General features: G+C 41.2%; 209 protein-coding genes, 4 tRNA genes, 3 rRNA genes, 9 pseudogenes and 1 riboswitch (2 of these 226 cut by a window edge). Of the genes and pseudogenes, 75 read left to right on the plus strand and 150 right to left on the minus strand.

All coding sequences use genetic code 11. The features are described from left to right. Positions 1–1079, minus strand: partial view of a fatty acid cis/trans isomerase gene (locus ACT3S9_RS14195; protein ID WP_441993155.1) — the beginning only. 1255 nt of this gene lie to the left of the window's left edge; the window shows 1079 of its 2334 coding nt (coding positions 1–1079); the start codon lies at positions 1077–1079; its stop codon lies beyond the left edge, outside the window. Positions 1080–1083: 4 nt separating this feature from the next. Continuing rightward, positions 1084–1446, minus strand: a complete 363-nt coding sequence (locus ACT3S9_RS14200) for a hypothetical protein (RefSeq protein WP_441834549.1) — start codon at positions 1444–1446, stop codon at positions 1084–1086. 515 nt (positions 1447–1961) lie between these two features. Here ACT3S9_RS14200 and ACT3S9_RS14205 point away from each other — a divergent pair. Further along, on the plus strand, positions 1962–3065 hold the full coding sequence (locus ACT3S9_RS14205) for an ISAs1 family transposase (protein ID WP_096793603.1): 1104 nt from the start codon (positions 1962–1964) through the stop codon (positions 3063–3065). Between the two features lie 173 nt (positions 3066–3238). After that, a complete protein-coding gene (locus ACT3S9_RS14210) occupies positions 3239–5308 on the plus strand; it encodes a TonB-dependent receptor (RefSeq protein WP_441994657.1) in 2070 nt (689 codons plus the stop codon). A 172-nt stretch (positions 5309–5480) separates the two neighbouring features. Here the strand turns inward: ACT3S9_RS14210 and tuf are convergent, their stop codons facing one another. The 14 genes from tuf to deoC all read right to left on the minus strand — a co-directional run bounded on the left by tuf (position 5481) and on the right by deoC (position 23231). Next, positions 5481–6665 carry an elongation factor Tu gene (gene tuf / locus ACT3S9_RS14215; RefSeq protein ID WP_444751003.1) on the minus strand — a complete coding sequence of 395 codons (1185 nt, stop codon included), beginning with the start codon at positions 6663–6665 and terminating at the stop codon, positions 5481–5483. A 68-nt stretch (positions 6666–6733) separates the two neighbouring features. Further along, positions 6734–8842, minus strand: a complete 2109-nt coding sequence (fusA, locus tag ACT3S9_RS14220) for an elongation factor G (RefSeq protein WP_444511372.1) — start codon at positions 8840–8842, stop codon at positions 6734–6736. A gap of 27 nt (positions 8843–8869) precedes the next feature. Further along, the gene (rpsG, locus tag ACT3S9_RS14225) at positions 8870–9340 is read right to left on the minus strand and encodes a 30S ribosomal protein S7 (RefSeq protein ID WP_444511371.1); all 471 of its coding nucleotides are present in this window, start codon (positions 9338–9340) and stop codon (positions 8870–8872) included. Positions 9341–9437: 97 nt separating this feature from the next. After that, complete coding sequence (gene rpsL / locus ACT3S9_RS14230; protein ID WP_010367657.1) at positions 9438–9812, minus strand: 30S ribosomal protein S12; 375 nt, start codon at positions 9810–9812, stop codon at positions 9438–9440. A 195-nt stretch (positions 9813–10007) separates the two neighbouring features. Continuing rightward, positions 10008–14180: a DNA-directed RNA polymerase subunit beta' gene (gene rpoC, locus ACT3S9_RS14235; RefSeq protein WP_444511370.1), complete on the minus strand. Its 4173-nt coding sequence runs from the start codon at positions 14178–14180 to the stop codon at positions 10008–10010. Between the two features lie 102 nt (positions 14181–14282). Continuing rightward, positions 14283–18308: a DNA-directed RNA polymerase subunit beta gene (gene rpoB, locus ACT3S9_RS14240; RefSeq protein WP_441992915.1), complete on the minus strand. Its 4026-nt coding sequence runs from the start codon at positions 18306–18308 to the stop codon at positions 14283–14285. Positions 18309–18578: 270 nt separating this feature from the next. Next, entirely contained in the window at positions 18579–18941 is a 363-nt protein-coding gene (gene rplL / locus ACT3S9_RS14245; RefSeq protein WP_441833690.1) for a 50S ribosomal protein L7/L12, read from the minus strand. A 76-nt stretch (positions 18942–19017) separates the two neighbouring features. Next, positions 19018–19512, minus strand: coding sequence for a 50S ribosomal protein L10 (gene rplJ / locus ACT3S9_RS14250; protein WP_444751004.1), 495 nt, complete (start codon positions 19510–19512; stop codon positions 19018–19020). A 317-nt stretch (positions 19513–19829) separates the two neighbouring features. After that, a complete protein-coding gene (rplA, locus tag ACT3S9_RS14255) occupies positions 19830–20534 on the minus strand; it encodes a 50S ribosomal protein L1 (RefSeq protein WP_444751005.1) in 705 nt (234 codons plus the stop codon). Positions 20535–20538: 4 nt separating this feature from the next. After that, a complete protein-coding gene (rplK, locus tag ACT3S9_RS14260) occupies positions 20539–20967 on the minus strand; it encodes a 50S ribosomal protein L11 (protein WP_441833687.1) in 429 nt (142 codons plus the stop codon). Between the two features lie 213 nt (positions 20968–21180). Next, positions 21181–21738 carry a transcription termination/antitermination protein NusG gene (gene nusG / locus ACT3S9_RS14265; RefSeq protein WP_444751006.1) on the minus strand — a complete coding sequence of 186 codons (558 nt, stop codon included), beginning with the start codon at positions 21736–21738 and terminating at the stop codon, positions 21181–21183. A 4-nt stretch (positions 21739–21742) separates the two neighbouring features. Further along, on the minus strand, positions 21743–22123 hold the full coding sequence (secE, locus tag ACT3S9_RS14270) for a preprotein translocase subunit SecE (RefSeq protein ID WP_441833685.1): 381 nt from the start codon (positions 22121–22123) through the stop codon (positions 21743–21745). A gap of 131 nt (positions 22124–22254) precedes the next feature. Next, a tRNA-Trp gene (locus tag ACT3S9_RS14275) sits at positions 22255–22331 on the minus strand. Between the two features lie 141 nt (positions 22332–22472). Continuing rightward, positions 22473–23231, minus strand: coding sequence for a deoxyribose-phosphate aldolase (deoC, locus tag ACT3S9_RS14280; RefSeq protein WP_441834505.1), 759 nt, complete (start codon positions 23229–23231; stop codon positions 22473–22475). Positions 23232–23627: 396 nt separating this feature from the next. Here deoC and cysG point away from each other — a divergent pair, with 396 nt between their 5' ends. From cysG to cysQ (ACT3S9_RS14310), 6 genes are read left to right on the plus strand one after another with little or no spacing between them, the layout of a single operon-like run. Next, positions 23628–25049: a siroheme synthase CysG gene (gene cysG, locus ACT3S9_RS14285; protein ID WP_441834506.1), complete on the plus strand. Its 1422-nt coding sequence runs from the start codon at positions 23628–23630 to the stop codon at positions 25047–25049. A 53-nt stretch (positions 25050–25102) separates the two neighbouring features. Beyond that, a complete protein-coding gene (cysD, locus tag ACT3S9_RS14290; RefSeq protein WP_441834507.1) occupies positions 25103–26002 on the plus strand; it encodes a sulfate adenylyltransferase subunit CysD in 900 nt (299 codons plus the stop codon). Further along, positions 26002–27429 (plus strand): sulfate adenylyltransferase subunit CysN, encoded by a 1428-nt coding sequence (cysN, locus tag ACT3S9_RS14295; protein ID WP_441834508.1) that lies wholly within the window; start codon positions 26002–26004, stop codon positions 27427–27429. The genes cysD and cysN overlap by 1 nt, the downstream gene beginning before the upstream one ends. 44 nt (positions 27430–27473) lie before the next feature. Continuing rightward, positions 27474–29198, plus strand: coding sequence for an SLC13 family permease (locus tag ACT3S9_RS14300; RefSeq protein WP_441834509.1), 1725 nt, complete (start codon positions 27474–27476; stop codon positions 29196–29198). Positions 29199–29239: 41 nt separating this feature from the next. Further along, complete coding sequence (gene cysC / locus ACT3S9_RS14305) at positions 29240–29839, plus strand: adenylyl-sulfate kinase (RefSeq protein ID WP_441834510.1); 600 nt, start codon at positions 29240–29242, stop codon at positions 29837–29839. A gap of 3 nt (positions 29840–29842) precedes the next feature. After that, positions 29843–30613: a 3'(2'),5'-bisphosphate nucleotidase CysQ gene (cysQ, locus tag ACT3S9_RS14310; RefSeq protein ID WP_441834511.1), complete on the plus strand. Its 771-nt coding sequence runs from the start codon at positions 29843–29845 to the stop codon at positions 30611–30613. 66 nt (positions 30614–30679) lie between these two features. On the opposite strand, the gene ACT3S9_RS14315 is transcribed toward cysQ (ACT3S9_RS14310), so the two are convergent. After that, positions 30680–31387, minus strand: coding sequence for a hypothetical protein (locus ACT3S9_RS14315; protein WP_441834512.1), 708 nt, complete (start codon positions 31385–31387; stop codon positions 30680–30682). Positions 31388–31555: 168 nt separating this feature from the next. Next, positions 31556–32353, minus strand: coding sequence for an alpha/beta fold hydrolase (locus ACT3S9_RS14320; RefSeq protein ID WP_441834513.1), 798 nt, complete (start codon positions 32351–32353; stop codon positions 31556–31558). Positions 32354–32776: 423 nt separating this feature from the next. Between ACT3S9_RS14320 and ACT3S9_RS14325 the strand changes: the two are divergent. Beyond that, a pseudogene (locus ACT3S9_RS14325) lies at positions 32777–34042 on the plus strand (amino acid permease). Between the two features lie 95 nt (positions 34043–34137). On the opposite strand, the gene speD reads toward ACT3S9_RS14325, so the two are convergent. The 10 genes and pseudogenes from speD to ACT3S9_RS14375 all read right to left on the minus strand — a co-directional run bounded on the left by speD (position 34138) and on the right by ACT3S9_RS14375 (position 41943). Next, positions 34138–34950 (minus strand): adenosylmethionine decarboxylase, encoded by an 813-nt coding sequence (gene speD, locus ACT3S9_RS14330; RefSeq protein WP_441834514.1) that lies wholly within the window; start codon positions 34948–34950, stop codon positions 34138–34140. Positions 34951–35044: 94 nt separating this feature from the next. Then, positions 35045–35452 carry an OsmC family protein gene (locus ACT3S9_RS14335; RefSeq protein WP_441834515.1) on the minus strand — a complete coding sequence of 136 codons (408 nt, stop codon included), beginning with the start codon at positions 35450–35452 and terminating at the stop codon, positions 35045–35047. A gap of 41 nt (positions 35453–35493) precedes the next feature. Beyond that, entirely contained in the window at positions 35494–35643 is a 150-nt protein-coding gene (locus ACT3S9_RS14340; protein ID WP_441834516.1) for a hypothetical protein, read from the minus strand. Between the two features lie 20 nt (positions 35644–35663). Continuing rightward, positions 35664–35861: pseudogene (locus ACT3S9_RS14345) on the minus strand (DUF3802 family protein). Positions 35862–36000: 139 nt separating this feature from the next. Further along, positions 36001–37470 carry a succinylglutamate-semialdehyde dehydrogenase gene (gene astD / locus ACT3S9_RS14350; RefSeq protein ID WP_441834517.1) on the minus strand — a complete coding sequence of 490 codons (1470 nt, stop codon included), beginning with the start codon at positions 37468–37470 and terminating at the stop codon, positions 36001–36003. 28 nt (positions 37471–37498) lie between these two features. Further along, positions 37499–38515, minus strand: a complete 1017-nt coding sequence (astA, locus tag ACT3S9_RS14355; protein WP_441834518.1) for an arginine N-succinyltransferase — start codon at positions 38513–38515, stop codon at positions 37499–37501. A gap of 89 nt (positions 38516–38604) precedes the next feature. Then, the gene (locus ACT3S9_RS14360) at positions 38605–39810 is read right to left on the minus strand and encodes an aspartate aminotransferase family protein (protein ID WP_441834519.1); all 1206 of its coding nucleotides are present in this window, start codon (positions 39808–39810) and stop codon (positions 38605–38607) included. 553 nt (positions 39811–40363) lie between these two features. Further along, positions 40364–40787 (minus strand): annotated as a pseudogene (locus ACT3S9_RS14365) (HDOD domain-containing protein); the annotation flags it as partial. Beyond that, positions 40787–41368 carry an anthranilate synthase component II gene (locus tag ACT3S9_RS14370; RefSeq protein WP_441834520.1) on the minus strand — a complete coding sequence of 194 codons (582 nt, stop codon included), beginning with the start codon at positions 41366–41368 and terminating at the stop codon, positions 40787–40789. The gene ACT3S9_RS14370 and the pseudogene ACT3S9_RS14365, both read right to left, overlap by 1 nt. Positions 41369–41553: 185 nt before the next feature. Next, the gene (locus tag ACT3S9_RS14375) at positions 41554–41943 is read right to left on the minus strand and encodes an acyl-CoA thioesterase (RefSeq protein WP_441834521.1); all 390 of its coding nucleotides are present in this window, start codon (positions 41941–41943) and stop codon (positions 41554–41556) included. A gap of 32 nt (positions 41944–41975) precedes the next feature. Here ACT3S9_RS14375 and ACT3S9_RS14380 point away from each other — a divergent pair, with 32 nt between their 5' ends. Beyond that, on the plus strand, positions 41976–42680 hold the full coding sequence (locus tag ACT3S9_RS14380) for a 2OG-Fe(II) oxygenase (RefSeq protein ID WP_441834522.1): 705 nt from the start codon (positions 41976–41978) through the stop codon (positions 42678–42680). Positions 42681–42736: 56 nt separating this feature from the next. On the opposite strand, the gene ACT3S9_RS14385 is transcribed toward ACT3S9_RS14380, so the two are convergent. The 3 genes from ACT3S9_RS14385 to ACT3S9_RS14395 all read right to left on the minus strand — a co-directional run bounded on the left by ACT3S9_RS14385 (position 42737) and on the right by ACT3S9_RS14395 (position 45178). After that, a complete protein-coding gene (locus ACT3S9_RS14385) occupies positions 42737–43972 on the minus strand; it encodes a cysteine desulfurase-like protein (RefSeq protein WP_441834523.1) in 1236 nt (411 codons plus the stop codon). A 9-nt stretch (positions 43973–43981) separates the two neighbouring features. Continuing rightward, positions 43982–44614, minus strand: a complete 633-nt coding sequence (locus ACT3S9_RS14390) for a 2OG-Fe dioxygenase family protein (protein ID WP_441834524.1) — start codon at positions 44612–44614, stop codon at positions 43982–43984. A gap of 279 nt (positions 44615–44893) precedes the next feature. Beyond that, complete coding sequence (locus ACT3S9_RS14395; RefSeq protein ID WP_444751110.1) at positions 44894–45178, minus strand: hypothetical protein; 285 nt, start codon at positions 45176–45178, stop codon at positions 44894–44896. 99 nt (positions 45179–45277) lie between these two features. Between ACT3S9_RS14395 and ACT3S9_RS14400 the strand changes: the two genes are divergently transcribed. Continuing rightward, positions 45278–46246, plus strand: coding sequence for an IS30 family transposase (locus ACT3S9_RS14400; protein WP_086959932.1), 969 nt, complete (start codon positions 45278–45280; stop codon positions 46244–46246). Positions 46247–46268: 22 nt separating this feature from the next. Here the strand turns inward: ACT3S9_RS14400 and ltrA (ACT3S9_RS14405) are convergent, their stop codons facing one another. From ltrA (ACT3S9_RS14405) to ACT3S9_RS14430, 6 genes are all read right to left on the minus strand, one after another. Beyond that, positions 46269–47255, minus strand: coding sequence for a group II intron reverse transcriptase/maturase (gene ltrA / locus ACT3S9_RS14405; protein WP_444751007.1), 987 nt, complete (start codon positions 47253–47255; stop codon positions 46269–46271). A gap of 829 nt (positions 47256–48084) precedes the next feature. Beyond that, entirely contained in the window at positions 48085–49359 is a 1275-nt protein-coding gene (gene ltrA, locus ACT3S9_RS14410; RefSeq protein WP_086960535.1) for a group II intron reverse transcriptase/maturase, read from the minus strand. Between the two features lie 788 nt (positions 49360–50147). Next, positions 50148–52745: a bifunctional aconitate hydratase 2/2-methylisocitrate dehydratase gene (gene acnB, locus ACT3S9_RS14415; protein ID WP_441835636.1), complete on the minus strand. Its 2598-nt coding sequence runs from the start codon at positions 52743–52745 to the stop codon at positions 50148–50150. A 277-nt stretch (positions 52746–53022) separates the two neighbouring features. After that, entirely contained in the window at positions 53023–54078 is a 1056-nt protein-coding gene (locus ACT3S9_RS14420; protein ID WP_444751008.1) for an OmpA family protein, read from the minus strand. Between the two features lie 413 nt (positions 54079–54491). After that, complete coding sequence (locus ACT3S9_RS14425) at positions 54492–55907, minus strand: protein adenylyltransferase SelO (protein WP_441835634.1); 1416 nt, start codon at positions 55905–55907, stop codon at positions 54492–54494. A 10-nt stretch (positions 55908–55917) separates the two neighbouring features. After that, the gene (locus ACT3S9_RS14430; protein ID WP_441835633.1) at positions 55918–56613 is read right to left on the minus strand and encodes a DNA-3-methyladenine glycosylase I; all 696 of its coding nucleotides are present in this window, start codon (positions 56611–56613) and stop codon (positions 55918–55920) included. Between the two features lie 167 nt (positions 56614–56780). Then, positions 56781–56970: riboswitch (Lysine riboswitch) on the plus strand. Positions 56971–57110: 140 nt separating this feature from the next. On the opposite strand from ACT3S9_RS14430, the gene dapA reads away from it, so the two are divergent. From dapA to ACT3S9_RS14455, 5 genes are all read left to right on the plus strand, one after another. Next, positions 57111–57995, plus strand: a complete 885-nt coding sequence (dapA, locus tag ACT3S9_RS14435) for a 4-hydroxy-tetrahydrodipicolinate synthase (RefSeq protein ID WP_441835632.1) — start codon at positions 57111–57113, stop codon at positions 57993–57995. A gap of 15 nt (positions 57996–58010) precedes the next feature. After that, on the plus strand, positions 58011–58751 hold the full coding sequence (locus ACT3S9_RS14440) for a 2,3,4,5-tetrahydropyridine-2,6-dicarboxylate N-succinyltransferase (RefSeq protein WP_441835631.1): 741 nt from the start codon (positions 58011–58013) through the stop codon (positions 58749–58751). Then, on the plus strand, positions 58751–59956 hold the full coding sequence (locus tag ACT3S9_RS14445; protein ID WP_441835630.1) for a PLP-dependent decarboxylase: 1206 nt from the start codon (positions 58751–58753) through the stop codon (positions 59954–59956). Before ACT3S9_RS14440 ends, ACT3S9_RS14445 begins: the two co-directional genes overlap by 1 nt. Positions 59957–59971: 15 nt before the next feature. After that, positions 59972–61087 carry a succinylglutamate desuccinylase/aspartoacylase family protein gene (locus tag ACT3S9_RS14450; RefSeq protein WP_441835629.1) on the plus strand — a complete coding sequence of 372 codons (1116 nt, stop codon included), beginning with the start codon at positions 59972–59974 and terminating at the stop codon, positions 61085–61087. A gap of 249 nt (positions 61088–61336) precedes the next feature. Continuing rightward, complete coding sequence (locus ACT3S9_RS14455) at positions 61337–62365, plus strand: phospholipase A (RefSeq protein ID WP_441835628.1); 1029 nt, start codon at positions 61337–61339, stop codon at positions 62363–62365. Between the two features lie 76 nt (positions 62366–62441). On the opposite strand, the gene ACT3S9_RS14460 is transcribed toward ACT3S9_RS14455, so the two are convergent. After that, positions 62442–63335 (minus strand): bifunctional GNAT family N-acetyltransferase/hotdog fold thioesterase, encoded by an 894-nt coding sequence (locus ACT3S9_RS14460; RefSeq protein ID WP_441835627.1) that lies wholly within the window; start codon positions 63333–63335, stop codon positions 62442–62444. A 384-nt stretch (positions 63336–63719) separates the two neighbouring features. On the opposite strand from ACT3S9_RS14460, the gene ACT3S9_RS14465 reads away from it, so the two are divergent. After that, complete coding sequence (locus ACT3S9_RS14465; RefSeq protein ID WP_441835626.1) at positions 63720–64409, plus strand: SAM-dependent methyltransferase; 690 nt, start codon at positions 63720–63722, stop codon at positions 64407–64409. 14 nt (positions 64410–64423) lie between these two features. Here the strand turns inward: ACT3S9_RS14465 and dtd are convergent, their stop codons facing one another. Both dtd and ACT3S9_RS14475 read right to left on the minus strand, forming a co-directional pair. After that, positions 64424–64861, minus strand: coding sequence for a D-aminoacyl-tRNA deacylase (gene dtd / locus ACT3S9_RS14470; RefSeq protein ID WP_441835625.1), 438 nt, complete (start codon positions 64859–64861; stop codon positions 64424–64426). A 136-nt stretch (positions 64862–64997) separates the two neighbouring features. After that, on the minus strand, positions 64998–65891 hold the full coding sequence (locus ACT3S9_RS14475) for a virulence factor BrkB family protein (protein ID WP_441835637.1): 894 nt from the start codon (positions 65889–65891) through the stop codon (positions 64998–65000). Positions 65892–65978: 87 nt separating this feature from the next. On the opposite strand from ACT3S9_RS14475, the gene ACT3S9_RS14480 reads away from it, so the two are divergent. Then, positions 65979–66635: a DUF2959 domain-containing protein gene (locus ACT3S9_RS14480; protein WP_441835624.1), complete on the plus strand. Its 657-nt coding sequence runs from the start codon at positions 65979–65981 to the stop codon at positions 66633–66635. Between the two features lie 144 nt (positions 66636–66779). Here ACT3S9_RS14480 and ACT3S9_RS14485 read toward each other — a convergent pair. The 5 genes from ACT3S9_RS14485 to nudE form a co-directional block, all read right to left on the minus strand. Continuing rightward, positions 66780–66856 (minus strand) — tRNA-Met (locus ACT3S9_RS14485). 45 nt (positions 66857–66901) lie between these two features. Then, a tRNA-Met gene (locus ACT3S9_RS14490) sits at positions 66902–66978 on the minus strand. A gap of 79 nt (positions 66979–67057) precedes the next feature. Next, positions 67058–67134 (minus strand) — tRNA-Met (locus ACT3S9_RS14495). Positions 67135–67267: 133 nt separating this feature from the next. Further along, on the minus strand, positions 67268–68065 hold the full coding sequence (gene cysQ, locus ACT3S9_RS14500) for a 3'(2'),5'-bisphosphate nucleotidase CysQ (RefSeq protein WP_441836205.1): 798 nt from the start codon (positions 68063–68065) through the stop codon (positions 67268–67270). Then, positions 68065–68631: an ADP compounds hydrolase NudE gene (gene nudE / locus ACT3S9_RS14505; protein WP_441836204.1), complete on the minus strand. Its 567-nt coding sequence runs from the start codon at positions 68629–68631 to the stop codon at positions 68065–68067. Before nudE ends, cysQ (ACT3S9_RS14500) begins: the two co-directional genes overlap by 1 nt. Positions 68632–68692: 61 nt before the next feature. On the opposite strand from nudE, the gene yrfG reads away from it, so the two are divergent. Further along, positions 68693–69340, plus strand: coding sequence for a GMP/IMP nucleotidase (gene yrfG, locus ACT3S9_RS14510; protein ID WP_441836203.1), 648 nt, complete (start codon positions 68693–68695; stop codon positions 69338–69340). Here yrfG and ACT3S9_RS14515 read toward each other — a convergent pair. From ACT3S9_RS14515 to ACT3S9_RS14530, 4 genes are all read right to left on the minus strand, one after another. Beyond that, positions 69333–69953, minus strand: coding sequence for a dUTP diphosphatase (locus ACT3S9_RS14515; protein ID WP_441836202.1), 621 nt, complete (start codon positions 69951–69953; stop codon positions 69333–69335). The genes yrfG and ACT3S9_RS14515 overlap by 8 nt on opposite strands. Positions 69954–70058: 105 nt before the next feature. Next, positions 70059–70427, minus strand: coding sequence for a YacL family protein (locus tag ACT3S9_RS14520; RefSeq protein ID WP_441836201.1), 369 nt, complete (start codon positions 70425–70427; stop codon positions 70059–70061). A gap of 120 nt (positions 70428–70547) precedes the next feature. After that, a complete protein-coding gene (locus ACT3S9_RS14525; protein WP_441836206.1) occupies positions 70548–70766 on the minus strand; it encodes a hypothetical protein in 219 nt (72 codons plus the stop codon). 205 nt (positions 70767–70971) lie between these two features. Next, a complete protein-coding gene (locus ACT3S9_RS14530; protein WP_086959932.1) occupies positions 70972–71940 on the minus strand; it encodes an IS30 family transposase in 969 nt (322 codons plus the stop codon). 191 nt (positions 71941–72131) lie between these two features. On the opposite strand from ACT3S9_RS14530, the gene uvrD reads away from it, so the two are divergent. After that, positions 72132–74297 (plus strand): DNA helicase II, encoded by a 2166-nt coding sequence (gene uvrD / locus ACT3S9_RS14535; RefSeq protein ID WP_441836200.1) that lies wholly within the window; start codon positions 72132–72134, stop codon positions 74295–74297. Continuing rightward, a complete protein-coding gene (locus ACT3S9_RS14540; protein ID WP_441836199.1) occupies positions 74275–76380 on the plus strand; it encodes a GNAT family N-acetyltransferase in 2106 nt (701 codons plus the stop codon). Before uvrD ends, ACT3S9_RS14540 begins: the two co-directional genes overlap by 23 nt. Before the next feature lie 658 nt (positions 76381–77038). On the opposite strand, the gene rrf is transcribed toward ACT3S9_RS14540, so the two are convergent. The 21 genes from rrf to ACT3S9_RS14645 all read right to left on the minus strand — a co-directional run bounded on the left by rrf (position 77039) and on the right by ACT3S9_RS14645 (position 93650). After that, positions 77039–77153: ribosomal RNA gene (rrf, locus tag ACT3S9_RS14545) — 5S ribosomal RNA — on the minus strand. A 142-nt stretch (positions 77154–77295) separates the two neighbouring features. Beyond that, positions 77296–80182: ribosomal RNA gene (locus tag ACT3S9_RS14550) — 23S ribosomal RNA — on the minus strand. Positions 80183–80474: 292 nt separating this feature from the next. Then, positions 80475–82010 (minus strand): 16S ribosomal RNA (locus ACT3S9_RS14555). Together the 16S, 23S and 5S rRNA genes form the textbook arrangement of a ribosomal RNA operon. Before the next feature lie 952 nt (positions 82011–82962). Then, a complete protein-coding gene (gene rplQ / locus ACT3S9_RS14560) occupies positions 82963–83364 on the minus strand; it encodes a 50S ribosomal protein L17 (RefSeq protein WP_441834332.1) in 402 nt (133 codons plus the stop codon). Between the two features lie 39 nt (positions 83365–83403). Next, complete coding sequence (locus ACT3S9_RS14565; protein ID WP_404342176.1) at positions 83404–84390, minus strand: DNA-directed RNA polymerase subunit alpha; 987 nt, start codon at positions 84388–84390, stop codon at positions 83404–83406. 24 nt (positions 84391–84414) lie between these two features. Beyond that, entirely contained in the window at positions 84415–85035 is a 621-nt protein-coding gene (gene rpsD / locus ACT3S9_RS14570; RefSeq protein ID WP_441834333.1) for a 30S ribosomal protein S4, read from the minus strand. A gap of 21 nt (positions 85036–85056) precedes the next feature. Continuing rightward, positions 85057–85443, minus strand: a complete 387-nt coding sequence (gene rpsK / locus ACT3S9_RS14575; protein WP_002959471.1) for a 30S ribosomal protein S11 — start codon at positions 85441–85443, stop codon at positions 85057–85059. Between the two features lie 12 nt (positions 85444–85455). Next, the gene (rpsM, locus tag ACT3S9_RS14580; protein ID WP_441834334.1) at positions 85456–85812 is read right to left on the minus strand and encodes a 30S ribosomal protein S13; all 357 of its coding nucleotides are present in this window, start codon (positions 85810–85812) and stop codon (positions 85456–85458) included. Positions 85813–85937: 125 nt separating this feature from the next. Beyond that, positions 85938–86051, minus strand: a complete 114-nt coding sequence (rpmJ, locus tag ACT3S9_RS14585) for a 50S ribosomal protein L36 (protein ID WP_002959476.1) — start codon at positions 86049–86051, stop codon at positions 85938–85940. 22 nt (positions 86052–86073) lie between these two features. Then, a complete protein-coding gene (secY, locus tag ACT3S9_RS14590) occupies positions 86074–87402 on the minus strand; it encodes a preprotein translocase subunit SecY (protein ID WP_441834335.1) in 1329 nt (442 codons plus the stop codon). A 10-nt stretch (positions 87403–87412) separates the two neighbouring features. Next, positions 87413–87847, minus strand: a complete 435-nt coding sequence (gene rplO, locus ACT3S9_RS14595) for a 50S ribosomal protein L15 (protein WP_441833678.1) — start codon at positions 87845–87847, stop codon at positions 87413–87415. Between the two features lie 5 nt (positions 87848–87852). Further along, the gene (rpmD, locus tag ACT3S9_RS14600) at positions 87853–88035 is read right to left on the minus strand and encodes a 50S ribosomal protein L30 (protein WP_441833677.1); all 183 of its coding nucleotides are present in this window, start codon (positions 88033–88035) and stop codon (positions 87853–87855) included. A 3-nt stretch (positions 88036–88038) separates the two neighbouring features. Continuing rightward, positions 88039–88545: a 30S ribosomal protein S5 gene (gene rpsE, locus ACT3S9_RS14605; RefSeq protein WP_016710200.1), complete on the minus strand. Its 507-nt coding sequence runs from the start codon at positions 88543–88545 to the stop codon at positions 88039–88041. A gap of 9 nt (positions 88546–88554) precedes the next feature. Next, the gene (rplR, locus tag ACT3S9_RS14610; protein WP_441834336.1) at positions 88555–88905 is read right to left on the minus strand and encodes a 50S ribosomal protein L18; all 351 of its coding nucleotides are present in this window, start codon (positions 88903–88905) and stop codon (positions 88555–88557) included. A gap of 9 nt (positions 88906–88914) precedes the next feature. Continuing rightward, positions 88915–89448, minus strand: a complete 534-nt coding sequence (gene rplF, locus ACT3S9_RS14615; RefSeq protein WP_441834337.1) for a 50S ribosomal protein L6 — start codon at positions 89446–89448, stop codon at positions 88915–88917. A gap of 13 nt (positions 89449–89461) precedes the next feature. Beyond that, positions 89462–89854, minus strand: a complete 393-nt coding sequence (gene rpsH, locus ACT3S9_RS14620; RefSeq protein ID WP_441834338.1) for a 30S ribosomal protein S8 — start codon at positions 89852–89854, stop codon at positions 89462–89464. Positions 89855–89875: 21 nt separating this feature from the next. Then, entirely contained in the window at positions 89876–90181 is a 306-nt protein-coding gene (rpsN, locus tag ACT3S9_RS14625; protein WP_130049941.1) for a 30S ribosomal protein S14, read from the minus strand. Positions 90182–90191: 10 nt separating this feature from the next. Next, a complete protein-coding gene (rplE, locus tag ACT3S9_RS14630; protein WP_441834364.1) occupies positions 90192–90731 on the minus strand; it encodes a 50S ribosomal protein L5 in 540 nt (179 codons plus the stop codon). A 16-nt stretch (positions 90732–90747) separates the two neighbouring features. Then, positions 90748–91062 carry a 50S ribosomal protein L24 gene (gene rplX / locus ACT3S9_RS14635; RefSeq protein ID WP_441834339.1) on the minus strand — a complete coding sequence of 105 codons (315 nt, stop codon included), beginning with the start codon at positions 91060–91062 and terminating at the stop codon, positions 90748–90750. A 10-nt stretch (positions 91063–91072) separates the two neighbouring features. Then, the gene (gene rplN / locus ACT3S9_RS14640; RefSeq protein ID WP_441834340.1) at positions 91073–91441 is read right to left on the minus strand and encodes a 50S ribosomal protein L14; all 369 of its coding nucleotides are present in this window, start codon (positions 91439–91441) and stop codon (positions 91073–91075) included. A gap of 265 nt (positions 91442–91706) precedes the next feature. Next, positions 91707–93650 carry an AsmA family protein gene (locus ACT3S9_RS14645; protein WP_441834341.1) on the minus strand — a complete coding sequence of 648 codons (1944 nt, stop codon included), beginning with the start codon at positions 93648–93650 and terminating at the stop codon, positions 91707–91709. Between the two features lie 571 nt (positions 93651–94221). Here ACT3S9_RS14645 and ACT3S9_RS14650 point away from each other — a divergent pair. Together ACT3S9_RS14650 and ACT3S9_RS14655 are read left to right on the plus strand one after the other, a co-directional pair. Further along, positions 94222–95385 (plus strand): hypothetical protein, encoded by a 1164-nt coding sequence (locus ACT3S9_RS14650; protein WP_441834342.1) that lies wholly within the window; start codon positions 94222–94224, stop codon positions 95383–95385. A 287-nt stretch (positions 95386–95672) separates the two neighbouring features. Then, the gene (locus ACT3S9_RS14655) at positions 95673–96350 is read left to right on the plus strand and encodes a TorF family putative porin (protein ID WP_441834343.1); all 678 of its coding nucleotides are present in this window, start codon (positions 95673–95675) and stop codon (positions 96348–96350) included. Between the two features lie 130 nt (positions 96351–96480). Here the strand turns inward: ACT3S9_RS14655 and ACT3S9_RS14660 are convergent, their stop codons facing one another. Then, entirely contained in the window at positions 96481–97377 is an 897-nt protein-coding gene (locus ACT3S9_RS14660) for an aldo/keto reductase (protein ID WP_441834344.1), read from the minus strand. A gap of 347 nt (positions 97378–97724) precedes the next feature. On the opposite strand from ACT3S9_RS14660, the gene ACT3S9_RS14665 reads away from it, so the two are divergent. Then, positions 97725–98543: an endonuclease/exonuclease/phosphatase family protein gene (locus tag ACT3S9_RS14665; RefSeq protein ID WP_441834345.1), complete on the plus strand. Its 819-nt coding sequence runs from the start codon at positions 97725–97727 to the stop codon at positions 98541–98543. A 511-nt stretch (positions 98544–99054) separates the two neighbouring features. On the opposite strand, the gene ACT3S9_RS14670 is transcribed toward ACT3S9_RS14665, so the two are convergent. Next, positions 99055–99366 (minus strand): ArsR/SmtB family transcription factor, encoded by a 312-nt coding sequence (locus tag ACT3S9_RS14670; RefSeq protein WP_441834346.1) that lies wholly within the window; start codon positions 99364–99366, stop codon positions 99055–99057. A gap of 97 nt (positions 99367–99463) precedes the next feature. Here ACT3S9_RS14670 and ACT3S9_RS14675 point away from each other — a divergent pair, with 97 nt between their 5' ends. Together ACT3S9_RS14675 and ACT3S9_RS14680 are read left to right on the plus strand one after the other, a co-directional pair. Further along, positions 99464–99652 (plus strand): YgaP family membrane protein, encoded by a 189-nt coding sequence (locus tag ACT3S9_RS14675; protein ID WP_441834347.1) that lies wholly within the window; start codon positions 99464–99466, stop codon positions 99650–99652. Continuing rightward, positions 99652–99996, plus strand: a complete 345-nt coding sequence (locus ACT3S9_RS14680; protein ID WP_441834348.1) for a rhodanese-like domain-containing protein — start codon at positions 99652–99654, stop codon at positions 99994–99996. The genes ACT3S9_RS14675 and ACT3S9_RS14680 overlap by 1 nt, the downstream gene beginning before the upstream one ends. Here the strand turns inward: ACT3S9_RS14680 and ACT3S9_RS14685 are convergent. The 3 genes and pseudogenes from ACT3S9_RS14685 to ACT3S9_RS14695 form a co-directional block, all read right to left on the minus strand. Then, positions 99993–100455: pseudogene (locus tag ACT3S9_RS14685) on the minus strand (PH domain-containing protein). The gene ACT3S9_RS14680 and the pseudogene ACT3S9_RS14685 sit on opposite strands and share 4 nt — an antisense overlap. 9 nt (positions 100456–100464) lie before the next feature. Further along, positions 100465–101082, minus strand: coding sequence for a LysE family translocator (locus ACT3S9_RS14690; protein WP_441834349.1), 618 nt, complete (start codon positions 101080–101082; stop codon positions 100465–100467). A gap of 193 nt (positions 101083–101275) precedes the next feature. Next, the gene (locus ACT3S9_RS14695) at positions 101276–101680 is read right to left on the minus strand and encodes a DUF3224 domain-containing protein (RefSeq protein WP_441834350.1); all 405 of its coding nucleotides are present in this window, start codon (positions 101678–101680) and stop codon (positions 101276–101278) included. A 94-nt stretch (positions 101681–101774) separates the two neighbouring features. Between ACT3S9_RS14695 and ACT3S9_RS14700 the strand changes: the two genes are divergently transcribed. Next, a complete protein-coding gene (locus tag ACT3S9_RS14700; RefSeq protein ID WP_441834351.1) occupies positions 101775–103556 on the plus strand; it encodes an ABC transporter transmembrane domain-containing protein in 1782 nt (593 codons plus the stop codon). 66 nt (positions 103557–103622) lie between these two features. Here the strand turns inward: ACT3S9_RS14700 and ACT3S9_RS14705 are convergent, their stop codons facing one another. Further along, positions 103623–104255, minus strand: coding sequence for an OmpA family protein (locus ACT3S9_RS14705; protein ID WP_441834352.1), 633 nt, complete (start codon positions 104253–104255; stop codon positions 103623–103625). Positions 104256–104842: 587 nt separating this feature from the next. Here ACT3S9_RS14705 and chrA point away from each other — a divergent pair. Continuing rightward, positions 104843–106006, plus strand: coding sequence for a chromate efflux transporter (gene chrA, locus ACT3S9_RS14710; RefSeq protein ID WP_441834353.1), 1164 nt, complete (start codon positions 104843–104845; stop codon positions 106004–106006). 8 nt (positions 106007–106014) lie between these two features. Here chrA and ACT3S9_RS14715 read toward each other — a convergent pair whose 3' ends face one another. From ACT3S9_RS14715 to speA, 3 genes are all read right to left on the minus strand, one after another. Beyond that, the gene (locus tag ACT3S9_RS14715) at positions 106015–107223 is read right to left on the minus strand and encodes a mechanosensitive ion channel family protein (RefSeq protein WP_441834354.1); all 1209 of its coding nucleotides are present in this window, start codon (positions 107221–107223) and stop codon (positions 106015–106017) included. Positions 107224–107310: 87 nt separating this feature from the next. Then, positions 107311–108186: an acyltransferase gene (locus ACT3S9_RS14720; RefSeq protein ID WP_441834355.1), complete on the minus strand. Its 876-nt coding sequence runs from the start codon at positions 108184–108186 to the stop codon at positions 107311–107313. A gap of 48 nt (positions 108187–108234) precedes the next feature. Next, a complete protein-coding gene (gene speA, locus ACT3S9_RS14725; protein ID WP_441834356.1) occupies positions 108235–110115 on the minus strand; it encodes a biosynthetic arginine decarboxylase in 1881 nt (626 codons plus the stop codon). A 204-nt stretch (positions 110116–110319) separates the two neighbouring features. Between speA and speE the strand changes: the two genes are divergently transcribed. Further along, a complete protein-coding gene (speE, locus tag ACT3S9_RS14730; RefSeq protein WP_441834357.1) occupies positions 110320–111183 on the plus strand; it encodes a polyamine aminopropyltransferase in 864 nt (287 codons plus the stop codon). Positions 111184–111337: 154 nt separating this feature from the next. Continuing rightward, positions 111338–113389 (plus strand): glycoside hydrolase family 97 protein, encoded by a 2052-nt coding sequence (locus tag ACT3S9_RS14735; protein ID WP_441834358.1) that lies wholly within the window; start codon positions 111338–111340, stop codon positions 113387–113389. 146 nt (positions 113390–113535) lie between these two features. On the opposite strand, the gene ACT3S9_RS14740 is transcribed toward ACT3S9_RS14735, so the two are convergent. From ACT3S9_RS14740 to ompR, 3 genes are all read right to left on the minus strand, one after another. Beyond that, complete coding sequence (locus ACT3S9_RS14740) at positions 113536–114420, minus strand: IS982 family transposase (RefSeq protein ID WP_193039152.1); 885 nt, start codon at positions 114418–114420, stop codon at positions 113536–113538. A 194-nt stretch (positions 114421–114614) separates the two neighbouring features. Further along, positions 114615–115913, minus strand: coding sequence for a two-component system sensor histidine kinase EnvZ (gene envZ, locus ACT3S9_RS14745; RefSeq protein WP_444751009.1), 1299 nt, complete (start codon positions 115911–115913; stop codon positions 114615–114617). A 5-nt stretch (positions 115914–115918) separates the two neighbouring features. Next, positions 115919–116638, minus strand: coding sequence for an osmolarity response regulator transcription factor OmpR (gene ompR / locus ACT3S9_RS14750; RefSeq protein WP_444751010.1), 720 nt, complete (start codon positions 116636–116638; stop codon positions 115919–115921). A gap of 170 nt (positions 116639–116808) precedes the next feature. On the opposite strand from ompR, the gene greB reads away from it, so the two are divergent. The 4 genes from greB (at position 116809) to ACT3S9_RS14770 (ending at position 120935) form a co-directional block, all read left to right on the plus strand. Then, positions 116809–117288 (plus strand): transcription elongation factor GreB, encoded by a 480-nt coding sequence (gene greB, locus ACT3S9_RS14755; protein WP_444751011.1) that lies wholly within the window; start codon positions 116809–116811, stop codon positions 117286–117288. Between the two features lie 116 nt (positions 117289–117404). Beyond that, complete coding sequence (locus ACT3S9_RS14760; RefSeq protein WP_441992990.1) at positions 117405–117716, plus strand: hypothetical protein; 312 nt, start codon at positions 117405–117407, stop codon at positions 117714–117716. Positions 117717–117768: 52 nt separating this feature from the next. Next, a complete protein-coding gene (locus ACT3S9_RS14765; RefSeq protein WP_444751012.1) occupies positions 117769–118350 on the plus strand; it encodes a CBS domain-containing protein in 582 nt (193 codons plus the stop codon). 257 nt (positions 118351–118607) lie between these two features. Next, on the plus strand, positions 118608–120935 hold the full coding sequence (locus ACT3S9_RS14770) for a Tex family protein (RefSeq protein WP_444751013.1): 2328 nt from the start codon (positions 118608–118610) through the stop codon (positions 120933–120935). 480 nt (positions 120936–121415) lie between these two features. On the opposite strand, the gene bioH is transcribed toward ACT3S9_RS14770, so the two are convergent. Continuing rightward, positions 121416–122153, minus strand: a complete 738-nt coding sequence (gene bioH, locus ACT3S9_RS14775; RefSeq protein ID WP_444751014.1) for a pimeloyl-ACP methyl ester esterase BioH — start codon at positions 122151–122153, stop codon at positions 121416–121418. 58 nt (positions 122154–122211) lie between these two features. Here bioH and ACT3S9_RS14780 point away from each other — a divergent pair, with 58 nt between their 5' ends. Next, a complete protein-coding gene (locus tag ACT3S9_RS14780) occupies positions 122212–122907 on the plus strand; it encodes a ComF family protein (protein ID WP_441992994.1) in 696 nt (231 codons plus the stop codon). Positions 122908–122945: 38 nt separating this feature from the next. On the opposite strand, the gene ACT3S9_RS14785 is transcribed toward ACT3S9_RS14780, so the two are convergent. From ACT3S9_RS14785 to ACT3S9_RS14795, 3 genes are all read right to left on the minus strand, one after another. After that, a complete protein-coding gene (locus ACT3S9_RS14785) occupies positions 122946–125066 on the minus strand; it encodes a TonB-dependent receptor (protein ID WP_441835891.1) in 2121 nt (706 codons plus the stop codon). 497 nt (positions 125067–125563) lie between these two features. After that, the gene (locus ACT3S9_RS14790; protein ID WP_441835890.1) at positions 125564–126931 is read right to left on the minus strand and encodes an alkaline phosphatase PhoX; all 1368 of its coding nucleotides are present in this window, start codon (positions 126929–126931) and stop codon (positions 125564–125566) included. A gap of 162 nt (positions 126932–127093) precedes the next feature. After that, positions 127094–129646, minus strand: coding sequence for a M14 metallopeptidase family protein (locus tag ACT3S9_RS14795; protein WP_441835889.1), 2553 nt, complete (start codon positions 129644–129646; stop codon positions 127094–127096). 147 nt (positions 129647–129793) lie between these two features. Between ACT3S9_RS14795 and nfuA the strand changes: the two genes are divergently transcribed. Then, positions 129794–130369, plus strand: a complete 576-nt coding sequence (nfuA, locus tag ACT3S9_RS14800; protein ID WP_441835888.1) for a Fe-S biogenesis protein NfuA — start codon at positions 129794–129796, stop codon at positions 130367–130369. A 251-nt stretch (positions 130370–130620) separates the two neighbouring features. On the opposite strand, the gene ACT3S9_RS14805 is transcribed toward nfuA, so the two are convergent. From ACT3S9_RS14805 to typA, 3 genes are all read right to left on the minus strand, one after another. Continuing rightward, entirely contained in the window at positions 130621–130878 is a 258-nt protein-coding gene (locus ACT3S9_RS14805; protein ID WP_441835887.1) for a hypothetical protein, read from the minus strand. A gap of 107 nt (positions 130879–130985) precedes the next feature. After that, complete coding sequence (gene ltrA / locus ACT3S9_RS14810) at positions 130986–132260, minus strand: group II intron reverse transcriptase/maturase (RefSeq protein ID WP_086960535.1); 1275 nt, start codon at positions 132258–132260, stop codon at positions 130986–130988. Between the two features lie 795 nt (positions 132261–133055). Next, on the minus strand, positions 133056–134879 hold the full coding sequence (typA, locus tag ACT3S9_RS14815; RefSeq protein WP_441993064.1) for a translational GTPase TypA: 1824 nt from the start codon (positions 134877–134879) through the stop codon (positions 133056–133058). Between the two features lie 505 nt (positions 134880–135384). On the opposite strand from typA, the gene glnA reads away from it, so the two are divergent. The 5 genes and pseudogenes from glnA to ACT3S9_RS14840 all read left to right on the plus strand — a co-directional run bounded on the left by glnA (position 135385) and on the right by ACT3S9_RS14840 (position 140441). After that, positions 135385–136791, plus strand: coding sequence for a glutamate--ammonia ligase (gene glnA / locus ACT3S9_RS14820; RefSeq protein WP_441835811.1), 1407 nt, complete (start codon positions 135385–135387; stop codon positions 136789–136791). Between the two features lie 130 nt (positions 136792–136921). Next, entirely contained in the window at positions 136922–137434 is a 513-nt protein-coding gene (locus ACT3S9_RS14825; protein ID WP_441835812.1) for a DUF4124 domain-containing protein, read from the plus strand. A gap of 62 nt (positions 137435–137496) precedes the next feature. Continuing rightward, on the plus strand, positions 137497–138570 hold the full coding sequence (gene glnL / locus ACT3S9_RS14830; protein ID WP_441835813.1) for a nitrogen regulation protein NR(II): 1074 nt from the start codon (positions 137497–137499) through the stop codon (positions 138568–138570). 16 nt (positions 138571–138586) lie between these two features. Beyond that, on the plus strand, positions 138587–139975 hold the full coding sequence (gene ntrC, locus ACT3S9_RS14835; protein WP_441835814.1) for a nitrogen regulation protein NR(I): 1389 nt from the start codon (positions 138587–138589) through the stop codon (positions 139973–139975). Positions 139976–139995: 20 nt separating this feature from the next. Continuing rightward, a pseudogene (locus ACT3S9_RS14840) lies at positions 139996–140441 on the plus strand (hypothetical protein). Between the two features lie 25 nt (positions 140442–140466). Here the strand turns inward: ACT3S9_RS14840 and ACT3S9_RS14845 are convergent. Further along, the gene (locus ACT3S9_RS14845; protein WP_444751015.1) at positions 140467–140766 is read right to left on the minus strand and encodes a hypothetical protein; all 300 of its coding nucleotides are present in this window, start codon (positions 140764–140766) and stop codon (positions 140467–140469) included. A 230-nt stretch (positions 140767–140996) separates the two neighbouring features. On the opposite strand from ACT3S9_RS14845, the gene ACT3S9_RS14850 reads away from it, so the two are divergent. The 3 genes from ACT3S9_RS14850 to ACT3S9_RS14860 all read left to right on the plus strand — a co-directional run bounded on the left by ACT3S9_RS14850 (position 140997) and on the right by ACT3S9_RS14860 (position 145185). Next, a complete protein-coding gene (locus ACT3S9_RS14850; RefSeq protein ID WP_441835816.1) occupies positions 140997–141380 on the plus strand; it encodes an RNA-binding S4 domain-containing protein in 384 nt (127 codons plus the stop codon). 699 nt (positions 141381–142079) lie between these two features. Beyond that, positions 142080–144830: an aconitate hydratase AcnA gene (gene acnA, locus ACT3S9_RS14855; protein WP_441993061.1), complete on the plus strand. Its 2751-nt coding sequence runs from the start codon at positions 142080–142082 to the stop codon at positions 144828–144830. A 112-nt stretch (positions 144831–144942) separates the two neighbouring features. Beyond that, positions 144943–145185: a hypothetical protein gene (locus ACT3S9_RS14860; RefSeq protein WP_444751016.1), complete on the plus strand. Its 243-nt coding sequence runs from the start codon at positions 144943–144945 to the stop codon at positions 145183–145185. Positions 145186–145191: 6 nt separating this feature from the next. Here ACT3S9_RS14860 and ACT3S9_RS14865 read toward each other — a convergent pair whose 3' ends face one another. The 5 genes from ACT3S9_RS14865 to ACT3S9_RS14885 form a co-directional block, all read right to left on the minus strand. Beyond that, a complete protein-coding gene (locus ACT3S9_RS14865) occupies positions 145192–145809 on the minus strand; it encodes an immunity protein Imm33 domain-containing protein (protein ID WP_441994999.1) in 618 nt (205 codons plus the stop codon). 57 nt (positions 145810–145866) lie between these two features. After that, positions 145867–146688 carry a hypothetical protein gene (locus ACT3S9_RS14870; RefSeq protein WP_441993329.1) on the minus strand — a complete coding sequence of 274 codons (822 nt, stop codon included), beginning with the start codon at positions 146686–146688 and terminating at the stop codon, positions 145867–145869. Positions 146689–146798: 110 nt separating this feature from the next. Beyond that, positions 146799–147539 (minus strand): phosphoadenylyl-sulfate reductase, encoded by a 741-nt coding sequence (locus ACT3S9_RS14875; RefSeq protein WP_441835821.1) that lies wholly within the window; start codon positions 147537–147539, stop codon positions 146799–146801. Positions 147540–147581: 42 nt separating this feature from the next. Next, on the minus strand, positions 147582–149279 hold the full coding sequence (gene cysI, locus ACT3S9_RS14880) for an assimilatory sulfite reductase (NADPH) hemoprotein subunit (protein ID WP_441993327.1): 1698 nt from the start codon (positions 149277–149279) through the stop codon (positions 147582–147584). A 67-nt stretch (positions 149280–149346) separates the two neighbouring features. Beyond that, entirely contained in the window at positions 149347–151161 is a 1815-nt protein-coding gene (locus ACT3S9_RS14885; protein WP_441836052.1) for an assimilatory sulfite reductase (NADPH) flavoprotein subunit, read from the minus strand. A gap of 422 nt (positions 151162–151583) precedes the next feature. Here ACT3S9_RS14885 and ACT3S9_RS14890 point away from each other — a divergent pair, with 422 nt between their 5' ends. Next, on the plus strand, positions 151584–153203 hold the full coding sequence (locus ACT3S9_RS14890; RefSeq protein WP_441836051.1) for an endonuclease: 1620 nt from the start codon (positions 151584–151586) through the stop codon (positions 153201–153203). 721 nt (positions 153204–153924) lie between these two features. Here the strand turns inward: ACT3S9_RS14890 and rpsQ are convergent. Genes rpsQ through rpsJ form a run of 11 tightly spaced genes read right to left on the minus strand, consistent with a single transcriptional unit; the run spans position 153925 to position 158889 of the window. After that, positions 153925–154182, minus strand: coding sequence for a 30S ribosomal protein S17 (rpsQ, locus tag ACT3S9_RS14895; protein ID WP_441836050.1), 258 nt, complete (start codon positions 154180–154182; stop codon positions 153925–153927). Further along, on the minus strand, positions 154182–154373 hold the full coding sequence (gene rpmC / locus ACT3S9_RS14900) for a 50S ribosomal protein L29 (RefSeq protein WP_441836049.1): 192 nt from the start codon (positions 154371–154373) through the stop codon (positions 154182–154184). Before rpmC ends, rpsQ begins: the two co-directional genes overlap by 1 nt. Further along, positions 154373–154786 (minus strand): 50S ribosomal protein L16, encoded by a 414-nt coding sequence (gene rplP, locus ACT3S9_RS14905; protein WP_054206129.1) that lies wholly within the window; start codon positions 154784–154786, stop codon positions 154373–154375. Before rplP ends, rpmC begins: the two co-directional genes overlap by 1 nt. A 12-nt stretch (positions 154787–154798) precedes the next feature. Next, entirely contained in the window at positions 154799–155500 is a 702-nt protein-coding gene (rpsC, locus tag ACT3S9_RS14910; RefSeq protein WP_011326869.1) for a 30S ribosomal protein S3, read from the minus strand. Between the two features lie 11 nt (positions 155501–155511). Next, positions 155512–155844, minus strand: a complete 333-nt coding sequence (rplV, locus tag ACT3S9_RS14915) for a 50S ribosomal protein L22 (protein ID WP_441833757.1) — start codon at positions 155842–155844, stop codon at positions 155512–155514. A gap of 14 nt (positions 155845–155858) precedes the next feature. Further along, on the minus strand, positions 155859–156137 hold the full coding sequence (gene rpsS / locus ACT3S9_RS14920) for a 30S ribosomal protein S19 (protein ID WP_004588689.1): 279 nt from the start codon (positions 156135–156137) through the stop codon (positions 155859–155861). Positions 156138–156152: 15 nt separating this feature from the next. Continuing rightward, on the minus strand, positions 156153–156977 hold the full coding sequence (rplB, locus tag ACT3S9_RS14925) for a 50S ribosomal protein L2 (RefSeq protein WP_441993194.1): 825 nt from the start codon (positions 156975–156977) through the stop codon (positions 156153–156155). A gap of 15 nt (positions 156978–156992) precedes the next feature. Beyond that, the gene (gene rplW / locus ACT3S9_RS14930; RefSeq protein ID WP_441833755.1) at positions 156993–157295 is read right to left on the minus strand and encodes a 50S ribosomal protein L23; all 303 of its coding nucleotides are present in this window, start codon (positions 157293–157295) and stop codon (positions 156993–156995) included. Continuing rightward, on the minus strand, positions 157292–157897 hold the full coding sequence (gene rplD, locus ACT3S9_RS14935; protein WP_441833758.1) for a 50S ribosomal protein L4: 606 nt from the start codon (positions 157895–157897) through the stop codon (positions 157292–157294). The genes rplW and rplD overlap by 4 nt, the downstream gene beginning before the upstream one ends. A gap of 17 nt (positions 157898–157914) precedes the next feature. Continuing rightward, entirely contained in the window at positions 157915–158550 is a 636-nt protein-coding gene (gene rplC / locus ACT3S9_RS14940) for a 50S ribosomal protein L3 (RefSeq protein ID WP_441833754.1), read from the minus strand. Between the two features lie 27 nt (positions 158551–158577). Beyond that, the gene (gene rpsJ / locus ACT3S9_RS14945; protein WP_002957900.1) at positions 158578–158889 is read right to left on the minus strand and encodes a 30S ribosomal protein S10; all 312 of its coding nucleotides are present in this window, start codon (positions 158887–158889) and stop codon (positions 158578–158580) included. A gap of 456 nt (positions 158890–159345) precedes the next feature. Between rpsJ and plsB the strand changes: the two genes are divergently transcribed. Further along, the gene (gene plsB, locus ACT3S9_RS14950) at positions 159346–161799 is read left to right on the plus strand and encodes a glycerol-3-phosphate 1-O-acyltransferase PlsB (RefSeq protein ID WP_441993192.1); all 2454 of its coding nucleotides are present in this window, start codon (positions 159346–159348) and stop codon (positions 161797–161799) included. 4 nt (positions 161800–161803) lie between these two features. On the opposite strand, the gene tesB is transcribed toward plsB, so the two are convergent. After that, on the minus strand, positions 161804–162661 hold the full coding sequence (gene tesB, locus ACT3S9_RS14955) for an acyl-CoA thioesterase II (RefSeq protein WP_441993190.1): 858 nt from the start codon (positions 162659–162661) through the stop codon (positions 161804–161806). A 77-nt stretch (positions 162662–162738) separates the two neighbouring features. On the opposite strand from tesB, the gene ACT3S9_RS14960 reads away from it, so the two are divergent. Then, positions 162739–163200: an EVE domain-containing protein gene (locus ACT3S9_RS14960; protein WP_441993188.1), complete on the plus strand. Its 462-nt coding sequence runs from the start codon at positions 162739–162741 to the stop codon at positions 163198–163200. A gap of 150 nt (positions 163201–163350) precedes the next feature. After that, positions 163351–164382 (plus strand): cytosolic protein, encoded by a 1032-nt coding sequence (locus ACT3S9_RS14965; protein ID WP_441993037.1) that lies wholly within the window; start codon positions 163351–163353, stop codon positions 164380–164382. Between the two features lie 94 nt (positions 164383–164476). On the opposite strand, the pseudogene ACT3S9_RS14970 reads toward ACT3S9_RS14965, so the two are convergent. Continuing rightward, positions 164477–164992: pseudogene (locus tag ACT3S9_RS14970) on the minus strand (two pore domain potassium channel family protein); the annotation flags it as partial. 89 nt (positions 164993–165081) lie between these two features. Here ACT3S9_RS14970 and ACT3S9_RS14975 point away from each other — a divergent pair. Next, entirely contained in the window at positions 165082–165843 is a 762-nt protein-coding gene (locus ACT3S9_RS14975) for an IS5 family transposase (protein ID WP_089367531.1), read from the plus strand. 29 nt (positions 165844–165872) lie between these two features. Here the strand turns inward: ACT3S9_RS14975 and ACT3S9_RS14980 are convergent. Both ACT3S9_RS14980 and ACT3S9_RS14985 read right to left on the minus strand, forming a co-directional pair. Further along, positions 165873–166424, minus strand: a pseudogene (locus ACT3S9_RS14980) (potassium channel family protein); the annotation flags it as partial. Positions 166425–166801: 377 nt separating this feature from the next. Next, complete coding sequence (locus ACT3S9_RS14985; protein ID WP_441993035.1) at positions 166802–167818, minus strand: metalloprotease; 1017 nt, start codon at positions 167816–167818, stop codon at positions 166802–166804. A 137-nt stretch (positions 167819–167955) separates the two neighbouring features. On the opposite strand from ACT3S9_RS14985, the gene ACT3S9_RS14990 reads away from it, so the two are divergent. Next, the gene (locus ACT3S9_RS14990; RefSeq protein WP_444751017.1) at positions 167956–169044 is read left to right on the plus strand and encodes an EAL domain-containing response regulator; all 1089 of its coding nucleotides are present in this window, start codon (positions 167956–167958) and stop codon (positions 169042–169044) included. Here the strand turns inward: ACT3S9_RS14990 and ACT3S9_RS14995 are convergent. Next, on the minus strand, positions 169025–169726 hold the full coding sequence (locus tag ACT3S9_RS14995) for an IS1 family transposase (protein ID WP_443489204.1): 702 nt from the start codon (positions 169724–169726) through the stop codon (positions 169025–169027). The genes ACT3S9_RS14990 and ACT3S9_RS14995 overlap by 20 nt on opposite strands. 23 nt (positions 169727–169749) lie before the next feature. On the opposite strand from ACT3S9_RS14995, the gene ACT3S9_RS15000 reads away from it, so the two are divergent. After that, positions 169750–169986, plus strand: coding sequence for a hypothetical protein (locus tag ACT3S9_RS15000; protein ID WP_444751018.1), 237 nt, complete (start codon positions 169750–169752; stop codon positions 169984–169986). Here the strand turns inward: ACT3S9_RS15000 and ACT3S9_RS15005 are convergent. Both ACT3S9_RS15005 and ACT3S9_RS15010 read right to left on the minus strand, forming a co-directional pair. Further along, on the minus strand, positions 169983–171059 hold the full coding sequence (locus ACT3S9_RS15005; RefSeq protein WP_444751019.1) for a hemolysin family protein: 1077 nt from the start codon (positions 171057–171059) through the stop codon (positions 169983–169985). The two genes, ACT3S9_RS15000 and ACT3S9_RS15005, sit on opposite strands and share 4 nt — an antisense overlap. Positions 171060–171410: 351 nt before the next feature. Beyond that, a complete protein-coding gene (locus tag ACT3S9_RS15010; RefSeq protein WP_444750999.1) occupies positions 171411–172547 on the minus strand; it encodes an ISAs1 family transposase in 1137 nt (378 codons plus the stop codon). Positions 172548–172625: 78 nt separating this feature from the next. Here ACT3S9_RS15010 and ACT3S9_RS15015 point away from each other — a divergent pair, with 78 nt between their 5' ends. Continuing rightward, positions 172626–174917 carry an alpha/beta hydrolase family protein gene (locus tag ACT3S9_RS15015; protein ID WP_444751020.1) on the plus strand — a complete coding sequence of 764 codons (2292 nt, stop codon included), beginning with the start codon at positions 172626–172628 and terminating at the stop codon, positions 174915–174917. Positions 174918–175066: 149 nt separating this feature from the next. After that, positions 175067–175771 (plus strand): response regulator transcription factor, encoded by a 705-nt coding sequence (locus ACT3S9_RS15020; protein ID WP_444751021.1) that lies wholly within the window; start codon positions 175067–175069, stop codon positions 175769–175771. Between the two features lie 2 nt (positions 175772–175773). Here the strand turns inward: ACT3S9_RS15020 and ACT3S9_RS15025 are convergent, their stop codons facing one another. After that, positions 175774–176517 carry an ATP-binding protein gene (locus ACT3S9_RS15025; RefSeq protein ID WP_444751022.1) on the minus strand — a complete coding sequence of 248 codons (744 nt, stop codon included), beginning with the start codon at positions 176515–176517 and terminating at the stop codon, positions 175774–175776. A gap of 55 nt (positions 176518–176572) precedes the next feature. On the opposite strand from ACT3S9_RS15025, the gene ACT3S9_RS15030 reads away from it, so the two are divergent. The 5 genes from ACT3S9_RS15030 to ACT3S9_RS15050 are packed head-to-tail and all read left to right on the plus strand — an operon-like array spanning position 176573 to position 182641. Then, positions 176573–177220 (plus strand): TnsA endonuclease N-terminal domain-containing protein, encoded by a 648-nt coding sequence (locus tag ACT3S9_RS15030; protein WP_192518606.1) that lies wholly within the window; start codon positions 176573–176575, stop codon positions 177218–177220. A 31-nt stretch (positions 177221–177251) separates the two neighbouring features. Continuing rightward, positions 177252–179225 (plus strand): Mu transposase C-terminal domain-containing protein, encoded by a 1974-nt coding sequence (locus ACT3S9_RS15035; RefSeq protein WP_444751023.1) that lies wholly within the window; start codon positions 177252–177254, stop codon positions 179223–179225. Next, a complete protein-coding gene (locus ACT3S9_RS15040) occupies positions 179225–180118 on the plus strand; it encodes a TniB family NTP-binding protein (RefSeq protein WP_192518608.1) in 894 nt (297 codons plus the stop codon). The genes ACT3S9_RS15035 and ACT3S9_RS15040 overlap by 1 nt, the downstream gene beginning before the upstream one ends. Beyond that, entirely contained in the window at positions 180076–181233 is a 1158-nt protein-coding gene (locus ACT3S9_RS15045; RefSeq protein WP_192518609.1) for a TniQ family protein, read from the plus strand. Before ACT3S9_RS15040 ends, ACT3S9_RS15045 begins: the two co-directional genes overlap by 43 nt. Continuing rightward, on the plus strand, positions 181211–182641 hold the full coding sequence (locus tag ACT3S9_RS15050) for a hypothetical protein (protein ID WP_192518610.1): 1431 nt from the start codon (positions 181211–181213) through the stop codon (positions 182639–182641). The genes ACT3S9_RS15045 and ACT3S9_RS15050 overlap by 23 nt, the downstream gene beginning before the upstream one ends. Positions 182642–182702: 61 nt before the next feature. On the opposite strand, the gene ACT3S9_RS15055 is transcribed toward ACT3S9_RS15050, so the two are convergent. Both ACT3S9_RS15055 and ACT3S9_RS15060 read right to left on the minus strand, forming a co-directional pair. Then, on the minus strand, positions 182703–183806 hold the full coding sequence (locus tag ACT3S9_RS15055; RefSeq protein ID WP_096793603.1) for an ISAs1 family transposase: 1104 nt from the start codon (positions 183804–183806) through the stop codon (positions 182703–182705). A gap of 185 nt (positions 183807–183991) precedes the next feature. Next, positions 183992–185142, minus strand: a protein-coding gene (locus tag ACT3S9_RS15060; protein WP_086957897.1) for an IS3 family transposase whose coding sequence is annotated in 2 segments (ribosomal slippage) — positions 183992–184887 and positions 184887–185142 — 1152 coding nt in all. Because the reading frame shifts where the segments join, the coding sequence is not laid out codon by codon here. A gap of 65 nt (positions 185143–185207) precedes the next feature. Here ACT3S9_RS15060 and ACT3S9_RS15065 point away from each other — a divergent pair. From ACT3S9_RS15065 to ACT3S9_RS15075, 3 genes are all read left to right on the plus strand, one after another. After that, entirely contained in the window at positions 185208–185504 is a 297-nt protein-coding gene (locus ACT3S9_RS15065; protein ID WP_320157761.1) for an IS630 transposase-related protein, read from the plus strand. Beyond that, positions 185431–185820 (plus strand): transposase, encoded by a 390-nt coding sequence (locus ACT3S9_RS15070; RefSeq protein WP_444673385.1) that lies wholly within the window; start codon positions 185431–185433, stop codon positions 185818–185820. The genes ACT3S9_RS15065 and ACT3S9_RS15070 overlap by 74 nt, the downstream gene beginning before the upstream one ends. 68 nt (positions 185821–185888) lie before the next feature. Next, positions 185889–186976 (plus strand): IS3 family transposase gene (locus ACT3S9_RS15075; protein WP_192518618.1). Its coding sequence is split into 2 segments (ribosomal slippage): positions 185889–186141 and positions 186141–186976, totalling 1089 coding nucleotides; the frame shifts between segments, so codons are not numbered across the junction. Positions 186977–187065: 89 nt separating this feature from the next. On the opposite strand, the gene ACT3S9_RS15080 is transcribed toward ACT3S9_RS15075, so the two are convergent. The 7 genes and pseudogenes from ACT3S9_RS15080 to dinF form a co-directional block, all read right to left on the minus strand. Beyond that, entirely contained in the window at positions 187066–187188 is a 123-nt protein-coding gene (locus ACT3S9_RS15080; protein WP_227680057.1) for an excalibur calcium-binding domain-containing protein, read from the minus strand. Further along, a complete protein-coding gene (locus ACT3S9_RS15085) occupies positions 187136–187258 on the minus strand; it encodes a hypothetical protein (protein ID WP_263972656.1) in 123 nt (40 codons plus the stop codon). Before ACT3S9_RS15085 ends, ACT3S9_RS15080 begins: the two co-directional genes overlap by 53 nt. A 100-nt stretch (positions 187259–187358) precedes the next feature. After that, positions 187359–187763 carry a hypothetical protein gene (locus ACT3S9_RS15090; RefSeq protein WP_225739089.1) on the minus strand — a complete coding sequence of 135 codons (405 nt, stop codon included), beginning with the start codon at positions 187761–187763 and terminating at the stop codon, positions 187359–187361. Continuing rightward, on the minus strand, positions 187756–189465 hold the full coding sequence (locus tag ACT3S9_RS15095; protein WP_201585319.1) for a hypothetical protein: 1710 nt from the start codon (positions 189463–189465) through the stop codon (positions 187756–187758). The genes ACT3S9_RS15090 and ACT3S9_RS15095 overlap by 8 nt, the downstream gene beginning before the upstream one ends. A 136-nt stretch (positions 189466–189601) precedes the next feature. Next, positions 189602–190453: pseudogene (locus ACT3S9_RS15100) on the minus strand (YifB family Mg chelatase-like AAA ATPase); the annotation flags it as partial. Positions 190454–190487: 34 nt separating this feature from the next. Further along, positions 190488–191102 (minus strand): trimeric intracellular cation channel family protein, encoded by a 615-nt coding sequence (locus tag ACT3S9_RS15105; RefSeq protein ID WP_444751024.1) that lies wholly within the window; start codon positions 191100–191102, stop codon positions 190488–190490. Positions 191103–191191: 89 nt separating this feature from the next. Continuing rightward, positions 191192–192526 carry an MATE family efflux transporter DinF gene (gene dinF / locus ACT3S9_RS15110; RefSeq protein WP_444751025.1) on the minus strand — a complete coding sequence of 445 codons (1335 nt, stop codon included), beginning with the start codon at positions 192524–192526 and terminating at the stop codon, positions 191192–191194. Here dinF and ACT3S9_RS15115 point away from each other — a divergent pair. Continuing rightward, the gene (locus ACT3S9_RS15115; RefSeq protein ID WP_444751026.1) at positions 192503–193534 is read left to right on the plus strand and encodes a polysaccharide deacetylase family protein; all 1032 of its coding nucleotides are present in this window, start codon (positions 192503–192505) and stop codon (positions 193532–193534) included. The two genes, dinF and ACT3S9_RS15115, sit on opposite strands and share 24 nt — an antisense overlap. 314 nt (positions 193535–193848) lie before the next feature. Here ACT3S9_RS15115 and ACT3S9_RS15120 read toward each other — a convergent pair whose 3' ends face one another. The 6 genes from ACT3S9_RS15120 to ACT3S9_RS15145 all read right to left on the minus strand — a co-directional run bounded on the left by ACT3S9_RS15120 (position 193849) and on the right by ACT3S9_RS15145 (position 198730). Then, complete coding sequence (locus ACT3S9_RS15120; protein WP_444751027.1) at positions 193849–194475, minus strand: SCO family protein; 627 nt, start codon at positions 194473–194475, stop codon at positions 193849–193851. Positions 194476–194486: 11 nt separating this feature from the next. Beyond that, positions 194487–195395, minus strand: coding sequence for a heme o synthase (cyoE, locus tag ACT3S9_RS15125; RefSeq protein WP_444751028.1), 909 nt, complete (start codon positions 195393–195395; stop codon positions 194487–194489). 8 nt (positions 195396–195403) lie between these two features. Next, complete coding sequence (locus ACT3S9_RS15130) at positions 195404–196393, minus strand: COX15/CtaA family protein (protein ID WP_444751029.1); 990 nt, start codon at positions 196391–196393, stop codon at positions 195404–195406. A gap of 16 nt (positions 196394–196409) precedes the next feature. Next, on the minus strand, positions 196410–196904 hold the full coding sequence (locus ACT3S9_RS15135; RefSeq protein WP_444751030.1) for a transmembrane cytochrome oxidase associated protein: 495 nt from the start codon (positions 196902–196904) through the stop codon (positions 196410–196412). A gap of 48 nt (positions 196905–196952) precedes the next feature. Beyond that, positions 196953–197921, minus strand: coding sequence for an IS30 family transposase (locus ACT3S9_RS15140; protein ID WP_086959932.1), 969 nt, complete (start codon positions 197919–197921; stop codon positions 196953–196955). A gap of 83 nt (positions 197922–198004) precedes the next feature. Further along, the gene (locus ACT3S9_RS15145; protein ID WP_444751031.1) at positions 198005–198730 is read right to left on the minus strand and encodes an SURF1 family protein; all 726 of its coding nucleotides are present in this window, start codon (positions 198728–198730) and stop codon (positions 198005–198007) included. 12 nt (positions 198731–198742) lie between these two features. Here ACT3S9_RS15145 and ACT3S9_RS15150 point away from each other — a divergent pair, with 12 nt between their 5' ends. Beyond that, positions 198743–199045 carry a DUF2909 family protein gene (locus tag ACT3S9_RS15150; protein WP_441834707.1) on the plus strand — a complete coding sequence of 101 codons (303 nt, stop codon included), beginning with the start codon at positions 198743–198745 and terminating at the stop codon, positions 199043–199045. On the opposite strand, the gene ACT3S9_RS15155 is transcribed toward ACT3S9_RS15150, so the two are convergent. From ACT3S9_RS15155 to lexA, 5 genes are all read right to left on the minus strand, one after another. Continuing rightward, entirely contained in the window at positions 198945–199820 is an 876-nt protein-coding gene (locus ACT3S9_RS15155; protein ID WP_441834708.1) for a cytochrome c oxidase subunit 3, read from the minus strand. The two genes, ACT3S9_RS15150 and ACT3S9_RS15155, sit on opposite strands and share 101 nt — an antisense overlap. A gap of 11 nt (positions 199821–199831) precedes the next feature. Then, the gene (locus tag ACT3S9_RS15160) at positions 199832–200359 is read right to left on the minus strand and encodes a cytochrome c oxidase assembly protein (RefSeq protein ID WP_444751032.1); all 528 of its coding nucleotides are present in this window, start codon (positions 200357–200359) and stop codon (positions 199832–199834) included. Next, positions 200359–201957: a cytochrome c oxidase subunit I gene (gene ctaD / locus ACT3S9_RS15165; RefSeq protein WP_444751033.1), complete on the minus strand. Its 1599-nt coding sequence runs from the start codon at positions 201955–201957 to the stop codon at positions 200359–200361. Before ctaD ends, ACT3S9_RS15160 begins: the two co-directional genes overlap by 1 nt. After that, entirely contained in the window at positions 201957–203099 is a 1143-nt protein-coding gene (coxB, locus tag ACT3S9_RS15170; RefSeq protein WP_441993289.1) for a cytochrome c oxidase subunit II, read from the minus strand. Before coxB ends, ctaD begins: the two co-directional genes overlap by 1 nt. Before the next feature lie 493 nt (positions 203100–203592). After that, positions 203593–204207, minus strand: coding sequence for a transcriptional repressor LexA (gene lexA, locus ACT3S9_RS15175; RefSeq protein WP_444751034.1), 615 nt, complete (start codon positions 204205–204207; stop codon positions 203593–203595). Between the two features lie 160 nt (positions 204208–204367). Between lexA and ACT3S9_RS15180 the strand changes: the two genes are divergently transcribed. Continuing rightward, the gene (locus tag ACT3S9_RS15180; RefSeq protein ID WP_444751035.1) at positions 204368–204805 is read left to right on the plus strand and encodes a PaaI family thioesterase; all 438 of its coding nucleotides are present in this window, start codon (positions 204368–204370) and stop codon (positions 204803–204805) included. A gap of 21 nt (positions 204806–204826) precedes the next feature. Here the strand turns inward: ACT3S9_RS15180 and ACT3S9_RS15185 are convergent, their stop codons facing one another. Then, positions 204827–205207: a hypothetical protein gene (locus ACT3S9_RS15185; protein WP_441993285.1), complete on the minus strand. Its 381-nt coding sequence runs from the start codon at positions 205205–205207 to the stop codon at positions 204827–204829. A gap of 155 nt (positions 205208–205362) precedes the next feature. On the opposite strand from ACT3S9_RS15185, the gene ACT3S9_RS15190 reads away from it, so the two are divergent. From ACT3S9_RS15190 to ACT3S9_RS15200, 3 genes are all read left to right on the plus strand, one after another. Further along, positions 205363–206070, plus strand: a complete 708-nt coding sequence (locus tag ACT3S9_RS15190; RefSeq protein WP_441993283.1) for a hypothetical protein — start codon at positions 205363–205365, stop codon at positions 206068–206070. Positions 206071–206151: 81 nt separating this feature from the next. Then, on the plus strand, positions 206152–206808 hold the full coding sequence (locus ACT3S9_RS15195) for an endonuclease (RefSeq protein WP_444751036.1): 657 nt from the start codon (positions 206152–206154) through the stop codon (positions 206806–206808). A gap of 101 nt (positions 206809–206909) precedes the next feature. Further along, positions 206910–207815, plus strand: coding sequence for a PDZ domain-containing protein (locus tag ACT3S9_RS15200; protein WP_444751037.1), 906 nt, complete (start codon positions 206910–206912; stop codon positions 207813–207815). Here the strand turns inward: ACT3S9_RS15200 and ACT3S9_RS15205 are convergent. Then, positions 207770–208738: an IS30 family transposase gene (locus ACT3S9_RS15205; RefSeq protein WP_086959932.1), complete on the minus strand. Its 969-nt coding sequence runs from the start codon at positions 208736–208738 to the stop codon at positions 207770–207772. The two genes, ACT3S9_RS15200 and ACT3S9_RS15205, sit on opposite strands and share 46 nt — an antisense overlap. Before the next feature lie 89 nt (positions 208739–208827). Here ACT3S9_RS15205 and ACT3S9_RS15210 point away from each other — a divergent pair. Together ACT3S9_RS15210 and ACT3S9_RS15215 are read left to right on the plus strand one after the other, a co-directional pair. Next, positions 208828–209614, plus strand: a pseudogene (locus ACT3S9_RS15210) (S41 family peptidase); the annotation flags it as partial. Next, positions 209607–209978 (plus strand): hypothetical protein, encoded by a 372-nt coding sequence (locus ACT3S9_RS15215; protein WP_444751038.1) that lies wholly within the window; start codon positions 209607–209609, stop codon positions 209976–209978. The pseudogene ACT3S9_RS15210 and the gene ACT3S9_RS15215, both read left to right, overlap by 8 nt. A gap of 78 nt (positions 209979–210056) precedes the next feature. Here the strand turns inward: ACT3S9_RS15215 and hmpA are convergent, their stop codons facing one another. The 3 genes from hmpA to ACT3S9_RS15230 are packed head-to-tail and all read right to left on the minus strand — an operon-like array spanning position 210057 to position 212769. Beyond that, complete coding sequence (hmpA, locus tag ACT3S9_RS15220; protein ID WP_444751039.1) at positions 210057–211238, minus strand: NO-inducible flavohemoprotein; 1182 nt, start codon at positions 211236–211238, stop codon at positions 210057–210059. A 29-nt stretch (positions 211239–211267) separates the two neighbouring features. Further along, positions 211268–212500, minus strand: coding sequence for an NnrS family protein (locus tag ACT3S9_RS15225; RefSeq protein WP_444751040.1), 1233 nt, complete (start codon positions 212498–212500; stop codon positions 211268–211270). Then, positions 212500–212769 (minus strand): hypothetical protein, encoded by a 270-nt coding sequence (locus ACT3S9_RS15230; protein ID WP_444751041.1) that lies wholly within the window; start codon positions 212767–212769, stop codon positions 212500–212502. Before ACT3S9_RS15230 ends, ACT3S9_RS15225 begins: the two co-directional genes overlap by 1 nt. A 162-nt stretch (positions 212770–212931) precedes the next feature. Between ACT3S9_RS15230 and norR the strand changes: the two genes are divergently transcribed. Further along, positions 212932–214518, plus strand: coding sequence for a nitric oxide reductase transcriptional regulator NorR (norR, locus tag ACT3S9_RS15235; protein ID WP_444751042.1), 1587 nt, complete (start codon positions 212932–212934; stop codon positions 214516–214518). Here norR and ACT3S9_RS15240 read toward each other — a convergent pair. Further along, entirely contained in the window at positions 214515–214745 is a 231-nt protein-coding gene (locus ACT3S9_RS15240; RefSeq protein WP_444751043.1) for a hypothetical protein, read from the minus strand. The two genes, norR and ACT3S9_RS15240, sit on opposite strands and share 4 nt — an antisense overlap. A 2-nt stretch (positions 214746–214747) precedes the next feature. Further along, entirely contained in the window at positions 214748–215635 is an 888-nt protein-coding gene (locus tag ACT3S9_RS15245; RefSeq protein ID WP_444751044.1) for a LysR family transcriptional regulator, read from the minus strand. A gap of 125 nt (positions 215636–215760) precedes the next feature. On the opposite strand from ACT3S9_RS15245, the gene ACT3S9_RS15250 reads away from it, so the two are divergent. Next, positions 215761–216330, plus strand: a complete 570-nt coding sequence (locus ACT3S9_RS15250) for an NADPH-dependent FMN reductase (RefSeq protein ID WP_444751045.1) — start codon at positions 215761–215763, stop codon at positions 216328–216330. A 30-nt stretch (positions 216331–216360) separates the two neighbouring features. On the opposite strand, the gene ACT3S9_RS15255 is transcribed toward ACT3S9_RS15250, so the two are convergent. Continuing rightward, positions 216361–216807 (minus strand): TerB family tellurite resistance protein, encoded by a 447-nt coding sequence (locus ACT3S9_RS15255; protein WP_441993678.1) that lies wholly within the window; start codon positions 216805–216807, stop codon positions 216361–216363. A gap of 103 nt (positions 216808–216910) precedes the next feature. Here ACT3S9_RS15255 and ACT3S9_RS15260 point away from each other — a divergent pair, with 103 nt between their 5' ends. Beyond that, a complete protein-coding gene (locus tag ACT3S9_RS15260) occupies positions 216911–217270 on the plus strand; it encodes a hypothetical protein (RefSeq protein ID WP_444751111.1) in 360 nt (119 codons plus the stop codon). Here the strand turns inward: ACT3S9_RS15260 and ACT3S9_RS15265 are convergent. The 7 genes from ACT3S9_RS15265 to fabR all read right to left on the minus strand — a co-directional run bounded on the left by ACT3S9_RS15265 (position 217267) and on the right by fabR (position 226224). Then, entirely contained in the window at positions 217267–217860 is a 594-nt protein-coding gene (locus tag ACT3S9_RS15265) for a hypothetical protein (RefSeq protein ID WP_444751046.1), read from the minus strand. The genes ACT3S9_RS15260 and ACT3S9_RS15265 overlap by 4 nt on opposite strands. Positions 217861–218411: 551 nt before the next feature. Beyond that, positions 218412–219017, minus strand: a complete 606-nt coding sequence (gene leuD / locus ACT3S9_RS15270) for a 3-isopropylmalate dehydratase small subunit (RefSeq protein ID WP_444751047.1) — start codon at positions 219015–219017, stop codon at positions 218412–218414. After that, positions 219017–220417 carry a 3-isopropylmalate dehydratase large subunit gene (gene leuC, locus ACT3S9_RS15275; RefSeq protein WP_444751048.1) on the minus strand — a complete coding sequence of 467 codons (1401 nt, stop codon included), beginning with the start codon at positions 220415–220417 and terminating at the stop codon, positions 219017–219019. The genes leuD and leuC overlap by 1 nt, the downstream gene beginning before the upstream one ends. Positions 220418–220495: 78 nt before the next feature. Further along, positions 220496–221572 carry a 3-isopropylmalate dehydrogenase gene (gene leuB / locus ACT3S9_RS15280; protein ID WP_444751049.1) on the minus strand — a complete coding sequence of 359 codons (1077 nt, stop codon included), beginning with the start codon at positions 221570–221572 and terminating at the stop codon, positions 220496–220498. Further along, positions 221569–223116: a 2-isopropylmalate synthase gene (gene leuA / locus ACT3S9_RS15285; RefSeq protein WP_444751050.1), complete on the minus strand. Its 1548-nt coding sequence runs from the start codon at positions 223114–223116 to the stop codon at positions 221569–221571. The genes leuB and leuA overlap by 4 nt, the downstream gene beginning before the upstream one ends. 139 nt (positions 223117–223255) lie before the next feature. Continuing rightward, positions 223256–224530, minus strand: a complete 1275-nt coding sequence (gene ltrA, locus ACT3S9_RS15290; RefSeq protein ID WP_086960535.1) for a group II intron reverse transcriptase/maturase — start codon at positions 224528–224530, stop codon at positions 223256–223258. A 1070-nt stretch (positions 224531–225600) separates the two neighbouring features. Next, positions 225601–226224 (minus strand): HTH-type transcriptional repressor FabR, encoded by a 624-nt coding sequence (gene fabR / locus ACT3S9_RS15295; RefSeq protein ID WP_441834950.1) that lies wholly within the window; start codon positions 226222–226224, stop codon positions 225601–225603. A 127-nt stretch (positions 226225–226351) separates the two neighbouring features. Here fabR and ACT3S9_RS15300 point away from each other — a divergent pair, with 127 nt between their 5' ends. After that, positions 226352–227485 carry an acyl-CoA desaturase gene (locus tag ACT3S9_RS15300; protein ID WP_444751051.1) on the plus strand — a complete coding sequence of 378 codons (1134 nt, stop codon included), beginning with the start codon at positions 226352–226354 and terminating at the stop codon, positions 227483–227485. Between the two features lie 13 nt (positions 227486–227498). After that, positions 227499–228929 carry a Si-specific NAD(P)(+) transhydrogenase gene (sthA, locus tag ACT3S9_RS15305; protein ID WP_444751052.1) on the plus strand — a complete coding sequence of 477 codons (1431 nt, stop codon included), beginning with the start codon at positions 227499–227501 and terminating at the stop codon, positions 228927–228929. Between the two features lie 106 nt (positions 228930–229035). Here the strand turns inward: sthA and hemE are convergent, their stop codons facing one another. Next, on the minus strand, positions 229036–230100 hold the full coding sequence (gene hemE, locus ACT3S9_RS15310) for a uroporphyrinogen decarboxylase (RefSeq protein WP_444751053.1): 1065 nt from the start codon (positions 230098–230100) through the stop codon (positions 229036–229038). A 498-nt stretch (positions 230101–230598) separates the two neighbouring features. Here hemE and rsd point away from each other — a divergent pair, with 498 nt between their 5' ends. After that, positions 230599–230686: the start of a sigma D regulator gene (rsd, locus tag ACT3S9_RS15315; RefSeq protein ID WP_441834954.1), read on the plus strand. The gene runs 386 nt beyond the window's last position; the window shows 88 of its 474 coding nt (coding positions 1–88); the start codon lies at positions 230599–230601; the stop codon falls past the right edge of the window.

Here is a 230686-nt window from a genome sequence, read left to right on the forward strand (position 1 = left end):
GCAGAAAATGTTTTAAACGGGTTAGAAGCTACATCGACTCGATAGCTAGGTAGCTTTTCAACTTTATAATCTTGTTCTATAAACTGCTGATTTAAACGCGCTAGCTTACTGTCATCTAAAGATAGCGGTAAATGTGTTTTTGCTAAAATAGTTGAGCGTTCTTGCATTAAACGATAATAAACACGCTCTACACCTGGGTCATCGTAAGGTCTTCGCGTATTTACTAAATTAATTTCTTGCCCTGGAGGTGTGGTTGAGCGCACTAATTTAAAAAAGCTTTTAGGACCATCTTCAGGAAAGTAAATATGCGCTAAATACCAGTGTTCAAAAATATAACGTGCGGCAAGTTGATACTTTAAGCCATCTTGATTTAAGAAGCTTTCCCAGCGTTTAACTTGTGATAATACCGCTTTACTTGGTGCTTTTATATGCGCCATCTTGCCGCCGTTCTTAAGCCATTTTTCAAGATGCTGAAATTCGCTTCGAGAAACACCAGGTAAGCCATACGGCATACCTGCATGCGGTTTGTTGCTTGCAAAGTGGTTAAACTCGCCCATAGTTGCACAGGTTTGTTCGCGGTTTAGACTAAAGTCAAATTCATCATCAAGTACATCTTCAGCAGGTAAAGGCGAACTTTGCTTTAACACCAAAGCGTTATATAACACAGAGTCTGCCAAGTTGGCCTGCTCAGTCTGGGTGCGCTCATTGAGAACTGGGCTGAAGTTTTTTTCACGCCACTGAGCAGTATTAGTCGCATCATACAATAATCTGCTTGGCTCAGAGGCAAATAACCGAGTGCCATTATATATGCGCTTTTTACTTAAGCCACGATCAATACCTTCTGGGGATGACAGCTTTAATTGACATGGTGCGTCATAACAGCCATGACAAACCACACAGCGTGTATCAAGCACCGGTTTTACGTATTGTAAATACTCAGCACCAGCGCCCGTATTTTCTTGGACCATACGTTGTCGAGTTTGCTCTGGGCCGAACAACTCATCGTAATGAGCAGCACTTAAGTAAGCACAACCACTTAACACCATCAAGGAAACGATTAAAAATAACTTCTTTCTCATTTGTTTACTCTACCTCATCACCTAAATCAAAAGTGGGCATCATATCCACTTGCGGTGAAACAAAAGAACGCTCATCTTCTGTAGTTAGTAAAGCACTTAGTAAGGGCCCTTGCGTTAAGGTAAGTTGCGCTTGGTGTGGTTGCTCTAAAAGTTCACTAAACTGCTTGTTAAGCATGTCTAACTGATAGTCAGCTAAATTAATTGCGATACTACTATCGGCATTTGGATTTTGGCACAGCTGTGTGAGTAACGTTTCATCAAGAGAAACGTTGATTAATAAATCTGGTTGCTCAATATCTCGGGTGTTTAAGGTGTCATCAAAAAGAAATAAAGGCAGTGTGAGATTGCTGTCTTGCTCATGTTCCATAGGGTACTCATTATAATGCTAATCGCGCGTATGACTAATATTATAACAAATATATAAGTTTAGGTAACTACTGGTATTTTCAAGATAGTTCGTACCTATCTCCCCCGGGAATTTCTGCTTCTTTAGTATCACAGGCTCAAATTAAAGTTAATACAACGATTATCAAAGGTAATGTATTTGATTACACTTACATCACCCATTGATGATTGCTGTATTGAAAATACTACGCTTTAGCAATGGTGTTATTACAACTGTTAACGGTAACCATCCAGTGCGCGAGAAAATCACTTGGCTATTCATCACTCACTTCAAGAATACCGACAATGGGCTTATCAATGGGCTTATCAATGGCTTTAAACAATATAGTCCATTTCGGACATAGTTATTTTACCAATGTAAATTTATATCTAAGCAAGTTACGGCTATTAATACTATTTATCAGGGCAAGATCATACTTAACTTGATTATTACTTCGAATCTGTGATCAAATCGCCTTTTTCTCAAAGGCGATTAACATGTCATTCATCAACCATTTCAACGACATTCAAGATACTCGTTCACACATCAACAAAAAACATGAATTGCTGGATGTTATATTCCTTACAGTCACTGCGATTATTTCAGGTGCTGAAGGGTGGAAGGATATTAAGCAATTCGGTGACAGTAAACTGACTTGGTTACGTAAGTTTCGTTCATTTGAAAATGGTATTCCTGTCGATGATACGATTGCTCGTATCATTAGCTCACTGGCCCCTGAAGCTTTATTAGCTTGTTTTGTTTCTTGGGTTAATGAGCTTAGAGATGCGAATAATCAAAGCGTCATTGCCTTTGACGGTAAAACACTTCGCCATTCTTATGATGGTGATAAAAAAACAGCTATTCACAGTGTTTCAGCTTATGCAGTTGAACAGGGCCTAGTACTAGCACAATGCAAATCCAAAAGTAAGAAGAATGAAGTATCAACAGTGATGGCACTTATTGAATTACTTGAGCTTAAAGGCAATATCATCACAGCAGACGCGATGCATTGTTTAAAGAAAGTGACGAAAGCCGTCAGCAAGAAAGACGGAGACTATTTGCTGCAAGTGAAGAATAACCAAGGAAAATTGAACAAAGAAATTCAAGCCTACTATCACAAAGTCAGACGAGAGCAGCCATCACTCATCCAGCAAAATAGCCATGAAACAGTAAATGATGGGCATGGTCGAATAGAGCAGCGCACGTACACTCAACTGTTGGTGACAGATTGGCTTGAGCAGCGCCACGGTTGGGTCAATTTCAACTCCATAGTCGAGGTAGTACGACAGCGTTATGTTGGCGATAGTCATACAATGGAAACGAGTTATTACATCAGCTCGCTAGGGATAAACCCAGAGCAAGTAGCCAAGTCTATTCGCCAGCATTGGGGAATAGAAAACTCAGCACACTGGGTATTAGATATGACATTTAAAGAAGACGATTCACGTATTCGTCGAGGTGATGCCCCCGAGAATATGGCGACCTTCAGACGATTTGCGATGAACTTAGCGAAATTAAGCGCGATAAAAGACAGTATGAAAGGTAAGTTGAAACAGGCTGCTTGGTCAGATGAGGTAAGAGAGCAGCTTATTTTAGGATAAATAACGCTCAAGTATGATTTTGCCCTGTACTATTTATAACAATGAATTAAATTAATATTATTATCAATCGATGTTTATTTTGAGTAACCTTTAAATGTTTGCTATTGATTATACAAGCAAACAAATGTATAAATACGAATAATTATTACTATCATAACAAGTAACAGTAATTCATGAGCATTAAATATTTACCTTTTCTACTTACTCCATTAGCTGCAGTGGCTAACTCTCAAGCAGATATTGAACGGATCACAGTATCTGCTACTAGAAGTACAGCACCGGTTAGCACCGTACCTGCGACGATTAATGTTATTAGCGCAGAAGACATTGCCAAGCAGCTCGCTCATACACAAGATATTTCACAAATCCTCGGTAACTTATTACCTAGCTTTTCGCCTAGTCGCCAAAAAATGACCGGTTCAGGTGAGACATTACGTGGTCGTGAACCTCTTTATATGATTGATGGTGTCCCGCAGACAAACCCACTACGTAATGGTTCACGTGATGGTAATACTATTGATGCAGCTATGATTGAACGCATTGAGGTAATAAGCGGCGCTAATGCAATTCAAGGTATGGGTGCCAGCGGCGGTATTATAAATATCATCACTAAAACACCAGGCGATGATACTCATCAAGTAAGTGCCGGCTTTAGTACGCCAACCTCGGGTGGCAGTGACAGTCAAAGCTACAAAACCAGCTATTTATTCAGTCAAGAAAAAGATGACTTAAGCTTAGTGGGTGGCGTTTCAGCACGTAGCACCGGGATGTATCGCGATGGTAATGGCGATTTAGTCGGCCTTGATGGTAGCCAAGGCGATACCCAAGACTCTCAAAGTCTCGATTTTTTTTTAAAAGCTAAGTACCAGCTGGACGACAACCAAAGTATAAAAATGATGGTTAACCATTACAATATGGAGGGTAATGGTGATTATGTTGCAGTAAGTGGTGACCCAGAAAACGATCTACCAACGACTGCTGAAAAAAATGATATTGAAGGTGAAGCACCACGAAACCGTGTAACAACACTTACCTTTGACTACAACAATACGAATATTGCTGGCGGCACGCTCTCTTGGCAAGTATTTATGCAAGATTTTGCCGCAATGTATGGCGGTGGTAATTTTGCGACTTTCCAAGATCCGGCTTTCGGTGATGATATTTTTGATCAATCACAAAATAAATCACAAAAGTTTGGTAGCCGCCTAACCTACGCCAAAGATAACTTAGCAGACAGTAATTTTGATTTGGTTACAGGGCTTGATTTGTTAAGTGATGAAACCTATCAAGAGCTTTCGCAGACAGGCCGTAATTGGGTACCCGAAACCAAATTTAATAACGCCGCTCCTTTTGCACAATTACGTTTTGATGGCTTTGAAGATTGGACACTTAATGTCGGTACACGTTATGAGTACGGTAAATTAAAAGTTGCTGACTTTACTACTCTTGCTTCTTACGGTAGCCAATTTGTAGAAGGCGGTGAACCGAGCTTTAACGAATTATTAAGCAATGTGGGGGTTGTGTATCAAGTAACAGATGACTTACGCTTTTATGCAAGCTACAGCGAAGGCTTTAGTATGGCGGATGTAGGCCGAGTTTTACGAGGGATCAATCAACCCAATCTGGCAGTGGATAACTTTTTAAATCTTGAGCCGGTTATTTCGGATAACCGCGAAGTGGGTCTTGAGTACGCTAATAATAGCTTTAATTTTAAAGCCGGTTACTTTGAGTCTGACTCTGATTTAGGCGCTCGCTTAGAGGCTGATAGTGATGGTATTTATAGCGTAGAGCGTGAACGTACTGAAATTGATGGCTTTGAAGCAAGTGCCCAGTATTACTTAAATGACAACACAACTTTTGGTGCTAACTACGCGGACACTAATGGCCAATATGACGGTGATGCAGATGGTATAGTGGAAAGCGATTTAGGTGGCAGCAATATATCGCCAACTCGCTTAAACCTATACTGGCAACAACAGTGGCCCAATAGCATAAATAGCCGCCTACAAGTTAATAAACTATTTGATCGTGACTTTAACACCGGCGGTGAGTTTGATGGCTACATCACAGTTGATTTATCAGTTAATTATCAAACTCAGCAATATGGAGCATTTAGCCTAGGCGTTGATAACTTAACTGATGAGTTTTATATCACCTATTACAGTCAAACTAACCCTTCTGCAGCTAGCTACTTTGCAGGCACTGGCCGTGTAGCAAGCGTTACCTGGGACTTTGCTTTTTAAAAGGTGTTTATTTACAAATAAAAGAGCACTCCGGTGCTCTTTTTTAGTGGCTACGGCCACTGCTCCCTTGCACTAAAACTAAACACAGCACAATACCTTCTAACTTTTCTATAGGCATTAAAAAAGGCCACCTAAGTGACCTTTTTAGTAAGTAAATTAGCTAAGCTAATTATTACTTAACGATAGTTGCTACAACACCAGCACCTACAGTGCGGCCACCTTCACGGATAGCAAAACGAAGACCTTCGTCCATCGCAACTGGCGCGATAAGCTCTACAGTCATCTTGATGTTATCACCAGGCATTACCATTTCTACGCCTTCTGGTAACTGTACGTCACCTGTTACGTCAGTTGTACGGAAGTAGAACTGTGGACGGTAACCTTTGAAGAATGGAGTATGACGGCCACCTTCATCTTTCGAAAGTACGTATACTTCTGAAGTGAAAGTTGTATGTGGGTTGATTGAACCTGGCTTAGCTAGTACTTGACCACGTTCAACGTCTTCACGTTTAGTACCACGTAGAAGTGCACCAATGTTCTCACCAGCACGACCTTCGTCAAGTAGCTTACGGAACATTTCAACACCAGTACAAGTAGTCTTAGTAGTATCTTTGATACCTACGATTTCTACTTCGTCATTCACGTTGATGATACCCGCTTCAACACGACCCGTTACAACAGTACCACGACCTTGGATAGAGAAAACATCTTCGATAGGCATGATGAATGGCTTATCGATGTCACGCTCTGGCTCTGGGATGTAAGAATCTAGTGCTTCTGCAAGCTCAACGATCTTGTCTTCCCATTGCTTTTCGCCTTCAAGTGCTTTAAGTGCAGAACCTTGAATTAGTGGTAAGTCATCACCTGGGAAGTCGTATTCAGAAAGAAGTTCACGAACTTCCATCTCTACTAGCTCAAGTAGCTCTTCGTCATCAACCATGTCACATTTGTTCATGAACACAACGATGTAAGGAACGCCAACTTGGCGAGAAAGTAGGATGTGCTCACGCGTTTGTGGCATTGGGCCATCAGTCGCCGCAACTACTAGAATAGCGCCGTCCATTTGTGCAGCACCCGTGATCATGTTTTTTACATAATCGGCGTGGCCAGGACAATCTACGTGTGCGTAGTGACGAGTTGGCGTATCGTATTCAACATGTGAAGTTGAGATTGTGATACCGCGCTCGCGCTCTTCTGGAGCGTTATCGATTGATGCGAAATCTTTAGCAACACCGCCGTATACTTTTGCAAGTACGTTAGTGATTGCTGCAGTTAGGGTTGTTTTACCGTGGTCAACGTGGCCGATTGTACCTACGTTTACGTGCGGTTTTACGCGTTCAAACTTTTCTTTTGCCATCTTAAAAAATTCCTATAAAGAAATTAAAGGTCCAGCTCATTATTGAGCCAAACCAAGCTAAAAATTACTTAAGTGCGAGCTGCAATTATTTTATCCGCAACATTTTTTGAGGCTTCAGCGTACTTCAAAAACTCCATAGAGTAAGAAGCACGGCCCTGTGTTGCAGAACGCAGATCAGTAGCATAACCAAACATTTCAGAAAGTGGTACTTGAGCGTTAACTTGTTTAAGTCCGCCAAACGCATCTTCCATACCTTCGATTATACCACGGCGACGATTTAAGTCGCCAACTACATCACCCATGTTTGTCTCAGGAGTGAGTACTTCAACCTTCATCATTGGCTCTAAAAGTACTGGATTTGCTTCAAGCGCACCCTGTCTCATTGCCAGTGAACCTGCTATTTTAAATGCCATTTCATTCGAGTCTACATCATGGAACGAACCATCATATAAAGTCGCTTTAACGCCAAGTAACGGGTAGCCTGCCAGCACACCTTGAGCCATTTGCTCTTGGATGCCTTTGTCTACTGCAGGGATGAATTCTTTAGGAATAGAGCCACCTACGGTTTCGTTAACGAACTCGTAAATTGGTGCATCATCATCCGAAACATCCATCGGTTCAAGTTTAACCCAAACATGACCATATTGACCACGCCCACCTGATTGACGTACGAACTTCCCTTCAACTTTTACAGTTTCACGGATAGCTTCGCGGTATGATACCTGCGGCTTACCAACGTTGCATTCAACACTGAATTCACGTTTCATACGGTCGACAATGATATCAAGGTGAAGCTCACCCATACCAGAGATAATTGTCTGGCCTGATTCTTCGTCAGTTTGTACACGAAAAGAAGGGTCTTCTGCCGCTAGTTTACCTAGCGCGATCCCCATCTTGTCTTGGTCAGCGATTGTGCGAGGCTCAACCGCAACAGAGATAACTGGTTCTGGGAATTCCATACGCTCAAGCGTAATAATGGACTTCGGATCACACAGTGTCTCACCTGTTGTTACGTCTTTGAGACCAATAGCTGCCGCAATATCGCCTGCGTAGACTACTTTGATCTCTTCACGTGAGTTTGAATGCATCTGAACGATACGACCAAAACGCTCACGCTTATTTTTTACTGGGTTATATACCGCGTCACCCTGTTTAACAGTACCAGAGTAAACACGGAAAAAGGTTAAAGTACCAACAAACGGGTCTGTTGCAATCTTAAAAGCAAGTGCAGCAAACGGCGCTTTATCATCAGCAGGACGTTCTTCCTCTGTACCATCTTCGAGGATACCTTGGATTTGTTTCACTTGTGTTGGAGAAGGCATAAACTCAACAACGCCATCAAGCACTGCTTGAACGCCTTTGTTTTTAAATGCACTACCACAGGTCACAGGAACAATTTCGTTCGCTAATGTACGTTGACGTAAAGCATTTTTAATTTCTGCTTCACTTAACTCTTCACCTTCTAAATACTTATCCATTAGTTCTTCTGAAGCTTCAGCAGCACTTTCAACTAAATGAGAGTGCCATTCTTCTGCAAGCTCTTGAAGATCTGCCGGTATTGCCTCATAAGTGAAAGTCATTCCCTGGTCTTTATCATTCCAGTTAATAGCTTTCATTTTTATAAGGTCAATAACACCTTTAAAGTCGTCTTCAGCGCCAATTGGCAGCTGAATTGGAACAGGCGTTGCTCCAAGACGAGATTTCACCTGGCTAACAACCGTTAAGAATTCAGCGCCCGTGCGATCCATTTTATTTACGAAGATCATTCTCGGAACTTCGTATTTGTTCGCTTGACGCCAAACAGTCTCAGTTTGCGGCTGTACACCCGATGAAGCACAAAGAACAACTACCGCACCATCTAATACACGTAAAGAACGTTCTACTTCGATAGTGAAATCCACATGTCCTGGAGTATCAATAATATTGATTCGATGGTCGTCAAATTGCGCGTCCATCCCTTTCCAGAAACACGTAGTTGCAGCAGAAGTGATTGTAATACCACGCTCTTGTTCCTGCTCCATCCAATCCATAGTTGCGGCGCCATCATGTACTTCACCAATCTTATGAGAAAGACCGGTGTAGAACAGAACACGTTCTGTTGTGGTGGTTTTGCCTGCATCTACGTGAGCGACAATACCGATATTGCGATAGCGCTCAAGTGGAGTTGTACGTGCCATAAAATCCTCTTAAAGGTTAAGGACAGATTACCAACGGTAATGTGCGAATGCTTTATTCGCTTCAGCCATACGGTGAACGTCTTCACGTTTCTTAACCGCAGTGCCTTTGTTGTCAGAAGCATCAACAAGTTCTTGAGCTAAACGTAAGCCCATAGATTTCTCGCCACGCTTACGTGCAGAGTCTACTAACCAACGCATACCTAATGCGTTGCGACGTACTGGACGTACTTCAACTGGTACTTGATACGTAGAACCACCAACACGGCGAGATTTAACCTCAACCTGTGGGCGGATGTTTTCAAGTGCAGTTTCAAAGATTTCAAGGTGCGGTTTGCCTGATTTCTCAGCAGCCACGTCTAGCGCACCATAAACGATTTTTTCAGCAGTAGATTTCTTGCCGTCTAACATTACGATGTTAACGAACTTAGCAAGAAGTTCCGATCCGAACTTAGGATCTGGAAGAATTTTACGTTGACCTATTACGCGTCTTCTAGGCATTTTGTATCTCCGGTTTATTCAGGTTTGCTCTTTCGAGTCAATCACCCAAAACAATAATTAAAAATATTTAGTGCTTGGCCTTACTAACGGAATACAATTACCCTTTAGGGCGTTTTGCACCGTATTTAGAACGAGCTTGACGACGGTCGTTAACGCCTGCACAGTCAAGTGCACCACGAACAGTGTGAAAACGCACACCTGGTAAATCTTTAACACGACCACCACGGATTAGGATAACACTATGCTCTTGAAGGTTATGACCTTCACCACCAATGTATGATGTTACTTCGAAACCGTTAGTTAAACGTACACGAGCTACTTTACGTAACGCCGAGTTTGGTTTCTTAGGTGTAGTTGTATATACGCGAGTACATACACCGCGCTTTTGCGGACACGCTTTAAGCGCAGCTGAGTTACTTTTCGTAACCTTGCTACGGCGTGGCTTACGCACTAGCTGGTTAATAGTTGCCATTTAAATAGCTCCTGATTGATTAAAATTACTACTGAAAAAAATAAAAAAATCCGCCCTTTTTACAAGCTTGTTACAAACACGCAAGTAAATGGGTGGCGGAATTTTAATGAGCAAAGTTTAACCTGTCAACCTAAACTACGCGTGAGGCAGAAAATATCTGCCTCACTAAAGCCTAATCTATTGATTAAGCTGAGTTTATTGATTTCCTGACAAGTCAGCGTTTAAAGCGTCAGTTAGTGCTTGAGTTGCCTCTTCTGCACTTACTGTTTGCTCTTCAACGATGTCAACTTGCTTACGACGGGCCATACGGTCCTGATGATACGAAAAGCCGGTACCGGCTGGGATCAATCGACCCACAATTACGTTCTCTTTCAGACCACGTAGCTCATCACTCTTACCATTTACAGCGGCATCAGTTAGGACACGAGTTGTCTCCTGGAACGAGGCTGCCGAGATGAAAGATTCGGTCGCTAGTGATGCTTTTGTGATACCCATTAATTGGATTTCAAACTTAGCAGGGATCTTACCTTGTTTTTCAAGGTCGCGGTTTGAGATATTCACTCGTGCCACTTCGATTTGTTCACCGGCTAAGAACTCAGTATCACCACCGTCTAGAATGGTACATTTACGTAGCATTTGACGGATGATTGTTTCAATGTGCTTATCATTGATCTTAACGCCTTGCAAACGGTAAACCTCTTGCACTTCGTTAACGATGTAGTTAGCAACATGAGTCACACCACGTAGGCGTAAGATGTCGTGTGGCGACTCTGGACCATCGGCGATAACTTCACCTTTAGACACTTGCTCACCTTCGAACACGTTAAGTTGACGCCATTTAGGGATCATTTCTTCATAATGATCGCCTTCAGCTGGAGTAATAACTAAACGCTTCTTACCTTTAGTCTCTTTACCGAAGCTAATCGTACCGGTTACTTCAGCTAAGATAGCTGGTTCTTTCGGTTTACGGGCTTCAAATAAGTCGGCTACGCGTGGTAGACCACCCGTGATATCACGAGTTTTCGAGCCTTCTTGCGGAATACGTGCTAGCACGTCACCTGGGTTTGCATTCGCACCATCTGTTACTTCAATCGTAGTGAATGCAGGAAGACGTGTTTCTTGCAGACCGCGCTCTTCATTTTCAATGATAAGCTTTGGTTCTTTCGCATTAATCTTAGCAAGATCTTTAACAACTACACGGGTTAAACCGGTTAGTTCGTCAGTTTGTGCTTCCGTATTTGAGTCATCAACATCGCTAAACGATACTTTAGACTTATGCTCAAGTACGATTGGGTGACTATGCGGGTCCCAAGTAGCAACGATATCGTTACCTTGAACTTCTGCATTGTCTTGCACTGTTAATACCGCGCCATAAGGCACTTTATAACGTTCTTTCTCTCGACCATGGCTATCGATGATAGTGATCTCGGTAGAACGTGAGGTAATAACAATCTTACCGTCTGTATTTAATACATATTTGGCATTGTGAAGTTTCAATGTACCGTTAGTTTTAACTTGTACATTGTTTTCAGCTGACGCTCTTGATGCTGCACCACCGATGTGGAAGGTACGCATCGTAAGCTGTGTACCCGGCTCACCAATTGACTGCGCCGCGATAACACCGACTGATTCACCCGCGTTGATGATATGACCACGTGCTAGGTCACGGCCATAACACTTAGCACAAACACCAAAGTCGTTATCACATGTGATAACTGAACGTACGCGAACTTCATCTACTGAATGCTCTTCTAGAAGGTCACATAGTTTTTCGTCAAGCATGATATTACGCTCAACTAGTACTGTGTTCGTTCCAGGGATCACAACTGGCTCAGCTACAACTCGACCAAGTACACGCTCGCGAAGTGCTTCTACAACATCACCACCTTCAATAAGCGGTTTCATTGTTAAGCCATCTTCAGTGCCACAATCATCTTCGTTAATTACCAAATCTTGTGCAACGTCTACTAGACGACGTGTTAGGTAACCCGAATTCGCTGTTTTCAGTGCTGTATCGGCAAGACCTTTACGCGCACCATGCGTTGAGATGAAGTACTGAAGTACGTTTAGACCTTCACGGAAGTTAGCCGTGATTGGCGTCTCGATGATTGAACCATCTGGACGTGCCATTAGACCACGCATACCAGCTAGCTGACGAATCTGAGCGGCACTACCACGAGCACCTGAGTCGGCCATCATAAACACTGAGTTAAATGAGGCTTGCTCTTCTTTTTCACCTTTAGCATTAATGACGGTGTCTTTAGATAAGTTAGACATCATTTCACGCGATAAGTTTTCATTTACACGTGACCAGATATCGATAACTTTATTGTACTTTTCACCAGCCGTTACAAGACCTGATTGGAATTGTTGGTTTATTTCAGTTACTTCAGCTTCAGCTGCTTCAATGATCTCTGCTTTAACCGGCGGGATAACTAAGTCATCAATACCGATTGAAACACCTGACTTCATTGCATAGTGGAAACCGGTGTACATAACTTGGTCAGCAAAGATAACTGTATCTTTAAGACCTAGACGACGGTAACACTCATTTAATAAGCCAGAAATCTGCTTTTTACCAAGGGCTTGGTTGATTAACGCAAACGGCATGCCTTTTGGTAAAATTAGAGACAAAATAGCACGACCTACTGTGGTATCGATTACAGTAATAGTATCTTCTACTACACCAGCTTCGTTCTTCACTGATTGGCTAATACGTACTTTCACGCGAGCATGAAGGTCTGTATTGCCACTACGATATGCTTTTTCTGCTTCTTTAGGATCTTTAAAGATTGCACCTTCGCCTTTAGCGTTGATGCGTTCACGCGTCATATAATAAAGACCTAATACAACATCCTGTGAAGGAACGATGATTGGCTCACCATTCGCAGGAGAAAGAATGTTGTTAGTCGACATCATAAGCGCACGCGCTTCTAATTGTGCTTCAATCGTTAACGGTACGTGTACCGCCATTTGGTCACCATCGAAGTCGGCGTTATAAGCCGCACATACTAATGGGTGCAAGTGAATTGCTTTACCTTCGATAAGCACAGGTTCGAACGCTTGGATACCCAAACGGTGAAGTGTTGGTGCACGGTTAAGTAATACTGGGTGTTCACGAATGACTTCGTCTAGTACATCCCATACTTCCGCTACTTCACGTTCAACCATCTTCTTCGCGGCTTTGATTGTCGTAGCCATGCCACGACGCTCTAATTTGCCATAGATAAATGGTTTGAATAACTCAAGTGCCATCTTCTTAGGAAGACCACATTGATGAAGCTTAAGTGTAGGACCAACCGTGATTACAGAACGACCTGAATAATCGACACGTTTACCTAGTAAGTTCTGACGAAAACGACCCTGCTTACCCTTGATCATATCAGCAAGAGATTTAAGAGGACGTTTGTTAGAACCTGTTATAGCACGACCACGACGACCGTTATCAAGTAGCGCATCTACCGCTTCTTGTAACATACGTTTTTCGTTGCGTACGATAATATCTGGTGCAGCTAAATCTAGTAGACGCTTAAGACGGTTATTACGGTTAATAACACGACGGTAAAGGTCATTTAGATCAGAAGTCGCAAAACGACCACCGTCTAGTGGTACTAATGGACGTAGATCTGGTGGCAATACTGGAAGTACTGTCATGATCATCCACTCAGGGTTATTACCTGATTGGTGGAACGATTCCATTAATTTAAGACGTTTAGTGATCTTTTTACGCTTAGTTTCAGAGTTAATTGTTGGTAACTCTTCACGCATTTCAGCAATAAGTTGGCCAAGATCAAGTTCACGAAGCAAGTCTAATACTGCTTCAGCACCCATCTTCGCCTCAAACTCATCACCGTGCTCTTCTAATGAATCTAAGTATTCTTCTTCACCAAGTAGCTGGCCACGTTCTAACGTAGTCATACCTGGCTCAGTTACCACGAATGACTCGAAGTAAAGAACACGTTCAATATCACGAAGCGTCATATCAAGCATTAAGCCGATACGTGACGGTAATGATTTTAAAAACCATATGTGTGCAACTGGGCTCGCAAGGTCAATATGACCCATACGATCACGACGCACTTTAGTGAGTGTTACTTCAACGCCACACTTTTCACAGATCACACCACGGTGCTTAAGGCGTTTATATTTACCACATAAACACTCATAATCTTTCACTGGCCCAAAAATACGGGCACAGAATAAGCCATCGCGTTCAGGCTTGAAAGTACGGTAGTTGATTGTCTCAGGTTTCTTTACTTCACCGTATGACCATGAACGAACCATGTCTGGAGAAGCAAGACCAATGCGAATTGCATCGAATTCTTCGGTCTTATTTTGTTGCTTCAGAAACTTAAGTAAGTCTTTCACCTTAGCTCTCCTGTCGGAGGTTAATCTTTAGAGCGGATAGTTTCGCCCCTACATTCTATTCGGCCGTAACAGGCGCTACCTTAACGGTAGCGCCTAATTGGCTTAATTTTCTTCCAACTCGATGTTGATACCCAGTGAGCGGATTTCTTTTAACAATACGTTAAACGATTCTGGCATACCTGGCTCCATCTTATGGTTACCATCAACGATGTTTTTATACATCTTAGTACGACCGTTCACGTCATCCGATTTCACTGTTAACATTTCTTGTAGAGTGTAAGCAGCACCGTAAGCTTCAAGTGCCCATACTTCCATCTCACCGAAACGCTGGCCACCGAACTGTGCTTTACCACCCAGCGGTTGCTGAGTAACAAGGCTATAAGAACCAGTTGAACGTGCATGCATTTTGTCATCAACTAAGTGATTCAGTTTCAGCATGTACATGTAACCTACGGTTACTTGACGTTCAAACTCATCGCCAGTACGGCCATCATAAAGTGTTACTTGACCACTTCGTGGATAACCACCTAACTCAAGCATGTCTTTGATTTCGCCTTCTTTTGCGCCATCAAATGCTGGAGTAGCAATTGGTAAACCACCTTTTAAGTTTTCAGCTAAGCGACGAATTTCGTCATCAGAGAAGCTAGCAATATCTACTTTTTGACGGCAATTACCGATCTCGTAGGCTTGCTTGATGAATTCACGTAGCTCATGAAGCTCACGTTGTTCTTTCATCATTTCTTCTAAACGCTCACCGATACCACGTGCAGCTAGACCCATATGTGTTTCAAGGATCTGACCGATATTCATACGTGATGGTACACCTAGCGGATTCAATACGATGTCTACAGTACGACCTTTTTCATCGTATGGCATATCTTCTACTGGTACGATAGTCGAGATAACACCTTTGTTACCATGACGACCCGCCATTTTATCACCCGGTTGGATACGACGTTTAACAGCTAGGTATACTTTAACAATCTTAAGTACGCCTGGTGCTAAATCATCACCTTGAGTAATTTTACGACGTTTAGTCTCAAACTTTTTATCGTATTCAGCTTTAAGCTCATCGTACTGGGCAGCTAGTTGCTCAAGCTCAGCTTGCTTATCTTCAGCAGCAAGACTTTGCGTAAGTAGTTTTTCTGCATTTAAGGTAGCTAATGTATCTTCAGTTAGACCTGACTCGATAAGTAATTTACGAGCACGGTCTAACACGCCAGCTTCTAAAATACGGAACTCTTCGTTGAAGTCTTTCTTCGCTTCGCGAAGCTGCATGTCTTCAACTTCCAACGCACGCTTGTCTTTTTCAACACCATCACGGGTGAAGACTTGTACGTCGATTACAGTACCAGTTACAGAGTTTGGTACACGTAAAGAGCTGTCTTTAACGTCTGACGCTTTTTCACCAAAGATAGCTCGTAGTAGCTTCTCTTCTGGTGTTAATTGCGTTTCGCCTTTAGGCGTCACTTTACCTACTAGGATATCGCCACTTTTTACTTCAGCACCGATATAAACAACACCTGACTCATCAAGTTTGCCTAGTGCAGACTCACCCACGTTCGGGATATCTGCAGTGATCTCTTCAGGACCTAATTTAGTATCACGGGCGATACACTGTAGCTCTTGAATATGGATAGTCGTTAAACGATCTTCTTCAGCTACGCGCTCTGATAGTAAGATTGAATCCTCGAAGTTATACCCGTTCCATGGCATGAAAGCCACGCGTAGGTTTTGACCAAGGGCTAAGTCACCTAAGTCAGTAGAAGGACCATCTGCTAACACATCACCACGAGTTACCGGTTCACCAACCATACAAGTTGGCTTTTGGTTAATACAAGTGTTTTGGTTAGAGCGAGTGTATTTAGTTAAGTTATAAATGTCGATGCCAGCTTCACCAGCGACACGTTCATCTTCACGTACGTTTACAACGATGCGACTCGCATCAGCGTACATAACTTCACCACCACGTTTTGCAACAATCGTAACACCAGAATCTTTTGCTAGTGTTAACTCAATACCTGTTCCTACTAACGGTTTATCCGCTTTCAATGTTGGTACTGCTTGACGTTGCATGTTTGAACCCATCAATGCACGGTTAGCATCATCGTGTTCTAAGAACGGAATAAGTGCTGCCGCTACAGAGATCACCTGTTGTGGTGATACATCCATATATTGCATATCCATGCGACCCATAAAGGTGGACTCACCTCTATGACGACATGGGATTAGTTCATCAATAAATTCATTGGTTTCGGTTAGGTTTGAGTTCGCCTGTGCGATAACAAACTTACCTTCTTCAATAGCTGATAAGTAATCAACATCATCAGTTACAACACCGTTTACCACTTTGCGATAAGGTGTTTCTAAGAAACCATAGTCATTAGTACGTGCGTACGTTGACAATGAGTTAATTAGACCGATGTTTGGACCCTCAGGTGTTTCGATTGGACATACGCGACCATAGTGAGTTACGTGAACATCACGTACTTCAAAGCCTGCGCGTTCACGAGTTAGACCGCCCGGACCTAATGCAGAAATACGACGCTTATGCGTTACTTCTGATAGCGGATTATTTTGGTCCATAAACTGTGATAACTGAGACGAACCAAAGAACTCTTTAACCGCGGCCGAAATAGGTTTAGCGTTAATAAGATCTTGTGGCATGATCGCATCTAGGTCACCTAAGCTTAAGCGCTCACGTACAGCACGCTCAACACGTACTAAACCTACACGGAATTGGTTCTCAGCCATTTCGCCAACACTACGAATACGACGGTTGCCTAAGTGGTCAATATCATCAACATCGCCAACACCGTTACGAATAGCAATTAATACTTTCATAACCGAGACGATGTCTTCTTTATCTAGTGTGCCTGAGCCTGTATCAGAATCGTAACCAACACGGCTGTTGAACTTCATACGACCTACGGTTGATAAGTCATAACGTTCTTCAGAGAAGAATAAGTTCTGGAATAAGGCTTCAGCCGCGTCTTTTGTCGGTGGCTCGCCTGGGCGCATCATGCGATAAATTTCTACAAGAGCCTCTAAACGGCTGCCGGTTGTGTCGATACGTAAGGTATCTGACATGTACGAGCCGCTGTCCACTTCATTGATATAAAGAGTATCAATTTTAGTATGACCTGCTTTAACTAACTCAGCCATCAACTCAAGTGATAACTCGTCATTGGCATTTGCGATAACTTCGCCAGTTGACTCATCAACATAGCTTTTCGCAATAACACGGCCAATAATGTACTCATGTGGTACTTCTAGGTGGCTAATGCCTTTTTTCTCGATGCTCTTGATGTGGCGCGCGGTAATACGACGACCCGATTCAACAAGCACTTCACCGTCTTCACCTTTTATATCAAAGGCAGCGGTTTCACCACGTAAACGTGCCGGTACCAGTTCCATTAGAACTTTACCGTCAGTTACTTCAAACGTCGTGTTATCGAAGAAAATTTCTAAAATTTCATCGGTAGAATATTCAAGAGCACGTAAAATAATAGACGCCGGTAATTTACGACGGCGGTCAATACGTACATATAAGTTATCTTTTGCATCAAATTCGAAGTCTAACCATGAACCACGGTAAGGGATTACACGTGCGTTATAAAGCACTTTACCTGACGAGTGAGTTTTACCTCGGTCGTTATCAAAGAATACACCAGGGCTACGGTGTAGCTGAGAAACGATAACACGCTCTGTACCATTGATTACAAAGGTACCGGTATCGGTCATGAGCGGAATTTCGCCCATGTAAACTTCTTGCTCTTTAATGTCTTTAACTGTGCCTGGAGCTTCTTTGTCCATTACTATCAGACGCAATTTTACGCGAAGTGGAGCAGAATAAGTCACACCGCGAATTTGACATTCTTTTACATCGAAAACTGGCTCGCCAATACGATAACTTACGTATTGAAGCTCAGAATTTCCCGAGTAGCTTTTAATTGGGAACACTGAACGGAAGGCAGCTTCCAAACCATGTTCGCCATCAGCGTCCGGGACTAAGAATTTTTTAAACGATTCTAACTGTGTAGACAGTAAGAAAGGTATATCCAAAACTTGTGGACGTTTACCAAAATCCTTACGGATACGTTTCTTTTCAGAATAAGAGTAAGCCATGGGGTTCCTCAGCTTGCTGATCTTTGACCCGACCTGTTCTTGTAAGAACAGACTTAACTGGCATCTATGCCAAGATATACAACATTCAATTGTTGTTCTAGCAAACTCTCACTTTCAACACTAGCAAACTATAAAGCCTTGAAAGTAAAGAGAAAACCAGATTTTATTTGCGCTATAAGAAACATCGCTCTATAGCGCAAAAAGGCCGGTGATTAAATAATCACCAGCCCTTGCCTGATTTCTCAGGCAGCGAACCTAGCATAAGCTAGGTTACTTAACCTCAACTTCAGCACCAGCTTCAGTAAGATCTTTTGCAAGTGCTTCAGCTTCTTCTTTAGATACACCTTCTTTAACTGGTGTAGGAGCAGCTTCAACAAGCGCTTTCGCTTCTTTAAGGCCAAGGCCAGTAGCGCTACGAACAGCTTTGATTGCCGAAACCTTGTTAGCGCCAGCGCCAGTAAGGATTACGTCAAACTCTGTTTGCTCTTCAGCAGCTTCAGCAGCAGGGCCAGCTACTACAGCAGCAGCTGCAGTTACGCCGAATTTTTCTTCCATTGCTTCAACAAGAGCAACAACGTCCATTACTGACATTTCAGCAATTGCGTCAAGGATTTGGTCTTTAGTTACAGACATTACAAATTTCCTAATAATTAACGGACTTTACGTCCAAAAAAATTTTACACCGAAAGGGAGGTTAAACAGCTTAAAATTAAGCAGCTTGCTCTTCTTTCTGTACACGTACTGCTTCAATTGTTTTACACAATTTGCCAGCAGACGCTTCTTTCATAGCGCTCATTAAGCGTGCAACAGCTTCGTCGTATGTAGGTAATGTAGCAAGCATTGCTGCATCAACAACATTTCCTTCAAAAGCGGCCGTTTTAACTTCGAATTTCTCATTCTTTTTCGCGAAATCTGCAAAGATACGCGCAGCAGCACCAGGGTGCTCTGATGAGAAAGCGATTAAGCTAGGACCAACTAATGAATCAGAAAGGCATTCAAATTCTGAACCTTCAAAAGCACGTTTTGCTAAAGTGTTACGGACAACTTTCATCCAAACACCGTTCTCACGAGCTTCTTTACGAAGGGCAGTAATTGCGCCAACTGTTACACCACGAGAATCTGCGATTACCGCAGAAAGAGCACCTTTGGCTGCTTCGTTGACTTCAGCAACAATTGCTTTTTTGCCTTGAAGATTTAAAGCCATGGGTGTTACTCCTGGTTTAATGGGGTCACCGACACTCGGCTTCCCTGTTCTACTCTACCCCACCAAAAAGGTGGAGATGCTTTTTACGGCGAGAGCCAGAAGATTAGGAAAAATCTATCTGGGGATTCACACCGTCTACGTAGGAAATTAAGGCCTAAACCACCTACGGTCTTGGACGGAAGCCCAATTTATCGTTTCACCCGAAAGCGCACCGAAATTATGGACTTCAACCCGAATTCTTTATTTTGCTGACTAGTCAAATTAATCAGCAAAATGGCGCGAAATTATAGTATAAATTTCACACCATGTAAACACCTTTAAGCTACAGTTGTACTTAAAGTGCCTTGGTCAACAGCAACGCCTGCGCCCATTGTTGTAGAGATGGTTACTTTCTTAACGTAAACACCTTTGGCTTGAGAAGGTTTAGCCTTCTTAAGCGCAACAATTAGTGACTCAAGGTTTTGTTGAAGTTGCTCAACTGTGAAATCAACCTTACCAATAGTAGTATGGATGATACCATTTTTGTCATTGCGGTAACGCACTTGACCAGCTTTAGCATTTTTAACTGCTTCTGCAACGTTAGGCGTTACAGTACCAGTTTTAGGGTTTGGCATTAGACCACGTGGGCCTAAGATTTGACCTAGTTGACCAACAACACGCATAGCGTCTGGTGATGCAACAACAACGTCAAAATCCATCTCGCCTTTTTTAACTAGTTCAGCAAGATCTTCCATGCCTACTAGTTCAGCACCGGCTTCTTTTGCAGCTTCTGCATTAGCGCCTTGTGTGAATACAGCAACACGAACGTCACGACCTGTGCCGTTAGGTAGTACAGTGGCACCACGAACGTTTTGGTCAGATTTACGAGCATCGATACCAAGGTTAACAGCAACGTCAACACTTTCTACAAACTTAGCAGTCGCTAACTCTTTTAAAAGAGCAACAGCTTCATTGATTTCGTAATCTTTAGTTACTTCCACTTTTTCGCGGATAGTACGCATGCGTTTAGTTAATTTAGCCATTATCTTAGTCCTCTACGTTCAAGCCCATCGCACGCGCAGAACCTGCGATAGTGCGAACCGCACCTTCTAAATTAGAAGCTGTAAGGTCAGGTTGTTTAATCTCAACAATTTCTTCAAGTTGAGCACGAGTTACTGTGCCTACTTTCTCTGTGTTAGGACGGCCTGAACCTGATTTGATACCTGCAGCTTTTCTAAGTAAGTAAGCAGCCGGTGGTGTTTTCATGTCGAACGTAAAAGAACGGTCACCGTAAACAGAGATCACTACAGGAACTGGAGCGCCTTTTTCAACAGACTCTGTACGTGCGTTAAACGCTTTACAGAATTCCATGATGTTTACACCGTGTTGACCTAGTGCTGGACCTACTGGAGGACTAGGGTTAGCCATACCAGCAGCAACTTGTAGCTTGATAATAGCTTCAACTTTTTTAGCCATAATTAATACCTCATTTGGTGGGTCGTAGCCTTGTGCGCGCGAGGACGCGTACTCTAACGGCTTCCCAGTTTAAAAATTGGTTTCGTACTTTTTGTAATCAAATCAAGAAACTCTTTCTCTGAATACAAAAAGGCCGCTGATTATAAGTTAAGCAGCGGCCTTTTTCAAGCGTAACATTAAACAATTAAATATTTAGTCACGCTTTTAAATTATTTACTTATCTTGTTCAACTTGACCAAACTCAAGTTCAACAGGTGTAGAACGACCAAAGATAAGTACTGATACTTTCACGCGGCTTTTTTCGTAGTCAACTTCTTCAACCACACCACTAAAGTCAGCAAATGGACCATCAACAACACGAACCACTTCACCTGGCTCAAACAACGTAGCCGGCTTAGGTGCTTCTGCATTTTCTTGTAGACGATTTAGAATACGGTCAGCTTCTTTTGCGCTAATAGGTGCTGGACGATCTGATGTACCACCAATAAAGCCCATAACACGTGCAGTACTATTCACTAAGTGCCAGCTTGCGTCGTTCATATCCATTTGTACTAATACATAGCCTGGGAAGAATTTACGCTCAGATTTACGCTTTTGACCAGCACGCATCTCAACAACTTCTTCAGTAGGTACTAATATCTCGCCAAAGCTCGCTTCAAGACCTTCGATTTTAATATGTTCAATTAAAGTTTGCGCTACACGCTTCTCGTAACCTGAAAAAGCTTGTACTACATACCAGCGTAATTTAATTTCGTTATTCTCATCCGACATGGGATCAGATCTCCAATCCAGTTAAAAAGCCTACTGCGCGGAATAAAATGCCATCTAATCCCCAAAGGATAAGTGCCATAATCACAGTGGCTACCATTACAATAAATGTCGTATGCGTAGTTTCTCGGCGTGTAGGCCACACTACCTTACGTACTTCGATGCGTGCTTCTTTAGCAAACGTTAAAAAGGTACGTCCTTTTTCAGTTATTGCTGCAATGCCAAGGCCTACTGAAACAGCTACCACAACACCAATTGCACGTAGTAATACAGACTGATCTGCATACATGTGATTACCAACTACTGCACCTGCAAGTAGCGCTATTGCCACTAACCACTTTACTGAATCCATCGCTTTTGATGGTGTTTCTACTACATTCGTGCTCATAATATTATTACCTTAACTACAGACACAACAACCCTGCACATTGGCAGGGTTAATCCATTAAAATCTAAACTTAAAAACAGACTATTTAAACCGATTTTTAACCCTAGACTCTATCCTATACAGGATAAAACTGGCAGGGGCGGAGAGATTCGAACTCCCAACCGTCGGTTTTGGAGACCGCTGTTCTACCAATTGGAACTACGCCCCTGCAAAGTGGATGCCTATTATACTTACGCAAATCATTAACACAAGAGTAAAAGATACCCATCTGATAAAATCTTAACAGTTAATTAGGGGTTTAAAGTTAAAACAGCTTTATAGTCGCTTCTTATTAGCAATTCAAATCAAGTTACTGTTTTTCTAAGCTACTATATATATCCGCTAGTAAACTTGACGCGCCAAACCGAAATGTTCTCGGAGTTAAATACTCCTCACCCATCAAATTGGCAACTAGTTGTAAATAATTACTCGCATCCGCAACTGTTTTTACGCCGCCGGCGACTTTAAAGCCAACCTGTTTTCGTGATGCTTTAATAGTACGTAAAATAACATCGCTTGCTTCAAGCGTAGCATTAATGGCCACTTTACCTGTGCTGGTCTTTACAAAGTCAGCACCACCTGCAATCGCAATTTCTGTCGCTTTTTTTATTAGTGCAGAGGTTTTTAATTCACCTGACTCAATGATTACTTTTAGTTTTACATGTTCAGGGCAAACATCTTTACTCGCGGTTACATATTCAAGCGCGAGCGCTTCATCCCCTGCTATCAATTGCTGATAAGGTAAAACTAAATCAATTTCATCTGCGCCGCGTTCAATAGCAATCAGTGTTTCATTAATAACTTCGTTTAAAGGGGTATCCCCTTTAGGGAAATTTGTAACTGTAGCAACTTTGACTTGTTTAAGCTCTCGCTCAGCAAGTGCAAGCTTAGCGTCAGCAACAAAATTACTATAAACACAAATCGCAGCTGGCAAGCCCCAGTTTGACTTTATGCTCGCAATTAACGCTGTAATAGTTGTTGTGGTGTCGTGCCCATTTAAGCTAGTTAAGTCCATTAATTGTACGGCCAATGCCGCATCACTCGCTGAAGTTGTCGTCGCTGTTGTCATAAATTCACCGTTAGAATTAAATTAACTGAATCTTATATACCGTTACTTCTTAAAAAGAACTGTCACTGTTGCAAAGTAACGCCTTGATATTAATCCTCTGTGCAACGCTGAATCCTGCATCCTGAGGTGGTCTGGGTATAGTAGCAAAAATAACAGTAAGGACAACGAACCTTGCTATAGTTAATAACCAAACACTATAAGCTTACCTCTTTACTTAGCAACACTTACAATTCGTCGCAATCCCATGTTAAATAAGCCTTAAGCCAATTAACCACACCCTATATACCATTTGGTTATATAAGCTGGGTTTTAATTATTTTTTACTTAGCTTGCAGCGCTATACTCTGTATTTCTGAAAAACATCTATGCTGCGATTTTTCTTAAGGGGTTATACACGTGCAATACTTACCAATATTTACCAAACTCGATGACAAACCAGTACTGGTTGTTGGTGGTGGAGATGTTGCGCTTAGAAAGTGCCGTGCATTTTTAAAAGCTCGCGCAGCAGTGACATTAATTGCACCTGAATTCTGCGATGAGCTCATCGCACTTGCAGATAGTAACGAAATTGCACTAATTAAAGCATACTTTAACGAGCAGCACCTCGATGGCATGATGCTGGTGATTGCCGCCACGGATCTTGAAGATGTTAATGCCCAAGTATTTGAGCTTGCCAATGCGCGTAATATCTTTGTAAACGTAGTCGATGATCAACCAAAATGCAGTTTTATTTTTCCATCCATTGTCGACAGAGACCCTATCACAATTGCGATTTCAAGTGCAGGCACAGCGCCTGTATTAGCAAGGCGTTTACGTGAAAAGCTAGAAACATTAATTCCGCAACATATTGGCCCATTAGCAACGTTAGTGGGTAGCTTTCGCGATAAGGTAAAGCAACGCTTTAAACATTTTTCCGATCGTCGCCAATTCTGGGAAAGCGTATTTGATTCATCAGTCGTCAGTAAAGTACAAAGCGGCGATACCATATCAGCTACAGAGCAACTTGAACAACTGTTAGACACTAAACCAGAGCCTGAAGGCGAAGTGTATGTAATTGGCGCAGGTCCAGGTGATCCAGAACTATTAACATTAAAAGCACTGCAACTAATGCAGCAAGCCGATATTGTCGTGTATGACTATTTAGTCTCTGATGAAATTATGGATTTGGTACGCCGCGATGCCGATCTCGTATGCGTAGGCAAGCGATTAGGCGATCACAGTGTAGCCCAAGAAGATACCAACCAAATGCTGGTTGATTTTGCCAAGCAAGGTAAAAAAGTGTGCCGTATTAAAGGGGGTGACCCATTTATTTACGGTCGTGGTGGTGAAGAGGTACAAATACTAGCAGCCAACAAAATAAGCTATCAAATTGTACCGGGAATTACCGCCGCCGCAGGTTGTAGTGCGTATGCGGGTATTCCGCTTACTCACCGTGACCATGCTCAGGCAATACAGTTTATAACAGGACACTGTAAAAAAGAGGGCCAAGAATTAGATTGGCAATCACTGGCTAAGCCAAATCAAACGTTGGCTATTTATATGGGGGTGATCAAATCGCCGCATATTCAAGCTCAATTATTAAAGTATGGTCGCGGTGCAGATACACCCGTTGCCATTATTGAAAACGGCACCCGCAAAGACCAACGCGTGGTTACCGGTAAGTTAGGTGAGCTGGCCGATTTAATTGAGCGCCACAGTGTTATTTCACCAGCATTATTAATTATTGGTGAAGTTGCATCACTGCATGAGCAACTTCACTGGTTTGGCGAAAAAGCACAAACTAGTAGCTTTGCACAGCCCATTACGGGCGTGGCCTAAGCTGTAAACTATTTAGATTTTAACTTTTAATCATTTTAGTAGGACGACTAACAATGGCTTTAACTCACCTTCAGCAATTAGAAGCTGAAAGTATCAAAATCATGCGCGAAGTGGCTGCTGAGTTTGAGAACCCAGTTATGCTTTACTCTATCGGTAAAGACTCATCAGTGCTTTTACATTTAGCGCGAAAAGCATTTTACCCGGGCAAAATTCCATTTCCGCTGCTTCACGTTGACACCAACTGGAAGTTTAAGGAAATGATTGAATTTCGTGACCGTATCTCTAAAGAATACGGCTTTGACTTAATCGTCCACAAAAACCCTGAAGGTCTAGCAATCGATATTAGTCCATTTACTCATGGCTCTGGTAAGCACACCGACATCATGAAAACTCAAGGCTTAAAACAAGCACTTGATAAACACGGGTTTGATGCAGCTTTTGGTGGCGCACGCCGCGACGAAGAAAAATCTCGCGCTAAAGAACGTGTTTATTCGTTCCGTGACAAGCACCACAGATGGGACCCTAAAAACCAACGCCCTGAGCTTTGGAACACCTATAACAGCCAAGTTAACCCAGGTGAAAGCATTCGTGTTTTCCCACTTTCTAACTGGACTGAGCTAGATATCTGGCAATACATTTATCAAGAAAATATTGAAATGGTTCCACTTTATTTAGCTAAACAGCGCCCAGTAGTTGAGCGCGATGGCACATTAATCATGGTGGATGATGAACGTATGCCACTTAAAGAAGGTGAAGTACCTGAAATGAAATCGGTACGTTTTCGCACTTTAGGTTGCTACCCACTGACCGGTGCGGTGGAATCAACCGCCGGGTCATTAACTGAAATTATTGAAGAAATGCTGCTATCGACCTCATCAGAGCGTGAAGGTCGAGTAATTGACCATGATTCAGCAGGTTCAATGGAGAAGAAAAAACGTGAGGGCTATTTTTAATGTCTAATCAAAATAACGATACAATTAACGAAGTAAGAGAGCTGGGCATTGACGCCTACCTTGCTCGCCAACAAGACAAAAGCTTATTACGTATGCTGACCTGTGGTAGCGTGGATGACGGTAAATCAACACTAATTGGTCGGCTATTACACGACAGTCACCAAATTTATGAAGATCAGTTAACGGCCTTACATAAAGATAACGAAAAAGTAGGTAACGCCGGTGAAGAGCTTGATTTAGCGCTTTTAGTTGACGGCCTACAGGCTGAGCGAGAACAAGGTATTACCATTGACGTAGCCTATCGCTATTTCTCTACCGCTAAACGTAAATTCATTATTGCTGACACCCCAGGCCATGAGCAATATACCCGCAACATGGTAACCGGCGCATCAACTAGTGATGTGGCTATTATTTTAGTGGATGCACGTTACGGCGTACAAGTACAAACAAAGCGTCACAGTTTTATTTGTGACTCATTAGGTATTCAGCAGTTTGTAGTTGCAATCAACAAAATGGACATCGTTGATTTTGACGAAACCGTTTATGAGCGCATTAAAGCTGAGTACTTAAAATTTGCAGAGCAGCTTAATGTATCTAACATTAAGTTCGTGCCCATGTCAGCGCTTAAAGGCGACAACGTAGTAACTCGCTCTGAACACACCCCCTACTACACAGATAAGCCATTGCTTGAGTTACTAGAAGACTCGCCAGCGGCTGAAACCGATACCGGTTTTGAAGCACGTTTTCCGGTGCAATATGTAGTACGCCCTAACTTAAACTTCCGTGGTTTCCAAGGTACGTTAGCCTCTGGCAAGTTACATGTGGGCGATGCAGTTAAAGTATTACCGTCGGGTAAATCATCAAGCATCAAAGAGCTTGTCACTTTTAACGGCAACTTAGATACTGCTGAAGCTGGACAAGCTATTACCATTACTCTTAACACTGAGATTGATATTAGTCGTGGCGATGTCATCGTGCCTGCAGATTCAACAGCGGCAGTAACTAACCTAGTACAAGCAAAGTTAGTTTGGATGCATGAAGCACCATTAGTGCTAGGTAAAAGTTATAACTTTAAGTTAGGTAGTAAAAACACCTCTGCTATCGTGAAAAAAATTGATCACACTATTGATGTAAACACTCTTGAACACGGCAATGCAGATAACTTACAACTTAACGAAATCGCGATTGTAACCCTTGAGCTTACCGAAACTATTTTGGCCGATGCTTATCATAACAATCACGAAACAGGCTCGTTTATCTTAATCGACCGCTTGTCTAATCTAACCATTGCAGCAGGTATGATTGAGCAAGTACTCACCAGCCAAGAGCAGCAAAGCAGCTTTAGTGAGTTTGAAGTTGAATTTAACAGCTTAGTTCGCAAGCACTTTCCGCACTGGCAAGCGCTTGATATATCTAAGCTTAAGTAACAGTGTCTCACAAGAGTCACTGGCCTGTTAAGGACGTATAAAGCATGTATGAACAGCTAGTATTAACAGGCATTATGCTAACTTTAGTAGGGTGCCTTTTTGGCACTCGACTAAAGCCTGCATGGCTTTTTTTTGGCGGTATTGGCACCGCCTATTTAGCTGGTCTTATTGGGCTTGAAGATATGCTCATTAACTATGCGAACCCTTCATTAATAACCCTTATTTTATTGGTACTGGTGTCTATAGCAATAGAAAAAACCACGCTAGTACAAAAGTTGGCACAGTCACTTTCAAAAGGTAGCTTAACCAGCTCAGTAACAAAGCTGGGGCTTTCAACCGCCTTTTTATCATCGTTTACTAATAATACGGCGGTGGTTGCTTCTTTAATTACAGCAATTAAAGACAATCCAACCCATTCCCCATCAAAGCTGTTATTACCCTTGTCGTACACTGCAATTTTAGGTGGCACAATAACCTTAATTGGCACCTCAACAAATTTAATCGTCAATGGTTTTGCCGTTGATGCAGGAATGGCCCCACTGGGCTTTTTCGACTTTACTTTAGTCGGATTAGGCGCACTAAGTGTAGGCCTTATCACTATCTTAGTGATGCTAAAGTACTTACCCGATAACGGTAAAAATGATCAAGAAGTGGTACCGTTTTACCTTGAAGGCAAAGTAGAAGCAGGCTCAAAACTCATTGGTAAAAGCGTAGAACAAAACGGCCTGCGCGAACTTAAAGATTTATTCCTCGCTGAAATTCTACGTGGCGATAAACGTATTTGCGCCGTAACACCGCAACAAGTTATCAAAGCAGGTGATGTATTATTATTTGTTGGTGATATTAAGTCAGTGCCTCTACTCACTCGCTTTGACGGCTTAAAAGTAGTGCATGATAAACACCAAAAAGATGTAGAGCACTTAGTTGAAGTGGTGGTAAGCCAATCATCAAAATTTATTGGTAAAACCGTTAAAGAAATTCGTTTTCGTGAGCAGTTTCATGCGGCAGTTATTGCGATTCGCCGTGGTCATGACCGCTTACAAGGCGGCCTTGGTAAAGTACAATTACAAGCGGGTGACTCATTAATACTCGCCCCCGGTAAAGATTTCCATAATGTGCCTAATCTGAAGCGCGAATTTGTCTATATCTCGGGGCTTGATTTACAAACTCATTTGCCCCCAAAACAATCTAACTTCGTACTAGCTAGTTTTGCTGGTGTATTAGGGCTGAGTATTATTGGCGCTGTACCGCTGGTGAAAGGCTTGCTAGTGTTATTAATTGGCTTAATGCTCACTGGTACAATAAAAATTAACGAAGTAAAACGCCGTTTCCCTATTGAGTTACTCGCTGTTGTAGGCAGCGCCATTGGCCTTGCAAAGCTAATGATAGGCACAGGCCTTGCGGGGCAAATATCATCAGCCATGTTTTATGTACTCGGGGATTTTGGCCCATATGGCGCATTTATCGCGATATTCATCATGACCGTATTATTTACCGAGTTAATTACTAATAACGCCGCCGCTGCGTTATCATTCCCGGTAGCATACGCGCTTGCCGTTGGCTTTGATGTTGACCCCCTACCGTTTATTATGGCGGTGGCCTTTGGCGCATCAGCTAGCTTTATATCACCATTTGGTTATCAAACTAACTTAATGGTTTACAGCGCCGGAAACTATCGTTTAAAAGATTATGTATTAATGGGTTTACCACTTTCTATAATTTATTCAATAACGGTACTAACCCTTATTCCGCTGGTATTTCCGTTTTAAGCCAGCGCCTACTTATAAGTATTTAATAAGAGAGTTTTACGATGGATGAGAACATTGTTTGGCATAACTACGCTATAACTAAAGCACAGCGTAGTGAGCACAAAAACCATAAACCCACTATTTTATGGTTCACGGGGTTTTCAGGTTCAGGTAAAAGTACTGTAGCAAACGCGCTTGAAGCCGCACTTAATCAGCAAGGTATTCATACCTACCTTCTTGATGGCGACAACGTACGTCACGGTTTATGTAAAGACCTTGGCTTTAGTGACGAAGACCGTGTTGAGAATATCCGTCGCGTAGGTGAAACAGCCAAGCTAATGGTTGATGCAGGTCTGTTGGTACTCACCGCATTCATTTCACCGTTTCGCGACGAACGCGATATGGTCAGAAACTTAGTTGATGATGGTGAATTTATCGAGGTATTTTTAGATACCCCACTGGATGTATGTGAAAGTCGCGATCCTAAAGGCTTATATAAAAAAGCCCGAGCCGGTGAAATTAAACACTTCACCGGTATTGATTCAGACTACCAAATACCTAATTCACCTGAAATAAGCCTAGATACCAGTAAAAACACGCTAGACCAATCGGTGCAAGAACTGATAGCGTATCTAAAACAACAGCAAATTATTAAAGGTTAAGTTATGAACCAAACGGAACTGCTAGAAGAGGTACTGATCCTTGCTCGCCAAGCCGGTACTGCGATTATAGGAATTTACAAAAAGGACTTTAATATTGAATATAAGGCCGATGAAAGCCCCGTAACCGACGCCGATCTAGCAGCTCATAAAGTCATTACCAATGGTTTAAAACACCTAACCCCAGATATACCCATATTAAGTGAAGAAAGCGCCGATATCAGCTGGGACGTACGTCAAAATTGGACCCGCTACTGGCTAGTTGATCCAATTGACGGCACCAAAGAGTTTATTAAAAAGAACGGCGAATTTACCGTCAATATCGCCCTGATTGAACATGGCAAGCCAACACTTGCAGTAGTAGATGCTCCTGCCCTAGGCGTGTCTTATTTAGCAAGTGAAGCCATCGGCGCATTTAAAGATAAAGGCGATGAGCGAATTGAGCTTAAAGTAACCACCAAACCTAATAAAGGGTTAATTCGTGTTGTAGGCAGTCGCTCGCACCCATCACCCGATTTAGCCGAGTTTGTAAAACGCTTTGACGAGGTTGAAATGGTGTCAAAAGGCAGCTCACTTAAGCTGTGTTTAGTGGCCGAAGGCAGCGCCGATATTTACCCGCGCTTAGGTCCAACTTGTGAATGGGATACGGGGGCCGGCCATGCCATTGCAGAAATCGCCGGTGCTAAAGTCACTAAACTTGATGGCAGCCCGCTTATTTATAACACTAAAGACGAATATTTAAATCCGTACTTTATTGTCAGTGCGATAGAAGAATAAGCGCAGTTTTGAGTGGTTAGCTATCAGTTGTCAGAAAAGTAATCGGACTTTATGACCTAGTTCTTTTTACTCTGAATATTTATGAGAGCGAGCTTCAAATACATCTTTAATATTATTGTATGCATTTTGAATATCACAATTAAAATGCTCAATATCTTCAAGCTGAAGATCGCTGCTTATTAATAAATGCTTGAGTTTATTAATCTGACCAAGGCATCTTCGGCTATACAGATACAAAATTTCCTCATAATCATTGTCAACTTTCTTCATTGCCATTCTTATCATCGGTGCAAACACATAAATTTTACCTACGTAAGTATTGAAAGCTTCCCAATTATCCCTATCGGGATTTACTATTTCATTTATAGCGGCATTTCCAAACATCTCTATCTCATCAAAATCTTTAACTAAAAGAGTCTGTAATTGAATTTGCTTTTCATGCTTAATTTTCCTATCAAAAAGAGTTTTACTTTCTTCTTGTAACTCTTTTTGAAGGCGCACTGACTCAAGCCGATCATTCGCAGCATTGCTATTAGTAATTGTTTGTTCTTTATTACTTTGAGACTGAAGATAAACAGTAAAAATAACACCAACGAATGAGAAAAAAGCAAGAGCTGGCCCTAATACACCACCAAAAAAGCTCCCAAAATGCGACCAAGTTTCAGTAGTACCACCAAATCCGACACCAAGGCTAAACATCCACAAAAATAAAACGCCAATAATAGAAAAGATAGCCAAAATAACGATACTAATAAGTTTACTTTTATCCGACATATTATTCCTAAACTCCCTTAAATAGTTGTACTATCTGGTACAATCAATAATCTTAAAATTTCGTTGTTAACCACCGCGAGTAAAATAAAGGCTAGGCCTTGTTTTTAATTTCTCTATTTTTGGACGAAAGTAAAAAAGAAAGCCCTGACCCTATTCCTTCTACAACCCTTAACGATTTTGCTGGGCGATAAAAGCAAGCGAGTGCTGATTGAATAAGTCGGGGCGTTCTACATTACAGACATGGCCGCAATGGTGAATAGTTTGCAGTACGCTATTTTTATGGCGCTTAACCATTTCTTTAACAGGGCCTAGGAACATATGATCTTCCTTACCCATAATGTAAAGAATGGGTATATCAATGTCTTTTTCTTTGAAATACTGCATTAAAGGGTTTACGTCCATGGCTAATTTAAACCACTTTATAAACTCTTTTTGGCACAAGCGCTTTGCTTCACGAACAAACAAAAGTCGAGATTCTTTATGACGCTTTTTCGGCATCATAATAAAAGCAAATAAACGATACAGCCACATATAAGGCAAGAAGTGTTTAAAAGTATTACCTAAATAAACTAATGTATTACTGCGAGTATTAAAGCGAGTAACCGCTCCACCTAGCACCATGCTAGAAACATAGTGCGGCGCAATTTCAGCAATATTTCGAATGAGTATTGTGCCCAATGAAATGCCAACAAAGTGTGCGCTGGGGATATTGTTATGATCTAACACATCAATAATATCTTTAGAGACATTATTAAACGAATAATTATTATCAACAAAGTTTTGCACTAAGTTATTCGATTTACCGTGACCACGAAGATCAAGCAACAACACATTATATTCTTTTTTATAAGCTTTAAGCTGACGAAACCAAATTGCCGAACTACCACCTGCGCCATGAACAAATACAATCCATGTTTTACTGGTTTCGTGCGCAAAAGTAGTATGGAAAAGAATGTCTTTGCTCATTGCAGTTAGCGGCCTGTTTACTTCGTTTGGCATATTTAATTGCAGGAAGTATAACGGAGTTTAGAATAAATCTCTTATGAAGTTCCGAACAATGGCTTCTACTTAACAGATTTTTATTTTTAGTTGGAACCAATAAAAATGATCCTTCCCTGTTTTCACGCCATGAAAACCGCCTCTATTGGCTTTGCTGCTCGCGTGACGCTATAGCGTGTTGGGTTTTGCTCCAACTAGCCTACAGTAAAGTGTGATGTAGTGTTGCCTTTTAATGATTTTGCTCACTTTTACACCACTGTTTCGTATTGATGACACTTACCCTTCTATTAAGTCTAATTAATTAGTCTACAACCTCCCAAAGCATGAAAGTTGCGGCCAAAAATTATATTCTTCGGCGCAATTATTATCATAAATAATGGACACACACATATGACACCATCACAAGATGCAACGCTTTCAAATGCATCAGGTGCACACCTACCCACACCTCTAAATGGAACCTACACGATACGCGGTGGACGCTAAGTTTATTTGGCACCGCTGTAGGCGCAGGCATTTTATTTTTACCCATAAACATTGGTATTGGCGGTTTTTAGCCTTTAATTATATTGGCGTGTTTAGCGTTCCCAATGACTTTTTGTGCACACCGTGGTTTAGCGCGTTTTGTACTTTCATCTAAAAATAAAGATGCCGATTTTACCGATGTAGTTGAGGAGCACTTTGGTGTGACTGCGTATAGGTTAATCTCTTTATTATGCTTTTTATCTATATTTCCTATTTTGCTTATTTACGGCGTAGGCTTAACCAATACCGTTGATAGCTTTATGGTTAACCAAATGGGGCTTGAGTCGCCATCTCGCGTGCTGCTTTCGGGCGTGTTGGCTGCAGGTATGATAAGCCTTATGATGGGCGGTGAGCGATTAGCTGCGTGCATTTGCAATTTTGGTGTATCCGCTTGTGGGTATATTATTCTTTTTATCGCTTTATTTAATACCTAGCTGGCAAATGCCTGATATGAGCTTACCTGAAGCGGGCAACTTTACTAAAACGCTGTGGCTGTCGGTTCCTATTATTGTATTTTCGTTTAGCCATGCAGCGGCTATTTCAAGCTTTGTTAATGTGCAGCGTGGTCATTATGGCAATCAAGCTACTAACAAAGCAGAGGCTATTTTAAAGCGTACTAGCTTACTGCTTATTACCTTTGTACTGTTATTTGTGTTTTCTTGCGTGCTGTCGCTTACAGGCGAGAAAATGGCTGCTGCTAAAGCCGCTAACGTATCGATTTTATCGTACCTACCTAATATCACGAGTAATTCGTTTATTGCCACCCTTGGGCCGCTTGTTGCGTTTATTGCTATTACCTCGTCATTTTTAGGTCACTTTTTAGATGCACGCGAAAGCTTTACCGGTTTAGTAACTAAGGAAACAAGCTTAAGCGCAAAAGTAGCCGATAAAATTGGCGTGCTAATTATGTTTTTTGTTATTTGGTTTTGCGCGGTTAAAAAACCAAGTATTTTAGACATGATGGATCAGCTATCTGGCCCTATCATCGCGATGATTTTATTTATTATGCCTATGATAGCCGTGTACAAAGTACCTGCGCTGAGCAAGTATCGTAATCGCTTAAGCACATTGTTTATATTAGCGGTTGGGTCGCTTGCTGTATTTGCACTTATTTACAGTATGCTCAAGTAACTTTTTAAACGCCCAGCTAAATTAATTAGCTGGGCTTTTTTAGACATAAAAAAATGGCGCTCACTGAGCGCCATTTTTAATTTAAATCGATGTGCTTATTCTGTGTCTGGTAAGTTGCGACCGTAGAAAATTTCTTGCATCTCGCGGGTTAATTTAGAGCGAATAGCTTCTTCTTCGTCTTCAGATAAATCGTCAGTTGAAACACCAAATAAATAAGCGTTGAGGTCAGTTTCTTTAAGCATCATTTTAGTGTGGAAAAGATTTTCCTGATACACGTTTACATCCATCATGTGGTACGCTTCTTTGGTATCTTCAGTCATGTAATTCTGAATAGAATTAATCGCATGATCAATAAAATGCTTCACACCATCTACGTCACGAGTAAAGCCACGTACGCGATAATCAATAGTAACCACGTCAGACTCTAAGCTATGAATTAAAAAGTTTAACGCTTTTAATGGTGAGATAATACCGCAAGTTGATACTTCGATATCAGCGCGGAATGTACAAATCCCATCATCAGGGTGTGCTTCTGGATAAGTGTGCACACAAATATGGCTTTTATCTAAGTGAGCAACAACCGTTTCAGGCAGTGGTCCTGGCGCTTCGTCAACATCATAAGATTGCTGTTGCTCGATTGGCTCTTCAGCAATTAGAATAGTTACGCTAGCACCTTGCGGATCATAATCTTGACGAGAGATATTCAAAATGTTGGCGCCAATAATATCGACTACGTCGCCTAAAATATCGGTAAGCCGGTTAGCACTGTACTGCTCGTCGATATATTCTAGATATTCTTTACGCTGTTGCTCTGTCTTTGCGTAGCAAATATCATAAATACTAAAGCTTAAGCTTTTGGTTAAATTATTAAAGCCATGAAGCTTAATTTTATCGAAGGGTTTGTTCATGCTAAACCAACCTGTAAACGAGTGAAATCTGCACTTGCAGAATTAAAAGTTCGCGGATTTTATACGAATTTTCCTTCTGGAAAAAGCCTTATTTTTACTGTTCTTGAACAACTTCGTGGCTGTGCGTGATTTTTACTGTTTTATCAAGCATTAAGGCAACCGAGCAATACTTTTCTGCAGACAATTCAACCGCTCTTGCAAGGTGCTTTTCAGCGACATTATCACCAGTCACAACAAAGTGTAAATTAATCGTAGTAAATACCCGTGGCGCTGATTCTGCACGCTCAGCACTTAACTGAACTTGAACATCAGAGAATGATTGCTTGGTTTTTTTCAAGATGCTGACAACATCAACAGATGAGCAGCAGCCTACTGACATCAGCATCATTTCCATTGGACTTGGCGCAGCACTTTCACTACCAGCATCAAAAACTATATTGTGGCCTGAATTAGAAAGACCAAGGAAAGTATCGCCATCAACCCATTTTACATTTGCTTGCATGTGTTCAATCTCTTAAGTAAATTTTCTTGATTGTAAGCAAGTTAAGCGTAGATGCAATGAAAAGCGATAAACTTAGGCGACAGCGTTGTCGAAGAGGTTTTTAACAAGACTTGTAAATTCATTAATAAGTGCGTGCTGACCCATTGTGACTTTCTGGTTACGCTGCTAAGCACTTCTTGCAGGTCATACACAATACCGTCTACTTCACGTACTATATTTGGCTACGTTGTTCGGCACTAAGCTCGGTATGTTGCTGGCAGAGCAACATGGCGCTTTCAGCAATGTCGTCTTCAATAAGCTTCATTATTGAAGGAGCACCTGGCTTTACTTTGCTGGGCTTCTAAAAGAGTGCTAAATTTTGAGTTAGGTACATGATCAAATCATCATACCCTTGCCTATCTAAAACCATTTTTTACATCGATTGAATTTACAACTTCCTTGATTTAAAAAACATTTTTAAATGCTAGCTTTGCCCTAGCGCTAATAAAAAAAGCAGCTTGAGCTGCTTTTTTTATTATTAATGATAACGCGTCTTTTCGTCAATAATATTAATCGATTTTTAAGCCTGGGCTTAAGGTTGCTGGCATTGCCACTTTTTCAAGCTCAACCGAAGCAACAGGGTAAGCACAGTAATCAGCCGCATAGTATGCGCTAGCACGGTGGTTACCTGAAGCGCCAATACCACCAAATGGTGCCGCACTTGAAGCGCCTGTAATTGGACGATTCCAATTAACAATACCAGCGCGAATACGACGTAAGAAATGCTCGTAATCATCAGCGTTGTCGCTTAATAAGCCTGCTGATAAACCAAAGCTGGTGTCGTTAGCTTTATCAATTGCTTGGTCAAAATCACTAAAGCGAAATACTTTTAAAAGTGGGCCAAAGTGCTCTTCATCAGGGAAGTCGGCAACGTCAGTGCAATCTAAAATTCCCGGCGTTACAAATCCTGTATTCTCAGTATGCGTAAGCTCAACGAGTACATTGGCACCTAAATCAACCAGTTCTTGCTGGGCTTTAGCCATACCTGCGGCTGCGGCTGATGAGATCATTGACCCCATAAATGGCTGGTCTGCATCATCAAAGTTACCCACTTTAGTTGCTTTAGTGGCTTTAATTAAGCCCGCTAAAATTGCATCGCCTTGTTCACCTGCTGGTAAAAACAACTTGCGCGCACATGTACAGCGTTGACCACTTGAAATAAACGCAGACTGTACGATGTCATGAATTGCCGCTTTCGTATCTGCAACATCAGTTACGATCAACGGGTTATTCCCCCCCATTTCAAGCGCTAAAATTTTACCTGGTTGGCCAGCAAACTGTTCATGTAAAATATGACCTGTACGTGAAGATCCAGTAAAGAATAAGCCATCAATACCTTTATGAGAGGCAAGTGCTTTACCTGTTTCTACTTCACCTTGTACAAGGTTAATTACGCCCGCCGGTAAACCGGCTTTTTGCCATAACTTTAAGGTTAGTTCAGCCACTTTTGGAGTTAACTCTGATGGTTTAAATATCACGGTATTACCCGCTAAAAGTGCCGGTACAATATGACCATTAGGTAAGTGCCCAGGAAAATTATAAGGGCCAAATACCGCAACGACACCGTGTGGTTTATGGCGGATCATCGCGCGACCTTGCGGCATTGAGTTTTCGACATCACCGGTGCGCTCTAAAAACGCTTTTTCAGAAATAGCGATTTTACCTACCATAGCCCCTGCTTCAGTGCGGGTTTCCCATAATGGCTTACCCGTTTCTTGCGCGATAGTTATAGCCAGTTCTTCGCTATTTTCTTTAAGTTGCTCAGCAAATGCTTTAACAATTTCTAAACGTTCGCTAAAGCTTTTATCAGCCCAGCTGTAAAATGCTTCACGAGCAGAGCTTATCGCATCATCAACTTGGCCTTGAGTTGCCGATTGCGCTTGCCAAATAACCTCGTTATTGGCTGGATTAACTGATTTAAATTCGTGACCTTGGCCTTGTGACCATTGACCATTAATAAATTGAGCAGGATGAGTCATACGATTTCTCCTTTAAACGGGCTTTAAATTATAGGGCGCTTGCGGTAACAGTGTCACCGGCTTGAAGATGTAATGCATCGGCAATTTCTTGCGATAGCAGCAACTCTTTGGCTCTGTCATCAAAATTAAGTTCAGCAACGGTTGCTCTAAAATCACTAAGTTTTTCATTAGCAAGCATTACTGGCGTTGCACCGCTATTTTCGCCTATTACCACTGTAAAGTTATGAGCATTGCGAATAGTCGCTACATTATCTACTTTTGCTTCAACAGTTGGACCTGCGTCAAAAATATCAACATAGCCATTAAAGGTGAAGCCTTCACTTTTTAACAAACCGATTGCTGGGCCTGTGTTGTCGTGCACTTTGCCGATTACGGCTTGAGCATCTTTACTAAGTAAATTGACGTAAATCGGGTATTTAGGCATTAATTCAGCAATAAATACTTTTTGGCCAATGCCACTTAAGTAATCCGCTGTAGGGAAATCCATTGAGAAAAAATGCTCTTCCAGCCATTGCCAAAAAGGGCTGTCGCCATTTTCGTCAGATACACCGCGCATTTCAGCAATTAATGTTTGTGCAAAGCGTTCTTGATGCTGCTTAATAAACATAAAGCGTGATTTAGATAGTAAACGACCATTGTTATCTTTGCGGTAGCCATCTTTTAAAAATAGCGTACATAACTCTGTAGCGCCGGTGTAATCGTTACATAAAGTTAGGATATCGACCGCTTTATAAACATCAAGGGTGCGTGATGAGTGAATAGCTTTACTTAAATGATAATGGTAAAACGCATCATCTAAACCTACTGCGGCTTCAATACCTGAAGTACCTACCACTTCACCTGTTTCGCTATCTTCAAGAACAAACAAGTAACCTTCATCACCAGGATGATCTGTACTTTTTGCGAAAGAGCCTACTGAGCGGTCTATTCTCTTTTGTAATAACTCTTCATTATTAGGTAAAGACGTAAAACCATGCCCTGATTCATGGGCAATATTCAATAATGCTGGGTAATCAGATTGCTGGATTGGGCGAAGGATCATCATGAGTCCGCTTGCTCCCTTATAAAATAACGGTAAATTAGAATATCAGGGCAAGTGAACCTTGCCCTTATTTAATAATGGGTGCCTAGCGATTAACCATTAACAATTTTGGCTACGGCTTTTTCAAAGCGCGCCATACCTTCGCGGATATCGCTATCTGGTATAACTAGTGATGGTGTAAAGCGGATCACATCAGCACCAGCAACCAGTGACATAACCCCCTCACCAGTTGCAGCGACTAAAAACTCTTTGGCACGACCTTTAAATGTTTCATTAACCGCAGCACCAATTAATAAACCTTGTCCGCGAATTTCAGAAAACACCTGGTATTTTTCGTTAATTGCAGTTAAAAGCTCGTGAAAAAGCGCTGACTTTGCTTTTACGCCATCAAGCACTTCAGTAGTGTTAACTGTGTCAAATGCTGCTTCTGAAACCGCACATGCCAGTGGATTACCACCGTACGTTGAACCATGCGTACCTACTTTAAGGTGTTTCGCAATATCAGTAGTCGTTAGCATCGCCCCTATTGGGAAACCACCACCCAACGCTTTTGCACTGGTTAAAATATCTGGCGTTACATTTAGACCTTGATAAGCATAAAGTTCACCAGTGCGGCCTACACCCGTCTGCACTTCATCAAAAATAAGCAGTGCATTATGCTTAGTACATAGCTCGCGCACGCCTTGTACAAACTCGTCAGTAGGCGAAATAATACCGCCTTCACCTTGTAAAGGTTCCATCATTACTGCGCATGTTTTATCAGAGATTAGCGCTTCAAAAGCAGCTAAGTCATTATAATCACAATGTACAATATCACCAGGTTTAGGACCAAAGCCGTCTGAATAAGACGTTTGGCCGCCCACAGTGACTGTAAAAAATGTGCGACCGTGGAAGCCTTTATTAAATGAAATAATTTGTGACTTTTGTTCGCCGTGGTTATCAAGCGCAAAGCGACGAGCTAATTTAAGCGCCGCTTCGTTTGCTTCAGCGCCTGAGTTGGCAAAATAAACTTTATCAGCAAAAGTTGCATCAACTAACTTTTTAGCTAAGCGTAATGCAGGCTCATTAGTCATTACATTTGATAAGTGCCAAATCTTCTCGCCCTGCTCTTTTAGTGCATTCACTAATGCTGGATGACAATGACCTAGACAGTTAACCGCAATACCACCGGCAAAATCGATAAATTCACGACCTTCTTGGTCCCATACGCGAGAGCCTTCGCCTCGAACTGGAATTACACTTGAAGGGGCGTAGTTAGGAACCATTACTTGATCAAATAATTCGCGGTTGACTGTCATTTTATATCCTCTTAATTGTTAGTACGCAGAAAGTAAAAATAGTTATTTCACTACTTTAATAAGGTGCAAATCAGCATAGCGTAAATTGCAGATAAATACTCTCTGGTTCAATTTTCAGTCGTTTATTATTCCAGAATTATTCACTATTGTCTCTTCTAAAACTTTCATGTAGCCCTTTGAAATAAAGGCTTTGAGATATAATTTCAAAGATAGTGAATAACTATTTGAGTAACTGAATACAGCTCGACTTAAGACATAAGGCGGCACTCCATACAGCCAAGCAGCACTTGAGGCATAAAAAGCATGGGTAGTAGTTATGTTTAACAGTGAATGAATAGTCGCAAAAAAATTAGCGATAAATCAAAAAAAGAGCTGAAATAATGGTTAACTATTAAAGTAAAGCGCAATATTTAGGCTATTTTTAATATTAAAATTCTGAAAGTTACCTTTTTGGAGTGCCTTGATCTCAGCTTGGCTAAAGTTAAAATAATCAAACCAGCTGATTTTTTTCATCCTCTTTAATTAACAGGTGCTCAGCTAACCCACATAATACGGGTACATTAACCAAAGCGACAAGCTCTCGACCAAGCCAACTTAAGCCGGCTCTAAACGGCCAACTGATGCTGATTTAACTGCCAGCATGTCTAATATCGCCGGTACGTTATCTTCTATGCCGATGGTGTCATGGATAATGCCGTCTATATTTTAAAGCTGTTTGGCCATTGCATTGCCAATAATTTGGTGCAGCTCTTCACTCGCTTTCGCACGATACTTATGATGAGCAGCACTGGTTTCTACCTCACTTTATGTGCAGCAACTTCCACTTCAAGCAAGGTGCATTGTTTAAGTGGCTCATCATCGTTTAGATCTAATGTTTGGATAAAGCCTATTTGCTGCTGAGCAAAATTATGACCAAGCAATAAATAGTCTGCCCGTTCATTAAGCACACCTGCTGTGTGTTGTTGACGTTTTAAGATTAGAAGCGAGTTAAAAAGTTAGCAAGTAATTCAAGCCCTTCCTCAGTTAAAATAGCTTCCGGGTGAAATTGCACTCCTTCCAACGCTAACTCTTGATGTAACAACCCCATTATTTCATCAACATCACCATTTTTGTGCTGCGTCCACGCTGTTATCGATAATTCATCAGGGAGTGTTTGCTTATCAACTATTAATGAATGATAACGACACACCGTAAGCGGGTTAGCTAAGCCATTAAAGACCCCTTGTTGCTGGTGAAATATAGGCGATGTTTTTCCATGCATAACTTGCTTAGCACGAACAATTTTAGCACCAAGAGCTTGGGCTATGGTTTGATGCCCTAAGCAAATTCCCAGTATGGGGTAAGTACCTTTTAGCTGCTCTACTACGGATAACGAAATACCCGCTTCACTAGGAGAGCACGGCCCGGGCGATAGCACGATATGCTGAGGGTTAAGGGCCTTTATTTGACTAACCGTTATGTCATTGTTGCGTTTTACTAACACTTCTTGACCTAAGCGCTGAAAATATTGCACTAGGTTGTAAGTAAACGAATCGTAGTTATCGATCATTAACAGCATTGGGTAAGTGGCTCGTTATATGTAAAAAAGGGTGGTGTTGCCTGTAGCTGTGCGCATTCTACCCCAATCCATAGTAACTTTCAGTTAATGTTACGCAAAAACGTTAAGCACAAATGTGAATAATAGATAAAGCGAGTACGCTTATACCAACCTCTTCTGCATTCTTTAGCTCACCTAAATTAGTATTAATTTAAGTGCTCAGATAAATCTGCTTTTTCTTGCTCCGATAGTACTTGCTTGGCTTTATTAGCAAAATCATAGCGAACCATAACTGTTTTACCTACCGCACAACATTTGTCATTCTGATAAGCCTCTTGGCGTACTGTAAATGAACTATTGCCAACTTTTTCTATGCTACTTTTAATAGTCACTTCCAAGCCATAAAATAGCTCACCCACAAAGCTCACTTCAATATTGGCAATAATCAACTTCCAATCGTGGGGATTTAAATCAGGGGTGAAAAACCTAAAAATAGGCGCCCGTGCGGCTTCAAACCAAACGGGGAGTACGGTATTGTTGATGTGGCCAAGTACATCAGTTTCGCTAAAGCGTGGCATTAGTTTTTCAATAAACATAACAATCCAATAATAATTTATAAAGGTAATTCATGACGGACTTTATTCGCGTTTACGATAACGCCCTAAGCAAAGAATTTTGCAATAACTTTATCACGATGTTTGAGCAAAGCCCGCATTTAAAACAAGGTATGACGTCAGGCGGAATTGATTTAGCAAAAAAAGACAGTCATGACTTATACCTAAATAACCACAGTGAATACGCTGAACATCTAAAACATATTCAACAAACCACTGCGGGTTATATTTTTAAGTACATTGAAGAACATATTTTTATGATGATTGGGGCATTTGGTTTAAAAGTGCATCACCCAAAGACGGGAGTACCGACAGATTTAACCCAAGCTAACTTTGATGAGATAGGTAAACCGCAATTACCTTTACTCGTACAACAAATTTTTCGTTTAGGTAATATTCAAGCACAAAAATATCAAACAAATAAAGGCGGCTACCCTTATTGGCATAGTGAAGTTTACCCACAAGCAGGCCATAATGACGCGCTGCATCGGGTACTGTTATTTATGTTCTACTTAAATGATGTTGAAGAAGGTGGCGAAACCGAGTTTTATTACCAAGAGCGTAAAATATCACCCAAACAAGGCAGTATGGTTATAGCCCCCGGTTACTTTACCCATACTCACCGTGGAAATAAGCCCATATCAAACGACAAGTATATTTTAACTTCGTGGGTATTATTTAACCACGCCGAACAGATTTACGGGCAACCACGATCTTAATATTCAATTTGCAAGGTCAAAGCTCCACTAAAACTTTGACCTTGCTCCTTCAATATTTACCCTAAAAGTTCATCAAATAAATCAAACAACTTATCAAGCTCTTCGATGGTGTTGTAGTGCATACAACCAATACGGACTACACCGCCTTTATCGAGCACTTTTAGTTGTTTACATAAACCTTGAGCATAAAAGTTCCCATCCCATACGCACACATGATGCTTACCTAAAAACTCAGAGACTTTACGTGGTTCAAGCCCTTCAAATGTAAGCGCAAACGTTGGAGTGCGCTCGCTTAAGCGATCTAGGTCATCAATACCAAACAATTTTATTTTTGGATAATTAACTAACCGTGTTAGAAAGTGCTCACTAAGTGCCATTTCGTGCTGCTTTGTTTTGGTAAAAGCAGCTGTTAGTTTTTCACGGCGTGAATAGCTTTCACTAAGCTCGCTAATATCGGCAATATAATCAACTGCTGCAACTAACCCCGCTAATGCTTCAAAGCTTTGCGTACCAGTTTCCCAACGCCCAGGAATAATATCTTTTGCAGGCTCTACTTTATATGGCGTAAACCCTTCAAGGTGCGCGCGTTTACCATAAACAATACCCACATGCGGGCCAAAAAACTTATAGGCTGAGCATGCTAAAAAATCACAGTTTAAAGCTTGTACATCAATCAACTCGTGGGGCGCATAATGAACCGCGTCGACATACACAAGTGCACCGACTTTATGTGCAAGCTCTACAATACGTTTGATATCGTTAATAGATCCTGTAGTGTTAGATGCATAAGTCACGGCGACTAATTTAGTATTGGTATTAAGTAAGCTCTCAAAATAAGCTAAGTCTAGGCTGCAATCATCTTCATTGATAAGTGCAGTATTTACTTTAGCACCTTTATCTTCTGCAGCTTGTTGCCAAGATGATACGTTTGAGAAATGATCAGCATTAGTCACAATTATTTCATCGCCGACTTGCCAATCACGGGAAATCGCACGGCTCAGGCTAAATGTCAGGCTGGTCATATTCGCACCAAAGACGATTTGCTCCTCCGATGGTGCATTGAGTAAATCGGCCACGGCTTGACGTGCATTTACCATTAACTCAACCGTTTTAGCGCTTGAGAAAAACGCCCCGCCCAAGTTTGAGTTAAAATAGCCTAAATAAGCTGACATGGCGCTAAGCACTTGCTGCGGTACTTGCGAACCACCTGGACCATCTAAAAAAATAGGTGACTTACCAGCTACTTGCTGCATAAGTGCCGGAAATCGACGACGTAGTTGTGTTAAGTTCATCATTAACCCTTAAGCTGTCAGCACGAAGCAATCAAGATAACCTTCTTGGCTGTCATTTATTTTATTCATCGGTGTGGCGTTGTGCCATACTTCGCGGTCGTTGATAAGCGCAAACATACCGTCTTTTATTTCCATTTTAAAACAGGGTTCAGCTTGTTTGTTTTCATATACCAATAGCTCGCCCCCTTCTAAGTTTTCGTGAGACACACCACATATGCATACATGATCAAAACCATCCTGATGAATACCTTCTGGCGCAGGAGGAGTATCACTATCAATAGCTAACATTCTAAATTGATGGATTTCAATGTCACGCTGTTCATCAATTCCGGTAATTGCTCGAAACTCATTTACAATACTTTTCATGCCTTCACTTTCAAGCAAGCTTTGCTCTAAGTTTTCATAAGTGCGTTCAATATTACCTTGGAAGGTATTAATTGAATCGTCTTGTACAAATGCTTTGGTTTTCTGTAATTGTAACTCTTCACCGATTACTTTTATCACCGAGTAACGGCGCTTGCGAAATGCACCATCCGCATATGGGTTAGCTGGAAGGTTTGCAAAAGATGGCTTAACTGCGTCAATATGAGCTTGGTTTACAAAGCGAAGTTGTAGTAAATTCTGGTTGTTTAATGCTGTCATAGAGATCTCGCCTATAGTCTAAAAGTATGACGAGGATCTTAATGCAAATAGCGTGGATAATTGATTTTTTATCTAAGCTGACAAAAAATAGTTAGCAATATATATGCTAAAAATCTTTAACTTTAAGATATAAATTCCAACCTTGAAAATTAATGGTTATTTTATATCTATATTTTTTAATTTAACATCGAGTAGGGTGAGGCTTATGCCTCATCCCTCTCACAGAACCGTACGTACGGACCTCGTATACGGCTCCTGTACCCTTCACATTTTATCAACTTATTTCCTAAACGCCGATAAAGCAAGCCATCCCGTATTCACTTTTTCTATTGGATATAAACCAAGCTCCTCAAACCATTGGTTTGGCATCGATACACAAGATAAAGGGCTTAGTGAGTTACGCCACGAGTTCATCTTAATGAACTTAAACGGTGGCTTTTTTCCTAACTGTTTTAGTCGTCGATGTAGCCTTGATGGCTTCTTCCACAACCTCAGCTGTATTGCCCTTAGTCTTCGTCTGATCCAACCTGCCAAGGCTTTTAGCTCTCGTTTACAATTGGCTATACTAAAATAATCCTAAATTCGGATAATAAGTGCAATTTCTCAGATTAGATGGCCAGCTGTTATAATTCGGCCATTTTCTCGCCAAAGGAAATTGCTTTAATGAAATATAAACAGCTGACACAAGAAGAAAGATACCAGATTTACGCGTTAATAAAAGCAGGAAATAACCAAAAGCAGATAGCTGAAGAACTAACTCGTTCACCGTCATCTATTTCTAGAGAGCTAAAACGCAATAAAGGACTTAAAGGCTATCGGCCTAACCAAGCCAATAACTTTGCTGAACAAAGACGTAAGTCATCTTTCAAAGCAAGTAAGTTAACAGAGGACGTCACTCACTGGATTAATAAATTGTTGCATGACGGACTTTCCCCTGAGCAAGTGGCAGGCCGCTTAGCTTTAGAGAAACAGGTCGTTTTACATCATGAAACAATTTATCAATATATTTACAGAGACAAGGCTCGTGGTGGCAAGCTACATAAGACACTCACTCGTGCATGTAAAAAGTATAAAAAACGCTATGGAAGCTATGATAAACGTGGACAGATAGTTAATCGAGTCAGCATTGATGAACGCCCAAGTATTGTGGATTCAAAGTCTAGGATTGGTGATTGGGAGGGCGATACAGTGATAGGTAAAGGGCGTAAAAATGCGCTTGTCACAATGGTTGAACGTAAAACGTTATATACAGTCGTTCACAGAATTGAAAGCAAGCATGCGAAAATAACAGCCGATGCGCTGATCACGTGTATGACACCATATAAAGGTAAGGTTATTACCGTGACGTTAGATAATGGAAAAGAGTTTGCTCACCATGAGCATGTTGCACAAAAATTAGAAGCTGATGTGTATTTCGCTCATCCCTATTCATCATGGGAGCGGGGCATAAATGAGAATACCAACGGCTTACTTAGACGCTTCTTCCCCAAGGGAACTGACTTTATGGCGCTAAGTGAAGCAGAGATACAGGCGGCAGTTGATAAGCTCAACCATCGGCCAAGAAAAACAAGAGGGTATAAAACCCCTCATGAATTATTTACGGGGCAATCAGAAGTTCTGGTGGCTGCATAATGATTGCACTTAATACTTGAATTCAAGAATTTACAAAACCGCGCACAACTGGATTTAGCCGTTTTATTACTTCTGCTAAATTTATGCCGCCGTTACGTTTTGTTAATTGCTTCACTTTTTGTTTAAACCCGATGAGTTTTGATGCTTGTATCCGTGTCCACTGGCTACCTATCTCTACTCCCAAAAACTTCACTCCTTTGCTGCTATGAGCAATATGGGTTTTATTTTGGTTCACGGTTAATTTCAAGTCTCGCTCTAGTATCTGGGTGGATGCCTTAAGTGCTTCTTGCGCTGCTTTTTCTGTGCTGCACAAAATCAAGATATCATCTGCATACCTCACTATTCGGTGATTACGCTTTTTCATTTCTTGATCGAAAGCATCTAGGTAGATATTGGCCAATAACGGGCTAATTACGCCACCTTGTGGGCTTCCTATCGTACTAGCCTCCCAGTGTTCACCTATCATTACTCCGCTTTTTAAGAACTGATTAATCAGTTTTAAAATACTACCGTCCGTCACTTTGCGTCTAACACTCCTAATTATCAAAGCATGATCAAGCAGGTCAAAACACTTCGACAAATCCATGTCTACGACCCAGTCGCGATGGTATTTACGGATAAATACACTTGCTTTACTGATAGCGTCATGACAGCTTCGTTTCGGCCTATACCCATAACTCGATGGGTGAAAGTCGATGTCGAATATCGGTTGGAGTATGTTCAATAGTGTTTGTTGCACTATTCGGTCTCGAACTGCGGGGATACCTAGCATTCTGACACCGCCATCATCTTTGGGTATTTCCACCCGTTTGACAGGTTGTGCCCTATATTGCTTGGTTTGCAGCTCAAGTTGCAGTTGTTTTAAGTTTGCTTCTAAATTCAGGGCGAATGCGCCTACGGTCTGCCTATCTATTCCGGCCGCTCCTTTAGCTGCTTTCACTTTTTTGAATCCCTTGTACAGGTTATTAATGTCTAATAATTGTCCGTACAAGCTGTAGTAAACTGTCATTTTCTGCCTTTGCTTGCGGTATGTCTGCTCGTGTCACTCTACTTATCGCTGATTCTTCATGATGACATTAGGTGTGCTAGCCTTTTTTGGCAATCTGCCTAAGTGGTCAGTCATTACTCCATTGCTCGCCCTTCAATTCTCAGCGTCTACATTCCTGTTTGGCCGTCATATTTTGGCTATTTCCGTCGAAATACTTGTGAGCCGATAAACAAAAGTTCCCGTCTTTCATACGCTTAAAGAATACTTCCCCCCTTCGCAATCAATTAAAGCTTTTGGCTAAAGTTGACCCCATCAAACATAATGTTGATGGTCGGCTTGGTTTTCCCCTCCACACCATTACTGGCTTTCATCGGCCTAGCCTTACTCACTACTACGGGTTCATCTGCCACCTCACACCGACACTAAATCTTGGCTTTCACCTTGAATTTAGGCCACTTACTCTCATTAAGTTTAGATGCCAGGCTTCCCCAGTTACTGCACTGGCTCCCTGTTAGAAATCCCACCCTCAAGCACAGTATTGGTCTGACTAAGTATAGGGCGTTGCGCTATTTTGCACGCTGACCCACCAATACTGCCGAAACAGGTTACGGTTAGTTGTGTACCTCTAACTTCTTATGGCTTCCTTCAGACCCCACCGTTGGCCAGTGACGCCCTTGCCATTCAGATTATCTTCCCCTTAGTCAGGGTGATAAGGCATCTTTCAGCCTATCGGGTTTGCCAGCTTCGCTGGGCAAACATCGAGTAGGGTGAGGCTTATGCCTCATCCCTCTCACAGAACCGTACGTACGGACCTCGTATACGGCTCCTGTACCCTTCACATTTTATCAACTTATTTCCTAAACGCCGATAAAGCAAGCCATCCCGTATTCACTTTTTCTATTGGATATAAACCAAGCTCCTCAAACCATTGGTTTGGCATCGATACACAAGATAAAGGGCTTAGTGAGTTACGCCACGAGTTCATCTTAATGAACTTAAACGGTGGCTTTTTTCCTAACTGCTTTAGTCGTCGATGTAGCCTTGATGGCTTCTTCCACAACCTCAGCTGTATTGCCCTTAGTCTTCGTCTGATCCAACCTGCCAAGGCTTTTAGCTCTCGTTTACAATTGGCTATACTAAAATAATTTACAAAACCGCGCACAACTGGATTTAGCCGTTTTATTACTTCTGCTAAATTTATGCCGCCGTTACGTTTTGTTAATTGCTTCACTTTTTGTTTAAACCCGATGAGTTTTGATGCTTGTATCCGTGTCCACTGGCTACCTATCTCTACTCCCAAAAACTTCACTCCTTTGCTGCTATGAGCAATATGGGTTTTATTTTGGTTCACGGTTAATTTCAAGTCTCGCTCTAGTATCTGGGTGGATGCCTTAAGTGCTTCTTGCGCTGCTTTTTCTGTGCTGCACAAAATCAAGATATCATCTGCATACCTCACTATTCGGTGATTACGCTTTTTCATTTCTTGATCGAAAGCATCTAGGTAGATATTGGCCAATAACGGGCTAATTACGCCACCTTGTGGGCTTCCTATCGTACTAGCCTCCCAGTGTTCACCTATCATTACTCCGCTTTTTAAGAACTGATTAATCAGTTTTAAAATACTACCGTCCGTCACTTTGCGTCTAACACTCCTAATTATCAAAGCATGATCAAGCAGGTCAAAACACTTCGACAAATCCATGTCTACGACCCAGTCGCGATGGTATTTACGGATAAATACACTTGCTTTACTGATAGCGTCATGACAGCTTCGTTTCGGCCTATACCCATAACTCGATGGGTGAAAGTCGATGTCGAATATCGGTTGGAGTATGTTCAATAGTGTTTGTTGCACTATTCGGTCTCGAACTGCGGGGATACCTAGCATTCTGACACCGCCATCATCTTTGGGTATTTCCACCCGTTTGACAGGTTGTGCCCTATATTGCTTGGTTTGCAGCTCAAGTTGCAGTTGTTTTAAGTTTGCTTCTAAATTCAGGGCGAATGCGCCTACGGTCTGCCTATCTATTCCGGCCGCTCCTTTAGCTGCTTTCACTTTTTTGAATCCCTTGTACAGGTTATTAATGTCTAATAATTGTCCGTACAAGCTGTAGTAAACTGTCATTTTCTGCCTTTGCTTGCGGTATGTCTGCTCGTGTCACTCTACTTATCGCTGATTCTTCATGATGACATTAGGTGTGCTAGCCTTTTTTGGCAATCTGCCTAAGTGGTCAGTCATTACTCCATTGCTCGCCCTTCAATTCTCAGCGTCTACATTCCTGTTTGGCCGTCATATTTTGGCTATTTCCGTCGAAATACTTGTGAGCCGATAAACAAAAGTTCCCGTCTTTCATACGCTTAAAGAATACTTCCCCCCTTCGCAATCAATTAAAGCTTTTGGCTAAAGTTGACCCCATCAAACATAATGTTGATGGTCGGCTTGGTTTTCCCCTCCACACCATTACTGGCTTTCATCGGCCTAGCCTTACTCACTACTACGGGTTCATCTGCCACCTCACACCGACACTAAATCTTGGCTTTCACCTTGAATTTAGGCCACTTACTCTCATTAAGTTTAGATGCCAGGCTTCCCCAGTTACTGCACTGGCTCCCTGTTAGAAATCCCACCCTCAAGCACAGTATTGGTCTGACTAAGTATAGGGCGTTGCGCTATTTTGCACGCTGACCCACCAATACTGCCGAAACAGGTTACGGTTAGTTGTGTACCTCTAACTTCTTATGGCTTCCTTCAGACCCCACCGTTGGCCAGTGACGCCCTTGCCATTCAGATTATCTTCCCCTTAGTCAGGGTGATAAGGCATCTTTCAGCCTATCGGGTTTGCCAGCTTCGCTGGGCAAACAAAATAAAAAAGCCTGCTTAGCAGGCTTTTTTAGATACAAACTTTTTGAAATTTAAACCGCTTGCTGAATAATCACTTCATCAGCCTTTTTGGTGTACTGAGGCATGCGATGGAAGTTCAAATAACGATAAGTATCAGCTGCTGTTGCATTGATCTTAGCTGCATATTCTTGATACTCAGCAGGAGTCGGTAATTTACCTAAAATTGCTGCAATTGCTGCAAGCTCTGCTGATGCTAAGAATACATTTGCGCCGGTACCTAAACGGTTAGGGAAGTTGCGTGTAGAGGTAGAAACCACCGTTGCTTTATCTGCAACGCGTGCTTGGTTACCCATACAAAGTGAACAACCTGGGGTTTCGATACGTGCACCAACACGACCAAAGATACCGTAGTAACCCTCGTCAGTAAGCTGGTCTTTGTCCATTTTAGTCGGCGGAGCTACCCAAAGCTGTGTTGGTATACGGCCAGTGAAACCATCTAGCAGTTTACCTGCGGCGCGAAAATGACCAATGTTAGTCATACAAGAACCGATGAATACTTCATCAATTTTCTCGCCTGTTACCTCTGAAAGTAAACGCGCATCATCGGGGTCGTTTGGAGCACAGAGAATGGGTTCTTTAATATCAGCTAAATCGATTTCAACAATGTGCTTATATTCAGCGTCTTTATCTGCTTCCATCAGTTCAGGGTTAGCTAACCATTCTTTCATTGCATTGATACGACGCTCAATAGTGCGAACATCACCGTAGCCTTCAGAAATCATCCACTTAAGCATTACAATGTTAGATTCAAGGTACTCTGAGATAGACTCTCTAGAAAGCTTAACAGTACAACCGGCCGCTGAACGCTCAGCAGATGCATCAGAAAGCTCAAATGCTTGCTCAACAGTTAAGTGCTCAACACCCTCAATTTCTAGTACGCGACCAGAGAATTCGTTGATTTTTCCTTTTTTCTCAACCGTTAATAAGCCCTCTTTAATACCATAAAGCGGGATAGCATGAACAAGATCTCGTAATGTGATACCTGGCTGCATTTCACCTTTAAACCGCACCAAGACTGACTCTGGCATATCAAGTGGCATCACCCCGGTTGCTGCGGCAAATGCCACTGCACCTGAACCGGCAGGAAATGAAATACCTAGTGGGAAACGAGTATGTGAATCACCACCAGTACCTACTGTATCTGGCAATAACATACGGTTTAACCATGAGTGAATTACGCCATCGCCTGGGCGCAGTGATACACCGCCGCGATTCATGATGAAATCAGGCAATGTATGGTGAGTATTGACATCAATTGGCTTAGGATAAGCAGATGTATGGCAAAAAGACTGCATAGTTAAATCTGCTGAGAAACCTAAGCAAGCTAAATCTTTAAGCTCATCACGGGTCATTGGACCGGTGGTATCTTGTGAGCCCACAGTCGTCATTTTCGGCTCACAGTACTGGCCCGGGCGAACGCCTGGCATATTACATGCCTTACCAACCATCTTCTGTGCAAGGGTGAAACCTTTATCAGAATCAGTAATAATAGCCGGCTTACGGAAAATGTCTTCCGCTTCAAGGCCTAGCGATGTACGCGCTTTATCAGTTAAACCACGACCAATGATCAGTGGTATACGGCCACCAGCACGAACTTCATCAAAAATCACACTCGATTTAATTTTAAATTCTGAGATTACCTCATCAGTACCATGGCGCTTAACAACACCTTCATATGGGTAGATATCAATTTGGTCGCCCATATCGAATTCATCAACATTTAGCTCGATTGGTAATGCACCTGAATCTTCCATTGTATTGAAAAAAATAGGCGCAATTTTATTACCTAAACAAATGCCGCCAACGCGCTTGTTGGGAACGTGGGAGATATCATCACCCATAAACCAAAGTACTGAGTTCGTTGCTGATTTACGCGAAGAACCCGTACCTACAACATCGCCTACATAAGCAAGCGGTAAGCCTTTCGCTTTTAGCTCTGCAAGTTGCGAAATTGGACCTACTTCGCCGTCGTTGTCAGGAACAATCCCCTCGCGCGCATTTTTTAGCATAGCTAAAGCATGTAAAGGAATATCGGGACGTGACCATGCATCAGGTGCAGGAGAAAGATCATCAGTATTCGTTTCGCCAGTTACTTTAAATACCGTTACTGAAATTTTACCCGCTACTGCTGGCTTATTAGTAAACCACTCGGCACTTGCCCACGATTCAATAACTTTTTTAGCATGAGTGTTACCTGCTTGCGCTTTTTCTTCAACATCATAAAACGCGTCAAACATTAACAAAGTGCTTGAAAGGCCTTTTACCACTATTGGCGCTAGTGATTCGTCATCTAAAAGCTCAATCATCGGTGCGATATTATAACCACCTAACATAGTCCCAAGAAGCTCAGCTGCTTTTTCTTTAGAAATTAAAGAAGAAGATACTTCGCCTTTAGCAACAACGGCTAAGAAGCCCGCTTTAACATAAGCAGCATCATCCACACCCGGCGGTACACGATTAACTAATAAATCTAGAATGAATTCTTCTTCACCAGCCGGTGGGTTTTTAATTAATTCGATTAATTCAGCCGTTTGCTGAGCGTCTAATGGCGCTGGTACGATACCTAACGCGGCGCGTTCTTCTACGTGTTTACGATATTCTTGTAGCACAATATTGCCCTCTTGGTGACGTTAAAGCGCTCGGCTATGCGCGTTGGCGCGAAAATCACCAAACACTTGTGGTATTCTTACTGGTTAATTATAAAGCTTTTAAGTATAGATTAAAATCCATCCAGTAACGCAAAACATCATACTCGCTATAAACCCCATGAATAGAACTATAAAAAATCGCTATTTTAATGAATATCAATTAACTACTAATAATAATTATTATTTTTAAGCATAAAAAAACCCAGCCGAAGCTGGGTTTTTAACTATAAATAATCGGTTATTTACGCATTACTTTAACGCGTTCAACAGACTTAAGTTGTGATTCTACACGACGGTTTTCAGCGTGAGCTTCAAGCGTATAATCTTCATTCTTAAGGCGCTCTTCACCATATCCAACTGTAGAAATTCTATCAGCACTGATGCCATCTTTAATTAGCTCTTCGGCAACATCATCCGCACGTTTTTCAGATAATGTTTTATTATAAGCGGCTTCACCAACTGCAGATGAATGACCTTCTAAAACAACAGTTGTTTCAGGGAACTCTTTTAAGAACTTAGCTACTTCTGCAATATCATCAAAGTATTTTTGATCAACCATCGCCAAATCATGAGGGAAAGTAACTAATAAGCTAGTTGTTACTTCTTGCTCTTCGTACACAGTACAACCTGTAGCATCAACTGCATCTGTCATAGGAGTATTTGCACATTGATCGTCTGCATCAATTACACCATCATTATCAGTATCTGTTGCAACAACAGGTTCTGGAGCTGCTTCAACCGGCTCTTCGACTACTGAACTCTGACCAAATAAGTAGTTGATACCTAATTTAGCATTCACATCTGTATAGCCACGGTCAAGACCTTGGTAAACTGATGTTTCAGCATTAAAGAATAGGCCATCAGTAATAAAGTGCTGGTAACCAACACCGGCGTTTAAGAAGGTATTATCAGTCGCGACTGTAATTTCTTTTACACCGAACAAGCCATAGAAAGGGCCGCCGTCAAAGTGATAAAGAGCATCAATACCATAGCGCTCTCCATCTACATCGTCACGATTACCGTTTGGAATTGGATTAGCTAAGAACGCATTAAAGTCCATATCTGCATACTCAAGACGTGCACTCCAGTTATCACTGAAACGGTAACCTGCTTCGGCACCCCAATTTGCAGACTCATTAACTTCTAAGTTTTGGTACATATTAAGATCTTTCCAAGAGGCGTCGTAATAGTCACCGAACACACCAATGTAAAAACCTTCTGTTTTTTCTGCTGCAAATGCTGATGCGCTAGTTGCAGCTAACGCGATTGCGATTGTAAGTGATTTTAATTTCATTGCTTCCTTCCCATTTTAACAATTAAACTTAACGAATAAGATTGTGACTAAATACTTTCAGTCCAATACGATTTCAACTAGAGTACCCAATGCTTCGTTAATGATTACTTAACGAGCATAGAAAGTTTGTAATTTTTATACAAACGTTACTTTAAGTTTAGGTGCTCTTTAATTATAGTTCAGATAGAATATTTTACTAAACTTCTAAAAATTCACATCAAATTTTGTAGTGTAGTTTTCCAATACATCCTTAACACTAAGGTATAAAATGCAATCTACCATTATAGGTACATTATATTGGTTAATTTAATATCAGCAAGCTAAAAGCAATAATATTGATAATATATAATCAATAGGGAATGCCTATGATAACTTACTTAAAGCTTAACGCCCCTAACTACCGAACTTTATACTTAGGTGCCACAAAAAGTTTGATAGCTTTTATCTAGGTCCCCACTAACATCTTGGTATTTTGATATTTCATTGTCAGCCTCATACGGATTTTTCAACACGTTTAAAAATTCGTCTAATTGCGCACTATGCTTATGTTCAATAAAGTCGCTAATGATTGTTTCAATTATATGGTTTCGCGGTATAACCCTAGGGTTTGCTTCACTCATTTTACCGTAGCTGAATTCATCGGTTCTCGCCAGCCACTTTTTCGCCCAACTAGAAAGTACTGCTGGCATCATTTGCGGGTCTTTTAAACTTTGCGTTAGATCGTTAAAAGTATTGGTATAATCTAAGTTATATTGCTTTAGCAAGGTCAATAACTCTGACACCAACTCGTTATCACTTGCTTGTGAGCCATTTAACCCTAGTTTTTGTTCCCACATTTCAGTGAATGCTTGGTTAAACTGATCTGCAAAATGATTTATTATCGAGCTAAGTAATTCAACGGCTTGCTCTTCATCATCACTAATCAGTGGGATTAGGCTCTCTGCCAGTCGTGCGCAGTTCCAATTAGCAATATTGGGCTGATTACCAAATGCATACCGACCTTGGCGATCTATTGAGCTAAACACAGTATCAAAGTCAAAGTCATTCATCATCGCGCATGGGCCGTAATCAATAGTTTCCCCACTTACTAAAGTGTTATCAGTATTCATTACACCATGAATAAAGCCGACTCGCATCCAACTAACAACGAGTTCAATTTGCTTTTGCATAACTGCGTTTAAAAAAGCCAAATAACGTTCAGTGCCCGTTGCTTCTATTTTTGGGTAGTGGCGTGCGATAGCTAAGTCTGCAAGTGCTTTTAATCCAGCTACATCACCTTGAGTTGCTAAATATTGAAATGAGCCTACGCGAATATGACTACTAGCTACTCGCGTAACAATCGCACCGGGTAAAGGGGTTTGACGATATACAGGCTCACCACTTGCAACAACCGCTAGGCAGCGAGTTGTTGGCACACCAAGGGCATGCATGGCTTCGCTCATAATATATTCACGTACCGCAGGGCCTATACTACACCGACCATCCCCCCCGCGTGAAAATGGCGTTGCTCCCGCACCTTTAAGCTGAATATCCCACGCTTGGTTGTTTTTATCGACTATCGCGCCAAGTAAATGCGCACGTCCATCACCAAGACGTGGTGAAAAGTGGCCAAATTGATGGCCTGAATAACCCAGTGCGACTGGCGCCACATCGCTATTTATTTTATTACCACTAAAGTAAAGTGCTTGCTGTGATGAATTAAAGTCAATATTTAGCTCTTCAGCAATATGGTCATTCCAAAGTAAAACTTCGGGTGCACCAACAGGGGTCGGTGTATCTGTAACGGAAAAGGCATCCGCAATATCAGTGTAACGAGAAATAAGTTTCATAAATCACCCTTTAATTAGCCTTAATGCCAACACGGTTATCACCTACACTGTAAGCAACAAGTAAGCTTAATTCTTGCAAACTCAAACCACTTTGTTGTTGCTGCTCATTAAAGAAATTCTGAGTGCTTTGGAGTGATTTTTTAGTTTGCAGACCACCATCAATGATCTTGTGACTACGTAGGTAACTTTCAACATCGCGAGATAACAAAAATGTATCTTTACCTAAAGTCCGTAAAGTATAAGGTCCTGTATTACCGCCTAATCGTGCACCGTGCTTTTTTAAGTATGCCCATAAACCAATAATATCTTCACTTGGCCAATTAGCAATAAATTGGCTAAAGCTACTATGCTCACTAGCTGCTTCATGGATCATATAAGCGTTTTCAGGAATAGTTTGTACTTTTTTAAAGTTACGAACAATACGTTCGTCACTTGCTTTTTGCTCGAGCATGTCCGGAGGCATCATTAGTAATTTCTCGATACTAAAGTCCCAAAAAACCTCTCTAAAGCCGGGCCATTTGCTATTGATCACTGACCAATAAAAGCCACTTTGAAATACTTTGCGTGTAAACTCCTCAAGCCAAATATCATCACTAATGGCCATTAGTTGCTGGGCTGTATTTGGGGCGACTAATAGTTGTTGTAACATGGCTTCGCCGCCTTTACGCTCAAGCGCTCGCTGGTATATATCTTGAAACTTTTCCATTACTCAATTACCCCTGCAAATCTTTGTATTAGTGTACGAAAAAATTACACTATACGTAACCATTTACTAAAAACGATCGCCTAAAACCTGCTTGACACCTAGACGGCTAAAATGCTTTAATCTCTGCTCATTCCCTATTTATGTGTGTTGGCTACAAGCGAGCACTCAGGGCTGGAAGAGGTGCGTTATTCAGGTAGCGTATGGTAGGAGCACACACTCCATCGACCATACGTGAGGGGAATTAACGCCGAGAAGTGTTTATCGTGTGATATAAGCATTTCGGGCGACTAGGTTGAATCCTAGCGACTGTCACCAAGTGCAGACACTGCAACTATTTGGTGGAGAGCTTCTGGTCTTAGTAATAATAAGGCTATTGTGCCCTATTGTTTTAAGCCCATTCGCTCTTCGAATTATAATATGTTCGATGACGCATACATGGCAAAAATTTATTAACGCCTGCCAATTGATTCATCGAACGCTCTATAAGTTCGTGAGAGATGATCAACAACTTTAATTTAGATGACTTCCCATTATGGACAGCATTAGTTACGCCGTTTAACCAACAAGGCGAAGTAGATTATGATGCTTTAACTGGACTTGTTGCTCAGCAACAAGCTGCCAATAACGGTATTTTATTACTTGGTAGCACCGGTGAAGGCTTAGCTTTAACACTCAAAGAACAACAAACGATTGTTGAGCATGTATGTCAATTAAACCCGAGAGTGCCATTAATGGTCGCGGTGGGTGGTATGAACTTAAAGCAGCAAATTGCTTGGGTTGAATATTGTAATCAACTCCCTATTGATGGCTACTTATTGGGTTCACCTCTTTATGCAAAGCCCGGTGAAGTCGGGCAAACACATTGGTTTGAAAGCCTGCTGGATACCAGTCGCTTTCCTTGTATGTTATATAACGTACCGGGGCGCAGTGCCGTTGATATACCCGTTAATGTTGTTCGTAATTTACAGCATCATCCACGGCTTTGGGCACTAAAAGAAGCTAGTGGCGACATCAACAAGTTTGAAGCATTCAGAGAAACCGCTCCCAACCTGGCAATGTTCAGTGGTGACGATGCACTGATGCCTTACTTTGCCCAAGCTGGCGCTAAAGGCTTAGTATCGGTAGCCGCCAATGCGTGGCCTGAGCAAACTCACGAATTTGTTAAGCGCAGCTTAAGCGGTCAACATCCCAATTTATTTGCTGATTGGTCTAAAGCCATTAAGAGCTTATTTTCCGTGGCAAGCCCAATTCCCGTAAAAGTATTAATGCATCAACAAGGTCGCATTAATACTCCCTATTTACGACCCCCGCTAACTCATTGTGAGTTAACGCAAACTGATTGCATTACCAATGCGAACAACACCATTTTATCTTGGCATTAAATACAGGTTTTTATAATGAGCTGGTTAGAACTATTAAACGATTTAGAAGCAGGCGCAGTCCGCGCAGCAACACAAGATGATAACGGCCAATGGCAGGCAAACGTTACCGTTAAGCAAAGTATATTAGAATCTTTTAAAAACGGCACTAATACAGAATTTCCAGGGGGGTTTGTAGACAAGCATAACTTAGCTCCGCAAAGCTTTGCTGCAGAGGCAGGTGTACGTATGGTTCCTGGTGGCACCAGTGTACGCCGTGGTGCGCATGTTGCTAAAGGCACTATTATCATGCCGCCAGCGTATGTAAATATTGGTGCCTTTATTGACGAAGGCACTATGGTTGATAGCCACGCGTTAGTGGGTTCGTGTGCACAAGTAGGTAAAAATGTACATTTAAGTGCTGCTGTGCAACTAGGCGGGGTACTTGAGCCAATTGGTGCAAGTCCTGTTGTAGTAGAAGATGATGCTTTTATCGGTGCAGGTTGTGTCATTGTCGAAGGAGTTGTAATTAAAAAAGGCGCGGTACTTGCCCCTGGGGTACGTTTATCAGCGACGATTCCTGTTTATGACTGTGTTAATGAGCGTCAACTTGATAAAGGTGAACCCATTCCAGAGTACGCTATTGTAATACCGGGCTCTCGCCCTGCTTCAAACACATGGGCCCGCGAGCAAGGCTTGAGCATGTCATGCGCGTTAATTGTGAAATACCGCGATGAGCAAAGTGACGCATCATTATTACTTGAAGAGGTTTTACGATAATGAGCTTTTTGAGCACACCAGTTAAAAATGCCTTAAATGAGTTATCTGCAGAGCTAGACTCCCCTTTTTTTATTTACGATCTTGATGTATTAAATAACCATTTAGCGCATTTAATGACGCAAACAGAAATAAAGCTTTGGTACGCGGTAAAAGCAAACCCCTTATCTAAAATTATTCAAAGTTTAGATAAGGCAGGCTTTAATTTTGATGTTGCTAGTAAAGGGGAGCTTGAGCAAGTACTTAACCAAGGTGTTAGTAGCAACCGAGTGCTCAACACAGGGCCAGCTAAAAGCCCAAAACAAATTAAACACTTCATTAGTCGCGGTGTACGCACTTTTGTAGCTGAAAGTATCAACCAAGTCCACTGGCTTAACAAACAAGCAACACAACAGCAGTGCCAACTACAAGTTTTATTACGCGTGCAATTACGCTGGCCTGAAGGTGAGAAAAACCCCTTAGGTGGTGATAGCCTAACCCCCTTTGGTTTAGGTTGTGATGAATGGCAAGCGCTTAATATAAGCGACTATCCAAACCTTAACTTTGATGGCCTACATATATTTCAGTGGGGCAATATGCTTAGTAGCGAGAAGCTAGCGGATCTTTGGTCACAAATGATTGACCCTCTAGTCAAGCTTGCAAACGACTTATCAATTAATTTAAAAGTCCTTGATTTAGGCGGTGGGCTAGGTATCCCTTATACTTTAGATGCCCCCACACTGAGCTGGGATAAGTTAATTAACTCTCTTACTACAATAAAACAACAAGCGGGCGTTGAGGAATTATGGATGGAGCTTGGTCGCTACGCAGTGGGTGAATGTGGACATTATGCAACACCTATTGTCGAAGCTAAGCAAAACTACGCTCAACAGCAAGTTATTTTAAGTGGAGGCATTAACCACCTACTTCGCCCAGCGGTAACCAATCAAGACTTTCCTGTACAATTATTACGAGAGTCGACTGCAAAAAGCCAAACGATGAGCTTATATGGACCTCTTTGTACCGCACTCGATTGCTTAGGTGAGCATCAACTTCCAGTCGATTTAAACGAACAAGACTGGCTTGTATTTAGTCAAAGTGGTGCTTATGGATTCACTGAAAGTATGCCTTACTTTTTATGCCATGAACTTGCTGGTGAATATACGTTAGAGCAAGGAAATGTCAGCTGCATACGCAGTATTGAAGATGCCAGCTACTATTTACGATAAGGTCTGAGATAAACCATGAGCAATGTGATACAGCAAGAAAATATCATCGTGGGGGAAGTCGCTAATGGCTTACCGTTATCAATACCGGTTTATCGTATTGAAGGGGATGGTTCAGGGCCTAGTGTATATATCCAAGCGAACATGCATGGTGCTGAGGTACAAGGTAATGCCGTTATTTACCAATTACTCGAGCAAATAAAACACCTCAAAATTAGGGGTGATATTACGCTCGTCCCTTATGCTAACCCTATCGGTTGTAACCAAAAATCCGGCGAGTTTACCCTTGGTCGTTTCGATCCTATTACAGGCACAAATTGGAATCGTATGTATCACTGCAATAATCACTTAGCGGCTCAATTTGCAACTGAATATGCGCACAGTGATGACGACACCTTAAAGACAGCCTTTAGGGCAGCGCTTATTAACGATGTAGAGCAACAACTAAGCGGCCCTGCTTATCGTGTTACCACGGGTAAACGTATCGCACTTAACTTACAAAAACTCGCTCATCAATCCGATATTGTATTAGATTTACACACCGGCCCTATTTCAAGCCAACATTTATATTGCCCAGACTATGCAAAGCAAAGTGCGCATTATTTTAATATTCCCCATGTGTTGTTTATACCTAGCGACTTTGATGGTGCAATGGATGAAGCCAGTTTCTGCCCTTGGTGGCAATTAACAGAACAACTAGCCAAGCAAGGCCGCGAGTTTAATGTACAAGTTGAAGCCTTTACCGTTGAGTTGGGCAGCCAAGAAAAAATAGACTTAAGTGTGGCGCTTGATGATGCAAATAGTATTTTAAGTTATCTCAATTATAAGCAAGTTTTTGAAGGGGCACCTCACAAACCAAAAGTAATGAAGCGGTTCGGGTGTAACTTAAATGACTACATTGCATACTATGCTCCAATAGGTGGAATGGTTGAGTATTTAGCTCCTTTAGGCGAGCACATTAAAGCAGGCCAGCCCATCGCTAATATTTTACGTATGGAGCGCTACTTGTCTGAGCAACCACTGCAAACTTTAACTTTTGATTGTGATGCTATTGCTATTTTGCACTTTGCTTCTGCGAGTGTTAATCAAGGAACTGAGCTTTATAAGTTTTTTACTAACGTCTTTGAGCTATAAGCTCTTACTTTCTCATTGCGTGAGAGCAACATTCGTTATAAATAATTAATGTTGCATTGAACAAGCGGCTTAGGCCGCTTTTTCTTTTTTAAAAACTGAACTAAACTCAATTAAGTTCAGTATCAATTCACTCAATATTAGTTAGATTTAAACAGATAATATAAGCCTTTAATGTGAAAATTGTATATTAAATTACAGGGCTTTGCGTATAATTTAGCTAATTGACTACACTCATTTGCAAGGATCATTATGAATTGGCGCTACGGAGTTTTTTTTACCACTATTATTTCAACCTCTGCGTTGGCACAGCAGCAAAATCCGACTGAACAAGACGATGAGTTAGAGCTTGTAAAGCAATGTATTTTAAACGAAGCAATTGGCGGCCAAAATGATATGACCATCGCTCAATTACGTGAAAAGTGCTCATCGGTTGATGAATCAAAACAAACTACAGCACTTGATAAACGTAAAGCCCGAGAAGAAGCCAGCGAGTCAAACCGCAATGTAATTACACCCCATAAGCGCAACTATATATTGCCTGTATCGTATGTTTCACACCCCAATGTTCGTGAAGCAGACGGCCTTTCTGATCTTTCTGAAGGTGACGGTGAGCCTCTTGATCATGTAGAAGCTAAATACCAACTGTCTATTAAAGTGCCGCTTTATGATAACTTCTCAGATGATGATCAAGCTGTTTATTTTGGTTTTACACTACAATCTTACTGGCAAGTATATAATAGTGATATTTCTTCACCGTTTCGTGAAACTAATTATGAGCCTGAAATTTTTTGGGTGAATTACCTTGATGAAGAGCATGTGTTTTGGGGTGATGAAATGGCCGTCGTACTAGGCTTGTCACACCAATCAAACGGCAGAAGCCAGCCAAACTCTCGTTCTTGGAATCGCATTTATGCCAACTTCATTTGGGAGAATGAAGGGTTTGTATTTAGCTTTAAACCTTGGTACCGCATCGCAGAAGATCAAAAAGAAACGCCACTACAAGCTGACGGCGACGATAACCCTAATATTTATCAATATATGGGTTATTTTGAGTTCTCAGGGGCTTATCGTGTTGATGAGCATGAATTCAGTTTTATGACTCGTAACAACCTCAACTCAGATAATCGCGGCGCAATACAGTTAGATTGGTCTTTTCCTCTTTGGGGACGCTTACGTGGCTATGCACAATATTTTAATGGGTATGGTGAGAGCTTAATTGATTACGACGCTGATATTGAGCGTATTGGTGTAGGTATTCTGCTAACTGACCTACTTTAATAAGTTATATAAAATGTATATGTAATTAAGGCCAAGCAATTGCTTGGCCTTAATCTTTTGCAAGACTTGACCCTGATTACTTTATAATCTTATAAGTACCTTCAAACTCTGCTACGAGTGTCTCGCCATCATAAACTTCAACAGGCACTAAATAACTCGCCTTACCCTCGCTTTCAAGCTCATTTAACTTCCCCTTACAACCACTTAAATTAACACTACCACGAGGTTCGTTATTAAGCGGTTTTGCATAATTAATATTGGCACTGGCCAATACAATATTGCCCTCAAGGCCCGCTTCTTTTAATGCTAAGTAAGTCGCACCCCAACCTGTTAAGGTCGCTAAGCTATAAATAGATCCAGCAAACATCGTGTTGTGTAAGTTCAAGTTAGCATCTAAATCAGCGCTAGTCGTAAATTGCCAATCGGTGTAGCTTTCTACTTTAATACCCATCGCATCACTAATCGGGATTGATTCGCGCCAAATATTTTGTAGTACTTCGGTCCAATTAGGATGACGGAACCAGCCAGGTTCGGATGGTCTTTGTTTAATCATTTTCCAGTGCTGAACATCGTTATAGGCTAAATGCGCTTTTTCTTTAAGCTCATAGCCATGGCGTTTATAAAACTCCAGTGCTCGCTCACGAGCAAATAAAACCAATTCGGCTGCATCTTGGGTCCACGCTATTTTTTCAAGTTCATGTAATAAGCGACTACCAATGTGTTGATTGCGTGACAACTCACTTACCGCCATATAGCGAACTTGCGCTTGCTGATGATTATTAAAATGCAGCCTTGCTACACCTAGCACATCACCTTCATTATTCTTTATAAAGCGATGCTCGGCATCTTGTTCCATATCATCTTGTTCAGAGCCACGAGGTTCACCCCAAGGTGCACGTAAAACTTGCCAGCGCAATTGATAGTATGCCTGCCAATCTTCGCTACTTTGTGGTGTAGTCACCTGAAACATAATCACTCCTATTAAAGCATTTAGCCAATTTTATTTGACACTTTATTATGGTTAGTAACCTTACCCTATCTCAATAAAACTTGGAATACGACTTTGGCTTATACCAAGTTACCTCAAAATCCGAAGGTATTGATTGAAAGTGATGACTATTCCTTTGTCAAAGTTAATAACGCAGTACAAATCACATTTAAACAAAAATTAATTTTTAACAATAACTTATGTCACCATTATTGCTTTTTAGAAGGGATTATCATTATTATAAAGTAACGTTTTGGAATTAGCCCCTGTAAAACACTCAATTTTGTATGTTCAGATGGTTTAGATATACAATATAAAATTAAATAGGCTACTGACGCTTTATCTTTATTGGTCTATGGTGGTGTTATGGAAAATTTATTTGAAGATAGTGGCACTGTAAAGCATAGCTTTATTGAAAATTGCCATCAAATAGGACAACTACTTTATTGGCACAAGCAAGGCGCTAATAGCATTCAAGTGCGCCAACATAAACAGTTACGCTGGTTACTTATTAACGAAACCTTACAATCTGTTATCGAAAAAAGTAGCCCTAACCGCCTGCTATTCCCACATTTGCAATATTTAGCTAAACTTTGGCAACCTTTAACTAAGCCACAAACCATACTTGAGCTCGGCCTTGGTGGAGGTGCTATCCGCAATTACTTACAATATAGCTATCCTGACAGCGCATTGATGTCAATCGAGAAAAACCCCAATATAATCCATTGCTACAAACGTTTTTTTGGTGGTAATGACGCCACTAATTTACAGTGCTCTGACGCCCAAGTAATATTTAACAACGGACAGTTATATGACTGGGTTGTGCTTGATTTGTTCAGCCAACTAGATGCACCTTTATTTTTATATAAACATCAATTTTATTTAAAAGTGCACGCAGCATTAACTGATAAAGGTTATCTATTTATCAACTTTTTATCTGAACACAGCTCGCAGCTCAAACAGCTAGAACACCTACTTTTCGCTTCATTTGGAAAACGCCCGATTATTGAAAAAATCCCCGGCTACATTAACCACATTGTGATGATCAGAAAATAGCGTCAGAATTCAAACTAAGTTCTCAAATTAAATGTAACAGGCCCATCGTTACATAAGCTCACTTGCATGTCGGCAGCAAACTGTCCGGTAGCGATGCTTAACCCTTGTGTTTTAGCTTGGCTTACAAAGTATTCGTATAGCTCGTTTGCTTGCGGTGGTGTAGCTGCTGATGAAAAACTGGGTCGCAACCCTTTTTTAGTATCTGCTGCTAACGTAAATTGCGAAACCACTAATAACTCACCTTGAATATCTTTTAGGCTTAAGTTCATTTTATCGTTTTCGTCATTAAAAATACGGTAATTGGCCACTTTGTGTAAAAGTTTATCAGCCGTTTGTTGTTCGTCATGCTTTTCAACACCAAGTAGTAGCAATATGCCTGGTCCTATTTGACCAATTACTTGACCACCAACCTCAACTTTAGCCTCTTTTACTCGTTGTATTAATCCTTGCATTTAATCCTCGATAACCTGACATCTATAAAAGCGGTAACACGCCGTACAACTCCAAATATACATTACAGTCATTGTACATGAACCCGAATCAGCAAAGTGCTGTACGTCACCATACGACAAACCTAGTCATAAGGTGTTAAGTGGAGGAAGTGTCCTCATCAAGCACGCTATCTGATGTCTCTTCTATATCATCAGGACATATGCAAACGGTAAACTCCGCGCCAAGTAACACCACTACCCAAGATAGATAAATCCATACGAATAAAATAGGGATGGTTGCCACGGCACCATAAATTACTTCGTATGAAGGAAAGTGGCTGATATAAAGCGCAAAACCTTTTTTTGTCAGTTCAAACAATAACGCAGCAAAAAAAGCACCGGGTATAGCAGCTTTAAAAGGCACCCGGGTGTTAGGCACTAAAGTATAGAGCATAATAAAGCCTGCCATTGAGATTAAGTACGGCAACAACCCTAGTAAAAAACCACTAAATCCAGGAATGCCCTGATCTGCAAACGACACCAAAGATACAATATAGGAAGTAACACCAATACTTGCTCCCAATAGCACAGGTCCAAGGCTCAATACCATCCAGTACACGGCAAACGAAATTACCATTGGGCGTTTCTTCTTTATTCGCCAAATTCGATTAAGTGTGGCGTCAACATTACGAATAAGTAACAAAGCAATAGCAGCCAAAAAGCCAATACCTACTGCAGTCATTTGATTCGCATTTCCTGCAAATGAGCTAATATGCTCTTTTATTACATCTGAAGAGGTTGGCACAAAGTTAGTAAATAAGAAGCTTTCTATGGCAGCCCGAGTCCCTTCAAAACCCGGAAAAGCAGAGAAAATAGCCACACCAACAGCAATTAAAGGCACTAAGGATAGCAAAGTGACATATGCTAAATATCCTGCATTTATAGTAACTTGATCATCAATACAACGATTAATATATTGCATCCACCAAACGGGCTGTTTGCGAATAAAAATGCGAGCTTGCTGCTTATAATATGTAAGCTTGTCATCCATAAATTTAACTTTTGATAAAATAGTTTTGATTATCATAGCAATCCACCACATAATTTAAAGTAATAATGGATTTATAAGGGTATTTTAATGAAAAAATTAGCTTTACTTAGCACACCTATTTTAGCCGTCACGCTATCACTTTCTGGATGTCAGTCAGCTTATTATTCGGCAATGGAGTCTGTCGGTGTGCACAAACGAGACATTCTTGTTGACCGTGTTGAAGAAACAAAAGACTCCCAAGAAGAATCTCAAGAAGAGTTTCAATCGGCACTTGAACGCCTAACAACCCTGATAGACTTTGAAGGAGGTGAGTTACAAGACGCCTATAACCAGCTAAATGATGACTACGAGTCAAGCTTACAAGCGGCTAATGATGTCACCAACAATATTAATAAAGTTGAAGATGTAGCTGAAGCATTATTTGAAGAGTGGGCAGATGAACTTGAGCAATATAAAAGTGCATCGCTAAAGCGCGAAAGCAGTAAAAAGCTAAGCACCACCCAGCGTCAGTTTGATCAATTGTTACGCTCTATGCGCAGTGCTGAAAGTAAAATGGAACCCGTGCTTTCCTCTCTTCAAGACAATGTTTTATATTTAAAACATAACTTAAATGCACAAGCCGTTAGTGCTATTAAAGGTGAATTCACCAACTTAAAGCGTGATATAAAAGTATTGATGGATGATATGAATAAATCTATCGCGGATTCTAATAAGTTCATTGAGCAAATGAACAAAGCAACCTAACAAGTATCTCACGAATTAGCCTGCCTTTAGCAGGCTTTTTAATATGTTTTGTTACCTTTGCATTTCACTGAGTCTCACTGGATTTCAGGCATAAAAAAACACGCTTTTAGCGTGTCTGTTTAATATTTTATATTGTTATTTCAGTGGTTGCGGGAGCTGGATTTGAACCAACGACCTTCGGGTTATGAGCCCGACGAGCTACCAGACTGCTCCATCCCGCGCCTGAAATATTAAGTTTTGTTTTACTTCTTACTTAATTAAAGAAGTGGTTGCGGGAGCCGGATTTGAACCAACGACCTTCGGGTTATGAGCCCGACGAGCTACCAGACTGCTCCATCCCGCGCCTGTGTATTTTAAGTCTATCGACTACTTTCTTTAATCTCTTCAGTTAGAGTTTACAGCACCAAATTCTATAAAAGAAGTGGTTGCGGGAGCCGGATTTGAACCAACGACCTTCGGGTTATGAGCCCGACGAGCTACCAGACTGCTCCATCCCGCGCCTGTAATTCTTCTTAACAGTATTGTGTTAAACACTAGCCTGTTTCGAAGAGAGCGCTATCATATAGCAATCAAAATAGAATGCAAGTGCTAAACTACTTAAAATAGTCCAACCGAACAAAAAGCATGCAAACCTAGAGTTCTCTTTGATGTGGGCTGATCATTTTTTGAAATTCCCAGTCGGGATGACCCATAACAATGAAGTCTGGATTTTCAGTGGTTTCTCGCAGGTTATAAGTCAAAGGGTTAAATTCTGCGTCAGTTATGCACCCCCCGGCCTCTTCCACAATAATTTGCGATGCGCCTGTGTCCCACTCACCGGTTGGCCCTATTCGTAAAAAGCAATCGGCTTTACCTTCAGCAACAATACATGCCTTTAGTGAGCATGAGCCTAACGCAACTGTAGCAAACTGGGCGTCAATATATTGGCTAACAGCCTCAATTTTTTGCCTGCGACTTACCGCTAAAGTTAGGTTTTCGGGTGTAGCGACATTAATCGGTTTATCTTCACCCGCCACGCGTTTAAACGCACCATTTTGATAATAGGCAAAATAGGTGGTTTTTTTAGCCGGCCAATAAATAACACCGAGTACAGGGCGGTTATTTTCAACAAGCGCAATGTTAACCGCAAAATCACCACTTTCAAGTATAAATTCACCAGTGCCATCCATCGGATCAAGCAACCAATAACGTTGCCAATCTTGGCGTTCTGCAAGTGCGGGGATCGGTGTTTCTTCTGACATAATTGGTATATCAGGAGCAAGGGCTTTTAAACCAGCGACGAGTACATCGTTTGCAGCAAGATCTGCCTTCGTTACTGGTGTGTTATCAGACTTTTCTTGCTTGCCAATATCGTCTTTTTTATAAAGCGACATAATGGCTGCGCCCGCTTGCTCAGCCAAACTGATACATGGCTCTAATAACTCAATCATTATTTATCCCCTGACTCTAAATGCTTATTTAATAATAGCAAAGCCGCAACACTTCGCGCTTCAGTAAAGTCAGCTTGTTCTAATAAAGTGGGCCAATCTACTACTGGCCACTTTACCACAACGAGCTCTTCAGGCTCATCACCCTCTAAATGCTCCGGATAAAGTTGCTCGGCAAATAAAATATGCATCGTGGCGTTAAAGTAGCTAGGTGCCATTGATAATGTTTTCAGCGCTATAAGTTTCTCTGCACCAAAACCCACTTCTTCTTTAAGCTCGCGGTTGGCGGCTTGCTCAGGTGTTTCGCCTGGGTCAATTAAGCCTTTTGGAAAACCAAGTTGATAGTCATTGGTTCCTGCACAGTATTCTCGCACTAGCAGTAATTGGTTATCACTGGTAATTGGCACAATCATTACAGCCCCACGGCCACCACCACGGATGCGCTCATACTGACGCTGCTCATCATTTGAAAATTTAAGTGCTAAAGACTCGACCGTAAATAAACGGCTTTTAGCTACAACATTATTACTGAGAATTTGTGGTGGTACTGGGTGCTTTTTCTGTGTCATCGGCATTAATTTGCTATCATGGCATTTACACTCATCATAAATCTTTTAAAGTGAAATGCCTATGCTAAATTGGTCTAAAATTGACACTGTGCTACTTGATATGGACGGCACATTACTTGATTTGCATTTTGATAATTATTTTTGGCTTAACGTCATACCACAGCAGCACGCCCTTAAACAAGGTATTAGCCTTGAAGCGGCTAAAGCAGATATTATGCATCGCTGCCAAGCTGTGAGCGGCCAAATAAGTTGGTATTGCCTTGATTATTGGCAACAACAGCTAGATCTGCCAATTATGGAATTAAAACGCCAAATTCAGCATAAAATAAAAGTCCGCGAAGATGTACCTGAATTTTTAAGTGCACTTAAGCTGCAGGGTAAAAACCTAATAATGCTAACTAACGCCCACCCCGACAATGTAATGCTCAAGTTTGAGCTTACTGATATTGATAATTATCTTGATGGGGTTATCTCAACGCATCAATATGGGGTAAGTAAAGAGCAGCAAAGTCTATGGCAGCAAGTGCATAACGAGTGGCAGTTTGATAAACAGCGAACGCTGTTTGTTGACGATAGCTTAGCGGTACTTAATGCAGCACGCGAATACGGCATTGGGCATTTATTAGCGGTTGCCAACCCTGATAGCCAACAACCGAATAACGAATTCAGTGATTATTTAAGCACCACTGATTTTCGCACGCTTATTTAGGGTAGCGCGCAACTAAGCCTTGGTAAACTTGTTTAGCAAAATCGGCATGCTCAGTATCAAGGCTTTTAACTACCTCTACTAAATGCTCGTTATCTTCTTTCCCCTGCCATATTTTATGATAACTCCCATCTTTGTAACCATAATCTTGACGGAAAAAGTTAAGCGTATTTTTCCCCACATAACCACGGTATAAATCGTCTATACTCATCCCCATTTGTGCCATACAGCCAGAAAATGCCGCAGCATTAAAGGTCTTATCTGCAACCGCAGAGGCAGCTAATAGCTCTAATGTTTGTTTAAAATCATCACCCTGTTGTGGTGTGCTCAGCTCCGCCTCTAATTGCGTGGCGATTTGCTCATAACTGGTTTCATCATCTATACGTAGCGATAAACCAAAATGAAAAATATCAACAAGCTCCAAAATAACTTGCTCGGTATCTGGAGTTTGTTTTTTCCACCATTTCCAACCGTAATGATCTAGCATTTCAGCACATTCAACCCAAATAGCACGAGACCATTCAAACCCTTGGCTAAACCATTTCTCGTGAACTTTAGTGTTCATGGCGTTTTGCATTTCTAGCATCACTACTAGCTTATTTAAATTGGCAGACATATCAATTCCTGTCGTTTTGGGTGGCGTAATTTTCGTTGGTGTAATAATACAGATAAAATGCTGATTGTGCATTGCTGTATATTTTTATTAGTGTACTAATTATGTTTATCGTGACGTCGTAAACTCATGCCAAGAATCAATTAAATCAACGAAATCGTCAAAACCACAGCCACTAGTTAGACCACTTTCTTCAATCATTAGTTCGTCATCTTGATAAGCTAAAATATCTTCAGAGTCTTGGTGTAATGCATGTGCTTCAAAAATCGCTTCATCTTTATTAAGTATTAAATCAACTTCTTGCCCCTGTAATGTAATAGGTTCAAAGCTAGTTGAAACAGCCTTTATGAGCGCCTGTACCATGGGGATTTTATCTTTGCCGACTTCTTCATTAAGCCAGCGACCAATAACTGCATGCTCGCTACTTATTTTAATGCGAAAGCCACTAATTGGATCGCGAATGAATTGATATTCCATGAATACGCTCTTAAAAAAACAATTGGCCGATTATACTGACAGTAGTGAAAAGTACAAAAAATAGCGCCTTAATTAGCGCTACTTAATATATTAATTTTACGATACTATTTTTCGACCATTCTATAACCTATAACGAGCTGCATCGATAATTGACCACAAATAAATAATAGGCACTAATACAAACCCTACCAATACATAAATAAGTGCATAACTAATGATAATAGCTAATGCAAAAAAGATGGCAGATAAAATGCGCCCTTGCACTAATTGACCTAGGCCTGGGAAAAATATATTACAAATAGCCGCGATAACGTTACCGCCTGAACCTTGTCCTGACATAATAGCCTCAAATGTTTTTATTTCTGACGAGTTTAATACATGCATCATGCCAATAATTTAACTATTTATAATCAACAGGTTAATTAATTCATGGCACAGCATATAATTTAATTTTAGTTTATTTCACTAAGTTTAAGTCAAATTAGCAATTTTTGTAATCTGTTTTGATCTTAGCATTCTTGAATTCAAGTATTAAGTGCAATCATTATGCAGCCACCAGAACTTCTGATTGCCCCGTAAATAATTCATGAGGGGTTTTATACCCTCTTGTTTTTCTTGGCCGATGGTTGAGCTTATCAACTGCCGCCTGTATCTCTGCTTCACTTAGCGCCATAAAGTCAGTTCCCTTGGGGAAGAAGCGTCTAAGTAAGCCGTTGGTATTCTCATTTATGCCCCGCTCCCATGATGAATAGGGATGAGCGAAATACACATCAGCTTCTAATTTTTGTGCAACATGCTCATGGTGAGCAAACTCTTTTCCATTATCTAACGTCACGGTAATAACCTTACCTTTATATGGTGTCATACACGTGATCAGCGCATCGGCTGTTATTTTCGCATGCTTGCTTTCAATTCTGTGAACGACTGTATATAACGTTTTACGTTCAACCATTGTGACAAGCGCATTTTTACGCCCTTTACCTATCACTGTATCGCCCTCCCAATCACCAATCCTAGACTTTGAATCCACAATACTTGGGCGTTCATCAATGCTGACTCGATTAACTATCTGTCCACGTTTATCATAGCTTCCATAGCGTTTTTTATACTTTTTACATGCACGAGTGAGTGTCTTATGTAGCTTGCCACCACGAGCCTTGTCTCTGTAAATATATTGATAAATTGTTTCATGATGTAAAACGACCTGTTTCTCTAAAGCTAAGCGGCCTGCCACTTGCTCAGGGGAAAGTCCGTCATGCAACAATTTATTAATCCAGTGAGTGACGTCCTCTGTTAACTTACTTGCTTTGAAAGATGACTTACGTCTTTGTTCAGCAAAGTTATTGGCTTGGTTAGGCCGATAGCCTTTAAGTCCTTTATTGCGTTTTAGCTCTCTAGAAATAGATGACGGTGAACGAGTTAGTTCTTCAGCTATCTGCTTTTGGTTATTTCCTGCTTTTATTAACGCGTAAATCTGGTATCTTTCTTCTTGTGTCAGCTGTTTATATTTCATTAAAGCAATTTCCTTTGGCGAGAAAATGGCCGAATTATAACAGCTGGCCATCTAATCTGAGAAATTGCACTTATTATCCGAATTTAGGATTTAATTAAATTTAAAGAGCTGGTTATAAAAACAGTATTTTATTTAGCCCAACTAAAACACCTGTTATACTATTTGCCATTAATGATTGAAAAGGCGTGATGATGGACGTTTCAGAATTACTCGATGGCTTAAATGATAAACAACGGGATGCCGTCGCAGCTCCTTTGCAAAACATGCTAGTGCTTGCTGGTGCAGGCTCTGGTAAAACTCGAGTACTGGTTCATCGTATAGCGTGGTTAATGCAGGTAGAGCAAGCATCTGCCTACAGTGTATTTGCCGTGACCTTTACCAATAAAGCCGCTAAAGAGATGCGCTCGCGCGTTGAAGAAACCCTAAAAGCACCGGTTGCCGGTATGTGGATTGGTACTTTCCATGGCTTATCGCACCGTATTTTACGCGCTCATCACCGTGAAGCGAACCTTCCTGAAAGCTTTCAGATTTTAGATTCTGACGATCAACTGCGAATGATCAAACGCTTACTAAAAGCGATGAATATTGATGATAAAAAATGGCCAGCAAAACAGTTTGGCTGGTACATCAGTGCAAAAAAAGATGAAGGCCTACGCCCTAAAGATATTCAAGCGTATGATATCAACGAACAAATGATGTTAAACGTTTATAAAGCTTATCAGGAAGCATGCGACCGAGCAGGCCTTGTTGATTTTGCTGAAATACTGCTGCGAAGCTTTGAGGTCTTAAAAAATAACCCAACCTTACTTCATCATTACCAACAGCGCTTTGCGCACATGTTAGTAGACGAGTTCCAAGATACTAACACTATTCAATATGCGTGGTTAAAACTGTTAGCGGGTAATACTAACAGTATTATGATTGTAGGTGATGATGACCAAAGTATTTATGGTTGGCGCGGTGCTAAAATAGAAAACATTAAGCGCTTTTTAACTGATTTTGAGGCCGAAACTATTCGCCTTGAACAAAACTACCGTTCAACAGCCACTATTTTGAAAGCGTCAAATACGTTGATTCAAAATAACTCAGACCGAATGGGAAAAAGTCTCTGGACTGACGGCAGTGAAGGGGAGCCGATTTCAGTTTATGCGGCATTTAATGAGCTCGATGAAGCACGTTTTGTAAGTAGTAAATTACGTAGCTGGCTCAATGCCGGTAACGCACTGCAAGATGCTGCTATTTTATATCGCAGCAATGCACAGTCGCGGGTACTTGAAGAAGCCATGCTACAAGAAGGTTTAAAGTATCGTATTTATGGCGGTATGAGATTCTTCGAACGCCAAGAGATAAAAGATGCACTGGCGTATTTACGTTTAGTTGGCAATCGCCAAGACGATGCAGCCTTTGAGCGTGTTATAAATACGCCAGCGAGAGGCATTGGTGATAAGACACTCAGCCATGTTCGTGACTGCGCCCGTAATGAATCATTGCCATTATGGTATGCGGCTAAAGCAATTGTTGAGCAACAGCATTTATCTGGGCGCGCTGCTGGTGCGGTTAGTAAATTTGTTGAGTTAGTAGAGCATATCGAAGATAAAATAAGCGACCTCACCCTAGAGGAACAAGCAAAATACGCGATTCAAACATCAGGTTTAATGGCAATGTATCAAGCTGAAAAAGGCGAAAAAGGCCGTGCTCGAGTAGAAAATTTAGAAGAGCTAATCAGCGCTTGTGGTCAATATGAACTACCTGAAGATGAAGAGTATAGTTCGCCATTACAAGGTTTTTTAGCTCACACCTCACTTGAATCCGGTGTTGGCCAAGCAGAGGAACACGAAGATGCCGTACAAATGATGACTCTTCACTCAGCAAAAGGCCTAGAGTTTCCATTAGTATTCATGGTCGGCGTTGAAGAAGGCATGTTCCCCTCTCAGCAAAGCAACGAAGAGTCAGGCCGCTTAGAAGAAGAACGCCGACTTTGTTATGTAGGCATGACCCGCGCAATGGAAAAACTTTATATCAGCCATGCTGAAAGCCGCAGGCTTTATGGCCAAGAAAAATACCATAGCCCGTCACGATTTTTACGCGAAATACCTGAAGACTGCATTGAAGAAATACGTATTAAAACACAAGTATCAAGGCCCCCTGTATCAGGGCGCTTTAGCCCATCTGTAACCCACGCAGCCTTTGAAGACAGTGGATTTAGTTTAGGCCAACGCGTATTGCATGCTAAGTTTGGCGCAGGTACGGTACTAAACTATGAAGGAAGTGGTGCACAATCTCGTATTCAAGTTAACTTTGATGATTTAGGCAGTAAATGGTTAGTGACCGCGTATGCCAGACTCCAAGCTATTTAAGCAACACCTTGCGCCACTTTTAGCGCAGTTACAACTGGCAAAGCATCGCCAGTTGTTACTGATCACTGGTGAAAAAAGCTGGTGCTATAAAGAGTCTCAAACCTTAACAAACCAGCTAACAACTAATATATATATCCTTGCAAATGGCGAGCAACTGAGTAACAGCCAATGGCCTGAACATACGCATCAAATTTTAGGTCAAGAATTTGACCATGTTGTGTATGACGGCTTTAGCGGTATTTACCCAGATAAATTTGCAGCACTGAGTGGCACAGTTCGCGCTGGCGGTTTGATGGTTGTGTTGCTACCAAACCTTTGTGATCTCACTCAATGGCACGACCCTGCCCTAAGTAAATTTCAGTCGCATGGGCACTATCAAACACTAAGTTACTTTAACCAACGCCTTGCAGTACTCATATCACAGCTTGATATAGCACACTTTGATCAACACACAGGCTGGCAATCAGCACCTGTCGCTAAGCACACAGCTATAGATAAACCAGCTATAATTGAGCTTGATTTAACTGAGCAGCAACACTGTATTGAACAAATAATCAAAACAGCCAATGGGCGGGCTAATCGCCCACTATTAATAAGCGCCGATCGTGGCCGTGGTAAGTCAGCCGCTTTGGGCTTTGCAGCAGCAGAGCTCACTGATAAAAATATTATTATTTGTGCAACTCAACCCCGAGCGGTGCAAACAAGCTTTAAACACTTAGCCTCACAGTTAAATTTACCACTAAATAAAGCTCAGAAGAAGTTAGCTAACCTCAGCTATGTCGCACCCGACGTATTACTAGATACTTTGCCTAAATGTGACATCTTATTTGTTGATGAGGCTGCAGCTATTCCGGTGCCCATACTATTAAAAATACTAGCTAGTTATCCACGTATCGTATTTGCTAGCACCATTATAGGTTATGAGGGTAATGGCAGGGGTTATACGCTACGTTTTAAACGTCATCTGCAACAACACTATAAAAACATGCGTAGCGTTACACTTGAGCAACCAATTCGCTTTGCTAAATATGACCCACTTGAGCAACATATTCGTACTTTACTAGCGCTTGATACCAGTTACCAAGCAACTAACTTCGCTATAACAACAGTTACGCACCACAAGATTAGCCAGCAACAATTAATTGATGATGAAGCGCAACTTCGCCAGGTTATCGCACTGCTGGCGTTAGCACACTACCAAACCACAGTGAACGATCTACGCCAAATACTTGATGGTACGAAGCAAAAATTATTTATTAGTAAAGTAAACGAACAAATTATTGGAGTTTGTTTAGTTGCTATAGAAGGTGGTTTTGACGCAGCATTAGCAGAACAAATAGTTGAAAAGGAACGTCGTCCACAAGGGCACTTACTAGCGCAAACACTAGCACAAATTAGTTTTGATAGTTCAGTAATACAACAGTCAACTGCACGAATAGTGCGAATCGCGGTAGCACCTGAATACCACAATCAAGGACTTGGCCAACAATTATTGAGCTTTGTTGAACAACAAGTTAAAGCCACATGCGCTTGGATCGGTGCAAGCTTTGGTGTAAATTCGCCGCTATTGGCTTTTTGGCAAAAAAGCCTCTTCAACTTAGTCAAGATCGGTTATAAAGCAGACAAAACAACCGCAGAACACGCCGCATTGGTAATAAAGCCACTTACTATAAATAGTGAATTAGTAAATCGCCTTGAGTTACAGTTTAGCCAACACTTCTCATTACAATTACTAACCCACTTTAGTCATTTAGAGCCGACCTTGGTAAGCACAGTAATGAGCAAATTACCGCATACTAGTCTATCGCAAAATGACAAAAATCATCTAAAGCAGTTATTGTCATCAAACTATACCCTCTTTGATATTCAACCTCTTTTATGGCGCATTATCTGGTGTTATCCAGACAGCTTAAAAAATTGCTCAGACGATTTCCAATGGTTACTTATTCGGCTGACGCTACAGGGTTGGTCGCTCGAAGAAGCAAAAAACACTCTCAACCTTACAGGCAAAAATAGCATCAATCAATTATTCAAACAGGCTGTTAATGATTGGTATAAAAAAAACTATTTTAGGCTTTGCTAAATATATTAGCAGCCACCTTTAATGCAAGATTCAACCAAACTGGTTACTGCTTTACAACACAGCTGTATTTTCTGTTGCTGAAAGCAAAAGGCCGGACTGTTTTGGATCGAGCTTGTTGCAATTTAAAGTCAGATAGTTTCAGGCGTCACGGCCTACCCACCTAGAGCTACTTTGTTTCTACGCAGTTCAATTAACCTTTTTAACAACCCCCAGACAACAAAAAAACCGTCCAATTGCTGTAACGGGTTTCTTTTATTTAAAGCCTGATAATGGCGCGTAGTGCCCACAGTGGTGGAGAGTCGCATAACAAATACGACACTGTCTTTGTCAGGGCTTGGCCCAGAGGAGCTGCTGTATTTCACTACTGTGTTTCACTACTGAGTTCGGTACGGGGTCTTGGCTTGGTGTTTTTACTTTATTCCAGACGTAAAAAAGCCCGACTCAATGAGTCGGGCTTTCTACAATTTGAAGCCTGATAATGACGTAGTGCCCACAGCGGTAGAGAGCCGCATAACAAATGCTACACTATCTTTGGCCGGGGCTCGCCTTCGAGCTGTTTTGTTTCACTACTGAGTTCGGTATGCGCTCTTGGCTATTTACTAAATCCCAGACAGTAAAAAACCCGTCACATTGCTGTAACGGGTTTCTTTAATTTGAAGCCTGGTAATGTCCTACTTTCGCATAACAAATGCTACACTATCATCGGCGCTGTTTCGTTTCACTACTGAGTTCGGCATGGAGTCAGGTGGGTCCAAAACGCTATTGTCACCAAGCAAATTGGGGCGTTAATTCGTATCGCTACGCACTAACTAAATTTGGAAAATAGCTAATAATATTTTTTAAGTCTTTCAGTAATTATCTACTTTAGTCATTAACTTCTGTATAAACTGTCGCATAAAACGCGTTTGGCGTTGTATGGTTAAGCCTCACGGGTAATTAGTACAAGTTAGCTTAACATGTCACCATGCTTCCACATCTTGCCTATCAACGTTGTAGTCTTCAACGGCCCTTCAGAGACTTTAAAAGTCTAGTGAGAAATCATCTCGAGGCCTGCTTCGCGCTTAGATGCTTTCAGCGCTTATCAGTTCCGAACGTAGCTACCGGGCAATGCCATTGGCATGACAACCCGAACACCAGCGGTTCGTTCACTCCGGTCCTCTCGTACTAGGAGCAACCCCTCTCAATTCTCAAACGCCCACGGCAGATAGGGACCGAACTGTCTCACGACGTTCTAAACCCAGCTCGCGTACCACTTTAAATGGCGAACAGCCATACCCTTGGGACCGACTTCAGCCCCAGGATGTGATGAGCCGACATCGAGGTGCCAAACACCGCCGTCGATATGAACTCTTGGGCGGTATCAGCCTGTTATCCCCGGAGTACCTTTTATCCGTTGAGCGATGGCCCTTCCATTCAGAACCACCGGATCACTATGACCTACTTTCGTACCTGCTCGACGTGTCTGTCTCGCAGTTAAGCTGGCTTCTACCATTACACTAACCGTACGATGTCCGACCGTACTTAGCCAACCTTCGTGCTCCTCCGTTACTCTTTAGGAGGAGACCGCCCCAGTCAAACTACCCACCAGACACTGTCCGTAATCCCGATTCAGGGACCAACGTTAGAACATCAAAACTACAAGGGTGGTATTTCAAGGTTGACTCCAACAAAACTAGCGTCTCATCTTCAAAGTCTCCCACCTATCCTACACATGTAGGTTCAATGTTCAGTGCCAAGCTGTAGTAAAGGTTCACGGGGTCTTTCCGTCTAGCCGCGGGTACACAGCATCTTCACTGCGATTTCAATTTCACTGAGTCTCGGGTGGAGACAGCGTGGCCATGGTTACACCATTCGTGCAGGTCGGAACTTACCCGACAAGGAATTTCGCTACCTTAGGACCGTTATAGTTACGGCCGCCGTTTACCGGGGCTTCGATCAAGAGCTTCTCCCTAAGGATAACCCCATCAATTAACCTTCCGGCACCGGGCAGGTGTCACACCGTATACGTCATCTTGCGATTTTGCACAGTGCTGTGTTTTTAATAAACAGTCCCAGCCACCTGGTCACTGCGGCTCCAATTAGCTCAGGGAGTAAATCCCGTCACCCATCGGAGCGTACCTTCTCCCGAAGTTACGGTACGATTTTGCCTAGTTCCTTCACCCGAGTTCTCTCAAGCGCCTTAGTATTCTCTACCTGACCACCTGTGTCGGTTTGGGGTACGATTCGGTATAATCTGAAGCTTAGAGGCTTTTCCTGGAAGTATGGCATCAACAACTTCACCACCTTAGTGGCTCGTCTCGTGTCTCAGTCTAACAGTAACCCGGATTTACCTAAGTCACTAACCTACTCACTTTCACATGGACAACCATCGCCATGCTTGCTTAGCCTGCTCCGTCCCCCCATCGCAATTATACCAAGTACGGAAATATTAATCCGTTTCCCATCGACTACGCCTTTCGGCCTCGCCTTAGGAGTCGACTTACCCTACCCTGATTAACATGGGATAGGAACCCTTGGTCTTCCGGCGTGCGGGTTTTTCACCCGCATTATCGTTACTCATGTCAGCATTCGCACTTCTGATACGTCCAGCATGCCTCCCGGCACACCTTCAACCGCTTACAGAACGCTCCCCTACCACTCATCCTAAGATGAATCCGCAGCTTCGGTGCATAGTTTAGCCCCGTTACATCTTCCGCGCAGACCGACTCGACCAGTGAGCTATTACGCTTTCTTTAAAGGATGGCTGCTTCTAAGCCAACCTCCTGGCTGTCTGTGCCTTTCCACATCGTTTCCCACTTAACTATGACTTTGGGACCTTAGCTGGCGGTCTGGGTTGTTTCCCTCTTCACGACGGACGTTAGCACCCGCCGTGTGTCTCCCGGATAGTACTTTACGGTATTCGGAGTTTGCAAAGGGTTGGTAAGTCGGGATGACCCCCTAGCCTTAACAGTGCTCTACCCCCGTAAGTATTCGTCCGAGGCTCTACCTAAATAGATTTCGGGGAGAACCAGCTATCTCCCGGTTTGATTAGCCTTTCACTCCTAACCACAGGTCATCCCCTAACTTTTCAACGTTAGTGGGTTCGGTCCTCCAATTGATGTTACTCAATCTTCAACCTGCCCATGGCTAGATCACCGGGTTTCGGGTCTATACCTTGCAACTCATCGCCCAGTTAAGACTCGGTTTCCCTACGGCTACCCTATTCGGTTAACCTCGCTACAAAATATAAGTCGCTGACCCATTATACAAAAGGTACGCAGTCACCTAACAAGTAGGCTCCTACTGCTTGTACGTACACGGTTTCAGGTTCTATTTCACTCCCCTCACAGGGGTTCTTTTCGCCTTTCCCTCACGGTACTGGTTCACTATCGGTCAGTTGGGAGTATTTAGCCTTAGATGATGGTCCACCTATATTCAGTCAAAGTTTCACGTGCTCCGACCTACTCGATTTCACTTAAATTGCATTTTCATGTACGGGACTATCACCCTGTATCGTGGCGCTTTCCAGCGCCTTCCATTAACACAACAAAAGCTTAAGGGCTGTTCCGGTTTCGCTCGCCGCTACTTCCGGAATCTCGGTTGATTTCTTTTCCTACGGGTACTTAGATGTTTCAGTTCTCCGCGTTCGCCTCGTTAACCTATGTATTCAGTTAACGATACCTGCAAGCAGGTGGGTTTCCCCATTCGGAAATCTTAGTCTCAAGTGCTTTTTACTAGCTTGACTAAGCTTATCGCAAGTTAATACGTCCTTCATCGCCTCCAACTGCCAAGGCATCCACCGTGTACGCTTAGTCACTTAACCATACAACCCAAACGGGTCTTTGTTTTGTGACAGTTTAACTTCGCCAGAAGTTAATATTGAATACTAAAGTAGATACCAATCAATCAACTCATAAGAGTTAACTAAATGGCACTGAATGATACTGCTATCATTCTTTTTTACTTTTGAAAACTCTTGATAAATACAACGTATCTATCAGAATTTTATTATCAGCTTTTCCAAATTTTTAAAGAGCATATTAATTAGTAAGCGTTCGCTTTCTAACTAACAATCATCTGTGTGGACACTACGAACAAATAAGTTCTAAATCGTATAAGGAGGTGATCCAGCCCCAGGTTCCCCTAGGGCTACCTTGTTACGACTTCACCCCAGTCATGAATCACTCCGTGGTAAACGTCCTCCCGAGGGTTAGACTATCTACTTCTGGAGCAACCCACTCCCATGGTGTGACGGGCGGTGTGTACAAGGCCCGGGAACGTATTCACCGCGTCATTCTGATACGCGATTACTAGCGATTCCGACTTCATGGAGTCGAGTTGCAGACTCCAATCCGGACTACGACGCACTTTAAGTGATTCGCTTACCTTCGCAGGTTCGCAGCACTCTGTATGCGCCATTGTAGCACGTGTGTAGCCCTACACGTAAGGGCCATGATGACTTGACGTCGTCCCCACCTTCCTCCGGTTTATCACCGGCAGTCTCCTTAGAGTTCTCAGCATTACCTGCTAGCAACTAAGGATAGGGGTTGCGCTCGTTGCGGGACTTAACCCAACATCTCACAACACGAGCTGACGACAGCCATGCAGCACCTGTATCAGAGCTCCCGAAGGCACCAAACTATCTCTAGTAAGTTCTCTGTATGTCAAGTGTAGGTAAGGTTCTTCGCGTTGCATCGAATTAAACCACATGCTCCACCGCTTGTGCGGGCCCCCGTCAATTCATTTGAGTTTTAACCTTGCGGCCGTACTCCCCAGGCGGTCTACTTAATGCGTTAGCTTTGAAAAACAAAACCGAAGTTCCGAGCTTCTAGTAGACATCGTTTACGGCGTGGACTACCAGGGTATCTAATCCTGTTTGCTCCCCACGCTTTCGTACATGAGCGTCAGTGTTGACCCAGGTGGCTGCCTTCGCCATCGGTATTCCTTCAGATATCTACGCATTTCACCGCTACACCTGAAATTCTACCACCCTCTATCACACTCTAGTTTGCCAGTTCGAAATGCAGTTCCCAGGTTGAGCCCGGGGCTTTCACATCTCGCTTAACAAACCGCCTGCGTACGCTTTACGCCCAGTAATTCCGATTAACGCTCGCACCCTCCGTATTACCGCGGCTGCTGGCACGGAGTTAGCCGGTGCTTCTTCTGTCAGTAACGTCACAGATTGCAGGTATTAACTACAACCCTTTCCTCCTGACTGAAAGTGCTTTACAACCCGAAGGCCTTCTTCACACACGCGGCATGGCTGCATCAGGCTTGCGCCCATTGTGCAATATTCCCCACTGCTGCCTCCCGTAGGAGTCTGGGCCGTGTCTCAGTCCCAGTGTGGCTGATCATCCTCTCAAACCAGCTAGGGATCGTTGCCTTGGTGAGCCATTACCCCACCAACTAGCTAATCCCACTTGGGCCAATCTAAAGGCGAGAGCCGAAGCCCTCTTTGGTCCGTAGACGTTATGCGGTATTAGCAGTCGTTTCCAACTGTTGTCCCCCACCTCAAGGCATGTTCCCAAGCATTACTCACCCGTCCGCCGCTCGTCAGCAAAGTAGCAAGCTACTCTCTGTTACCGCTCGACTTGCATGTGTTAGGCCTGCCGCCAGCGTTCAATCTGAGCCATGATCAAACTCTTCAATTAAAAGTTTTTTCTGTCCTTCCCATAAAGGGAGCGGACATGCTCAATGAATTCTGAATTTATTTAATATCTTTCGATATTGAATTGACTGTGCTGAATAAATAAATTTATTCCGTTGGTCACTCAGTTCAATTGAGACTCTAAATTTTTTGCCTCATCTAGCGAACTAGAATCGGCTGTTAGAACTCAATCTGTACGAGTGCCCACACAGATGATTGCTTTATATTGTTAAAGAACGTTGCGATTAAAGCGCTTTGCTTTACCTCGCTAGGGCTGCGCATATTACGCTTTCCTATTTTTTTGTCAATACTTAATTTTAAACTTTCTAAAAAATCTAAACTCAAGTTTTACTCGACTCACTGACTTGCTGCTTGCCTCGCTAAGCGTTGCCTGCTCTGCCGTGTCAGTGGGGTCGCATTATAGGGAGGACAGATTTTTACGCAAGCGTTTTTTAAAGAAAACTTGAAATAAAGTACTGTTCGCTGAATATTTGAGCTAAACGGTCAAAAACACAACTAAAAGACACTCATTAACCGTATCAAAGAGTCCAACCTATCTATTATTTCACTAAACTAAGTACCTAAAGTATACTAATTAAATGCCCGCATTATCGAAAGATCCTTGATTTTTGACAGTTTGATCAAAAGTACCCTTTAGATATTAATATTAATAATTTTTATGTTACTAGCATTGTTCAAGTAGCTCACTTTTGTAACTAGGAGTCCCTGACAGATACTTAGCTCATAATTACTAAGATACGACAACATGGATGTAGAAGGAAAAGCAATATAGGAGCAATAGCCAAGAACAATTATATGACATGATTTTGTTATTCAATTATTGAGTAACAGTTCTAAGTTTATGCAAAAAGGCGTGTGTTAATATAGATTGGTCGGTAAGTTTTAGACATTAAAAAGCCGAGCATAAGCTCGGCTTTTTGGTATCTCTTTAAGACTTACTCTGCAGACTGCGCGTCTTCTTGAACTTCTTCGTTTGTCGCTGGGCGACCTACAAGTTCAATATAAGCCATTGGTGCATTATCACCAGTACGGAAGCCACACTTAATAATACGAGTGTAACCACCTGGGCGATCCGCGTTACGAGGACCGATTTCACTGAATAACTTACCAACTACTTCATTATCACGCGTGCGAGCAAACGCTAAACGGCGATTTGCTACACTGTCAGTCTTAGCCAGTGTGATTAAAGGTTCAATTACACGGCGTAACTCTTTCGCTTTTGGCAAAGTAGTTTTGATGATTTCATGTTTCACCAAAGAACCTGCCATATTGCTGAACATCGCTTTACGATGGCTACTGTTACGGTTTAATTGACGACCACTCTTACGATGGCGCATGACCCTATCCTTCTAACTAAACTAATATAGTGATTTAGATTATTCAGCTAGGCTTGCAGGCGGCCAATTTTCTAGGCGCATACCTAGAGAAAGACCACGTGAAGCTAGCACGTCTTTAATTTCAGTTAGAGACTTCTTACCTAGATTAGGCGTTTTAAGAAGCTCAACTTCAGTGCGTTGAACTAAATCACCGATATATTGAATTTGCTCGGCTTTCAAACAGTTTGCTGAACGTACTGTTAGTTCAAGATCATCAACTGGACGAAGCAGAATAGGATCGAATTCTGGCTTCTCTTCTTTCTCTTCTGGCTCAGTTACATCACGTAAATCTACGAATGCATCTAATTGCTCAGCTAAGATAGTAGACGCACGGCGGATCGCTTCTTCAGGATCTAAGGTGCCGTTTGTTTCCATATCAATGATTAACTTGTCTAAGTCTGTACGTTGCTCAACACGGGCTGATTCAACCGAGTACGCAATACGTTCAACTGGGCTGAATGATGCATCAAGCAACAATCTACCAATTGGACGCTCATCGTCATCAGAGGATAAACGACTAGATGCCGGCACATAACCGCGACCGCGTTCAACACGAATACGCATGCTGATCTCGCTGCTATCTGTCGTTAAATGACAAATAACGTGATCTGGGTTAGCGATTGTTACGTCGCCATCGTGCTGAATATCTGCCGCAGTCACAGGGCCTACACCAGATTTAGCCAGGGTCAGAAAAACCTCATCTTTGCCTTCTAACGTTACTGCTAGACCTTTAAGGTTTAACAGAATTTCAATGATGTCTTCTTGTACACCCTCTTTCGCGCTGTACTCATGCAATACACCGTCGATTTCAACTTCAGTTACTGCACATCCAGGCATAGACGAAAGCAGTATACGGCGTAAGGCATTACCCAGAGTATGACCGAAGCCACGCTCTAGTGGTTCTAAAACTACTTTAGAACGCGTTGGGTTAATAGCGTCGATATCGACTAACCTTGGTTTTAGAAATTCTGTAACAGAACCCTGCATTTTATCCTCTCTTAACTCTTAACTTTACTTAGAGTAAAGTTCGACGATTAGTTGTTCATTAATGTCCGCAGACAGGTCTGAACGCTCTGGTAGGCGTTTGAAATTACCTTCCATTTTCTTACCGTCAACTTCAACCCAAGTCGGCTTTTCACGTTGCTCAGCCAACTCTAGAGCAGCGATGATGCGTGCTTGTGTTTTTGACTTCTCACGAATAACTACTACATCTTCTGCAGAAATTACGAAAGAAGGAATGTTCACAACACGACCATTAACTAAAATCGCTTTGTGGCTTACTAACTGACGTGCTTCTGCGCGTGTGCTAGCAAAACCCATACGATATACAACATTGTCTAAACGTTGCTCTAAAAGCTGTAACAAGTTTTCACCTGTATTACCTTTAAGGCGAGCAGCTTCTTTATAATAGTTACGGAATTGCTTTTCTAATACACCGTAGATACGACGTACTTTTTGCTTTTCACGTAATTGTAAACCGTAATCAGATAAGCGACCTTTACGAGCGCCGTGCTGACCAGGTGCAGTCTCAAGTTTACACTTAGAGTCGATAGCTCTTACGCCGCTCTTAAGGAACAGGTCAGTACCTTCACGACGACTCAGCTTGAGCTTAGGGCCCAAATATCTTGCCATGTTATTTCTCCTAACCTATTGTTAAACGCGACGTTTCTTCGGTGGACGACAACCATTATGTGGTATAGGCGTCACGTCAGTAATGTTGGTAATACGGTAACCAGCAGCATTCAAAGCACGTACAGCAGATTCACGACCTGGACCTGGACCTTTGATGAAAACTTCTAGATTTTTTAAACCGTATTCTTGAGCAGCAGTACCTGCACGCTCTGCAGCAACCTGAGCAGCAAATGGTGTAGATTTACGTGAACCACGGAAACCTGAACCACCGGCAGTAGCCCATGATAGTGCATTACCTTGACGGTCGGTAATCGTTACAATAGTGTTGTTGAAAGACGCATGAACATGAGCCATACCATCAGCAACTTGCTTTTTAACCTTTTTACGACGAATTGGTGTCTTAGCCATAATACTATCCCCTTATCGCTTAATAGGCTTACGAGGACCCTTACGGGTACGCGCATTAGTCTTAGTTCTTTGACCACGTAGTGGTAAAGAGCGACGGTGACGTAGGCCACGGAAACAACCAAGGTCCATAAGGCGCTTGATATTCAAAGTAACTTCACGACGAAGATCACCTTCTACAGTGTACTTGCCAACTGCTTCACGCAGTACATCAAGTAGTTCATCTGAAAGTTCACCGATTTTTTTGGTCTCGGCGATACCAGTCGCTGCTAAGATTTCCTTAGAGCGAGTCTTACCTATGCCATAAATAGCAGTTAAACCAATAACTGCATGTTTATGATCAGGGACGTTAATGCCAGCGATACGGGCCACTAACACATCTCCTATAGTTGAATTTGGTAATCATAAGTTTGAAAAGCCCGTAAGGATACTCAAACGAAGACCAAATCACAATTAAAAACACAGGCCGAGAAATCTCAGCCTGCACGACTGTTTAATTAGCCTTGCCTTTGCTTATGCTTTGGCTCACTGCAAATTACACGTACAACACCGGCACGTTTAATAACTTTACAGTTACGGCATATTTTCTTAACGGAAGCACGTACTTTCATTGCTCAACTCCGTAAACTGACCTTAACGACCATAGCCTTTAAGGTTCGCTTTTTTCAGCACAGAATCATATTGATGAGACATCATATGATTTTGTACTTGTGCCATAAAGTCCATGATCACAACAACGATAATCAAAATTGATGTACCGCCGAAGTAGAATGGCGTTTGCCATGCCATGGTCATGAATTCAGGCACCAGACAGATAAAGGTTATATACAAAGCACCTGCCAATGTCAGGCGTGTCATCACTTTATCAATGTATTTCGATGTCTGCTCACCTGGACGAATACCTGGGATAAATGCGCCAGATTTTTTCAGGTTATCTGCTGTTTCACGCGGGTTAAATACCAACGCTGTATAGAAAAAGCAGAAGAAGATAATAGCCGCTGCTAAAACTAATGCATACAAAGGTTGACCTGGAGTCAACGTTGTAGCAATTGCTTGTAGCACATCAGCGACAGGACCTTCACCCTGGCCGAACCAGCTGGCAATAGTACCAGGGAACAGTATTATACTGCTAGCAAAGATTGGTGGAATAACACCCGCCATGTTTACTTTTAGTGGTAAATGCGTGCTTTGAGCAGCAAATACCTGACGACCTTGTTGGCGCTTTGCGTAGTTAACGACGATACGACGTTGGCCACGTTCAAAGAACACTACAAGATAAGTAACAGCGAATACAATTACAGCAACCATCAACAGTACAAAAACATTCAGATCACCTTGGCGCGCCATCTCAACTGTCGAACCAATAGCAGACGGCAGGTTAGCTACTATACCAACAAATATTAGAACCGAGATACCGTTACCGATACCGCGCTCTGTTATTTGCTCGCCCAACCACATAAGGAACATAGTACCGGTTACTAAACTCACCACTGCGGTGAAATAGAATCCCATACCTGGGTTAACAACTAACCCGTCCATCATACCCGGTAAGCTTGTGGCAATACCGATTGATTGGATAGTAGCAAGCAAAAGCGTGCCATAGCGTGTGTACTGGCTAATTTTCTTACGCCCTTGTTCACCCTCTTTCTTAAGCTCTATAAACGGCGGATACATATGCGTTAATAGTTGCGTAATAATCGATGCTGTGATGTACGGCATAATACCCAGTGCTAACACTGAAGCTCGCTCAAGCGCACCACCACTGAACATGTTGAACATTTCAACAATGGTGCCCTTTTGTTGCTCGAAGAAATCGGCAAGTACAGCGGCGTCAATCCCAGGGATCGGCACAAATGAACCTAGACGGTAAATAATGATAGCGCCTAATACGAACAGTAGTCGACGCTTCAATTCCGAAAGTCCACCTTGTGCACTTTGCATATCTTGACCTGGTTTAGCCATTACTACTTCCTTAGTCTTCTACCTTGCCTCCGGCAGCTTCAATAGCTTCGCGAGCACCTTTTGAGGCTTTAAGGCCTTTAACGGTAACTGCGCGTGAAACTTCGCCAGATTTAACAACTTTTACGAACTGAACGTTCTTTTTAACTAGACCAGCTGCTTGTAACGCACTTAGGTCTACCACATCGCCTTCAACTTTGGCGATTTCGTATAGGTTTATCTCTGCAGATACAAATGATTTGCGAGAAGAGAAACCGAACTTAGGCAGACGACGTTGCATAGGCATTTGACCGCCTTCAAAACCAACGCGTACTTTACCGCCAGAACGTGACTTTTGACCTTTGTGACCACGACCACCAGTCTTACCAAGACCAGAACCGATACCACGACCAACACGTTTACCAGCAGATTTTGATCCTGCAGCAGGAGAAAGTGTATTCAAATGCATTCGAATTACCCCTCAACCTTAACCATGTATGAAATACGGTTAATCATACCACGTACACATGCTGTATCTTCCAATTCAACAGTGTGATTGATACGACGTAAACCAAGACCGCGTAATGTAGCTTTATGTTTCGGTAAACGACCGATAGAGCTCTTTACTTGTGTTACTTTTACAGTTTTATTAGCCATGGTTTACCCCAAAATCTCGTCTACTCGAAGACCACGTTTTGCAGCAATCGACTCAGGAGAGTTCATATTCTCAAGAGCTGAGATCGTTGCACGTACAACGTTGATCGGGTTAGTAGAACCGTAACATTTAGAAAGTACGTTCTGCACACCAGTAACTTCAAGTACTGCACGCATAGCACCACCTGCAATGATACCAGTACCTTCAGAGGCTGGTTTCATAAACACTTGTGAGCCAGCATGACGTCCCTTAACAGGATGCTGTAATGTGTTGCCATTTAGGTCTACATTGATCATGTTACGACGTGCTTTTTCCATTGCTTTTTGAATAGCAGCTGGAACTTCACGTGCTTTACCATAACCGAAACCTACTTTACCTGCGCCGTCACCAACTACTGTTAGTGCAGTGAAGCTAAAGATACGACCACCTTTAACTACTTTAGACACACGGTTCACCGCGATTAGCTTTTCAGCTAAATCAGGCTGTTGTTGCTTTGCTTCTACGTTAGCCATTGTCTACTCCTAGAATTGCAAACCGGCTTCACGCGCTGCATCTGCAAGCGCCTTCACACGGCCGTGATATTTAAAGCCACTGCGATCAAAAGCAAGTTTTTCAATGCCTTTGTCAGCCGCACGTTCAGCAACTGCTTTACCAACTGCTTGCGCAGCTGAAACATTGCCTGTGCCTTTAACTGTTTCGCTAATAGCTTTCTCAACAGTAGAAGCAGCAGCCAGTACATTACCCTCAGTATTAACTACTTGAGCATAAATGTGACGTGGCGTGCGGTGGATAACAAGACGCGTAGTGCCTTGTTCAATATAATTTCTACGAGTGCGTTTAGCACGACGTAGACGAGCTGTTTTTTTATCCATCGTCTTACCTTACTTCTTCTTAGCCTCTTTACGGCGTACATTCTCATCTGAATAACGAACACCTTTACCTTTATAAGGCTCAGGTTGACGGTATGCACGAATGTTAGCAGCTGTTTGACCAACTAACTGCTTATCTACGCCCTTAACTAGAACTTCTGTTTGGCTTGGCGTTTCAATCGTAATTCCTTCAGGAACTTCGAAATTAACTGGGTGTGAGAAACCAAGTGTTAAGTCTAAAACTTTACCCTTAGCTGCTGCACGATAACCAACGCCTACTAACTGAAGCTTCTTCTCGTAACCTTCGTGCGTACCAACAACCATGTTGTTGATTAGAGCGCGAGCAGTACCTGCTTGAGCCCATGCAGTGGCTACGTCTTCACGAGGTAAAGCTGTAATAACGTTGTCATTAAGTTGTACTTCAACAGCAGTGTTGATAGTACGCGTCAATTCACCGTTTTTGCCTTTAACTGTGATTTCCTGGCCTTTCAATGTAACTTCTACACCGGCAGGAACATTAATTGGTGCCTTTGCTATGCGAGACATAGTTCCCCTCCGATTAAGCTACAAAGCCAATGATTTCACCACCAACACCAGCACTACGTGCTGTGCGGTCTGTCATTAGGCCTTTAGAAGTTGATACGATAGCGATACCTAGACCACCCATTACCGTTGGTAATGTGTCACGTTTCTTATAGATACGTAAACCAGGGCGGCTAACACGCTGGATATTTTCAATAACAGCTTTGCCTTCGAAGTATTTCAACTCGATAGAAAGCTCAGGTTTCGCTTCGCTATTTACGGCGAAATCAGCGATATAACCTTCGTCTTTTAGTACTTTAGCTACTGCTACTTTCAGTTTTGAAGTTGGCATCGTTACAGATACTTTCTTCGCTGACTGACCGTTACGGATACGTGTAAACAAATCCGCAATAGGATCTTGCAAGCTCATAGTCTTACTCCCGTGATTCTGTTACCAGCTAGCCTTTTTAAGGCCAGGAATTTCACCGCGCATAGCTGCTTCGCGAACTTTAATACGGCTCATGCCGAATTTGCGAAGGTAACCATGTGGGCGGCCCGTAACGTTACAACGATTACGTTGACGTGAAGAGCTAGAATCACGTGGTAAAGCCTGTAGCTTTAATACCGCGTCCCAACGATCATCGTCAGATGTGTTAACATCGCTGATGATAGCTTTTAGTGCCGCACGCTTTTCAGCGTATTGAGCAACTAATTTAGTGCGCTTTGCTTCGCGCGCTTTCATAGAATTCTTTGCCATAACCCTACCCTTATTTCTTGAATGGGAAGTTAAACGCTTCTAACAACGCACGGCCTTCCTCATCAGATTTCGCAGATGTAGTGATTGTGATATCCATACCGCGTACACGGTCTACTTTATCATAATCTACTTCTGGGAAGATGATTTGTTCACGTACGCCCATGCTGTAGTTACCACGTCCATCAAAAGACTTAGCACTTACACCACGGAAGTCACGGATACGTGGGATAGCGATTGAAACCAAACGCTCAAAAAAGTCCCACATACGCTCGCCGCGTAGGGTTACTTTACAGCCAATCGGGTAGCCTTCACGCACTTTAAAGCCTGCAACAGATTTGCGTGCTTTTGTGATTAAAGCTTTCTGACCAGAGATAGATTCTAGATCCGCAACCGCGTTATCTAAAATTTTCTTGTCAGCTAGGGCTTCGCCCACACCCATATTCAGTGTGATCTTTTCGATCTGAGGGACTTGCATGACAGAGCTGAAACCAAACTTCTCTTGAAGTTCAGAAACTACTTTGTCTTTATATACTTCATGCAGTTTCGCCATCATTCTACTCCAACTATTAAATAGTTTTACCAGTAGATTTAAAGATACGTAATTTCTTACCATCTTCAATCTTGAAACCTACACGATCTGCTTTACTCGTTTCCGAGTTGAAGATCGCAACGTTTGATACGTCGATAGACGCTTCTTTCTCAACAACACCGCCAGGCTGATTCATTTGTGGAACCGGCTTTTGATGCTTCTTGATTAAGTTGATGCCTTCGACGAATACTCGACCAGACTCAGTAGCAACTGAAAGCACTTTACCGCGCTTACCTTTGTCTTTACCTGCTAGTACGATTACTTCGTCATCACGACGGATTTTTGCTGCCATGATAGACTCCTTATAGTACTTCTGGGGCTAGTGAAACGATTTTCATGAACTTTTCATTACGAAGTTCGCGAGTCACAGGACCGAAAATACGAGTACCAATTGGCTGCAAGTTATCATTTAAGATAACAGCCGCATTGCTGTCGAAACGGATCAAAGAACCGTCTGGACGACGAACGCCTTTTTTAGTACGCACAACTACCGCGTTTCTTACATCACCTTTCTTCACTTTGCCGCGAGGAATAGCTTCTTTAACAGAAACTTTAATGATGTCGCCAACAGCCGCATAGCGACGGTGCGAACCGCCTAGGACTTTTATACACTGCACTTTGCGAGCGCCGCTGTTATCAGCAACGTCCAGCTGAGTTTGCATTTGGATCATGCTAATGACCTCCGGTGTAGTTATTACAACTGGCTTTAATTTGTTTAAAATCAAAGCGTTTAGGTTAAATTCCACCCAAAAAACAAGCGAGTTGTCTCTTAAGGGCGGGCAATTGTACCAGCAATGGGAGGCAAGAGATAGGTTATTTTTTAATTAATTAAGATTACTTGTAGAGTAATTAGCGTGTGGTGTTAAGCGGTAATACGCTTGTTGTTGATTATAAAACAAGGCGCAAATGCGCCTTGTTTTATCACAGGTAAGTAAGTTAACCGCCAAATAAGCCTTTTAGTTTATCTTTTGCTTTTTCTTTTACTTCATCTTTTACTTCATCTTTTGCGGCTTCGTTCACATCAAGTTTAATGCCCACATCATGAAATGGCCCTTCAATACGTAGTGGTACTTTAAAGCCAGTACTATCATCGGTGGTTGCTTGCCCTTCAAGTGAATCGACAATACCCGTCACTAAGCGATAGTTTACATTTGCAGCTGGTAAATCTACATCTCCTTCGCCTGAAATACGAATTAATGGGCTTAATAATGATAAATCGGTATTTTTGCCAACACCATCAGTAAAGTTAAAACTACCTGTTAATGCTGAGAAATCTGTTTGTTGTGAATTATCAAAACCAGTATCTAACCCTTCTGACACGGCATTAAAGTTACCTTTGAGCAGCTCTTTGCCCTTACGTACCATTTCAGCTACGTTGGCACCTTTAACAGCTCCATCAGCAAATTCAAAAGCAAGCTTTCCTTGCAGCGCATTAACAAAATCTTTCTGGCTTTCGCCGGTCGTTGTTAAATCCCAATTAAGTGAGCCCTTACCCATAAGCTTATCAAAACCTGTGGCATCTGTTAGTAATGGCTGCGCATCGATTTTATCTAAGCTAAAGTTAGTCGCTATGGCGTAAGGTGCTTTTTTAGCATTAACGGTAATCATACCTTTACCATCACCTTCATAAGCAGCAAATTTATCTAAGCTTATTTTTGCAACTGCATTGTCTAGGTTAACTGTTAATTGATTGGCACCTAGCTTTATATCATTTGCCTGTAAACCGCTTGACTGCACAATAATATTAGCATCTAGCGCATTCAGAGCACTTAAATCCATTTTTGTATCGTCCCACACAATTGGCTGCGCTGGCGCATCGCTGCTCGGTGATGCATCATCTTCATTTTTAGCAACAGCTTCTGGCAAATATGGGTTTAAATCAAGCATACCTAAATCAATATCGGCATTCACAGCTAAACGTTTACCAAGGTTAATATCGCTTTCACCTTTAATTTGTAATGCATCAAGTGTTGCAAGTAATTCGCTTAAGGTAAATTTTTCGCCTTGTAAACGCATTTTGCCTTTAACGTTAAATTCATTAAAGGCATTCTCTTTTGCATTTAGCTCAACGCCTTGCCATTTAGCAATATTTTTAACTGAATCACCACTAAGTGATAATTGCCCTTGAATGTCTTTACCTTGATCTGCAATTGAGCCCTTAAAATCAACATCGACTAACTTCGATGTGATTGCTTGCATTATATTAAAAGTATCGCCTTCAATCGCTTTAACCAGCGTATCGAGTGTTACATCTAGCTCAAAGCGTTCTTGCATATAGGTAATACCGCCTTCAACCTCTAATGTTTCACGCAGTGAAGGAAGTAAAATGGCCAAGTCTAAATCACTTATTTCTTGTTTAGCGCCTGTTGCGCCATCAAGGTAAGTAAATTTTCCTCCGTATATTGCCACTTCACCTAATTGAATATCAAAGTTTTCAGGCAACTTAGTAGGCCCGCCCGCTTGCTCAGTATTAGCCGGCTGCTCTGCTACTGCATCAAAAAGCTGCCAGTTCGCTTTACCGTTTTTATCGGTTTCAAGCAAAATATTTGGCTCGTTAATCACAAATTTTTCGAGCTTAAACTCACCACCAAATAGCGAAAACCACGGAATATGAATTGCCAACTGCTGCATACTCGCCATATCAGCGCGAGAGCCACTAGGCATGTTAGCAAAATGAACATCGTTTAGTTCAAGCTTAAGTGAAGGGAATACCGATAAACTTTTATCGCCATCAATAGTAAGTGTGCGTCCAGTGGTTTTTTCAACCTGCTCAGATACTTTATTAAAAATAGCGTCTGTAGGGATTAAAAATGGCGCTGCAACTATCAAAGCAACAAGCAATAATAAAATTACGCCAATAACTTTAAACAAGGTTTTCATGACTATCCTTTCAAATGTGCGATTAATATTATTATCATAGCGGGAGTTACTCTGGAAATCATTGCCAAGAGTAGAAAAAAGTAATTTATAAAATTTTACCTGTTGATATCTGAATCATTCCTTAAACATATCAATACCTTTAGGTTACAAAAAACATTAACCAATAATACCTAACGTGACAAGTTTTAACAGAGTGTGGCGCGATGAAACAAAAATATATAGAAGTAGGAAGGTTTATCGGTCACAACGCTTGGTTTTCTATGTCGATTTGGAGTCACTATTAGAGCACTGTAGAGTTCTTTCGCCTTACACTATCGGTGATCATCGTTTTAAAACAGTAAAGCAGTTCAACATCTAAATTTAAAGTCTAATTACGCCAAATGAATATATTGTCAGCCAAAAACATACAACTGTTATACTTTTATTCCCGACAATATATTCAAAAAATATGCTTGAGGTACAACCCACTAACCCTTTATTCGCGTCGATATGACGCACAACGCTGTTGCTTTAAGCGGTTTTGCGCTAAAATTAGTGTTCTAAACTGTATCTACTCGGAGTACTGTCAGGCATGAAGAAACTACTAATTTCACCGTCAGAGATGACATTAGGCGAACAAGAAAGTCAAATTTATCAAAATATTTTAAAGCAAGCCTCTGAGCTGAGCTTAAACCTAATGGCGGTAAAAGTAGAAAGCTATCCTGAAGACTTCCTAGCTTGGTGCTATGAATTGCTCAACGCAAGCCGTGATCGCATTAACTACGATCTACTTGAAAAGAGTCAGTTGCCAATATTAAAAAAACTTCATGTTCAGCTCATCTCTGCCATTAGTTTTCTGCAACTAAAAACATTGCGTGTGGCACCTTGGCCAGTTGTAAGTACTTTTGTAGAGCAACACAAAGAAGTACTAGCTCTTGATGAACAATTACGCTTAACAAGCTATATAAATAACCTTCGTGAGCAATCTTTAAAAGAAATGATCCCTGAGGATTTACTCGCATTTACCGGTAAGCACACCAATTCACTTGATCCAAGTAGTTATAATTTTGACGTAGAATGGTTTGCTTCTACCAAAAGCGCTAAAGGTTTTCATCAAATGTTGGCTGATTTACCAGCATTATTTGATGATGCACTTGCCCATATTCCGCTTGAAGGTGAAGTAACTGCTACTGATTACCAACAGTTTGTTGTAAGTTACTTATTAGCATTTAATGATAGTAATGAAAAACCAACACTTGCCCCTGCAACACGCCTTTTAGCCATGCGCCGACCAGATGTATTTACACCGATTAATAACTCTCGATTAGAAGCGCTATGCTCTGCATTAGGTATTACCAAGCTTAACAATCGCGACTTTGAACGCTATTGGAAAGACATTGTGCAAGCTATTCATAGCATGTCCTGGTTTAAAATGGCCAATGGCAGTAGTGAGCTAGAACAGCAACTAGTCGCTATAAAAGCATTATTACCATGCTTTTTTTATTATGCAGATAAAAATACCCCAAATAACTCTAACTATATAAAGTTATTAAGCAAACCTAAACGTAGCACCAGCACTGGCGCTAAAAAAGTGCGTAGAGGTAAAGAATCAGCTGAAATACTTGTCGACCGTGCTTTAGCGGATGATGATATTCCTGAGCATATTCGCGCTAAACGAGGCTCTATAATTAACGAAGTTGAAAAAGGCCGCGGCGTTGCTGAAACGATCAGCCTGATGCGCACCATATTTGGCTAAACTCGTTTAGAAAACATACAGCCCGTTGCAACCGAGTTGTGCATACGGGCTTTTTTACGCACCAACAAAGTGCGTAACTATCATTTGATATTTAAGTTTCCTTTCTAATAAAACACTCATACCTTTGTTTTTTAAGTGATTAAAATATAAATAATTACTTCCATTTAACTTGGCACAAGCAGTGCAAATATCCTAATAGACAACTAAAGATGAGATCCGCAATTAGCTAGACTGCAATCTAATTAATAATTGCGAGAAAAATCAGCATAACAAACAGGATACGAAACATGTTAAAACTAAAAACAGCCATTGCTATGAGCACACTTGTGCTTATGGGTACTACATCAACAGCAGCTTATGCTGAAGTAACAGCTAATGCTGCTGCCACATCTAATTATTTATGGCGTGGTCAAGAGCAAACAGGCGGGGAAGCCGCAGTTTCAGGCGGTATTGATTATGCCAGTGAGTCTGGATTTTATGCTGGTACTTGGGCTTCAAACGCAAGCTGGGCAGATGAAATGACCTACGAGCTTGATCTCTACGCTGGTTTTGGTGGTGATATTAATGAAAACATGAGCTACGACGTTGGTTACATCTATTACGCTTACCCTGACGCAGCTTCTGGCGCAGATGCTGATTTTTCAGAAGTTTACGGCAGCATCAGTATGGGTGGTTTCAGTTTTGGTGCGTCAGTACTTGCAACATCGGCTGCAAGTGGTGATGGTACAGATTTCGGTGACTCTTTATATTTAACTGCCGATTATGGCTTTGCTATAGGCAGTAATGGTACAGAAATGGCATTACATCTAGGTCACTATTCTGGCGACTTTATTGGTGATGAAGATATTATTGACTATGGTGTATCAATCTCTAAAGATGGATTCACTTTCGGTCTATCAGATACTGATATGGACGACTCAGATATCAAAGCTTATGTCGCGTACGCTGTAGACTTTAGCTTATAAAAAATGTGTTACTTGCTGCAACACTAAGGGCCGCAAGGCCCTTTCTCGATCTAAGAACCACCAACTCAAAAATACCAACCATGTTTATTAAGTCAGCGTGTAGCTTTTTAATTTATTATAAACTCGCAGCTTAAGGCACGCTATGCCCTGTTGAACCTTGCCAAATACGATACCACTGCTCGCGATTAAGCTTTAATTGCTTAGCCGCAACCGCTGATTCAACCCGTTTTATATTGCCTGTGCCGAGTACCACTGATGGGCTACTTGGATGCATTAATAACCACGCGTATACAACCTGATCAACCGAGCTTGCACCAATTTCACTGCCTACTTGCGCTAACACATGGCGTAAGCGAATGGCTTTTTCGTCTTTTTCATCAAATAACAAACCGCCCGCTAAAGGTGACCAGCACATTGGTTTAATATCCAGTAACTGGCATTGGTCGAGCGTACCGTCATCTAGTGCTTTCATTTCATAGGGTGAAAACTCAACTTGATTAGTTACCAGCTTAAAATCAAGGCGCGACTGTAATAAGTTTAATTGTGAAGGCGTAAAATTGGATACACCAAACTCAAGCACATCGCCGCTTTGCTTAAGTGTATTAAATGCTTCAGCCACTTCATCTGCATGCATTAGGTAATCTGGGCGATGAATAAGCAGCACATCTAAACGGTCAGTATTAAAATGCTTAAGAGATTGCTGAGTAGAAGCAATTATATGCTGGGCACTTGAGTCGTAATGATTTGCTTGGCCTGCTAAACCCAAACTTGGAAAGGCAGGTTTTATACCGCATTTGGTGATGATTTTTATCTCATCACGAATACTTGGCTTAAGCGCTAATACTTTTCCAAATTCACGTTCACAGCCATATTCACCATAAATGTCGGCATGATCGGTATGAGTAATACCGGCAGCAATAGCCTCTTCTAAAAATTGTAACGATTGCTGCGGCGTGGCTTGCCTATCAAGTAAACGCCAAAACCCCAATACTAGCTCGTCAATCACGGGGGGAGTGATGTTATTCATAATTCAACCTTAACTGTTTGTGATACATATTTAGCATGTTAATTGCCTCATCAATACTTGCAGCACGAGTCAAGCTAACACTCATACGTATTCCCCTACTTTAAAGGCGCTGTGATTGCTATAGCAGAAAAAGGGCATCTATTTGCCCATGCGACTTCCCTTCCACTATTAAAAACATTGACCGTATAAACTACAGCCTACCGGCTTAGCACTTTTTGAACGGAGGCAATTTATTGATTCATTTGAACAGCGAACTAATCCTAGGCTACAATTGTTCACAATTACATAGAAACTAATGACGTGATTTTAGCCTAAGTAGCAGCCGAGTAATATGACAGAGGCCAATAGTGTTGAATATAATTTTTTATTTTTTTATTTTATTTCCAGTGCATACCGCAACACTATCTGATGAACAGCAAGGCATTACTAAAATTGCTAGCTCTCTTGAGCAATGCCAGCAACAGCTAAAAAAAAGCCAAATACAAACTTATGCAAAACACTATGTACTGCCAAAGCAATTACATTTACTAAGTTGGAATATCTACAAAGCCCAAAACCAGGGTTTATATGAAGATTTAAATGAGCTAAACCAACAAGCAGATATTGTATTTTTACAAGAAGCCATTGAGACCGAAAAGTTAAAAAACCTCAAACCTTTTTGGCGATTTTCAAAAGGCTACAAAAGTGGCGACATGCAATCGGGAGTAATGACCTTAAGTCGTTGGCCAGCAACCGTACATTGCACCTTAACCGATATTGAGCCTTGGCTACGCAGCCCTAAAGCGACCAACATTGTGCAATACGCTTTACCAAATCAACAGCAATTGTTAAGCATTAACTTACACGGTATCAATTTTACCTTAGGGACTGACGATTTTAATCATCAATTGCAAAATACAGCAGCTATTATGAAAAATCATACAGGACCAATCATATTTGCAGGCGACCTCAATGCATGGAGCGATGACCGCCAAGCTTTAATAATAAAAACACTATCAAATTTAGGCTTAAGTGAAGCTATTTATTTAGACGATAAGCGCACTAAAACCTTCGGCTTAGCGCTTGACCAAGTTTGGGCACGTGACGTAACTATAGATACAACCCAAGTCAAAGAAGTTACTAGCTCTGATCACAACCCTATTTTAGCCACTTTAACGATTAATTAAGGGGGACTTGTGACTTTTTCAAATGCTGCACCTCATTGGTCTATTGCGGCTTGAATTTAAACAGTAAATCCATACGAAGATAAAAACAGAAAAGCCACATTGCTGTGGCTTGGTTCACTCTGTAGGAGAGGTGAAATTAGAGTTATAAATAAGGGTCTTTTCATCACCACTAATAAAGTTATAAATGGTGCACTTTGTTATTACCCTCTCAGGAGTTCATGTTTTTGTAATAGTGTTAGGCCGTGTGTTAGTTAGATTTAAATTAGCTTGGCCTTGATTAACTTGAGCAATTACTTGAGTGTTCATGATCTCTCCATCAACACTCATAATATATAATTAATATAGCTTAATAATTTGCGAAAACAATGAGGAAATAACAAACAAATTTAAAATAACCACTCTTACTTACTGTAAAGAAAATACTACTTATACCTACCCCAGTCACTTTGATGAAAATACAACCGTAGCAAATCACGCACTAAAGAAAAGTCACTCAGTAAAGTAGTGAGCTTTATTTGGCACTATTATCCGTGGCACAAAACCATTGATAAAGTGACGCAATGATCGACTCAACTTTTGGATCGGTCAAAAAATAATAAATAGTATGACCATCTCGGCGTGTTGCCACCATATTTGCTTTGCGTAGACTAGCTAAATGTTGTGACAGTGCCGATTGCGCTAATGGCACTCGTTCGTTTAGTTCACCTACGCTTAACTCACCTTGGAGTAAGCTACATAAAATCATTAGTCGGTTTTTATTTGCCATCAATTTTAGAAATTGTTCAGCTTGCTCAGCATTATTCGCTAATCGCTCAATATTCATAACTGTCCTAATAAAACGTTCTAAGCAAAGTATAGACTTTTACATTAGTTAAATCTAATATAAACAACATTAGAAAAAACTAATGTAATGTGTCAATGTGAAAGTTAATGACGGAATTCTTTTACTTGCAGGTAGTATGGTGACAATTTCGGTCATATTAAGCTACTTTGTAAATAGTCGGTTTATGTGGTTAACATTATTTATAGGAGTAAACCTGATCCAAACAGCGTTTACCAAATGGTGTCCACTTATAAATTTTTTACGCAAACGAGGGTTTACAGACTAATGCTTACTTCAATCCCAGATCTAATGAAAATAGTTACTCCAAACCAACGCCGTATTGATGCCGCACAAGCAAAACAAGAGCTTGAGCAAAACCAGGGCCTACTTATTGACGTGCGCGAGCCCGCAGAGCACGCAACCAAGGCTGCAACTGGCGCTATTAATATCCCACGTGGTTTACTCGAAATGAAGTTAATGGAAATTGAAAAAGATCCTGCTCGGGCAATTTACCTACACTGCGCCAGTGGGGCTCGTGCATCTCTAAGCGCCGAAGCTCTTACTCGTATTGGCTACAAAAATGTCACTGTTATTACATGTAATGCAGAAAAAATTTGCCAAGTATTTTAATTTTTCTCATCCAGTAGCGTAACTAGCATTTGTTCTATGTTTTTTACGCTATGAGTGAGAGCTCTCATAAGTTCTACTTGGCTCTGTGGTTCATCTGCTTTAGCTTTTGTTGGTTTTGTACCGACTAGGTTATCTCTTTAGGTTAGGATTACTTCGCGCAAATCACTGGCATTAATCACACCTAATAACGAGACTAATGCACCTTGGCCTGATTGCCCAAGTTTCAAAGCTTAATCTATATAGACCAAATAGCCGCGTTAAAGGCCCTTAACTTAATGCTATATCTGCTATCTTTTCAAGAGGAATTGACTTTTTTCTTTAAAAAAACACGCCACGTTTAACCACTAGCTTACGCTTAAGCAGTTCGGGCGATATTGCCGCTAATATTCCCCCTGCAATTAACCAATAAGACTTTACCTTGGCAGCAAAAGCAGCTCTTTTTAAGCTGTTGTCAGACATATTAATCCCTTATAAAGTAATAATCACCCGTACAGCAAGGACAATAAAAATAACCCCTAATAATTTTTCAAACCATGGATTTTGACGGGGAAAACCAAAGCGCTTTTTTGAGTAGTCAGTTAAGAATGCGACCAATAAATACCAACTCGTATCGATTAAAAATACAGTTAAGCACATGATCACACCCACCTTAAACGTCAGGTTTTCAGGGGTTATAAACTGTGAAAATAACGCTAAAAAGAATACCGCTAATTTTGGATTTAAAAACGCAATCGCAAAGCCATCTTGCAACGCATGCTTGGCACTACCACTTTGCTGAGCGACTTTTAGTTCATCCCCCCTTGGTTTTGCTAATAAGATTTTAATCCCTAAATAGGCTAAATACGCTGCACCTAAGTAGACCAACACTTGATAAACAGTAGGAAACTGCAACATTAGCCCACCCAAGCCAAGTAACGACGCAGCGGCATAAAACCCCACACCAATACCATGGCTAAGCGCTGCCAACATGCCGTTTTTCATACTCCCGTGAATGCTGTGTTTTAACACCACCGCAAGGCTTGGCCCTGGCGACATTGCCCCCATCATGCAAATAGCGGCTAAACTTAGCCAAAGTGAAAGTGTCATTTATATCGCTTCATTTTCAATAAGTAGCGCATAACCGTGTACTTGGCCAAAAAAAACAGTAATCGCCGCCATGCTTATTACTTTCCAGCCATCTTGGCTTAACTGATACACTTTTTCGTTAAGCGCTTCGGTATTAATTCAACCAAAAAAACGCGTCTTTTTCAATTCTATAATTTTTTGCATTACCTAACTCTTACAACTGATATTCAAAATCGTAAAAATGCTTACCGTCTTCAATGCGAATTGCCATCTTACCGCTTAATTCTGTAAGTTCGTTACTGCCAGAATCCGGCACTACGTTTAAAATTAATGAATCTTGGCCTTTATCCATAGTACCAAAATGCTGTAATACAAAGCTGCCTTGCCTACTTGCAAGTGTACCAACAACTTGCTCAATCGCCACATAACCCGCACTGCCTTGGATGCTTGTCATAGCGCTGAGCATTTCACCGGTGCTCGTTGCTTCAAGCTCACCTATAAAGGTTTTATCAAGCGACATCCGCCCTAAATTAATGCCATCTACGCCTTGAGCATACCCTTCGATTGGGTTGAGTTTAACGTTAAACTGACCGCTGACTTTATAAGTTGCTTTTGACATAACGGGTTAGTCCTTTATTAGTTATTAAGATTGGTTATTGAAATATTTTTATTTGCAGCCATATCTATACCCTATCCATAAAAAAGAATCCACCATGATCAAAGCAGACTCTCAAGCAAAAGAAAAAGCCGCCTTTAGTAGCTTAATACCTATATTTGAATTTATTAAGCCGTATAAATGGGTAGTGTTAGCAGCATTAGCAGCGCTATTGCTAACCGCGGGAGTTAATTTATCCCTTGGTCAGGGCGTAAAATTTGTGATTGATAATGGCTTTATTGCAGGTTCGCAAGAACAACTCAAACAAGCTGTTTTGGTACTAATTGGATTAATCAGTTTATTAGCGGTTGGTACATTTAGCCGTTTTTATTTAATGTCATGGATTGGTGAGCGAGTCAGTAACGATATACGCAAAGCCGTATTCAATCGCATCGTAACTTTGCACCCAAGCTATTTTGAAGAAAACCGCAGTGGTGAGTTAATGTCACGCTTAACCACCGACACCACCTTGCTACAATCCATTATTGGTTCGTCATTTTCAATGGCACTACGCAGCGCGCTCATGCTGATTGGCGGCCTAGCCATGTTGTTATTCACAAATTTAAAACTCACCTTAGTGGTGGTTGCCTGTGTGCCGCTAGTACTGGTACCAATGATGGTATTTGGTAAGCGGGTACGCAAGCTTGCTGGATCTAGCCAAGATGCAATTGCTGATATAAGCACCTACGCAGGCGAAATCATTCAAAATATTAAAGTAGTACAAAGTTATAGCCATGAGCAGCGCGAGCAGCATGCCTTCGCACTCGAAACCGAAAAAGCTTTTAGTGTTGCCAAAAGCCGCATTAAACAGCGCTCATTTTTAATTGCCGCAGTGATATTCCTAACTTTTAGCGCCATTAGTGTGATGCTCTGGATTGGTGGCAGTGATGTACTAGCAGGCACAATGACCGGCGGTGAGCTAGGCGCATTTGTGTTTTACGCCATTATGGTCGCCATGTCAGTGGCAACCGTCGCTGAAGTATATGGGGAGCTACAACGTGCAGCAGGAGCAGCAGCTCGCTTACTTGAGTTATTAGCCGTAAAAAGTGAAATTGTTAATCCCACGGAGCCCCTCGATGAGCAGCTCGAAGCCAATAGTAATTTAGCGGCGATTGAACTGAACAATATTACCTTTAATTATCCATCTCGTCCCGATGTCAGTGCGCTTAATAATATCTCACTTACCATTGAACAAGGTAAAACAGTGGCTATTGTTGGCCCATCTGGCGCGGGGAAAACAACTCTATTTGAATTACTTCAACGCTTTTACGATCCGGCTAATGGTGTGATTAAATTTCATGGTATCAATATCAAGGAGCTGTCTCTCAATAAACTCAGAGACAGTATGGGCATGGTGGCACAAAACCCGATTTTATTTAGCTCAGATGTAATGCACAATATACGTTACGGCAACCCAGATGCCTGTGACGAGCAAGTTTATGCGGCAGCTAAACACGCCCATGCAGATGAATTTATAAAACAATTACCAAACGGCTATAAAAGCTTTTTAGGCGAACAAGGCGTGCGGTTATCTGGCGGACAAAAGCAACGCATTGTACTTGCACGGGCAATATTAAAAGACCCAGAAATACTATTACTCGATGAAGCAACCAGTGCTTTAGATGCACAAAGCGAGCATCACGTACAAGCGGCTCTTGATCACTTAATGCAGCATCGCACGACCTTAATTATTGCCCACCGCCTAGCCACGGTAAAACACGCTGATTTAATTGTCGTAATGGAAAATGGCAAGGTAATCGCAACCGGCACTCATCAACAATTACTGACAAGCAATCCTCTTTATCAAACGTTGTGTGAATTACAGTTTAACCGTGATTGAAAGCGGTAATAAATCTCAATAAAATTATAGTAAATAATAAATTGAGATCACTCTACCTCTAGACTATTAACCTTCGGTATTTGGTACTATTTGAATTTCTACACGACGGTTTTGCGCACGGCCATTGGCAGTATCGTTACTGGCAACCGGTTGACTTTCACCATAACCTTGGGTGCTAATACGATTATTAAGAATTTGCTGGTTAACCAAATAATCCTTTACACTCTGCGCACGCTGCTCAGATAACGTCATATTGTAGCTTTCTTTACCGCTGCTATCAGTATGACCACTAATGCTTAAGTAGGTTTTTTCATACTTGTTCATCACTTTAGCTATGGCATTTAAGGTGTCATGAAAACCAGATGTAATATAAGATTGATCCGTTGCAAAGGTAATATTTGATGGCATAACTAAACGTAAATTATCGCCTTCACGCACAACTTCAACACCTGAGCCTGCAAGTTCATCACGAAATGCAGCTTCTTGTTTATCCATGTAGTCGCCAACGGCTGCGCCTGCTAGCGCACCAATAGCAGCACCGATAAAGATACGCTTATCATCATGGTCACCTGTCGCTTTACCTAATACTGCACCTGTCGCAGCACCAATGCCCGCCCCCATTCCTGTATTATTGGTTTCACAACCGGTTAAAAATACAGCAACAACACTGGCTGCTAAAATAGATTTTGTTAATGTCATGGTCACTCTTGTTCACTCATTTTTCAATAACGGGCAGTATGCAAAGGAATATATGAACAAACGATGAAGGCTCATTTAAAAACTCACTGACTGGCAGCCACTTGTATGACGTAACAAGGCGAGTAAGTTCAAGCACTTTCATCAACCAATGTATTGGTTATTGTAAGCCATGAGTCAGCTATGTTTTGGTGAATTTATTATCATACTCAAGCTGCCGTGAATAATGTTGCTATAACGACAAACCACTTTTAGCTGTTGAGCAGGCCTATTTTTTGAGCTGCATAATTCGGCGATTTCTTCTACGCCAATAACGAAACCAGCACGCTTTTTAAACAACGCCTCAAAGACATTTACTTCAGTGAGAGCTTCAACTTTATCTAAGCGAGTACCGTAGCCAAAATAACAAAGATGTATAGTACCGCTTATTACTGCAATTTATTAATAAGCCTTAATACTTACATGAGGATATGCTGTTACTCGTTCGAGCATAAAATACAAATGATGAAGATAAAACTATAAAAATGTCATAAAAAGAATGCGCTTATTTGTCATAATATAGAAATATAAAAAGATGGAATAAACAGGGTATGTTGCTAGCTATATTCAAACAATTTTTTTTACTTGGCTGCATCAGTTTTGGTGGACCTGCGGCTCACTTAGGGTATTTTAAACGACACTTTGTAGATAACTTACAATGGTTAAGCACCAGCCGTTATGCGCAATTAATCAGCTTAAGTCAAGCTATGCCGGGACCCGGTTCTAGCCAAGTCAGCTTTGCTATTGGCGTTGAGCGCAGTGGCGTACTTGGTGGTTTTGCTGCCTTTTTAGGGTTTACCACCCCCTCACTACTGATCATGCTACTATTAGCCGTAAGCGCTAGTCAGTTTGATGATGTTTACTATGCGGTTATCTCTGGCTTGAAGTTATTTGCCGTGGTCGTTGTGGCCGATGCAATCCTAAGTATGGCCAAGAGTTTTTGTACAAGTTATATGCTTAAAGCAATAACACTAATCAGTACACTAATACTTATTTTATTTCCTGCGATGGCTACGCAAATTATTGTTTTAATATCAGCCGCTGCTTTTGGTGCTCTTTTCCCGCTACTCAATATCAATTCTAATATCAATAATGAACTCCCTGCAAAGCCAGCTAAAAAGCAGGCAATAAGCTGGCTACCTTTAGGGATTTTCGCTCTACTACTAATAGTGAGTTTTATCAGTTTTGGTAACGACATAGATCTATTTACAGCATTTTATCAAACCGGTGCCATGGTATTTGGCGGCGGTCATGTAGTGTTACCAATACTCCAAGCCAGTGTGCCAAGCCTTGCTACTGAACAGTTTTTAAGTGCCTATGCTAGTGCCCAAGCTGTGCCAGGGCCAATGTTTACAATCGCGACCTATTTAGGTGCCCAGCTTTACCCTGAGCAAGTTGTTGTAGGTGCACTAATCGCTACAGCAGCGATATTTTTACCCGGTTTGTTATTAATGTTGGCGTTTCAAAAAAGTTGGTTAGCGCTTGCTAATAGACCACACTTTGCAAGTAGTATAGCCGCATTAAATGCAGTTGTAGTCGGTTTTTTAGCGGCCGCGCTGTATTCGCCAATTTGGAGTTCGGCGATTAGCTCAGTGTGGCATATTGCTATTGTAGTCGGCGTATTTGCATGGCTAAGACTAGCTAAGCCACCTATTTGGTGGCTATTAATTGGCTTTATTTTTGTGGGGCTGCTTCAGAGCTATTTACCACTGTAATACTCGATTTAACTAGAGGTGTTATTAGTTGGATTAACAATTTGACCAGTAACACTTTGAAACGCATAAAGCTCAAAAATAGGTAGTACAGCAAGTAGGTGATCCATTATTTCAGCTTGTAAATGTTCATACGAGATCCAACGTTTATCTTCACTAAAGCAGTAAAACTCGATGGGTAAACCATGGTTTAATGGCTGCAGCTCACGAACCATTAAAGTCAGCGAAGTATTGATTTTTTTATGCTGCTTTAAATAACCTTCGGCGTAACGACGAAATAAACCTAAATTTGAAACCGGCTCAGGTAAACTAGAAACACGAATATATTCATGCAGTGGTATCCCATCATCAATACGTTTACGAAAATCCGCATCCACTAACTTAATACTATTCATATCAATGCTCAGTGAGCGCTTAATGCGACGACCGCCAGACTCTTGCATACCGCGCCAATTTTTAAATGACCCTGCTACAAGCATATAAGTAGGGATAGTCGTAATAGTATTATCCCAGTTACGTACTTTTACCGTGTTTAAGCCTAAATCAATTACTTCACCATCAGCACCATAACTATCAACTTGAATCCAATCGCCGTAAGTAACTAAACGGTTTGCTGCGATTTGAATACTCGCTACAAAGCCTAAAATAGTGTCTTTAAATACCAACAAGGTAACCGCTGCAATGGCACCAAACCCCGAAAGAATATAGGTCGGCGACTTTTCAAGTAGAATACTAATAATTAAAATTGCACAAATTATAAAGGTGATAAGTTTTACAACTTGGATCAAGCCTTGAATAGGTACTTCTCGGGCAAACTCTAATTGGTTGTAAACCTCTCCAGCAATACTAACAATACTACTTAAGATAAACCCAGCATAAATAATTAATACAATATGTCCGGTGGTTTTAAGTACTTCTGCAGAGAGCTCATTAACAGGATAAATGCTGTCAAAAGTAGCGAGATAAATAACACAGCATATCATTCCAGCAATACGTCGGTTTAACTTGGTTAATATTGGTGCTAATAAACCGATACGCTCAGGTGATATTTTAGTGACCATCTTTTGAATACCCGGCAACATTAATTGGCGAATAAACATATAAATAATAAGTAAAGACAAAACACCAATTGCGGTGACCGTTAGCGCACTAAATAGCTCAGCCTTAGGCATTTTATCAAACCAAGGAAAAACCAGTTCTTGTAAGTGGGTGTGCTTCATGGTGTTGTTATTCCCCTTTCAATCATGTACTTAATTGGCCTCGATGTGAGCCACTAATTGGCTGCCTTTTATTGCCAGCTTGGATACTCAAGGTTGCTGCTTTAACTTACTAAGCTGCTGTTCTTTTTCTTGCCATAGACGGTTTATTTCAGCCTGAAAACGCACTCTAAACTCATTGTCATTAGAGTAGTCCCCGGTCAACTCGGGGCTAACAGGCATTACCTCAACATGTACGTTGATACGCTTAACGCGACCACTGGAAAAATCAATAAAGGTCGGAATACCGTCAGGATATTGAATAGTAACATTAACAACCTTAGAAATTTGATCGCCCATTGCTTGCATAACAAAGGCAATGCCACCTGCTTTTGGTTTTAATAAATCAGTAAACGGACTGTTTTGACGTTGGTGCTTTGCAGGCGTAAAGCGCGTACCTTCAACAAAGTTAACAATACTGACCGGCATTTCTTTAAACTTTTCACAGGCTTTGCGAGTGGTTTCTAGGTCTTTACCGCGTAACTTAGGATTCTTTTTTAACTGGCTTTTACTAGTTCGAGTCATAAATGGAAAATCAAGAGCCCACCATGCAAGGCCTAATATAGGCACGTACACTAGCTCTTTTTTCAAAAAGAAGTTTAAAAAGGGAATACGGCGATTAAACACCCGCTGCAACACTAAAATATCAACCCAGCTTTGGTGATTGGCAATCACCAAATACCAGTCTTTTAATTTAGTATTCTCAAGACCTGTGACATTTAATTGATAAGGAGTGAGTAATTTTTGATTAATTGAATTACACGACACCCAAATGCTGGCGCACTTTTTGGCAATTAAGCTCATTAACTTTTGTAATGGCTTAATTGGAATTAACTTAATCAACCCACAAATAAAAATCGGCACAAACCACACAATAGTATTTATGGTGTACAGTAAGGCACTAATAATACAACGAAAAAATGACATTACGACTCAATTCCTTTCATAAACCATACTGCAACAAACACAGTCTCTTCAATCTTCAAAATAGGTATACCCTGCTAGACCTGCATTTAGTTCATCTATATATTGTGCTTTTACTGGCTCACTAACGGCAAGTTGATTTACTGTTTTCGCGAAATTATCAGCCAAAATTTCGCTATCATAGCCAACAAACTTTAATACATCCTTAACACTATCACCTTTTATGGCATTGTTAAGCTGATAACCTTGCTCAGTTAGCTCAACATGTACCGAGTCGGTATCACCAAATAGATTATGTAAGTCACCAAGAATTTCTTGATAAGCACCCACCATAAACATCGCAATATGGTACTGCTGACCTTGTTTATACTCTGGAATGGGTAAACTTGTTTCGATACCTGAACCTTCAACATACTCACGAATTTGGCCGTCTGAATCGCAGGTTATATCTTGAATGATCGCGCGCTGTGTTAGTGGTTTATCGAGATTCTCGATAGGCATAACCGGAAACAATTGCTGAATGCCCCAAACATCGGGCAATGATTGGAACAATGAGAAATTAACAAACAGCTTATCAGCCAGCTTTTCATTTAAATCATCAAGCACCTCTCGGTGAGCACGCGCATTAGCACTAAGCGAAGCCCGCACGCGGTGTAAAATAGTAAAATACAACTGCTCAACTTTAGCCCATTCCAACATACTCACTAAACCATGAACGTATTGGTCATGTGCTTCACTAAATAAATGCATAGCATCGTGGTAAATTTCAAGAGCCATACGCGGTGTTAAACGTTGCAAGCATTGCCACATTTCTTCAAGCACTAAAATACTGCCTGCTTGAGGGGCGGTTGGACTTAGATGGTTAGGAGCTTGCTCAACATCAATCACATCGGTAATAAGCACAGCATGATGCGCGGTAAGTGCTCTGCCAGATTCAGTGATAATAGCGGGGTGTGGTAAATCATGCTGCTCGCACACCTCTGCAAAGGCATTTACAACATTACGAGCGTATTCATCGACCGTGTAATTCATTGAGCAGGCGCTACGCGAACCTGAGCCTTCGTAATCGACTCCTAAACCGCCACCTACATCAACAGTATTAAGTGGCACACCAAGCTGGGCAAGCTCTGCAAAGTGGCGCGAGCATTCACGTAAAGCGCGGTGAATATCGCGAATATTGGCAATTTGCGAACCAATATGAAAATGCACCATTTGCATTAAGTGCAGCTTATTGTGCTTTTTAAGTAGCTCAACCGCACTAAGCACTTGGCCTGCAGTTAAACCAAATTTACCTTTTTCACCGCCAGTGTTTTGCCACTTACCTTTGCCAATAGAGTTTAAGCGAATACGAATGCCAATGGCAGGTTCAATACCTAGGTCGTCAATTTCATTAAGTAAGGTAGTTAGCTCTGACAGCTTTTCAACCACCACTTTTACTTTATGGCCCATGGCTTGTCCAATACACGCTAAGCGTAAAAACTCACTGTCTTTATAGCCATTACAAACAACGGTGATGGGCTCTTTAGCAACGCCTAAAATAGCCATTAACTCAGGTTTTGAGCCGGCTTCAAGTCCAACAAGGCCACTTGGATGGGCTAATAATTTGCTAACGACAGAACGTTGCTGATTTACTTTTATTGGATAAACACAGGTATATTGCCCTTGGTATTCACGTGCTGTGCGGGCTTTGCTAAACGCACTGGTTAAGGTATCTACACGGTTTTTTAAAATGTCAGTAAAGCGTACCAGTACCGGTAAAGTCAGGCCTTGCTTTTTGAATTGCTCGGTCAATTCACTTAATGAAATAGCTGCTTTATTTTGATCCCCGTCAGGATACGCAACGAGTTCACCTTGTGCGTTAATATCAAAATAACCATCGCTCCAATGAGCAACATTATAAGTTTCCCGTGCTGTGTCTAAACCCCAAGTCATGGCAACTCTTCTTTCGTTAGCAAATTCATCTATAAGATGCGCATTTTAATACGTCATTAACCGCTACGCTAACAAAAATTGATATTTTCCCCAAAGCATCGGTAAAATATTCGCTATACTGATAAAATTTCATTGAGCAAATCGTCAAGCACTGGCAGAATTGCCTCCTTTTTCGCCCATAACTCAATAAGTGTAACTAGCGACATGGCAAAATTAGATCAAAGTAAGTGGTTTACAGAAATCAGTGAACGTGACGGTACTGCGTTTTCATTACGAATCAATAAAAAGTTAGATGAAAAGCAATCGTCTTTTCAAAAAGTCGAAATGTATGAAACAACTGACTTCGGTAACCTGATGGTCATCGACGGTTGTACCATGGTCAGCAGCCGCGAAAACTTTTTTTACCATGAAATGATCAGTCACCCAGCGTTACTTGCTCATCCAAATCCTAAAAATGTAGTGATTATTGGCGGCGGTGATTGCGGCACTTTACGTGAAGTACTAAAACACCCAGATATTGAGTCAGTAACACAAATCGATATTGACGAAGTCGTCACACAAATGTCACTTAAATACTTTCCAGAGCTGTGCGAGTCAAACCAAAACCCGCGTGCCACTGTTATATTTGACGATGGCATAAAGTACATGCGCGAACTGCCAAGTGAATCTATCGACATTGTTATCGTTGATGGCACCGACCCCGTTGGTCCTGGTGAAGGCTTATTTAATCATGCTTTTTACACCAGCTGTCTAAACGCGCTACGCCCAGGTGGTATTATGGTGCAGCAAAGCGAATCACCATTAACTCATATGCCTCTACTTGTTGAAATGCGTGATGCGATGAGCGAAGTAGGTTTTGTTGATTTACAAACACTGCCGTTCCCACAGCCAATTTATCCAAGCGGTTTATGGTCTGTTACTCTTGCCCGTAAAGATGAAATGTTTGCAGGTTTTAGAGAAGACGATGCAGCCAAAGTTGCCGAGCACAGTGAATATTACAATGCGGGTATTCACCATGGCGCACTTGCCACACCTAACTATATGAAACGCGGTTTTACGAAAAAATAAGCCCTGTTAGGCTAATGGCTTTAACTCAAAGCCATTAGTAACCTTCCCTCAACTGCCACCCACAGCTTTAACCTCTTGAATACGTATGCAAGCACCTCGTATTAATCGCCCGCTCACCTTATGCTTAACAAACTTCTGTTATCAAGGAATAATTATGCGATTTTCAGCGCTCTTGCTGGTTGCTTTTTCAACCACTAGTTTTGCCCAAACAGCAACCGTTAGTTCTCCCGACGGTAAAATACAAATTACGGTCTCTGATCAGAAAAGTAGCCCAACCTACGCTATTAGCTTTAATAATAAAGACGTGATCACACCTTCAAAGCTCGGCTTTGAGTTCAAACAACAAGCAGCATTTGATGAAGGCTTTAAAATTAAATCGCAGCAAAAAAATAGTGTTGATACATCATGGCAGCAGCCTTGGGGCGAGCGCCAAACAATTAGCGACAAACACAACGAGTTAGCTGTTACATTTACAAAACCAGCTCCACAAGGTGGTAGTTACACGGTACGTTTCCGTGCTTTTGATAGTGGCGTAGGCTTTCGTTATGAAGTGCCAACTCAAGCCGGCTTTGAAAACTCTGACAGCACTGAAATCACCAAAGAGCTAACCGAATTCGCTATTAATGGCGCAGATAAAGCCAATGCTTGGTGGATCCCTGCTCGAGGCTGGAACCGCTATGAATATGTATACAACAGCACCCCATTACAAGATGCGGCGCTCGTGCATACTCCGCTCACCCTTAAAAATGCCGATAACGTTCATATTAGTATTCACGAAGCCGCACTCGTTGATTATGCAGGTATGGTGCTTAACCAGCGCCGCCCGGGTACTTTTCAAGCTGATTTAACCCCTTGGTCAGATGGCATTGCCGTTAAAAAGCACGGCGCGTTTAATACCCCATGGCGGACTGTTCAAATTGGCGAAAAAGCCGTAGATTTAATTAACTCAGACATCATTTTAAATCTTAATGAACCTAATAAGTTAGGTGATGTTTCGTGGGTAAAACCAGGTAAGTACGTTGGTATTTGGTGGGGTATGCACATAAAAGAAAACACCTGGGGCAGCGGTGAAAAACACGGCGCAACCACTAAAGAAACCAAACGTTACATGGATTTTGCTGCCAAATATGGCTTTGACGGCGTACTGGTTGAAGGTTGGAATAACGGCTGGGATGGCGACTGGTTTTTTAATGGTGATGTATTTAGCTTTACCAAACCTTATGATGACTTTGATATTAAAGAACTAGCTCGCTACGGAAAGGAAAAAGGCGTGGAGTTAATTGGCCACCACGAAACCTCAGGCAACGTAAGTAATTATCGCAAGCAAATGGAAGATGCCTACGCATTGTATGAAAAATCAAACGTCAGCCAAGTTAAAACCGGTTATGTTGCTGATGGTGGCAATATCAAACGTATTGATGAAAACGGCATAGCCCGCCATGAATGGCACGACGGACAATTTATGGTTAATGAGTACTTACACAGCGTAAAGCTTGCCGCTAAGCACAAAATCAGTATTAATACACATGAACCAATTAAAGACACGGGCCTGCGCCGTACTTATCCAAATTGGATAGCCCGTGAAGGTGCGCGAGGCCAAGAGTTTAATGCTTGGGGCACACCACCAAACCCGCCAGAGCATATTCCAATGCTAACCTTTACGCGCATGTTAGCCGGACCAATGGACTTTACGCCGGGTATTTTTGACATGGGCTTTAATGGTTTAGGCGCTGATACTAATCGCCCACAAACTACCCTAGCTAAACAACTGGCTTTATACGTGGTTATGTATAGCCCGATTCAAATGGCGGCCGATTTACCGCGTAACTATTTAGCCAAACCTGATGCTTTTCAATTCATTCAAGATGTACCAACCGATTGGCAGCAAAGTATTGCCCTTGATGGTGAAGTGGCTGATTTTATTGTATTCGCCCGAAAAGAGCGCAAGCGCGACAACTATTCTGGTAATGACTGGTATTTAGGTGCTGTAACCGATGAACAAGCACGTACTATTGAAGTAAGTTTAGACTTTTTAGATAAAGGTAAAAAGTTCGAAGCGCAAATTTACCGCGATGGTGACAAGGCAGAGTGGAAAAATAACCCATACGATTTAAAAATCGAAAAGCGCACCGTCACTGCCAATGACAAGTTAACTCTAAAGCTTGCCACCAGCGGTGGAACGGCTATTAGGTTTAAAGCACTTTAGCGTAATAATGTAAAAGCGCGATTAAAATCGCGCTTTTGTTCTCAGTGCTATATACAATTTATAGTGACAACCGCGCACCGAAATATAAGTTAAGCGCTACGCTTTTTATTAATTTTAGTATATTGCTTAACTAACCTGAGATCTGTTTAAGCGATAACTAATGCATTGAGCTCTACGTCAGTTAAATTAAGGTGTGGCTTATTTTCTTTTAAGCAATAAGCCACCAATCCAGCCACTAAATTCAACATAAAACCGTTCATACTCCGATGTCTCGAATGTTCAATGAAGGATATGTTCTTGAGTTGGTCATTAATTGTCTCGATTATAAAGCGCTTTGAAAGCATCGCTCTATCCCATAGTGACATCGCTTTTGCCTTCATATTTTTGCGAACAGTCGTAATAAGCTTTACACCTTTATCAAGTAAGTCCGTTTCTAAAGCTTTACTTAAATATCCTTTGTCACCATACAGTTTATCTGTCAGGCAGCTCGCTAATTCACGCACTGGCTGCGTATCATGCACATTACCTGTTGTCACTTTTGCAGCAACAATCTCACCATGATGATTAACAATTAAATGCAGTTTGAAGCCATAAAACCAACCCATCGTTCCTTTGCCTCGCTGGGCTATTCCATCAAAGGTTTTATGCCTAGGAATACGAATATTATGGCACACCTTGATACATGTAGAGTCAATGAATTCAACACCTGTGGGTTTACCTTTAAGTGAAGTAAAATAGGCACACATCGGCACAAGTACCCTCGGCATAACGGCTAAAAATCGCGTGTAACTGAGCAAGTTAGGAAATTCACTTTTGTACATAAGTGAAACATAGCCAAGATAGTAATTTTTAAAATCACGGTGATGCGACATATGGAAACTAATGACAATAGTCATAATTTCACTGGTCGTCATACGTCCTGCTCGCTGACGTTTTTGGGTACCATCTTCGAGTAATTGTTTTTCCCATTGAGGTATAAATACTTTGCAAAAATCATCGACATCGCAAAACAATTCAACTAATTTAATCATGCCTGTTCCTTGTCTATCCAATCGTTCTTGGTCGAAAGATCGGATCTCGGAACAGGCATTTAGTTCAATTTCTTAAACGAGATTCAGGTTAACTAAGTAAGACCATATATAAAGCCCCCAAAGAAACCTCCTATTGGGAACATAATAAGCGATAGTAATATTGCATCAGATTACTCAACCTAAACTCAAATCACTTATTTCAAAGGGAGAAAAACTTGTGCACTCAGCCCGCCTTCGGGACGGTTAACCAACTTAACCTTACCGCCATGTATATCTACAATACGTTTAATAATGGCAAGGCCTAAACCGCTACCTTCACTGCCGCGGGCAGCGTCGCCTTGTTTAAATGGTTCAAATACGCTTTCAAGCTCACTTTCAGGAATACCAGGACCGGAGTCTTTTACTGTAACTATAGCGTATTTTTTATCATTACTGAGCGTAGTTGAAACCGCTATATCTCCATCTGAATAACGAATGGCATTTTCAAGCATATTAGTAAATACACGCTTCATCGCCACCAGGCTAAGTGGGATATTGGGGATAGCTGGGTCTTCACTAAAAGTAATTGTACGTTGATGTTTTTGTTCAGAATGTACTACTTCTGCAACTAACGCATTTAAATCTTCTAGAGCAAGCTCTTCACGTTTATGGTGGCGCAAGTATTCAATAAACTGATCGATAATGGCATTCATATCTTCAATATCGTAAATGATTCCTTCACGTAAGTAGTCTTCTTCATCGGCCATCATTTCGGTAGCTAAACGAATACGGGTAAGCGGTGTGCGTAAATCGTGCGATACCCCAGCCATTAGCAACCTACGATCGTTTTCAAGTGCTGCTATACCACGAGACATTTGATTAAACGCGCGGGTTACTTCGATCACTTCAGTTGAACCACGCTCTTCTAACTTGGTCGCAAAGTCTCCAACCCCCACTTTAACAGCCGCGTGCTGTAACTCTTTTAACGGCCGATTTAAATGCCTAGCAAATAGCCACCCCCCTAATACACTTAAAAAGCCGATACTAGAGAGGTAAAAAGTCAAAAACTCGACATTATTTTCTTTAAAACCAGTCAATGGCACGCGCACCCAATAACCAGGAGCTTGTGGTGCTTCAATCCAATAAACCAGTGGATCAGTTTGGCTGATACGCACTCGCGCAGAACCGTTAAGCTGTTCTGACATACTGCGTGACAACATTGAATATTCGCGTGCTTGCCCTAACCCTTCGCGCATTGCTTGACGCTGATTCATGATACTTATGCCGGTAATTTCAAAAAGCTTACTCGACACTTTATCGCTAACTTCTTCGCCATCCTCCCAATCAATAAATACGGTTTTTATTTGTTTAGCGAGGATCAGATTAACTTGTTCAATAGTCGGTTTAACAACATACAGGCTTACAGTGATATACGATACAACTTGGTTTATCAGCAGCAATGCTGCAACCAAAAACACCGTTTGCCCAAATGCACTTTTAGGAAATATACTCATGTAGGCTATTTTTTACCATCAGGAACAAATACATACCCTAAACCCCACACGGTTTGAATATAACGGGGATTGGCTGCATCCGCTTCAATCATGCGCCTAAGTCTTGAGACTTGCACATCAATACTGCGTTCCATCGCACTGTAATCGCGGCCTCTAGCTAAATTCATTAACTTATCACGGCTAAGCGGTTCTCGCGGATGAGTAACTAACGACTTTAATACCGCAAATTCGCCACTGGTCAGCGACATCGTTGTATCGCCTTGGCTCATTTCACGGGTAGCTAAATTGAGTAAAAACTCACCAAAAGTAATGTGATTTTCTTCTGCGGCAGGAGCACCTGGTACTTCTTTTGCGCGTCGACGTAAAATGGCTTTAATGCGCGCAAGTAGCTCACGAGGGTTAAACGGCTTTGGAATATAATCATCAGCACCAAGCTCAAGCCCAATAATACGGTCGGCCTCATCGCCTTTTGCGGTGAGCATAACAATCGGAATTTCATTTTCTTTTTGTCTTAAACGCCGACAAATAGAAAGGCCGTCTTCGCCGGGTAGCATCAAATCTAATACTATTAAATGAAAATTCTCACGTTCAATAAGGCGGTCCATTTGCTCTGAATTGGCTGCAGTGCGTACTATAAACCCTTGCTCTACCAAGTAACGCTCTAATAAACTGCGTAAGCGCATATCATCATCAACGACTAACACTTTTGTGGTTTCATGTCCCATGACTATTTCTTATTGTTGTAAGCTATAGCCATTAATATAAATGAAAAACCGCATAATAAAAAACAAATTACCCAGCTAGATTGTTACGGAACATTTCAGCGTGGCCGCTTTGACAAAACGTAGCTTTTTTTATACCTTGCTTGGCCACACGTAAATTCAAGACAAGCATTGTGAAAACTAATTTAATTACCCGCGAAGGCTACACACAACTCCAACAAGAACACGACCATTTATGGAACGTTAAACGCCCCGAAGTGACTAAAATAGTAAGCTGGGCGGCAAGCCTTGGCGACCGCTCAGAAAATGCCGACTACCAGTACAATAAACGTTTGTTAAGACAAATAGACCGCCGCGTACGTTATTTACGTAAACGCATCCCAGACTTAAAAATTATAGAGTATTCTCCGCAGCAGGCTGGCATGGTATTTTTTGGCGCATGGGTTGAAGTAGAAAATGAGCAAAGCGAAATACTTACCTTTCGTATTGTTGGCCCTGATGAAATATACGACCGTAAAGATTACATTTCAATAGACTCGCCGATGGCGCGAGCACTTTTAAAAAAACAAGTTGATGATGAGTTTGAAGTTCCCACTCCGCAGGGGAAAAAAGAATGGTATGTTAATAAAATCACTTACCCTATCGAAAAATAAACTTGGAATATTCAGAAGAAGTTAATTAATGGTTGTGTAATATGCCAATGTGATCTATAAGTAAAGGTACTCAAATAAAAAATGTCAGTCTATTTGAGATTATAAAGGTAGTAATTATGTCAAACGCAATGCAGCGCATATTTAGTAATATGATGTTATTTGCACTTTTATTAAGTGTAGGCATTACTGCGTTTGCAGATACCAATGGCAATCACAACCAGCAAGTTATCCCAACTGCTCACTATGTTGCTTGTGAAATTCCTGATCAAGCTAACCTTGACGTTGACCTAGACAATCATGTTGACGTTGATATATTACAAGTCGCCCAACCTCTAGCGCTTGTAACACCTTATTACGATTTCATTGTTCCTAGTAATCAACCTTTTAGCCAAGCGTACCAGCGTGGACCACCAAATAATTTAGTTTAATTTTCGCTCTAAGAAACTTAATTTAAATTAACTAATCAAACTGGTGAACACTATGGCTAACTTTAAAGAACTTCGTACCCAAAATATATCTAAAGGCATTTTATCTCATACTTATAGCGATAATAAGCCGTTTATCGATTTAACGTCTCCGGCGTTAGAAATGATTAATAACTTTACTCAACAAGATCCGCTACGCGCACATTATGAAACTTCAATAGTTGAAGCGTTAAAAAAAATAACCAATCAACACACCGACTTTATTTTAGTGGTTGATGATAACAAAAAGCTACTGGGTGTAGTTTCAAGCGCTGACTTACAAAGCTCTAAGACCATGATTTTAGCGCAACGCTTAAATGTAGCACGTAATGATGTGAGCTTACGTCATGTAATGACACCGCTAAGCAATTTAACCGGAGTGAGCATGCAAAGTTTAAGTTATGCCTGTATCGGTGATGCTCTACAAACAATGGAACATCGTGGCGTTATGTTTTTACTCGTTACTGCTTCTAACAATGAAATTTGTGGCCTTCTATCAGCTCGCGAGATTTCTAAAAAGTTACAAGTACCATTACATATTAGCCCTATTGCAAACACATTTAGTGAAGTGATGGAGCAAATTGACCACCCGCATTAATATTGTAATTTATTCCAAATGTTTCGAACACAAAAGGCCTTAAAGCAACCGCTTTAAGGCCTTTTTATTTAGGGTATTTAATCGCAGCGCGAGGTTCATAACCAAGGAGCCTAAATAAAAACCAAAAAGCAAATGCAGCTGCAAAATTAATCTCCAAAGATCAATAGCCCCTTTGCTTGGCTGTGATATTATTCAAGCAAATCATTACATCAAAACAACTGTGTTTTGATCTTAAAATTGTTTAATAAGGTTTTTGCATGAGCAATATCTCTGCACGTTTAGCTACTGAGCTAAATGCTAAAGAGCAACAAGTAGTTGCTGCTACAAAATTACTCGATGAAGGTGCTACTGTTCCTTTCATCGCTCGTTACCGTAAAGAAGTAACCGGTGGCCTTGATGACACGCAATTGCGTTTACTTGAGCAACGTTTGTCTTATTTAAGAGAGCTAGAAGAGCGTCGCAGTTTTATTTTAGCGACTATAAAAGAGCAAGATAAACTCACCGCGGCTTTACAAGCTGATATTAACACCGCGCAAAGTAAGACTGAGCTCGAAGATTTATACCTACCTTATAAGCCTAAGCGCCGCACTAAAGGTCAAATAGCTATTGAAGCAGGCTTAGAACCGTTAGCTGATGCATTATTTAATGATGCAGATTTAAACCCAGAGCAACAAGCGGCTAAATACCTAAATCCAGAAGCCAAGTTTGCTGATAGTAAAGCCGTGCTTGATGGCGCTAAGTTTATTTTAATGGAACGCTTTGCTGAAGACGCAAAACTACTTGCTAAATTTCGTAGCCACATTGGCCAACACGGTCAGATTGAAGCTTCACTAATTGCTGGCCAAGAGCAAGCAGGTGCTAAATACCGCGATTATTTTGAGCATCAAGAGCCACTAAGAAAAATACCTTCGCACCGGGCACTAGCCATGCTGCGCGCCCGCAACGAAGGAGTATTACAGTTAAGTATAAATCCTGAACCTAGCGTAGAGAACCCAGCGCAAATATGTGCTCAGATGATTGCTGATTATTATCGTCTTAATATCAAAGACCAAACAGCAAGTCCGTGGTTATTAAGCGTAGTCCAGTGGGCTTGGAAAATTAAACTGGGCCTACATTTAGAAAATGAATTTTTAGCGGCGATGCGCGAAAAAGCCGAAACCGGCGCGATTGACGTATTTGCTAAAAACTTAAAAGACTTACTAATGGCAGCCCCGGCTGGTGCTCGCACAACGCTTGGACTTGATCCTGGTCTGCGTACGGGGTGTAAGATAGCCGTGGTCGACAGCACAGGTAAACTACTCGCTACGCAAACTATTTTCCCACATGCGCCACAAAACCATTGGGATAAATCAGTTCGTACCTTAGAGCAGCTTTGTCGCCAACATAAAGTAGAACTTGTAGCAATTGGTAACGGCACGGCTTCACGTGAATCAGACAAGCTAGTTGGCGAACTAATGAAGTCTTTGCCAGAGCTTAAACTCAATAAAATTATGGTCAGTGAAGCAGGCGCCTCGGTTTATTCGGCATCTGAATTTGCAGCCAATGAATTTCCTGATTTAGATGTATCTTTACGTGGTGCGGTATCGATTGCCCGTCGTTTACAAGATCCACTCGCTGAACTCGTTAAGATTGAGCCAAAATCAATTGGTGTAGGCCAATACCAACACGACGTATCGCAGAGCCAACTGGGACAGTCGTTAACCTCTGTAGTTGAAGATTGTGTAAACTCAGTCGGTGTAGATTTAAACATGGCTTCAGTACCATTATTGACGCGGGTATCGGGCTTAAATAAAACGTTAGCACAAAATATTGTCAGCTATCGTGACACCAACGGTTCGTTTGCCAAGCGCAGTGAACTTAAAAAAGTTGAGCGCTTAGGCCCAAAAGCTTTTGAGCAAGCTGCAGGCTTTTTAAAAATTAGTAACGGCTCTGATCCACTTGATAAATCATCGGTTCACCCTGAAGCTTACCCGGTTGTTAAACGTATCTGTGAGCAAAATACGCTTGATGTGAATGCCCTGATTGGTAACTCAGACCTACTCAATAAGTTAGTGGCGAATGACTACACCGATGAAAAATTTGGTTTACCAACGGTTACCGATATTATAAGTGAGCTTGATAAGCCAGGACGCGATCCACGCCCTGAGTTTAAAACAGCCGAGTTTAAAGCTGGCGTCGAAAAAATTAGCGACCTAAAACCAGGTATGATTTTAGAAGGTGTAGTTTCTAACGTTGCTAACTTTGGTGCGTTTGTCGATGTGGGCGTTCATCAAGATGGCTTAGTGCATATTTCAGCAATTACTAATAAGTTTATCTCCGATCCTCGTGAAGTCGTTAAAGCCGGTGATATTGTTAAAGTAAAAGTAATAGAAGTTGATGCAGCACGTAAACGCATTAGCTTTACTATGCGCTTAGATGACGACATTAACACCAGCAATAAATCAAAGCCAGCGGCTGCAAATAACCAATCTCGCAGTAACAACAACCAACCACGCTCTGCAGAAAAACCTAAAATAGATAGTGGTAATGCGATGATGGGTAACGCATTTGCAGATGCCTTTGCCAACGCGAAGACCAAAAAATAAGCGTACCTTTATGTTTTAAGCTTAAAGATACCAAACAATAAAAACCGCGATATTAATAATATTGCGGTTTTTTAATAAATTTAAAATAGTTATTAAAATTTATATTTACGCTAACAACCCAGCTTAGAAGTCTGCTGAAGTCACGCTTGGCCGTGTTCGCTTAAGGTGTCATTGTCATCGCTGTTAAAACGACTGTCGACTTTAAATAATATTACCCCTTCTTCAGGGCTCGCCACTGCTAACTGACGTTGTTGCGCAAGTTGTGTATCGTCTTGTTGAGTTCTAGTAGAGTAATAGACGCACGGTTAATCTCCGCACTGGATTTTTCAATACCTTAACTGGCACAGCTAAAACCTTTAACACCATTATTAAATACAGAACCTATTGGTACAACTCATCTCGACCGGCTATATACTCAATTAATTATCGTTCATCAATCACACAAAACAAAGTATAAACTAGGCTGTTTTTACATCGAGCTCAAAGTATTGATTTGATAGCTTTTAAAAATTCTTCTTTATGTGAGATAAACGGCGCATGAGACGCTTTATCAAGCACTTCATACTCAAACTGCGGATTCAGCGCATGCATTTTTGCAATCGCGCGATACGGCACCAGCGCATCTAAACGGCCAAACACACCTTTAATAGGTACTTCGCAGTCACTAAAAAACGCTCTTAAGTCGTCTTGTTGTAATATTTCAAGGCCACCTGTTAAAGCGTCCTCTTGCGGGGCAGGGTATTGCTTAAGTAACTTTTTAAGTTGTTTTATATCGTCTTTAGCACTTTGGCTACCCATTGCTTGAATAGCTAAAAAGCGCTCGATTGTTTTATCTCGATGACTGACTAATTGCTCTTTAAAGGTATTTAATACATCCGCTTTAATACCCGACCAATCATCTTGCTCAGCAAAAAATGGGGTTGAAGCAACTAAGATAACCTTGCTCACTTTATCAGGCCAATGTTTCGCAATATACAGAGAAAATAAGCCTCCTAGTGACCAACCCATTAAAGTTGAGTTAGGTTTTATTTGCTTGCTTAGTAACTTTGCGGCGTTATGTAATGTATAAGCTGTTAGTTTACATGAATGCTCACCGTAACCAGGTAAGTCGAGACTTTTTACATTATTATTGCAAAGAAATTCAAGTTCAGGCTGAATAACCTCCCACACGCCTTTATTCATTCCCCAGCCGTGTAATAACACCAATTCGTTTTGCATATTTAGTTATCCTGCTCCACACTTAAGTATTATAATAGCGTTTAAAGGACTGAATGCAATGGCCAACATTTCTCGCTTAAGTAAAGGTCTAGGTGATTGGTTATTCCCTTGTTATTGCTTGCAATGCCAAGTACAGATATATGAGCAACAAGGGCTTTGTGAACACTGCTTAGCCGATCTTCCTTTATTTGATTTAACCGCGAGTAAAAACCTACTGTATCACCCAGATATAGCTGAGTTATTTCCCGACTGTCAATTTGAGCACTTGTTTGCATGTGCTTGGTACCGTTCGCCATTTGATCACTGGCTAACCCAACTTAAGTTTCATAATCAAATTCATTATAAAAAAGCCCTTATCCAAGTAATTAGCCAACAGCTTGAAATAGCCAAAAATAGTGCTGATGAATGGCCTGATTACTTTGTCATACTGCCTTTGCATCGCCAGCGGTTTTTTAGCCGAGGCTTTAATCAGGTTGATCAAAGTTGGCGAGCATGTTTATTTGATGAAATTATCGGTGATGATTTATTGATTAAGCATAAAGCGACTAATAAACAAACCCATTTAACCCGTGCTAAAAGAGTTAAAAACGTGCAAGGTGCTTTTCAATGCAATAAAGATATAACCGGTGATGTAATCGCTATTGTTGATGATGTAATGACCTCAGGCGCAACGCTAAATGCAGCGACTGAGGCATTAAAACAAGCTGGGGCAAAACAAGTTTGGGCGTTTGTAACGTGCTTAACACCAATTTAAATCCCACAGCTACTTTAGGGTATTTCAATCATTAACGATTAAAAACGAGCTCTTACACCTAGGCTAACTGAACGACCTGGTAATGGTGCTTCGTCTTTTAAGTATGACGAATGCACTCTCCCTTCTTCGTCCGTTAAATTATCGCCTTTAATATAAATAGTCATATCTACATCACCTAAATCAAGGTAATAATTAGCTGAGGCAGATAGCATTGTATAGCCATCTGTTTGCGTTTCGTTCTCAGCTATTTTGTCTTGCTTAGCGTTACGAATAACTTCGACTTCGGTATGCCAATTTTCATACTCGTAGTGAACAGATGAGCCAAATCTCATTGGTGGCATTCTTGGGACATTACCGCCTGAATCTAATTTAGCCCGCGTATAATCAGTAAATACCTCTAAACGCCAATCATCATTTAAATGCCAATCAACTTGTGCTTCGTAGCCGTATAAACGGGCGTTTTGCTGTGAAAATAAAACGACTGGCAAACCATCAGCTTCTTCATCTGACTCTCCTAATATAGCCACTTGGTTCTCATAATCAGCTGATGTAATAAAGGCACCATCGCTAATAACTAAATCGGTAAAATCTTCAAAAATATAGTTATCTACTTCATTATTAAATACGCTAACACTCGCATTCCATGTATCCGCGTTATAACGATAAGTAATATCTATATTATTTGAGACCTCTTTATCCATGCTTTCGTCTGTTTGAACGACATTGTATTGACCATTGTCGTTATTAAGTTCAAACCCACCACCGACTTCATAAGTACCTGAGCCAATATGAGGACCATATGAATATATTTCAGAAGACGATGGTGCGCGTTGTGAGTAAGCATAATTAAAGGATAATGAGTGTTTTTCGTTAATGCTCCAAACAACACCAGCAGAGCCTGATACCGCTGTATAATCTTTGTTGTCGAACGAAATATCATTTGATGCACTTAACTCAGTAAAAAAGTCATTATTTACATTATGAGTTGATTGTTCAACACGCGTACCAAGTTGCCATAAAAGTGGGCCAACTTCTTTTTCTTCCATTAAAAATGCAGCAATGCTGTCAGTCTTAGTTGGTGGGGTAAATGCTTCTTCACCTATCGCTTCAAAGTCACTTTTGTTGTAATGCAAGCCAACAATACCTTTCCAACCGTATACAGGTGCATGGTCAGCCGACAATCTAGACTCAATACTTTCGTTTTTGAAAGTAGTGCCAATTTCTGTACCTTCAACTTCAGAATGCTCGTAGTCTGTATACGCATTTTTCCAATGTACTGCTTGAATAAAGCCATCTAAATTATTCCAGTCAACTACGCCTTGATAACGATCTTGGTTTAGCTTTATAAACACGCCTTCTTCGCCTGGTAAACCGTATTCAGAGTCCATATGACCATACGAAAAAGCAACTCGTGTATCATCGGTTATCCAACCAGCCCCTAAGTTATAACCGCTGGCATCAATAGCTGAGTTAGCTAGTGTTGTACTACCCCCCTCTTCATCTATATCAGTCGGCACCGGAATTTTATAATCATCGGTTTTTCGGGTATACCCGTCAATATGAAAAACAAAATCACCAGAGCCTGCATTTAAATCTGTTGAAACAGTTTTAGCATCTGCCACATTATCGTATTGTGCAAATACTTCACCGCTTACGCCTTCTTTTTTTTGTGCTGGTAAGCGGTTATCAACCACGTTCACAACTCCACCAATAGCGCCGCTCCCATATAAAAGCGTAGCTGGACCTCTTAGGACCTCAATTTGAGTGGCGGTAGATGTTTCGGTTGAGACTTGGTGATCGGGACCTACACGTGATGCATCAGACGCACCTAAACCATTTTGAACAACTTTGATTCGTGGTCCATCTAAGCCACGAATAATTGGGCTACTCGCAACAGGTCCATAATATGAACTATGCACACCGGGTACATTTTTTAAAGTATCACCTAACGTGGCCGCTTGGTTTTGGTCTAGCTCTTCGCCACTCAATATTGTTACGGGTGTACTTGATTCAAGCACAGTACGTTTTAGTGGGGAGGCCGTTATTAACACTCTTTCTATATCGGTTTCATCTTTTTGAATGTTTTTTTCGTCTGCATATGCAGTGCTGCTCATTGCTGTTAACAAGGCTAGCACTAAAGGTGAATAGTTATTTTTCATGCTGTTATCTCTAAAAATACATAATAAAATTCACTCGATATCATTTAATAACGAGTGCTTAAAATACATTTAACTGATTAATTAAAAATAACGGATGGTGGATCTCTATTACCTGTAATAGCAACAAACACACTATAAAAGTGCTGACTAATTAACCCTATTAAAGAAAGAGAGTGAGAATGTACCCCAAAAAGGGTTACTTTAGCGGGTATTGAGTGTTCTAAGTCAAGAGAGGTTAAACAGAGTTCACATTCTTGCTCTGCCTGTAATTCGTGTGAAGTATCGTGCCAAGCAGAAAAAACACTGAATAGCAAAAACAACACTAATATATATTTTATTAGTGTTGTTTGGTTTCGAAGTGAGTGTAATGTCAATCTCAGCATGAAAGATATAATATAACATTACCAACATTTGTGTCGATAAATTAATTCACTTTTTATCTACCACACAAACCTATTAATAGATTCTAACATTAGCAACTCAACAGGTTTAATTTTTTATCCCTTAAAGCTATTCCATGGGCCTGATATTGCTAATGTTTTAGTTGGTGAATATACATTTACAAATAGTGTATTACCATCAGGCGAAAAACACGCGCCGGCAAGCTCTGTTTGTTCGCTTAAACGAGCAAACGTATAAATATCTCCGCTAGGTGTTACTCCGCGCAGATGATTATCGACAATATCAGTATACTGATCTTCACAAACAATAAGGTGACCATTCGGTGCTACTGTTAAGTTATCACCAAAGTTAAACAATGATTCATCTTCGCTTTCTACAAACAACTCTATTTTACCCGGGACTGAGCTTTCACTTTCTTTACCTTCAAACTCTGATGGCTGGTATTTCATAACTTGACCAAGCTGTTTTTTACCGCCATTCGTGCAGCAAAAATAAAGCTCATTGTTGCCCCAATGTACGCCTTCGCCACGAGCAAAAAGTGCAGCTCCTTGTTGATATCCTCTAATCCTTAGATCATCTTTTGGGCTCTCTGGCTCATCTAAATCAACCCATTCAACATCCATCGGTGTATGTTTAAGCATTGTGGATTCATTCCAATTACGGGTATCAAATTGCGAGTGTTCTTTAATAACCATTGCTTGGAGTTTACCGCCTTTACTAAGCGTACCAAATTCATTAGGAATAAATCGATAAAATAAGCTATCGCCTCTGTCCTCAGTAAGATAAACAATGCCTGTGCGTGGATCTATTGCGGCTGCTTCATGATTAAATCGTCCCATTGCAACAAGTGGTTCTGGTTTTACCAAACCTTTTGCCGTTGCAGGTACTTCAAATATATAGCCATGAGATTTACCTAATCCATCTGCCTGATTAGCGACGGTTTCTTCACAAGTAAGCCAGCTTCCCCATGGTGTAGCACCACCAGAACAATTACGTATTGTTCCACACAGCGATAGAAATTCTTGTTCTTTTTTATGCTCTTTAATATTATAAATAATATGGCTTGTGCCACCGGGAAGCGCTACGCCATCATCAAATACGTCATAGGCTGTAGGCGTTTTATGTGACTTAATGCTCGTTGCTGCCTGCTTAATATTTTTTGGAGAAAGCTCATGGTTACGTACTAGTACAACTCTTTCGCTATCAAGCGCTATACACCCCATCCCATCGGCTTTATCTGGTACAGATAAGCCATCGTCCATTTCATCTCCCAATTGAGAAATAACGCGATAGCTAAAACCAGCAGGTAAATCGAGTAATTTTTTTCTATCAGGAATTAAAGAGCCATATGCCAATACGCTATCAGTCAAGTTAGCTAAAGTAGCCTTACCAAATGCACTTCTGGAAAGACCAACGAATGCGAGCGTCCCAGCACTCAAAAGAAATTGTCTTCGGGAAATCATATTTAAACCCTGTGAAGCTAATGATCTTAAATGAAAGTAGATAATAAATTAAAAATAATCATAAAAACGCATCCAACGTATAAATTCATGAAAATGTCATATTGCAGGTAGCTCTAACATTACTAATGAACAATATTAAAGGAGCTAATAATTGGTTAACAATTAATCACCATCCACTCGAAATGTATGCCCAAAAAAGAGCGCATTACTAAGTAATCGACTTGTACCATACCAGTAACCTCTAAAGACTGGGTTGTCAGTCATACCAATAACATTACCACGGCCATAAGAGTGCGCCACGAGCCCCGCAGCACCTGCGACTTGTTCTACATTTACATCATCTGTAAAGCCCGCTAGTAACGGCTTTTCGGTATACTGTAAAACGTTAACAAACGGCGCATTTGAAGGCTCAATTAACCAAGTGCTATTTTTAAATACGGGGAGTGTTTCACGGCTTAATGAATAAGTAAGCGGGTGTGTTAAGTCGACCTTAGTGTTAAATATTGCGCCAGCAATACGTTGACGACCTGATAAGTGGCTCTTATCACCATAACTCAAGCCATCTGTTTTAAACGCACTCGCAACATCTTCGCGCGATAAATAACTGGTTTTTAATAACTGCTGATCAACTAAAAACTTTGCGCCACCTTTGTGCCCCCAAATGACCCCGCCTTTACGAACCCATGTTTTAATCGCGACTTTAGTAGCATCACTGAGACTATTGTAATACCCATGAGCCAAAACAATATGGCTATAATCACTGAGCTCTAATTCATCTACACGCTCAAGTTCAACTATCGTGGGAGCAATACCTACAAAACGGTCTAGGTAATACCATACTTCCCCAACTTCATACTGGCTGGTGCCTTCCCCGCCTACTAACAACACTTTGGGCTCTTTAACCACAGCTAACGAGCGAGAGCCTAAATCAGCACCTTTAGCGGTTAGTCCTGAGGTGATTGGAGTTATTTCAATACCAAATTCTGTTTGCGCTTGATTGAGTATTTCCACCCAATCATTATTGGTTTGAATACCCGCAGGAACAATAATGCTACCTGGGGCAAAATCTTGGCTATCATTAGGTGTTTTTGCAGTAAGTGGCTTAAGTGCTACACGAGCTTTTACGCCTTGCTTTAGTAATGAGTTAAGCAGTTTTGGGGCTAAATAATCATCCCATTTAAAACCATAAGCGTAATGCGAAGTTAATGTAGGAAATTGCTTCACTTTTGCCGCTTGCCATGCTTCTTTTGCTACATTTAAACCCCAACCACTAGTTACCTTTGCAAACTCTAAATTAAAAGCATGCGCAAGTGTCCAACCAGACACATCATAAAAGGTGTTATCTACAAAACGTTTTTGTTCGCTAAATATAGCCTTTACTAAACGAAATTGAGGCTGCGCCAATGGTACAAAGTAGCTTTGTTTTGAAAATTCTTTACCCTGGGCTTTAACTGAATCTGTAAGTGGGTAAGCGTTTATTTGGTGCTGTTTTAATAAATCTAAAAAAAGTGCCTTACGTGTATCATCATTACCGCCTTCAACAACATAGCCATTATAATCTTCATCGCCAGCAAGCTCTACAGCCCCATTATAAAAGTCAGCTTGATAATTTAATAAGTCTTGGCGGTTATCTACAGCCGCTTGGAAGGTCGATAAACTCGTTAATAGCTGGTTTTTTATTGTAAAAGGAAAAGTTAGCGTACCGTTTTGTGTTTCTTGCACATGGCCACGAGAGCTGGCTTGTTCAAATAAAATTCCTACACCGCCATTTACATCAGGGTAGGTTGAGCCTTTTCCGTAATAAAAATCATCAAAGCTTTCTTCAGTGAAGTACAAAGCATTGTGTTTATCTAACGTTTTCGCATGGTAGTTAGCAATAGCCTTCGTTAAGCTGACATTTTCATCCGGAGTGATTGGGTGTTTACGACTAGGAATTCCCGGTTGAAAAAAGTAAGTGCTATTAGGTCCCATTTCATGAAAGTCAGTTAAGATATTTGGTTTCCAATGATGAAACTTGGCAATCCGCGCGCGTGACTCAGGATGCTGTAGCAATAACCAATCACGGTTTAAATCAAACCAATAATGATTAGTGCGGCTACTTGGCCAGCTCTCAATATGCTCACGAGTTTCTGGATCAGCCGATAAGTTCATACCTCGATTACTATTTGCCCAATTGGCAAAACGCGCCAAGCCATCCGGATTTAATGAAGGATCGAGTAAAATAACCGTGTTGTTTAACAGTGTGTCAATTTCTTTCCCTTGTGCCGCGGCTAGGTAATAGGCAACCAATAAAGCTGAGTTGCTACCCGATGATTCATTGCCATGCACACTATACCCCATCCACACTACAGCAGGCTGGTCGGTGCTTGTATCACTTTCACCATTACTTAATCGTGCTAAATGCGCTTGGCGTGTTTGTTCAATATTAGCTAGTTTATTAGCCCCAGTAATAGTTAACATTACAAGGGGGCGTTGCTCGTGCGTACGGCCAATTATTTCGTAATTAATACGATCACTTTTTTCGGCTAAAATCTCCATGTATCGAATCAATTGATCATGGCGTACATGCCATTCACCCACTTCATAACCAAGCACTTCTTCTGGTGTTGGAATTGTCGGGTCAAACTTTGTATCTTGTTCAAAATAATAAGAAAGTGGTTGCGCTGAAGCAGTAAAGCTTAGCAGTATAGTTAATATTGTTATTATAAAGCGCATGAAAAACACTCAAAAAATGATGAATGATTTTACGCTACCATTGACTAAATTAGATACCAACTTTTTACGCCCAACACTAGCGACAATGCGATGAGCGGAGTATGATGGCAAGTATCCGAGTAATTTAGTCAGGTATAGTTTGTTTTTATGATTTCTATTTCCGAAAACGCACAATCACATTTTGCAAAATTATTATCCGATCAGGCCGAAAAAACCAATATACGCGTGTTCGTAGTAAACCCTGGTAGCTCACAAGCTGAGTGTGGTGTTTCTTACTGTCCTGAAGATGCAGTAGAAGACAGTGATATTCGCTTGCCTTTTAATGGCTTTGAGGCGGTTGTTGACGCTGAAAGCGCACCATTTTTAGAAGAAGCTGAAATTGATTTTGTGACTGACAAAATGGGCACGCAGTTAACCCTTAAAGCGCCTAATGCTAAAGCGCGTAAGTTAAGCGAGAATGCAACCCTAGAAGAGCAAGTTCAACACATGCTTGAAACTGAAGTTAATCCGCAGCTAGCTAATCACGGTGGCCAAGTAAGCTTGGTAGAAATTACTGCTGAGGGTGTTGCGGTACTGCAATTTGGCGGCGGCTGTAATGGTTGCTCGATGATCGATGTGACACTTAAAGAAGGCATCGAAAAAGAGATGATTGCTAAGTTTGAAGAGATCACCGGTGTGGCAGACATTACCGAGCACCAGGCTGGCGAGCATTCTTACTACTAAACACGATGACCTACCGCTTAGGCTCTGCTCCTAAGCTCAGCTTAAAACGCTTTTTACGCGGCCTGGCACTGTTTGTGCTGGCCGTGCTTTATTGCTTTTGGTTACTATAGCCATTATAGCTTACAAATTATCGGTATTATAATACTCGCTGTAGCATTGTTTTTCGCAAGTCATAAAGGGAATAACCCCTAATAATCACGACGACTTTAAAGATTAGCAATTTACTCAACAAATACCGTGTTGTTATCATGTCAGTAAGGCTTAGATTCTGGCTGAGCGCAGACTTCTTCCTCAAACATAGCTCGACCCAGCGGCGCAACTAAAACATTTAAAACACCATTAATAATATTAACTTTTCGATTATCTCTTGTTGGCTTAAGTGGATCAGAGTCATTGTACCGCAGCTCACTCTTAACACTTGCTTCTACATAGTCACACGCTGTAATGACCATTTGTACCGAAGTACAACCATTATATAATCGCCACAGATTTTTTAAACCAAAATTCATAACCTACTAAACACATCGAGTAGGGTGAGGCTTATGCCTCATCCCTCTCACAGAACCGTACGTACGGACCTCGTATACGGCTCCTGTACCCTTCACATTTTATCAACTTATTTCCTAAACGCCGATAAAGCAAGCCATCCCGTATTCACTTTTTCTATTGGATATAAACCAAGCTCCTCAAACCATTGGTTTGGCATCGATACACAAGATAAAGGGCTTAGTGAGTTACGCCACGAGTTCATCTTAATGAACTTAAACGGTGGCTTTTTTCCTAACTGTTTTAGTCGTCGATGTAGCCTTGATGGCTTCTTCCACAACCTCAGCTGTATTGCCCTTAGTCTTCGTCTGATCCAACCTGCCAAGGCTTTTAGCTCTCGTTTACAATTGGCTATACTAAAATAATTTACAAAACCGCGCACAACTGGATTTAGCCGTTTTATTACTTCTGCTAAATTTATGCCGCCGTTACGTTTTGTTAATTGCTTCACTTTTTGTTTAAACCCGATGAGTTTTGATGCTTGTATCCGTGTCCACTGGCTACCTATCTCTACTCCCAAAAACTTCACTCCTTTGCTGCTATGAGCAATATGGGTTTTATTTTGGTTCACGGTTAATTTCAAGTCTCGCTCTAGTATCTGGGTGGATGCCTTAAGTGCTTCTTGCGCTGCTTTTTCTGTGCTGCACAAAATCAAGATATCATCTGCATACCTCACTATTCGGTGATTACGCTTTTTCATTTCTTGATCGAAAGCATCTAGGTAGATATTGGCCAATAACGGGCTAATTACGCCACCTTGTGGGCTTCCTATCGTACTAGCCTCCCAGTGTTCACCTATCATTACTCCGCTTTTTAAGAACTGATTAATCAGTTTTAAAATACTACCGTCCGTCACTTTGCGTCTAACACTCCTAATTATCAAAGCATGATCAAGCAGGTCAAAACACTTCGACAAATCCATGTCTACGACCCAGTCGCGATGGTATTTACGGATAAATACACTTGCTTTACTGATAGCGTCATGACAGCTTCGTTTCGGCCTATACCCATAACTCGATGGGTGAAAGTCGATGTCGAATATCGGTTGGAGTATGTTCAATAGTGTTTGTTGCACTATTCGGTCTCGAACTGCGGGGATACCTAGCATTCTGACACCGCCATCATCTTTGGGTATTTCCACCCGTTTGACAGGTTGTGCCCTATATTGCTTGGTTTGCAGCTCAAGTTGCAGTTGTTTTAAGTTTGCTTCTAAATTCAGGGCGAATGCGCCTACGGTCTGCCTATCTATTCCGGCCGCTCCTTTAGCTGCTTTCACTTTTTTGAATCCCTTGTACAGGTTATTAATGTCTAATAATTGTCCGTACAAGCTGTAGTAAACTGTCATTTTCTGCCTTTGCTTGCGGTATGTCTGCTCGTGTCACTCTACTTATCGCTGATTCTTCATGATGACATTAGGTGTGCTAGCCTTTTTTGGCAATCTGCCTAAGTGGTCAGTCATTACTCCATTGCTCGCCCTTCAATTCTCAGCGTCTACATTCCTGTTTGGCCGTCATATTTTGGCTATTTCCGTCGAAATACTTGTGAGCCGATAAACAAAAGTTCCCGTCTTTCATACGCTTAAAGAATACTTCCCCCCTTCGCAATCAATTAAAGCTTTTGGCTAAAGTTGACCCCATCAAACATAATGTTGATGGTCGGCTTGGTTTTCCCCTCCACACCATTACTGGCTTTCATCGGCCTAGCCTTACTCACTACTACGGGTTCATCTGCCACCTCACACCGACACTAAATCTTGGCTTTCACCTTGAATTTAGGCCACTTACTCTCATTAAGTTTAGATGCCAGGCTTCCCCAGTTACTGCACTGGCTCCCTGTTAGAAATCCCACCCTCAAGCACAGTATTGGTCTGACTAAGTATAGGGCGTTGCGCTATTTTGCACGCTGACCCACCAATACTGCCGAAACAGGTTACGGTTAGTTGTGTACCTCTAACTTCTTATGGCTTCCTTCAGACCCCACCGTTGGCCAGTGACGCCCTTGCCATTCAGATTATCTTCCCCTTAGTCAGGGTGATAAGGCATCTTTCAGCCTATCGGGTTTGCCAGCTTCGCTGGGCAAACAAAAAAGCCGCTGTATTTTGCAATACAGCGGCTTTTCAAAGTATATTACTTAAAAGTAATTATGACTTAGGCGCACGACCCGCACGTTTACGCTCACTTTCAGTTAAGTGACGTTTACGAATGCGAATGTTCTCAGGTGTTACTTCTACTAATTCGTCATCATCAATGAACTCAATCGCTTGCTCAAGTGAGTAGTTCAATGGTGGTGTCAATGTTTGTGCTTCATCAGTACCTGATGCACGAACGTTAGTAAGCTGCTTACCTTTAAGAGCATTAACTGTAAGGTCGTTATCACGGCTATGAATACCGATAACCATGCCTTCGTAAACTTCAACACCGTGACCGATGAATAATTTACCGCGCTCTTGTAAGTTGAATAATGCGTTAGTAAGTGCTTTACCTGTTGCATTTGCAATCATTACACCGTTCTTACGAACACCTAGCTCGCCACCTTTGTGCGGACCATAGTGATCGAATGTGTGGTACATAAGGCCAGTACCTGATGTAAGCGTCATGAAATCAGTTTGGAAACCAATTAAACCACGGCTTGGGATCATAAAATCCATACGCATACGGCCTTTACCATCTGGAGACATGTCAGTTAGCTCACCTTTACGAAGACCTAGTTGCTCCATGATAGAGCCTTGATGCTCTTCTTGGCAGTCAATGGTTACTGTTTCATACGGTTCTTCTAAAACACCGTCAACAGTACGTAAGATTACTTCTGGACGAGATACTGCTAACTCATAGCCTTCACGGCGCATGTTTTCGATTAAGATACCAAGGTGTAATTCACCACGGCCAGAAACACGGAAGCTATCTGGGTTAGAAGTATCTTCAACACGAAGTGCTACGTTGTGTACTAGCTCTTTGTCTAAACGCTCACGGATATTACGTGAAGTTACAAACTTACCTTCTTTACCACAAAATGGTGAGTTATTTACAGAGAACGTCATCGTTACCGTAGGCTCATCAACACTTAGTGGAGGTAATGCTTCAACATTGCTAGGGCAACAAACAGTGTCTGAAATTTTCAGCTCACCAATACCTGTTACAGTAACGATGTTACCAGCGTATGCTTTATCTGTTTCAACACGCTCAAGTCCTAAATAGCTTTGTACTGAACCAATTTTACCATTACGTTTAGTACCATCAGCGCTAATAATAGTCACTTGTTGGTTCGGCTCAACAGAACCACGTTTAATACGACCTACACCGACTACACCTACATACGAGTTGTAATCAAGTTGTGAGATCTGCATTTGGAAGTCACCTTCAGGATCGGCTTCCGGTGGTGATACTTCATCTGCAATCATTTGGAACATAGGCTGCATGTTGTCAGACGCTTCGTCTAAATCAAGCGTTGCCCAACCATTAATTGCTGATGCATAAATAACTTTAAAGTCTAACTGTTCGTCAGTTGCGCCAAGGTTATCGAATAAATCAAAGATTTGATCCATAACCCAATCAGGGCGTGCGCCTGGCTTGTCGATTTTGTTGATTACAACAATTGGCTTTAAGCCTTGCGCAAATGCTTTTTGCGTTACGAAACGCGTTTGTGGCATTGGACCTTCTTGAGCATCAACAAGTAATAATACTGAGTCAGCCATCGAAAGTACGCGCTCTACTTCACCACCAAAGTCGGCGTGTCCAGGGGTATCTACGATATTGATGTGGTAGTCTTGCCATGAAATGGCGGTATTTTTAGCCAAAATGGTAATACCGCGTTCTTTCTCAATGTCGTTTGAGTCCATTACGCGCTCTTCGTTACCACCGCGCGTTTCTAGTGTACCTGATTGCTCAAGTAATTTATCAACCAGCGTTGTTTTACCATGGTCAACGTGGGCGATAATCGCTATATTTCTTAACTTTTCGATGCTCATATTTTTACTCAGAGAAATTGAATCTCGTTAATCCTGCAAGATCTACGCACTCACCTGCATTTTCACCAGATGTCCCAGCATAGGATTTAAAAGGGCGCATATTATCCCTTATTAAAGCGATAGATGAAAGTTTCTCCAATAATATATTTTAAAACTTTCGTAATACTATTACTAAGTATCTGTTTTATAAATGACATTTTTATGAACTTTATTGAAATTAAACACTCAAAACTGGTATAAACAGGGTTTTTATACGATATTTAGACAATTAATCAATGCTGCTTGGGATTAAATCGAATGATTAATTTACATGCAATTTTTACAGACCCAACCATGCACCACAATGAACACTTTACGCACTAGCTTGGTGCATCAATGAATGAAAAATGCTTCTTGTAACAACAATAGTCAATATAAACAAAATGTTATAATTATGGCATAAAACCAGCTTGTAAGAAGCAAAGCAATTATGCAGCAAAAATAAAACCCAACAGTTGGAGGACACATGTCACAATCGGTTTTAGATTTTATTAAAGAAAATGACGTTAAGTTCATAGATTTACGCTTTACTGACACTAAAGGTAAAGAGCAACATGTTTCTATTCCTCATCATCAAGTAGATGAAGACTTTTTTGAAGAAGGTAAAATGTTTGATGGCTCTTCAATCGCAGGTTGGAAAGGCATTAACGAATCAGACATGGTATTAATGCCTGTTGCTGAGTCAATTAAATTAGACCCTTTTACAGAAGATACAACCGTAATCGTTCGTTGTGACGTCGTTGAGCCTTCAACATTACAAGGTTATGAGCGTGACCCACGTTCAGTCGCTAAGCGTGCTGAAGAATACATGCGCTCTACTGGCATCGCTGATACTGTTTTATTCGGACCTGAGCCGGAGTTCTTCTTATTTGATGACGTAAAATATAAATCTGATATGTCTGGTTCAATGTATAAAATTGACGACATCGAGGCATCATGGAACTCAGATAAAGAATACGAAGGTGGCAATACTGGTCACCGTCCTGGTGTTAAAGGGGGTTATTTCCCATGTTCACCAGTTGATTCATCACAAAATTGGCGCTCAGCTACGTGTTTAGTTCTTGAGGAACTTGGTCAAGTTGTTGAAGCACACCATCATGAAGTTGCAACAGCAGGCCAAAACGAAATCGCAACCCGCTTCAATAGCATGGTATTAAAAGCGGATGAAATCCAAGAAATGAAGTATGTTATCCATAACATGGCTCATTTATATGGCAAAACAGCAACGTTCATGCCTAAACCTGTAGTTGGCGACAACGGTTCTGGTATGCATTGTCACCAGTCTTTAGCTAAAGACGGCGTTAACTTATTCGCAGGTGACAAGTACGGCGGCCTTTCTGAAGATGCCCTTTACTACATCGGCGGTATCATCAAGCATGCTAAAGCAATCAACGCATTTGCTAACGCTTCGACTAACTCGTACAAACGCTTAGTACCAGGTTTTGAAGCACCTGTTATGCTTGCATATTCTGCTCGTAACCGCTCGGCTTCAATCCGTATTCCAGTTGTACCATCAGAAAAAGGTCGTCGTATCGAAGTACGCTTCCCTGATCCAACTGCGAATCCATACCTTGCGTTTGCATCAATGCTTATGGCTGGTCTTGACGGTATTAAAAACAAGATCCATCCTGGTGATGCAATGGATAAAGACTTATACGATCTACCTGCTGAAGAAGCTGCTGAAATTCCAACAGTTGCGGCTTCACTTGACGAAGCACTAGCAAGTCTAGATGGTGACCGTGAGTTCTTAACTCAAGGTGGCGTATTTACTGATGACTTAATTGATGCTTACATCTCACTTAAGAGTCAAGAAGTTGAAAAGCTTAACATGACAACTCACCCAATTGAGTTCGAAATGTACTACAGCGTTTAATACGCTGTAGCATAAATTATTAAATAGATAATATATGTGTTCTCAAGCCCGTTTTTACGGGCTTTTTTTATGGTAAATTAATGCATTCTCCACTACAGTTTAGGCTGTACAGAAAATAGTAGGTGGCAGAGTGAAAGTAACAATTTTTTTATTATTAATTATAAGCTTGGTAAGCTTTTATAGTTATTCTGGTGAAAGAAAGATCTATGCCTGGAAAGATAAAAATGGTGTATTAGTATTTTCTGACACGCCAAAAAGTGGCGCCAAAGAAGTTAAGCTCACCACACAAAACTTAACTATGCCTGCAGTCGATACGAGAGTTTTAAATGACCAAGATTTACCAAAAGCCATTAATTACAAAATTGTTATAGCATCGCCCGCTGATCAAGCAACCGTGCGTGAAAATACCGGCTCAGTATATGTAACAAGCCGTATAACCCCACGCTTTGAAAACGGCTTTACCATACAATTATTAGTTGATGGCAGTCCTTTTACTGAACCAAGCAATACCAGCACCTTTGCACTTAGAAATATAAGTAGAGGTATGCATACACTGCAAGTAAAGCTATTTGATTCACAAGGCAATAATATTGCTAGTAGTTCATCTAGTACCTTTTTTATGCATCGTGCTTCATCGCTTTAACCAGCCATGACTTTTCTATGCTAAGCTGATAACTATCGTCAACGCACTAAAGTGGTGCAACAATGCACAGTAATAAAAAATTTAGTCCACAACTACTTAATAGTATTTGGCAAAGCCTCACTACCGCAGTGCTTTTGCTCGATAAAGATTTTACGCTTATCTATGCTAACGATAGCGCTAGTGAACTACTTGGCTTAGGCTCAAAACGAATAATTAGCCAGCCCTTCGACAGCTTATTTAATTATCATTCAATCGATTTAAAGCGCATTGCACAGTACTCATTAATTGACGGCGTAGACTGCCACCAGCATAGAGCTGACGTGGTCTTTGTAGACTCTCGCCATGCCAAACTTGCGATCAGTACTAGACGGTTAGCCTTCGATGGACAGTTTTATATTTTGTTTGAATGTCGTCAAACAGATGATGAAATTCGCCATGACCAAGCTTCAAATCAAATGCATCAATACCAAGCTGCACGTAACTTAATACGCGGACTTGCTCACGAAATTAAAAATCCTCTAGGCGGAATTCGAGGAGCGGCGCAATTATTGCAGTATGAAGTTGATCAGCAAGAAAGGGATGAATGTGCTGAGCTAATTATTGAGCAAGCAGACCGTTTACGTGAGTTAGTCGACAGGCTCCTAGGGCCGAATCAATTACCGCAAAAGTCACAGGGTAATATTCACCAAACTTTAGAGTCTGTTTTTAAGTTAACGATGTTAGATAACTGCGCCAATATAAGCTTAGAAAAAGATTACGACCCAAGCATACCGGATGTTTACATCGACCAAGGTAAAGTCCAACAGGTGATGCTTAATATTGTTCGTAATGCCCAGCAAGCATTAATTGATAATGGCGGAGTGATAAAAATAAAAACTCGCATTAATCATCAATACCGTCGCCCAGGTAAAGCCCCTAAAAAGGCCTTGCTGATCCAAGTATCTGACAACGGACCAGGAATAGATCCAGAGATTAAAGAGACTCTATTTTATCCGATGATCACCAAAAAAGATGGTGGTTCAGGATTAGGACTCTCAATAGCGCAAACTTTAATAGATCAACATAATGGTTATATTGAGTGCGATAGCTGGCCTGGTCACACAGAGTTTAATATTTATCTGCCTTTTACGGATTAAATAGTTTGGAGTGTGTATGAAAACAGTTTGGCTGGTTGATGATGATGCCTCGATTCGCTTTGTATTAGAAAAAGCGTTAACCCGCGCTGGCTTTGAAACCCAAAGTTATGCTAACGCACAAGATGTGTTAAGCGCGTTAAAATACAGCCAACCAACAGTGCTGGTATCTGATGTAAGAATGCCTGGTATGGATGGCATGGCGCTGTTGGAACTCATTGCCGAACAAAACCCGGGGTTACCGGTGATCATTATGACCGCTCACTCTGATCTAGATTCAGCTGTAAAAGCTTTTCAAAAAGGTGCTTTTGAGTACCTAGCTAAACCATTTGACTTAGATGAAGCGGTTAGCTTAGTCGAAAGTGCTTGTCGTGCAAATTCCACTAAAAAAACTAAACGCAAACAAGCACCACAAAATAATGCTCATATAATTGGTGAAGCCCCTGCCATGCAGGAAGTATTTCGCGCGATAGGTAAGTTATCAGCATCAAGTATGAGTGTGCTTATTAATGGCGAATCTGGAACGGGTAAAGAACTGGTTGCCAGCGCCTTACACAATCACAGTCCTCGTAAAGAAAACCAATTTATCGCGCTTAATATGGCAGCTATCCCTAAAGAGCTAGTTGAATCTGAGCTTTTTGGCCATGAAAAAGGCGCATTTACAGGTGCAGATAGCATTCGCAAAGGTCGCTTTGAACAAGCTAACGGCGGTACGCTATTTTTAGATGAAATAGGTGATATGCCACTCGATGTACAAACTCGCTTACTACGCGTGCTCGCTGATGGGGAGTTTTATCGGGTTGGCGGCCATCAAAGTATCAAGGTTGATGTGCGCATCATTGCCGCGACCCACCAACATCTCGAAGATTTAGTTAAACTAGGTAAATTTAGGGATGACTTATTTCATCGCTTAAACGTAGTTAGGTTACGCTTACCCGCTCTTCGTGAGCGAACTGAAGATATAGAACGTCTAGCACAGCACTTTTTACATACAAGCGCCAAAGACTTGCAAGTAGAAAGTAAAATTCTCAGCAGTAAAGCCACTGAGCAACTACGCTTATTTAACTGGCCTGGCAATGTTCGTCAACTCGAAAACACCTGTCGCTGGTTAACAGTAATGGCACCTGGCGAACTGATAAGTGAGCAAGATTTACCACCAGAAATAATCGACATTATGCCAACAGAGCAAGAAGGTGACTGGCTAGATGCTTTTCAGCATTGGTTAAACCAAGAGTTAAAAGTAGGCAAAGAAAATATATGGCCTAACGTACAAGCGCAACTTGAAACGCGCTTAATTAAAGCAGCACTTTCCAGTTGCGCTGGGCACAAGCAAGAGGCCGCAATAAAGATTGGCTGGGGCCGCAACACGTTGACCCGCAAGCTAAAAGAACGCAATATTAATTCCTAACTTTTATATTAGCAAAGTTAATGAAATTAATTGAGCATATTGCGCTATTCAAGCAGGTGGAAATTATTAATCGATTGCCGTTTTTTCGTGAGTTTCCCCTCAACGAACGGCAGATTTTGCTCGAATCATTTTGTCACCTTTATCATGCTCAACAAGATCACGCGGTATTTAAACTGTACGATAATAAACGGTGCTTAGCGATTCATTAGTGGTGCTTAAGCACAGCAACCTGCTAGAGCTCGGTACTATTGAGCCCTGAGAGTTTATTGGTGAAGGCATATTTATTAATAGCCGCGAACGCAGCACCAACGTTCGCGCCAAACCCGACACTATCTTACTCGCTATCACCCCAGCTGCACTTACTCGCTTACCTAATGTAATACGTGAAAAAATTAAAGATCGCATTATCGAAGGCATGAGTACACGAATCGCGCAGCTCAGTGAGCATATAGAAACACACGCTTAATATACAATAATATGCAAAGGCAGTTTTAAAGACTAACTTGAGCGAGTTTGCTATTTAACCACCCATCAACACTTTTGCGGCTATACAAAATATCTTTAAACAAGCGATGACGTTGAAAGTCGAGTTGCTTAATTTTACTTTCGTGACCGGTACTAATTTGACTGTGGTTATCATTAAATTTTGAAATTAATGAGAACCCAGTTTCACTGTGCTCTGCATCGCGCTTAATAATATTGTTGAGTTCGGTGCGGACATCATCGGCAGTTAGAAGATCTGATCCATCTAAACCCATTAACTCTTTTTTCATGGCTAATCTTACGCCCATTTTATAACTCCATATTTCTATAAATTTAAGCACGAATTACTTTTTGGCAATTCTTTTTAGCAACGTTTAGGCCAGCTTTATATAGCGCAGCTTACTCGTAAATTACGACAGTTTTTTTAAAATCAAAAAATTATTAATAATTTTACTTGTCAGCACATATAAGCATTAGTGCATTGTGTCGCGTATGCCTTTATACTGCTGACTTTAACAGCCAAATCACCGAGAACCTTATGAACGACGAATACATTGAAATTGAACTAGAAGAAGAGCCGATAGAGCTATGTAAGTTACTAAAGGTTTTAGATTTAGTTGAAGGTGGTGGTCAAGCAAAAAACTTAATTGCCGAGGGCTATGTAGGCGTTAACTATGAAATTTGTACAATCAAACGGAAAAAATTATACAGTGGTGATGTGCTCGAATTCGATGGCGAACAATTTCAACTAACGCTAAGTGAAGATGCGATCCCCGCTGAACGCACTCTACCAAGCCAAGAAATTAAACAGCAACAAGCGGCTAAAGATACTTCAGCACAGCCTGCAAAAAGTAAGCGTAAGCGCACCAAAAAGCCAAAAGTTGATGCAAATACTGGTCGTAAACCAATTTCGTTTGGTTAATTATCACCCCAAATATCGCTTATAAATAGCGTCATCTTTATCTTTAATTACCTTATAAATAATAATGAAAAGGTAATTTATGGCACCGCCAAACTGGCTCTAAAATGTCGCATGGGTAGCACTTCTTTGGAATCTGTTAGCGGTTATTGCGTTTATAATGCAAGTATCAATGACCAAAAAAATGATATACAAACTACCTCTGAAACGACAAGTGGCGTAGGCTAACACTCCTTTCGGTACTCGTTCACTTTTACGATTTCGGTTTACGCAGGCACCGTTGGCTGTGTTTTATTACTCATTAAAATACTCTCGCATGCAAGTTATTTTTAGCGTCATTTACCGCAATTCTCATTCAACAATACTATAACTTTATTGCTATCGACATATTTGGCTTAACCAGTCTTTTTATGCTTATTTTATTATTGCTTTTAAGCTATCAGGGCAGGCGCTTAGCTAACACTGTAAATAATATTGTAAGGCGGTTATTTTGCTCTACACTTTTGTCTAACTTGAAATAAATATTTTCATCATCATCTATACTAATATAGTTTTATTTCTATACAGCAAACAGGTTGGTATTAAGTTTGCTACTTAGCTAAGAAGACAGTCAAGGATATACATATAAATTCATGCCTATGTTTACAGCGAGTTTTCGTTCTGAGCAACTTTAGTGTATAGGCATAACCATAGGGGCTAATAATGAGTAACAGTTTTGACACCGAAAAGCAGCTAACAATCAATGGCGAGCAGTATCATATTCACTCTTTGCAAGGGCTTGGCGACAAAGCTAAGCGCCTGCCTTTTTCACTTAAAGTGCTACTTGAAAATCTTTTACGTAATGAAGATGACGTAAACATTAAAAAACAAGATATCGAAGCATTGCTTAATTGGGATCCCAAAGCAAAACCAAGCGCTGAAGTTGCATTTACTCCTGCCCGTGTAGTGATGCAAGACTTCACTGGCGTACCAGCCATTGTTGATTTAGCCGCAATGCGTGATGCCATGGAAAAGCTCGGTGGCGATCCTGCAAAAATAAACCCTCTTTCACCTGCCGAACTAGTTATTGACCATTCGGTACAAGTTGATGGTTACGGTAATGATGGCGCGTTTGATTTGAACGCTAAACTTGAATACGACCGTAATAAAGAACGCTATGAATTTTTACGTTGGGGGCAAACAGCCTTTGATAACTTAAAAGTAGTACCACCTGCAACCGGTATCGTTCATCAAGTAAACTTAGAATATTTAGCCCGTGTTGTCTTTAACGACAGTAAAAATGGTAAATCATTGGCGTACCCAGATACATTAGTTGGCACCGATTCGCACACTACTATGATCAACGGCTTAGGCGTGCTTGGTTGGGGTGTAGGCGGTATTGAAGCCGAAGCAGCCATGCTTGGTCAGCCAATTAGCTTACTAATCCCACAAGTGGTCGGTATGAAACTTAACGGCCGCCTACCAGAGGGCACCACGGCTACCGATTTAGTACTTACTGTAACCGAAATACTGCGTAAACATGGTGTGGTAGGTAAGTTTGTTGAATTTTATGGTGATGGCCTTGCCGATTTACCACTCGCTGACCGTGCGACAATTGCTAACATGGCACCGGAGTATGGTGCGACGTGTGGTATTTTCCCAATAGATGAAGAAACCATCAACTATTTACGCTTAACTAACCGTGACGAAGAACAGCTAAAACTGATCGAAGATTATGCTAAGCACCAAGGTTTATGGCGCAACGACGGTGATGAAGCTAACTATACCGACACCCTTGAGCTTTCGCTTGATGATGTTGTACCCAGCTTAGCGGGACCAAAACGCCCGCAAGATAGAATCTCCCTCGACAAAGCGGGCGACATCATCGGCAAACACCTTAGAGGTTTTCAAGATGAACGTTCTGAAAAACGTGCTACAAGTGATGATCAACAAGCTCGTATTGAGAGTGAAGGCCCAACTACAAACCCTAATGAACCTGTTGATGAAGCACAGTTTATGGGCGCCGCTAAGGTTAACTATAAAGGTGAGGAGTTTGAGCTAAAAGATGGCGCATGCGTTATCGCCGCTATTACCAGCTGCACCAATACCTCTAACCCAAGCGTAATACTGGCCGCAGGTTTAGTCGCTAAAAAAGCCAAGCAATTAGGTTTAAAAGTAAAGCCGTGGGTTAAAACCTCACTGGCTCCTGGTTCGCAAGTGGTAACTGACTACCTTGATAGAGCCGACTTAATGGATGATCTCGAAGCCATGGGCTTTAACCTTGTTGGTTATGGTTGTACTACATGTATTGGTAACTCAGGGCCACTTGCTGATGAAATAAGTGATGCTATTCAAAAGCATAAATTAGTTGTTAGCTCTATATTATCCGGTAACCGAAACTTTGAAGGACGTATTCACCAAGACGTGAAAATGAACTTTTTAGCGTCACCACCATTAGTCGTTGCCTATGCAATTGCAGGGCGTACAGATATTGATGTATACAACGAGCCTTTAGGCCAAGATGAACACGGTAATGATATTTACCTGAAAAACATTTGGCCAAGTGTCAGCGAGGTCAGTGAGTTAGTTAAAAGTACCGTAACCAAAGAAATGTTCGCGACCAGTTATGCCAATGTTTACAAAGGTGACGAGCGCTGGCAACAAATTAAAATTCCTGATGGGAAATTGTATGATTGGGATGATGCGTCTACTTATATCAAAAAAGCACCATTTTTTGATGACATGAAAGTCGAGCCTCCAGGTATTCCAACCATCGAAGGCGCTCGCTGTTTAGCTAAACTTGGCGATTCAGTAACTACCGACCATATTTCACCAGCCGGTGCGATTAAAGCTGACGCGCCAGCAGGCTTGTACTTACAAGAAAACGGCGTTAAAAAAGCCCAGTTTAATTCTTATGGATCACGTCGTGGTAATCATGAAGTGATGATGCGCGGTACCTTTGCCAATGTTCGCTTGAAAAACTTACTCGCGCCAGGCACTGAAGGCGGCGTTACGCGCACTCAACCTGAAGACGAACTAGCCAGTATTTATGACGCAGCAATGGCTTATCAAGAGCAAGGAACACCGCTCGTAGTATTAGCGGGAGCAGAGTATGGTACAGGCTCATCACGAGACTGGGCAGCTAAAGGTTCGTTACTACTAGGTGTAAAAGCCGTAATCGCCCAAAGCTATGAACGTATTCACCGTTCGAACTTAATTGGTATGGGTGTATTGCCACTGCAATTTAAAGACGGTGAAGGCCATGAGTCACTAGGTTTAACCGGCCAAGAGCAGTTTGATATTGAAGGCCTATACAATAAGACCGATGAAGTGACTGTGATAGCAACAAACAGCGAAGGTAAAAAAGTAAGTTTTAGCGCTGATGTGCGTATCGATACGCCTAAAGAGTGGGATTACTACAAGCACGGCGGTATCTTGCAATATGTGTTACGTAATATGCTTGAGAACAAATAGCTTATTACGCTAAACAAATGTTAAGGGGCTAATTTTTAGCCCCTTTTTTATTGATACAAAACAATGTTTTTGACTAATGACTCGTTACAATAAAAGGTAATTAGGAGGATACATGTCTGAACACGCTATCATTCGCACTCTAAAAATATTTATTATACTGGGTATTAGCTTAATTTTACTCGGCCACTTTTTATTAGCATCAAGTTACCTAACTGATGAGTTTGGTATTACTGGAATTATAATTAGTGCAACCTGTATTGCTGTGGGCGTTCTATTTTCGTTACCTACAAAAATATATTTAACTATCATGCTTATGAAGATGGAAGAAAAAACCAGCAGTACTTCAAAAAGTTAACTCAGCTTATTCGTCATATTCTACAAAGTTTCCTTGCTTATCTTTGATATAAGCAGCACCTACCTCATTTTCAAGCAGCTCGACAATACTATCATCTTGGCGTAAAACTGCGCCTAAAGAGACATAAGAAGCATTTTTGCTGTCGTCTAAGTACTCATCGCTCTCATAACCTGTGGTAATACGCCAACCACTATCATCTTCAGACTCAGCAGGTTCTCGATATAAAAAACCGACCTCTTGGCCGTCATATAAAATATTATGAGTAACGAAACATCGCTTTATATATTTATCTGTTAATGATGGCACTGGGTCTTCAATGCCGTAAATATCAACAATATGGCAGCGGCGAAATTCAACGCTGTCTTGGTGCTTTAAATCTTCGATAAAAGCGGGTTCATTATTTAAATAACCCATGAAGCTGTCATCTTTAATCTCGGCGATCTCCACCCACATTCTTTCAGCAGTCGGGTCATCAGGATTGTCTGAAGTAAATTCAAATATCAATTTAACTAAATCGCCCACTTCAAGCTGTGCCATAACTTGATCAGAAGGTTTATAAAAAGTGTACGGAAATTCGTCCGCGAGTTTTTGTGCATCTTCGAGTTGCCAACTTGGGGTAAGCAATTAAGCCTCCTGATTAAGTCATTAGATATCGTATTGGTTTAACAGCCATAAACTAGCTTATAAATATTGCCCAAAATAGGTGTTAACTGTGGTTTGGCAAAATGAATCTTCGCCTCGCCAAAATTCTGCAAATACCCAGTCGCTTCGACTATGACTTGGACGGTTAGTGCTTGCAGGTCTAAGAATTCCTATACATGCAAGAATTTCTATTAAAACGCGCCTTTGCTCTTGATTTGATTTAATCACTGGCGCGAGGCGCTTTGCAAGTATATTAGAGGTATCGCCTACCTCGGAACTAGCTATTATAGAAAGGATATTCTTTAAGCACTTTATATCATCGTTTGTCGGCTCTGAAATAGCAGCCGCAGCAAATGTTTTTAAATCAAAGTAGGTGTACAAAAGGTTACCTAAACGCACTCCCCCCCACTTTATGCGCTCAAAATTAAGCACGTTAAGATCAACGTTTTCATAATTATCACCTGCGGTAACAATTAGCCCGCAATCTCTACAAATTGCACAACTGTATGAATGTGAAACAGGTTGGTTATTAACATAAGAGGTGCCAGAGATCTCGGGTTTATAAGTGTGTTTAGGAACCTTTTTTGCAATGGCGTAGGAAGATAAACTAGAGCGCCAATCTAAACGATTAGATGTTAAGCTGCTCAAAAACCCCTTCACTACCTGCTCTTTAGATAGTTTGTTAACCAAAGCTATCACACCATCGATACACTCATCATGAGTAATCGTTAAGGGATCAAACATAAGTCCTTTTGATTTAGCGTATAAGAAGTCTTCTTCTGATAAAACGCGCTCTTTTGAGTCAATCCAGCCATTTTTCCAATAGGTTGTTAAGAGTATCTTCTTCGCTTTTTTGTCCACTTTATAATCCTAATGGCAACGCCTGCTATTATACATTGATGCTAACAGCTTTTGAGGCAATAAAAAACGCAGCTAAGCTGCGTTTATATCATTAACTAAATTTGGTTAATTTAAATACCATCACCATCAATATGCAAACCACATTCGCGGTTTAAACCAAAAAAGCGAGTTTCTTCTTCAGTCATTCCTGGCTCTAACTTACGAGTTGTATGTACATCCCCCATCGACACATAACCTTCCTCCCATAATGGATGATAAGGTAATTCATGCTTAGTAAGGTACTGATATACATCTCGATTAGTCCATTCAATAATAGGGTAGACCTTCACCGTACCACGGCTAATTTCAACTATCTGTTTATCTGCACGGGACGATGCTTGGTCACGACGCAAGCCGCTAAACCAAGTACCGGCTTCAATCTCTTCTAAAGCGCGGGTCATGGGCTCTACTTTATTAAGCTGGTTATATTGCTTAATTCCCCCTTCACCTTGCTCCCATAGCTTACCAAATTTAGCTTCTTGCCATGCAGGACTTAGCTCGGCTTTATACACTTTTAAATTAAGCGATAATCGCTCGGTCATTTGCTCAATAAAGCGATAAGTTTCTGGAAACAAATAACCTGTATCTGTTAATACTACTGGAATATCGGGGCGCTGCGTTGTCATTAAATGCAGCATTACAGCCGCTTGTATGCCAAAGCTAGATGATAAAAAAGCCGTATTTGGCAAATTATCCAGTGCCCAAGTTACACGCTGCTCGGCGCTCATATTAGCTAGTAAACCATTAGCATCAGCCAACATCGCCGTTTGGCTCTGTTTATCGAGCTGTAAAATGTTTTTAAATTCACTCATGGTAAATTCCAAACCTTAGCCAGTTTGTTTACTGGCTTTAAATTATGCGTGGAAGTCGGTTACAGAAACTTTAACTTCGGCCACAATACCTTTACGGATCACAAAATCTCCAAAGCATTCGCCGTCATTACGTTCGTTCGCCCATTGACCAATTAACTTGTCAAAGGCATCTAAATAAACTTCTTCACCGACGTTTTCTAAATACAGCTTAGGTACGCGGGTTCCTTCAAGGTTACCACCTAGGTATACATTGTATTTACCCGGCCCTTTACCTACTAAACCTGCTTCTGCAAGCATTGCGCGGCCACAACCATTCGGACAACCCACAACGCGCATAATGATGCTGTCATCTGGTATGCCATGCTTTGCAAGTAATGCTTCGGTCTTTTCAATTAAGCTTGGTAAATAACGCTCAGCTTCAGCCATTGCTAATGGACAGGTCGGTAATGAAACACACGCCATTGAGTTTTTACGTTGGGCTGAATCGTTATCATCAATTAAGCCATGGCTGCGGGCAATCTCTTCAATAGCCGCTTTTTGATCAGCAGGTACACCGGCAATAATCAAGTTTTGATTAGCCGTCATGCGCATATCACCTTGGTGAATTTCAGCAATTTTACGACAACCGGTTTTAAGTGGTTTATCTGACGTATCCCAAATACGACCACTTTGAATAAATAGTGTTAAGTGATGCTTTGCATCAATCCCTTCAACCCAACCGATACGGTCACCACGATGCGTAAACTCGTACGGGCGACTTGGCGCAAAAGTAACACCGGCCCGCTTTTCAACTTCGGCTTTAAATACATCAGCACCTACACGGTCTAAAGTATATTTAGTTTTTGCGTTTTTACGGTTTGAACGATTACCCCAATCGCGTTGTACAGATACAACATGCTCAGCAATTTTTAGCGTGTCTTCTAAGGTAATAAAACCAAAGTCATCGGCTTTACGTGGATACGTTGCAGTATCACCGTGGGTCATGGCAAGACCGCCACCTACTAATACATTAAAACCAACTAACTTGCCGTTATCGGCAATAGCAACAAAGTTTAAATCGTTAGCGTGTACGTCCACTTCGTTGTTCGGTGGAATGGTTACCGTAGTTTTAAACTTACGTGGTAAATAGTTAGAGCCTAAAATAGGTTCTTCAGTTGTCTCTGCTTTTTCGCCATTTAGCCAAATTTCAGCGTACGCTTTAGTTTTTGGTAATAAATGCTCTGATATTTTCGCAGCCCACTCGTAAGCTTCTTGATGAAGCTCTGACTCAACTGGATTAGTCGTACAAAGCACGTTACGGTTCACATCACCTGCAGTCGCGATTGAGTCAATTCCCACGCTATCTAGCATTTGGTGCATACCTTTAATGTTTGGCTTTAATACACCATGAAACTGAAAAGTTTGCCGCGTTGTTAAACGAATACTGCCGTAGCTAGTTTTATCATCTGCAAATTTATCAATAGCAAGCCACTGTTCTGGCTTGATAATACCACCGGGCATACGTGCACGAAGCATTACATTATGTAACGGCTCAAGCTTTTGCTTAGCGCGTTCAGCGCGGATATCGCGGTCATCTTGTTGGTACATACCGTGGAAACGAATTAACTGAAAATTATCTGCAGTAAAACCACCGGTGATACCATCTTTTAAATCGTGTTCAATAGTGCCACGTAAAAAGTTACTTTCTCTTTTCAAACGTTCGTTATCAGAAAGCTTTACGTTTTTATCTTGTTCGCTCATGTTAAATCCTAAAATTGTTACAGTGACGGCTGTTAGCTTTGCTTTTTATAAAGTAAGCAATGTGTACTTAGTACACGTCTTTCTGATAGCGGTTAGCGCTACGTAAATCTTTTAAATATTGATCAGCGTCTTCAAAGCTTTTGCCTGTATTTTCGCTTACGATATCAACCAACGCATTGTGCACATCTTTAGCCATACGGTTTGCATCACCACAAATATATAAATGGGCGCCAGCTTCTAACCACTCAAATACGTCTTTACTGTTTTCACGAAGCCTGTCTTGTACGTATACTTTTTCTGCTTGGTCGCGGCTAAACGCCACATCTACTTTGCTTAGTAAACCCGATTTTAGGTAACCCTGGATTTCAACTTGGTATAAGAAGTCTTGAGTAAAATGTGGATTACCAAAAAACAACCAGTTTTTACCTGATGCTTCTCGAGTATCACGTTCTTGTAAAAAGGCACGGAACGGCGCAATCCCCGTACCTGGACCAATCATGATTACTGGAGTTTCATCATTTACTGGCAAGCGGAAGTTATCATTGTGCTCGCAAAATATTTTTACTTTGCAGTCTTCTTCGGCGCGGCGCGCTAAGTAACCTGAACAACCACCTAAGTGTTCGCTGCCATAGGCGTCAAATTCCACTAACGCAATTGTTAAATGCACCTCGTCTTCAACCTCAGCCTGGCTTGACGCAATTGAATATAAACGAGCTTGCATCTTACGTAAGCAATCAACCAGTATTTGAGCCTCTAACTTAGCTGGATTTTGGCGAATAACATCAAATATTTGGCGTGGTTCAATATATGCACGCATCGCTGCTTTATCTTCAACCAGTTTTAATAACTCAGGCGTCCCCGTGATCGTTGCATACTTTTCAACAAAGCCCGGGTAAGACTGTGTCAGTTCTAACTTTTCAATAAGTGCATCACGTACTGATAGCTCCTCATCACCTAGCTTAACTTTGCTCTTGGCATCAATTTGGGTAAGCTCAAGTACTTCATCTACTAATGCTTCATCATTTAAGAAGTAGATACCGAGTGAGTCACCTGGCGTATAAGTGATGTCTGAACCTTCAAGTGAGATTTCAACATGACGTATATCTTTGCTTGAATCTCGGCCAGTAATTTTTTGAACAGTTAAAAGCTCTGCTTCAAATGGATTCTGTTTTGTATATTGGCTTGCTGCAGTCGTTGGTGCGCCAAATGGCATTGATACAACTTGGTTACCTGATGATGAACCTTGTTGCGCTTTTAAATCAGGCTCAAACGCATCCAAAGCACCGCTTACCCATTTAGCGGCTTCATCATCATAATCAACATCTAAATCAGCACGTTGATAAATAGTCTCGGCACCTAATTTATTTAAGCGCTCTTCAAAGTCCTTACCCGTTTGGCAGAAAAACTCATAGCTAGAGTCTCCTAAACCAAGCACAGCTACTTTAACGCCATCAAGCTTAGGGGCTTTTTTAGTAGTTAAAAACTCATATAATGTTTCAGCATCTTCTGGCGGCTCACCTTCACCGTAAGTTGCAACTACAACAGTTAAAAACTTTTCTTTTTTCAGGGCAGTCGGTTTGTAGTCAGACATACTAACCAGTTTTGCGGCTAAACCGCGTGACTCAGCTTGTTCTTTAAGCTTAGTTGCCACACCTTTTGCATTACCAGTTTGTGAACCATATAAGATGGTCAATGCCGCTGCTTCACCTTCAACAGGTGCTACACTTGCCGCGCCACCTAGTGTGCTATTAGCGTTTGCAGCAAGATAGCCACTGACCCACGCTTGCTGAATTGGATTAAGCTCAGCCACTAGACCTTGCAACTTTTGTACTTGCTCTTGCGAAAGCGGGCTTGCCGCAGCGTTTAGTTGACCTAACAACATGAATTTCTTCCCCGTAACCCTGAAAGTTAACCGCAAAATGACCTTCACACAGAATCAATCACCTTGCCTAAAATTTGTTACAACTTTAAGTCTATTGCTAGGCTGTAAAGTTTTCTCTGAGCGTGCAGAATAACGAGGAACTGACTAATAAAAAAAGAATAGAATCTGCTTTGTTATTCCATTTAGTTATTAACTTATGAATTAACAAGTAAAAACAGATTAAAGGCTGATGCACCAAGCTAAATACTCTAAGCCAGTTTGCTTCCTGTATTCAACTTTCACCTAAAAAGCTCCAAGAAACACTTCACCTGAGGAAAGTATTAATTGTGCACATCACGACCTAATCAACATTATTGCAACAAAAAATCGATAGACTATAGTGAACTTAGTTATTATTGGCCAACTACACATAAGGAAAAATCATGTCGCACGGAAAATATAAAAAACATATTTTTAATGGTGCGTTGCTATGCGCTGCATTACCTAGCTTTGCCGCTATAACTAATGGTGGTTTTGAACACTGGTCTGGTAACTCGCCCAGCAATTGGAACACTATCGATTCTGGCATAACGCTTTTACAAAGTAGTAATATCGTCAATTCAGGTTCACTTGCTGCCAAAGTAGCGGTTACAACTGCAACCCAAAGCAACACAGATCTACAACAAAATGTGAAGGTTGAAGCTGGGCAAAGTTACTTATTTTCGACTTGGGTTTATCATACTGAAGGCGGTATAAAAGCACGCCTAATTGCAGATGGCTATCAAGGCTACTCAAACCCTGCACTATTAAATCAATGGCAGCAACTTAGTTACCAATATACGGCATCAAGTAGTGCCACTATTAATGTTGGCCTACGCTTTTATGATGTCAGTGGCTTTGATGGCAACGAAAGTGTTTATGTAGATACCTTTACACCTACCTCAGAAGCTACTAGCCCACCTCCTACTGTCTGCACTGATAATGGCGTTGATTTCACACTTACAACAGATAATTACGGTGAAGAAACAAGCTGGAAAATTATTAATAACCAAGGAGTAAACGTTGCTTCAGGTAATGGCTACAGTGCCAACGAAACTTACTCTGAGCAAGCCTGCTTAGTTGATGGCGATTATACATTTAGTATTTTTGACAGTTACGGTGATGGTATTTGCTGCTCAGTTGGTAATGGCCGCTACGCACTGACACATCAGCAAACTACTCTTGCCAGCGGCGCAAGCTTTCAAAATACAGAGTCCACCTCATTTACTTTGGGCGATAGTGTCCCTACGCCAACAGATCCAACCGGTTACTATGTGACAGTTCAAGGTTTAACAGGCTATGCGCTAAAAACCGAACTTTATAACATTATAAAAGATCATAGCTCGCAAGGTTATTCTGCTATTTGGAACTTTTACGATTCGTCAGCACGCGATAAATACTTTGAAAATGATAACAGCATTTTAGATATGTATAGCGAAAAGCCAAACGGCAGCGATAGCTACACATATACGCCAGTGAGCGATCAGTGTGGTAATTATAGTGGAGAAGGTAGTTGCTATAACCGCGAACATTCGTTCCCGAAAAGCTGGTTTGGTGGCACGGTTGAGCCAATGAATTCTGATGTACATCATATTTTTGCAACCGATGGTTATGTAAACTCAAAACGTAGCAATTACCCGTTTGGTGATGTAAGCAGTGCAACCTATACCTCAAGTAATGGCAGCAAATTAGGCTCAGCCGCAAACTCATTGAATTACTCAGGTACGGTGTTTGAGCCCATAGATGAGTTTAAAGGCGACTTTGCCCGCGCCTACTTTTATATGGCAACCCGCTACGAGAACGTCATTAGCTCTTGGCAAAACAATACCTCAGCCAGTAATGCCGTACTGAATGGCTCTAGCAATCAAGTATTTGAGAATTGGGCAACGACGATGTTGCTGCAATGGCATAACAATGATCCTGTCAGTCAGCTTGAAATTGACAGAAACCAAGCAGCTTATGAGCATCAAGGCAATCGTAATCCATATGTCGATCACCCTGAGTTTGTAGAAATGATTTGGTAATAACCCAATAATTATTTTATTTAAAGTATAACCCTCTGTTTGAGGGGGTTATACTGATAAAAACAAGCTTTACTCGTATTTGGTGTTTATTATGTAATATTTTCCATACTTCAACTGAGTTACTATAAAATGATAAGCTAAATAATCATAAGGAACTTGTTACGCACTGAAAAGGTAACAATAACTGATTACTAACTTGATAAACTCCATTAATAGTTTCTTCGATTGGACTCACAATATCTGTGTAAAGTGCGGTAATAGCTTGGCAAATGCGCCTGCATGGTAAAAAGCGCCCGCTGATACAATATAAAAGAGTAATAAGAATGACATCAGCGCAAACCATCTCATTTTGAATAACCTCAAACAAGAAACTCGCTTTGCACAAATCAAATCACAAACTTTAAAAAAATGAAAATTACTGCGCAAGGTAATCGACTAAGGATGAAAAACGAATTTAGCTTTTGCTTAGGTTAATTTATAGATCCAAAGTATAGATATAGTTGAGGGTGTCACTTTTATCAGAATATTTGAAGAGCTTTTAGTGATGTGAATTTTTATACCTGCGTATTTTTAGTGCTCTCTTCTGCTTTCCCTCAATAGACTCAACCCAAGCAACAATGCTCAAATTGACTCCATCCAAGCATCTTACTGCTTATAGCTTAAAAACAAAAAGCCCCAGCACAAATGCCGGGGCTTTTTAAAAAGTAAACTTAATTAAAAATTAAGCTTTCTTTGGACGCTCAACAACGTCTACTAATGCCCAAGACTTAGTCTTAGAAATAGGAGCACACTCGCGGATAGTAACTACGTCACCAGCCTGAGCTGTATTGTCTTCGTCATGTACGTGTAATTTAGTCGTACGTTTGATGAACTTCCCATAAATTGGGTGCTTCACGTAACGTGCGATTGCAACAGTGAATGATTTTTCCATTTTGTCGCTGATTACACGGCCTTGAATAGTACGAATTTTATCGCTCATTATTGACCTGCCTTCTGGTTAATAATTGTTTTTACACGCGCGATATCGCGACGTACTGTTCTTAGCGTGTGAGTTTGAGCTAACTGACCAGTACTAGCTTGCATGCGCATATTAAATTGCTCACGAAGTAGTCCTAGAAGTTCAGCATTAAGCTCTTCTACGCTTTTGTCTTTTAGTTCGTTTGCTTTCATCACATTACCGTCCGAGTTACGAAAGTTGTTTTGAATGGCAGCTTACGAGCAGCAAGGTTAAATGCTTCACGAGCAAGCTCTTCAGAAACACCTTCCATTTCGTAAAGTACTTTACCAGGCTGAATTTCAGCAACCCAATATTCAACAGAACCTTTACCTTTACCCATACGAACTTCAAGCGGCTTATTCGTGATTGGCTTATCTGGGAATACACGAATCCAGATTTTACCTTGACGCTTGACGTGACGTGTCATAGCACGACGAGCTGCTTCGATTTGACGAGCAGTCATGCGGCCACGACCAGTAGCTTTCAAACCGAAAGTACCGAAGCTTACTTTGTTACCGTTTTGCGCAAGACCACGGTTGCGGCCTTTGTGCGTTTTACGGAATTTTGTACGTTTTGGCTGTAACATTACTCGCTACCTCTACTTAGCACTTTTTTTGGCTTTCTTTGGTGCGCGTTTAGCTGGCTTCTCTTGCTCTTGTACCAGTGGTAAACCACCAATAACTTCGCCTTTGAAGATCCAAACTTTAACACCAATGATACCATAAGTGGTTAAGGCCTCAGAAGTTGCGTAGTCGATATCAGCACGAAGAGTATGTAGAGGTACACGACCTTCACGATACCATTCTGTACGTGCGATTTCTGCGCCGCCAAGACGACCGCTAACTTCAACTTTAATCCCTTTAGAACCGATGCGCATTGCATTTTGTACCGAACGCTTCATAGCGCGACGGAACATAACACGACGCTCTAGTTGAGAGGCAATGCCGTCTGCAACTAATTGTGCATCTAATTCTGGTTTACGTACTTCAGAAATATTAATCTGAGCAGGTACACCTGCGATCTTAGTTACCGCTTGACGTAGCTTTTCAACGTCTTCGCCTTTTTTACCGATAACAACACCCGGACGAGCCGTGTGAATTGTTACGCGGATTGATTTTGCTGGACGCTCAATAACGATTTTAGACACAGAAGCCGTTTTCAATTCCTTTGTAAGGAATGTACGTACTTTGTGATCGCCAAAAAGCTGTGCAGAGAAATCTTTTGAACTCGCGTACCAGGTAGAAACCCAAGGTTTAGATATACCTAGGCGAATACCAGTAGGATGAACTTTTTGTCCCATTACTTATACTCCTAGCTATCTGAAACCATAACAGTGATGTGGCTTGTACGCTTAAGGATGCGGTCTGCGCGTCCTTTAGCACGTGGCATAATACGTTTCATTGTTGGACCATCGTCCACAAAGATTGTAGTTATACGAAGCTCATCAATGTCAGCACCTTCGTTATGCTCTGCGTTAGCAATAGCAGACTCAAGTACCTTCTTAACTAATACAGCCGCTTTCTTTGGGCTGTACGCCAGGATTTCTAGTGCGCTATCAACCGGTAGTCCGCGGATTTGGTCTGCAACTAGACGTGCTTTTTGCGCCGAACCAGAGGCGAATTTATGTTTAGCTAATGCTTGCATTTATCATTCCCCTCTTAGCGTTTCTTCGCTTTCTTATCCGCAGCATGGCCGCGGTAAGTGCGAGTTGGTGCAAATTCACCCAGTTTGTGACCGATCATTTCGTCAGAAACGAAAACGGGTACGTGCTGGCGACCATTATGGACAGCAATGGTCAATCCGATCATGTTAGGTATGATCATTGAACGACGGCTCCAAGTCTTAATTGGCTTTTTCTCACCGCTTTCCAAAGCTTTCTCTACCTTCTTCAGCAAGTGTAGGTCTATAAAAGGACCCTTCTTGAGAGAGCGTGGCATGGCTATTCCTCAATATTACTTAGTACGACGACGTACTATAAATTTATCCGTACGCTTGTTCTTACGCGTCTTAGCACCTTTAGTCGGCTTACCCCATGGAGACACAGGATGACGACCACCAGATGAACGACCTTCACCACCACCGTGTGGGTGATCTACCGGGTTCATGGCAACACCACGAACTGTCGGACGAATACCACGCCAGCGATTTGCACCTGCTTTACCAAGTGAACGAAGCATATGCTCAGCATTGCCTACTTCACCTAGCGTTGCACGACAGTCAGACTGTACTTTACGAACTTCGCCTGAACGAAGACGTATAGTCACATATTGACCATCACGCGCAAGGATTTGAACGTATGCACCAGCAGAACGTGCAATTTGAGCACCTTTACCTGGTTTCAATTCTACGTTGTGAACAGTCGAACCTACAGGCATATTGCGCATAGGTAATGTATTTCCAGGTTTGATTGATGCGTCAACACCAGACTGGATTGCATCACCAGCTTTTAAGCCTTTTGGTGCGATAATGTAACGACGCTCACCGTCTGCATATAATACAAGAGCGATGTTTGCGCTGCGGTTTGGATCATATTCCAAACGCTCAACAGTGGCTGGTATGCCATCTTTAGTACGTTTAAAATCGATTAAACGGTAATGATGTTTATGACCACCACCGATATGACGAACCGTGATACGACCATTGTTATTACGACCACCAGATTTAGAGTTTTTCTCTAAAAGTGGAGCGTATGGCTTACCCTTATGTAAATCTGGGTTAACCACTTTAACTAGGTGACGACGGCCCGCAGAAGTAGGCTTACACTTTTGAAGTGCCATAATTCTATCCCCTTATTACTCGGCGCCGCCGACAAAGTCTAGCTCGCTACCTTCTTTAAGAGTAACGTAAGCTTTTTTCCAGTCGTTACGACGACCGAAACGTGCGCCAGTACGTTTTGTTTTACCCTTAACGTTAAGTGTGCGAACACCCATTACTTCTACTTCAAAAAGCTTCTCAACTGCTAATTTAATTTCAGCTTTAGTTGCGTCATTTACTACTTTGAAAACAATAGTATTGTTTTCTTCAGCAGCAACTGTGCTTTTTTCAGAGATATGTGGAGCAAGGATCACTTTTAAAAGACGTTCTTCACGGATCATGCTAGCGCCTCCTCAAGTTGCTTAACAGCAGCAGCTGTAATAAGTACCTTGTCGAAAGCAATTAAGCTTACAGGATCGATACCAGCTACATCACGCGTGTCAACCTTATAAAGGTTACGTGCCGATAAGAATAGATTCTCATCTACTTCTTCAGTCACGATAAGAACATCTTTAAGCTCAAGTTCTTTAAGCTTAGAAACTAGTTCTTTAGTTTTTGGTGCTTCAAGACCAAAACTTTCAACAACGATTAAACGCTCTTGACGAACTAATTCAGATAAGATGCTTTTGATCGCACCGCGGTACATTTTACGGTTTACTTTTTGGCCGTGGTCTTGTGGTTTAGCTGCGAAGCTAACGCCACCTGAACGCCAAATTGGACTACGAATTGTACCAGCACGTGCACGGCCAGTACCTTTTTGAGCCCATGGTTTTTTACCACCACCGCTTACTTCAGAACGTGTCTTCTGAGCACGAGTACCTTGACGAGCACCTGCTGCGTATGCAACAACTACTTGATGTACTAATGCTTCGTTAAACTCACGTCCAAAAGTAGCTTCAGAAACTTCAAGAGCGCCAGAAGCGTCTTTAATTGCTAATTCCATCACTAAATCTCCAGGACTTATGCTTTAACAGCAGGTTTAACGATAACGTCACCGCCGATAGATCCAGGTACTGCACCCTTAACTAAAAGCAAGTTACGCTCAGCGTCAACGCGTACTAGTTCTAAGTTTTGAGTCGTTACACGCTCATTACCCATTTGACCAGCCATTTTCTTACCTTTAAACACCTTACCAGGTGATTGGTTTTGGCCGATTGAACCAGGAGCACGGTGAGATAGAGAGTTACCATGTGTCGCGTCTTGCATGCTGAAATTCCAGCGCTTAACACCACCTTGGAAACCTTTACCTTTAGAAGTACCGGTTACGTCAACTTTGTTGATTTCGTTGAATAATTCAACAGTAAGCTCAGCGCCTACTTCAAAATCGCCTTCACCACCATTTAGGCGGAATTCCCACAGACCGCGACCCGCTTCAACACCAGCTTTAGCGAAGTGACCCGCTGTTGCTTTGTTTACACGGCTTGCTTTTTTAGTGCCTGCGGTTACTTGAAGCGCGTTATAACCGTCTGTTGCGTCAGATTTGATCTGAGCAATGCGGTTAGGAGTCGCTTCAATAACTGTCACAGGGATAGATACACCATCTTCAGTGAAGATGCGTGTCATACCCACTTTACGACCGACTAGACCTAATGCCATTTTCCTAAAACCTCTCTAATCTTCCGATTAACCCAGGCTGATTTGAACATCAACACCAGCAGCAAGATCTAAACGCATTAGAGCGTCTACAGTCTTGTCAGTTGGTTCTACGATGTCGATCAGACGTTTATGGGTGCGGATCTCATACTGATCACGCGCGTCTTTATTAACGTGCGGTGATGTAAGTACAGTAAAACGTTCAAAGCGTGTAGGTAGTGGAATTGGACCACGTACTTGTGCGCCAGTGCGTTTCGCAGTTTCCACGATTTCCGCCGTTGATTGGTCAATCAAACGGTGGTCAAAAGCTTTTAGGCGAATACGAATGCGTTGATTTGACATTCTTAAACCTCAATATAAAGAGCATTTAAAAGAGCATAAAAAAACGACCGAAACTATCTTAAAATATAAGATGCCGGTTGTTGATTTATATCTACGTTGAGTTCCAAATCGGAACTCCTGTTTATTAGCTTGAAATCCAAGCTTAATTTTCCTTCCAAGTTCCCCGAGGGAATTTTGAAAGCCTGCGTATTATAGTGGCATTGGTGATAAATGCAACAACTATTTCAAACATCTTTAAATCATCCGGCATAACACCGTAGGCGCTGAACCTATCTTCGCAAGTTTTTTACTTATAAATGAGATAAATGAGATTTTACTTATAAATGAGATAAATGAGATATAAAACCGCGCCCGCGCTATACTAGAACGCCTAAAGACAATGATAATAGTCAGTCCAGTTTTTAATTGGTATTATTGCCCCTTATATTACCCCTTTTCTCTATCCTTGGTGAGTTGATGCGTATTTTTAGTGCTTGTTTAAATTTTGTCTCTGCGATAATGAATCGCCTACTGGTTAAAAGTAAAGTACTACCAGAAAACCCCATAGAGCAATATGGCCTTAATCCTGCCAACCCGACTTTTTATATAGTTAAGCTTAATGCTCGCTCTGACTTAGCGGCGCTTGCGCGTGTATGTAAAAAACACGGTTTACCCAATCCAACATTACAGCAAGAGTTAGCAGACAAAGAATTAGACCGCTTCATTGGTCTACAAAATCCGCCGCCATTATTTGGTGATACAGCCAAGCCAACAGACGCACTAAGCCAATGTAAACAAATTATTGAACAGCTACTAGAAAGTGGCGAACAAAATGTACAAGTTATTCCGGTTACTATTTTGTGGGGGCGCAACCCTGGTAAAGAAAAACCAGGTTTAGGTACGCTAGTCTCGCACTCGCTAACCCCGAGTTGGTTCCGTAAATTTTTTGTTTTACTGTTTTCAGGGCGTGATAATTTCATTCGCTTTAGTCAACCTCTTGATTTATCACTTTTAGTTAACGAAAAAGCCGATGTAAACGAGTTACCTCATAAACTACTGCGCGTTGCTCGGGTGCATTTTCGTCGTCAAAAACTCGCTGCAACGGGTCCTAAAATGCCCTCTCGTGAGCAGTTATTTAACTCATTACTTGCTTCTCCAACAATAAAAAAAGCCATTAATGATGAAGCAAAAAGTAAAAAAATAAGCCAACAGCAAGCACGTCAAAATGCCTTGAAATTGCTTGATGAAATAGCCGCCAATTACAGTGACGCCACTATTCGCGTAGCAGAGCGAGTGTTAACTTGGCTTTGGAACAAGCTATATAATGGTATTGATATAAAGCACACCGAGCAATTACATGATCTCACTAATAAAGGTCACGAGATAATCTATATGCCGTGTCATCGCAGTCACATGGATTACTTACTGCTTACTTACTCTATTTATCATTTAGGTTTGGTGCCTCCACATATTGCCGCGGGTATTAACTTAAACTTTTTCCCTGCCGGTGGTATTTTTAGGCGTTCGGGGGCATTTTTTATTCGCCGTTCATTTGCTGGTAACAAACTTTATTCAGCCGTATTTAAAGAGTATTTAAGCCAGTTATTTATTAAAGGTTATTCGGTGAAGTTTTACACCGAAGGTGGCCGTAGCCGTACTGGCCGATTGCTACCACCTAAAACAGGCATGTTAGCTATGACAGTACAAGCCATGTTGCGCGGCATTGATCGGCCGATTTCTATTGTGCCAGTGTACATTGGCTACGAGCACGTAATGGAAATTAATACTTACCTTAAAGAGCTTGATGGAAAGGATAAAAAAGGCGAATCTATTTTTGGCATTTTTAAGGCAATTAAAAATCTAAAAAACTATGGTCGAGGCAATTTAAATTTTGGTGAGCCAATTTCAGTTAACCAATACTTAAATGAGTGCCAGCCAGATTGGCGTGAATCAGTTCACCCTACTGATGTCCAAAAGCCGCAATGGCTTGGCCCACAAGTAACCTCCTTAGCCGATATGGTAATGGTTAATATAAATAGTGCTGCGGCATTAAATGCGGTTAACTTGCTAGCAATGATTTTACTAGTCAATGACAAACAAGCCCTAAGTAAACCAAAGCTGCTCGCTCAGCTTGATTTTTATTTACACTTACAACGCAGCGCGAGTTACAGCGACAAAGTAACGGTTCCAGATGAAAGCGCCGAAGAGTTATTAGCTCATGCTTTAAAACTAAATAAGTTTGATGTGATAAGCGATGAATTTGGTGAAATTATTACCATAAATGATAAAGAAAAAACCTTATTCAACTACTACCGCAATAACGTACTGCATTTATTTTCTGTACCTAGCTTGCTTGCCTTACATTTATTTAAACAGCACCGGAGTAGTGTTGCTGATTGCAAAGCGCTAATTGCATGTTTTTATCCGTTATTTACAAAAGAGTGGTTTTTACATGAACTCGATGAAAATTATATCACTCGCATACTGGCAAGTTTTGTCGACCAAGAGTTAATTGAAATAAACGACAACGAAATTAAAATTACCAACAGCAACGACTGCTTAGCAAAGCTAGAAATGCTTGGCCGTGCACTTAGCTTAACCTTACAGCGCTATGCTATTGTGATTGGCTTTATTCAAACAAGTAAAGGCATTGAACGTAAAGAGCTTGAACGAGAAAGCCAAGTATTAGCAGAGCGCTTAGGTACTTTACACGGTATAAAAAGCCCTGAATTTTTTGACAAAAAAGTACTGGTTGGTTTTATTAGCAACTTACGAGAGCAAGGTCTTATTAGTGAGACTAATGATGGCTTAGAAGGTAGTAGCGACCTTTGTGCGCTTTACACACACCTTAAAGAATTACTGCCAGCGCGAGTCTGGCAGTCAATTAGCGATATTGTGCTAAGCCAAGCTCAACACACGCCATGCGACTAACTTGCTAACGCTGACGCATAACACCTTCTTGGATCGTTGAGGCAACCAGGTTGCCTTGGCGGTCAAAGAATTGACCACGCACTAAACCACGCCCCGAGCTCGCACTTGGACTATCAATGGTATATAAAATCCAATCATCCATTCTAAATGGGCGATGAAACCACATCGCGTGGTCAATTGTCGCGACTTGCATATTCGGCTGCATGAACGATACACCATGCGGCTGTAATGCCGTAGGTAAAAACTCAAAATCAGAGGCATACGCTAGTAAATAGTTATGAATACGCTGATCATCAGGCATATCGCCATTGGCTCTAAACCAAATATGCTTAACAGGTTCCATAACCTCTGGTTTAAAAGGGTTATGAAAAGTTACCGGACGCATCTCAATGGGCATTTCTCGAATAAACTTATTACGAATAACTTCTGGAATGTGGTCGGCATTTTCTTGATAAAAATCAAGCGAGGAACGTAGTTCTTCAGGCGCTGGCACATTAGGCATCGCAGCTTGGTGCGATAAACCTTCTTCGGCGGCTTGAAATGACGCTGTCATATAAAAAATCGGCTTACCGTATTGAATCGCACTTACACGGCGCGTGCTAAAGCTTTTACCATCTCGAATTGCTTCCACATCATACACTATCGGTTTAGCGGCATCCCCGGGACGTAAAAAGTAAGAATGCAGCGAGTGAACTATACGTCCTTCAGGTAAAGTTTCTTTGGCTGCAGAAAGCGCTTGCCCCATAACTTGACCGCCAAACACCGCTCGAAAGCCTAAATCCTGACTTTGCCCACGATACAAACCTTGCTCGATTTCTTCTAACGATAATAACGACAATAAATTATCTAACACTTGGCTCATTTTAATACTCTTCAATCCCAGATACGCTAATAATACTATACACTAGAGGGAAGTAAATATTTGTTAGGAATGCTGTTATGGCGTATTGGCTATTTAAAACTGAGCCCGATGATTTTTCAATCAACGATTTAAAAAATTCACCTAAACAAACCACAATGTGGGAAGGCGTGCGTAACTATCAAGCCCGCAACTTTATACGCGATAACATAAAACAAGGCGACTTGGTGATGCTTTATCATTCGAGCTGTAAACACATGGGTGTGGTTGGTATCGCAACCGTTACACGTGATGCCTACCCCGATCCGAGTCAATTTGATTTAAGCCACGACTATTACGATGCTAAGGCCACCAAGGTAAAACCACGCTGGTTTGTGGTAGATGTTACTTATAAAAAGCACCTAACTAAACTAGTGAGCCTAAAAGCGATTAAAGCAAACGACACAGTGAACGACATAGCACTTAAAAAATCCGGCCGGTTATCAATAATGCCAGTAACCGAATCAGACTGGCGTGAAATTCTAAAAATGGCAGAAAATTAAAAACCCAAAACGCAATGTGAAATGTCGACTAAAGCACACCTATAGCCGTCGAACTTGTTTCACGCTTATTACCCCATACACGCCAAAGCTTACATATTTTTCTTCTTTTAGTGTATTTGCTATAATTCTCGGCTTGTTTTTGGAGGACGAATGAAATTACTGTACTGGTTAGATGAATGGTTAACACTAAACGGCGATGAACAACAAGCCAAGCTACCTATGTCTGGAAGTGATTTACTTGGTGATGTATTTGTTAAATATAATTTTGTTGATCTTAAAAAGCCTCTACTGTTCACTTTCTCACCTGCAGGAACTAACCTAAAAGAGCAAGACTTACATAGCAATTTTGCGCCATGGGGCTACCACCTAGGTCAAAAGCAAAACGTAAATGTAATTGCCTTTCAGCACTTAGGTAAAAGTAACTGGTTCCGTAGCCGTAATTTAATATTTTTCCTCGAACAATTATCCACTTTACTTGAACCTTTTAATTGTCGTTTAGGTTATGGCCTCAGCCGTGGTGGGTTTGCCGTGGGCGCCTTTGCTAAGTTACTAAAACTTGATCAGGTATTGCTTTTTCACCCCGTTAGCACTAAAAATAAAGCACTGGTGCCGTGGGATGACCGCTCAAGCACAGACATAGCACAGCAATTCGACTGGCAGAATGATTACCACGACTTAGATTTAGGCAATGCCAAAGGCTATATTATTTACGACCCAACTAACCGTATTGACCGCCAGCATGCTAAGCGCTACTCGCAGCTTACACATTTACGAACATTCGGTATGGGCCATGGTACTCACGCAAGTTATTTGAATAAATTTGGTTTTTATAAACAGGTGGCAGTTGATTTTATTCATCATCAACAAGTTGATATTGCTCAATTTCGCTTGCAAACCAAGACTCTGCGCTTAAAAGAGGACTATTATAAAAAGCTTAACAAAGCCAACGCCCATTCAGCTCATCGCCTTAGGTTACTAAGCACAGCGCACAATATTCTTATTGATGAAAAAGAAGCCCACGTGCAGGAGCATCAAGAAAACATTGATATTCAACCACTTATTGATGTGGCAATAAAACACCAAGATGAACATCCAAATGATGCTATCCAGCTATTAGAGGTAGCAAAACAACTCGCCCCCGGCGACCCGTTAGTTGAGCATAAACTTAAAGAACTAGAATAAAACAGCACCTAATGCTTAGTGCTGTGTTTTGCTTTTTTCTTATGTCCATGCTGTGGCACGATGGTTAAATACATAACTAACGCCACTTTAGACATTATTTAACAAGCCCCTGCCAATCTACTTCATCACTCAATACGCGTTCTACAGCAATATAATGAAGAATATCACCGCTATTTACGAGATAATCTAGCGGTGGATTTAAATCCATATTTTGTGCACTCAAATTATGTGCAACACCGAGTAAAATAGCATCATGATCATGTTTAAAATGATGAAATAAGTTACCAAATTCCATCTCGGTAAAACCTGCAGGAATAACCAAGCTAAACTGTGTATCTCCATAGAGTGTAGAAAGTAACTCCTCTTGCACACGGCTAGAGCCTGGATCTTGCATTGAACGTACCAATACCTCCGCTGATTTAGCACTGCTACACTCCACATTATTACAGTGCTCTAATAGCATTTCTATTTTAGTTTCATCATCAAAATGAGCGCTAATATGGCATTGTTCATTCACTAAGCGACTAATGCGTAGAGCTGTAGTGAAGGTTTGGTCGTCATCTTGACCATCAATAATCACTTTATCGGCCCGATCAATCGCAACGCGCTTAGGGCGTGTTGATCTTTGTGGTATGAAAAACAAACAGCATGAAGATAAGGTATAATTGAATTCGCCAGAAAACTTTACACCGAACCTACATGCCAAGATTAATGTTAACAGACGGGACATGGAATGTCTTATCAAAAGTAATGTACTTAAGTGGTCGAATTTATAATAAGCCCAACCATAGAAAAACGCTCGAAGGCATACTGTATAAGATGCGCACAGGTATTCCATGGCGAGATTTACCTTCTGATTTTGGCCGTTGGAGTGCTATCTACAGACGGTTTAATTTATGGTCCAAAAAAGGGATTTTGAATGAACTGTTTCGCGCATTATCTCGTGATGCGGACATGGATTGGGTCTTCATTGATGGCAGTATTGTCAGGGCTCATCAACATAGTTGCGGTGCAAGAACTGCTGACAATGAATCAATTGGAAAGAGCCGAGGTGGAAATTCTACGAAAATTCATCTTGCAGTCGATAGCGGAGGGTTGCCTGTTTATTATGAATTATCCTGTGGGAATACGCATGATATCGTCCATGCAGAGTCACTCGTAGCTAATTGCCCAACAAGTAATATGGTTGTCGCAGATAAAGGCTACGACAGTGAAAAACTGAGAGCGTTTGTTCGTGATAATAACGCTACACCCGTTATTCCACGTAAGGGCAACAGTTTAGTAGGCAATGAAGATATTGACTGGTGCATGTACAAATATCGGCACTTGGTTGAGAATGCATTTGGCCGTATTAAGCAATATAGAGGGATAGCCACGCGGTATGAAAAGCTTGAACGAAATTATCATTCAATGCTCGCTTTAGCATTTACTATGATGTGGCTACCAATGTGGGCTGATTGATATATGTACTACAAAGATCAACAGCCCCTAAGCTCTTCGAGCGCAGTAAAGCTATTTAAATGGGCAAAGTCAACCTGCGGATTAGCTAAAAATGGATGCTCCATTTGCTCAGTTACTACCAGTAAAATGCGTCTGTCTAAACGCTTTTTATCGGCTAAAATATAATCAATAATTTTTTTAGTTCGTGTATCGTGCCAACCAAAAATAATTATATGGTTATTAATATGCGAGAAATTCTTATCACCTGTCATAGCGCGCCTAATTAAATAAGTAACTGTTTGCCCTGTTTTTCCTAACAAAACACCAAATAATGCTAACCCGAAGGGTATTTGTAATAACGCTACAATCCAACGACCCGCTTCTGTACTAGCGCTAAAATCACCATAACCCACCGTTGAAGTAGTTACTACATAATAGTAAAAATAGGTGGTGAGTGGCGTTAACTCTAGTTCGCCAGCTGAAACCAGTAGCCCCCAAATCAATAGCATATGCAACAAAGTTGTTAAAGCAACCGCTTGCCAACTAACCTGATCGATGTGGCTTTGTACTACGGCGACCAAGCGTTTAAAAATATATTGCATAATCCTTGCTGTTATCCTAATAAAAAACTAAGTGATAAGTTACGATAATGATAACGCCTTGGCAATACTTACAATAAGGGATTAACTAATATCAATACCTTGCCCAAATTGCTTTTAACTCCAACGATGCTCGCACTTTGAGGTGACTTGACTATAAACTATACTAGGGGCATTAGAAAAAGACAGTGTATTATGGCAGGCATTTAGCGTCAGTAGATAAGCGAACTCAATTAGTAAACGAAAACCGCTTAGAGTTACTGTTTTTACTTACACAGTCGCCACCTATTTGCCTTGAACGCTTAAAGAAATGGTTAAGCTGCCACATTTAAGTAAAACGCTTAATGTGGCTCGTTAGTCAATGTAATAACCCTTAATTATTAGCTCGATAATATCTTCATCGGTAGGCTTAGTATTGCGTTTTCAGAGTCAGCAAAGTGCATTATCACTACCACATGGCCTGCAACGACGAGTGCATACATCACAGCCGAGAAACCTTGGCCGTATTTATCTAATGGCAGTAAATGTGAGTAATGGCGACCGCGCCATTCAAACACAATTTCCAGCGCGCCAATAAATAAAAAGAACACTAATAACATTAAACCAAAGGTGTAACTGAGCCACAAGCCAAACAACACGCCTAAAATACAAATACTTAAACCAACCCATGAGCGCATAGAAAAGCTAATGCTTTTTAATACATGCCCGCCATCAAGCGGTAAAATAGGCAGTAAGTTAAATAAATTAAGTAAGGCGCTGAGTACCGCAACACCTGCAAATATTTGCATATCTGTAACGTAGTAAAGTACCACGCCAAGTATCGATGTGATCAAGCCAAACGCAGGACCCATAAGAGATATCACTACATCTTGCCAGCGGGTGGTAATTTTATCGTCGCTCACCGCAAGGCCACCCACAAATGGAATTAAGTAAATGCCTTTAGTTTTAATGCCAAAATATTGCATTGCACGAACATGGCCGTATTCGTGTATCACTAAGCAAGCAATTAACATTAAGGCAAACTCAAAGGTAAATAGCCATGCATAACCCGCAACTGATGCTCCAGCTAACGCTACTTTGACTACTTTGGCACTTTTAAACAACTTAAAACCGAGAGCAAAAATCCCCAGCAAACCTTGCTTAGGTTTAGCGGTTGCTTGCTCTGGCAACTCAAGCTCTTTCATAAATGCGTCATTAATATAAATACCAAGAGTTTTGTCATGTACTTTTGTGGTATCAAGTGCGATGAGTTGCTCATCTAGAGTGAACTGGAATACATTATCTCGCGGATTATCAAAAGCAATAGCCTGTTGCTGCTGAAAGATTTGTACTATTTGGTTACCTGAAAACACCAAGATAAAAGGCTGATTGCCAAAAGTAAGTTGAATACGCAGCATCTAGAGTCAATAGTTGTATTAGTTAGTTACCCTAGTATAACTAATTTCAGCAAAGAAATATCCAAACTAAAACCTGACACAAAGCACCTTATCAACTACGTTTAAGTAAACTCCTCCCACACATTCAAGGAATGAATATGATGAAGCCCAATCGACATATATTAATTGTTGATGACTCTAAAGCCATTTTAGTCGTGATGCAGGCTATTTTAAATGAGCTTAATGTTTATAATGTCACCCTATGTCTAGATGCTAACGAGGCACTAGAGAAAGTAAAAAAATCCCCTCTCTTATACGATGCAGTTTTTACCGACTTAAATATGTCAAACATGGATGGTATGGAGTTAATACGCCATTTAGGTGAAATGCGCTACCCCGGTGGCATTGCCATTATCTCTGAGATGGACTTAAAAGTAATTGATTTAGCTGCTGACTTAGCTCGACAAAATAACGCTCACTTAATTGGCAACATTGCAAAGCCTGTTCAGCTCAACCAAGTAAATATGCTGCTGCAAAAGCTTGAGAGTTTAATGCATCATACTAAGCGCCCAACTGAACCCGTGTCTGAAGCGCAATTACTACACGCAATTAGTCATAACCAAATCACTCCTTTTTATCAACCCAAGGTCAACCTTGCTAATAACAAAGTTGAAAGCATTGAAGTACTTGCTCGTGTTATTACTGACAATCAAAATAGCGCTATTTTACCCGAACATTTTATTTGTGTAGCCGAAGACTTAGAATATATAAACCTGATCACCTTTCAATTGTTTGAAAAGGCCACCAGCGACTTTTCTCAAATAAAATCCACCTTAAAATCTGATCTAAAACTGGCCTTTAATTTGTCACCTTTTCAACTAGAAGATTTGAGTTGCCCAGACAAATTAGCGCTTATTTTACAGCTCAATCACCTATCGGTTGACGATATAATTTTAGAAATAACGGAGCAACATGCACTTTGTACCGCAGCCCAACTAGAGACTTTAAATAGGTTACGGATGCGCGGATTTGGTATTTCGCTGGATGACTTTGGTATTGGCTTTACTAACATACACCAACTTAAAACCCTGCCGTTTACGGAAGTAAAAATTGATCGCACCTTGATTAGCCATATTGAAGCTGACCCGTTTTCACAGGTAATCGTGTCAAGCTTAGTCAATATAGCTATTCAAAATGATTGGTGGTGTTCTAAAAAGTATGCTGGCATCAGACGTAGCCATAATTGATGTAAAAGAACACCAAATCAAACACTTTAAAATGATTATCAAGCTTTTTTGAGAAGCAACAAGTCTTTCTAACCGCTCGTCTTAATCGGTGTCTAAGGCGACAGTTATTACCCTCTATACCTATGGTATGCTGTTTGCCAACCTGTTTGTGATCACCTTTAAAGGCGGTTTTAAAGCTATCCCAGTTGTCCATACTGATAGAGCCATAGCTTACTTTAAGTTGCTTTAAACGTGCTCTTAGCTTCTTAGCTGTTTTTAAGTCACGTTTGCCCCAGACATAAGCGACAATCTCATTAGTAGCACGGTCATAAGCGTAGATGAGCCAGACTTTACGCTTCTTGCGATACACGTAAGTCCAGAACTCATCAACCTCTAAGCGTTCATAGTAGCGCTTCTTAGGCGCGATCTTATAAACAGATGAGCCTATGGTGCCCAATACTTTACCGATACTGACTGAGGCTATAATAGCTATGTCTCTAACACCGCAACCTCTCACCGTCATTAGCCGTATGATGTCTTCTATTTTAGAGTGACAGCCCTTATAAGTTAAGGCATGGTCACCAATGAATTGACGTTTGCAGTCCTTGCATTGGTAGTTCTGCTTGCCATAGCTTTTTATGCCGTTTTTCTTTAAACTGGGACTGTGACAGTCGGGGCAGCTGATATCTATTTGTGTCTTCATAACCTCAAATATATCATCTTGCTTTGGCTGTCACCCTCCTTTATTTCTTCAGCATACTTTCTGACACACCACCAAATGATTTAGTAATTGTTGCCGAAGGCATTGAACGCGAGGAAGAACTTAATTTTCTAAACGCTTTTAAAGAGCATGTACTTATGCAAGGCTTTTTAATTTGCCATCCGAAAGGGAAGGATGAGTTTATTCGCTGGGCAGAGTCGTGGACACTCATGGCAAGCTCAAAAAATTTAAGCCGTCGTTAATTTTCACCGTACTGATGTTTTTCATCATCGCAAACTATGTTTTTATTTTGTGCAACCCGTTGCTGCCAGCGCAGCTTGGCAACATGCTGCATATTTTCTGACTGGTCGTGTTCATCAACAATTTCAAGGCCGACTAACGCTTCAATCATATCTTCAAGCGTAACAATACCTTGTATATCGCCGTACTCATCAACAACCAAACAAATATGCGTGCGTTCAGCTAATAAAGTATGCAGTAATGTCGGTACATATAAGGTTTCTGGCACGGTATAAATAGGCTTAATTAGTTTGCTAATTTTATAATCTTCAGACACTCGATGGTAAGCCAGCATAATATCGTTTTTATGAGCAAAACCAATAATATCATCGCCGTTTTTATCATACACCAACACCCGTGAAAATGACGACGAGCCATGCTCTTGCAAATACTGGTTTACGGTAATATCTTTATGTACTTTGAATAATACTGTACGCGGAGTGATCAGTGCATCTAATTTTGCGTGCCGAAAATGCAGTAAACTGCGAATAATTTCAGACTCCTCTTGATGCAGCGCGCCTGCCTTTGTACCCGCGTCAGCCATGGCTTCAATTTCTTGGCGAATATAATAAGCTTCATCATAATTACGTCCCAATAATCCCGTCAACTTATCGGCAAACCACACAAATGGTTTTAATAAAATAACCAACACTCGCAGCGAGCGGGCAACAACAGGGGTTAATGCTCGCCAATAGTTTGCTCCTAGAATTTTTGGAATAATCTCAGACAGCACTAACACTAAAAAAGTCATGATAGCCGACGCAATACCTACTGCCGCATCTGAAAAAACCACTGCAGCTTGAGCACCAACGCCTGCAGCTCCTGCTGTATGTGCAACGGTATTTAAGGTTAAAATTGCGGCTAGCGGTTGATCAATATTATTTTTTAAATACGCAATCCGTTTGCCTAAATTTGGGCGTTCTTTATTTAACAGTGCAATATAACTTGGCGTAATACTAAGTAACACAGCTTCCATAACTGAGCATAAAAAAGAAATCACGATAGCGGCGGTCATATATATTATCAATAGCGTCACAAGGGTTCCTTATTACCTAACTAAAATACTAGCTAAAGCATCTAAAAGTAATGTTGATTATCGCAGAGAATTTTCACCAATATTTTAGCCATGATATATTTTGGCTAATTACCTACATTAGGCTCAATCATTATGTTTAACGCACTTGCTGCAAAAAGACTGCAGTATATAAAAAAGACCTTAATTCTACTTTCTTTTTGCACTTTAAGTAGTCAGCTATTTGCTGAACCGCTTGATAAAAACAACATCAATTTCATTGGCCCTCTGGCTGCTAATATACAACACAAACCCTATCAAACTGAGCACAGAAATGCCATTGTAAACAGCCTATTGCCTGCATTACAGTCACGGCTAGCGCATTTTAATCCCAGACTCTAACAGGGTTGAGCGGTAATCATCGTCTAGCCCTGCCATTTTCTTTTTCCTCGCCATACTTGCTGACTTAGATGCATCTTGTTTAAAAAGCGCCATGGCTATCTTTCGCATTACATTAAACATTAATGGCCCTTGAAGTTTGCGTATTCTCGATTCATCTTCTCTGAAGTTCATATCAAGCATCCAATGCATGCTTTCAACCTGCCAGTGACTGCGTACTGCATTGAGTGCTTGCGCTGCATTTAAGTCTAATGAACTTATATACCAGCGTGTTTCAGTGGTATCCGACCCTGCCGACTTATCATGAACTTCAGCCCTGACCTTAATAATACTCGTTAAGCCAGGCCAACGATAATCCTTGCCTAGCCAGCTTTTATCTATAAGTAACTGCTGGCATGTACGTGTTTCAACACGCCCATGTCCTGAGCTTATTTCGGTATGTTCATCACAATTATGCTTAGTTAACCTTTCACGCTCGCACTTGTGCCACCACGCTTCTAGTTCCTTTTGCATGCCTGAATGATTACCTTTAAGTGCAAGAATATAATCTGCTTTTTGTTGGATGATTTGTTTTGCTATTTCTTGTTGGCATCCCATCGCATCTAACGTAATGATACTGTTTTCAATATCGAGCAGGGTGAGTAATTCTGGTATTGCGGTGATTTCATTTGTTTTATTATCAACAGCCGTCTGCCCAAGCACTAACTGGTGTTGGCAACTCCATGCACTGACCGTGTGTAAGGCACTTTTTCTGTCTTTTGTGGTAAATGAACGCCGTGCGGTTTTGCCATCGATAGCGATGATATCTGCACCTGTAGTTTCAATCAGTGATGATATCCAAGATTGAAATGCCCTTTCTATTTCATTTGCTTTTAACCGACACATGACGCGAGCAATCGTGTCATGTTTTGGAATTCCTGCGTTGAACGTGCCGTATCTTTTTAACCAATCAAGCTTTAGGTGCCCAAAGTCTTCAATATCTTCCCATCCTTCTGCACCAGAGAGTACAGCGCTAATAGCAAGGAGAAGAATATCGATAAGTTCATGCTTTTTACAACGTTCAATGCGAGGATCTGTAATTGAATTAAAATGTTTCAGAAAAGTAGTGCTCATATTTATGCGACCAAGTAATTATTATGCCTTGATCTGATCACTACTTGCTCTATAAGTTCAATTTATAATGATCTTGCCGTGGCATTACAGTCTGTACAGAGTGAATTATCTATTTTTGGAAAAAATCATCAATGGCAAAGTTTACACAAGGTGCAAGCATTAACTTTAGGTGGTATTCAAGCGCTAAAGTTTACCGCAACAGCCTCGCGTTTTAGCCAAGGCAACTTAACTTTAAAAGGCATTGATAAGGCTGAGCTTTTTATTAATGGCGTTAAGCAAAAATCCGATAATAATAATGATTACAAACTTACTCTAACTACTGGTCAACACCAAATACTTATTATTGCCGAGCAAGTCGCTAACTGGCACAACGTCGAGCTTGATTATGTTGCTAATACTAAACACCAGAACTTAAATATTAGTAAAGAACCTAAAAATAGGCTGTCGGCTAAACAATTATTTGATGCCGCTACGATTAATATGTTCTCGCAAGCACCTGATGCAAAACAGTACATCGTTACAACACGTCATTATGGTGATAGTACAGCTAATCAAGCACAGTATATTACCGAGCTAAAAAATGATGATGACAAAGTGATTTATCGTTTTGAGTCAGGCCAACCAAGCAATATAACCTGGAGCCCTGACAATAAAAGCTTAGTGTACATGCTAGACGGCAAACTTAAGCAGCTTAACCGCAAAAACCTAACGCTGAATACACTTGCTGAAGAGCTAACGAGAGCCAGTGGCTTTGAGTTTTATAATAATAGTAGCTTGATTTTTAGCTGGTCAAAATCACCAGAATCTAATGACTCATTAACTAAACACTATAAAGGCTTACAAGACCGCTGGTCGTATGCACGCACGACTTACCAAGTTTATTTACTTGATAACAACAGTGGTTTTATCAAACCGCTCACGCAAGGACCACTAAGCCATAGCATTGAAGACTTTAATAGTGATAAAGGTACCGTATTACTAAGCAGAAACGTACAAGCTATGCAAGCCAGCACTCATCCGACTACCGAATTACTTGAGTTAACGATTGCCACCAACAAAACAACTACTATAGGCCAATATAAAAACTTTAACCAAGCCAAATATTCAGATGATGATATTTATATTGTTGCAGGTCCTGACTTTAAAGAAGGCTTAGGCCGAAACTTGCCAGATAACATGCTCGCTAATAATTATGATGGTCAGCTTTATTTAGTTAACCACCAAGGCGAGCAAGCTAAAGCGCTCAGTAAACAGTTCGATCCTTCAATTGGGCAAGTAGAAGTACTCACAAATGGCGATGCACTTGTAAAAGTGACCGAGCAAGATACCCAACAGCTCTATTTATTTGATCGCAGTAAAAACCATTTTACAAAAATAAAAACACACCTTGATGTGGTTGAGAAATTTAGTGTATCAGCAAACCGTAACCCTTCTTTATTGATAACAGGTACTTCGGCCTCAGCCCCACAAAAATTACAACGCCTGAACCTTAATAGTAATCGCGTTAATACAGTATGGGATTCAAAACCTCTTAGTTACGCCAATACAGATATTCCAACGCTTGAAGAGTTTAACTTTATCAATCAACAAGGTGCTGAAATAACTGGCCGGGTTTATTTACCTAATGATTTAGATAAAAGTAAAAAATACCCAGCGTTAGTGTATTACTACGGTGGTACATCACCTGTATCACGCAGTTTTACCGGACGCTACCCATTTAACTTATGGGCAGCCAATGGCTATGTGGTATATGTAGTGCAGCCCACCGGCGCAACGGGTTTTGGTCAAGAGTTTTCAGCTAAGCATGTTAATGCCTGGGGGCAATATACTGTAGATGATATTATGCAAGGCACACAAGCATTGCTTGCACAGTATTCATTTATTGATAAAAACCGTTTAGGAAATTTGGGCGCTTCATACGGCGGCTTTATAACTATGTTACTTGCTACAAAAACCAATATGTTTAGCGCTTCAATTGCTCATGCTGGTATTTCAAATATTACCTCCTATTGGGGCCAAGGTTGGTGGGGCTATTTATATTCAGGCGAAGCTTCTAAAAATAGTTTCCCATGGAATAATAACGAACTTTATAGCCAGCGCAGCCCTGTATTTCATGCAGACAAAGTAACCACACCACTATTACTTTTACACGGCGATGCTGACACCAACGTGCCAGTAGGCGAAAGCCATAATATGTATACCGCACTTAAACTATTAGACAAAGACGTTGATTTAATTGAATACAAAGGGGCTAATCATCAAATTTTTTCCCGTGATAAGCGCTTTGATTGGTGGAGCACTATGCTTGCTTATTTTGATAAAAATTTAAAAGATGAGCCACAGTGGTGGGAATACCTTTACCCTAATTAAGTGCAGTTTTCAATTAGGCACTATAGCTCTATAGCGCCTAATTAAACCACTCAGCTTTGGGTATATTGCAAACTTAGCTAAAACGGCAAAATGCCCTTTTTATCAATGAGTGCTAACATGCGGCTATCATTTAAGATAATTAAGATACTATGACTATTCATGTTTTATTGGTTGAGGATGACAAGCTACTCGTTAAACGCATACTCAATCACTTTGCAGAGACTGAATTCACTATTGAAAACGACGCAACAGGTGCAGAGGCCCTTGCCATGGTACAGTTGCGTGCAAATAGCAATGACGCGATAACCCTAGCCATTGTTGATATTGTTTTACCTAAGCGTGACGGCCTACATTTGGCTAAAGAGCTTAATACCTTAACGGATATTGGGGTGATCATGCTCTCTAGCCGTGACTCACAAGCCGACCGCATTGCCGGACTTGCCCAAGGTGCTGATGATTATATATGCAAACCTGTTGACTTACTCGAACTAGAATTACGGATGCGCGCCCTGCACAAGCGCCTTATAAGGAATAACAATCAGGACGAAAGCAAAGAATTTATTGAATATGCCGACTTTAAGCTGCATCCAGATAACCGGACGCTTATTATCCCAAATGGCATTGAGTCTCGCCTTACTGAAGCAGAGCATAAAGTACTTATTTGTTTAATTGCAAATGCAGGCAAAGCCACTCCACGAGAAAAAATATCAGAAGATATCGGCCAACCCGATTGGAGCCCAACTGATCGTACCGTTGATGTATTAATTGGTCGTTTACGCAAAAAGCTCAATGATGAAAAAGATCAAAAGCGCATCGTTACCGTACGCAGTAAAGGCTACATGCTATCGGTTTAAGCTTAATACCGTGTTAACTGTGTCATTAAACGCTCAAAAGCGCGGTAATTTAAAGCTTCTTTAATATCGTCAAGGCTTATACTTTGGCCGGCTTTTAAATCACTAATAGTACGTGCAACTTTAATTACCCGATGATACGAACGCGGCGATAGCGCTAACTTCTCACTGGCTTTAGCTAAAAATTGCAGTTGTGGCCTTGCAAGTGGGCAGTGTAATGCCATTTCTTTATTATTAAGCCGCGCGTTCACTTTACCTTGGCGCTCTAGTTGTAGCTTATAGGCCGCCTCTACTCGCGCCCGTACAACGGCACTACTTTCTTCTTGTTCGGTACTTTGTAATTGCGAACTACTTAAGCGCGGTAGCTCTATTTGTAAATCAATGCGGTCAATAAATGGCCCTGACACCCGTGATAAATAACGCATAACTTGCTCTGGGCTTGCGCGTTTATCATTATGACACCCCGTTGGGCTTGGGTTTAATGCAGCAATCAATTGAAATTGCGCTGGAAACTCCATTTGCCGTGCGGCTCTTGAAATAGTCACGGTGCCGGTTTCCATCGGCTCACGTAATGAATCAAGCACCTTACGTTCAAACTCAGGCAATTCATCAAGAAATAATACGCCATTATGCGCTAGTGAAATCTCCCCAGGTTTAGGATTTGACGAACTGTCAATTCCAACAATAGCTGTCATAATTAGAGCATTTTTTTTAGCCTGAAGCATATTGCTACCTAGAATAAATGTCATATATTACCAGTAATAGCTGTCATAAACTTACAAATTACCAGAAATAGGTGTCATAATGTTCAAACATCAAACTCGTAAGATAAAACCGACTAGACGCAGTGTTTCAGGTGTCATTTCTTACAAGAAAAAGCCACTTGCTTACGAATCGACTTTAGAAAGAGATTTTATCATCTATCATGCTTTTCGAGAGGACGTTAAGAACATAACCCCTCAGCCTGTGAAAATACCTTTTACTAAAAATGGTAGAACCTATCATTACACGCCTGACTACTATGTGGAACTAGATGCCAAATTAGGTAAGTCTTTTATTGCAGAGGTTAAGCCAAAAAGTGAGTGGAAACTAAACTGGCGGGACTGGTCTGATAAGTGGAAAGCAGCTAAGCGATACTGCAAAGAAAAAGGTGTTAGGTTCATCATATTCGATGAGGATAGGATTAGACATGAGGCTCTTGAAAATATCAACTTTCTGAGGGCTTATGAGTCCTTAAGCGTAAGTAAGGAAGAGATTGAAGTAATACTTGCTGATATCGAGCAACGTGGTATTACCACTGTTGACTACATCTTGGCGAGATACTTCAAATCAGCACTTTATCGGCCTGATGGACATGCACTAGTTTGGCACTTAATGGCAAATAAGCAAATCGGGTTTGATGTTTGGAGCGACGTTCGAGATCTGCAAATGGAGGTCTGGCATGTTGAATAATGAAGTAGTAACCAAACCAATAGGGTTAAGAATGAGCACTCATTTCGATACCAGTAGTCCATATAGTCGTGATCATATTCAAATGGTGCTTGGTGGCATTTATCGTAATAAAAGCGATGACGATGAATATCAGCTTATCGAATACCTTGATGACTTAAATCAGGCGGTGTTTAAAAACTTAAAAACACTGAGCAATCAGGTTTTATCCATCCATGACTTTGATAATGTAACTGATGGTGCAAATACTTCGTTTGTCATTGACCTTAATGACATTGGTGATGATGAGTGGCAAGAAGCTCAAAAGAAGTACCTAGCTATTACCCCACTCATTTTGGAAGACGACTGGTATGGTGAGGATCACTATCGAGGTGAGCAAGGCTATATAAGAAGAGCCGAGGAAGTAGGTGTTTCCACTCGTACTCTTAGACGATGGGTTGATTCTTATCAATCAACAGGATCAATCGGCTCTTTAATTGACCAAAAAAGAGGGTGGAGAAAAGGGGCTAAACGTCTAGATGACAATATAGAAAACATCATTGGCGATGTCATTAATGACTTCTACCTTACGGTTCAAAGACCTAATGTACAGGCTACTATCAGAGAGATCTTTAGGCGTTGTCACTTAGAGGGGATCGATAAACCTAGTAAGAATACCATCCGTAACCGTATCAGCGAGATTAAAGAAAAAGACTTATTGCGCGGTCGTGGTCAAAGAAAGCGTGCTAAACAAAAATTTACCCCTAAAGCAGGGCAATTTCCTGATGCCAAATACCCTCTTAGTGTTATTCAGATAGACCATACACCAGTAGATTTAATATTGGTTGATGACAAGCATAGAAAGCCTATTGGTAGGCCATTCATTACAGTGGCTATTGATGTTTATAGTCGCATGGTCACAGGCTACTACATATCATTAGATGCACCCTCTGTTACCTCAGTGAGCATGTGCATCTCACGAAGTATTTTACCAAAAGATGAGTTGTTGCTTGAGTTTGGATTATCCGATGTGAAATGGAATGTCTTTGGTGTGCCAAAGAAAATTCATGTTGATAATGGATCGGATTTTAGAGCGCAAAGCTTGCAAAAATCTTGCGCCTTTCATGGTATTAATCTTGAATTTAGACCAGTAGCAAGACCTGAGTACGGTGGTCATATTGAGCGATTGATTGGCACTATGATGAAGCGTGTTCATGAATTGCCGGGCACTACATTCTCTAATATCAAAGAAAAAGACGAATACAACTCTGAAAAGCATGCCAGTTTGACCTTGCATGAGTTTGAAACGTGGTTTCTTACCTATGTCACAATGGATTATCACGAAAGCATACATTCAAGTATTGATCGCAGCCCTAAAGAACAATGGCGTATCGGTATATATGGTGATGGCTTTGAGAGTGGTGTTGGGTTGCCATCCATTCCATCAGACCCTCATACACTGGTACTAGATTTTATGCCTAGTATTGATCGTACCATTCAAAGAAATGGCGCAACAATAGATGGCTTGCAGTATTACGATGCTTGTTTAAACAACTTCATTAATCATACGGACGATAATGGTAATAAGACTAAATTTATCTTTAGACAAGATCCGAGGGATATTACTCGAATATGGTTTTATGACCCTGAGTTACTACAATACTTTCCTGTGCCGCTGGCAAATCAAGTTCTGCCACCTATTAGCCTTTGGGAATATAAGAGTATTTATAAACAAGTTAAGCAGGAGTCAGGAACCGTTAACGAGGCGCTGATATACCAAGCATTACAAGACATGCAAACCCTAGTTGATGAGTCTAAAAGTGCAACAAAAAAAATGCGTAGAAGTGAGCAGCGTAAAAAAGCCCACATTAAATCGCAGGTAATGTATGAGCAGTTGAAAACAGACGAGAGTGAAGAGGTAGTTGTATTAAATGATTTGCCCGAATCAACTAGGGTTTTAAGTAAAAGCGTAAACCTTGATGAGTCTGATGACAACGATGACGACCTATACTTTGAGGATATTGACTGATGAGCGAATCTCTATATACCCACATTCATGAGAAGTTTAGGCATATCGCTCATCTACCCGATAAACAGAGGATCGAATTTATCTATTCTCCAAGATGGGTAGGTTACAGCACTGCTAATGAGATTATTGATGTTATGCAGGGGCTGATGAATCATGTAAAGCAGCATCGTATGCCAAACTTGCTACTTATTGGTGATTCCAATAATGGCAAAACCACAATCATAAACCGTTTTTATGACAAGTTTGGAGATAACTATACGGCTGATGAGGAATTAATCATTCCTCTGATCAAAATACAAGCACCTCCAACTGCCAGTGAGAAGGATTTGTATATCTCTATTATTGAAGCGTTTCAGTTACCATACAGACCCACCGATGCTGCTAGTAAATTGAGATACCAAGTTGTTAACGCCTTTAGACACACCAACGTCAAAATGCTCATTATCGATGAAGTCCACTCAATGCTCACGGGTACTGCTAGACAGCAACGAGCCATCATGAATGTCATTAAATTCTTATGCAACGAGCTACTCATGCCTATCGTGCTATGTGGCACTAAAGACGCTATTCGCATTCTACATACTGATCCGCAACACGCCAGTCGCTTCGATGTAGCTGAACTGTCTTTGTGGCGCAACGATAAAGAGTTTAAACGTCTGGTTGGTAGTTTTGAGAAGATTTTACCGCTTAAAAGGCCCTCTAAACTTATTGAGACTGAAAAAGTCAATCTAATATACAGCATTAGCACAGGCAACCTTGGTGATGTTAAGCGCTTAATTAATGATTGTGCTATTAGCGCTATTGAATCAGGTGAAGAAGAAATTACCGTTGAGAACATTAGGGGTAAGTCATGTTTAAAACCAACCAAGGGGCTACGCAAAATTATTGGGTAAAACCACTAACTTTTGCCACACCTTTTTTATATGGTGAGAGCTTAACGTCATGGTTGGTACGCGCCGCGCTTAAGCATGGCTGTAGTCCTTTGACCTTTACTTACTATTATTGGCCCCAGTATCGGATATGGACGTATGACGCTGATAAAGGCTTTAATCATTTTGACGAGCAAATAATTTCTGATATAGCGGTGCTAACAGGTCATAACGTCGATACTTTTGATGATCAGATACTCATTGATTTCTCAAAGGACACATCCGTTGTATTAGATAAAAAAACACCCTTACAATGGACAGCACCTTTATCAAAACGCAACCGCTATTCGAGACTAGGCTATCCTTATTGCCCTGATTGCATGGAGGACGATAAGGAGGCTTACCTTAAATTGCAGTGGCGCTTCACATGGTCTGTCTGCTGCGCTAAGCATAAGACATTTCTACAAGTAGACTGTGGACACTGTAATCAGCCCTACCAACCCCAGCTTTTAAGCCCAGAGCAGCAGTTTATCAATCGCTGTCATGCCTGTTATGATAAGTTGGATCAAGCTATATCAGGTATTAAGCCAAGCGAAACTCTTTATGAGTTTCAGAAGCTTGCGGATCAGGCCTTTTTTAGCAAGCAAGGCATTGTTTTAGGGCAAGTGGTTAGCATGTGTCAGTGGTTTGAGTACCTGTTATTTTTAATTAATCTGATTAGACGAGGACTGAAAAACCCTAACTATATGTTTGGCAAGCTTATCGCTGCATTAGGAATTGATACTACTACACTATCCCTACCTAAAACAGCGCTTAGGTTTGACTACCTACCAGTTGATGAGAGAACAGTACTACTTGAATGCGCCTATCACTTACTACAGGTAGATACTGATAATTGGATCAAGGTCTGCTTAGATCTTGATATCACCCAAAATAGCTTTCAGTGGTCGAAAAGTACAATTACCCCTAAAGCTTTTAGTGATGTATATGATCAACTCCATAGAGTACCTACACGGCGGTATGAGGTGCAGTCAGAAGATATAAAGCCTGCCTCACCTGAAGTTGTGATGGCGTCATGGAATAGACTCAAGCGAAAGATGCAGATGAGGGAGAATTATGATAAACATAAAAAAAGCTAAGCATCGATGCGACTCCTGCGGTAATAAAGATGTTGAAATAAAAAGACGCTATAAAAACGATACTTACTGCGCGAATTGTTATCGGATATGGTTTATCAGAAAGCCTTGCAGTCAGTGCGGCGAGATAAATCGTCTGCACAAAAAAGAGGCTTTTGCCGTCTGTCGCGCTTGCCGTATGAATCAGCCTTGCACTCGTTGTGGTGGCGAGGCGGTTAAGGATGGAGCCAATACGGAATACGGGCGGGTGTGCCAAACCTGTTATCAGGGCTATTTTAAGACCAAAAAACAGTGTTTTGAGTGCGGTAAGTTTGAAAGAGGGGTTTGTAGCTATTCAAAGTTGTCTCATGATCATGGGGTATGCGTAAGCTGCTACCAAAGTCATTTTAGAGAAACTTGTCCTCTTTGTCACAAATATAGAGAGCTTGTCACTACTGATACAGGTGTTATGTGTCGCAAATGCCATGAGTTCGGTGAGATACCCTGCAAGAGTTGCCATAAGCTTATGCCTGCTGGTATGGGTAAAAAATGTGATAGTTGTTATTGGTCACAGAGACTCAAGCATGAGGCCGAGATTAATACTTATCTTTTGACTGATGGTGTGATGAGACAAGCTTACACTGCTTTCACAATATGGTTTGAGGCTGAGCTTGATAGCAAGACTGCTGCGCTTAAACATCATAACTATATCGATTTCTTTGTTCGCTGTGATGGGTTATGGGGCGTGATACCCGATTATGAATCATTGGTGAATGAGTTTAAGCCTAATGGTCTGCGTAAGTATCTAACAGCACTACGATGGCTGATCAAGACCAAGCAAGTTGTAGTAGACCCTAAGATTAAAAATCAGATTGTAGAGGAGGAGCGTATTGTTAGTCTTTTGGCTAAACTTGATGGTGATGCACCTCGCTGCATCAGTGAATACCATACATACTTAGAGCAGAAACTACTCAATGGCAAAACATCGCTTAAATCAGTCAGGTTGGCCTTGCAGCCTGCAATAGACCTATGTACTCAATTTAGACTTGAAGGCTCAAATACGCCAAATCAGGAACAAATAGACGGGTATTTGTTGATTAAGCAAGGTCAACGTAATGCGCTTTATGGTTTCGTGATGTTTTTGAATAAAAAATGTGGGTCAAGCTTAGTTTGTGTAAAACCCTCTAGAGATGCGGTTTTAAAAGCCAATCGAAGTGAGATCGAAAGGCAACTGATGGCGCTCAATAATCAGTCTAAGCCATTATCGGACAAAGATCAGTTAATATGGTTGCAGCTTGGTATGGCGTATTTTCACAATACTCAAATTAGTCTTAAGACATTAGCAACCATAACTATAAAACATGGAGGCGACGAAATGAATATTTTAACTTATAAAAAGCAAGACTATTGGATACCAAAATATATAGCTTGAGTCTAAAGCTAAAACCCTGACTAGGTACTAATATCAGGGCAAAATCATACTTGAGCGTTATTTATCCTAAAATAAGCTGCTCTCTTACCTCATCTGACCAAGCAGCCTGTTTCAACTTACCTTTCATACTGTCTTTTATCGCGCTTAATTTCGCTAAGTTCATCGCAAATCGTCTGAAGGTCGCCATATTCTCGGGGGCATCACCTCGACGAATACGTGAATCGTCTTCTTTAAATGTCATATCTAATACCCAGTGTGCTGAGTTTTCTATTCCCCAATGCTGGCGAATAGACTTGGCTACTTGCTCTGGGTTTATCCCTAGCGAGCTGATGTAATAACTCGTTTCCATTGTATGACTATCGCCAACATAACGCTGTCGTACTACCTCGACTATGGAGTTGAAATTGACCCAACCGTGGCGCTGCTCAAGCCAATCTGTCACCAACAGTTGAGTGTACGTGCGCTGCTCTATTCGACCATGCCCATCATTTACTGTTTCATGGCTATTTTGCTGGATGAGTGATGGCTGCTCTCGTCTGACTTTGTGATAGTAGGCTTGAATTTCTTTGTTCAATTTTCCTTGGTTATTCTTCACTTGCAGCAAATAGTCTCCGTCTTTCTTGCTGACGGCTTTCGTCACTTTCTTTAAACAATGCATCGCGTCTGCTGTGATGATATTGCCTTTAAGCTCAAGTAATTCAATAAGTGCCATCACTGTTGATACTTCATTCTTCTTACTTTTGGATTTGCATTGTGCTAGTACTAGGCCCTGTTCAACTGCATAAGCTGAAACACTGTGAATAGCTGTTTTTTTATCACCATCATAAGAATGGCGAAGTGTTTTACCGTCAAAGGCAATGACGCTTTGATTATTCGCATCTCTAAGCTCATTAACCCAAGAAACAAAACAAGCTAATAAAGCTTCAGGGGCCAGTGAGCTAATGATACGAGCAATCGTATCATCGACAGGAATACCATTTTCAAATGAACGAAACTTACGTAACCAAGTCAGTTTACTGTCACCGAATTGCTTAATATCCTTCCACCCTTCAGCACCTGAAATAATCGCAGTGACTGTAAGGAATATAACATCCAGCAATTCATGTTTTTTGTTGATGTGTGAACGAGTATCTTGAATGTCGTTGAAATGGTTGATGAATGACATGTTAATCGCCTTTGAGAAAAAGGCGATTTGATCACAGATTCGAAGTAATAATCAAGTTAAGTATGATCTTGCCCTGGTACTAATATAATATAAGTATGATAATACTACTGGATAGAACAAAAAATTATGTAGAAAAAACGGCCTCGAAAAGTAAGTGATCTGAACCATCATTAGTGGACACTTCGTTAAGCGACATTTAGTTGTTCAAATTTCTCGGGGCTTAAATAGCCTAACGCACTATGCCTTCTCTTTTTGTTGTAATCAATTTCTATATATTCAAATACATGCTGCCTCATGGTTTCTCGGTTCATAATAGGCTCATATTGGATGGCTTCGACCTTGAGTGAATGGAAGAAGCTTTCCACACACGCATTATCCCAGCAGTTGCCTTTACGACTCATACTTTGCATTAAATGATGTTCGCTTAATAAATCACGATAAGCATGGGAAGCATATTGGCTGCCTCTATCACTATGTACAATGACATCTTTAGGTCTACCTCGGCGCCAGATAGCCATTTGCAGGGCGTCACACACCAAAGATGATGTCATGCGTGTACTCATTGACCAACCAATCACTGAGCGCGAGTACAGGTCGATAATCACAGCGAGGTAAAGCCATCCTTCGCTGGTCATTAGATACGTGATATCACCTGCCCATTTTTGGTTGGGCTTATCGGCGGTAAAGTTCTGCTCAAGTAAATTAGGGGCCACAGGTAAATTGTGTTTACTGTCGGTGGTCGACTTGAATTTACGAGCTGCTTTAGCTACTAAACCCTGACGTCCCATGCTTCTGTTGATGGTTTTTACATCATGTTTATTCCCTTGCTCCGCCAGCTCGACTTGGATACGTCTCGCACCGTCTCGCTCTTTACTGTCAACAAATACGGCTTTGACCTGAGTATCTAACATTTGCTGTTGTTGTTTGCGCTTACACACGTGCTCACATGATTTTATCCATGCATAAAACCCACTTGGCGATACACAAAGTACCTTAGCCATTCTGATAACGCTGAATGTGCTTCGGTAGCTTTGCATAAATTCAAATCGTGTTATTTTTGATTTTTCGCGAAGTAGGTGGCGGCTTTTTTTAATATGTCTAGCTCCTCTGCTTGCACCGCTAGTTGGCGTTTCAAACGAGCATTCTCGGTAGCTAACGTACTTTCTCTATCTGATGTAGATGCCTTTTTCAGAGCAGCAGTTCGCCAATAGTAAAGCTGGGACTCTGCGACACTTAATTCTCTGGCAGCTTGAGCAAAACCTACTTTACTCGCCAGCTTTAGTGCTTCTTCTTTGAATTCTTCTGAATAGGATTTACGTTTGGTCTTAGTTGTCATGTTTCACCTCTATGAGTTAGTTTACTCACTTAATGAGGTGTCCAAAACTATTGGTTCAGATCAGTATGACCTTTGCCGAGGTGGCTGAGTTTTACAATCTGAGTCCAACCACGATACAGAATTGGAAGAGACGTATTCATAGTAAAACAACCAGACAAACTAAACCGTATAAAATACCAGATGACGTGCTACTTAATGATGTCAAAGAACATCCTGATGATTACCAGTATGAGCGAGCACGTCGTCTAAACTGTAGTAAAACAGGCATTTATCATGCTCTAAAGCGTCTTGGCATCAGTCAAAAAAAAGACTTTGGAACATCCAAAAGCATGTCCAGTAAAAAGAGCGATATATCTAAGTAAGCTTAATAACTTTATACAACAAGGCTATCCCATCGTCTATATGGATGAAAGCGGCTTTGAGCACGAGACTATTCGCTCTCATGGCTATGCACCAATTGGTAAACCCTGTATCGATAGCTACAACTGGCAAGGTAAAAAGCGAACCAACGTCATCGGTGCTCTGTATGAAAAGATGCTGTTTGCGCTTGATTACTTTGAACAGAATATCAACAGCAATATATTTTATGACTGGTGCAAGTTCACGCTTATTCCAAGTCTCAAGACTAAATGCGTGATTGTCATGGATAATGCTCAGTTTCATAAAAATAAACGGTAATCCTCCCAATAAAAAAGAACACTCAAAAATAGAGAATAACTGCTAGAATAAACCAGCAGGAGAATCCTATGAAAAAGACCCGTTTTAGCGACAACCAAATCGTCAACATCTTAAAGCAAGCAGAACAAGGCGTTCCTATCACCGAGCTCTGCCGAGAACACAATATTAGCCAAAGCACCTTCTACAATTGGCGCTCGAAGTATGGCGGCATGGACGCCACGCTTATCTCACGCCTCAAAGCACTTGAGACTGAAAACGCCCGATTAAAGAAGAGGTACGCTGACGAATGTCTTAAATCAGACATACTACAGGACGCCATGACAAAAAAGTGGTAGCGCCACAAAGGCGCAGACAGCTCGCTTGTCACTATATTGAAGCGCGTAGCATTAGCATACGCCGCGCTTGTCGTATCTTTAATATCAGTGTGACCTGCTACTATCACAAGTCCGTGGCAACGGATGAGAATAAGCAAATAGCAGACTTACTTATCAAACTAACTGATGAGAATAAGAACTGGGGCTTTGGCTTATGCTTTTTAACCCTGCGTAATGTCATGGGACTGCCATACAATCATAAGCGTGTATATCGTATCTACTGTGAGCTTGAATTAAACCTTAGAATCAAGCCTAAACGTCGCATTAAACGTGCTAAACCCGTTCCACTGGCAGTACCTGACCAGATCAACCACAGCTGGAGCATGGACTTTATGCACGACGGCTTAACAGATGGGCGTGGCTTTAGACTGTTTAATGTGATTGATGACTATAACCGTGAAGCCTTAACGGTCGAGGTTGACTTCTCACTACCGGCTGGGAGGGTGATACGTAGTTTGAACCAGCTCATTGAATACCGAGGTAAACCTGTCCAAATCAGATGCGACAATGGCCCTGAATATATTAGTAATGCGCTTAAAGACTGGGCTGAGCAGCAAGGTATCACTATTAGTTATATTGAGCCTGGCAATCCACAGCAAAATGCTTATGTAGAGCGCTTTAACAGGACAATGCGTTATGATTGGTTAAATCAGGAGTTGTTTGATAATCTTGATCAAGTCCGTCAGCAAGCAGAGACTTGGTTATATCACTATAATAACGAGCGCCCAAACATGGGTAACGGTGGTTTTACGCCGATACAAAAACTCAATCAGGCAGCTTAATTCTATTTACTAGGTGTCTTATGGTTGGGAGGGTTACCATACGAACTTGACTTCATGTTAGGCAACAAAGTGCTAGTAGTAACCTCACCCTAACGCAACGCCTCACATGCAATACCATCTTTATCGCGGTCTAAGCGCGTATATCCTGCTTTTTTTGCGTTACTCAAAGCATTCGGCTTCCGCTTGGCTACCAAAGTCAGCGCATACCACACCTCCTGCATTTGCTGTGATAGCAGTAAGCAACATAATAGATGAGACTACAAAAACAATAATATTTCTCATAAGTTAATCCTTTAAGGTTAATTGTTTTTAAATCTAACCCTTACTGTCAAACCAGATCAGGACGTATACTCCAAACAACTACCTATTAATAGCTTTTACTTTAGACGCCATTATCAAGCCTATCTTGGTACTCATCACACACCCTCAAACCCGCTTTAATAGCATCACTAAGGTCAGCACCCTCTTTGACACTGTAGGGCACGTTTGGGCGCATATTAGCTTGATTAAGAGCATCTACGGATGACTTGTTAAGCGGCGTACCGATATAAGATTCATCGGTAAAGCCCTCTGGTGCAAAATATACTTCACGCCCAAATTTTGGATGAGAAGTGCAGGATATCTCGCCATAAGGCACAGTGAATGGATAAGGTGTTGCATACTCAGTAGGCCATAGTGCTTCGTTTACGCCGATGTAACCTGCACCGTAGTATTCGTCGTATTCTGGTTCGACAGGCGTACAAGCTGTTGTCAACAATAAGGTAAGTCCTGCTATTAATTTACTCATCCTCATCTTTATCCTTATTCAAAACCCCTTTCTCCAGATTATCTATAGCTGTTTTAACCCAATTAACATCCTCACCATTGGTATGTTTAAAGTATTGGATGATGCCAAACTCAGATATTGCGGCTATATCGGACAGACGACCATTACCCCTAAATAACCGACCTACAACTTGTCTTATAACATCCTCTGTAAAACCATCTTGATCTATTACTTTTATAACAAGACCGCTAGTTTGACTGCCCTCTTTCTTGCAATCGAATAGATAAAAAACTCCAAGATTAGTAATCAGGCGCATGACGAACACTACCCTTACTTGAAAGTCATTTTTTTTACTGCGCATACCACGCACTGTCTCACCAATAAATATAGGATCGTAAGCAACATTTACACAGTCTATGATTACAGGAGCGTAGCGCAAAGTAACTTTAAGGTCTTGAGCATAGCGTAAAAGACGTTCAAAATTATTCTTTATAGAGTGAATCGCGCCACTATCCACTAAAGCTTCAAATCTACCAATGTCACCATTAGCATTACCATCCTCCCCATCAGCATAAGCGTCAGGCTTGTTCTGCGGCAACCATATAACCTTTGATTTACAGCTATCTACAGCCTCATCTAAGGTCAAATTTGCGCCCTTGACAAGCTCTCTTATCTTGCCTATGAGTTCTATCCTATGCCTGACTACAGCTGTGGTTATATTATTAGCATCTCTTTCAGCCTCTAGTAAGATCTCATCAGACTCAACGGTGTTATAGATCGGTCTAATTCTGGATGTTTGAGGTTTGATGCCATCGCCGTATGTAGCAGAATTAGGCTTGTCTATCCTATATTCTATGGCATCTCCTTGCGGCATAGACATACCTAATATTTCAGTACAAAGCAGAGTCTGATCGTCAATTCTCAAACCTGCTATTTTAATTTGAATGTCCTGCTTGTGATAAGGTTCGACCTTTAAGGAATAGTACTGCTTGTCATTAGCGAGCATTCTTTTATTGAGGTTCCAAACCAACCCTTTAGTATAAGAGTTTGTTTTTAAGTAGTATAAAAATACAGCGTCGGCAATTACGCATCGATCAGGAATAGTAATTAGATCACCATATCCATCATTTAGATTAAGTCTCTCTTCGACCTCCTGTTTATGCCAGCTAATAAGAACTTTATTAATCTCTTTTGATACCCCATAGTGCGCAACAAAGAACAAGACCGATGGGATGATTATTTTAACAGTATCTGTATGTACGACGATGTTGGAATTAGAGTCTGTTTTGATGTCATCAACTGGATAGCTATCAGGCTTGAGAATATACTCGCCCTTATCCTTTGAGATGCCATAATGGTTAGTATAGGTAAGGTTTGGGCGCTTGTATTTCTTATTGTCATAAGCATCTAGCTTGGTATATAAAGTTTCAAATTCGTACTTTTCTTCGCACTTCCCCTCTACCCAAATAGATCCTATGGGTAATTTCAAAATTGATTTAATTGATACTCCAACTACAACTTGTTTATTGGTAGTAGAGTTTAAAAAGTACACTTGAACCGTTTTGCGTCTACGGTGATAGTATATTTTTCCATACCACAGTACGATGTATTCAGTCTCTGGGTTATAGTAACTTCCTAAACATATCTCAAAGTATCTTTTGATATTTACCATACCCATGTATTTAACTTTTTTGCCGTTAGAATCGAACAATGCATCAAACATAACTCACCCCCAGCATGCTTGATCTAGGTGGCGAGTTAGCTATTTTTTTGAAGGGTGTTTTGAGTGAACAAAGAGAGATAAAGAGGTGTTTTTGACATCTATTCTTGGAATTTGACATTAATTGTTGGAATTGACACGAACCGCCAACTAACGCCACCGCAGAGCAAGTATGATGAGGGCTGCGAAATGGCCTTTTACGCCAGTTAGTTAAATCGATAGATTGACCAATAATAGAATAAAGCGCCGCGGTAGCGATGGCTTCATCATCTGTAAGTGTGGGCATAATAGTAGGCATACGCTGAGCAAGCATTGATTTACCCGTGCCCGGCGGACCTAAAAATAATAAATTGTGGCCACCCGCAGCGGCGATTTCGAGCACTCTTTTAGCGCCGGGCTGACCTTTTACATCACTTAAATCAAACAGAGGCTGCTCAACAACTTGCTGCTCGGGGTAGGTTAAATTCAAAGGCAGCGGTTTTTGGTTGAGTAAGTCGCTCCAAATTTCTTGAATAGACGACACTGCTTTACGCTCAGCCCCATTAACCAAGCTCGCGAGACTGTCATTCACATAAGGTAAAAAACAACAACGCCCTTGCGCTTTTGCAGCCAGTACCGAGGGCAAAATAGCGTTAACACCACGCACTTCACCGTTTAAAGCAAGCTCCCCATAAAACTCATAACGCTCAAGCTCATTGCAGACTATTTGTCCTGAAGCGACTAAAATCCCCACCGCAATGGCAAGATCAAAACGCCCACCATCTTTAGGTAAATCGGCCGGAGCTAGATTGACAGTGATACGTTGATCAGGAAAGCCAAACTGAGAGTTTTCAAGAGCACTACGTACTCGATCTTTTGCTTCTTTTACTGAAGCTTCAGGTAAGCCCACGATATGAAAAGCCGGTAAACCATTACCTAAATGAACTTCAACCATGACCTCTGGTGCTTGAATACCCACCTGTGCACGGGAATAAACTCTTGCTAACGACATATCCCTTGTCCCTATACTATTGTTTTATTACAGTCTAGTCGGGATATTTAAAAACATGTAGGGTAAGTTGCCATTTCACTGCTGCAAAGCGCAGTATTAATGTTGTGAGCATTGCCAAAATCATCGCAAGCTCGGTCACAAAGCCGAAATAAATACTGCCAGTATAAATTATACCACCCGCTATACAGGCTATCGCGTACAACTCACCTTTTAACAGCATAGGAATATTTCCGGCTAGCACATCGCGTATAACCCCACCAAAGCAGGCGGTGATCACCCCCATGATAATTGCAGTTGTACTTGGCATGCCCGCCAACAAAGCTTTTTGTACGCCCATTACTGCAAAAAATGATAAACCAAAGGCATCAGCAATTTGCAGATGATAATAAGGTATTGAACGCTGTTTATTAATCAGCCTTGTGGTTACAAAAACAGAAGCAAGAATAGCGATGAAATAGCTTTGGTCATGCAACCAAAAGACTGGCACATCTAAAATGACATCGCGCAGGGTGCCACCACCAATAGCAGTGACAATAGCGAGCACAACAACACCAAAGCCATCCATTTTTTTATTGTAAGCAATCAATGTACCTGACACGGCAAACACCGCCACGCCAATTAAATCAAACCAATGGTAAAGTTCTGTCATAAGTGTAATAAAAAAGTGAATATATCAAGGTTGTAGCATATCCAACCTTGAGTTTTAAGCTTAGTTTACGAAAATTTGCTTTTATACAGCTAACTTAACAACTCATTTCGTTTTCGCAATTGCAGATAACGCACAACAAGCGTGACCCCGCGTAATAGCATAAAGCTGCTCATAGCCAGCCATAAAGCGTGGTTTTGTAAATCAATAAACAACCAAAAAACACCAAAAAAGCCAATTAACGCGGAAACGATCATCGTGTTGCGCATATCTTTAGCGCGAGTTAAGCCAACAAAAATGCCATCAAACAAAAAGCAATTCATAGCTAATATAGGTAAAAATATAATCCAAATTAAATATGATTGTGCTGCACTTATTACCTCAGGTATATCAGTCAGTAATGTAATTATTTGCTTACCAAAAAACGCAAAAAACAAGCTGTAACATAAGCCAAATAATGCCCCCCAAAAGACACTTATTTGTACCCAGAGCTTAATTAAGCGTGCACTATTTTTACCTTTGGCATGGCCAACTTTCGCTTCACTGGCATAGGCAATACCGTCTAAAGCAAAGCTCACCAACATTAAAAAATTCAGCAATACCGCATTTGCTGCAAGTGTCACTTCACCAATACGAGCACCATAAAAAGTCATAAAACTAAAACACAGCTGTAAAATTAAAGAACGAATAAAAATGTCGCGGTTTAAACTCAATAATGAGGTCATTTGCGCTAAGCTAAACCAGCCGCTAATATTCAGCTGCACACCTTTTTTAGCCGCCAACTTGAACACCAATCCAAGTGCAAAAAATAACGCTAAATAATCAGCAATTAACGATGCCCATGCAGCACCGGCTACTCCCCAATCTAAAAACACCACAAAATATACATCAAGTACAATATTGGTAATGTTAGTGACCAACAATAAATAAAATGGCCCTTTGCCGTAATGCACGCCAAGCATCCATGCTAGTAGCACCAAGTTACAAAGCGCGGCAGGGGCACTAAAAATACGAATTTCAAAATAAATATAAGCCTGCGTTAATACGTCTTTGTTAGTATCAGACAAAATCGCAATTAATTCTTTTATCCACGGGGAGGCGACTATCAATACAAATGCGACACTTAATGCCAGTACTAAACTACGCTTTAATAACCCGGCTAATTGCTCAGTGTTATTATTACCATAGGCCTGAGCAACTAAGCCTGTGGTGCTCATTCGTAAAAAGCCAGCAAGCCAAAATAATAATGAAATAACCGTTGCACCCAAGGCTATTCCAGCTAAATAATGGCTGCTACCAAGATGACCAATCACAGCAGTATCAACTAATCCTAACAGTGGCACGGTAATGTTTGATAAAATCATCGGCCCGGCTAACAACAATAAGCTTTTATGGTGTGCTTTATGACGTGTAAGAAACTGTTTCATTTATGTTTATCTGCCTTGTGTGGTCTATCTTTTAGTGCTCAAAGTGCGGTTATTTTACAATATCATCATGTTAGCGAAACTCTTCCGGCTGTAACCAGCCTAAGTGCTGAAAGCTTTATCGAGCATTTAACTTATTTGCAAGAGCACCAGTTTAACGTTATTGCTCTCAATGAACTAATTAATAGCCTACAAAAAGGTCAAAAATTACCAGAAAAAACCATCGCGATTACCTTTGATGACGGTTACGATAATAACTATGAACAAGCTGCTCCTATCTTAGAAAAGTTTGGCTACCCCTATACTATTTTTGTAAACCCAAAGCTGATTGATGAAGGTAAAGACTATGTGATGACTTGGCAGCAATTACGTGAACTTGCAAAAAAAGGCGCGCTCATCAGCAACCACAGTGGTGAGCACAATTACTTACACCGTAAATTAAACGGTGAAACTACCAGCCAATGGCAAGCACGTATTAAAAAAGACATTCTAGACTCCCAGCAGCGTATTAAAGAAGAGATAGGACACGATTATAAGTATTTAGCTTACCCCTATGGTGAGTTTAATAATCAATTACAAGAGTTAGTAACTGAACTGGGCTTTGTAGGTATTGGCCAGCATTCTGGAGCCGTAAATAGCAAGTCAGATTTTAGTCGTTTAGCACGCTTTCCTGCGTCAGGTTTTTATAGCAAATTAGAAACCCTTACTACAAAAATGAACTCTCGTGCTTTTACTATTAAAAACCTCACTTATAACGACAGCGTTACCACCGACAATCCCCCTAGTATTACCATTGAATTTAATAAAGATGATTTTCATAAGACTCAATTTGCTTGTTACGTCTCGGGGGTTGGCCAGGCAAATTTAGAGTGGTTGGAACCCGGTATTGTTAAAGTAAGCTCACCTAAAAAATTAAACTTGGGCCGTTCTCGATTTAATTGCACAGCACCTTCTATTTCGCATTCAGGTAGTTACTATTGGTTTTCACAGCCTTGGGTTATCGTTGAATAATCATTTTAAATTACCCAGCGCCCTTTGCGGTTGAACAACCCGTTGCTTTTAACTGAATAGTTCAATCGCATATTTCAAGGTGGGAACACACGCCTGCTTACTTAATTGTATCTTTTTAAACAACGTCGTCGTTACTGAATCAAAGAGCTTTAAACAAGTGACTTTCATTTAAAGTTAGCAAAGCAATTATTATACTTTGATCTTATCGCGATTTGCTCTGCACGTTCAGCTTATTATGATTTTCCGCGCTAAAAAAATACGGGAAAGTGACTTAATGGAGCGCAAAACCCCACAAGATTATAAAATACAGTAAATTAGTTGAGCGGATAATAATCTGCTATTATTTTAAACTCTTTAATTAACTCACTAGCATTAATTAATGGCACTTGGCCTTGCTGAAACTCAGGTTTAAAAATAGCACGTACTGCTCCGCTACCATCAACCAGCGCCACTGAGGCACTGTGATCAACCGCATACTCTTGCTCATCACTATCACTAATAGCGTAAATTAATCCTAATTCGCGTACTAGCGGAAATAAGTTTTTATGCTCCCCTGAAACCGCTAAAAAGTCAGGGTTAAAATAATCAATATACGCCTTTCGCTTTGCGGCGTTATCGCGTTTTGGATCAACCGACATAAACCATATTTGTAAAGGGTAGTTGTCACTCAAGGTATTATAAGCACCTTGTAACTTAGCAAGTGTAAGCGGGCAAATATCAGGGCAGCTGGTATAACCTAAAAACACTAAGTTCCACCGGTTTAAAAATGCTTGCTTAGTGACTGTTTGATTGTGCTGATCTTGCAAAGTAAATTCATTTAGTGGCTTTGCTTGTTCATATACAAGTGCATTTACGTTGGCCATTTTATTGTCGCTGCATGCACCTAATAATACCAAGCCCAGCACTAAAAAGCTCAAACGCCATAATTGTACTGCCTGCATTTTTAAGACCTTCATATAACTAGCCATTTATCTACAAATAAGGCGACAAAGAGTATCATTAAATGAATAATCGAAAAACGAAATAAATCCATCGCGGTCCCTTCTTTTGGCGCTACTTTCAGTTTAATAGCTTTATAAATAAAAATACCATTTAGTAGGCTCGCCACCGCTAAATACGCCTCCCCCGACATACCAATTAAATAAGGTAATACACACACAAGCGCCAGTAAAATAGAGTACGCAATCACACAGGTTTTACAAAAATCGATACCATGAGTGACTGGCAGCATAGGAATTTTAGCGCGTTCATAATCACTTTTTCGTGCAATCGCTAAAGCCCAAAAATGCGGCGGAGTCCAGGTAAAAATAATCATCACTAATAACCAAGGTGCGGCAGCCATTTGGCCTGTTTCAGATACCCAACCCAATAATGGCGGCATAGCACCTGCAAGCCCACCAATAACAATATTTTGCGGTGTTGCGCGCTTTAAAAAAGAGGTATAAATAAAGGCATAACCAACGAGTGCAAAAAGCGTTAAAACAGCCGTTTTCGGGTTTGCCCACACCATCAGCATTATAAAACCACTAACACCAATAACACCGGCAAAACTTAAGGCGTGTAGCTTAGATAAACGCCCCTTTGCCACAGGACGATGCCGCGTTCGCGCCATTTTACTATCGATTTCACTATCAACCACATGGTTAATAACCGCGGCTGCCGCTGACAACAAACCAATGCCTAATAAACTAATAAGCTGTACGCCAATACCACGACCAACATCAGGCGCAAGCGCTAAACCAACCCATGCAGTTAATACCAACATAGCAACAACTTTAAACTTGCTGATTGCTAAGTAGTCTTTAAATAACTCAGTTATCTGTATCGGAGCCCTTTTAGTTATTGTTAATAAATGTGCCATGTTGCCTCCTAAGTACGGGCCTTTAAATAAAAGCATAAACGAACCATAGTTAATAACAGTATGGCAGCCATTAAGTTATGCGCCAGTGCGATAGCTAGAGGAAAGTGCCAATGTACCACCGCAAGCCCTAAACAAATTTGGCACAACAAAGCGATTAATACAGCGACCGTACACTGCTTTATTTTTTTCGATAATGCGCGACTATAAATACGCCACATAATAAGCGCGAGCACCACACAAGTAACTAACGCCCATATACGATGCAGCAAATGAATCGACATTCTCGCTTGCTGTGACAATACGCCAAACTCATAGTTGCTATGCTCCAACGGTAATTGAAATACACTGCCTAACGAAAATGGGTGACCATAACTACAAAGAGGCAAGCCATTGCAATACGGCGCAGCATAATTAGCTGCGAGCCAGCCACCAAGGGCAATTTGCATCACCAACACACCAAGCGCGACTAAACTTAATTTAAAATAATTTTTAGCTCCAGCATCGCCGCCAATAATAGGCTTTGCCGTTAAGCGCAAATACAATAAAACCACCAACGATAAAAGACTAAAGCCACCTAGCAAATGCCCCATTACTATCAATGGCTGTAAATTCATAGTGACCGTCCACATACCCAGCGCCGCTTGAAAAACCACTAGAATTAATAATGCTAACGGTAATTTAACGGGCATCGCTGGGTATTGCCGTTTAAAAAAAGCAAATACAAAAAGTCCTAAAATAAGTAAACCCAAGGTGCCTGCAAAGTAACGATGCACCATCTCCTTCCATGCTTTGGCCTTTTCAAACATCATACCGGGATAAGTTTGTGCTACATGAGCTAAGTCAGCTTCATGTTTAGGCACGGTTAAAAAGCCATAACAACCTGGCCAATCGGGACAACCAAGCCCGGCATCACTTAGTCGCGTGTAAGCGCCAAGCCCTATCACCACAATCGACAAAAAAAAGGTCACGATCACTAAGTACTTATAATTTTGATACATCTGAGTAATTCCTTACTTAGCTTGAGCGTGCGTAATTAAGTAATTTTTTTAAATCTTTTAATAAGCCTTTTTGAGCTAACCTATTTTGTAGGGGCTCTTTTTCATAAGGGTATTGCAAAACCACCAGCCCCATATGATCAATTAAATATAAGCTTGCAGGAGTAAGCTCAGCGTTGTTTTCAAGCTGTCGCCATGAAGGGGTTGGTTGGCTTGATTTACCTAAAATCACCATATCGACCTTACTTTGGTTTTTACCCAGTGCCACGTACAAATTATCAAGCGCTTGTAACTGCTCTGTGCAGGATTTTTGGCACTCTTGAGGGTAATTTAAGGCAATAGTCCATTGTTTATGATCGCTTTTCTGCCAATTTTTAAGTTTAATTTCTTGGCTTAAAAATTCGCCCTGATTACTTGAAGCACTTGGGATCCATTCCAACTTTAATGCCAAATAAGCAAGCGCCAAGGGAACTAAGCAACAAGCTACAAATATAGATAATGTTTTATTTTTCATTTTCACCCCTTTTTTTACTAGCTTGAATTCAAGTATTAAGTGCAATCATTATGCAGCCACCAGAACTTCTGATTGCCCCGTAAATAATTCATGAGGGGTTTTATACCCTCTTGTTTTTCTTGGCCGATGGTTGAGCTTATCAACTGCCGCCTGTATCTCTGCTTCACTTAGCGCCATAAAGTCAGTTCCCTTGGGGAAGAAGCGTCTAAGTAAGCCGTTGGTATTCTCATTTATGCCCCGCTCCCATGATGAATAGGGATGAGCGAAATACACATCAGCTTCTAATTTTTGTGCAACATGCTCATGGTGAGCAAACTCTTTTCCATTATCTAACGTCACGGTAATAACCTTACCTTTATATGGTGTCATACACGTGATCAGCGCATCGGCTGTTATTTTCGCATGCTTGCTTTCAATTCTGTGAACGACTGTATATAACGTTTTACGTTCAACCATTGTGACAAGCGCATTTTTACGCCCTTTACCTATCACTGTATCGCCCTCCCAATCACCAATCCTAGACTTTGAATCCACAATACTTGGGCGTTCATCAATGCTGACTCGATTAACTATCTGTCCACGTTTATCATAGCTTCCATAGCGTTTTTTATACTTTTTACATGCACGAGTGAGTGTCTTATGTAGCTTGCCACCACGAGCCTTGTCTCTGTAAATATATTGATAAATTGTTTCATGATGTAAAACGACCTGTTTCTCTAAAGCTAAGCGGCCTGCCACTTGCTCAGGGGAAAGTCCGTCATGCAACAATTTATTAATCCAGTGAGTGACGTCCTCTGTTAACTTACTTGCTTTGAAAGATGACTTACGTCTTTGTTCAGCAAAGTTATTGGCTTGGTTAGGCCGATAGCCTTTAAGTCCTTTATTGCGTTTTAGCTCTCTAGAAATAGATGACGGTGAACGAGTTAGTTCTTCAGCTATCTGCTTTTGGTTATTTCCTGCTTTTATTAACGCGTAAATCTGGTATCTTTCTTCTTGTGTCAGCTGTTTATATTTCATTAAAGCAATTTCCTTTGGCGAGAAAATGGCCGAATTATAACAGCTGGCCATCTAATCTGAGAAATTGCACTTATTATCCGAATTTAGGTAGCAAATAAGGCAACAGCCACACAGGCAACCCCGATTAGTAACCACTGCACAGCATACGCATGATGCTTTTGCGGGCTCATTACCACCGCTTCATAATGTGGGGTGGCGATATCATCGCCCTCACCTTGTCGATAGCCAATCAAACTCGCCATTGTTTGGCCTGATTGCTTGGTAAATAATGCCAAGTCTATAATTTGCACTCGTTTAGGCCAGCCAAGCTCATCCGTTTGCACTTTTTTGTCTTGCAAGGTGAAACCACTTAATTTGCCTTGCTTGAGCTGAATAGTTGTCGTATCAAGCGTGCTTGGTATTAACACGGTAGGAAGTTGCTCCCGTGTGGGTGGCGCTTTTACCCATCCTAAGTTAACTAAAACTGTTTCTGTTGAGTTGGCTAAAGTGAGCATCACTAATAAATCGTAGCCCACTTGCCCAAGATAAACTTGATTATCTAATAGCCAATATTGTTGATTATCAAGCTTGCCATTAACGGTGACGTGCAAACCAGTTTTATTCCACTGGCTTGGTAGCTGCTGCATTTGCTGCCACGTCATAACGCCTTGGCTTTGTAGCTCAGCTATTTGGGCTAATTGCTGGGTTTTATTGTCAGCTCGTTGAAGTTGCCAATAAGCCAAACGCAAACAAACAATAACCACAATCATCACCACGCAAATTGTGATAATTGAACTAAGCTTTTTTTTACGCCTTAAAATTAACCGCATAAAGGTGACCCAGTGGTTATTAAAATTATTATTGTACTGTTGTTATTGTTTATACTTTTTAGCCTATTTCGTGCTTTATTTATTATGGTTTCGGGTAAAGCTTATGGACGACCCATGTCATATTACCTAGGCCGTCGGGTATTATTTTCAGTGGTTTTACTGGTACTGGTTATTGCTGCGCTTAAGCTCGGCTTTATTCAAGCTAACTCCTCACCTACAGCACATAAACAGATACAAACAAGCACAACCACACCACATCAACAAAGTGCCAATACCAAGCCGCCGCCTGAAAAGCAAAATGCTTTTCAGAGTTAAAATGCCCTTTTAAAATTCGAATAAAAATAACCAGCAATAAAATAGTACCCAAAGTCACATGCATGCCATGAAAGCCGGTCAATAAGAAGAAGGTATTGCCATATACCCCCGCATCAAGCGTTAAACCTAAGTCTTGATATGCATGTATGTACTCTTCAACCTGCAACCCTAGAAAGCACACACCAAGCACTAGGGTGAGCCCTAAATATACTTTTAACGGTGTACGTTTATTATTCTCCATAGCAACATGAGCAAAATGTAGCGTTACTGACGAAGCCAATAAAAGCAAAGTATTGATAAGCGGGAGTCCCTGCCATGGCATTGCTTGGGTAGTGTCGCCACTGGGGGTTGTCACTAACGGCCACATAGCCTCAAATGTAGGCCATAGCACCTCATTGGTCATAGCGTTATTGCCTGCACCGCCCAGCCAAGGCACAGAAATAGTTCTGGCATAAAAAAGTGCGCCAAAAAAAGCCATAAAAAACATTACTTCGGAGAAGATAAACCAGCTCATACCCTGACGAAACGAGCGATCCATTTGCGCCGAGTACAATCCCTGGTCCGACTCTTCGATGACATTTTTAAACCAACTGAACAACATAAATAACAGCACAGCGATACCTGCATACAACAAGTACGGTCCACTACTGCCTTCTCCGTTCATTTGCATTACGCTAAGTGCGGCGCCTAAAGCAATCAAAAACATCGCCACAGCACCCACGATAGGCCACGGACTTTGTGCTGGCACATAATACTTTTTGTAGTTTTGATTCATCTTACTTGCTCCTAATTACTAGCCACTAACTGACTACTAATATCAAACACGGTATACGACAAGGTAAGCTCTTCGACACTTTCCGGAAGCTCAGTATCAATATAAAAAAGTAGCTTAAACTCAACTTCTTCACCGGCTTTTAGAGGTTGTTGATCAAAGCAAAAACACGCCATTTTATGTAAATACTTGGCAGCTTTTCCTGGCGATACTGAAGGTACTGCTTGCATTACTTTATCTTGGTGACTGAGGTTTTTTGCGCTAAACAACACCTCGCGCATGGCCCCCGGTTTTACTGCCACACTGTACTCTTTTGATTTCACTTCAAAGGGCGCACCACTTTGAGCGTGAGTAGTAAAGCTCACATCAACTTGGCGGGCATCAACTACCCGCATGCTTTCCTCTGCTTGCTCAAGTGATGGCTTACCATTTAGACCTGTTATATCGCAAAAAACATCATAAAGCGGCACCAGTGCAAACGCGAAAGCAAACATGCCAAGACATACTAAAACTAAGCGTTTAAGCAGTGGTGCATGGCTCATTACTTGACCTCCGGAGGTGTTTCAAAGGTATGATAAGGAGCGGGTGAATCTACTTCCCACTCCAAACCCTCAGCGCCATCCCATACTTTCGCTGGGACTTTGTCGCCGCCTCTAGCGCACTTTATTACCACCGCAACAAACAATAGCTGTGATAAACCAAATGCAAATCCACCTATACTAATGATGGCGTTGAAATCAGCGAATTGCAGAGCATAATCAGGAATACGGCGCGGCATACCAGCAAGGCCAACAAAGTGCATTGGGAAAAACAATACATTTACACTTACTAAAGATAACCAGAAATGCCACTTTGCTAAGGTGATATTAAACATATTACCGGTCCACTTGGGCAGCCAGTAATAGGCCCCAGCCATAATCGAGAATATGGCCCCAGTCACTAACACATAATGAAAGTGCGCCACGACAAAGTAGGTATCATGATACTGAAAATCAGCGGGTGTTATGGCTAACATTAGCCCCGAAAAGCCACCCAAGGTAAACAGCACAATAAAAGCAATACTAAATAGCATCGGTACTTCAAAGCTAATGGAGCCACGCCACATGGTAGCTACCCAGTTAAATACTTTTACCCCTGTAGGGACCGATATCAGCATAGTAGAATACATAAAGAATAGCTCAGCCGCGACTGGCATACCGGTAGTAAACATATGATGTGCCCAAACAATAAAACTTAACAGCGCAATTGATGATGTGGCATACACCATAGAGGCATAACCAAACAGCTTTTTACGTGAGAAAGTTGGCACAATCGTCGAGATAATACCAAAAGCGGGCAATATCATGATGTACACTTCAGGATGACCAAAGAACCAAAATATATGCTGAAACATCACTGGATCGCCGCCACCAGCGGCATCAAAAAAGCTAGTCGCAAAGTACTTGTCAGTCAGTACCATAGTAACCGCGCCCGCTAACACCGGCATCACGGCAATAAGTAAAAAGGCAGTAATTAGCCAAGTCCAAACAAATAACGGTAACTTCATCCACGTCATGCCAGGGGCGCGCATATTCACTATAGTTACAATCACATTAATGGCACCCATAATCGAGCTAATTCCCATAATATGCACTGCGAATACAAATAGTGCTGTATTATCATTACTATATGTTGTTGATAACGGTGCATAGAAAGTCCAGCCAAACGCAGGGCCCCCACCAGGCATAAACAATGAAGCAAGTAGGATTAAAAACGCGAATGGTAAAATCCAAAAACTCCAGTTATTCATGCGAGGCAAGGCCATATCTGGCGCCCCAATCATTAAAGGCACCATCCAATTAGCAAGACCCGTAAAGGCTGGCATAACCGCACCAAATACCATAATTAATCCATGAACAGTCGTCATTTGATTAAAAAAGTGTGGCTCAACTAATTGCAAACCGGGCTGAAATAACTCAGCGCGAATCACCATTGCCATGCCGCCGCCAATTAAAAACATGGTCAATGAAAATATTAAATATAAACTACCTATATCTTTGTGATTAGTAGTATAAAGCCAACGTTTAAACCCTTTTGCAGGTTGGTGATGATCATGGTGCTCTGCAGTTTGATTACTATGATTGTTTGTAATGCTACTCATTACTTGGCCTCCGAACTTGTATCAATGGCAGCTTGTATATCACTAGGCTGAATAACATCACCGGTATCGTTGCCCCATGCATTACGTTTGTAGGTAACAACAGCCGCTAATTGCTTAATTGATAGCTGCTTTACAAAGGCTTGCATAGCGGTTCCCGGCTTGCCATGAAGTACAATATCAACGTGATCATTGATATCTCCAAGTACGATTGGACTGCCTTTAAGTGCCGGGAATACGCCAGGTAAGCCCATGCCAGTGGGCTGATGACAAGCTGCACAACTAGCCATATAAACTTGCTCACCCAAAGTCATTAACTCTTCTTTAGGTAAGGTTTGATCAAGTAGCGCGGCATCAGCCGCCGCCGCCTTCTCTTTAGCTTGTTTTGCATCAGCAAGCCAAGCATTAAAGTCTTGCTCAGACTTAGCCTCTACGACTACAGGCATAAAGCCATGATCTTTTCCGCAAAGCTCAGCGCATTGTCCGCGATAGATTCCTTCCTCGTTTATTCGTGTCCAAGTTTCATTAATAAAGCCCGGATTAGCATCTTTTTTAACTGCAAAATCAGGCACCCACCAAGAGTGAATAACGTCATCTGAAGTCATTAGAAAACGTATTTTTTTATTGATTGGTAAAACTAACGGTTTATCAACCTCAAGCAAATAGTTATCTGTTTTATCAGCTAGGTTTGCTATTTGATCTTGTGGTGTTGATAAAATGGAATAATAAGAGACATCCTCTCCCATATATTCATAATGCCACTTCCACTGTGAACCCGTAACTTTAATGGTGATATCCGCTTTACTGGCATCTTCCATAGCAATTAAGGTTTTGGTGGCAGGAATAGCCATAGCAATTAATATTACAAACGGAATCGCAGTCCAAAGTATTTCAACTTTGGTGCTTTCATGAAACTGGGCAGGTTTTGCCCCTTTAGATTTACGATGATGTAATAACGCCCAAAACATCACGGCAAAGACAATAACCCCTATCACACAACAAATTATAAAAATGGTCATGTGTAGTTGATAAACATTATTACTTATATCAGTAACCCCTTCACGCATATTAAATTGGCTATTAGCCAAGACTTGCTGCGGAAGGACAAACAATATAAGCCACAAGGTAGAGCTCAGTTTACCCATGTGACGGCTCCTTTTGATGCTATTGCAAAACGCAAAGCGAAAAGGCCACCTATACCAATTAATAAAACTACAAATTTTGTAACTTAATACGCTTGGTATTACTGCTAGTGCCAATTCGTTATTTTTATTTTTTATTGGAAAGTTAATGCTGCAAAACTTCCATATAGATAATGTTTTTTACTCACTATCTCGTGTTACTTTCAATTTCAGTAAAATAATTGTTAACACAGTGTGTTAACTAATTAGTTAAAAAATAGTCAATAAGCAAATTTTTATAGTAATTAAATTCTTTTTTGGTGCAGGAATAACAGCTAAAACTAGCGCATTATTTTAGATGGGCAGAATACATGAGTTACTTTAAAGTAACGAAAAGCAAGGTAAAGTAAGGGTTTAGCGGGTATTAACAACTATGAAATATAGTCTTTAGAGTATAAGAAATGTATTGCACCAAACTTCACTAATTTGGTGCGAAAAACTTAGCCAACCTTGATGGCTACATCCAATCAGCATTTCGAATCACGCCAACAGCAAGTCCTTCAATATTGAACGACTCGTGTTCTAAGTCCACCTCAATAGGTGTAAAGTCTTCATTTTCAGCATGTAAAAGTATTTTTCGGCCTGCTTTTTCAAGACGCTTAACTGTTACATCCTCATCAACACGAGCAACAACAACTTGGCCATTCTCAGCGACTTGGGTACTATGCACTGCTAATAAGTCACCGTCCATAATTCCGATATCTTTCATACTCATACCATTTACACGCAGTAAAAAGTCCGCAGCAGGTTTAAATAATAGCGGATCAATTTGGCAATGGCTCTCAACATGTTGTTGCGCCAAAATAGGCTCCCCAGCAGCGACACGACCAATTAAAGGCAACCCCAATTGCTCAGGTTCTTCTTCAATTAACTTAATACCACGGCTAGCCCCTGGCGTCATTTTAATTACGCCCTTTTTAGCTAATGCTTTTAAATGCTCTTCAGCAGCATTAGCACTTTTGAAACCAAGTGTTTGGGCTATTTCAGCACGAGTTGGCGGCATCCCCGTGTCTTTAATAAAAACTTTAATCAGTTCGAGTATTTGAGCTTGGCGTTTAGTTAATGGGCGCATACAACTGGTTTTCCATACAGTACATTTAACTGTGAGTATATACAGTTATCTAAAAATCGCAAATTTAAATTATGACTTTCATAATTAACAAAACACCAATTGAATTATAATCAATAATAAAATAGCCTGAGTGTAAACCACGACCTAACCGAGAAATAAAATGAGCATCTGGTATCAACCCGTCAGCCTTGAGCTGTGTAAACAATTGGAAAGTGGCATTACAGATCAAGGCACACTAATGAAAACAATGGGCATTGAAGTAACTGAAATTGGTGATGATTATTTAGTTGCAACCATGCCTGCAATCCCACAACATCATAACCCTATCGGTATGGTGCATGGAGGCGCTAATGTTGCCCTTGCAGAAACAGTAGCCAGCTACGCAGCTAACTTTGTTGTTGATTACACTAAGTTTTATTGTGTAGGGCAAGAAATTAATGCCAACCATTTAAAGGCATCACGCAACGGCACCTTAACGGCCACAGCTAAACCTCTTCATTTAGGTAAGCGTACATCAGTGTGGGAAGTAAAAATAACTAATAGCCGTGGAGAGTTGTGCTGCGTATCACGAATGACGGCCGCGGTGGTTGAGCGTTAAGCGCTATTTTTATATAAAAAGCTATTTCTCAAGCGGGTAGATAGTGATTTCGATACCCGCACCAATCGCAGAAATGCGTAACAAAGTGTCAGCTTGTAATGCTTGGTTAAAACATTTAGGTGAAATGCCTGACTCGAAACCAATATCAAAGGTACGTCTTGAACACGATAACCATTGCTTTAAGGCATTACGAGAGCATGATTCAATAAGCTCGCAAATATGATTTATAGCTTTGTCTGGCGAGCTTATTTCAGCACTGGCTTCAATACGGGCAAGTTGTCTATACTCATCTTTATCGTAATGTAATACCGTGGCATGCTTTTTGAGGTCGGCCACTAAAGTGCTAATATCTTGTTTCGATTCTAGCTCAAGATCTACATTTAAAAATTGAATTTCTGACATATGCTGTTGTTTACCCCTGTTGATAAGAGTCAAATTTTAACCTAGTTTTTCTTATATACCAAATCTAGAATAAAGTCCCTGCGACAATTTGCCACATTGGCAATCAAGTTCAAACCCATACAATCAGGCATTTAAAAATAAGAACAGGTAACTTCATGAACAAACGCCTTTTCAAAAATGCCAGAAAGCTGCACAAATGGCTGGGGTATTTGATAGCGATACAAATTTTTGCGTGGCTACTGGGCGGTTTGATAATGAGCGCAATCCCCCTTGAAAAAGTTCATGGTAAGCATCTCGCTGAGCGCCAACTTAATAACCCTTTTCAACACACCGATTACTTTGCATCGATTGAAAATATAGTTAATCAAGTCGCTGAACCTAAGCAAATTAACTATAGCCATTTTTTAACCACGCCCATTATTGTAGTTAAAGGTGCAAAACAAGAGTACACCTTTAATGGCTTAACAGGTCACCCTTTTAAAGCCCCTGATCAATCGCAAATTATTGCCAATGCTAACGCCCACTTACTAATTGACGCACACGTAAGAAAAATTACTAAGCTTGAAACTGGCAGCAGAGAGGCCGGTTATAAAAGCAATATTTGGCAAGTAACGTATGACGATATGTTTAGCACTACATTATATTTAGCAGCAGATAACGGCAATGTAGTTGCGGTTCGCAGCACATTATGGCGTATTTTTGATTTTTTCTGGATGCTACACATTATGGACTACGATGAGCGTGAAGACTTTAACAACCCGTTACTGATAAGTTTTGCTGCATGTAGTGTTTTATTTTGTATTACAGGCATAATATTACTGTTGCAAACACTTCGGTTTAGGCGACGTAAACGCAGCGTCTAAACTTTCCCCTTTTAACTTATTTACCCATTTGAATAATCACTCTAAAATAGCAACTCCTGTAGTTCACTAAAGTGATTGGATATGACGCAATTTATTATCGCGTTGCTGATTTGTGGGTTCAGCATAAATAGCTATGCTAACGAACAATTCAGCCGTTTTTCTAGCGCTAAAAAACACCTTATAAAAACCCTACCTAATAACAGTAAAAGCTTTTATTGTGGCTGTGATATTAAGCGCCAAGGTAAAAAACTGGTGCCCGACGTAAAGAGCTGTGGCTATGTACCGCGTAATGCCATGACTCGTTCAGGCAATCCCAATGCTCGCGCCACACGTATTGAGTGGGAGCATATTGTTTCTGCATGGGAATTTGGCCATCAACTACAATGTTGGCAACATGGCGGTCGTAAGAACTGCATAAAAGTGAGCCCGCAATTTAGAAAGATGGAGGCTGATATTAATAATCTTGCCCCCGCCATTGGTGAAATTAACGGTGATCGCTCTAACTATCGGTTTGGCATGCTCGCAGGTAGTGCAAACCAATATGGCCGCTGCCAAATAAAGGTTAATTTTAAACAACGTTTAGTAGAGCCGCCGCTTTATGCCAGAAAACGTATTGCAGACACTTATTTTTATATGCAAAAAACCTATGGTTTAAACATATCAAATAAACAACAAAAACTGTTTAAAGCATGGCAAAACCAAGCGCTCGCTACGCAAAAAACTAACAGTAACCTTTAAGTTATTTACACACTCTTTTACATTTTTCAGCGGAGTGATTATTGCTAGAATGCTCTTTTGCTGATATTTTTTAAACGTATCTTTACAGGAAAGTAACTATTATGTTTAAAAGTAACGCACTCTCATTGGCAGTTTTAATCGCACTTAGCGGTCTTGGTTTAACCGGTTGTGGCGGTGGTGGTTCAAGTACTACAACCACACCAACGACAACAACTCCGCCATCAACAAGCAATGGACCGACTTGGGTGGCAGATATTTTTTCTCCATCAAGTGAATTTAAAGATCAATGCGCTGTACCACGCACAGGCAACGATCCCTATAACGATAATCAACCTTACCCAGATGAAACAGGCACTGAGTTTACTGAAAAAATGTGGTTGCGCTCTTGGAGCGACGAAACGTATCTTTGGTATAATGAAATTGAAGATAATAACCCTGACAACTTTGAATCAGTCGCGGCTTACTTCGCACAATTAAAAACCGAACAAACCACCGACTCGGGCGCTAAAAAAGATAATTTTCATTTTAGCGAGCCTACCGAGGACTTTTTTAAAGAGTCGCAATCAGGGGTTGTTTCTGGTTATGGCATCAACTGGTCCTTCATTAGTAACACCTCACCTAGAATATTAAGAATTGCATATCTAGAAGATAACTCACCTGCACAAAGTGCAGGTTTACAGCGCGGTGATACTGTATTGTCAGTCAATGACGTCAGTATCGATACCAGTACCGAGGCAGGCGTTAACACGCTTAACGAAGTATTATTTGACCCAACGGCTGGCGACTCACATAACTTCAAAATTCGTAGCAACGACGGTACTGAAAAATCGATTGATATAACCGCAGGTAATATCAGTAAAACCCCGGTGCAAAATGTTAATACCTTGTCCACTGAAAACGGCACAAAAGTTGGCTATATGCAGTTTAATAGTCACTTGAATTCAAGTATTAAGTGCAATCATTATGCAGCCACCAGAACTTCTGATTGCCCCGTAAATAATTCATGAGGGGTTTTATACCCTCTTGTTTTTCTTGGCCGATGGTTGAGCTTATCAACTGCCGCCTGTATCTCTGCTTCACTTAGCGCCATAAAGTCAGTTCCCTTGGGGAAGAAGCGTCTAAGTAAGCCGTTGGTATTCTCATTTATGCCCCGCTCCCATGATGAATAGGGATGAGCGAAATACACATCAGCTTCTAATTTTTGTGCAACATGCTCATGGTGAGCAAACTCTTTTCCATTATCTAACGTCACGGTAATAACCTTACCTTTATATGGTGTCATACACGTGATCAGCGCATCGGCTGTTATTTTCGCATGCTTGCTTTCAATTCTGTGAACGACTGTATATAACGTTTTACGTTCAACCATTGTGACAAGCGCATTTTTACGCCCTTTACCTATCACTGTATCGCCCTCCCAATCACCAATCCTAGACTTTGAATCCACAATACTTGGGCGTTCATCAATGCTGACTCGATTAACTATCTGTCCACGTTTATCATAGCTTCCATAGCGTTTTTTATACTTTTTACATGCACGAGTGAGTGTCTTATGTAGCTTGCCACCACGAGCCTTGTCTCTGTAAATATATTGATAAATTGTTTCATGATGTAAAACGACCTGTTTCTCTAAAGCTAAGCGGCCTGCCACTTGCTCAGGGGAAAGTCCGTCATGCAACAATTTATTAATCCAGTGAGTGACGTCCTCTGTTAACTTACTTGCTTTGAAAGATGACTTACGTCTTTGTTCAGCAAAGTTATTGGCTTGGTTAGGCCGATAGCCTTTAAGTCCTTTATTGCGTTTTAGCTCTCTAGAAATAGATGACGGTGAACGAGTTAGTTCTTCAGCTATCTGCTTTTGGTTATTTCCTGCTTTTATTAACGCGTAAATCTGGTATCTTTCTTCTTGTGTCAGCTGTTTATATTTCATTAAAGCAATTTCCTTTGGCGAGAAAATGGCCGAATTATAACAGCTGGCCATCTAATCTGAGAAATTGCACTTATTATCCGAATTTAGGTCATATCAGTGTCGCGCAGCAGGGTTTAATAGACGCGGTCGATAAATTCAAAGCAGATAATATTGACGAACTGGTTATTGATTTTAGATATAACGGGGGTGGCTTACTTGCGATGTCAGCGCAACTAGCTTATATGGTAGCAGGGGATGCAAATTATTCAAAATCGCTATTTTTATCAAGCTATTGAAAACGACAAGCAACCTGAGGAAGACCCATTTCCATTTATCTCTCAAGAAATTGATTACTCAACATTTCTTACAACGAGTAACTTATTGCCTAATTTAAATCTATCAAAAGTGTATGTACTCAGTACATCAGGTACGTGTTCAGCATCGGAAGCATTTATTAATGGGTTAAAAGGTATTGATGCCGAGGTGATTTTAATTGGTGACCAAACATGTGGTAAACCGTATGGTTTTACGCCCACACATAACTGTGCAACCACTTATTACACCATTCAATTTAGCGGTGCGAACTTTAAAGGCTTTGGCGAGTATGCTGATGGCTTTATTCCTACACCAACGCCACAATTTGATGCTGATGTAAAAGGCTGTAAAGTGGCTGATGACTTTGATCACCAGCTAGGTAACAGTGACGAAGCATTACTTGCAAGTGCGCTATTTCACATTGAAAATAATAGCTGCCCAATGCCTGTTGTAAGCGCTAAAAGCCTACCACAACAATTTAGCCAAAGTAGTAGCCAAGGCATTTCATTAACGCCACCTAAGTCACTTTACAATACCAGTATGGACTTAACACGACCAACAAAAGGAAGCGCGGATGAATAATCTTTTGTCAGTAGGGGTTTTGGTTATGCTCCTTACAGGCTGTAACAGCACTCAAGCTGAGCCACCACAAAATGCAAAATTAACTCGAGTTAACCCTGGCGTTAGTACGCAGCTACAGCAAGCAATACAAACCGCCAAAGGGGGAGATATAGTAACATTAGCAGATGATGTGTTTACTAAAAGCCCAGAGCTATTAATTGATCACGGTACAAGCAAAGGCCCTGACGGCATGCCAATTATGGGAGCACACAGCATTCCCTCTGAGAAATTTATACTACAAAAGTCAGGTGAGCAATGTTTGCTTTTTTACCCAAAAAAAGAGCTGCGCATACCACTACCTAATATCGAGTGCGAAGCCCTTTAAACAGTGGTTTGAAGTAGCTATTAAATAAAAAGGCGTGAAGCAAACTGCTCTCACGCCTTTTTATTAATCAGGTCCGTATTATAAGTCTTGATGCGGGCCGAACATTTCATAATGAATGCTTTCATCAGCCACACTTAACGCAAGCAACTGTTTCTTTATTGCTGCCATAAATCCTACTGGGCCGCAAATGTAAAAATCACCGTCATTAAGTGGCAATTGCTGCGCGACCTTATTTATATCCATCAGCCCGTTAAAATTAGCATCACTGCCACCTTGATTAAGCCAAGTATAATGCGTTAAACGTGAATGAGCCGCAGCTTGTGTGCTTAAAAATTTATTAAATGAATGCTGCTCGGTATTTTCGCAAGCATGCAAATAAGTTACAGCCTGATTAGAGGCGTCACTCAATAGCGTTTGCAACATTGCTAGCATCGGTGTTTGACCAACCCCCGCTGAAATAAGTACTGCAGGTTTATTGTTAGCCCGTAAAAAGAAATCCCCAGCCGGCGGATAAAGCTCAACAACACTGCCCTCATCTAAAGTATGCAAATAATTAGACACGATACCTGCGGCTGGCAACAATTCTTTTTTTACACTTATACGATAATTTTCGCCATTACTTTTTTGTGAAATTGAGTACTGACGAATTTCGCTATATTGTGCGTCCGTAGGTTTCACTTTTATACCTAAATACTGCCCTGGTTTATGAGTAATAACCGCTTTACCATCTACAGGAGTAAGCGTAAAGCTGGTTACTAATTCTGACTCAACCTGTTTGTTAGTAATCACAAATTGACGCGTCCCCGACCAGCCGCCAATATTATTTTTGCTATGAGCATACAAAGCGGCTTCTTCTGTAATACATATATCAGCTAATAGCGCATAAGCTTCACGCCATGCGTATTCAACTTCAGGAGTAAACTGCTCTGGGAGTAGCTCTTTTAGCGTACCAATTAAATGACCGCCTACAATGGGATAATGCTCTGGCAAAATATGCATGCTGGCATGTTTATGGTTAATGCGGGCCAGCGATTCTTTTAATACATCTAAATTATCAATGTTTTGGGCATAAGCAGCCAAAGCATTAAATAATGCAAACTGCTGGCGGCCACTTTGCTGATTGGCCATATTAAAAATATCTTGCAGTTCAGGGTTATGACTAAATAGTCGCTTATAAAAATGCTCAGTAACAACAGTGCCTGCCTGCGCGAGTAGTGGCACAGTGCTTTTAACTATTTCAATGGTTTTATCAGATAACATACAACTTTCCTAATCAACAAAAACAATTACTACCCACGACGACCATCTACACGACGACAGACCAGAATAGGTAAGCAATGAATTAAAAATAATATAAACGCCGCAATCCACAGTGCAGCACTTAGCTGCCACGCAATGTACGGCCCAATAATAAAAGGTAATAACGAACGAGTAATAGCAGCCACCAGCACTAACGCAAAGGCAACAGCCATAAAATAGGGAATAGTTAACGCACGACCCGTATGACCATGAGAGACCCGCGTCATCATGGCTAAAATCATCATGCCAATAGTGCCGATAGTGATCATATGCAGCGCATCTTTAAATAAAATGACTGGGCTATAAAAGCTTACCGCAACCAGGATTAGCCCCACACCAAGTGCTAGGTACGAAAAGTGTAATGACCAAAGCAACGGGACTTTAAGCATTTTATTATTCCACCACATTAATGAACGACTTAAGTGCAACACCCCTGCAACACCGAGCGCCCAACCGGGATTAATGTTAGGTATAAATAACTGGCTGATAAAATACAGTGCTGTAGCAAATATTGAGCTATATAGCAGTACCTTATCTAAACGCGCTGTACGCACTTGCTGCTCAAGCTCTAAACCACGCGCAGTAAAAAACGGCAGCACTCGCCCTGCAACAACACCTACAAGTAACGTCATTATTAATACAGCGGTATCAACAACAGCTAAAGCGAGCGTCATATTAGCGCTCACAACTAACCACAAATAAATAATGTTTAAAGCACATAAAGCACTTAAAATAGGTAAGAACTGATAGTTATTTTTATTGTTGGATTTAAATAACATATTCGCTAATGCAGCAATTGCCCCTAACCACCAAAGCAACTGCAACAACATTACGCCGTACAAATTAAAGTTTTCGATGCCCGCATCTGTTATAAAAAACGCGCCTCGTGCAGCTAACCAAATAAATGTTAAGAGCATTAATTTACTGCCGCTAATACTAGCAACACCCGTCCAAGTTTGCGCTGCAGTTAGCAAAAAGCCAACGGCAACAGCACCAGCAAAACCAAACATCATTTCATGGGCATGCCAAAGCGTTGCTGGCATAGTTAAACCCCAACTAGCATGGCCGGTTAAAATCAGTAACCAATAACTAATAGATAAAACCGCTAATAAGCCTGCGCCTAAAAAATAAGGCCGAAACGCTAACATCCATAATGGCCATTGAGTTACTTGATAAGCTCGCACCTTTTCAGGCATCGGTTCGCATAAATTCATAGGCCGCATTAGCGTACTTCCTTGCCTAAACCATTAAGCGAAACACATCGTAAAACATAGCTAATTTTAAGGACAGTGGCAGCAATAATAGTAGAAATATGTGCCACAATTTGTAGTTGCATACTAAGCAGATCGGCAAATGGGTAGCTCAATAAAATTGTCATTATCATCAATAACGTACTTATTACTAATGCGCGATTAGCATACGTTAAAAGCGTAGTGTAAAAATCACTTGATGGCGGTATTTCATTATAATTATTAGCAGTAGAAACTAACATAAGACGCTCTTTTATTGATTTGTATGTAACTAGCTATTGCACAGAGCGCGCCAATATTTAAAGCCTTTTATTATCATTAGCTTGGTGATTTCACATTTGACAATAAAGTCATTATGACTCACCATAAAACAAATCAATAAAACCCCTTTGAGTCATATTGACATGATTGATGCAGCAAGTTTACTAAATACCGCAGTCACCCTTGCAAAAGTAAGTGGCCTAGACACTGGTTTTGAATCATTAATTGCCTGTATAAACCAAACGGTGCCAAGCGACGCGATTGCTTTACTCTCTTTGCAAGGCGATATTTTAAAACCGCTTGCTATTCATGGCTTAACACCAGATACGTTAGGTCGGCGTTTTATTATTGACGAGCATCCACGCTTACAAGCTATTTGTAGCGCCAAACAACCATTAAAGTTTGCCCATGACTGCCCGCTACCAGACCCTTACGACGGGCTATTAAGCGCTAAACGTGGCGACATTCCTGTGCACGCCTGCCTAGGGATGCCGTTACTCGATAATCAGCAAAAATTGCTTGGTGTGATCACCCTCGACAGCCTTAATGCCCATGCATTTGATAGTTTAAACCTTGAGCAATTAGCATTACTGGGCACGCTATGTGCAGCCCATTTAAATACCGCGTTACAGCTTCAGCAATATCAACATCATGCTCAGCACAGTAGTGCATTAGTACAAGAGCTAAACCGCGAAGCATTAACCCGTAACGGCATCGAAATCATCGGTCAAAGCCCAGCTATGCAAACCCTTAAAAATGATATAAAACTAGTTGCGGCCTCAGAATTTAGCGTTCTAATACAAGGTGATACTGGCGTAGGTAAAGAATTAGTAGCACGTAATATACATTTGCATTCTAAGCGTAGCGAACAACCACTCATTCATTTAAACTGCGCATCATTACCTGAAAACCTCGCCGAAAGTGAATTTTTTGGCCATGCCAAAGGCGCATTTACGGGTGCGGAGCATGCTCGTCAAGGTAAGTTTCAGCTGGCCGATAGGGGGACTTTATTTTTAGACGAAATAGGCGAATTGCCACTGGCAATGCAAAGTAAATTGCTGCGGGTTTTACAAAGTGGTGAAATTCAAACAGTCGGTGAAGACGAAGTAAAATATGTTGATGTACGCGTTATTGCTGCCACTAATCGACATTTAAAAGATGAGGTAACAGCAGGTCGTTTTAGAGCTGATTTATATCATCGCTTAAGTGTTTACCCGTTAAACGTTGCGCCACTTAAGCAACGTGAAAACGACGTAGTGTTACTTGCTGGCTATTTTGTTGAAAAGACAGCACGTAAGCTTGCTATTAAGCAATTGAAGCTGAGTGTCGATGCGCAGTTATTACTCACTCAATACGAATGGCCCGGCAACGTCCGCGAGCTTGAGCATGTGATTAGCCGAGCGGCATTAAAAGCAAAACAAAGCCAGTGGCAGCAACCAATCATTACTATTGAACCCATTCATTGCGAGCTGAATATCAGTGCGTCATCAAACTCTTTGCCAGCCAGCACGATACCTGCGACTAATGTACCAACTCCCATAACCGCAATTAATAGTGAAAACTTATCGCTAAAACAAGCTACTGACACTTTTACGCATCACTTAATTAGCCAGCAACTTGAACAACATAGCTTTAATTGGGCTAGTACCGCACGCACCCTAAAAGTAGATCGAGCCAACTTAGTACGCTTAGCAAAACGTTTAGGTATTGAGGTTAAAAAATCATTTTAAAGTAGGGTTAAATCCGTTAAACGAGGCTTAGTGCATGCCAAAGCAGAGTGCTTTTTAGCGATGCATTGAGCCGCTGGCGGAAAGTACACAATCACCTCACAATGCAAGCCATATTCTGCAACATAGCGCACAAAAAGCGAGTGTTCTCCTAAAGCACTTTGTTTGATTTGTGTGAGCTCAGCGTCAGCAAACATCGCATCGCCTAAATTTTTAGTATACCAAGTCACTTTTATAACTCTTTAAAATGAGCTTTTAGAAGCTGGCTAAATGCTTGCACTTTGGCAGTACGATGAACTAAGTGATGTGTCACCAGCCATAAATCCGTAGGCCAATTTAATTCATTAGGTAATATTGGCACTAAATCGCTATATTGCGCAGCTACATCATGTTGCACACCGCCAATACCTAAGCCTTTCACAATCGCGCGAGTGGCTTCTGAGGTTTCAGACACCCGCAGTTTTACTTGCGAAGCAAGAATGTGCTCGTCAACCCAAGCAAAGTAAGGCACTTTGCCATTGTAACCCGCCACACCTGATACAAAATTATGTAACGCGAGCTGTTTAATACTTTTTGGCACGCCGTGTTTATTAATATAACGCTTAGATGCATAAAGGCCAGATGATAAGTGCGCCAAATGCTGAGCAATATAATCACCTTCATCTGGCTTAGGTCCTGCTCGTACCGCAATATGTGCTTGGCCGTGATCAAGGCGTAAACGCTTTTGATCCAGTATCACCTCAAGCTGCACCTGTGGATGTAAGCTTTGAAATTGCTCACACACATCGCTAAGTACATCAATAAAGCCGCTTACCGTAGTGAGCAATAAACTGCCGCGTAAAGTGCTATCGGCGGCAATTATATCGTTATGTAAACGCTCTAATTCACTATTTATGCCTTCTGCGGTGGTAAACAGTTTGGCGCCTATTTCGGTGACCTTATAGCCACGAGCGTGGCGATGAAACAAGCGAGCATTTAAGCTTTTCTCTAAGTTATTAATCCGCCTAAGCACCGTACTATGGTGCACATTTAACTTTTCTGCTGCCGCGGTAAGCGTGCCTAAGCGAGCCACTTCAAAGGCCACTTTAACGTCTTGCCAATCATCAAATTGAATTGCCATATTATCTACTAACCCACACTGTGCATTTATGCACATAAGTTTTGCGTTTATTTGGCTTTTCTGCAAGTAAATATTTGCTAAAGTAGTTAACAGATAAATAAACCCAATTTAATGAAGGCGGTATCATGACTGCACCAAAAATTATTGCACTCGCTGGCAGCTTACGCAAAGACAGCTTTAATCAAAAATTAATCAACGAAGCCGCACGTTTTGCTCTGGAAAGCGGTGCAGAAGTCGAAGTAATTAAGCTCGCAGATTTAGACTTACCGATGTTTGACGAGGATATTGAATCCCAAGGCACACCGCCCGGCGCGCAGCTTTTAAAAGATAAATTACGCGCAGCGGACGGCATATTACTCTCAAGCCCTGAGTATAATGGCTCAATTACTGCGGTATTAAAAAATGCTATAGATTGGGCATCGCGCACTGAGCAAGGAGCTTTACCTGCTTTTCGTAACAAAGTAACCGCTTTATATGCTTCATCCCCTGGTGGGCTAGGTGGCTTACGCGGTTTAAACCACGTACGTGATATTTTATCTGGTATTGGCAGCTTAGTACTTGCTGACCAATTAGCAGTGCCTGCGATTCATACATTAATTGATGATAATGGCCGAATTAATGACCCACTAATGGTTGATAACGTTGCTGGGCTTGCCCAACAACTAGTCAGTGTAGCGAGTAAATTAAATCAATAAGCGGGTTTTATTGATTCTGTATTCAAAGTATTAAGAAAGCTTTGTTACGGCTAATTTAGCGGCGATAAAGTCTTCATGTGTAACATATAGAAGACTCGCAACACGGCGAATAACATGCTCTTCTTGCGCATCTAGCTCGCCATCTGCGTATGCCAAACGCCATAATAACTCAACAATTTCAATGCGCTGCTCGGCACTACACTGATCTTTAATTTGTTTTGAAAATTGAAAGTAATCAATCGCCTCATCAAGATCCTGATTTGCCTGCTCGGTAAGCTCTGCAACAGCTTCGTCATCTAAATCAAAATATTTTTTTAAAGTAAAAGTCAGTGTTTGTTGTTCACCCTCTTGCAACTCATTATCAGCACGCATTACTTCAATTAATAAAGCGGCAACGGCAGTTTTTAAATCGTGCTCTTTTAATGACGGTTGCTGCTCGTCAAAACTCGAAAAAAGCTGTTTAATTTGTTTGAACATCACATTTTCCCTTTTTGGGTGTTAGACTTATACGAACTGCGATCACTGTAGTAAAATATTCAGCCCAAAACAACAAAGGAGTTAGTGTTTTATGAGTAGATTAATGAATAACAGCACTCTTTTATTGTCTAGCTTCTTATTACTCGCTGGCTGTATCAGCGCACAAGCAGCAAAAGGTGAGACCGAAAAGCTGTATGATTTTGATGAAGAAGTACATTATTATCAAACCAAGATAGACGACAATAACTATCACCTTAAAATTCAATCTGACGACTATAAACACTTTAGAAATCAGAGTGTTTTTTTACTACGTCACGCTGCCAGATTATGCCGCGGTAATACATTTATGCTAAAAGTGACTGAAGGCGTACAAGAGTATGATCGCTTTCCAACTAAACCTCGTGCCTATCAGCCACCTTTAAATGTAATGTTACAATGCGAAACTAAGCCCAAAAAGGCTTAGCCTTCATAGCCCCAAGGCGTTGCTGGCAAGCTAATTGGTTTAGTTAAATCAAAATCAACACGAAATTCACGACCTTGGCGAATTAAACGGTAGGTGAATTTTTCAGGGTAGATATACATTTGCCATGTATTGCCCATCGACTGTGGGATGCCTTGACTAACAAATAGCTCTTTTGAGTATTGATCTGCAGGAAATGACTGCACATTAGCAGATCCCGCATCGAGCGTATGACCACCATACATAGTTGACACATCGTCAGTACCATCTTTATGGCGATGATCGTGCTTTAAGCTCAAACCACTGCCCGTTTTAGTAATAATCCACGTACGTGACGCATCGTCACCTACATGAAAAGGCACTTGTAACTCACTTTCGTTACAACGGCGTACATGCATAACCAATTTTTTATTAGCAAATGAGCTTGGTCCTTCAGCGTTATCAACAGCTACAACTCCTTCATACGCTTTACCGCAATGGGCGGCAATATTGTCAAAAAAACCATCATGGCTTGGAATTGATACCAATGGCGCTGGGCGTGCAAACGCCGCTGTCGATACCAGTAATAAAGTTGCAGCAGTTAATAATTTCATAGTACGTTCCTAAAATGTAATTAATAAAAGATAGACTAGCGGTTTCCTATTGATAAAGGAAGTTTATAGGATGAATAGTTGTTTATATACCCAAAAAAGGAAAAATGAGCACGCTCAACAACCTCAGCTGCCTATACACACAACCCACAAAAAAATACTGAGCGCGCTCACAACCAAAGATTAAAGTAATGATTTAAAACACTTTTACCCTTACAATAATTATAGTAAATTTTTATAACCATTAAACAGGATTTAAAAATGCTGAACTACTTGCCCTTATTAATACTTATAAGTTTGTTTATGATACAAGTTAAAATGTCTAATAATATATGCAAATACTTGGCAAAAAAGTACCCTGAGCAATGACAAGCAATTTAAAATGCGCGCTTGTATTGTGATTGGAGCTGTGGGGTTGGTTATGGCCTATTACTAGGCTCTTATTAGACTTTGATTAGGTATAAAAAAGCGCATTTCTTGGCTTTGTTAATAGGAACCAAGCCAAGAAGTTTGCGCATTAAGCCGAGATTTACATCGCGCTTTTAAGTAACTATTTACTGCCAAGGTCGCTCAGCAGCAAGTTTCGCTTCAAACGTATCTATTTGCGGGTTGAGTGTTTCGGTTACGCCAATAAAATCTAAACCACTTAATAAGCGCTCTTTTACATCTTTACGAATATCAAAGTTGATTGGTGCAAATTTATTGCTGGTAAGCTTTTGATTCTCAAGATCAACATCAATATGAATATGAATATCATCATGCTGCTCGCTAAGTACAAACAGTTGTTCAAGCGTATCTGCAGGTAAAGCAATCGCAAGCATTTGGTTATTGCCGCAGTTATTAAAGAAAATATCCGCAAAGCTTTCTGCTAAAATCACTTCAAAGCCATATTGCTTAAGCGCCCATGGTGCGTGCTCACGTGATGAACCACAGCCAAAGTTATCGCGAGTTAGCAATATTTGCGCGCCTTGGTAGCAAGGACGGTTTAAAATAAAATCAGGGTTTGGCTCGTCGTTTTCTAAATAACGCCAATCATAAAACAATGCCGCATCAAAACCATCACGACTGGTTGAAGTTAAAAACTGCTTAGGAATAATTTGGTCAGTATCAACGTTATTTTTATCAAGCGGGGCCATTAAACCACTAAAATAGATGCTCATTAGGCTTCTCCTCTTATATCAACAAAGCGACCATGTATCGCCGCCGCTGCGGCCATTGCAGGGCTAACTAAATGCGTACGCCCGCCACGCCCTTGACGACCTTCAAAGTTACGGTTAGAAGTTGATGCACAACGCTTGCCTGCACCTAAACGATCATCGTTCATCGCTAAGCACATCGAACAACCCGGTTCGCGCCACTCAAAACCTGCAGCTTTAAAAATATCAGCTAAGCCTTCATCTTCGGCTTGCTTTTTCACAAGGCCAGAGCCCGGTACGATTAATGCTTCAACACCTGTAGCCACTTGCTTGCCTTCTACAATTTGTGCAGCGGCGCGTAAATCTTCAATCCGGCTGTTGGTGCATGAGCCAATAAATACGGTATCTACGGTTGCAGTTGATAATTTATCGCCGGCTTTTAAGTCCATGTACTTCAGAGCGCTGCGAATCGCTTCAGCTTTTATTAAATCAGCTTCTTGATCGGGATCAGGAATACATTCATCAACACCAATAACTTGCTCTGGGTTGGTGCCCCAGGTAATTTGCGGCTGAATACTACTGGCTTCTAGCTCAACTTCTAAATCAAACTGTGCATCATCGTCAGTTTTAAGTGTTTGCCAATAAGCAACTGCAGCGTCAAAGTCTGTACCTTGTGGTGCAAATGGCCGACCTTTAAGGTAATCAAACGTTATTTGATCAGGTGCGATTAAGCCCGCTTTAGCACCCATTTCAATGCTCATATTACACAGGGTCATGCGCGCTTCCATCGACAACGCCTCAATGCCTTCACCACAAAACTCAGCAACATAGCCTGTACCTCCAGCGGTACCTAACTTGCCAACCACAGCCATGATCAAATCTTTTGCCGTAACGGTTGGGCGTAAACGACCATTGATTTGAATTTTTAGTGATTTAGCTTTTTTCTGCTGTAATGTTTGCGTAGCTAATACGTGCTCAACTTCTGATGTACCAATACCATGCGCAAGTGCGCCAAAAGCACCGTGCGTTGATGTATGGCTGTCACCACACACTATTGTTGCACCTGGTAAAGTAACTCCCTGCTCAGGTCCCATAACATGGACTATACCTTGGTTAACTGAGTTTAAGTCATAAAGTACAATATCAAACTCTTTACAATTCGCATCAAGCGCCATTAATTGATTTTTTGAAACCTCACTGGCTGCATCAAGTGATCGGCTTTTAGTCGATACATTATGGTCCATAGTTGCAATGGTTTTTTCAGGACAGCGCACTTTACGATTTTTTTCACGAAGGCCAGCAAAGGCTTGCGGCGATGTCACTTCGTGAACTAAATGGCGATCAATATAAAGTAAGTCGGTTTGTTCATTAATGCTAGCAACAACATGTGCTTGCCAGATTTTATCATATAACGTTTGGGCCACTTGCTAATTTCCTAATTCGGTTTGGCTCGTAACATGACGGTTGCCACGAGCAGGATTAATTTAAATTCGAGCCACTTTCTATACTCGAGCCACAATTGCAGCCGCAACATCTTGCGTGGTATACCCTGCATTTGAGAAAATATCTGGAGTGCCTACACCGGCTTCGACTACTTCGGCAACCGCCTTTTCAATACTTCGCGCGGCTTCATCTTCACCCAAAGAGTAACGTAGCATCAGCGCCGCACTTAATATTTGTGCTATTGGGTTAGCAACACCTTTACCCGCAATATCTGGTGCTGAGCCACCAGCAGGTTCGTACATACCAAAGCCAGACTGGTTCAAACTTGCAGACGGTAGCAAGCCCATAGAGCCTGTAATCATGGCGCATTCGTCTGACAAAATATCGCCAAATAAGTTATCACAAAGTAGTACATCAAATTGGCTTGGCTGCTTTACTAGCTGCATTGCCGCGTTATCTACGTAGATATAATCCAAGCTTACTTCTGGGTAGTCTTGGCTTACTTCAGTAACTACTTCACGCCATAATACGCTTGAGGCTAATACGTTGGCTTTATCAACTGAAGTCACATGGTTATTACGTAGCTTGGCTGCTTCAAAAGCAAAACGCGCAATGCGTTCAATTTCTTTACGAGAATACGTTTGCGTGTCAAATGCAGCTTCATCAGCGCCTTCACCAATACGGCCTTTATCGCCGAAATAAATACCACCCGTTAGTTCTCGCACACATAAAATATCAAAACCTTGTGCGCTAATATCAGCGCGTAGTGGCGATGATGTACTCAGTGCAGGTAATAGTTGGGCTGGGCGTAAATTACAAAACAAACCAAAATGCTTACGTAGTGGTAAAAGTGACGCTCGCTCTGGCTGTTCATCAGTAGGAAAGTGCTCCCATTTTGGACCTCCCACTGAGCCAAATAAAATCGCATCAGCATTTTCACACGCTGCTAATGTGGTATCTGGCAGCGCTTTTCCAAATTCATCAATGGCTGCACCACCAATTGCATGAGAATGACGAGTCATAGTAAAGCCAAATTTATTACTAACCGCGTCCAGCACCTGCTCTGCTGCTGCCATTACTTCAGGCCCGATACCGTCGCCTGCTAATACCGCAACGCTGTAATTTTTTTGACTCATCCTGCTTTCCTTTGTTGTTTTAAATCAGACACTTTTTGTGCACGATAAATTAAATTATAAACGCGGATCATAGCGCGTACTGATGCTTCAACTACATCTGCTGCAATGCCCACACCGTGATAAGGCCGACCATCGTATTTAGCAATTATATTTACTTGCCCTAGTGAACTTGCGCCTTCGCCAGTAGCTTCTAAGTTGTATTCAATCATTTCAACTGCCATACCAGTTAATCGCTCAATGGCTAAAAATGATGCTTCAACAGGGCCATTACCAGTAGCTGCCTCTTGTTTTGATTCATTATTAATGGTCATGCCAATAGTCGAGCTGGCAACTGATTGCGAGTTCGATGTGGAGTTAACAAACTCTAATTGATACTGCTCGTCTTTATCACTGATTTGGTTAAAATAGATCATCGCTTCAAGGTCGTAATCATATACGGTCCCTTTTTGGTCCGCCAAAGCTAAAAAGCTCTCGTATAAGCTACCCATGTCGTAATCTGACTTTTGGTAACCTAGTTCTTCTAATCGGTGCTCAATAACATGACGACCTGAACGTGAGGTCATATTTAATTGATTGTTTGGCACACCCACACTTTCTGGCGACATAATTTCATAAGTATTTTGCGATTTTAATACGCCGTCTTGATGGATGCCTGAACTGTGAGCAAAAGCGTTTTCACCAACAATTGCTTTATTTGGTTGCACCGGCATATTACAAATTTTCGCGACTTGACGTGATGCGCGGTAAATTTCTTCCCCGCGAATATCAGAATGTACTTTTAAGTGATCTTTACGCATTTGCATTATCATTGACACTTCTTCAAGTGAACAATTACCCGCACGCTCACCAATGCCGTTAATAGTACACTCAATTTGACGTGCTCCGGCCTGCACCGCGGCAATTGAGTTAGCAACCGCTAAACCTAAATCGTTATGGCAATGCACACTTAAACGCGCTTTATCGATATTAGGCACGTTGTTCATTAAATGGTGGATCATTGCCGAGTACTCGTCTGGCGTTACATAACCTACGGTATCTGGCAAATTAATAGTTGAAGCCCCTGCACTTATGGCTTGCTCAACAATGCGGCATAAATCCCAATGCGGCGTACGCCCTGCATCTTCACAAGAAAACTCCACATCATCCGTATAGTTACGAGCAAGTTTGATTGATTTAACCGCCATAGACGTTGCATCGTCTAAACTCATACGTAATTTATGCTCTAAATGCAGCGGACTGGTAGCAATAAAAGTATGAATACGGCCTTGCTCTGCGGGACGAAGTGCCTCACCACAAGCTTCAATATCTTTAGCAACAGCACGAGCTAGGCCACAAATAACTGGCCCTTTCACCTCGGTCGCAATACGTTGTACTGAACGAAAATCAGCGGGACTTGAAACCGGAAAGCCCACCTCCATTACATCTACATTTAAACGGCTAATTGTGTGGGCTAACTGAACTTTATCGTCTTCAGTTAAACTTGCTTTAAGCGCCTGCTCACCATCTCGTAAGGTGGTATCAAAAATCCATACTTTATCTTTCATAGAATGCCTCATTCCCAATCTAACCAACGACCCAATTACGAGATAAATCGAGTAGGGTGAGGCTTATGCCTCATCCCTCTCACAGAACCGTACGTACGGACCTCGTATACGGCTCCTGTACCCTTCACATTTTATCAACTTATTTCCTAAACGCCGATAAAGCAAGCCATCCCGTATTCACTTTTTCTATTGGATATAAACCAAGCTCCTCAAACCATTGGTTTGGCATCGATACACAAGATAAAGGGCTTAGTGAGTTACGCCACGAGTTCATCTTAATGAACTTAAACGGTGGCTTTTTTCCTAACTGCTTTAGTCGTCGATGTAGCCTTGATGGCTTCTTCCACAACCTCAGCTGTATTGCCCTTAGTCTTCGTCTGATCCAACCTGCCAAGGCTTTTAGCTCTCGTTTACAATTGGCTATACTAAAATAATTTACAAAACCGCGCACAACTGGATTTAGCCGTTTTATTACTTCTGCTAAATTTATGCCGCCGTTACGTTTTGTTAATTGCTTCACTTTTTGTTTAAACCCGATGAGTTTTGATGCTTGTATCCGTGTCCACTGGCTACCTATCTCTACTCCCAAAAACTTCACTCCTTTGCTGCTATGAGCAATATGGGTTTTATTTTGGTTCACGGTTAATTTCAAGTCTCGCTCTAGTATCTGGGTGGATGCCTTAAGTGCTTCTTGCGCTGCTTTTTCTGTGCTGCACAAAATCAAGATATCATCTGCATACCTCACTATTCGGTGATTACGCTTTTTCATTTCTTGATCGAAAGCATCTAGGTAGATATTGGCCAATAACGGGCTAATTACGCCACCTTGTGGGCTTCCTATCGTACTAGCCTCCCAGTGTTCACCTATCATTACTCCGCTTTTTAAGAACTGATTAATCAGTTTTAAAATACTACCGTCCGTCACTTTGCGTCTAACACTCCTAATTATCAAAGCATGATCAAGCAGGTCAAAACACTTCGACAAATCCATGTCTACGACCCAGTCGCGATGGTATTTACGGATAAATACACTTGCTTTACTGATAGCGTCATGACAGCTTCGTTTCGGCCTATACCCATAACTCGATGGGTGAAAGTCGATGTCGAATATCGGTTGGAGTATGTTCAATAGTGTTTGTTGCACTATTCGGTCTCGAACTGCGGGGATACCTAGCATTCTGACACCGCCATCATCTTTGGGTATTTCCACCCGTTTGACAGGTTGTGCCCTATATTGCTTGGTTTGCAGCTCAAGTTGCAGTTGTTTTAAGTTTGCTTCTAAATTCAGGGCGAATGCGCCTACGGTCTGCCTATCTATTCCGGCCGCTCCTTTAGCTGCTTTCACTTTTTTGAATCCCTTGTACAGGTTATTAATGTCTAATAATTGTCCGTACAAGCTGTAGTAAACTGTCATTTTCTGCCTTTGCTTGCGGTATGTCTGCTCGTGTCACTCTACTTATCGCTGATTCTTCATGATGACATTAGGTGTGCTAGCCTTTTTTGGCAATCTGCCTAAGTGGTCAGTCATTACTCCATTGCTCGCCCTTCAATTCTCAGCGTCTACATTCCTGTTTGGCCGTCATATTTTGGCTATTTCCGTCGAAATACTTGTGAGCCGATAAACAAAAGTTCCCGTCTTTCATACGCTTAAAGAATACTTCCCCCCTTCGCAATCAATTAAAGCTTTTGGCTAAAGTTGACCCCATCAAACATAATGTTGATGGTCGGCTTGGTTTTCCCCTCCACACCATTACTGGCTTTCATCGGCCTAGCCTTACTCACTACTACGGGTTCATCTGCCACCTCACACCGACACTAAATCTTGGCTTTCACCTTGAATTTAGGCCACTTACTCTCATTAAGTTTAGATGCCAGGCTTCCCCAGTTACTGCACTGGCTCCCTGTTAGAAATCCCACCCTCAAGCACAGTATTGGTCTGACTAAGTATAGGGCGTTGCGCTATTTTGCACGCTGACCCACCAATACTGCCGAAACAGGTTACGGTTAGTTGTGTACCTCTAACTTCTTATGGCTTCCTTCAGACCCCACCGTTGGCCAGTGACGCCCTTGCCATTCAGATTATCTTCCCCTTAGTCAGGGTGATAAGGCATCTTTCAGCCTATCGGGTTTGCCAGCTTCGCTGGGCAAACAAAAAACCCCGCAATTGCGGGGTTTTAATGTATTACTTTATGCAAATACACTAAGCCCCGCTCACCAAGATAAGCAGTAAGAGGTTCAGTTTTAGTGTAATAAAATGTGTAATTTGCATCTGTCTTTACTAAATGTGTGTGTTCAGTGAAGCCTATTTTTAACACCCTAAAGACAGACATGCAAGCATAGTAATTCCAATTAGTGGGATTAAAACCCACAAACAAAGAAAAATAAAACCCACCAAAGCCAACAAAAAGAAATAAAAATCTAAAAAACTAACAATTCACGTTTAAATTTAAGAGTAGTAACCAGCCTAGTGTTTAGATTAACTTTTTAAATTTGTGGCGATTTATTATCACGCACATAGTTACTCGCACCGCGAGTAATGTAACGCAACTGCCAAACCACACGCTCAATTAGCTCTTCACGTTGTAAACCTTCTAAATCTAGCGCTTCAGCGCCGGCGTTAAATACTAAAGTCACCATGGCTTCTGCTTGAATATAAGCATGATTGGCATCGCATGGGGTTTCACTTTCTAGATAATGAGCAAGCTCTAAGATAAAGTGTTTTATTTCACGGGCAACTGCGGCTCGAAACGCTTTTGATGTACCCGAACGTTCGCGTAATAATAATCTAAATTGGTTGCTGGAATTATCAATAAACTCCATAAAAGTCAGTACCGAAGTCGTGATAACACTACCGCCACTGGCGATGCGTCTACGAGCTTGGCGCATCAATTGGCGCAGCGTTAAACCGGCTTCATCAACCATAGTTAAACCCAGTTCGTTCATATCTTTAAAATGACGATAAAATGAGGTCGGCGCGATACCGGCTTCACGGGCAACTTCTCGTAAACTTAAATTAGAAAAGCTGTGATCTGCACTTAACTGATTAAATGCCGCCTCAATTAGCGCCTGTCGTGTTTTTTGCTTCTGTTGCGCTCTAACACCCGACATGAATGACTCCTGAGTTATTTTAAATCAAACTATAGTGATTTTTATGCTAATTCGTCAGTCTAATACTTGACGGGGGGAGAATGAAATATTATTTTAGCTTACAAGTGTACGCTCAGATATAAAGAACATGAAAAAACCACCGATTATTTGGACCAATGTCCTATTTTTTAGTATTACTTTTTTAGCCGCGCTAATTTTAGTGCCTTGGTATGCGCTTAGCTATGGATTCACCAGTGGCCATTGGATTGCCTTTGTAGCGTGTATGTTTTTTGCAGGCCTTTCAATTACAGCAGGCTATCACCGCTTGTGGGCCCACAAAACCTATGAAGCACATCCTGCGATAGAGTTTATACTCGCGCTAGGAGGCGCATTTGCACTACAAAATAGTGCACTGCACTGGAGTAGCGATCATCGTATTCATCATGGCCAAGTTGATGACCCTATTAAAGATCCTTACGCGGCAACAAATGGATTTTGGTACAGCCATATAGGCTGGATGCTACGTGAATATCAAGGTGACAGCTACGGAGATTATAGTAATTGCCGCGACTTACAACGCAATAAAATTGTGATGTGGCAACACCGTCATTATTTAAAACTAGTATTAGCAATGAATGTGGGTATTCCATTAGCGCTTGGTTTTATGGTCGGTGATGTATTTGGCATGTTGCTATTAGCTGGTCTATTACGCTTGGTACTTAGCCAGCACTTTACCTTTTTTATTAACTCGATTGCGCACATTTGGGGCTCACGTCCTTACACTGAAAAAAATACCGCCCGTGATAATGGCTTTTTAGCGCTATTTACTTATGGCGAGGGCTATCATAACTTTCACCATATTTTTGCCAGCGACTACCGTAATGGCATTAGATGGTTTCATTATGATCCAACCAAATGGATGATTCGTTCATTAGCGGCAGTAGGTCTCGCAAAGAAACTAAAACGCACTCCGGTTGAGCGTATTGAAAAAGCTAAAGCCGAAACTTTAATGAACAAAACGCAAATTCGTCTCGCAAAATTGCCTTTAGCGCAAGATAAGCTTACATTGTTACAGCATGAGTATGATTTAATGCTGAAAAAGCTTCAGCATTTTTGTGCACTTAAAAAGCAGGTACTGGAAGTTAAAAAAAATGACATGCTTAAACAGTGCGAAAAATCAGCTTTAATGACACAATACCACGAGCTAGAAGCTGCTTGGGAAACCCAAAAGCAAGCTTGGCTGGCACTGAATGCGAGGTTATTAAAAGCCTCTTTTAGCTAATGTAGGAGCGGCTGTGGCCAAACAACAAATAAAGCAAAAAGATACCCAAGAATTTCAATACGATGCCATTATTATAGGCACGGGTCCTGGCGGTGAAGGTACCGCCATGAACCTTTCTAAAAGTAACAAAAAGGTAGCCGTAATTGAGCGCCAGCAAGCTGTTGGCGGTGGTTGTGTCCATTGGGGCACTATTCCATCAAAAGCGCTGCGCCATTCTGTTAGCCGTTATATTGAATATAAAGCCAATCCCTTATTTAATATTAGCGAGCGCCCTAACCGCTTAACATTTCCTGATATATTACGCCATGCAAGCTCTGTTATTTCTAAGCAGTCGAACCTGCGCAGTAGCTTTTATGATCGTAACCGTATTCATATGTTTCAAGGCGATGCGCAGTTTGTAGATAAACACACTATTACCGTTACTCACCTTGATGGCTCAATTGAAACACTCACTGCGCAAACGATTGTTATAGCAACAGGCTCGCGCCCATATCACCCACCAGAGGTTGACTTCGATCATTCTCGCATTTACGACAGTGATACCATTTTAGGTTTAAAGCATGACCCACATCGCGTACTCATTTATGGTGCGGGGGTAATTGGCTGTGAATATGCGTCTATCTTTAAAGGCCTTGGCGCAAAGGTTGATTTACTCAACACTCGTGACCGTTTACTAGCATTCATGGATGCTGAAGTTTCAGATGCACTTAGCTACCACTTTTGGAATAGCGGCATTGTTATTCGCCATAATGAAGAGTTTGACCGTATTGAAACCCGCGATGATTGCGTAGTAATGCATTTAAAATCAGGTAAACGCGTAAAAGCTGATTGCATTTTATTTGCCAATGGCCGAACCGGCAACACCGACACCCTGAATCTAGAAGCCGTTGGAATTAAAGCCGATAGCCGAGGCCAATTAAAAGTAAATGAAACTTACCAGACTGATGTTGATAATATTTATGCGGTAGGCGACGTTATTGGTTATCCAAGTCTTGCAAGTGCAGCATTTGATCAAGGCCGTATAGCTGCTGATGCGATAGCCAGTGGCAATAGTGACGAAAAGCTGATTATTGATATTCCAGCCGGTATTTATACCATTCCTGAAATGAGTTCAGTAGGCAAAACTGAGCAACAACTTACAGCGGCTAAAGTTCCATACGAAGTAGGTCGAGCACAATTTAAGCACCTTGCACGAGCGCAAATTGCCGGCACTGAAGTAGGCAGTTTAAAAATCCTTTTCCATGTAGAAACTAAAGAGGTATTAGGCGTACATTGCTTTGGTGAGCGCGCCTCTGAAATAGTTCACATTGGCCAAGCGATTATGGAGCAAAAAAATGGTGGTAACACCGTGGATTACTTCGTAAACACCACATTTAACTACCCAACCATGGCTGAAGCCTATCGTGTTGCCGCGCTAAATGGTTTGAATCGTTTGTTTAAGTAATTTAATAACTCTTTATTTGAACAGCAAAAAGCCCACTTCATATCACTAAGTGGGCTTTTTAATTTTTGTGCCAAACCATTGTCTATAATGCAGTTACTTACAATGCTTACTTATGATATTGCGCACTAAGCTCATGTACGGCATTAATGAATACACCAGCATTTTCTGGGTTTACATCTGGTGTAATACCGTGACCTAAGTTGAACACATGACCATTGCCCGTACCAAAGTCTTCTAAAATAGTGCCTACTTCTTGGCGAATACGCTCTGGCGTACCATGAAGCATGGATGGATCCATATTACCTTGCAATGCAACTTTGTCGCCTACACGACGTTTAGCGTCGCTAATATTGATAGTCCAATCAAGACCAATAGCATCGCAACCTGTTGCCGCAATTGCTTCAATCCATTGACCACCATTTTTAGTAAATAAAGTTACAGGTACTTTACGACCATCGTATTCGCGAATTAACCCGTCTACAATTTTATGCATATACTGTAATGAAAACTCGTTGTAATCACGTGGGCTAAGCACTCCGCCCCATGAGTCAAAGACCATCAATGACTGCGCACCAGCTTTAACCTGTGCGTTTAAGTAATCAATTACCGAATCTGCCAGCTTATCGAGTAATAAATGCAGTGTTTGCGGTTCTGCGAAAGCCATTTTTTTGATTTTACCAAAAACTTTACTGCTGCCGCCTTCAACCATATAAGTGGCAAGTGTCCACGGTGAACCCGAAAAACCAATTAATGGTACTTCGCCTTTAAGCTCGCGGCGAATAGTACTTACGGCGTTCATCACGTAACCAAGTTCATCGGTTGGATCTAGCTTTGGAATTTTTTTCACATCTGCCAATGACGAAATTGGGCGTTCGAATTTAGGACCTTCGCCTGTTTCAAAGTATAGACCTAAGCCCATTGCATCTGGAATGGTTAAAATATCGCTAAATAAAATTGCGGCGTCTAATGGATAACGGCGTAATGGCTGTAAAGTTACTTCACAAGCCAACTCAGCATTTCTACACAGGCTCATAAAATCGCCCGCTTGTGCACGTGTAGCACGATATTCTGGTAAATAACGCCCAGCTTGGCGCATCATCCATACCGGTGTTACATCAACAGGCTGTTTTTCTAGTGCACGTAAATAACGGTCATTTTTTAATTCGCTCATGCGTAAAAGATCCTAAAGCTAAATAAATTGCGTAGATTGTATCACCATATTACATAGCGCTCTATCGCTATAACTGTAAAAACGATATAGATAGATACAGATCAACAACTTTCCTAACCTGCTTAAAAAAGATGCAATAAAAAATAACAAATAAATATTTTTCATTAATAAATTTGCAACAAAACAAAAACCTTGGTATAACTTGTCCTGCGTTAAAAATAATAACAATAAAAGTTTTATAACAATAATAAATATAATCTTCCCATAACAATAAGAAAGCTTGTTTTAACAAGTCATGGAAAAGAAATTAAACCACCATTTATGGTGGTTTTTTCTTGCCTAAAATTAACAGCTTGCAAGTATCGACAAACAAAAAAAACTCTGTTATTAATCAATTACTTTATAAATAATCACCTATTCTTTATTAAATATAGGTTGATCTTTAGGCCATATTTCCCTCTTATAGAGAGGAAACCAACCCAGCTAAGGAGATTAATAATGCTGACGCGTTTGGAGAAAGCTCAAGAAAAATGGGGTGGTAGCCACTCAATTATTGATAATTGGCTAACAGAGCGCCAAGAATTAC

Origin of the sequence: Pseudoalteromonas sp. AOP31-A2-14 (genome assembly GCF_052378035.1) — a bacterium.
Classification (GTDB): Bacteria; Pseudomonadota; Gammaproteobacteria; order Enterobacterales; family Alteromonadaceae; genus Pseudoalteromonas.

Excerpts from the sequence above, each read along its gene's own strand:
- ACT3S9_RS15115 (WP_444751026.1), top strand. The coding sequence starts at position 192,503 with ATGACGTGTAAGAAACTGTTTCATTTATGTTTATCTGCCTTGTGTGGT.
- ACT3S9_RS14465 (WP_441835626.1), top strand. The coding sequence starts at position 63,720 with ATGGAAAATTTATTTGAAGATAGTGGCACTGTAAAGCATAGCTTTATT.
- ACT3S9_RS14650 (WP_441834342.1), top strand. The coding sequence starts at position 94,222 with ATGAAGAAACTACTAATTTCACCGTCAGAGATGACATTAGGCGAACAA.
- fusA (WP_444511372.1), bottom strand. The coding sequence starts at position 8,842 with ATGGCACGTACAACTCCACTTGAGCGCTATCGCAATATCGGTATTGTC.
- ACT3S9_RS14990 (WP_444751017.1), top strand. The coding sequence starts at position 167,956 with ATGATGAAGCCCAATCGACATATATTAATTGTTGATGACTCTAAAGCC.
- nfuA (WP_441835888.1), top strand. The coding sequence starts at position 129,794 with ATGATTTCTATTTCCGAAAACGCACAATCACATTTTGCAAAATTATTA.
- rpsS (WP_004588689.1), bottom strand. The coding sequence starts at position 156,137 with ATGCCACGCTCTCTCAAGAAGGGTCCTTTTATAGACCTACACTTGCTG.
- leuD (WP_444751047.1), bottom strand. The coding sequence starts at position 219,017 with ATGAGCATCTATTTTAGTGGTTTAATGGCCCCGCTTGATAAAAATAAC.
- ACT3S9_RS14965 (WP_441993037.1), top strand. The coding sequence starts at position 163,351 with ATGAAATTACTGTACTGGTTAGATGAATGGTTAACACTAAACGGCGAT.
- glnL (WP_441835813.1), top strand. The coding sequence starts at position 137,497 with ATGCACAGTAATAAAAAATTTAGTCCACAACTACTTAATAGTATTTGG.
- ACT3S9_RS15215 (WP_444751038.1), top strand. The coding sequence starts at position 209,607 with ATGAATAATCTTTTGTCAGTAGGGGTTTTGGTTATGCTCCTTACAGGC.
- ACT3S9_RS15300 (WP_444751051.1), top strand. The coding sequence starts at position 226,352 with ATGAAAAAACCACCGATTATTTGGACCAATGTCCTATTTTTTAGTATT.
- ACT3S9_RS14860 (WP_444751016.1), top strand. The coding sequence starts at position 144,943 with ATGTCTGAACACGCTATCATTCGCACTCTAAAAATATTTATTATACTG.
- ACT3S9_RS15145 (WP_444751031.1), bottom strand. The coding sequence starts at position 198,730 with ATGCGGTTAATTTTAAGGCGTAAAAAAAAGCTTAGTTCAATTATCACA.
- rplO (WP_441833678.1), bottom strand. The coding sequence starts at position 87,847 with ATGCATTTGAATACACTTTCTCCTGCTGCAGGATCAAAATCTGCTGGT.
- ACT3S9_RS14695 (WP_441834350.1), bottom strand. The coding sequence starts at position 101,680 with ATGTCAAAAGCAACTTATAAAGTCAGCGGTCAGTTTAACGTTAAACTC.
- ACT3S9_RS14440 (WP_441835631.1), top strand. The coding sequence starts at position 58,011 with ATGAGCTGGTTAGAACTATTAAACGATTTAGAAGCAGGCGCAGTCCGC.
- norR (WP_444751042.1), top strand. The coding sequence starts at position 212,932 with ATGATTGATGCAGCAAGTTTACTAAATACCGCAGTCACCCTTGCAAAA.
- ACT3S9_RS15180 (WP_444751035.1), top strand. The coding sequence starts at position 204,368 with ATGAGCATCTGGTATCAACCCGTCAGCCTTGAGCTGTGTAAACAATTG.
- ACT3S9_RS15050 (WP_192518610.1), top strand. The coding sequence starts at position 181,211 with ATGATAAACATAAAAAAAGCTAAGCATCGATGCGACTCCTGCGGTAAT.
- ACT3S9_RS14995 (WP_443489204.1), bottom strand. The coding sequence starts at position 169,726 with ATGAAGACACAAATAGATATCAGCTGCCCCGACTGTCACAGTCCCAGT.
- rplR (WP_441834336.1), bottom strand. The coding sequence starts at position 88,905 with ATGGATAAAAAAACAGCTCGTCTACGTCGTGCTAAACGCACTCGTAGA.
- ACT3S9_RS15065 (WP_320157761.1), top strand. The coding sequence starts at position 185,208 with ATGACCTTTGCCGAGGTGGCTGAGTTTTACAATCTGAGTCCAACCACG.
- ACT3S9_RS15250 (WP_444751045.1), top strand. The coding sequence starts at position 215,761 with ATGACTGCACCAAAAATTATTGCACTCGCTGGCAGCTTACGCAAAGAC.
- ACT3S9_RS14705 (WP_441834352.1), bottom strand. The coding sequence starts at position 104,255 with ATGACATTAACAAAATCTATTTTAGCAGCCAGTGTTGTTGCTGTATTT.
- ACT3S9_RS14200 (WP_441834549.1), bottom strand. The coding sequence starts at position 1,446 with ATGGAACATGAGCAAGACAGCAATCTCACACTGCCTTTATTTCTTTTT.
- tesB (WP_441993190.1), bottom strand. The coding sequence starts at position 162,661 with ATGAGCCAAGTGTTAGATAATTTATTGTCGTTATTATCGTTAGAAGAA.
- ACT3S9_RS14530 (WP_086959932.1), bottom strand. The coding sequence starts at position 71,940 with ATGAAATATAAACAGCTGACACAAGAAGAAAGATACCAGATTTACGCG.
- ACT3S9_RS14850 (WP_441835816.1), top strand. The coding sequence starts at position 140,997 with ATGAACGACGAATACATTGAAATTGAACTAGAAGAAGAGCCGATAGAG.
- leuA (WP_444751050.1), bottom strand. The coding sequence starts at position 223,116 with ATGAAAGATAAAGTATGGATTTTTGATACCACCTTACGAGATGGTGAG.
- ACT3S9_RS15205 (WP_086959932.1), bottom strand. The coding sequence starts at position 208,738 with ATGAAATATAAACAGCTGACACAAGAAGAAAGATACCAGATTTACGCG.
- secY (WP_441834335.1), bottom strand. The coding sequence starts at position 87,402 with ATGGCTAAACCAGGTCAAGATATGCAAAGTGCACAAGGTGGACTTTCG.
- rpmC (WP_441836049.1), bottom strand. The coding sequence starts at position 154,373 with ATGAAAGCAAACGAACTAAAAGACAAAAGCGTAGAAGAGCTTAATGCT.
- rplD (WP_441833758.1), bottom strand. The coding sequence starts at position 157,897 with ATGGAATTAGCAATTAAAGACGCTTCTGGCGCTCTTGAAGTTTCTGAA.
- ACT3S9_RS14450 (WP_441835629.1), top strand. The coding sequence starts at position 59,972 with ATGAGCAATGTGATACAGCAAGAAAATATCATCGTGGGGGAAGTCGCT.
- ACT3S9_RS14985 (WP_441993035.1), bottom strand. The coding sequence starts at position 167,818 with ATGCTGCGTATTCAACTTACTTTTGGCAATCAGCCTTTTATCTTGGTG.
- ACT3S9_RS14475 (WP_441835637.1), bottom strand. The coding sequence starts at position 65,891 with ATGGATGACAAGCTTACATATTATAAGCAGCAAGCTCGCATTTTTATT.
- ACT3S9_RS14975 (WP_089367531.1), top strand. The coding sequence starts at position 165,082 with ATGCCAAGATTAATGTTAACAGACGGGACATGGAATGTCTTATCAAAA.
- ACT3S9_RS15185 (WP_441993285.1), bottom strand. The coding sequence starts at position 205,207 with ATGTCAGAAATTCAATTTTTAAATGTAGATCTTGAGCTAGAATCGAAA.
- rpsD (WP_441834333.1), bottom strand. The coding sequence starts at position 85,035 with ATGGCAAGATATTTGGGCCCTAAGCTCAAGCTGAGTCGTCGTGAAGGT.
- ACT3S9_RS14430 (WP_441835633.1), bottom strand. The coding sequence starts at position 56,613 with ATGGAAAAGTTTCAAGATATATACCAGCGAGCGCTTGAGCGTAAAGGC.
- ctaD (WP_444751033.1), bottom strand. The coding sequence starts at position 201,957 with ATGAGTAGCATTACAAACAATCATAGTAATCAAACTGCAGAGCACCAT.
- ACT3S9_RS14960 (WP_441993188.1), top strand. The coding sequence starts at position 162,739 with ATGGCGTATTGGCTATTTAAAACTGAGCCCGATGATTTTTCAATCAAC.
- rpsL (WP_010367657.1), bottom strand. The coding sequence starts at position 9,812 with ATGGCAACTATTAACCAGCTAGTGCGTAAGCCACGCCGTAGCAAGGTT.
- ACT3S9_RS14520 (WP_441836201.1), bottom strand. The coding sequence starts at position 70,427 with ATGGAATATCAATTCATTCGCGATCCAATTAGTGGCTTTCGCATTAAA.
- ACT3S9_RS15195 (WP_444751036.1), top strand. The coding sequence starts at position 206,152 with ATGACGCAATTTATTATCGCGTTGCTGATTTGTGGGTTCAGCATAAAT.
- ACT3S9_RS14525 (WP_441836206.1), bottom strand. The coding sequence starts at position 70,766 with ATGTCAGGACAAGGTTCAGGCGGTAACGTTATCGCGGCTATTTGTAAT.
- ACT3S9_RS14790 (WP_441835890.1), bottom strand. The coding sequence starts at position 126,931 with ATGATTTCCCGAAGACAATTTCTTTTGAGTGCTGGGACGCTCGCATTC.
- hmpA (WP_444751039.1), bottom strand. The coding sequence starts at position 211,238 with ATGTTATCTGATAAAACCATTGAAATAGTTAAAAGCACTGTGCCACTA.
- ACT3S9_RS14385 (WP_441834523.1), bottom strand. The coding sequence starts at position 43,972 with ATGAACTTAACACAACTACGTCGTCGATTTCCGGCACTTATGCAGCAA.
- rpsN (WP_130049941.1), bottom strand. The coding sequence starts at position 90,181 with ATGGCAAAGAATTCTATGAAAGCGCGCGAAGCAAAGCGCACTAAATTA.
- cysI (WP_441993327.1), bottom strand. The coding sequence starts at position 149,279 with ATGAGCGAACAAGATAAAAACGTAAAGCTTTCTGATAACGAACGTTTG.
- ACT3S9_RS14300 (WP_441834509.1), top strand. The coding sequence starts at position 27,474 with ATGTATGAACAGCTAGTATTAACAGGCATTATGCTAACTTTAGTAGGG.
- ACT3S9_RS14770 (WP_444751013.1), top strand. The coding sequence starts at position 118,608 with ATGAGCAATATCTCTGCACGTTTAGCTACTGAGCTAAATGCTAAAGAG.
- speE (WP_441834357.1), top strand. The coding sequence starts at position 110,320 with ATGGCAAAATTAGATCAAAGTAAGTGGTTTACAGAAATCAGTGAACGT.
- ACT3S9_RS14735 (WP_441834358.1), top strand. The coding sequence starts at position 111,338 with ATGCGATTTTCAGCGCTCTTGCTGGTTGCTTTTTCAACCACTAGTTTT.
- nusG (WP_444751006.1), bottom strand. The coding sequence starts at position 21,738 with ATGTCGGATGAGAATAACGAAATTAAATTACGCTGGTATGTAGTACAA.
- ACT3S9_RS15055 (WP_096793603.1), bottom strand. The coding sequence starts at position 183,806 with ATGTCATTCATCAACCATTTCAACGACATTCAAGATACTCGTTCACAC.
- ACT3S9_RS14645 (WP_441834341.1), bottom strand. The coding sequence starts at position 93,650 with ATGAAAACCTTGTTTAAAGTTATTGGCGTAATTTTATTATTGCTTGTT.
- ACT3S9_RS14400 (WP_086959932.1), top strand. The coding sequence starts at position 45,278 with ATGAAATATAAACAGCTGACACAAGAAGAAAGATACCAGATTTACGCG.
- dapA (WP_441835632.1), top strand. The coding sequence starts at position 57,111 with ATGATCAACAACTTTAATTTAGATGACTTCCCATTATGGACAGCATTA.
- ACT3S9_RS15225 (WP_444751040.1), bottom strand. The coding sequence starts at position 212,500 with ATGCGGCCTATGAATTTATGCGAACCGATGCCTGAAAAGGTGCGAGCT.
- ACT3S9_RS15200 (WP_444751037.1), top strand. The coding sequence starts at position 206,910 with ATGTTTAAAAGTAACGCACTCTCATTGGCAGTTTTAATCGCACTTAGC.
- rplX (WP_441834339.1), bottom strand. The coding sequence starts at position 91,062 with ATGGCAGCAAAAATCCGTCGTGATGACGAAGTAATCGTACTAGCAGGT.
- rpsK (WP_002959471.1), bottom strand. The coding sequence starts at position 85,443 with ATGGCTAAGACACCAATTCGTCGTAAAAAGGTTAAAAAGCAAGTTGCT.
- ACT3S9_RS15160 (WP_444751032.1), bottom strand. The coding sequence starts at position 200,359 with ATGAGCCATGCACCACTGCTTAAACGCTTAGTTTTAGTATGTCTTGGC.
- ACT3S9_RS14845 (WP_444751015.1), bottom strand. The coding sequence starts at position 140,766 with ATGGGCGTAAGATTAGCCATGAAAAAAGAGTTAATGGGTTTAGATGGA.
- rplB (WP_441993194.1), bottom strand. The coding sequence starts at position 156,977 with ATGGCACTTCAAAAGTGTAAGCCTACTTCTGCGGGCCGTCGTCACCTA.
- ACT3S9_RS15025 (WP_444751022.1), bottom strand. The coding sequence starts at position 176,517 with ATGACATTTATTCTAGGTAGCAATATGCTTCAGGCTAAAAAAAATGCT.
- ACT3S9_RS14700 (WP_441834351.1), top strand. The coding sequence starts at position 101,775 with ATGATCAAAGCAGACTCTCAAGCAAAAGAAAAAGCCGCCTTTAGTAGC.
- ACT3S9_RS14515 (WP_441836202.1), bottom strand. The coding sequence starts at position 69,953 with ATGTCTGCCAATTTAAATAAGCTAGTAGTGATGCTAGAAATGCAAAAC.
- ACT3S9_RS15140 (WP_086959932.1), bottom strand. The coding sequence starts at position 197,921 with ATGAAATATAAACAGCTGACACAAGAAGAAAGATACCAGATTTACGCG.
- rpsE (WP_016710200.1), bottom strand. The coding sequence starts at position 88,545 with ATGGCTAACGTAGAAGCAAAGCAACAACAGCCTGATTTAGCTGAAAAG.
- rplF (WP_441834337.1), bottom strand. The coding sequence starts at position 89,448 with ATGTCTCGCATAGCAAAGGCACCAATTAATGTTCCTGCCGGTGTAGAA.
- ACT3S9_RS14315 (WP_441834512.1), bottom strand. The coding sequence starts at position 31,387 with ATGTCGGATAAAAGTAAACTTATTAGTATCGTTATTTTGGCTATCTTT.
- ACT3S9_RS15035 (WP_444751023.1), top strand. The coding sequence starts at position 177,252 with ATGAGCACTCATTTCGATACCAGTAGTCCATATAGTCGTGATCATATT.
- rplJ (WP_444751004.1), bottom strand. The coding sequence starts at position 19,512 with ATGGCTTTAAATCTTCAAGGCAAAAAAGCAATTGTTGCTGAAGTCAAC.
- rpsQ (WP_441836050.1), bottom strand. The coding sequence starts at position 154,182 with ATGAGCGATAAAATTCGTACTATTCAAGGCCGTGTAATCAGCGACAAA.
- rplA (WP_444751005.1), bottom strand. The coding sequence starts at position 20,534 with ATGGCTAAATTAACTAAACGCATGCGTACTATCCGCGAAAAAGTGGAA.
- cysN (WP_441834508.1), top strand. The coding sequence starts at position 26,002 with ATGTCTAATCAAAATAACGATACAATTAACGAAGTAAGAGAGCTGGGC.
- ACT3S9_RS15230 (WP_444751041.1), bottom strand. The coding sequence starts at position 212,769 with ATGTTAGTTTCTACTGCTAATAATTATAATGAAATACCGCCATCAAGT.
- ACT3S9_RS15120 (WP_444751027.1), bottom strand. The coding sequence starts at position 194,475 with ATGCAGGCAGTACAATTATGGCGTTTGAGCTTTTTAGTGCTGGGCTTG.
- ACT3S9_RS14760 (WP_441992990.1), top strand. The coding sequence starts at position 117,405 with ATGTCAAACGCAATGCAGCGCATATTTAGTAATATGATGTTATTTGCA.
- secE (WP_441833685.1), bottom strand. The coding sequence starts at position 22,123 with ATGAGCACGAATGTAGTAGAAACACCATCAAAAGCGATGGATTCAGTA.
- ACT3S9_RS15135 (WP_444751030.1), bottom strand. The coding sequence starts at position 196,904 with ATGAAAAATAAAACATTATCTATATTTGTAGCTTGTTGCTTAGTTCCC.
- yrfG (WP_441836203.1), top strand. The coding sequence starts at position 68,693 with ATGCTAAATTGGTCTAAAATTGACACTGTGCTACTTGATATGGACGGC.
- rpsH (WP_441834338.1), bottom strand. The coding sequence starts at position 89,854 with ATGAGCTTGCAAGATCCTATTGCGGATTTGTTTACACGTATCCGTAAC.
- ltrA (WP_086960535.1), bottom strand. The coding sequence starts at position 224,530 with ATGACAGTTTACTACAGCTTGTACGGACAATTATTAGACATTAATAAC.
- ACT3S9_RS14420 (WP_444751008.1), bottom strand. The coding sequence starts at position 54,078 with ATGAAATTAAAATCACTTACAATCGCAATCGCGTTAGCTGCAACTAGC.
- rpsG (WP_444511371.1), bottom strand. The coding sequence starts at position 9,340 with ATGCCTAGAAGACGCGTAATAGGTCAACGTAAAATTCTTCCAGATCCT.
- astD (WP_441834517.1), bottom strand. The coding sequence starts at position 37,470 with ATGACTCATCCTGCTCAATTTATTAATGGTCAATGGTCACAAGGCCAA.
- astA (WP_441834518.1), bottom strand. The coding sequence starts at position 38,515 with ATGATGATCCTTCGCCCAATCCAGCAATCTGATTACCCAGCATTATTG.
- ntrC (WP_441835814.1), top strand. The coding sequence starts at position 138,587 with ATGAAAACAGTTTGGCTGGTTGATGATGATGCCTCGATTCGCTTTGTA.
- rpsJ (WP_002957900.1), bottom strand. The coding sequence starts at position 158,889 with ATGTCAAATCAACGCATTCGTATTCGCCTAAAAGCTTTTGACCACCGT.
- ACT3S9_RS14670 (WP_441834346.1), bottom strand. The coding sequence starts at position 99,366 with ATGAATATTGAGCGATTAGCGAATAATGCTGAGCAAGCTGAACAATTT.
- coxB (WP_441993289.1), bottom strand. The coding sequence starts at position 203,099 with ATGGGTAAACTGAGCTCTACCTTGTGGCTTATATTGTTTGTCCTTCCG.
- chrA (WP_441834353.1), top strand. The coding sequence starts at position 104,843 with ATGTTGCTAGCTATATTCAAACAATTTTTTTTACTTGGCTGCATCAGT.
- cyoE (WP_444751028.1), bottom strand. The coding sequence starts at position 195,395 with ATGGCACATTTATTAACAATAACTAAAAGGGCTCCGATACAGATAACT.
- ACT3S9_RS15085 (WP_263972656.1), bottom strand. The coding sequence starts at position 187,258 with ATGAGAAATATTATTGTTTTTGTAGTCTCATCTATTATGTTGCTTACT.
- fabR (WP_441834950.1), bottom strand. The coding sequence starts at position 226,224 with ATGTCGGGTGTTAGAGCGCAACAGAAGCAAAAAACACGACAGGCGCTA.
- ACT3S9_RS14210 (WP_441994657.1), top strand. The coding sequence starts at position 3,239 with ATGAGCATTAAATATTTACCTTTTCTACTTACTCCATTAGCTGCAGTG.
- speD (WP_441834514.1), bottom strand. The coding sequence starts at position 34,950 with ATGAACAAACCCTTCGATAAAATTAAGCTTCATGGCTTTAATAATTTA.
- ACT3S9_RS15245 (WP_444751044.1), bottom strand. The coding sequence starts at position 215,635 with ATGGCAATTCAATTTGATGATTGGCAAGACGTTAAAGTGGCCTTTGAA.
- rplP (WP_054206129.1), bottom strand. The coding sequence starts at position 154,786 with ATGTTACAGCCAAAACGTACAAAATTCCGTAAAACGCACAAAGGCCGC.
- ACT3S9_RS14780 (WP_441992994.1), top strand. The coding sequence starts at position 122,212 with ATGGCCAACATTTCTCGCTTAAGTAAAGGTCTAGGTGATTGGTTATTC.
- ACT3S9_RS14740 (WP_193039152.1), bottom strand. The coding sequence starts at position 114,420 with ATGATTAAATTAGTTGAATTGTTTTGCGATGTCGATGATTTTTGCAAA.
- ACT3S9_RS15040 (WP_192518608.1), top strand. The coding sequence starts at position 179,225 with ATGAGCGAATCTCTATATACCCACATTCATGAGAAGTTTAGGCATATC.
- rplQ (WP_441834332.1), bottom strand. The coding sequence starts at position 83,364 with ATGCGCCATCGTAAGAGTGGTCGTCAATTAAACCGTAACAGTAGCCAT.
- ACT3S9_RS14360 (WP_441834519.1), bottom strand. The coding sequence starts at position 39,810 with ATGACAGTCAACCGCGAATTATTTGATCAAGTAATGGTTCCTAACTAC.
- rplW (WP_441833755.1), bottom strand. The coding sequence starts at position 157,295 with ATGATCCGTGAAGAACGTCTTTTAAAAGTGATCCTTGCTCCACATATC.
- ACT3S9_RS14805 (WP_441835887.1), bottom strand. The coding sequence starts at position 130,878 with ATGAATTTTGGTTTAAAAAATCTGTGGCGATTATATAATGGTTGTACT.
- ACT3S9_RS14890 (WP_441836051.1), top strand. The coding sequence starts at position 151,584 with ATGTCGCACGGAAAATATAAAAAACATATTTTTAATGGTGCGTTGCTA.
- rplC (WP_441833754.1), bottom strand. The coding sequence starts at position 158,550 with ATGGCATTAGGTCTAGTCGGTCGTAAAGTGGGTATGACACGCATCTTC.
- ACT3S9_RS14875 (WP_441835821.1), bottom strand. The coding sequence starts at position 147,539 with ATGAGTGAATTTAAAAACATTTTACAGCTCGATAAACAGAGCCAAACG.
- rplN (WP_441834340.1), bottom strand. The coding sequence starts at position 91,441 with ATGATCCAAATGCAAACTCAGCTGGACGTTGCTGATAACAGCGGCGCT.
- ACT3S9_RS14335 (WP_441834515.1), bottom strand. The coding sequence starts at position 35,452 with ATGCAAGCAAATGTAAAATGGGTTGATGGCGATACTTTCCTTGGTCTT.
- ACT3S9_RS14655 (WP_441834343.1), top strand. The coding sequence starts at position 95,673 with ATGTTAAAACTAAAAACAGCCATTGCTATGAGCACACTTGTGCTTATG.
- ACT3S9_RS14540 (WP_441836199.1), top strand. The coding sequence starts at position 74,275 with ATGCCAGACTCCAAGCTATTTAAGCAACACCTTGCGCCACTTTTAGCG.
- ACT3S9_RS14795 (WP_441835889.1), bottom strand. The coding sequence starts at position 129,646 with ATGCGCTTTATAATAACAATATTAACTATACTGCTAAGCTTTACTGCT.
- ACT3S9_RS14370 (WP_441834520.1), bottom strand. The coding sequence starts at position 41,368 with ATGCTGTTAATGATCGATAACTACGATTCGTTTACTTACAACCTAGTG.
- ACT3S9_RS14690 (WP_441834349.1), bottom strand. The coding sequence starts at position 101,082 with ATGACACTTTCACTTTGGCTAAGTTTAGCCGCTATTTGCATGATGGGG.
- ACT3S9_RS14765 (WP_444751012.1), top strand. The coding sequence starts at position 117,769 with ATGGCTAACTTTAAAGAACTTCGTACCCAAAATATATCTAAAGGCATT.
- ACT3S9_RS14885 (WP_441836052.1), bottom strand. The coding sequence starts at position 151,161 with ATGTTGTTAGGTCAACTAAACGCTGCGGCAAGCCCGCTTTCGCAAGAG.
- ACT3S9_RS15095 (WP_201585319.1), bottom strand. The coding sequence starts at position 189,465 with ATGTTTGATGCATTGTTCGATTCTAACGGCAAAAAAGTTAAATACATG.
- bioH (WP_444751014.1), bottom strand. The coding sequence starts at position 122,153 with ATGCAAAACGAATTGGTGTTATTACACGGCTGGGGAATGAATAAAGGC.
- rpoB (WP_441992915.1), bottom strand. The coding sequence starts at position 18,308 with ATGGCTTACTCTTATTCTGAAAAGAAACGTATCCGTAAGGATTTTGGT.
- ACT3S9_RS14480 (WP_441835624.1), top strand. The coding sequence starts at position 65,979 with ATGAAAAAATTAGCTTTACTTAGCACACCTATTTTAGCCGTCACGCTA.
- rpsC (WP_011326869.1), bottom strand. The coding sequence starts at position 155,500 with ATGGGACAAAAAGTTCATCCTACTGGTATTCGCCTAGGTATATCTAAA.
- ACT3S9_RS15260 (WP_444751111.1), top strand. The coding sequence starts at position 216,911 with ATGAATAACAGCACTCTTTTATTGTCTAGCTTCTTATTACTCGCTGGC.
- ACT3S9_RS14720 (WP_441834355.1), bottom strand. The coding sequence starts at position 108,186 with ATGTCATTTTTTCGTTGTATTATTAGTGCCTTACTGTACACCATAAAT.
- plsB (WP_441993192.1), top strand. The coding sequence starts at position 159,346 with ATGCGTATTTTTAGTGCTTGTTTAAATTTTGTCTCTGCGATAATGAAT.
- ACT3S9_RS14445 (WP_441835630.1), top strand. The coding sequence starts at position 58,751 with ATGAGCTTTTTGAGCACACCAGTTAAAAATGCCTTAAATGAGTTATCT.
- ACT3S9_RS15010 (WP_444750999.1), bottom strand. The coding sequence starts at position 172,547 with ATGAGCACTACTTTTCTGAAACATTTTAATTCAATTACAGATCCTCGC.
- envZ (WP_444751009.1), bottom strand. The coding sequence starts at position 115,913 with ATGAGTATATTTCCTAAAAGTGCATTTGGGCAAACGGTGTTTTTGGTT.
- leuB (WP_444751049.1), bottom strand. The coding sequence starts at position 221,572 with ATGAGTCAAAAAAATTACAGCGTTGCGGTATTAGCAGGCGACGGTATC.
- ltrA (WP_086960535.1), bottom strand. The coding sequence starts at position 49,359 with ATGACAGTTTACTACAGCTTGTACGGACAATTATTAGACATTAATAAC.
- dtd (WP_441835625.1), bottom strand. The coding sequence starts at position 64,861 with ATGCAAGGATTAATACAACGAGTAAAAGAGGCTAAAGTTGAGGTTGGT.
- rplK (WP_441833687.1), bottom strand. The coding sequence starts at position 20,967 with ATGGCTAAAAAAGTTGAAGCTATTATCAAGCTACAAGTTGCTGCTGGT.
- uvrD (WP_441836200.1), top strand. The coding sequence starts at position 72,132 with ATGGACGTTTCAGAATTACTCGATGGCTTAAATGATAAACAACGGGAT.
- speA (WP_441834356.1), bottom strand. The coding sequence starts at position 110,115 with ATGACTTGGGGTTTAGACACAGCACGGGAAACTTATAATGTTGCTCAT.
- acnA (WP_441993061.1), top strand. The coding sequence starts at position 142,080 with ATGAGTAACAGTTTTGACACCGAAAAGCAGCTAACAATCAATGGCGAG.
- ACT3S9_RS15105 (WP_444751024.1), bottom strand. The coding sequence starts at position 191,102 with ATGACAGAACTTTACCATTGGTTTGATTTAATTGGCGTGGCGGTGTTT.
- ACT3S9_RS14660 (WP_441834344.1), bottom strand. The coding sequence starts at position 97,377 with ATGAATAACATCACTCCCCCCGTGATTGACGAGCTAGTATTGGGGTTT.
- ACT3S9_RS15155 (WP_441834708.1), bottom strand. The coding sequence starts at position 199,820 with ATGAATCAAAACTACAAAAAGTATTATGTGCCAGCACAAAGTCCGTGG.
- cysC (WP_441834510.1), top strand. The coding sequence starts at position 29,240 with ATGGATGAGAACATTGTTTGGCATAACTACGCTATAACTAAAGCACAG.
- cysD (WP_441834507.1), top strand. The coding sequence starts at position 25,103 with ATGGCTTTAACTCACCTTCAGCAATTAGAAGCTGAAAGTATCAAAATC.
- rplL (WP_441833690.1), bottom strand. The coding sequence starts at position 18,941 with ATGTCTGTAACTAAAGACCAAATCCTTGACGCAATTGCTGAAATGTCA.
- deoC (WP_441834505.1), bottom strand. The coding sequence starts at position 23,231 with ATGACAACAGCGACGACAACTTCAGCGAGTGATGCGGCATTGGCCGTA.
- ACT3S9_RS14390 (WP_441834524.1), bottom strand. The coding sequence starts at position 44,614 with ATGACAGCATTAAACAACCAGAATTTACTACAACTTCGCTTTGTAAAC.
- ACT3S9_RS15090 (WP_225739089.1), bottom strand. The coding sequence starts at position 187,763 with ATGAGTAAATTAATAGCAGGACTTACCTTATTGTTGACAACAGCTTGT.
- cysQ (WP_441836205.1), bottom strand. The coding sequence starts at position 68,065 with ATGATTGAGTTATTAGAGCCATGTATCAGTTTGGCTGAGCAAGCGGGC.
- rplV (WP_441833757.1), bottom strand. The coding sequence starts at position 155,844 with ATGCAAGCATTAGCTAAACATAAATTCGCCTCTGGTTCGGCGCAAAAA.
- ACT3S9_RS14785 (WP_441835891.1), bottom strand. The coding sequence starts at position 125,066 with ATGAAAAATAACTATTCACCTTTAGTGCTAGCCTTGTTAACAGCAATG.
- ACT3S9_RS15190 (WP_441993283.1), top strand. The coding sequence starts at position 205,363 with ATGAACAAACGCCTTTTCAAAAATGCCAGAAAGCTGCACAAATGGCTG.
- ompR (WP_444751010.1), bottom strand. The coding sequence starts at position 116,638 with ATGGGACATGAAACCACAAAAGTGTTAGTCGTTGATGATGATATGCGC.
- ACT3S9_RS14565 (WP_404342176.1), bottom strand. The coding sequence starts at position 84,390 with ATGCAGGGTTCTGTTACAGAATTTCTAAAACCAAGGTTAGTCGATATC.
- rplE (WP_441834364.1), bottom strand. The coding sequence starts at position 90,731 with ATGGCGAAACTGCATGAAGTATATAAAGACAAAGTAGTTTCTGAACTT.
- ltrA (WP_086960535.1), bottom strand. The coding sequence starts at position 132,260 with ATGACAGTTTACTACAGCTTGTACGGACAATTATTAGACATTAATAAC.
- dinF (WP_444751025.1), bottom strand. The coding sequence starts at position 192,526 with ATGAAACAGTTTCTTACACGTCATAAAGCACACCATAAAAGCTTATTG.
- ACT3S9_RS15265 (WP_444751046.1), bottom strand. The coding sequence starts at position 217,860 with ATGAAATTATTAACTGCTGCAACTTTATTACTGGTATCGACAGCGGCG.
- ACT3S9_RS14375 (WP_441834521.1), bottom strand. The coding sequence starts at position 41,943 with ATGTTTATTGAAAAACTAATGCCACGCTTTAGCGAAACTGATGTACTT.
- ACT3S9_RS14425 (WP_441835634.1), bottom strand. The coding sequence starts at position 55,907 with ATGAAACTTATTTCTCGTTACACTGATATTGCGGATGCCTTTTCCGTT.
- hemE (WP_444751053.1), bottom strand. The coding sequence starts at position 230,100 with ATGAGCGAATTAAAAAATGACCGTTATTTACGTGCACTAGAAAAACAG.
- ACT3S9_RS15020 (WP_444751021.1), top strand. The coding sequence starts at position 175,067 with ATGACTATTCATGTTTTATTGGTTGAGGATGACAAGCTACTCGTTAAA.
- typA (WP_441993064.1), bottom strand. The coding sequence starts at position 134,879 with ATGAGCATCGAAAAGTTAAGAAATATAGCGATTATCGCCCACGTTGAC.
- ACT3S9_RS14380 (WP_441834522.1), top strand. The coding sequence starts at position 41,976 with ATGACGGACTTTATTCGCGTTTACGATAACGCCCTAAGCAAAGAATTT.
- rpmD (WP_441833677.1), bottom strand. The coding sequence starts at position 88,035 with ATGGCTAATAAAACTGTAAAAGTAACACAAGTAAAGAGCTCTATCGGT.
- rpmJ (WP_002959476.1), bottom strand. The coding sequence starts at position 86,051 with ATGAAAGTACGTGCTTCCGTTAAGAAAATATGCCGTAACTGTAAAGTT.
- ACT3S9_RS14715 (WP_441834354.1), bottom strand. The coding sequence starts at position 107,223 with ATGAAGCACACCCACTTACAAGAACTGGTTTTTCCTTGGTTTGATAAA.
- ACT3S9_RS15255 (WP_441993678.1), bottom strand. The coding sequence starts at position 216,807 with ATGTTCAAACAAATTAAACAGCTTTTTTCGAGTTTTGACGAGCAGCAA.
- ACT3S9_RS15045 (WP_192518609.1), top strand. The coding sequence starts at position 180,076 with ATGTTTAAAACCAACCAAGGGGCTACGCAAAATTATTGGGTAAAACCA.
- ACT3S9_RS14460 (WP_441835627.1), bottom strand. The coding sequence starts at position 63,335 with ATGTTTCAGGTGACTACACCACAAAGTAGCGAAGATTGGCAGGCATAC.
- lexA (WP_444751034.1), bottom strand. The coding sequence starts at position 204,207 with ATGCGCCCATTAACTAAACGCCAAGCTCAAATACTCGAACTGATTAAA.
- cysQ (WP_441834511.1), top strand. The coding sequence starts at position 29,843 with ATGAACCAAACGGAACTGCTAGAAGAGGTACTGATCCTTGCTCGCCAA.
- ACT3S9_RS15030 (WP_192518606.1), top strand. The coding sequence starts at position 176,573 with ATGTTCAAACATCAAACTCGTAAGATAAAACCGACTAGACGCAGTGTT.
- ACT3S9_RS14205 (WP_096793603.1), top strand. The coding sequence starts at position 1,962 with ATGTCATTCATCAACCATTTCAACGACATTCAAGATACTCGTTCACAC.
- ACT3S9_RS14455 (WP_441835628.1), top strand. The coding sequence starts at position 61,337 with ATGAATTGGCGCTACGGAGTTTTTTTTACCACTATTATTTCAACCTCT.
- ACT3S9_RS14320 (WP_441834513.1), bottom strand. The coding sequence starts at position 32,353 with ATGAGCAAAGACATTCTTTTCCATACTACTTTTGCGCACGAAACCAGT.
- ltrA (WP_444751007.1), bottom strand. The coding sequence starts at position 47,255 with ATGACAGTTTACTACAGCTTGTACGGACAATTATTAGACATTAATAAC.
- ACT3S9_RS14680 (WP_441834348.1), top strand. The coding sequence starts at position 99,652 with ATGCTTACTTCAATCCCAGATCTAATGAAAATAGTTACTCCAAACCAA.
- ACT3S9_RS15130 (WP_444751029.1), bottom strand. The coding sequence starts at position 196,393 with ATGTATCAAAATTATAAGTACTTAGTGATCGTGACCTTTTTTTTGTCG.
- glnA (WP_441835811.1), top strand. The coding sequence starts at position 135,385 with ATGTCACAATCGGTTTTAGATTTTATTAAAGAAAATGACGTTAAGTTC.
- nudE (WP_441836204.1), bottom strand. The coding sequence starts at position 68,631 with ATGACACAGAAAAAGCACCCAGTACCACCACAAATTCTCAGTAATAAT.
- tuf (WP_444751003.1), bottom strand. The coding sequence starts at position 6,665 with ATGGCAAAAGAAAAGTTTGAACGCGTAAAACCGCACGTAAACGTAGGT.